The sequence below is a fragment of the Pseudomonas sp. NFACC02 genome, assembly GCF_900110765.1.
In the GTDB taxonomy this organism is placed as follows: domain Bacteria; phylum Pseudomonadota; class Gammaproteobacteria; order Pseudomonadales; family Pseudomonadaceae; genus Aquipseudomonas.
The window spans coordinates 1-180,785 of sequence record NZ_FOEO01000008.1; the positions used below are offsets into that span (position 1 = coordinate 1).

General features: G+C 56.6%; 164 protein-coding genes and 8 pseudogenes. 91 read left to right on the forward strand and 81 right to left on the reverse strand.

What is annotated here, in order from left to right; all coding sequences use genetic code 11:
- Nucleotides 1-501: 501 nt before the first annotated feature.
- Together BMY73_RS09325 and BMY73_RS09330 are read left to right on the forward strand one after the other, a co-directional pair.
- On the forward strand, nucleotides 502-750 hold the full coding sequence (locus BMY73_RS09325; RefSeq protein ID WP_062379696.1) for a TIGR02647 family protein: 249 nt from the start codon (nucleotides 502-504) through the stop codon (nucleotides 748-750).
- Nucleotides 751-953: 203 nt separating this feature from the next.
- A complete protein-coding gene (locus BMY73_RS09330) occupies nucleotides 954-3,803 on the forward strand; it encodes a class I adenylate cyclase (protein WP_092406611.1) in 2,850 nt (949 codons plus the stop codon).
- A 418-nt stretch (nucleotides 3,804-4,221) separates the two neighbouring features.
- On the opposite strand, the gene BMY73_RS09335 is transcribed toward BMY73_RS09330, so the two are convergent.
- Together BMY73_RS09335 and cyaY are read right to left on the reverse strand one after the other, a co-directional pair.
- Nucleotides 4,222-4,443 carry a DUF1289 domain-containing protein gene (locus tag BMY73_RS09335; RefSeq protein ID WP_092406613.1) on the reverse strand — a complete coding sequence of 74 codons (222 nt, stop codon included), beginning with the start codon at nucleotides 4,441-4,443 and terminating at the stop codon, nucleotides 4,222-4,224.
- A complete protein-coding gene (gene cyaY, locus BMY73_RS09340) occupies nucleotides 4,443-4,799 on the reverse strand; it encodes an iron donor protein CyaY (RefSeq protein WP_062379700.1) in 357 nt (118 codons plus the stop codon). The genes BMY73_RS09335 and cyaY overlap by 1 nt, the downstream gene beginning before the upstream one ends.
- A gap of 239 nt (nucleotides 4,800-5,038) precedes the next feature.
- Between cyaY and BMY73_RS09345 the strand changes: the two genes are divergently transcribed.
- From BMY73_RS09345 to BMY73_RS09370, 6 genes are read left to right on the forward strand one after another with little or no spacing between them, the layout of a single operon-like run.
- Nucleotides 5,039-5,197, forward strand: a complete 159-nt coding sequence (locus BMY73_RS09345; RefSeq protein WP_081564772.1) for an LPS translocon maturation chaperone LptM — start codon at nucleotides 5,039-5,041, stop codon at nucleotides 5,195-5,197.
- A 9-nt stretch (nucleotides 5,198-5,206) separates the two neighbouring features.
- Entirely contained in the window at nucleotides 5,207-6,454 is a 1,248-nt protein-coding gene (gene lysA / locus BMY73_RS09350) for a diaminopimelate decarboxylase (protein WP_092406615.1), read from the forward strand.
- Nucleotides 6,455-6,458: 4 nt separating this feature from the next.
- Nucleotides 6,459-7,289 carry a diaminopimelate epimerase gene (dapF, locus tag BMY73_RS09355; protein WP_092406617.1) on the forward strand — a complete coding sequence of 277 codons (831 nt, stop codon included), beginning with the start codon at nucleotides 6,459-6,461 and terminating at the stop codon, nucleotides 7,287-7,289.
- Between the two features lie 13 nt (nucleotides 7,290-7,302).
- On the forward strand, nucleotides 7,303-8,040 hold the full coding sequence (locus BMY73_RS09360; protein ID WP_062379706.1) for a DUF484 family protein: 738 nt from the start codon (nucleotides 7,303-7,305) through the stop codon (nucleotides 8,038-8,040).
- A gap of 2 nt (nucleotides 8,041-8,042) precedes the next feature.
- Nucleotides 8,043-8,942, forward strand: a complete 900-nt coding sequence (gene xerC / locus BMY73_RS09365; protein ID WP_092406619.1) for a tyrosine recombinase XerC — start codon at nucleotides 8,043-8,045, stop codon at nucleotides 8,940-8,942.
- Nucleotides 8,939-9,634 (forward strand): HAD family hydrolase, encoded by a 696-nt coding sequence (locus BMY73_RS09370; protein ID WP_092406621.1) that lies wholly within the window; start codon nucleotides 8,939-8,941, stop codon nucleotides 9,632-9,634. The genes xerC and BMY73_RS09370 overlap by 4 nt, the downstream gene beginning before the upstream one ends.
- Nucleotides 9,635-9,756: 122 nt before the next feature.
- Here the strand turns inward: BMY73_RS09370 and sutA are convergent, their stop codons facing one another.
- The 4 genes from sutA to glnK all read right to left on the reverse strand — a co-directional run bounded on the left by sutA (nucleotide 9,757) and on the right by glnK (nucleotide 12,562).
- Nucleotides 9,757-10,089, reverse strand: coding sequence for a transcriptional regulator SutA (gene sutA / locus BMY73_RS09375; protein ID WP_092406623.1), 333 nt, complete (start codon nucleotides 10,087-10,089; stop codon nucleotides 9,757-9,759).
- Nucleotides 10,090-10,182: 93 nt separating this feature from the next.
- Nucleotides 10,183-10,614, reverse strand: a complete 432-nt coding sequence (locus tag BMY73_RS09380; RefSeq protein ID WP_092406625.1) for a secondary thiamine-phosphate synthase enzyme YjbQ — start codon at nucleotides 10,612-10,614, stop codon at nucleotides 10,183-10,185.
- A 238-nt stretch (nucleotides 10,615-10,852) separates the two neighbouring features.
- The gene (locus BMY73_RS09385) at nucleotides 10,853-12,190 is read right to left on the reverse strand and encodes an ammonium transporter (protein ID WP_062379716.1); all 1,338 of its coding nucleotides are present in this window, start codon (nucleotides 12,188-12,190) and stop codon (nucleotides 10,853-10,855) included.
- 33 nt (nucleotides 12,191-12,223) lie between these two features.
- Nucleotides 12,224-12,562, reverse strand: coding sequence for a P-II family nitrogen regulator (gene glnK / locus BMY73_RS09390; protein WP_002555808.1), 339 nt, complete (start codon nucleotides 12,560-12,562; stop codon nucleotides 12,224-12,226).
- A gap of 416 nt (nucleotides 12,563-12,978) precedes the next feature.
- On the opposite strand from glnK, the gene BMY73_RS09395 reads away from it, so the two are divergent.
- Entirely contained in the window at nucleotides 12,979-13,242 is a 264-nt protein-coding gene (locus BMY73_RS09395) for an accessory factor UbiK family protein (protein ID WP_062379719.1), read from the forward strand.
- Nucleotides 13,243-13,283: 41 nt separating this feature from the next.
- Here the strand turns inward: BMY73_RS09395 and BMY73_RS28545 are convergent.
- Nucleotides 13,284-13,385 (reverse strand): annotated as a pseudogene (locus BMY73_RS28545) (addiction module antidote protein, HigA family); the annotation flags it as partial.
- Between the two features lie 116 nt (nucleotides 13,386-13,501).
- Here BMY73_RS28545 and BMY73_RS09405 point away from each other — a divergent pair.
- A pseudogene (locus BMY73_RS09405) lies at nucleotides 13,502-14,353 on the forward strand (magnesium chelatase domain-containing protein); the annotation flags it as partial.
- 88 nt (nucleotides 14,354-14,441) lie between these two features.
- Here the strand turns inward: BMY73_RS09405 and BMY73_RS28800 are convergent.
- On the reverse strand, nucleotides 14,442-14,708 hold the full coding sequence (locus BMY73_RS28800; protein WP_092406629.1) for an MbcA/ParS/Xre antitoxin family protein: 267 nt from the start codon (nucleotides 14,706-14,708) through the stop codon (nucleotides 14,442-14,444).
- 1,643 nt (nucleotides 14,709-16,351) lie between these two features.
- Here BMY73_RS28800 and BMY73_RS09425 point away from each other — a divergent pair.
- Nucleotides 16,352-17,239: a hypothetical protein gene (locus tag BMY73_RS09425; RefSeq protein ID WP_092406633.1), complete on the forward strand. Its 888-nt coding sequence runs from the start codon at nucleotides 16,352-16,354 to the stop codon at nucleotides 17,237-17,239.
- A 581-nt stretch (nucleotides 17,240-17,820) separates the two neighbouring features.
- On the opposite strand, the gene BMY73_RS09435 is transcribed toward BMY73_RS09425, so the two are convergent.
- Nucleotides 17,821-18,429, reverse strand: coding sequence for a hypothetical protein (locus BMY73_RS09435; protein ID WP_092406637.1), 609 nt, complete (start codon nucleotides 18,427-18,429; stop codon nucleotides 17,821-17,823).
- Between the two features lie 1,373 nt (nucleotides 18,430-19,802).
- On the opposite strand from BMY73_RS09435, the gene BMY73_RS09445 reads away from it, so the two are divergent.
- From BMY73_RS09445 to BMY73_RS09520, 17 genes are all read left to right on the forward strand, one after another.
- Complete coding sequence (locus BMY73_RS09445) at nucleotides 19,803-20,486, forward strand: SDR family NAD(P)-dependent oxidoreductase (RefSeq protein WP_092406639.1); 684 nt, start codon at nucleotides 19,803-19,805, stop codon at nucleotides 20,484-20,486.
- On the forward strand, nucleotides 20,479-21,558 hold the full coding sequence (locus tag BMY73_RS09450; RefSeq protein ID WP_175500158.1) for an acyl carrier protein: 1,080 nt from the start codon (nucleotides 20,479-20,481) through the stop codon (nucleotides 21,556-21,558). The genes BMY73_RS09445 and BMY73_RS09450 overlap by 8 nt, the downstream gene beginning before the upstream one ends.
- 70 nt (nucleotides 21,559-21,628) lie before the next feature.
- Entirely contained in the window at nucleotides 21,629-22,441 is an 813-nt protein-coding gene (locus BMY73_RS27920) for a hypothetical protein (RefSeq protein ID WP_139214166.1), read from the forward strand.
- Nucleotides 22,438-23,178: an ApeI family dehydratase gene (locus BMY73_RS09455; protein ID WP_092406643.1), complete on the forward strand. Its 741-nt coding sequence runs from the start codon at nucleotides 22,438-22,440 to the stop codon at nucleotides 23,176-23,178. The genes BMY73_RS27920 and BMY73_RS09455 overlap by 4 nt, the downstream gene beginning before the upstream one ends.
- A complete protein-coding gene (locus BMY73_RS09460) occupies nucleotides 23,175-24,353 on the forward strand; it encodes a beta-ketoacyl-[acyl-carrier-protein] synthase family protein (protein ID WP_092406645.1) in 1,179 nt (392 codons plus the stop codon). Before BMY73_RS09455 ends, BMY73_RS09460 begins: the two co-directional genes overlap by 4 nt.
- Nucleotide 24,354: 1 nt before the next feature.
- Nucleotides 24,355-26,112 (forward strand): carbamoyltransferase family protein, encoded by a 1,758-nt coding sequence (locus BMY73_RS09465; protein WP_092406647.1) that lies wholly within the window; start codon nucleotides 24,355-24,357, stop codon nucleotides 26,110-26,112.
- On the forward strand, nucleotides 26,100-26,351 hold the full coding sequence (locus BMY73_RS09470) for a phosphopantetheine-binding protein (protein WP_139214168.1): 252 nt from the start codon (nucleotides 26,100-26,102) through the stop codon (nucleotides 26,349-26,351). Before BMY73_RS09465 ends, BMY73_RS09470 begins: the two co-directional genes overlap by 13 nt.
- Nucleotides 26,348-27,226: a class-II aminoacyl-tRNA synthetase family protein gene (locus BMY73_RS27925; RefSeq protein WP_139214170.1), complete on the forward strand. Its 879-nt coding sequence runs from the start codon at nucleotides 26,348-26,350 to the stop codon at nucleotides 27,224-27,226. The genes BMY73_RS09470 and BMY73_RS27925 overlap by 4 nt, the downstream gene beginning before the upstream one ends.
- Complete coding sequence (locus tag BMY73_RS09480; protein WP_092406652.1) at nucleotides 27,223-28,617, forward strand: MATE family efflux transporter; 1,395 nt, start codon at nucleotides 27,223-27,225, stop codon at nucleotides 28,615-28,617. Before BMY73_RS27925 ends, BMY73_RS09480 begins: the two co-directional genes overlap by 4 nt.
- Nucleotides 28,607-29,683, forward strand: a complete 1,077-nt coding sequence (locus BMY73_RS09485; RefSeq protein ID WP_092406654.1) for a hypothetical protein — start codon at nucleotides 28,607-28,609, stop codon at nucleotides 29,681-29,683. The genes BMY73_RS09480 and BMY73_RS09485 overlap by 11 nt, the downstream gene beginning before the upstream one ends.
- Complete coding sequence (locus BMY73_RS09490) at nucleotides 29,680-30,825, forward strand: ATP-grasp domain-containing protein (RefSeq protein WP_092406656.1); 1,146 nt, start codon at nucleotides 29,680-29,682, stop codon at nucleotides 30,823-30,825. The genes BMY73_RS09485 and BMY73_RS09490 overlap by 4 nt, the downstream gene beginning before the upstream one ends.
- Before the next feature lie 2 nt (nucleotides 30,826-30,827).
- Entirely contained in the window at nucleotides 30,828-32,093 is a 1,266-nt protein-coding gene (locus tag BMY73_RS09495; RefSeq protein ID WP_092406658.1) for an aspartate aminotransferase family protein, read from the forward strand.
- The gene (locus BMY73_RS09500; RefSeq protein ID WP_092406660.1) at nucleotides 32,090-32,608 is read left to right on the forward strand and encodes a hypothetical protein; all 519 of its coding nucleotides are present in this window, start codon (nucleotides 32,090-32,092) and stop codon (nucleotides 32,606-32,608) included. The genes BMY73_RS09495 and BMY73_RS09500 overlap by 4 nt, the downstream gene beginning before the upstream one ends.
- A gap of 337 nt (nucleotides 32,609-32,945) precedes the next feature.
- The gene (locus BMY73_RS09505) at nucleotides 32,946-36,152 is read left to right on the forward strand and encodes a non-ribosomal peptide synthetase (protein ID WP_092406662.1); all 3,207 of its coding nucleotides are present in this window, start codon (nucleotides 32,946-32,948) and stop codon (nucleotides 36,150-36,152) included.
- Nucleotides 36,153-36,178: 26 nt separating this feature from the next.
- Nucleotides 36,179-36,370: an MbtH family protein gene (locus BMY73_RS09510; protein WP_256571156.1), complete on the forward strand. Its 192-nt coding sequence runs from the start codon at nucleotides 36,179-36,181 to the stop codon at nucleotides 36,368-36,370.
- A 59-nt stretch (nucleotides 36,371-36,429) separates the two neighbouring features.
- Nucleotides 36,430-41,079, forward strand: coding sequence for a non-ribosomal peptide synthetase (locus BMY73_RS09515; RefSeq protein WP_092406666.1), 4,650 nt, complete (start codon nucleotides 36,430-36,432; stop codon nucleotides 41,077-41,079).
- The gene (locus BMY73_RS09520) at nucleotides 41,076-42,641 is read left to right on the forward strand and encodes a non-ribosomal peptide synthetase (RefSeq protein WP_092406668.1); all 1,566 of its coding nucleotides are present in this window, start codon (nucleotides 41,076-41,078) and stop codon (nucleotides 42,639-42,641) included. Before BMY73_RS09515 ends, BMY73_RS09520 begins: the two co-directional genes overlap by 4 nt.
- Nucleotides 42,642-43,669: 1,028 nt before the next feature.
- Here BMY73_RS09520 and BMY73_RS09525 read toward each other — a convergent pair.
- Both BMY73_RS09525 and BMY73_RS28805 read right to left on the reverse strand, forming a co-directional pair.
- Entirely contained in the window at nucleotides 43,670-44,299 is a 630-nt protein-coding gene (locus BMY73_RS09525; protein WP_139214172.1) for a hypothetical protein, read from the reverse strand.
- A gap of 61 nt (nucleotides 44,300-44,360) precedes the next feature.
- Nucleotides 44,361-44,627 carry an antitoxin Xre/MbcA/ParS toxin-binding domain-containing protein gene (locus BMY73_RS28805; RefSeq protein WP_092406672.1) on the reverse strand — a complete coding sequence of 89 codons (267 nt, stop codon included), beginning with the start codon at nucleotides 44,625-44,627 and terminating at the stop codon, nucleotides 44,361-44,363.
- A gap of 287 nt (nucleotides 44,628-44,914) precedes the next feature.
- Here BMY73_RS28805 and BMY73_RS09535 point away from each other — a divergent pair, with 287 nt between their 5' ends.
- A complete protein-coding gene (locus tag BMY73_RS09535; RefSeq protein WP_139214174.1) occupies nucleotides 44,915-45,853 on the forward strand; it encodes a hypothetical protein in 939 nt (312 codons plus the stop codon).
- A 413-nt stretch (nucleotides 45,854-46,266) separates the two neighbouring features.
- Here BMY73_RS09535 and BMY73_RS09540 read toward each other — a convergent pair whose 3' ends face one another.
- Together BMY73_RS09540 and BMY73_RS09545 are read right to left on the reverse strand one after the other, a co-directional pair.
- Nucleotides 46,267-46,752 (reverse strand): hypothetical protein, encoded by a 486-nt coding sequence (locus BMY73_RS09540; protein WP_092406676.1) that lies wholly within the window; start codon nucleotides 46,750-46,752, stop codon nucleotides 46,267-46,269.
- Between the two features lie 21 nt (nucleotides 46,753-46,773).
- On the reverse strand, nucleotides 46,774-47,760 hold the full coding sequence (locus tag BMY73_RS09545; RefSeq protein ID WP_092406678.1) for a hypothetical protein: 987 nt from the start codon (nucleotides 47,758-47,760) through the stop codon (nucleotides 46,774-46,776).
- Between the two features lie 699 nt (nucleotides 47,761-48,459).
- Between BMY73_RS09545 and BMY73_RS09555 the strand changes: the two genes are divergently transcribed.
- Both BMY73_RS09555 and BMY73_RS09560 read left to right on the forward strand, forming a co-directional pair.
- Complete coding sequence (locus BMY73_RS09555) at nucleotides 48,460-49,680, forward strand: N-6 DNA methylase (RefSeq protein ID WP_092406682.1); 1,221 nt, start codon at nucleotides 48,460-48,462, stop codon at nucleotides 49,678-49,680.
- A 63-nt stretch (nucleotides 49,681-49,743) separates the two neighbouring features.
- Nucleotides 49,744-50,679, forward strand: a complete 936-nt coding sequence (locus tag BMY73_RS09560) for an SIR2 family protein (protein WP_092406832.1) — start codon at nucleotides 49,744-49,746, stop codon at nucleotides 50,677-50,679.
- Nucleotides 50,680-50,778: 99 nt separating this feature from the next.
- Here the strand turns inward: BMY73_RS09560 and BMY73_RS09565 are convergent, their stop codons facing one another.
- The 3 genes from BMY73_RS09565 to BMY73_RS09575 are packed head-to-tail and all read right to left on the reverse strand — an operon-like array spanning nucleotide 50,779 to nucleotide 54,630.
- Nucleotides 50,779-51,747, reverse strand: a complete 969-nt coding sequence (locus BMY73_RS09565; RefSeq protein WP_139214176.1) for a hypothetical protein — start codon at nucleotides 51,745-51,747, stop codon at nucleotides 50,779-50,781.
- Entirely contained in the window at nucleotides 51,707-53,716 is a 2,010-nt protein-coding gene (locus tag BMY73_RS09570; protein ID WP_092406686.1) for an ORC-CDC6 family AAA ATPase, read from the reverse strand. Before BMY73_RS09570 ends, BMY73_RS09565 begins: the two co-directional genes overlap by 41 nt.
- A 5-nt stretch (nucleotides 53,717-53,721) precedes the next feature.
- The gene (locus BMY73_RS09575) at nucleotides 53,722-54,630 is read right to left on the reverse strand and encodes a phosphoribosyltransferase-like protein (protein ID WP_092406688.1); all 909 of its coding nucleotides are present in this window, start codon (nucleotides 54,628-54,630) and stop codon (nucleotides 53,722-53,724) included.
- A gap of 248 nt (nucleotides 54,631-54,878) precedes the next feature.
- Between BMY73_RS09575 and BMY73_RS28290 the strand changes: the two genes are divergently transcribed.
- The 6 genes and pseudogenes from BMY73_RS28290 to BMY73_RS28820 all read left to right on the forward strand — a co-directional run.
- Nucleotides 54,879-55,037 carry a hypothetical protein gene (locus BMY73_RS28290; protein ID WP_175500159.1) on the forward strand — a complete coding sequence of 53 codons (159 nt, stop codon included), beginning with the start codon at nucleotides 54,879-54,881 and terminating at the stop codon, nucleotides 55,035-55,037.
- Between the two features lie 340 nt (nucleotides 55,038-55,377).
- Complete coding sequence (locus BMY73_RS09585) at nucleotides 55,378-55,554, forward strand: DUF3606 domain-containing protein (RefSeq protein WP_092406692.1); 177 nt, start codon at nucleotides 55,378-55,380, stop codon at nucleotides 55,552-55,554.
- A gap of 330 nt (nucleotides 55,555-55,884) precedes the next feature.
- A complete protein-coding gene (locus tag BMY73_RS09590) occupies nucleotides 55,885-56,190 on the forward strand; it encodes a hypothetical protein (RefSeq protein ID WP_139214178.1) in 306 nt (101 codons plus the stop codon).
- Nucleotides 56,191-56,568: 378 nt separating this feature from the next.
- Nucleotides 56,569-56,970 carry an MCP four helix bundle domain-containing protein gene (locus tag BMY73_RS28810; RefSeq protein WP_139214180.1) on the forward strand — a complete coding sequence of 134 codons (402 nt, stop codon included), beginning with the start codon at nucleotides 56,569-56,571 and terminating at the stop codon, nucleotides 56,968-56,970.
- Nucleotides 56,901-57,302, forward strand: a pseudogene (locus tag BMY73_RS28815) (MCP four helix bundle domain-containing protein); the annotation flags it as partial. The gene BMY73_RS28810 and the pseudogene BMY73_RS28815, both read left to right, overlap by 70 nt.
- Nucleotides 57,303-57,515: 213 nt before the next feature.
- Nucleotides 57,516-58,208: pseudogene (locus BMY73_RS28820) on the forward strand (methyl-accepting chemotaxis protein); the annotation flags it as partial.
- A gap of 202 nt (nucleotides 58,209-58,410) precedes the next feature.
- On the opposite strand, the gene BMY73_RS27935 reads toward BMY73_RS28820, so the two are convergent.
- The 7 genes from BMY73_RS27935 to BMY73_RS09620 form a co-directional block, all read right to left on the reverse strand.
- Nucleotides 58,411-58,572 carry an IS66 family transposase gene (locus BMY73_RS27935; protein WP_139214182.1) on the reverse strand — a complete coding sequence of 54 codons (162 nt, stop codon included), beginning with the start codon at nucleotides 58,570-58,572 and terminating at the stop codon, nucleotides 58,411-58,413.
- A gap of 98 nt (nucleotides 58,573-58,670) precedes the next feature.
- Nucleotides 58,671-59,876, reverse strand: coding sequence for a HEPN domain-containing protein (locus BMY73_RS09600; protein ID WP_139214184.1), 1,206 nt, complete (start codon nucleotides 59,874-59,876; stop codon nucleotides 58,671-58,673).
- A gap of 292 nt (nucleotides 59,877-60,168) precedes the next feature.
- Nucleotides 60,169-60,825, reverse strand: a complete 657-nt coding sequence (locus BMY73_RS09605; protein ID WP_256571157.1) for a hypothetical protein — start codon at nucleotides 60,823-60,825, stop codon at nucleotides 60,169-60,171.
- The gene (locus BMY73_RS28555; protein ID WP_256571158.1) at nucleotides 60,822-61,040 is read right to left on the reverse strand and encodes a hypothetical protein; all 219 of its coding nucleotides are present in this window, start codon (nucleotides 61,038-61,040) and stop codon (nucleotides 60,822-60,824) included. The genes BMY73_RS09605 and BMY73_RS28555 overlap by 4 nt, the downstream gene beginning before the upstream one ends.
- 213 nt (nucleotides 61,041-61,253) lie before the next feature.
- Entirely contained in the window at nucleotides 61,254-62,093 is an 840-nt protein-coding gene (locus tag BMY73_RS28295; protein WP_175500160.1) for a hypothetical protein, read from the reverse strand.
- 169 nt (nucleotides 62,094-62,262) lie between these two features.
- Entirely contained in the window at nucleotides 62,263-63,078 is an 816-nt protein-coding gene (locus BMY73_RS09615) for a hypothetical protein (protein ID WP_092406698.1), read from the reverse strand.
- Between the two features lie 529 nt (nucleotides 63,079-63,607).
- Complete coding sequence (locus tag BMY73_RS09620) at nucleotides 63,608-64,018, reverse strand: SDR family oxidoreductase (protein ID WP_092406700.1); 411 nt, start codon at nucleotides 64,016-64,018, stop codon at nucleotides 63,608-63,610.
- Nucleotides 64,019-64,036: 18 nt separating this feature from the next.
- Between BMY73_RS09620 and BMY73_RS09625 the strand changes: the two are divergent.
- The 5 genes and pseudogenes from BMY73_RS09625 to BMY73_RS09645 all read left to right on the forward strand — a co-directional run.
- Nucleotides 64,037-65,210: pseudogene (locus tag BMY73_RS09625) on the forward strand (efflux RND transporter permease subunit); the annotation flags it as partial.
- Nucleotides 65,211-65,577: 367 nt separating this feature from the next.
- Nucleotides 65,578-66,810 (forward strand): annotated as a pseudogene (locus BMY73_RS09630) (efflux transporter outer membrane subunit); the annotation flags it as partial.
- A gap of 130 nt (nucleotides 66,811-66,940) precedes the next feature.
- Nucleotides 66,941-67,237 carry an antibiotic biosynthesis monooxygenase family protein gene (locus BMY73_RS09635; protein WP_175500161.1) on the forward strand — a complete coding sequence of 99 codons (297 nt, stop codon included), beginning with the start codon at nucleotides 66,941-66,943 and terminating at the stop codon, nucleotides 67,235-67,237.
- 434 nt (nucleotides 67,238-67,671) lie between these two features.
- Nucleotides 67,672-71,490, forward strand: coding sequence for a hypothetical protein (locus BMY73_RS09640; protein ID WP_092406704.1), 3,819 nt, complete (start codon nucleotides 67,672-67,674; stop codon nucleotides 71,488-71,490).
- A gap of 251 nt (nucleotides 71,491-71,741) precedes the next feature.
- A complete protein-coding gene (locus tag BMY73_RS09645) occupies nucleotides 71,742-72,551 on the forward strand; it encodes a hypothetical protein (protein WP_092406706.1) in 810 nt (269 codons plus the stop codon).
- Nucleotides 72,552-72,810: 259 nt separating this feature from the next.
- Here the strand turns inward: BMY73_RS09645 and BMY73_RS09650 are convergent, their stop codons facing one another.
- The 4 genes from BMY73_RS09650 to BMY73_RS09665 form a co-directional block, all read right to left on the reverse strand.
- On the reverse strand, nucleotides 72,811-73,518 hold the full coding sequence (locus BMY73_RS09650; protein WP_092406708.1) for a peroxiredoxin-like family protein: 708 nt from the start codon (nucleotides 73,516-73,518) through the stop codon (nucleotides 72,811-72,813).
- Nucleotides 73,505-74,152 (reverse strand): HNH endonuclease, encoded by a 648-nt coding sequence (locus BMY73_RS09655; RefSeq protein WP_092406710.1) that lies wholly within the window; start codon nucleotides 74,150-74,152, stop codon nucleotides 73,505-73,507. Before BMY73_RS09655 ends, BMY73_RS09650 begins: the two co-directional genes overlap by 14 nt.
- 3 nt (nucleotides 74,153-74,155) lie before the next feature.
- Nucleotides 74,156-75,511 carry an AAA family ATPase gene (locus BMY73_RS28560; protein ID WP_256571159.1) on the reverse strand — a complete coding sequence of 452 codons (1,356 nt, stop codon included), beginning with the start codon at nucleotides 75,509-75,511 and terminating at the stop codon, nucleotides 74,156-74,158.
- 67 nt (nucleotides 75,512-75,578) lie between these two features.
- Nucleotides 75,579-75,980: a hypothetical protein gene (locus BMY73_RS09665; RefSeq protein ID WP_092406712.1), complete on the reverse strand. Its 402-nt coding sequence runs from the start codon at nucleotides 75,978-75,980 to the stop codon at nucleotides 75,579-75,581.
- Nucleotides 75,981-76,302: 322 nt separating this feature from the next.
- Here BMY73_RS09665 and BMY73_RS28565 point away from each other — a divergent pair, with 322 nt between their 5' ends.
- Both BMY73_RS28565 and BMY73_RS28300 read left to right on the forward strand, forming a co-directional pair.
- Nucleotides 76,303-76,434 (forward strand): hypothetical protein, encoded by a 132-nt coding sequence (locus BMY73_RS28565; protein WP_256571160.1) that lies wholly within the window; start codon nucleotides 76,303-76,305, stop codon nucleotides 76,432-76,434.
- A complete protein-coding gene (locus BMY73_RS28300; protein ID WP_175500162.1) occupies nucleotides 76,431-76,580 on the forward strand; it encodes a hypothetical protein in 150 nt (49 codons plus the stop codon). The genes BMY73_RS28565 and BMY73_RS28300 overlap by 4 nt, the downstream gene beginning before the upstream one ends.
- A 14-nt stretch (nucleotides 76,581-76,594) precedes the next feature.
- On the opposite strand, the gene BMY73_RS09670 is transcribed toward BMY73_RS28300, so the two are convergent.
- Complete coding sequence (locus tag BMY73_RS09670) at nucleotides 76,595-77,734, reverse strand: hypothetical protein (protein ID WP_139214187.1); 1,140 nt, start codon at nucleotides 77,732-77,734, stop codon at nucleotides 76,595-76,597.
- A 153-nt stretch (nucleotides 77,735-77,887) separates the two neighbouring features.
- Nucleotides 77,888-78,271 carry a hypothetical protein gene (locus BMY73_RS09675; protein ID WP_092406716.1) on the reverse strand — a complete coding sequence of 128 codons (384 nt, stop codon included), beginning with the start codon at nucleotides 78,269-78,271 and terminating at the stop codon, nucleotides 77,888-77,890.
- A 610-nt stretch (nucleotides 78,272-78,881) separates the two neighbouring features.
- Between BMY73_RS09675 and BMY73_RS09680 the strand changes: the two genes are divergently transcribed.
- Nucleotides 78,882-79,664, forward strand: coding sequence for an SIR2 family NAD-dependent protein deacylase (locus BMY73_RS09680; RefSeq protein ID WP_092406718.1), 783 nt, complete (start codon nucleotides 78,882-78,884; stop codon nucleotides 79,662-79,664).
- A 61-nt stretch (nucleotides 79,665-79,725) separates the two neighbouring features.
- Here BMY73_RS09680 and BMY73_RS09685 read toward each other — a convergent pair whose 3' ends face one another.
- Nucleotides 79,726-80,067, reverse strand: coding sequence for a hypothetical protein (locus BMY73_RS09685; RefSeq protein ID WP_092406720.1), 342 nt, complete (start codon nucleotides 80,065-80,067; stop codon nucleotides 79,726-79,728).
- 311 nt (nucleotides 80,068-80,378) lie between these two features.
- Between BMY73_RS09685 and BMY73_RS09690 the strand changes: the two genes are divergently transcribed.
- Nucleotides 80,379-82,103 (forward strand): hypothetical protein, encoded by a 1,725-nt coding sequence (locus BMY73_RS09690; protein ID WP_092406722.1) that lies wholly within the window; start codon nucleotides 80,379-80,381, stop codon nucleotides 82,101-82,103.
- 15 nt (nucleotides 82,104-82,118) lie between these two features.
- On the opposite strand, the gene BMY73_RS09695 is transcribed toward BMY73_RS09690, so the two are convergent.
- The 5 genes from BMY73_RS09695 to BMY73_RS09715 all read right to left on the reverse strand — a co-directional run bounded on the left by BMY73_RS09695 (nucleotide 82,119) and on the right by BMY73_RS09715 (nucleotide 87,990).
- Entirely contained in the window at nucleotides 82,119-82,967 is an 849-nt protein-coding gene (locus tag BMY73_RS09695; RefSeq protein ID WP_139214189.1) for a hypothetical protein, read from the reverse strand.
- A 583-nt stretch (nucleotides 82,968-83,550) separates the two neighbouring features.
- On the reverse strand, nucleotides 83,551-84,663 hold the full coding sequence (locus BMY73_RS28825) for a TniQ family protein (RefSeq protein ID WP_092406726.1): 1,113 nt from the start codon (nucleotides 84,661-84,663) through the stop codon (nucleotides 83,551-83,553).
- The gene (locus BMY73_RS09705; protein ID WP_092406728.1) at nucleotides 84,624-85,511 is read right to left on the reverse strand and encodes a TniB family NTP-binding protein; all 888 of its coding nucleotides are present in this window, start codon (nucleotides 85,509-85,511) and stop codon (nucleotides 84,624-84,626) included. Before BMY73_RS09705 ends, BMY73_RS28825 begins: the two co-directional genes overlap by 40 nt.
- Complete coding sequence (locus BMY73_RS09710) at nucleotides 85,508-87,424, reverse strand: Mu transposase C-terminal domain-containing protein (RefSeq protein WP_092406730.1); 1,917 nt, start codon at nucleotides 87,422-87,424, stop codon at nucleotides 85,508-85,510. Before BMY73_RS09710 ends, BMY73_RS09705 begins: the two co-directional genes overlap by 4 nt.
- A gap of 2 nt (nucleotides 87,425-87,426) precedes the next feature.
- Nucleotides 87,427-87,990, reverse strand: a complete 564-nt coding sequence (locus tag BMY73_RS09715; RefSeq protein WP_092406838.1) for a TnsA endonuclease N-terminal domain-containing protein — start codon at nucleotides 87,988-87,990, stop codon at nucleotides 87,427-87,429.
- 233 nt (nucleotides 87,991-88,223) lie between these two features.
- Between BMY73_RS09715 and BMY73_RS09720 the strand changes: the two are divergent.
- The 3 genes and pseudogenes from BMY73_RS09720 to BMY73_RS09730 all read left to right on the forward strand — a co-directional run.
- Nucleotides 88,224-88,874 (forward strand): annotated as a pseudogene (locus BMY73_RS09720) (ATP-binding protein); the annotation flags it as partial.
- Between the two features lie 59 nt (nucleotides 88,875-88,933).
- Nucleotides 88,934-89,233, forward strand: a complete 300-nt coding sequence (locus tag BMY73_RS09725; RefSeq protein ID WP_062379724.1) for a type II toxin-antitoxin system RelB family antitoxin — start codon at nucleotides 88,934-88,936, stop codon at nucleotides 89,231-89,233.
- Nucleotides 89,172-89,549, forward strand: coding sequence for a type II toxin-antitoxin system RelE/ParE family toxin (locus BMY73_RS09730; RefSeq protein WP_256571161.1), 378 nt, complete (start codon nucleotides 89,172-89,174; stop codon nucleotides 89,547-89,549). The genes BMY73_RS09725 and BMY73_RS09730 overlap by 62 nt, the downstream gene beginning before the upstream one ends.
- 18 nt (nucleotides 89,550-89,567) lie before the next feature.
- On the opposite strand, the gene BMY73_RS28830 is transcribed toward BMY73_RS09730, so the two are convergent.
- The 3 genes and pseudogenes from BMY73_RS28830 to BMY73_RS09740 form a co-directional block, all read right to left on the reverse strand.
- Nucleotides 89,568-90,428, reverse strand: a complete 861-nt coding sequence (locus BMY73_RS28830) for a methyl-accepting chemotaxis protein (RefSeq protein ID WP_370588169.1) — start codon at nucleotides 90,426-90,428, stop codon at nucleotides 89,568-89,570.
- Nucleotides 90,423-91,541: pseudogene (locus tag BMY73_RS28835) on the reverse strand (Cache 3/Cache 2 fusion domain-containing protein); the annotation flags it as partial. The pseudogene BMY73_RS28835 and the gene BMY73_RS28830, both read right to left, overlap by 6 nt.
- Nucleotides 91,542-91,795: 254 nt before the next feature.
- Nucleotides 91,796-92,716, reverse strand: a complete 921-nt coding sequence (locus BMY73_RS09740) for a LysR substrate-binding domain-containing protein (protein WP_092406734.1) — start codon at nucleotides 92,714-92,716, stop codon at nucleotides 91,796-91,798.
- 164 nt (nucleotides 92,717-92,880) lie between these two features.
- Here BMY73_RS09740 and BMY73_RS09745 point away from each other — a divergent pair, with 164 nt between their 5' ends.
- Complete coding sequence (locus BMY73_RS09745; RefSeq protein ID WP_092406840.1) at nucleotides 92,881-94,263, forward strand: NorM family multidrug efflux MATE transporter; 1,383 nt, start codon at nucleotides 92,881-92,883, stop codon at nucleotides 94,261-94,263.
- Nucleotides 94,264-94,283: 20 nt separating this feature from the next.
- Here the strand turns inward: BMY73_RS09745 and BMY73_RS09750 are convergent, their stop codons facing one another.
- Nucleotides 94,284-95,954 carry a putative bifunctional diguanylate cyclase/phosphodiesterase gene (locus tag BMY73_RS09750; protein ID WP_092406736.1) on the reverse strand — a complete coding sequence of 557 codons (1,671 nt, stop codon included), beginning with the start codon at nucleotides 95,952-95,954 and terminating at the stop codon, nucleotides 94,284-94,286.
- A gap of 203 nt (nucleotides 95,955-96,157) precedes the next feature.
- On the opposite strand from BMY73_RS09750, the gene rep reads away from it, so the two are divergent.
- Complete coding sequence (gene rep / locus BMY73_RS09755) at nucleotides 96,158-98,167, forward strand: DNA helicase Rep (protein WP_092406738.1); 2,010 nt, start codon at nucleotides 96,158-96,160, stop codon at nucleotides 98,165-98,167.
- Between the two features lie 40 nt (nucleotides 98,168-98,207).
- Nucleotides 98,208-98,780, forward strand: coding sequence for a xanthine phosphoribosyltransferase (locus BMY73_RS09760; protein ID WP_062379734.1), 573 nt, complete (start codon nucleotides 98,208-98,210; stop codon nucleotides 98,778-98,780).
- A 419-nt stretch (nucleotides 98,781-99,199) separates the two neighbouring features.
- On the opposite strand, the gene BMY73_RS09765 is transcribed toward BMY73_RS09760, so the two are convergent.
- A complete protein-coding gene (locus tag BMY73_RS09765; RefSeq protein ID WP_092406740.1) occupies nucleotides 99,200-100,519 on the reverse strand; it encodes a sigma-54 interaction domain-containing protein in 1,320 nt (439 codons plus the stop codon).
- 239 nt (nucleotides 100,520-100,758) lie between these two features.
- Here BMY73_RS09765 and BMY73_RS09770 point away from each other — a divergent pair, with 239 nt between their 5' ends.
- From BMY73_RS09770 to BMY73_RS09780, 3 genes are all read left to right on the forward strand, one after another.
- Nucleotides 100,759-101,643 (forward strand): MBL fold metallo-hydrolase, encoded by an 885-nt coding sequence (locus BMY73_RS09770; RefSeq protein ID WP_092406742.1) that lies wholly within the window; start codon nucleotides 100,759-100,761, stop codon nucleotides 101,641-101,643.
- A gap of 64 nt (nucleotides 101,644-101,707) precedes the next feature.
- A complete protein-coding gene (locus tag BMY73_RS09775) occupies nucleotides 101,708-102,967 on the forward strand; it encodes an NAD(P)/FAD-dependent oxidoreductase (protein ID WP_092406744.1) in 1,260 nt (419 codons plus the stop codon).
- Entirely contained in the window at nucleotides 102,960-103,775 is an 816-nt protein-coding gene (locus tag BMY73_RS09780) for a sulfite exporter TauE/SafE family protein (RefSeq protein ID WP_092406746.1), read from the forward strand. Before BMY73_RS09775 ends, BMY73_RS09780 begins: the two co-directional genes overlap by 8 nt.
- Nucleotides 103,776-104,022: 247 nt before the next feature.
- On the opposite strand, the gene BMY73_RS09785 is transcribed toward BMY73_RS09780, so the two are convergent.
- From BMY73_RS09785 to dadA, 6 genes are all read right to left on the reverse strand, one after another.
- Nucleotides 104,023-105,966, reverse strand: a complete 1,944-nt coding sequence (locus tag BMY73_RS09785; RefSeq protein ID WP_092406748.1) for an acetyl-CoA hydrolase/transferase C-terminal domain-containing protein — start codon at nucleotides 105,964-105,966, stop codon at nucleotides 104,023-104,025.
- 162 nt (nucleotides 105,967-106,128) lie between these two features.
- Nucleotides 106,129-106,554: a c-type cytochrome gene (locus tag BMY73_RS09790; protein WP_092406750.1), complete on the reverse strand. Its 426-nt coding sequence runs from the start codon at nucleotides 106,552-106,554 to the stop codon at nucleotides 106,129-106,131.
- A 182-nt stretch (nucleotides 106,555-106,736) separates the two neighbouring features.
- Nucleotides 106,737-107,285, reverse strand: a complete 549-nt coding sequence (locus BMY73_RS09795) for a cupin domain-containing protein (protein WP_062379745.1) — start codon at nucleotides 107,283-107,285, stop codon at nucleotides 106,737-106,739.
- 150 nt (nucleotides 107,286-107,435) lie between these two features.
- Entirely contained in the window at nucleotides 107,436-108,509 is a 1,074-nt protein-coding gene (gene alr, locus BMY73_RS09800; RefSeq protein ID WP_092406752.1) for an alanine racemase, read from the reverse strand.
- Nucleotides 108,510-108,690: 181 nt separating this feature from the next.
- A complete protein-coding gene (locus BMY73_RS09805) occupies nucleotides 108,691-109,044 on the reverse strand; it encodes a RidA family protein (protein WP_062379749.1) in 354 nt (117 codons plus the stop codon).
- On the reverse strand, nucleotides 109,016-110,317 hold the full coding sequence (dadA, locus tag BMY73_RS09810) for a D-amino acid dehydrogenase (RefSeq protein WP_092406754.1): 1,302 nt from the start codon (nucleotides 110,315-110,317) through the stop codon (nucleotides 109,016-109,018). The genes BMY73_RS09805 and dadA overlap by 29 nt, the downstream gene beginning before the upstream one ends.
- A gap of 157 nt (nucleotides 110,318-110,474) precedes the next feature.
- On the opposite strand from dadA, the gene BMY73_RS09815 reads away from it, so the two are divergent.
- Entirely contained in the window at nucleotides 110,475-110,963 is a 489-nt protein-coding gene (locus BMY73_RS09815; protein WP_092406756.1) for an Lrp/AsnC ligand binding domain-containing protein, read from the forward strand.
- Between the two features lie 171 nt (nucleotides 110,964-111,134).
- On the opposite strand, the gene BMY73_RS09820 is transcribed toward BMY73_RS09815, so the two are convergent.
- Complete coding sequence (locus BMY73_RS09820) at nucleotides 111,135-111,488, reverse strand: YkgJ family cysteine cluster protein (RefSeq protein WP_092406758.1); 354 nt, start codon at nucleotides 111,486-111,488, stop codon at nucleotides 111,135-111,137.
- A 198-nt stretch (nucleotides 111,489-111,686) separates the two neighbouring features.
- Between BMY73_RS09820 and BMY73_RS09825 the strand changes: the two genes are divergently transcribed.
- The gene (locus BMY73_RS09825; protein ID WP_092406760.1) at nucleotides 111,687-112,997 is read left to right on the forward strand and encodes an NAD(P)/FAD-dependent oxidoreductase; all 1,311 of its coding nucleotides are present in this window, start codon (nucleotides 111,687-111,689) and stop codon (nucleotides 112,995-112,997) included.
- Between the two features lie 186 nt (nucleotides 112,998-113,183).
- Here the strand turns inward: BMY73_RS09825 and BMY73_RS09830 are convergent, their stop codons facing one another.
- Entirely contained in the window at nucleotides 113,184-113,417 is a 234-nt protein-coding gene (locus BMY73_RS09830) for a DUF1127 domain-containing protein (protein ID WP_092406842.1), read from the reverse strand.
- Between the two features lie 177 nt (nucleotides 113,418-113,594).
- On the opposite strand from BMY73_RS09830, the gene BMY73_RS09835 reads away from it, so the two are divergent.
- Together BMY73_RS09835 and BMY73_RS09840 are read left to right on the forward strand one after the other, a co-directional pair.
- A complete protein-coding gene (locus BMY73_RS09835; protein ID WP_092406762.1) occupies nucleotides 113,595-115,025 on the forward strand; it encodes an aminotransferase-like domain-containing protein in 1,431 nt (476 codons plus the stop codon).
- A 54-nt stretch (nucleotides 115,026-115,079) separates the two neighbouring features.
- The gene (locus tag BMY73_RS09840; protein ID WP_092406844.1) at nucleotides 115,080-116,660 is read left to right on the forward strand and encodes a phospholipase D family protein; all 1,581 of its coding nucleotides are present in this window, start codon (nucleotides 115,080-115,082) and stop codon (nucleotides 116,658-116,660) included.
- On the opposite strand, the gene BMY73_RS09845 is transcribed toward BMY73_RS09840, so the two are convergent.
- Both BMY73_RS09845 and BMY73_RS09850 read right to left on the reverse strand, forming a co-directional pair.
- Nucleotides 116,657-117,805 (reverse strand): MFS transporter, encoded by a 1,149-nt coding sequence (locus BMY73_RS09845; RefSeq protein ID WP_092406764.1) that lies wholly within the window; start codon nucleotides 117,803-117,805, stop codon nucleotides 116,657-116,659. The genes BMY73_RS09840 and BMY73_RS09845 overlap by 4 nt on opposite strands.
- 132 nt (nucleotides 117,806-117,937) lie before the next feature.
- Nucleotides 117,938-119,431, reverse strand: a complete 1,494-nt coding sequence (locus BMY73_RS09850) for an aldehyde dehydrogenase (protein ID WP_062379762.1) — start codon at nucleotides 119,429-119,431, stop codon at nucleotides 117,938-117,940.
- Between the two features lie 265 nt (nucleotides 119,432-119,696).
- On the opposite strand from BMY73_RS09850, the gene BMY73_RS09855 reads away from it, so the two are divergent.
- Nucleotides 119,697-120,059, forward strand: a complete 363-nt coding sequence (locus tag BMY73_RS09855; protein ID WP_092406766.1) for a cupin domain-containing protein — start codon at nucleotides 119,697-119,699, stop codon at nucleotides 120,057-120,059.
- 178 nt (nucleotides 120,060-120,237) lie between these two features.
- Here the strand turns inward: BMY73_RS09855 and rpmG are convergent, their stop codons facing one another.
- The gene (gene rpmG, locus BMY73_RS09860; RefSeq protein WP_062379766.1) at nucleotides 120,238-120,393 is read right to left on the reverse strand and encodes a 50S ribosomal protein L33; all 156 of its coding nucleotides are present in this window, start codon (nucleotides 120,391-120,393) and stop codon (nucleotides 120,238-120,240) included.
- Nucleotides 120,394-120,404: 11 nt separating this feature from the next.
- The gene (gene rpmB / locus BMY73_RS09865) at nucleotides 120,405-120,641 is read right to left on the reverse strand and encodes a 50S ribosomal protein L28 (protein ID WP_037016669.1); all 237 of its coding nucleotides are present in this window, start codon (nucleotides 120,639-120,641) and stop codon (nucleotides 120,405-120,407) included.
- A gap of 363 nt (nucleotides 120,642-121,004) precedes the next feature.
- Here rpmB and BMY73_RS09870 point away from each other — a divergent pair, with 363 nt between their 5' ends.
- Nucleotides 121,005-122,594 (forward strand): ABC transporter substrate-binding protein, encoded by a 1,590-nt coding sequence (locus BMY73_RS09870; protein WP_062379767.1) that lies wholly within the window; start codon nucleotides 121,005-121,007, stop codon nucleotides 122,592-122,594.
- Nucleotides 122,595-122,712: 118 nt separating this feature from the next.
- Here BMY73_RS09870 and radC read toward each other — a convergent pair whose 3' ends face one another.
- Nucleotides 122,713-123,387, reverse strand: coding sequence for a RadC family protein (radC, locus tag BMY73_RS09875; RefSeq protein WP_062379775.1), 675 nt, complete (start codon nucleotides 123,385-123,387; stop codon nucleotides 122,713-122,715).
- Between the two features lie 134 nt (nucleotides 123,388-123,521).
- Between radC and coaBC the strand changes: the two genes are divergently transcribed.
- From coaBC to argB, 4 genes are all read left to right on the forward strand, one after another.
- Nucleotides 123,522-124,730, forward strand: coding sequence for a bifunctional phosphopantothenoylcysteine decarboxylase/phosphopantothenate--cysteine ligase CoaBC (coaBC, locus tag BMY73_RS09880; RefSeq protein WP_092406768.1), 1,209 nt, complete (start codon nucleotides 123,522-123,524; stop codon nucleotides 124,728-124,730).
- A gap of 6 nt (nucleotides 124,731-124,736) precedes the next feature.
- Nucleotides 124,737-125,192 carry a dUTP diphosphatase gene (dut, locus tag BMY73_RS09885; protein ID WP_062379779.1) on the forward strand — a complete coding sequence of 152 codons (456 nt, stop codon included), beginning with the start codon at nucleotides 124,737-124,739 and terminating at the stop codon, nucleotides 125,190-125,192.
- Nucleotides 125,193-126,503: 1,311 nt separating this feature from the next.
- The gene (locus BMY73_RS28570) at nucleotides 126,504-127,901 is read left to right on the forward strand and encodes a phosphomannomutase/phosphoglucomutase (RefSeq protein ID WP_256571163.1); all 1,398 of its coding nucleotides are present in this window, start codon (nucleotides 126,504-126,506) and stop codon (nucleotides 127,899-127,901) included.
- A 24-nt stretch (nucleotides 127,902-127,925) separates the two neighbouring features.
- A complete protein-coding gene (gene argB / locus BMY73_RS09895; RefSeq protein ID WP_062379782.1) occupies nucleotides 127,926-128,831 on the forward strand; it encodes an acetylglutamate kinase in 906 nt (301 codons plus the stop codon).
- Nucleotides 128,832-128,910: 79 nt separating this feature from the next.
- Here argB and BMY73_RS09900 read toward each other — a convergent pair whose 3' ends face one another.
- Together BMY73_RS09900 and pyrE are read right to left on the reverse strand one after the other, a co-directional pair.
- Nucleotides 128,911-129,525, reverse strand: a complete 615-nt coding sequence (locus BMY73_RS09900; protein WP_175500163.1) for a DUF4124 domain-containing protein — start codon at nucleotides 129,523-129,525, stop codon at nucleotides 128,911-128,913.
- Between the two features lie 21 nt (nucleotides 129,526-129,546).
- A complete protein-coding gene (gene pyrE / locus BMY73_RS09905; protein WP_062379786.1) occupies nucleotides 129,547-130,188 on the reverse strand; it encodes an orotate phosphoribosyltransferase in 642 nt (213 codons plus the stop codon).
- Nucleotides 130,189-130,269: 81 nt separating this feature from the next.
- On the opposite strand from pyrE, the gene BMY73_RS09910 reads away from it, so the two are divergent.
- Nucleotides 130,270-131,049, forward strand: coding sequence for an exodeoxyribonuclease III (locus BMY73_RS09910; RefSeq protein ID WP_062379788.1), 780 nt, complete (start codon nucleotides 130,270-130,272; stop codon nucleotides 131,047-131,049).
- A gap of 231 nt (nucleotides 131,050-131,280) precedes the next feature.
- On the opposite strand, the gene BMY73_RS09915 is transcribed toward BMY73_RS09910, so the two are convergent.
- Both BMY73_RS09915 and rph read right to left on the reverse strand, forming a co-directional pair.
- Nucleotides 131,281-131,649 carry a DUF4870 domain-containing protein gene (locus BMY73_RS09915; protein ID WP_092406770.1) on the reverse strand — a complete coding sequence of 123 codons (369 nt, stop codon included), beginning with the start codon at nucleotides 131,647-131,649 and terminating at the stop codon, nucleotides 131,281-131,283.
- A gap of 49 nt (nucleotides 131,650-131,698) precedes the next feature.
- Nucleotides 131,699-132,421, reverse strand: coding sequence for a ribonuclease PH (gene rph, locus BMY73_RS09920; RefSeq protein ID WP_062379866.1), 723 nt, complete (start codon nucleotides 132,419-132,421; stop codon nucleotides 131,699-131,701).
- A gap of 293 nt (nucleotides 132,422-132,714) precedes the next feature.
- Between rph and BMY73_RS09925 the strand changes: the two genes are divergently transcribed.
- The 6 genes from BMY73_RS09925 (at nucleotide 132,715) to BMY73_RS09950 (ending at nucleotide 138,091) form a co-directional block, all read left to right on the forward strand.
- Nucleotides 132,715-133,578 carry a YicC/YloC family endoribonuclease gene (locus BMY73_RS09925; protein WP_092406772.1) on the forward strand — a complete coding sequence of 288 codons (864 nt, stop codon included), beginning with the start codon at nucleotides 132,715-132,717 and terminating at the stop codon, nucleotides 133,576-133,578.
- A gap of 13 nt (nucleotides 133,579-133,591) precedes the next feature.
- Nucleotides 133,592-134,212, forward strand: a complete 621-nt coding sequence (gene gmk / locus BMY73_RS09930; protein ID WP_062379793.1) for a guanylate kinase — start codon at nucleotides 133,592-133,594, stop codon at nucleotides 134,210-134,212.
- Nucleotides 134,213-134,453: 241 nt separating this feature from the next.
- A complete protein-coding gene (rpoZ, locus tag BMY73_RS09935) occupies nucleotides 134,454-134,717 on the forward strand; it encodes a DNA-directed RNA polymerase subunit omega (RefSeq protein WP_004887180.1) in 264 nt (87 codons plus the stop codon).
- A gap of 60 nt (nucleotides 134,718-134,777) precedes the next feature.
- Nucleotides 134,778-136,886 carry a bifunctional GTP diphosphokinase/guanosine-3',5'-bis pyrophosphate 3'-pyrophosphohydrolase gene (gene spoT, locus BMY73_RS09940; protein WP_062379795.1) on the forward strand — a complete coding sequence of 703 codons (2,109 nt, stop codon included), beginning with the start codon at nucleotides 134,778-134,780 and terminating at the stop codon, nucleotides 136,884-136,886.
- Nucleotides 136,887-136,910: 24 nt separating this feature from the next.
- The gene (locus BMY73_RS09945) at nucleotides 136,911-137,291 is read left to right on the forward strand and encodes a RidA family protein (protein WP_062379797.1); all 381 of its coding nucleotides are present in this window, start codon (nucleotides 136,911-136,913) and stop codon (nucleotides 137,289-137,291) included.
- Between the two features lie 62 nt (nucleotides 137,292-137,353).
- Entirely contained in the window at nucleotides 137,354-138,091 is a 738-nt protein-coding gene (locus BMY73_RS09950) for a hypothetical protein (RefSeq protein ID WP_092406850.1), read from the forward strand.
- Between the two features lie 129 nt (nucleotides 138,092-138,220).
- Here BMY73_RS09950 and BMY73_RS09955 read toward each other — a convergent pair whose 3' ends face one another.
- Nucleotides 138,221-139,075, reverse strand: coding sequence for an SDR family oxidoreductase (locus BMY73_RS09955; protein WP_092406774.1), 855 nt, complete (start codon nucleotides 139,073-139,075; stop codon nucleotides 138,221-138,223).
- A gap of 212 nt (nucleotides 139,076-139,287) precedes the next feature.
- On the opposite strand from BMY73_RS09955, the gene exbB reads away from it, so the two are divergent.
- The 6 genes from exbB to BMY73_RS09985 all read left to right on the forward strand — a co-directional run bounded on the left by exbB (nucleotide 139,288) and on the right by BMY73_RS09985 (nucleotide 146,013).
- Nucleotides 139,288-140,259, forward strand: coding sequence for a tonB-system energizer ExbB (gene exbB, locus BMY73_RS09960; protein WP_092406776.1), 972 nt, complete (start codon nucleotides 139,288-139,290; stop codon nucleotides 140,257-140,259).
- A gap of 3 nt (nucleotides 140,260-140,262) precedes the next feature.
- Nucleotides 140,263-140,688, forward strand: a complete 426-nt coding sequence (gene exbD / locus BMY73_RS09965; protein ID WP_092406778.1) for a TonB system transport protein ExbD — start codon at nucleotides 140,263-140,265, stop codon at nucleotides 140,686-140,688.
- Nucleotides 140,685-141,428: an energy transducer TonB gene (locus BMY73_RS09970; RefSeq protein ID WP_092406780.1), complete on the forward strand. Its 744-nt coding sequence runs from the start codon at nucleotides 140,685-140,687 to the stop codon at nucleotides 141,426-141,428. Before exbD ends, BMY73_RS09970 begins: the two co-directional genes overlap by 4 nt.
- Nucleotides 141,429-141,519: 91 nt before the next feature.
- A complete protein-coding gene (locus tag BMY73_RS09975; protein WP_062379805.1) occupies nucleotides 141,520-142,449 on the forward strand; it encodes a hydrogen peroxide-inducible genes activator in 930 nt (309 codons plus the stop codon).
- An 8-nt stretch (nucleotides 142,450-142,457) separates the two neighbouring features.
- A complete protein-coding gene (gene recG, locus BMY73_RS09980; RefSeq protein WP_062379807.1) occupies nucleotides 142,458-144,533 on the forward strand; it encodes an ATP-dependent DNA helicase RecG in 2,076 nt (691 codons plus the stop codon).
- A gap of 85 nt (nucleotides 144,534-144,618) precedes the next feature.
- Complete coding sequence (locus tag BMY73_RS09985; protein ID WP_062379809.1) at nucleotides 144,619-146,013, forward strand: aminoacyl-tRNA deacylase and HDOD domain-containing protein; 1,395 nt, start codon at nucleotides 144,619-144,621, stop codon at nucleotides 146,011-146,013.
- Between the two features lie 131 nt (nucleotides 146,014-146,144).
- Here the strand turns inward: BMY73_RS09985 and BMY73_RS09990 are convergent, their stop codons facing one another.
- The 4 genes from BMY73_RS09990 to BMY73_RS10005 all read right to left on the reverse strand — a co-directional run bounded on the left by BMY73_RS09990 (nucleotide 146,145) and on the right by BMY73_RS10005 (nucleotide 148,564).
- Nucleotides 146,145-146,519: a helicase gene (locus tag BMY73_RS09990; protein ID WP_092406782.1), complete on the reverse strand. Its 375-nt coding sequence runs from the start codon at nucleotides 146,517-146,519 to the stop codon at nucleotides 146,145-146,147.
- Between the two features lie 206 nt (nucleotides 146,520-146,725).
- Nucleotides 146,726-147,025, reverse strand: coding sequence for an HU family DNA-binding protein (locus tag BMY73_RS09995; RefSeq protein ID WP_092406784.1), 300 nt, complete (start codon nucleotides 147,023-147,025; stop codon nucleotides 146,726-146,728).
- A 189-nt stretch (nucleotides 147,026-147,214) separates the two neighbouring features.
- The gene (locus BMY73_RS10000; protein ID WP_092406786.1) at nucleotides 147,215-148,363 is read right to left on the reverse strand and encodes an NAD(P)/FAD-dependent oxidoreductase; all 1,149 of its coding nucleotides are present in this window, start codon (nucleotides 148,361-148,363) and stop codon (nucleotides 147,215-147,217) included.
- Between the two features lie 33 nt (nucleotides 148,364-148,396).
- The gene (locus tag BMY73_RS10005; protein ID WP_062379816.1) at nucleotides 148,397-148,564 is read right to left on the reverse strand and encodes a rubredoxin; all 168 of its coding nucleotides are present in this window, start codon (nucleotides 148,562-148,564) and stop codon (nucleotides 148,397-148,399) included.
- A 203-nt stretch (nucleotides 148,565-148,767) separates the two neighbouring features.
- On the opposite strand from BMY73_RS10005, the gene BMY73_RS10010 reads away from it, so the two are divergent.
- Entirely contained in the window at nucleotides 148,768-149,343 is a 576-nt protein-coding gene (locus BMY73_RS10010; RefSeq protein WP_175500164.1) for a chorismate--pyruvate lyase family protein, read from the forward strand.
- On the forward strand, nucleotides 149,343-150,233 hold the full coding sequence (ubiA, locus tag BMY73_RS10015) for a 4-hydroxybenzoate octaprenyltransferase (protein WP_092406788.1): 891 nt from the start codon (nucleotides 149,343-149,345) through the stop codon (nucleotides 150,231-150,233). Before BMY73_RS10010 ends, ubiA begins: the two co-directional genes overlap by 1 nt.
- A gap of 34 nt (nucleotides 150,234-150,267) precedes the next feature.
- Here ubiA and BMY73_RS10020 read toward each other — a convergent pair whose 3' ends face one another.
- Nucleotides 150,268-150,648 carry a COG4315 family predicted lipoprotein gene (locus BMY73_RS10020; RefSeq protein WP_092406790.1) on the reverse strand — a complete coding sequence of 127 codons (381 nt, stop codon included), beginning with the start codon at nucleotides 150,646-150,648 and terminating at the stop codon, nucleotides 150,268-150,270.
- Nucleotides 150,649-150,819: 171 nt separating this feature from the next.
- Between BMY73_RS10020 and phoB the strand changes: the two genes are divergently transcribed.
- The 3 genes from phoB (at nucleotide 150,820) to BMY73_RS10035 (ending at nucleotide 154,297) form a co-directional block, all read left to right on the forward strand.
- A complete protein-coding gene (phoB, locus tag BMY73_RS10025; RefSeq protein ID WP_062379821.1) occupies nucleotides 150,820-151,509 on the forward strand; it encodes a phosphate regulon transcriptional regulator PhoB in 690 nt (229 codons plus the stop codon).
- 47 nt (nucleotides 151,510-151,556) lie between these two features.
- Nucleotides 151,557-152,858, forward strand: a complete 1,302-nt coding sequence (gene phoR / locus BMY73_RS10030) for a phosphate regulon sensor histidine kinase PhoR (protein ID WP_062379823.1) — start codon at nucleotides 151,557-151,559, stop codon at nucleotides 152,856-152,858.
- A gap of 98 nt (nucleotides 152,859-152,956) precedes the next feature.
- A complete protein-coding gene (locus tag BMY73_RS10035; protein ID WP_092406792.1) occupies nucleotides 152,957-154,297 on the forward strand; it encodes a hemolysin family protein in 1,341 nt (446 codons plus the stop codon).
- Between the two features lie 155 nt (nucleotides 154,298-154,452).
- Here the strand turns inward: BMY73_RS10035 and BMY73_RS10040 are convergent, their stop codons facing one another.
- From BMY73_RS10040 to BMY73_RS10075, 8 genes are all read right to left on the reverse strand, one after another.
- Nucleotides 154,453-155,361, reverse strand: a complete 909-nt coding sequence (locus tag BMY73_RS10040) for a peptidoglycan DD-metalloendopeptidase family protein (protein WP_092406794.1) — start codon at nucleotides 155,359-155,361, stop codon at nucleotides 154,453-154,455.
- A gap of 301 nt (nucleotides 155,362-155,662) precedes the next feature.
- A complete protein-coding gene (locus BMY73_RS10045; RefSeq protein ID WP_092406796.1) occupies nucleotides 155,663-156,556 on the reverse strand; it encodes a response regulator in 894 nt (297 codons plus the stop codon).
- A 170-nt stretch (nucleotides 156,557-156,726) separates the two neighbouring features.
- Entirely contained in the window at nucleotides 156,727-157,485 is a 759-nt protein-coding gene (gene phoU, locus BMY73_RS10050; protein WP_062379831.1) for a phosphate signaling complex protein PhoU, read from the reverse strand.
- Between the two features lie 54 nt (nucleotides 157,486-157,539).
- Nucleotides 157,540-158,373 (reverse strand): phosphate ABC transporter ATP-binding protein PstB, encoded by an 834-nt coding sequence (pstB, locus tag BMY73_RS10055; RefSeq protein ID WP_092406798.1) that lies wholly within the window; start codon nucleotides 158,371-158,373, stop codon nucleotides 157,540-157,542.
- A 112-nt stretch (nucleotides 158,374-158,485) separates the two neighbouring features.
- Nucleotides 158,486-160,156: a phosphate ABC transporter permease PstA gene (gene pstA, locus BMY73_RS10060; RefSeq protein WP_092406800.1), complete on the reverse strand. Its 1,671-nt coding sequence runs from the start codon at nucleotides 160,154-160,156 to the stop codon at nucleotides 158,486-158,488.
- A gap of 15 nt (nucleotides 160,157-160,171) precedes the next feature.
- A complete protein-coding gene (locus BMY73_RS10065; RefSeq protein WP_092406802.1) occupies nucleotides 160,172-162,457 on the reverse strand; it encodes an ABC transporter permease subunit in 2,286 nt (761 codons plus the stop codon).
- Nucleotides 162,458-162,652: 195 nt separating this feature from the next.
- Nucleotides 162,653-163,624, reverse strand: a complete 972-nt coding sequence (locus tag BMY73_RS10070) for a phosphate ABC transporter substrate-binding protein PstS family protein (RefSeq protein WP_092406804.1) — start codon at nucleotides 163,622-163,624, stop codon at nucleotides 162,653-162,655.
- A 156-nt stretch (nucleotides 163,625-163,780) separates the two neighbouring features.
- Nucleotides 163,781-165,073, reverse strand: a complete 1,293-nt coding sequence (locus tag BMY73_RS10075; RefSeq protein WP_062379842.1) for an MFS transporter — start codon at nucleotides 165,071-165,073, stop codon at nucleotides 163,781-163,783.
- 378 nt (nucleotides 165,074-165,451) lie between these two features.
- On the opposite strand from BMY73_RS10075, the gene BMY73_RS10080 reads away from it, so the two are divergent.
- Nucleotides 165,452-165,853 carry an acyl-CoA thioesterase gene (locus BMY73_RS10080; protein ID WP_062379844.1) on the forward strand — a complete coding sequence of 134 codons (402 nt, stop codon included), beginning with the start codon at nucleotides 165,452-165,454 and terminating at the stop codon, nucleotides 165,851-165,853.
- Between the two features lie 100 nt (nucleotides 165,854-165,953).
- On the forward strand, nucleotides 165,954-166,865 hold the full coding sequence (locus BMY73_RS10085; protein WP_092406806.1) for a D-hexose-6-phosphate mutarotase: 912 nt from the start codon (nucleotides 165,954-165,956) through the stop codon (nucleotides 166,863-166,865).
- Between the two features lie 161 nt (nucleotides 166,866-167,026).
- Here the strand turns inward: BMY73_RS10085 and BMY73_RS10090 are convergent, their stop codons facing one another.
- From BMY73_RS10090 to BMY73_RS10110, 5 genes are all read right to left on the reverse strand, one after another.
- On the reverse strand, nucleotides 167,027-167,563 hold the full coding sequence (locus BMY73_RS10090; RefSeq protein ID WP_175500165.1) for a DUF3299 domain-containing protein: 537 nt from the start codon (nucleotides 167,561-167,563) through the stop codon (nucleotides 167,027-167,029).
- 81 nt (nucleotides 167,564-167,644) lie between these two features.
- Entirely contained in the window at nucleotides 167,645-167,890 is a 246-nt protein-coding gene (locus BMY73_RS10095; protein ID WP_092406810.1) for a GlsB/YeaQ/YmgE family stress response membrane protein, read from the reverse strand.
- A 130-nt stretch (nucleotides 167,891-168,020) separates the two neighbouring features.
- On the reverse strand, nucleotides 168,021-169,103 hold the full coding sequence (locus BMY73_RS10100; RefSeq protein ID WP_062379851.1) for a 5-(carboxyamino)imidazole ribonucleotide synthase: 1,083 nt from the start codon (nucleotides 169,101-169,103) through the stop codon (nucleotides 168,021-168,023).
- A gap of 7 nt (nucleotides 169,104-169,110) precedes the next feature.
- Complete coding sequence (gene purE / locus BMY73_RS10105; RefSeq protein ID WP_062379853.1) at nucleotides 169,111-169,602, reverse strand: 5-(carboxyamino)imidazole ribonucleotide mutase; 492 nt, start codon at nucleotides 169,600-169,602, stop codon at nucleotides 169,111-169,113.
- A gap of 212 nt (nucleotides 169,603-169,814) precedes the next feature.
- On the reverse strand, nucleotides 169,815-170,726 hold the full coding sequence (locus BMY73_RS10110; RefSeq protein ID WP_062379872.1) for a LysR substrate-binding domain-containing protein: 912 nt from the start codon (nucleotides 170,724-170,726) through the stop codon (nucleotides 169,815-169,817).
- A gap of 328 nt (nucleotides 170,727-171,054) precedes the next feature.
- Between BMY73_RS10110 and BMY73_RS10115 the strand changes: the two genes are divergently transcribed.
- The 3 genes from BMY73_RS10115 to BMY73_RS10125 all read left to right on the forward strand — a co-directional run bounded on the left by BMY73_RS10115 (nucleotide 171,055) and on the right by BMY73_RS10125 (nucleotide 175,304).
- Nucleotides 171,055-172,479 (forward strand): aspartate ammonia-lyase, encoded by a 1,425-nt coding sequence (locus BMY73_RS10115; RefSeq protein WP_092406812.1) that lies wholly within the window; start codon nucleotides 171,055-171,057, stop codon nucleotides 172,477-172,479.
- Nucleotides 172,480-172,814: 335 nt separating this feature from the next.
- A complete protein-coding gene (locus BMY73_RS10120) occupies nucleotides 172,815-174,269 on the forward strand; it encodes an alanine/glycine:cation symporter family protein (protein ID WP_092406814.1) in 1,455 nt (484 codons plus the stop codon).
- 30 nt (nucleotides 174,270-174,299) lie between these two features.
- The gene (locus tag BMY73_RS10125; protein ID WP_092406816.1) at nucleotides 174,300-175,304 is read left to right on the forward strand and encodes an asparaginase; all 1,005 of its coding nucleotides are present in this window, start codon (nucleotides 174,300-174,302) and stop codon (nucleotides 175,302-175,304) included.
- A gap of 13 nt (nucleotides 175,305-175,317) precedes the next feature.
- On the opposite strand, the gene BMY73_RS10130 is transcribed toward BMY73_RS10125, so the two are convergent.
- Both BMY73_RS10130 and BMY73_RS10135 read right to left on the reverse strand, forming a co-directional pair.
- Entirely contained in the window at nucleotides 175,318-175,623 is a 306-nt protein-coding gene (locus tag BMY73_RS10130) for a helix-turn-helix domain-containing protein (RefSeq protein ID WP_092406818.1), read from the reverse strand.
- Complete coding sequence (locus BMY73_RS10135; RefSeq protein ID WP_092406820.1) at nucleotides 175,604-175,987, reverse strand: type II toxin-antitoxin system RelE/ParE family toxin; 384 nt, start codon at nucleotides 175,985-175,987, stop codon at nucleotides 175,604-175,606. Before BMY73_RS10135 ends, BMY73_RS10130 begins: the two co-directional genes overlap by 20 nt.
- 196 nt (nucleotides 175,988-176,183) lie before the next feature.
- Between BMY73_RS10135 and BMY73_RS10140 the strand changes: the two genes are divergently transcribed.
- Nucleotides 176,184-177,176 carry an AraC family transcriptional regulator gene (locus BMY73_RS10140; protein WP_092406822.1) on the forward strand — a complete coding sequence of 331 codons (993 nt, stop codon included), beginning with the start codon at nucleotides 176,184-176,186 and terminating at the stop codon, nucleotides 177,174-177,176.
- 65 nt (nucleotides 177,177-177,241) lie between these two features.
- On the opposite strand, the gene BMY73_RS10145 is transcribed toward BMY73_RS10140, so the two are convergent.
- Both BMY73_RS10145 and BMY73_RS10150 read right to left on the reverse strand, forming a co-directional pair.
- Nucleotides 177,242-177,526, reverse strand: a complete 285-nt coding sequence (locus BMY73_RS10145) for a type II toxin-antitoxin system RelE/ParE family toxin (protein WP_092406824.1) — start codon at nucleotides 177,524-177,526, stop codon at nucleotides 177,242-177,244.
- On the reverse strand, nucleotides 177,516-177,755 hold the full coding sequence (locus BMY73_RS10150) for a type II toxin-antitoxin system RelB family antitoxin (protein ID WP_092406826.1): 240 nt from the start codon (nucleotides 177,753-177,755) through the stop codon (nucleotides 177,516-177,518). Before BMY73_RS10150 ends, BMY73_RS10145 begins: the two co-directional genes overlap by 11 nt.
- Before the next feature lie 424 nt (nucleotides 177,756-178,179).
- On the opposite strand from BMY73_RS10150, the gene BMY73_RS10155 reads away from it, so the two are divergent.
- Nucleotides 178,180-179,208 carry a histone deacetylase family protein gene (locus BMY73_RS10155; protein WP_092406828.1) on the forward strand — a complete coding sequence of 343 codons (1,029 nt, stop codon included), beginning with the start codon at nucleotides 178,180-178,182 and terminating at the stop codon, nucleotides 179,206-179,208.
- Between the two features lie 28 nt (nucleotides 179,209-179,236).
- The gene (locus BMY73_RS10160; RefSeq protein ID WP_092406830.1) at nucleotides 179,237-180,346 is read left to right on the forward strand and encodes a polyamine ABC transporter substrate-binding protein; all 1,110 of its coding nucleotides are present in this window, start codon (nucleotides 179,237-179,239) and stop codon (nucleotides 180,344-180,346) included.
- Between the two features lie 148 nt (nucleotides 180,347-180,494).
- Here the strand turns inward: BMY73_RS10160 and BMY73_RS10165 are convergent.
- Nucleotides 180,495-180,785 (reverse strand): transposase (locus BMY73_RS10165; RefSeq protein ID WP_139214191.1); only part of this gene is annotated, 291 nt, incomplete at its 5' end.

Here is a 180,785-nt window from a genome sequence, read left to right on the forward strand (position 1 = left end):
GGGCACTTTTGGTTACTTTTGGTGCCTTTTCAAAAGTGACCCGCCGGAGGGGCGGAAAGGTGAATCGGCGCCACCCGAGAAAATGGATCTGCCCACCCTCCCAATGCCAAACCCAACAAACCACACGAATCCAACAAACCCAACAAACCCAACAAACCCACCCACCGCGCACCTCAAAAACTAAAAAGCCCTGACATCGTCTACGTTTGGCATGCCCCCAAGTCGCGTTCAATGGAGCCTGAATTCTCTCGGTAAGAAGATCAGAAGCGAGATCGGAAGCAGACCGCTGCGCTGTGCGCCAGATCGAGGGCAAGCGCGCTCCCTACGCCCCCCGGGCAGAAGCATTACCGCAACGCACCACCTGACGACCGGCCAGATACTTTCTGCAAAACCCCCAGACGCTAACTACACTCCAGATGCCTCGCTGCCGCTTGACCGACGGGGCTGTCACGTCTGCGATTCGTTCGCCGCGTTTTCAATTAGAAAAAGTCTGGAGCACCTATGTCGTTTACCCCTGAATTGGTTGCCGAACTGGAAATCCTGTCACTGTTCAACCTAAGCAATACCCAGGAGGGTCTTAAAGTCCACCACGTGGCTGCTCCCACCGCTGTTGCCGCTGCCAAACGACTCTTTGAAAAAGGCCTGACGACACAGGTCGACGGAGGCTATCTGACCAGTCTGGGACTGGATGCCGCCGAGCACGCTCAATCGCTGCTGATCATTCTGACCACCGCCCAGGAAGCGGCCTGAAATCGTCGCACCGCGAAACCTTTTTCATGCCTCATGAAATAAAGGTTTCGCGCCCCCTTCATTTGTAAGATGCTGCGCCGATAAAATTCTGGCGCCAGAAAAAAGACAACCATCGCGTTATCAGCAGCCATCGGATGCTGATCCTTCTTTCCTGTCGTCTTGTTCGCCACCCCAGCAGTGCCGCTCGCCGGCTTTGAGTCGCGATGACGCGTAGTTTTGAAATTCGCCCCGATCTGGATGAGGGCATCGACCGTAAGGTCCTCAGCCAGTTGCGCAACCGCTTCCTGACCCTCAACGAAGGGCGGCTCGCGCGTGCCAACGAAGGTTTATCTACGCGCCAACAGTCCGTACTGGCGCTGTTGCCGCTGTTTTTTCACGTTAACCATCCTTTGCTGCCCGGCTATGTGTCGGGTACGACGCCCGCTGGCGTGTCCCACTACGAACCTGATGCGCAGGCGTTGGCCGAAGCGCAGCGCCTGACGCGCTCCTTCTCCTACAAGCCCCGTCGCGGCAACCCTCCAATGCCCATCCATGGCATTTTCCTGATGGGCAGCCTGGGCACGCTGGCTCAGGCCGAGCAAAGCGACATGGACGTCTGGATCTGTCACGACACGAACCTGTCGCCCGACGCGGTCCTTGAGCTGCGCAAAAAATGCCAGGCGCTGGAAACCTGGGCAGCGACCATGGGCGCCGAAGCGCATTTTTTTCTTATTGATCCCGAGCGGTTTGTTCTGGGCGAACGCGATGCACAGCTGAGCGGCGAAGATTGCGGAACGACGCAGCACTATCTGCTGCTCGACGAGTTCTATCGCACGGCGATCTGGTTGGCGGGTCGCACACCCCTCTGGTGGCTGGTGCCCGCTTACGAAGAGACACGTTACGCCGAGTACACCCACACGCTCCTGTCCAAGCGATTCATTCGAGAAGACGAAGTGCTCGATCTGGGCAACATGTCGCACATTCCGCCCGGCGAGTTCATCGGTGCCGGGCTCTGGCAGCTGTTCAAGGGCATTGAGTCGCCCTACAAATCCGTGCTCAAGCTTTTGCTGACCGAGGTCTATGCCAGCGAACACCCGCAGGTGCAGTGCCTGAGCATGCGCCTCAAACAGCAGGTGTTTGCCCGAAACGTCGACCTGGACGAACTCGATCCTTACATGATGGTGTACCGCCGGATCGAGGAATACCTGCGGGCCCGAGGCGAGCCCGAACGCCTGGAACTGGTCAGGCGCAGCCTCTACCTCAAGGTGAACAAAAAGCTCACCGGCTTGCCGCGCCAGCGCACCACGAGTTGGCAACGTCAGCTGCTGGAGCGGCTGGTCAAAGAATGGAAATGGGACGAGCGTCAGTTGGCCCTGCTCGACAGCCGCAGCCAGTGGAAGGTGCGACAAGTATCCAGCGAGCGCCGCGCTTTGGTCAGCGAGCTCAACTACAGCTATCGCTTCCTGACCCAGTTCGCGCGTACGCAAAACGCGATCAGCTCCATCAACAAGCGCGACCTGAACGTGCTCGGCCGTCGACTGTATGCCGCGTTCGAGCGAAAAGCGGGCAAGGTCGAATTCGTCAATCCGGGCATCTCTCCAGACCTGGCCGAAGACACCTTGACGCTCGTGCAATCACCGAACAAGCGTGAACCCGGCAAATATCAGTGGGGTTTGTACAACGGCAATCTCGGTGCCCATGAGTGGGAAGCCTTTGCGCCGATCAAGCGCAGCCGCGAGCTACTGGAGCTTCTGACCTGGTGCCATCGCAATAACGTGATCGACAGCGGCACCCGACTCGCGTTGCATCCCGGGACCAGTGACCTGACCGAATTCGAGCTGTTCAATCTTCAGGGTGCCTTGCAGCAAAGCATCCCGACACCGCTGGGCATGGTTCACGAGGAGGTGTTGCTCAAACCAAGCGTGCCCTGCGAAATCCTGCTGCTGGTCAATGTGGGGGTGGATCCGCTCAAGCATCACAAAGACCTGAACATCCTGATGACCACCGAGCGCACGGATTCGCTGAGCTATGCCGGGGTGCGGGAAAACCTGGTGCTGACCTTCGACCAGATCACCCTCAACAGCTGGAACGAGGTGCTGGTCAGCCGCTTCGACGGTCCCCATGCGCTGCTCGACTGCCTCACCGAACTGCTCAACAACTTGCCCGACACCTCACCCGACCCCGTCATCCGCGTGCGCTGCTTCTGCCATAACCGGGCACCTGCGATTGCGCAAAGGGTCGAGGAACTGGTCAACACGGCGCAGTTGCTGCTGGCCCGAAACCTGAATCATCGTTATCTGATCCAGGTTCAGCACCACTATCACGTGCTGGAAATGACGCCGGGGCAAGTCGCCCACGTTGCAATCGACAACCTGACGGCGCTTTACGACTACCTCGGCGAAGAACTGCCAACCTACAGCCCGATCCACCTGGACCCGCATGCGCTCGATGACAATGACCTGTCGCTGATCATTCCTCACGGTCAGCCTGAGTGCATTCAGGTGTTTTACCGGATCAACGAGCCGCAGGCCGATCTGTACGTACTCGATGAACACAATGCCCTTTGGCATCAGCGTCTGCCGTATCACGACGAATCCAGTCTGATGATGCCGTTGCAGCGCTTTCTGCAGTCATTGATGTATCGACGTGGCGCGCGCTTGCCGCTGGACAATCCACTGGAACCCTCGTCGCTGGAGACGTTGTATTACCGGATCACCCCGGACGGCGCCGGCCGGGCACGGCGCATCGAGCAACGACTGGCGCCGGTCATGCCCACCGACAAACCGTTTTACGACGTTCAGGCCATCGTCGAGGAAGCCTCTCCCAGCCAGGTCAGCGTGACGCTCTACTGCGACGGCATGGAATTTTCAGAGCTTGAATTCGGCGAGCAACTGTACAGCGTCGTCGCGCGCAAAATCCTCGATCAGCGCAGCGAGCCGCAACGCTACCGCTGCTACATCACCGACCTGGATCTCTCGGGGATACTGGGGGACACGCGAGGACAGACCATTCTGTTCCTGCGCTACAAGGCGGAGCTTGAGAAGTCGCTGAATGAAGCGATGGATGAGGCTTGAGGGCCTATTGGACCGGCATCATCGCGGCATGAAACTCCGTAGTAATTGTCTTCCTCACACCACATGTGCAGCCTCTCTGGAGGCTTTGATTCTGCCCGCAGGGCGTAGGAGCGTGGCTTGTCCCGCGATCTGGCGCGAAGCGGCAGTAACGTCAGGCAACTCGGTGTGTCAGCTAGACCGCATCAGCCGGGTTTGCTGCCGGTTCCCGGCAGATCGCGGGACAAGCCACGCTCCTACGCCCTCCGGGCATCCGCCGTTCTGCGGACATGTGCTTTTGATTCTGGCCGTAGGCCGTAGCCGGCTTACTGTGGGCCGGAGTCGGACGAATTCAGCGTGTCAGTCAGCTCACTCATACTGACCCACCGCGTTCGCCAGCAAGCCGGCTCCTACAATCAATCGCGGCGCTTGGGACCTGGGGTTAAGCCCCTGCCCGACGCTGGTCGGCCTGTCGCACAATCTCTCTTCTGCGCTCATCCGTCGCCGCGCGCCATTCGCGGATGTCTTCGACGTGCCGGAAGCACCCCGTACACACTTTGTCCTCGTCCAGCCGGCATACGCTGATGCAAGGCGATGGAACAGCCGGGCTGACGTTGCTGAACAGCGGTTTCGGCGGTCTGACAGGGGCGGAACTTGCCGTCATTAGCGATTGCCGTCGCTATGACCGTCAATGGCGTCGAACTCGATTTCGACACCGGCCTGCTTCAGCGCCAGACGCTGAAGCATTTCGCCTAAAAGCTCCTCGCTTTTGTCGCACACCCAGCGTTTCTCTTCTTCGTCATAGTCGAAGTGGAAACCACCGTCGACCGCTGCCAGCCACAACTGACGCAGCGGCTCCTGACGACTGAAGATGAACTGAGTGCCGTTTTCAAATTTCACGGTCAGCACACCGGCCGAGCTCTCAAGGTCCAGATCAAGACCGCTGTCGTCGAAAATATCCTCGAGCTTTTCTTGGGTGGCATCCACCAGGTCGTGAAAGCGGGCTTCGGTCAAACTCATTGCAGGAACCTCGAAAGTGTCTACGGATGGCGCAGCGACGCACGATACGGTCGCTCCCCGGCAATTGCAAAGCATACCCGCCCAATTGCCATCCGCTGCGCCAAAAAACCGCACAGTGTTTACATGGTTATCCGGTCAATGCGTCAAAGCCCCGCCGGACGGGAACTCCAGCGCATAGGCAATCTGTAGGCTGGTCGGTATACTCGGGCGCAATTAATGCTTATACAAAGGATTTCGCCATGAAGCGCCTGATTTCCTCCCTGGCCGCGCTCCTCGCTGTAGCGTGCCTGGTCTCTGCCTGCGGTCAAAAAGGTCCTCTGTACCTGCCCGATGATGAACAGTCCAACGCCCCGGGCGCTCAGAACCAATCGCACTCGCACAAGCACTCGACCTACTAGGGATTGACCATGGACGCCTTCAACTACCGCGACGGTGAGCTGTTCGCGGAGGGAGTTGCATTGTCTGCCATCGCCGAGCGCTTCGGCACGCCGACGTATGTCTACTCCCGCGCGCACATCGAAGCACAATACCGCGCCTATGCCGACGCTCTGAGCGGCATGCCGCATCTGGTCTGCTTCGCGGTTAAAGCGAACTCCAATCTGGGCGTCCTCAATGTCCTGGCCCGTCTCGGCGCCGGTTTCGACATCGTTTCCCGTGGCGAACTGGAGCGCGTGCTGGCCGCCGGCGGTCAGGCCGACAAGATCGTTTTCTCGGGTGTCGGCAAGACCCGTGACGACATGCGTCGGGCGCTTGAAGTCGGCGTTCATTGCTTTAACGTCGAATCCACCGACGAACTGGAGCGCCTGCAGGTCGTGGCCGCCGAAATGGGCGTACGTGCCCCGGTGTCCCTGCGCGTGAACCCGGACGTCGACGCGGGCACTCACCCGTACATTTCCACCGGCCTTAAAGAAAACAAGTTCGGCATCGCCATCGCCGACGCCGAAGACGTCTACATCCGCGCTGCGCAGTTGCCGAACCTGGAAGTCATCGGCGTCGATTGCCACATCGGTTCGCAACTGACCACGCTGTCGCCGTTCGTCGATGCGCTGGATCGCCTGCTGGATCTGGTCGATCGCCTCGGCGACTGCGGCATTCAGCTTCGTCACCTGGATCTGGGTGGCGGTCTGGGCGTGCGCTATCGCGATGAAGAGCCGCCCCTGGCAGGCGACTACATCAAAGCCGTGCGCGAACGCCTTGAGGGCCGCGATCTGGCACTGATGTTCGAACCGGGCCGCTTCATCGTGGCAAACGCCGGCGTGCTGCTGACCCGTATCGAGTACCTCAAGCACACCGAGCACAAAGACTTCGCCATCGTTGATGCGGCCATGAACGACCTTATCCGCCCGGCGCTGTACCAGGCCTGGATGGATGTCACGGCCGTTCAACCGCGCGATGGCGCCAAGCGCATGTACGATATCGTCGGTCCCATCTGCGAAACCGGCGATTTCCTGGCCAAGGAACGCGAACTCGCGCTCGCCGAGGGCGACCTGCTCGCTGTTCACTCCGCCGGGGCTTATGGCTTCGTGATGAGCTCCAACTACAACACCCGCGGCCGTACTGCCGAGGTATTGGTCGATGGGGATCAGGCGTTCGAAGTGCGTCGTCGTGAAACCGTGACTGAGCTGTTTGCCGGCGAAAGCCTGCTGCCGGAGTAATCCCATGCTGCTGCGTTTTACCAAGATGCATGGCCTGGGTAACGATTTCATGGTGCTGGACCTCGTGAGCCAGCACGCGCACATTTTGCCCAAGCACGCCAAGCAATGGGGTGATCGACACACCGGCATCGGTTTCGATCAACTGCTGCTGGTTGAAGCGCCGAGCAATCCGGATGTGGATTTTCGCTATCGGATTTTCAATTCCGACGGGTCCGAAGTCGAACAATGCGGCAACGGCGCGCGCTGCTTCGCCCGCTTCGTGCTGGATAAGCGCCTGACGGCCAAAAAGCAGATCCGGGTCGAAACCAAGAGCGGCATCATCGAACTGGACATCCGTAACGACGGCCAGATCAGCGTCAACATGGGTGCGCCGCGCCTGGCGCCGGCAGACATTCCCTTCGATGCGCCGCAACAGGCCACCCGGTATACGCTGGATGTCGAAGGTGAAAGTGTCGAAATCGCTGCGGTGTCGATGGGTAATCCCCATGCGGTGCTGCGGGTTTTCGACATCAACAATGCCCCCGTTCACAGCCTCGGCCCGAAGATCGAAAACCACCCACGCTTTCCGGCCCGTGTGAACGTCGGTTTCCTCCACGTCGTAGACCGCCACCGCGCACAGTTGCGCGTCTGGGAGCGTGGGGCGGGAGAAACCCAGGCCTGCGGCACCGGCGCCTGCGCAGCGGCGGTAGCCGCTATCAGCCAGGGCTGGATGGAGTCGCCGCTGTTGATCGATCTGCCCGGCGGGCGCCTGTCCATCGAATGGGCCGGCCCGGGGCATCCTGTGTTGATGACCGGCCCGGCCGTCAGGGTCTACGAAGGCCAAGTACGTCTATGAGTGAGAGTATCCAATGACCGACCAGCCTCAGACTTCAACCGACACGCCCAGCGAATCGCCTGCCGATAACGCAGTGCCCGCCCTTGAAGCCGAGGCAGTCGCCGCCTGGCTACAGCAACACCCGGACTTTTTTGCCGAGCACGACGACCTGCTCACCGCGATGCGCATTCCTCATCAGCGTGGCGACACCGTCTCGCTGGTTGAGCGGCAGCTGAAACTGCTGCGCGAGCGCAACATTGAAATGCGTCATCGGCTTTCACAACTGATGGACGTGGCGCGCGACAATGACCGTCTCTTCGAAAAAACCCGTCGCCTGATCCTCACGCTGATGGACGCCAACAGCCTGGAAGACATCGTCATTGCGGTGGAAGACAGCCTTCGTCAGGAGTTTCAGGTGCCTTTCGTCAGCCTGATCCTGTTCAGCGACAACCCGATGACGGTTGGCCGCTGGGTCAGCAGTGCGGATGCGCAGAAGGCCATCGGTGGGTTGATATCCGGCGGCAAAACGGTCTGCGGTGCCTTGCGGGAGCACGAGTTGGAGTTCCTGTTCGGGGCGGACCAGAGCAAGGAAGTGGGCTCCACCGCCATCGTCGCGCTCAACCACCAGGGCCTGCATGGCGTACTCGCCATTGGCAGCCGCGATCCGCAACATTACAAAAGCTCGGTGGGCACGCTGTTTCTCAGCTATATCGCCGATGTGTTGAGCCGCCTGCTGCCACGCTTCACCAACGCCCTGCGTTCGGTACGCTAGCCATGGAAAGGCAACTGGACGCTTACTGCACACACCTGCGCAGTGAGCGTCAGGTGTCGCCCCACACCCTTGATGCCTATCGCCGAGACTTGAGCAGAGTGTTGAGCTTCTGCGAGAAACAGAACATCGGCTGCTGGAAGGAACTGGACATCCAGTCCATGCGCGGCCTCGTTGCCCGCCTGCACCAGCAAGGTCAGTCATCCCGCAGCATCGCCCGATTGCTCTCCGCCGTGCGTGGCTTTTATCACTATCTGAACCGCGAAGGCGTCTGCGACCACGACCCGGCCAATGGGCTGGCCCCTCCCAAAGGCGAGCGCCGCCTACCCAAGACGCTGGATGCCGACCGCACGCTGCAACTGCTGGAAGGCGGCGTAGAAGACGAATTCCTCGCGCGGCGAGATCACGCCATTCTCGAATTGTTTTACTCGTCCGGCCTGCGCTTGTCCGAGCTGACAGGCCTGAACTGCGAACAGCTGGATCTGGCGGACGGGCTGGTCCAGGTTATCGGCAAAGGCAGCAAGACCCGCGTACTCCCCGTCGGCCGAAAAGCGCGCCAGGCGCTGGAGGAATGGTTGAAGCAACGCGCGCTGGCCAACCCTCAGGACGACGCGGTGTTCATCAGCCAGCAAGGTCGACGACTGGGACCGAGATCGATCCAGCTTCGGGTCAAGGCAGCGGGTGAGCGCGAGCTGGGACAAAATCTGCACCCGCACATGCTCCGGCACTCTTTCGCCAGCCACTTGCTTGAATCCTCCCAGGACCTGCGCGCCGTGCAGGAGCTGCTGGGACACGCCGACATCACAACGACTCAGATCTACACCCACCTGGATTTCCAACACTTGGCAACGGTGTATGACAGCGCCCATCCACGGGCCAAACGCAAGGATTCTTCAGAACCATGAGCATCAAGCTGATCACCTTCGATCTGGACGACACGCTGTGGCACACCGCACCGGCCATTGTCAGCGCAGAAGCCATGCTGCGCGACTGGCTGGCAGAGCATGCGCCGAAACTGGGCCCTGTGCCGGTGGAACACTTGTGGGAGATTCGCTCGCGATTGGTGGAAGCCGACCCAAGCTTCAAGCACCGAATCAGCGCATTGCGCCGTCGGGTGCTGTTTCTGGCGCTTGAGGATGCGGGTTATGGACACGGCGAGGCACAGGACCTGGCAGACCGCGGCTTTGAAGTCTTCCTGCAAGGACGGCATCAGCTGGATATCTTTCCCGAGGTCGTCCCCACACTGGAACAGCTCACCAAGCAGTACACGCTGGGCGTGGTCACCAACGGCAATGCCGACGTCCGTCGTTTGGGGCTGGCCGACTATTTTGCGTTTGCACTGTGTGCGGAAGATCTGGGTATCGGCAAGCCCGATCCCGCGCCCTTTATGGAAGCGCTAAAACGCGGCAACGCCGACGCGCGCCATGCCGTGCATGTCGGCGATCACCCCGGCGACGACATCGCGGGGGCCCAGCAGGCCGGCCTACGCGCGATCTGGTACAACCCGGCGGGCAAACCGTGGGAATCGGACAGATTGCCGGATGCGCAGATCAGGAGTTTGACGGAGCTGCCTGGGGTGTTGGCGGGGCTGGCTTGAGATTGTTAGTTTGATGCCCTTCGGGCATCAGAGTAAGAAGTCCAAGCAAAACACCTACAAAGCAAAAGCCCAAAAAAAGCCCGCAGCGACAGCGGGCTTTTTTCCAGCAGGTATCAGCACCCTTAGATAGGGCGGCTACCGTACTTGTTGTCAGGCTTCTTGGGCGGATCGGCGACCACGTTGGCCTCCACTTCCTGCACTTTGCCGCCACGGGCGAGGAATTCCTCCATCGCGCGAGCCAGAGCATCACGCTCTTTGTTCTTGGCCTCTACGCTGGGCAGCTCATCAATCGAGACCGCAGCCTTGGCCTTGCCTTTGGCGGGAGTGACCGAGGCTTCGGGGCTGTCTTCGACATCCGAAACATCTTCATCGGGAGCAGCCGCAAGCTCCTCACCGTCGTCCTCACCTTCCAGATCGTCTTCCAGACCTTCGTTATCGATGTCGTCGTCGCTCATGTTCTACCTCATGACTTGCGAAAGCAGATTAGTTATAGCCCAGCTGCGCCTAATTTCTAAGACAGCCGGAAAAAATTCAACCGCCGCTGACAATCAGCGGTGGTGCCCCTCACCTTGCAGGGTGGCGAGGACTTTGCGGGCACCGCCAGCATCACGGTGCTCGCCTAAATAAACACCTTGCCAGGTTCCCATGGCCAACCTTCCGTCAGTGACCGGAAGAACAAGCTGGCAGCCTAGCAAACTGGCTTTGAAGTGCGCAGGCAGGTCATCGGGACCCTCATCGTCATGTTCATAACCGTCACGCCCTTGCGGCACCAACCGGTTGAAAAAACGCTCGAAGTCACGACGCACAGCCGGGTCGGCATTCTCGTTGATGGTCAACGAGGCCGAGGTATGCTGCAGCCATAAATGCAACAGCCCGACGCGACAATCACGCAGTTCGGGAAGTCCTGCGACGATTTCATCGGTCACCAGATGAAACCCGCGAGGCCTTGCACGCAGCGTGATTCTGGTCTGTTGCCACATACAGTTCTCCGCCCTTCGGCGCGCATTCTAACGCGCTAAAAAAAAAAACAAAGCGCGCAATGAGTGACGTTTTCTGTAAGCCGAAAACCCTACCGGGTATCCCGTTGCAAGAACGTCCGGGGATGCCCTGTGGCGGGGCCTGCATGCCGTTGGCGCGTCACTCGCTGGCTGTCCTGCCTATCGACAAACGCCAGACAAAAAAATGCCCGGTAAACCGGGCATTTTTTTCAAACGATGGTTACAAGTTGTAGCCACGCTCGTTGTGTTGCGCAAGGTCCAGGCCCACCGCTTCTTCTTCCTCGGTGACACGCAGGCCCATGACCGCGTCCAGCACCTTGAGGATGATGAAGGTCACGATCGCGGTGTAGATGATCGTGAAGCCTACGCCTTTGCACTGAATCCACACTTGAGCAGCGATGTCGGTCACAGTGCCGAAGCCGCCCAGCGACGGTGCTGCGAAGACGCCGGTCAGGATCGCGCCCAGGATACCGCCGATGCCGTGAACGCCGAAGGCATCCAGGGAGTCGTCGTAGCCCAGTTTGCGTTTCAGGCTGGTGGCGCAGAAGAAGCAGACCACGCCAGCCGCCAGACCGATGATCAGGCCGCCCATCGGGCCAACAGTACCGGCCGCAGGGGTAATGGCAACCAGACCGGCAACCACGCCCGAAGCGATACCCAGCGCGCTTGGCTTACCGTGGGTCAGCCACTCGGCGAACATCCAGCCCAGCGCAGCGGCGGCGGTTGCGATCTGAGTGACCAGCATCGCCATACCGGCAGTGCCGTTCGCCGCAGCAGCGGAACCGGCGTTGAAGCCGAACCAGCCTACCCACAGCATCGCTGCGCCGACCAGGGTGTAACCCAGGTTGTGCGGAGCCATCGGAGTGGTCGGGAAGCCTTTGCGCTTGCCCAGCACCAGGCACGCTACCAGGCCGGCCACACCAGCGTTGATGTGAACGACGGTGCCGCCTGCGAAGTCGAGAACGCCCCAGTCCCACAGCAGACCACCAACACCACTCCAGACCATGTGCGCGATTGGCGCATAAACCAGGGTGAACCAGATGGCCATGAAGATCAGCATCGCGGAGAACTTCATGCGTTCTGCGAAGGCACCGACGATCAGGGCTGGAGTAATGATGGCAAACGTCATCTGGAAGGTGACGAACACAGCTTCCGGGAACAGCGCTGTGGCACCTGTGATGCTGGAAGGCGTGATGCCCGCCAGGAACGCCTTCGACAAGCCGCCGACGAAGGAGTTGAAGTTAACGACGTTGGCTTCCATACCGGTGGTGTCAAACGCCATGCTGTAGCCGTAGATGCACCACAGAATGCTGATCAGACCGGTGATGGCGAAGCACTGCATCATCACCGAAAGCACGTTTTTCGAGCGGACCATACCGCCGTAGAACAGCGCGAGGCCGGGCACGGTCATGAACAGCACCAGGGCTGTCGAAGTCAGCATCCAGGCGGTGTCGCCTGAGTTCAGTACTGGGGCTGCCACTTCGTCTGCCGCCATGGCCAAGCCAGGGGTTACGAGGGACAACAGGGCTCCTAGCCCTGCGAATTGACGCAGAGTCATATTGTTTTCTCCTGGGGCGTTGGGTTTGGCGGCTTAGATTGCGTCGGTATCGGTTTCGCCGGTACGGATGCGAATAGCCTGTTCCAGATTGACCACGAAGATCTTTCCGTCACCGATCTTGCCGGTGTTGGCCGCTTTGGTTATCGCTTCGATAACGCGGTCCAGATCCTTGTCGTCGATCGCAACATCGATCTTCACCTTGGGAAGGAAGTCGACTACATATTCCGCACCGCGATACAGCTCGGTGTGGCCTTTCTGACGTCCGAAGCCTTTGACTTCAGTTACCGTGATGCCCTGCACGCCGATTTCGGACAACGACTCGCGTACGTCGTCCAGCTTGAACGGCTTGATGATGGCAGTGACTAGCTTCATGAAACTTTCTCCCGAATTGGTGGACTTGCCCCAGGAAAACAAACCCGACTCAAGTCTAAGCGCAGTGTCTGGCTTTGTAACGCGTCGATGGCCCGAAACAGACCAGACCAACGCCAGAAAACCGCTTCTGACGAAACACTTCCCCGCTCCGCCTGCCGCACTGCATTCGTCACAGCGACTGCATCAGTGCATGGGTCATATGCCACTAAGCAGAAAGCTTGCCATCTCGCCAAATCCTGCGAATTACGGCACGTAGGTGCCCATCATGCGGGTCCAGATCGCCATCACTCATTCGGACCGCACAACAACGGTGCGCGCGTGCACGCCCCGATGCGCGAAAACCGTGCAACCCGCGTCGCGAAAGCGTGAAGAAACGGCGTGCTACACTGCCGACCATCTGATTCTGGAAGTTGATCATGCTCGCGCCCAAAGCTTTTCTAGACGCCCTCAGTGGCCATGCCTCGCGGTTGTTCAACGGCGAAACCCCGTTGCCACGCAATGAATTCGAAACCCAATTCAAAGCGCTGTTGCAAAGCGGCTTCAGCAAACTGGATCTGGTCAGTCGGGAAGAATTCGACAGCCAGATGATCGTCCTGGCCCGCACCCGTGCCCGTCTTGAGGCACTGGAAGCGAAAATGGCCGAGATGGAAGCGCAACTGGCGGCGCAACCAAAAGAGTGAGCGGACCGCATGCCGGCCTATGCCCGGCATGTCGATCGTGCTCAAGCACAGTGCGAGAGGCGCTGAACCTGCGCTTTTATGGCCGACCCACGTTCAATCTCCGTTTTGCGCAGGTCGTAGGTCAGTTGCAGGTTCAGCCAGAAACTTTGTCTGGGATTTCACCCCGACACACCTGGTAGAACTTGCGAAGACAATCCCAGATGATCTCTGACTATCCTTGAGCACGCCGCAGGACGCGGTGCCTCATCAAGGAAAGATCATGTCCCTCGCCATTGTCCTCAGCCGCGCACAAGTCGGTGTCGAAGCACCCGCCGTCACCGTCGAAACCCACCTGGCCAACGGCTTGCCCTCATTGACGCTGGTGGGGCTGCCCGAAGGCGCGGTGAAAGAAAGCAAGGACCGGGTGCGCAGTGCGATTCTCAACTGTCGGCTGGAGTTTCCCGCGCGACGCATCACTCTGAATCTCGCCCCTGCCGACTTGCCCAAGGACGGTGGCCGTTTCGACCTGGCCATCGCATTGGGCTTGCTGGCTGCCAGTGCGCAGGTGCCGACGCTGGCGCTCGATGGCGTGGAATGTCTGGGAGAGCTTGCGCTGTCGGGTGCGATACGGCCTGTGCAGGGCGTGTTGCCCGCAGCGCTGGCGGCCCGCGCGGCTGGGCACACCTTGATCGTGCCGGCAGTCAACGCTGAAGAAGCCTGTCTGGCGTCCGGGCTGAAGGTGATCGCGGTGAGCCATCTGCTCGAACTCGTCTCCCATCTGAACGGCCACACCGTCATCGAGCCGTACAAATCCAACGGGCTGATTCTGCAGACGCAACCTTATCCTGATCTGAGCGAAGTGCAGGGGCAGACTGCAGCCAAACGCGCCCTGCTTGTCGCTGCGGCAGGGGCTCACAATCTATTGTTCAGTGGTCCACCGGGCACCGGTAAAACCCTGCTCGCCAGCCGCCTGCCCGGCTTGCTGCCGCCGCTGGATGAATTCGAGGCACTGGAAGTCGCGGCCATCCAGTCGGTCGCCAGCCATGCGCCACTGACCAGTTGGCCGCAACGCCCGTTCCGTCAGCCGCATCACTCCGCTTCGGGGCCTGCGCTGGTGGGCGGTGGCTGTAGGATTCTTAAATAAATGCGACGATTCTGAAATTGTTGCGACAAATTCTCAGCAACCATCCATAGCCTGGAAAGGCTCTTAGGACCAACCCTCAAATGTAGACACCGTATTCAATCTGCATCAAGACGTCATGGACGCGCTGGTACCCCGATTGAGTAGATAGCAGACTACAGGGCGTCTGATAATCAAGGCTTCGAAATCGGTGAGTGAACCAGCGTTCAGCGTCAGGGCGGGTTCCTAGCACACGCTGGGCGATGGCCAAGATAGCTTCCCTTCTTATCACAAAGCAGAGATGCTCAAGGCTCCAGCAGTTGGTGGCGACCCAGCCCCTTAGGTCAAAAACTTGAAATCCGCTCATTGAGATCACCCTGTCGATGAGTTCAGGACGTGCATCTAACTCCTATGCTACTCCTGACCAGGCCGAATGAAAGTCTCGATCGGATTAGCAGAAGGGACTCCTGCTCCGTTATTGGCTCGACCTCCGAAAACCCGACTGGGGCAGCAGATCGGCAATCCTTAACCCACTAAACCTGCCGTCGCACGGAAACCTGCGCCTGAGATTTTTCTTTTTTGGTTCCTCGGTATCACGCCCCGTCTGACGCAATCTGTCGATGTCGCCACGGGGCGACGGCCACTTAGACGGAAAGTAAAAATGAGTGAGACATTGCGCAATAGATGCAACGATTGCGAAATAGATGCAACTGTTGAGGCTCGATACGAAACGACTGATCTCCTCCGGAAACTAGTGGTACAGAGGTCGCTCAGGCTTTGCGGAATGCAAATAAGGTTCCCGCGCGGAATTCCAGGCCAAAAATTAGTCTTGAGCCCGACCATGTCGACGGAAAATCCCCATGCCATCTCCTTCGGAATTTGTTCCTAGAAACAGAGTTCGAAGGCAGAGTTGTTGCATCAAGTCGTGCGGGTCAACGCCTAGTACCGAGGTAAAGGATCAGAACCATGGCGCCTATTGAGCAATAGCTTCGGCCCTGCTGCAGCCCGCGAATGTTGTCTTCTTTGCTGGCGCAGGCATTTCTGCTCTGCCGAAAGCAGCATTCCTACGTACGGGCGAAAGCTCACAGAAATTTAGGTAGGTCACGACCCGCGAGATTGAGAGCCAGCCAAAGCGATCCGCGAGCAACCGGCGCCGGTATTGAGATGGTATAGGTGGCGAAGACAAGGGTCGCCAACGCACAGCCCAATGCCGCACATCTCGCGATACAGTCAAGCTAGCCTTCGGCGGCTCCCAGCGAGTACTCCGATCGGCTCTTCAGACGTCGCGTTGAATGCAACGTCTAAAAAGGAGCGATCCGGTTCCGGCCTTGAAGCCAAGACAGCTCGAGCTTCCTTGATGAACTGCTCTTGAAGCGACCATTTATCGGTTCTGACCTTACGACGCCCTTTCATAAAGCACCTTCCTTCTCAATGTGGTGAGTCCTCAGCCAACCCCAGACGGCTGAAAATATCTCAAAGCCATTCAATGGCTCGCATCTTTAAAAAAGTCATCTTTGACAACCAAGCCGAGGTTATTCGGATATTCCGGGGCATCCGCACTGAACATGGATTGCACCCGCCTCTCCTCTTTGAGGGTGGCCAGAGTGCGGAAGAAGCAATGCACAGAGGTGAATCTCGTACCGCTCTCCATCGTGCCTAGTGCCATACCCCCAGTGGGCCTGTAGCGTGCCGTGCTGGTACGCGCCTCCTTCCATGCGCGTTGAGTCGCCACACACATCGCACGTCACATCTGTAACGGTATCGACCTCGACTCGTCCAATGACTTTCATGGTCTTCACCTGTATGGACGCTTATTACGTGTGCTGGAAGGGGCCAAATGCAATTTTCGACGTAGCCCTTACTTGCCGTTTCTGGACCAGCCCTTAAACGTCAGTCATCAAGACTGGAATTAAACAGCTCAGGATATCCGTTAATGGCCAATTCCGGCCTGGGGTCCCCTGGCTTACTCGAACGTCCGGTTTCGTCACAACCGCGGAGGTGCTGACCGATATGCTCAGCTTCGCGGTCTCCGGTGACAGGATCCTGCTCATACCGTGTATCGAGTTTTTAGTCCGCTGCTACGGCAGCACACCTGATATCGCCAGAACACTGGCCACTTACCCATGGTCACAGGTCCAGGCAGAGCTTTACGCCGCCATCGAATTGAACCATGAATCATGGCTGGTGCAACCTGCACCTTATGTACATGACGATGACGCGCTGTTGTTGGCGTCGATGTTGTATGCCCCCTACGCTCAGCGAGCTGCTAAAGAAATATATGCGCAAAGGGATCAGGCGTTAGACAGTGGACTGGACGCCGTAAGTCTTCAAGTGCGCCCATGGTTTCAAGGCCAAGCAAAGATTCGTGTGCGTGGCCGTTGGCTCGAGGACCGTAAGACGTTCGTATGCTGCGAGGTCACCGGTCTGAGCGAGCCACAGGGTCACCCCTATGAAATCAGACGACCCAAGTACTCCCTAAAAGGTCCACATGGAGAACCTGTCACGACGATCCGTAGGCCACACGTCGAAGTTCCTAAGCCAGAGGATCCGTTCCAGATTACCGACCGGCAAGAACCTGATCGCGACGCGGCGGAGTGGCGCAAATCAGACCCTGGATTTCAGCTCATTGCACCCAGGTGCCGGTTTACGCGCTCCTCTGAAGAGCGCACCTACTCAGAGAGAAAAGTTGTCACGGTGACGCCGAGCGTCAAGCCCACTCACTCCACAGGCGACAACGTCGGCACCAACAAAGACGTCGGCAAGCTCAAACATGTCGCGAGACGCTTCATGGGCGATAGGGGTGTTCTAAATGCAATGTGGATGGAGCTGATGCGGCTGAAAAACATTCAACCAGGCTTTGCCAATCTGGAATGGTTTTCCCACGATAGGTTTTATTAAGAATCTATTTTCAGGCTGCATCCGCTGTCCGCGTTTGACGATGAAGATTCACCCACGGATGAAGCGCGTCGATGGCTGGCCTTCAAGGAAAATGCGACACGCTTACGTGGCATGCTGGTCGTGCGAGCCGTCATTAATGGTCGCAGCTTCTACATCTTTGAGACACAGCGAAAAAAGGTTCGCCAGGGCAAGGAGTATGGGGAAGAATCCTCATACGGCCTATTGATGGAGATCAGCAACCATTCTTTGGCTTTGAAAGAAATTTCCAATGTCTGCGACAAAATACGTTTCTGCAGTGGGAAATTCCGAGCGTTGGAGGATCTGGGTCTTACGCATTGTTGGATATTTCGGCACATCACCCGAAAGGGGGTGTTTTACGCCAATGCCACATTGCGCAGGGCATTCGCCAGGATGAACGTCGAGCTTAAACGCGGGGAACCGGATCCATCAGCTAAAGCATTCTCGGGCTAAGGATCTGCTGAGCTGAGGGCCGCTAAACACTCAGAAATTCAGCCTCCAAAAATGCTTGGATAGTCGCGAGACCAATCGCCCCGCACTATCGAGATCGTTGCGGCCGCGCGTTACCCCCCCGGCCCCCGGGGTCTATAAGTTGGCGTTGGCACCTGACTGAGAGTGGGCGCAGGCGCCAAGGACGGAGCGTAATCATGGAGCGACATCACCCCTACGACCCTGCCATTGGAAACCCCAATGACCGTCGACATAGCTGCCGGAGAGACATGCCCTTTCCCCTTAGCACGGCCGTCCTCTTCTTTGAATTGCGACAGTGCTTCCAAATACTGGTCAAAAATCTGTTTGCTCACGCCCCTACCCAGCAACTCCAGAGCTGGTTGCTCCGTTTCCCGAACAAAATAGCGCTCTGCTATCAATTCCAGATCCGGGACCTCACCAGAACACAACGTGCCATAGACTACGAAGTGGTGGGTGTAATGCTGTAGGGCTTCCTGCGCTTCCCCGTATGCTTCGAAGAGCGTTTCTTCGGAGGCTACATCCGCAAAAGTCGCTTTGAACTCAACGAGCACCAGCTTGGCATCGACTCCAAAAACGGCATCCCCTGCAGTTCTCTCGTGCCTGCCCGACAACGGAGCAACAAAATCCATCAGACCGTTTACCGCTGCATCAGCAACGAATTTGTACTCAACAGTTTTTTCCCACCACTTTCCATTACTCATGATTCATTGCTTCCATTTAACGACACCAGATGAAGTGATACGAGCTGCGAATAACGCGAGCAACCTAACGGATTCTCTATTCAAATTATGAAGCGCGCCATAGCCAAGATCTCACCTTCTGCCTGAACTGCTCTGGCACGCCGCAGCAGACCGGTGCCCTCCCGTCGGGTCCGAGTGTGAAATTGCACGCCACTTGACCATACGTTTGTATCCGCATCGATCGGTCACAGAAGCACGCCTGACCAGTGCGACGATGACCTAACCGGCAAAACACCAACCCTCGACCGACACCGCTCGTACCGTCGGGGAGCTCCTGATGCTGCTTTGGAAAAGCGACGGAGCCACACCCGAACACGTCCCCGACATAACACGCGTCTTTCACGTTGCCACATTCGTCCTTTGGCGACGTTCAACGGGGGATCAATGTCGCTTGGGAGGACGGGCGACGAATCTCGGAGGTTTGAAGGCCCCGGACTTTTACCCTGCAGAGTTTGCCCCTCAGTCGTACCGACGGCGGCCTGTTATTTCTTCTTGCGGTCCGGACCGTAAAAAAATCAGCGTGAGCCGGATCGTAACCTCAGTGTGACACTTCATCTTATGACGCTCTGCGCACCTATGAAGTGCAGAAACCCATAATACCTACAAGTTTTACTCTGAAAATCAAGCAGATAACTTGGCACATCAATAGTGCATAGATACGATCCGTCGTGCACCAAAAAAAACTTAGCCTGATAAAATAGAGAAAACAAAAAAAACTCGAAAAAATTTATTGACATAACAATCACACAAGGCAAATCTATATGCGGCGAACGACTCGGAGTGTTGTTCACAAACTAAGGAGAAAAAACTGTGAGCACAGTGAAATGGACTATATCCTCGCTTAAGTCAGAACTTATTCTCGCATCGATCACGACTTGAGCTATAAGCCAGTTTGAAAGGAATAATCTGGGTGGACGATTCATCTCCGGAATCTCAAGGATGACGATTATGCTAACCCTCCCAGCTGGTAGCTTCGCGGCAAGAGTCATTGATTCGTTAGCAAAGTCGGTAGACTAACGGTGCATGATTAGAATCTATTTTTACGAGACCAGTTTAATTGAAGATTTAGTGAGTTAAATTTCATCGTAAGAGGCATCTGTGTGTTTTTAAATCTTTTAGAGATCAGACACTCAGGAAAGAGAGTCCATGCACGAGATAGGTAGTGTACAACTGCACAAAATCCAGTGTGAAATTTGGGGGTAATAGTTTAGAACAACGTAAACTCAACAGGGACGGCCATGAAGCTTTAAAAGTATTTAGAGGCTTAAAAATTATCCGTTACGTAGCCCCGCTATATCCCTCTGCAACCTGTTTACAAGAATTCAGGCTTGATTATGACCAATAAAGTCTTACTAGTGATTGGCGGAAGTTCAGGCATTGGGTCAGCGATAATGAAGGAAGCACAAAAAAACGATTATCAGGTTATTGCTACCTCTCGACAGGGTGGGATGGACTCGATAGCAATGGACGTAACGGATAATGCAAGTGTCCAGAATGGGATTAGGACTGCCCTGCAACGAGTTGACAAGATTGACGCTGTTCTCTTTGCGCCTGCGATTACTGATAAAGCTCTTATTCATGCTGCCGATATTGAAGAATGGCAGGCAGTATATGATGTAAATATTCTTGGGGCATTGCGAGTAACCAAAGCTTTACTGCCTCACTTTATGAAAAAACGTTATGGCGCATTCGTGTATCTTTCGTCCACTGCTGCCATCCGCGGCTCCGTGGGAGCCGCTGCGTATGCGTCGTCTAAAGCAGCACTCAACAGCCTCGCTAAAGGCGTCTCTAAAGAGTATGGCAGGTTTAACATAAGGGCATTTACGATAATGCCTGGTTATGTTAATGGCGGCATGCTCAAAGATATGGATGAGCAACGAATTCAAGAAATCTCAAAAAGTATTGCCCTTAAGCGATTCGCTCATGTCAACGAGGTCGCTCAGTTCACCGTTGCGTCGCTCAACATCCCCTATATAAACGGAACATCCCTTTCCATTGATGGAGGCACAGATGCTTGATACTCAAGATAGTCTTACCAAAATGCTCTACGCCAATTACCTGACCAATACCGCTGGCAAGTCGGGAACTGATAGCGCGGAATGGTTTTATCAGACACGCATCAGTGGCCGCAAGGATGCCTCCACTCTAGACTGGCTCAACCATCTACTTAAAACTGGTATGATAGGTCTCGGACACATCAGCAATGAAATGTATCGCGACTTACTAGATGGGCATCTTTCGCATCAGGGATTTGGCCATTTTTTAAGTGAGTATTACTGGGGATCAGGATATGGATTCCAGCGCATAGTTCTACCCGCTACGGTCAAAAACGCAACGAACGAAATATGGCGAGCTTACATCAAGAGCATCATACACGAGGAAAACACGCCAGAGTCGCACTGCGGCTTATTTAAGGTTTTCATTGAATCACTTGGCTTTGAAGTCGGCGAAATGCCACAGTCAGCTGAGGACTTCAATAAGAAAATGTTAGCTGGCTATGGTGCGTCGCTCGGACACTCATTAGGATATGCGTTAGCGATTGAAACAGAAGCAGACTTCCAAATAGCCTTAGTTTTCGCAGCCCTGAAGACGTACTATAAAGACAAGGTGGAAAATACCGATTATTTCCGCATTCACATCAGTGAGTATGGCGAAGAGTTGCACGCTCAGGAAACTTGCATGGCAATCGAGCAGTTACTAGCGCAAAATTTGTGCACGAAGACTGAAATAGAGCAAGGCTTTAAGCGCGCAATTGTCGATACTCGCGACTACATGAGCGCAATTCATAAAAACATTTCTTCTGTTCATTCAACAACAATAGACATTGACAATAACGAAACTTCTAAAAACCCAGGACATTCAACAATGGATCCGCGCTTTATAAATACCCTCATTAAAATTGGTGAATTAAAATCAGACTTCCAACTGACTGCCGACCTGCGTCTCCAGGAAGACATTGGGATTGACTCTCTAAAACTCATCGATATTGTGCTGCAGCTTGAGGACGAGTTTGGGATTAATTTGAGCGAAGATGCTTTGGCGCAAGCCAGTACGGTGGGCGAGCTCTGGGGAGAAGTCGCAGCAGCATAGATTCCATATTTAAAGCATGCAGACTCTGCCACGCGCCTTTTAAGCTATACACTATATATTGGTGAATACGGTGACCTTTGCAAATTTTGACTTCTCACTTAGGGCATGCCATATATGCAGCTCGGAGAGCGGCAAATCAGATGGTACGAGCCCCCAAGTAGCAGAGCTACCTTCTGATTTTTACGAGATAGTTGATAATAGAGGTGACCGTTTCCGGGACGCCTTTACCCGCACATGTCTTTACCTTGCAAATAGCCATATGGATGATACGTCAGTTGGAACAACCGTGGTTGTGGTGGGCACCGAATACGGCAATCTAGAAGCGATGCTACGGTTCCAAAGACAAGCACTAGCGGGCGACAAAACAATTTCCGCGCAACAGTTCCCACATGCCACTACTAGCTCGGCCTCAACCTTTATCAATATGAGCAAGAACGTAACCGGTGGAAACGTAACCTTAAATGCTGGCACTTTCACATCGATCACCGCGCTTTTACATACCTTTTTGCATCTACAATCGAACCCAACTGGCGGAGGCCATTTATTTGTTGGTGATACATATTGTGAAGAGGCTATGGATGACGTGATCAAGCGCACCTGCCTAAGCCGACGGATAACCCCAGGCGTGTGCTATGCGTGGTTAACTGGTGGTGGGCATTTCAATGCTGAGATCGCGTTCGGTGATCGTTCGTTTGAGTTGTGCGGGACGGAACACTCGCGTATTTATCGTGAGTCTGAGCCCTCTGAGCAAAACGGTGCATTCGCGCTTCACTGGCTCATGTCGTCGGCCATCACACTTGTGCAAGGCGAATCCGTCTCGTTGGGTATTGAAGTAGCCGATCGGCGTGCAGCCATCAGCATTACACGGCAGCTAGCGGCATGAATATCCAAGCGACCTTTAGTCCAAACTTAGGAGTTTTCAAGCATCACTTTGAAAACGACCCGATAGTGCCCGGTATAATGATACTCGACTTCTATGTTTCACATGACGCGACGATCAACCTCTGCGAAAGCGCGTACATCAGTAAGGCGCGCTTCCACAATTTCGTTCGTCCCGGCGAGCAAGTCAGTTTCGTGAAACACCCGTCAGGTGAAATAAGGATTGGTTTCGGTGACACCCTCTGTGGGACCTTCTTTCTTGACCGAAGCGGAAAGCGGACGCTTCCACTCCCCGAAATCTTTAGCAGTTCGACACTGCCAGTATTAGCTGAGGTACTGCGGGAACCTGAATACTGGTTTCTGCCAGAAGAGATTGAGGTAGATGCGGCACAGAGGCTAGCTATTTGCCAGATTAATCTAGAAGCGATACAACATCGTCATCCTTATCTCCGCGAAATCGCCCATTGGCGCCCTCTTGTTCTCATTGAGTGCGCGGGAAATCTCGCACTAGTACTACAGCACCTGGCAACATCTGAAGCTACCCCTTCAAAGTATGTCTTCGCACAATTTGACGAAATCGGTTATCGGGAAGATTGCACCAGTTGGGCAACCCAGCAGACGGTCGTCACACAAGTAAAACGCTTCGGCTCAACGCTAGTATGGGAGGCTTGGGTCGGTGATGCCGTATCTACTCAAATAATGATTCGGGGCGCAGTATCTCGTAAGGGAAAAGTACAATGATGCGAGCATTAGTGACGGGCTTAGGAGTCGTCAGCCCAATCGGGATTTCAGTTGAAACGTTCTGGAGGGCGCTGTGCGCCGGCCGGAGCCACTTCACAGCAATTACTCCCGTTTATCCCGGTATGAAAGATGGCTGCATCACTTCCCGACTTTCAAATGTTGACCGCGCTCAGGTCACGCGCGACCTCGGGAATATGTCTCCCACACTGCCTGACTCCTCTGCTTACGCCGTGCACGCTGCGCTCCAAGCGATTCAAGATGCAGGTCTAGCCCCAGGTGATTCAGCGTTGCGGAATGCGCTCGTTTGCGTGGGTAACAACGAAGCCGAGGCAGACATCCTAGACGAATTGGTTGAAGGCAATCGTGAGCGCTGGAAGCGGCATCCCTATGCCGGCCACTCCATAGCAGATGCAGTTTCATTGGCCATAGGCTCAAGAGGGCCAGCCTATACTGTTCATAACACGTGCGCTTCCGGTAACGTCGCACTTGAAGTCGCATTACGCATGCTAAAGACCGGCATCATTAAAACGGCAGTCATTGGCGGTGGTGACGTGTTTTCCAAGAAGGTTTGGTCTGGATTCCATACCCTTAATGCACTAGGCCCAGCTCAGTGCCGACCGTTTTCCGTATCACGTCGGTACATCACCATTGCCGAAGGTGGCGCGTTTCTCGTTTTACAGGCATCAGAAGATGTTCCTGATGCCTCACGTGCTTATGCGGAGCTCTTAGCTGCCGCAAGTAACAATGATGCACAACATCCAACTAATCCTGATCTAAATGGTGTTACCAGCTGTCACCTGTTAGCGCTCAGCCGAGCCGGACTCAGCAGCGATCAGGTAGACGCCGTATTCGCACATGGCACTGGCACCAAAGCAAACGACGCCATCGAGGCTAGGATATTCTCGGAGCATTATCAAGGTGCTGCTGTCACAGCAATTAAGGGCACAACCGGTCACTTGATGGCTACTGCCGGAGCACTCGGAGCTGTTGCATCCTGCCTGGCGTTGCGTGATCAGATACTTCCTCCAACCCAAATTAATAGTGCGGAATTCGAGTTCGGATTTGATTTAGTTCTGGGTGACACCGCTAGGTCTCGAGAGATGACCTACGTTCAGAACAATTCATTTGGTTTCGGCGGAAACAACGCAATCACTATTTTCAAGGCAGTACGTTGATATGATCATACTAGGTCTAAGCGGGCTCCCGTACGCGCAATCATATCTGCGTAAATCGACGCAGTCGCTCTCTGAGATCGACGAGCGCATCTGTCAAGGACTTGATAGCGCGGCATGTCTGGTGATTGACGGGCAGATAGTTGCTGCGGCCGCAGAAGAGCGGTTTACAGGCGAAAAAGGTACAGGCGCACTCCCGCTGCAAGCAATCAACTACTGCTTACAGACGGCAGGCGTATTGACATCTGACGTTCACGTAATTGCTCACGGATTCGATTATGACAAGTATCGTCGAGTCTTTTCGCAGGACAAGGCTTACTATGAGCAAGTGGTCTGCTCACGCGCGTTAATTGCCAGCATGACCGAGGCCGGTTGGGACAACGTGGAGTCACGCTTCCACCCGGTGGAGCATCACGTGGCGCATGCCGCATCTGCTTTCTACCCTAGTGGATTCAGCGAGGCGCTATGCATCGTCTCCGACGGAATGGGTGAGGTCGACTCCTTAACGATTTTCGATGCCAGCTGTGGTGAACTAAAGCGCATCCACCGGCAGCGCATATCTGATTCGCTTGGACTGCTCTACTCTATTTGTACACGCTTCCTCGGGTTTGCATTTAATTCGGACGAGTACAAGGTTATGGGCTTGGCAGCGTATGGGGATCCGCGGCCCTATCGGTCAAAGCTTCAGCAAATATGCCACTTCAACCCTACGACGGGCCACATTTCCATCAACTGGCCGCGAGAATCTCTAACGCATGCCACGCTGGGATACCCTGCTGCGATGGGCTTCTTGCAGGAAACCGTCGGTTTTCCTCCTAGAAGGCCAAATACTCCATTGGAAGAAACTCACTATAATTTCGCTGCAGGCCTTCAGGAGCGTCTTGAACAGGTGCTGCAAGAATTTGCCAAATATTGGCTGAAGAAGACAGGGCGTCAATATCTTTGCTTAGCAGGAGGTACCTTCCTGAATTGCAAGGCCAATGAAAAGCTATGCAATCTACCGGGCTTGCAAGGCCTGTTTGTTCAGCCCGCATCGGGCGACGATGGAACAAGTATCGGAGCCGCACTTGCTGTGGCCGCGAAGTTTGGTGAAGCTAATGATAAACCTGGACCTTTTGATCCATATATTGGACCGCAATACACCCGACATAGCGTTGAGGATGCACTTTCTCAGTTCGGCACCGACAAAGGCATAGCATGGAAATGGCTGGGAGTGAATGCAGACTACTTTACCTCGGCGGCGGCAGACATCTCCAATGACCTGATCATTGCTTGGTTCCATGGCCGAATGGAGTTTGGACCACGCGCCCTCGGTAATCGCTCGATCCTTGGCCTGCCTAGCGGTAACTCTATAAAGGAGCGCATTAACAGCGTAGTGAAGTTCCGCGAGGCGTTTAGACCATTCGCCCCAGCAGTTCTCGCCGATGATTGCGATAAGCTCTTCATTACAAAGAAATTTGCGCCTATGCGGTATATGCTCGCTACCGCTCGTGCGACCGAACTCGGACGAACAGCCGCTGCAGGCGTCGTTCATGCCGATGGTTCCGCACGTGTACAAATCGTTGATGCCGATATTAATCCTATTTTCTATAGGCTTTTGACCGCTATCAAAGCTGCGACTGGCTTCGGCTGCACTGTAAATACGTCCTTCAACGTCAAAGGGCAGCCTTTAATAATGCAGCCCTTCACCGCGATCGAAACCTTCCTCAAAACTGGTCTAGATAAGCTCTACATAGAGGGATACGTCGTATGGAAAAACTAATGAATGTGGTCGATGAGGTGCTAACCAGGCTAGCAAAGGCCAAGCACGCGGACCCGGAAGGAGCGCCAAGAGACTTAGTAATCGATTCTCTTGACCAGATGCGCCTACTAGTCATGCTAGAGGAAACACTTGATGTGGTTTTTGACGACGCAGAACTCAAGCCCTTTGACTTAACGTCACGTACAACGCTAGTCGAAAGTGTAGCGGCAATGTTGATTGCAACCGAGACATCCGTATGATCGATATCTTGTGTGAAAGAGGGGAATTGGCTGTCGTCGCCTCAAGCAACAATCTGATCGGCTATTGCTTTATAGGTAAACTCCACGAAGCTTTCGCTTTACTGGATGATCTCCTAGTGAAAGTTTTGTCTCGCTCGAACCCGATGCTTCCGCACTCATGCACTCCGCTAACCCAGCGCTCAGTTCTAGAACGCATAGGTTTCTTTGAAAAGCTGCCGTCAATCCCCTTTCATGTTGCACCGCATCAATTACCCGAACAAGAGCATGTATGCGACCAATGGCTGTTAAGTCCATCAACTTGTTACCACACATTTGCACTACTGAGTGGTCGCAAAGAACAATGGCCACTTCAGTGTTTCACTGCCATATCTACGTGCCATCGTTTCGAACCAGAAAGTGGCAACCCAATGCGTATGGCGAGCTTCTCAATGCGCGAGTTCATCTATATAGGCAACCGGGAAAGCGTTGAGCGTGAAAGTGAGGCTGCTTTTCAATATGCAGTGAAATTCCTTCGCCATGCCGGATTTGACATCGACCTAGAGGCGGCCAGCGACATCTTTTACGGGGAGGACTCTGCTGCTACTCGTAAAGTCCAAAAGGCCCGAGGCATCAAAATAGAAGCGTTAACCAAAAGTCCTGCAGGCGGCCGAGTAAGTGTCGCGTCACGCAATTTTCATCGGGACCTGTTCACATCTGCGTTCGAAATCGGTGACCCTGCACAGCAAGTAAAGATGCATTCAGCATGCGTTGCCTTTGGTGTTGAAAGGCTATTGTTAAGCCTATTAGCCGCGACTGAAGGATATGACCCACTTCGCCTAATGGAAATGCTTAGAAGTAGCGCTAAACACTTCGAAAGTGCGGGAGAGCCAGCATGACGCGGCAAGCAAAAAAAACTGAGTTACGCTTAGCACTTGAAGTCGTTGGCTTATCGCTTCCTTTGATGGGAACGATGGCAGGTAACCTGCTCATGATGCTGGTTGATCGCATCTGCCTAGCGCAGTACTCGAGCGACACGTTAGCGGCTTCAGGTCCGGCCGTCTTTACCGCGATGACAATCATCACGCTCTTCACAGGAACGGTAAACCTGTCACGCTCCTATGTTGCGCAGGCATTTGGTCAGTCGGGCGAGTTGGCCGCACGCATGGAAGCCGTACTAGGCATGATATTGGCTCTAGGGCTCGCGCTTGTGCTGCTGAGCATATCCCCATTGCTCAGCATGATTCCATCGCTGAGTAATCGACCGGCAGAGATACGCGTCCTTGAGTCTGAGTTTTTGGAGCTCTCCGCCCTGTTTGGAGCGGTCATGGTGGTTAATGTCTCACTATCATCGTACTTCAACGGAGTGGGGCGAACTAAGGTAACGCTTTACGTCAGCCTTGTGGGGCAAGCAACCGCCGCATTCTTCATTTACGGATTGGTCTTCGGTAAGTTCGGCTTACCTGAGCTGGGTATGCGTGGGTCGGCACTTGGCACGCTTGCAGGCTCTTCCGCAATGCTTATTGGATATATATGGCTATTACCTACGGGCTCTCTAAGAGATGGGCTGAAGCATTGGGCAAAAAAAGGGTTACGTACGCTAAGTGATAGGGTCGTATTCCGATTCCGTCGTGGAATTGCCTCCGGCTTAGCGGCTGGGGTAGACGAACTTGGTAATACCAGTTTTGTCTGGATGGCGGCGGTATTAGGCCCTATCGCGCTCTCCGCTAACAATGTGAATTTGACCTTAAACTACCTTGCGATAATCCCCATCATTGGGCTTGGCGTTGGCTGCAGCGTCCTGTGCGGCAATGCCATCGGTCGAAATGAGTTTGACCAAATTGGAACTATTTTGAAGGTGACCATACTCGTTGAGGGTATTTATGTTCTAAGCATTAGCCTTGCACAACTGTTCCTGCCCACGATATTGCTCATGCCATTTGGTCTCAAAACAAATGATCCTGAGATTATGAGGGTTGCTACCGAGACCGCCAGGGTATTGTGGACCTATTCAGCATCATTTGTTTTCTCAATGACCGGCGCCGCAGTGCTTGAAAGTTTCGGAATGACGCGATTCATTTTAATCACCCGGCTCAGTCTGATGTGGTGCGCAAGCCTTCCATTGATTTACGTGGTCACCCAGAACGCAATAGGTGACCCAGCATGGTTACCATGTATTTGGATTATCGGATCTGTGTTTGAATTTGCTATCGGCAGCGTCTACTTTTGGCGAATCCGACAAGCAACCCAAAAACGCCTCAATTTCCTACAGGCCCAACATGCTGCCTGACGTCGAAAACCGATTATATAATGATGAGCATGTTCATCGTTTTCCTGCCGAAGCGATTAACTGCTTTACTGGTAGCTTAGCTAAACTAATGTCGCTGCGGGGTACCCCTATTCAGGAAGCTAACCTGCTGGAGTATGGTGACGGATATCTTTTCCGCTGTGGATTAGATGAATGTGGATACCCCGAATACACGTTTTCCGTCCAGGAGGTAGGTCTTCTCGGCTGCTTAAGGCTAGGAGCATCAGTAGAGACCGCCTCCATCAGCGACCGCGATTGGATCAAGCACCTATCTCGCCTGGCACGCACGAATCATGGTGCTGTTGTGTGGGTCAATACCAGCCATCTTACATATGATGATTTCTATTTAGATAAACCCGCTTATCTACATGCGCTACTGGTCACTTACGTGTCCGAAGACGAAAAGCGAATCCAAATTTACGATCCATTGGTCGTGAACAGACGGCGGTATGGCTGCCAAACCTGGGTAGCGGCTGAAAAGTTTCACGAAGCATTGTCAGATAAAGTTACTACCGAAACGTACAATCATATGGGTTTAGCTCATTCAATAGATAAGTCTATCCAAATGCAGCCCAGCGAGGGAGCGCTAACGACTCTAGAGGCCCTCGCTCGGCAATCGGAGCTCTACCATTCCGAGGCGAAGCACCACGAGGCACTTGGCACATATGCCGCTGCGTGCATAGCAATGCTTAACGGACATAATAGACGAAGCTGCACCGCCGCCCGTCGCTTGTTTGACCACATAAGTGTTCTGTACGTGTTACCCAGCCTAGCGCTGCTCGGACAAAGCTTGAGCCAGACTGACGTTAACCAGGATGCGTTAAAGCAACTCGGATGGCTTGTCGACCATTGGCGTGCATTGGCATTAATGTCGTTAAAATTCGAAGCGACGGGGTCAGAAAGCGTCCTACTGCGAATATCGGAACGTTTTAAGGTCATTATTCAAACGGACAGGGCAATGTGGAGTTCAATACACCGTGCCACTCATAATGTAAACTTTGGCATCCGGCACGAGCTCACGAACCGGGCGACAGGACCGATAAAATGAATCTTATAGTTATCGGCCGTGGCGAAGACTGTGTCGATCACGCCATGTGGTGCAAAAAAATGGGTCATGAGGTTCGTTACATTGTCCCTGAGAAGATAGGGATGAGCGTCTTTGATGATGCCGATGACATTGTGTCCTTCTCCGACAGCATGCAGGGCATTGTTGAGCAGTTGCGCATCAGCCATCGGTTGCCGCCGCGTGGCCAGGATGCAGTGAATGTGCTTACCGACAAAGTCCTATTTAAGTCTCACCCGGCGGTCAAGCCTTTCGTGGTGCAGCACATTGAAATAGTTCCGGGAACATCCAAGGAAACCGCGGCAGCACTAGTTAATAACCATATCTCTTTTCCCGTAGTTGTTAAACCTTCTAATGGCTTCTATAGCGCCGGCGTTGTCCGGGCTAAAACTATTGAAGAATTTAAACGGGCATATATGAAAGCTAGCCGAATTGGCCAATTCCTCGCGCCTCGTTCTTCCCCGGCGCGTGTGATAGTGGAGAAATACCTGGACGGTAACGAGTTCGCTGTGGACGGTTTCGTCGTTGGTGAACGGATCCACCCAATATTGATCCATCGGAAGCGTCCGTTCCTTGAAGGCCCTACGTTCCATGAGTCGGCTTATCTCACCGAGTACTTCGACACTTCGCTTGGCGATATGCCGCTGCGCATGCTTGAACACATCATCGGAGGACTGGGCTTGCGGAATTCGGCCTTCCATGCCGAATTCCGCTTCGATGCCAATGGACGTCTGCATGTCCTGGAAGTCGCGCCAAGAATGGCTGGCAGCGGAGCTACGACGCAGCAGCTTATGGCCATTTGCGTCGGGTTAGATGCATATGAGTGCCTGCATGCACTGGGCCAAAAGACGATCGATCTGAGCCCCAAACATAGGGGGTTCGGTTTGGAATACGATTTTGGGCCGAATTCCTCCGGTACCCTAGGCAATGTTGCAAAAATAGCACTTGCATGTGAGAACTTAGGGGCTGCGCGCATCATCCGCTATCACTCAGACGGAGATGTCGTGTTGGGCCCACCTAATAATGTGGAGTGCATCCTCACAGCTTTTTTCGAGTGCAAATCCCTGGAGGCCGGGGAGGCGCTGTTTGATCATATTTCCAACCATTACAGCATTCAAACGGAGTAAATATGAAGGACGAAATTTCACGGGCACGCCGCGTCATCCCTGGAGGCGTAAGTTCGCCATTGCGGGCGTGTCGCAACGTTCAGACGGAACCCCTTGTCGCTATTAGCGCTAAAGGAGAACGCATAAGAACCTTTGATGGCAAAGAATATACCGACTTCATGTACGGGTTTGGTCCTTTGGTGCTTGGCCACGCGCCAGCGCCAGTGGTGGAAGCTATTCGAGAGCAGGCTGATCGGGGCATGCTGTACGGCACAATGAGTTTGCCCGAAATTGAACTGGCAGAAGCGATCGTCAATACCGCAGACTTCTTGGAGCAAATCCGCTTCGTTTGCAGTGGCACGGAGGCGGTGATGTCTGCGGTACGGTTAGCCAGAGCCTACACCGGACGCACAAAAATTTTGCGTTTCAAAGGCGGCTATCATGGACACTTTGATCTGGTCCAAAACAAAGACGAAAGTCACTTACGCGACGCAGGGTTAGATCCTGTAGCAATGCGCTCGAATATTCTTGTGCCATACAATGACAAAGCCGCAGTGGAAGAAGCGTTTTCAAATGCTCGCGGCGAAATCGCAGCAGTAATTCTGGAGCCGATTGCGTGCAACATGTCCCTTGTCGTGCCGCAAGACGGATTCCTGCAAGAGTTGCGCAGCATCTGTGACCGCGAAGGTGCTCTGCTAATTTTTGATGAGGTCATATCGGGTTTCCGGTTTACCTACGGTCCAGTGAGCAATCTGCTCGGAGTAACGCCAGATATTACTACCTTCGGAAAAATCATCGGGGGCGGGACACCGATTGGCGCGTTCGGTGGACGCCGGGAAATCATGAACCTCCTTGATACCGAACAAATGCTGCAAGGAGGTACGTTTGCAGGTAACCCTTTGACCATGGCTGCGGGACTGGCCACTTTGGCAGAGCTAGCCAAGCCTGAAACATATGCACTTCTGGAGTACAAAGGCGCGCTGCTCGAATCTGCTATCCACAAGTATCGGACCTTGCACTCTCTCGACTTCACCTTCGCACGCATGGGCAGCGTATTCGCGTTCATTTTTTTGCCGCAGGGGACTGTCGTTCGCTCACATGCTGACGTCAGCCTTCAACCGCATGACAGCTACACTATTTTCTATCAGGAAATGCGTTCCCGTGGTTATCATCTAGCCCCAGACGTTGAAGAAACAATGTACGTTTCTACCGCGAACGAAGACGCGACCCTTGAAAATTTCGCACGCGACGCATGTGAGGTTATTGCCTCTGCTGGAGGTATGCTTTGATCACACCGAAACTGCTAGCAAACATCCTTGAAAGCTTCCAGGAAAAACTTTCATTGTGTGGTCAGTTGGTGAGCGCAAGGCAATGTGATTGGGACTGCTGCAAGTACACCGACTCTTACATCCTGTTTCTTCCAGGCGAGCTGGAAAGCGCACGTGCGCTCGGATTCGACACGAGCCAGTACAACATTCTGGACGACCAATATTTTGGTGGAGCTAAAGCGGTCCCGTATACCATGGGGTGCTGCGTAGATCAGACATTGAGCACCAACGCCTACAAGTCATTAGACTGTCGTCTGTTCCCATATTGGTTCCAGATAGAGAACAACCGTCTGTTAATGATTGAAGGCTTGTCCTGCCCTATCGTTCGTAATGGAATACCGATTGAAGGACTTAGGCGGGAAGCGCTTCGCATTGCGGAAATACTTTCCGACGATCCAGATATCTATGCATTCCTAAATGCTGGCAGAATGATAAATTACCGTACAGTAACTCGCCTTGTGCCCGTGCTGGATTAGAAACTGCGATCTTCGCTGTATCGTAAGCCCCAATCAATTATGCCCTTACAAGCGCTCGGTCAAAGCTATATGTTCCGGGCTAAAGTGGGACAATGGCATGCGAGCTCCAAAAAATAGTGTATTTGGAAGCAGAGTTAACGAACGGCTTACGAGTCAAAATTGAGAGCAAAATATAGCACAACACATTTACTAACTTTTAGAGAGCAGGATGAGTTTGGTGTAACCCTTGTCTATTAAATGACAATCCATGTGGTGTTGTTTGCAAAAACACGAGCACAATTTACTCTAGTATGACCTCTTCAACATCTACACTACCGAAAGAAAAAGGACTTTTATCATGCTGCCGATCATCACTAACCAATTGAAACAGGTGAAATCAGTACCTCTTCTGAGGTCGCAGGAAGGCATGTGGTTTACGGAGCAGCTCGATATATCAGGACTTTCGCAAATTGTTTCAGTATGCGTCAACATCCGCGGGCATCTCTGTCATCAAGCCCTAACTACGGCGATCCAAGGGCTTGTAACGCGACATGACAATCTCCGAACCCGCTTCGTAGTGGAGGAGAGCGAGCCGCGGCAACGAATACAAGGAAAAATTGATACCCAGCTGAAGTACATAGATATGCGATCATCCACGACAAATCTTGATGAATCGCTACGTACAGAACTGGCGATACCGATGGACGTAGAAAATGGACCGCTATTTCGTGCCACGCTATATGAGGTAGATGACAGCAATCGTTCACTCCTGTTCACAATCCACCACCTGCTTATGGATAACCAATCTACAGAATACCTAATCCGAGATTTTTATGGGCTCTACGATGCGGCCGTTTTCAATGCAGCGCCCCAGCTTCCCGTCCTGCCCTTCCTCTACAGCGAATATTCCCAAAATGTAAGAGCCCAGACATTCGAATCAGAAAGGATCTACTGGCAAAAGGAGATGGAAAATTTACCGACACCGCTGCTGTTTGCTCGAGGCCAGCATATTGAACCGACGGGGTTAAGGTCAGCAAATACCATCAAACGAAAATTAGATACCTCCAGCACACTTGCATTACGCAGCCTCGGCGTCAAATCAGGATTTACCCCATTCATGGTGCACTTAGCAATATCGGCGGCATTACTCCAGCGACACACGGGTTCACAGGATATAGTGTTGGGCGTACCGCTTTCGACAAGGCCGGGATCTGGCACGTCCGGTTTGACCGGGCTCTTCGTTAATACGATGCCATTGCGCCTACGCTTTCCGCCAGACATTAGTTTTGAGAAACTTCTGCAGCTTGTCAGAGTACGCCTGCTGCGTGCCATGATGCATGTAAAACTGCCGCTTCATGAACTAATTCGTACTTTGCGACTACAGCGTGATGCAGGCTCGAACCCTCTCTTTAAGGTTTGTGTCAATCACGCTGTTGCTGAGAAACAGAAGACCAATGCAGGTCGATGCGAGTTTGAACTGCGGGCCCTGCCGTCTCTGAAGTCTGCGTTCGAAGTCAACCTGATGCTCATTGAAAGCTCGACTAGCTGTGAAATTTGCCTCGAGTTCGACGAGGACGCTCTTTCGAGCAATGATGCTAAGGAAGTTGTTAGCCAATATCTAGATATTTTGGCGGCGGCCTCAGCAATGCCCTCCCTGCATATTCAAGACATCCCGCTTTTTCGGCCTCAACTACAGCGAACGACTAGTGAGCCCGGCCCCAACCTTGAACCTGTTCATATTCGGTTCGAACGTCAAGCTAGTAACGTCCCCACATCAGTTGCTGTTATTTACGGAGAGCAGCAAGCAAGTTATGCAGAGCTGAATGCAAAAGCAAATCGCCTAGCGATGATGCTGATCGAAATGGGTGTAAATCGAGAAACGCTAGTAGCCATTTGTACCGACCGCAGCTTGGATATGGTTGTCAGCGTTTTGGCAACCATGAAGGCCGGGGGAGTCTATATCCCCATCGATCAAGATAACCCCGAAGAGCGCGTCCGGTACATACTTAAAGATACCAAAACGCGCATCTTGCTCACATCGACATCCCAGAAGCAAAGATTTAGAGACATGCCCACGACCGTCCTCTGTGTCGACGATGACAACTTATGCGCTAGTTACGCTGAACAGAACCCAGAAAATAGAGTGGACCCGGATAATCTTGTTTACTGTGTATATACATCTGGGTCCACTGGACGTCCAAAAGGCGCTCTAAATACACATGCTGGATTTGCAAATTTAGTGGATTGGTATGTTACACAAGGCTTAAATATGTCTGCCAGCGCACGTGTAATGCTCGCAAGTTCATTTGGCTTTGATACGACACAAAAAAATTTACTGGGGCCACTTTGCGTCGGGGCTACACTAATAATCCCGCCTTGTTTACCTACCGACCATATCGCGTTTACTAACGCTTTAAAAGCGTACCGGCCCTCGTGGTTGAACTGCGCCCCATCGGCATTTCGAACCTTTATGAACGCTCCCGGCGTGGAAACGATCAGTACATTGATACTGTCGGGAGAGCCCCTTGACGAGGCGATAGTAAAAGCATTACAAGGAAAGCCGGTCAATTTGGTGAACGCGTATGGGCCATCAGAATGCGCTGACATATGTATCTCGTTTGCTCGATCCATGTCGCAAGCAATCTGCCAAGACTCTTCAATGCCACTGGGCACGCCAATACCAAATGTCGAAATTTATGTCTTGGACGACCAGTTCCAACATGCGCCAGCAGGTGTGTCTGGCCACCTCTATATATCAGGAGTCGGTTTAGGCCGCGGTTATCTCGGTCGACCCGATCTCACAGCCCAACAATTTCTACCGAATCCCTTTGGTAGGCCTGGCTCCCGAATGTACAGAACGGGAGACATCGGGCGGTTACGCCGTGACGGCGTTATTGAATATCTGGGTCGTGCAGATAATCAAATCAAGCTGCGAGGAAATCGAGTCGAACCCGGAGAAATAGAGACCCTGCTTCGGGATTGTCAGGGAGTCGCAGAAGCTGTAGTTCTGTTGAGAGACTTGGGCCAAGGAGAACCCCACCTAGTTGCCTACGTAGTTCCACAGAAGGGGGAGACACTCACTACAGATCGACTCCGACTCAGTTTGCGCGCGCAATTGCCAGAGTATATGGTACCGACCGCGTGGATGGTGCTAGCCGCCATTCCGTTAAATCTAAACGGAAAAACCGACTATAAAGCGCTTCCTCTACCTGTGCGCACCGCCGCGGGCGAACGGATAATTTATAAGCCAACTACTCCGACGCAAGTGTTACTCGTTGACATATGGCGTGAAGTACTTGATGTGCCGGAGGTCTCCATATTCGATAATTTTTTTGATTTGTGGGGGCAGTCTCTACTTGCGGTCAGAATGGCGGCTATGATCGCAGACAAACTAAGTGTTGCTTTACCAATGCGGGTCATATTTGACGCATCGAACATCGTAAACATGGCTGCGCAGATTGATCAGATCCTTGCGACATCGGGGGCAGTGTCACCTCAACTAATTAAGCGACAGAGCCGCGAGCCAATAGGCACCAGTGGGTATGACTCAGCAAATAAGCAGTGATAGTTCCACGTATGGAGAAAAGAGACATGAACAGTTTAAATTACCGAGTCGTAGCCAATGAAGAGCAGCAGTACTCCTTGTGGCCGGCCGATATGCCGATCCCGGCAGGGTGGCACGGCCTTGAACAGGCCGGTTCCGAGGAAGCGTGCCTTGCTTATATTACAACTCACTGGACCGATTTGAGGCCGCTTAGTCTGCGCAAACAAGATCAGAAATAACGCACCCACCGCTTCGTAGCCCGCATGTTAAATGTGGAGATCAACCGGACAGGAACGTCATGAAGAATACTCAGCCACCTATCTACGAATTCCGCCCATCAAGCTCACAGCGTAGTCTGTGGCACGCACATCAAATGGACGATGGCGCAGGGTCTTACAATATTTCCCACGCCTGGCGTATGCGTGGCCCCCTAGATATAACCGCACTCAGCCAGGCTCTCAACAACGTTGTGCATCGTCATGAAATATTACGCACTCGTTTCCGCCATACCGAGGCCGGGCTAGTGCAGCAAATACTGACTGATATCTTGATCCCGGTGCAATTATCAAATATACCAAGTTGTAATGACGAGGATCTAGAAACCACCATCAAAATTATTCAAACTGCGGCCCAGCAGCCTTTTGATCTCAGCGAAGATCCACTCATTCGGGCGTACCTATTCAAGGGATCCCCGGATGACCATATTTTTATGCTATCTGTACATCATATTATTGTTGATGGCTGGTCCATGGACATCCTATGGGGCGAGCTTGAACAAGCCTACGAGGCCAATCGAGCAGGTTTAGCGTGGAATATCTGTGAACTACCGCTGCAATATGCCGACTATGCCGAATGGCAGAACGAGTGGTTAACCGGACAACCTGCGCAGCAGGGGTTGAAATATTGGGTTGATTATCTGAGAGGCTCTAAGCCAAATGTAAGCCTACCATCTCTAGGATCAGTACCCAAACTAACTATACGACACCACCACGCAGATAGTGTTCGGTTCAAACTACCGAATGCGCAGCTTAGCAGGCTAAATATTGTTGCTCGAGAACATCGTTCGACGTTGTTCGTTACCTTGTTCGCAGCATTCCACGCACTGTTATTTCGGCTGAGCCAACAGGATGATATATGTGTCGGGTACCCAGTAGCAAATCGTCGACAAAGCGACACTCAATCTTTAATTGGTTGTTTTGTCAATACGCTTGTGTTGCGCACCCGACCAAATTCTAGTCAAACATTCAGCTCAATGATTGAGCAAGTGCGAGATTTCCTTCTACAAGGAGAGGAATACCAAGAAGCTCCATTTGAAAAAATAGTTCAGGCGTTGCACCCAGAACGGTCTGCCCAAGGTACGCCACTTTTTCAAATCATGTTCAGCTTTCAAGACAAATATGACAAACGTAAAGCCCTAAGTCTTAGCGAAGTTGAAATTCGCGCAATACCGTTGAAAGCTACCGGAGTAAAATTTGATCTCTGCGTCGATCTTACCCTTGATACATCAGGCCTAAACATTGAGTTCCAATACGACGAAGGTGTCTTTGCGCGTGATACTATAGCGCGGAGTGCAGGCCACTTCGAAGCGCTGCTCACCGGAGTCGCTGCTGCGCCAACCTGTGAACTCCGTCATCTGCCATTAACTAGGCAAGGGCAAGAACTGCCCATGTCAATTATTAATCAACCTGCGGAACCCATTGGTATTACGAACGTTGTTACTGCTTTTGAGTTACAAGCCAACCTGTCGCCTGCCGCGCTCGCTCTAGTCGACGAAGATGGCGATTGGACATATGCCCGCCTAAATCAACGCGCTAACAAGATTGCCATGTACCTCAGCCAACAATCATTACCTTCCGGCGCCATTGTCGCAGTGCTGCTAGAGCGCAGCGGGGACCTAATTGCTGCACTACTAGGCATTATGAAAGCCGGTTGTGCCTACTTACCGTTGGACCCACTCGCTCCCAGCGAGCGCGTTCTTATCATGCTTAATCAAAGCAACGCAGCTGCAGTTATTACAGTTCAGGCTCTGAGTGAGAAAATAACTAATAGCGAGAGGTTAGCCATATACCTTGAGAACCTCGGAACACAGAGTGATAACTCCCAAGCGGCGAATCTGAATCGGATTATACGCCCTGGGGACCTAGCTTACTGCCTCTTTACATCCGGTTCCACCGGGCTACCAAAGGGCGTTCTGATAGAACATGAAGCGCTGGCGAACCTTCTCTCGTCGATGGCCCCTGACGCTACCACTGATAAGGTCTGGCTGTCAGTGACATCGCCGACTTTTGACGTCTTCGCCTTTGAAGTTTATCTACCCTTGGTTTGTGGCGCGGCAGTTGTGCTTACTAGTCGGGCAAACGCTCGTGATCCTATTGCGCTCACTCATTTAGCACGTACTCATGGTGTAACGGCTATGTTCGCTACACCAGCGACCTGGCGAATGTTCATTGATAGCTCCAGCCGGTTGCGCTTGCGCACAGCATTTTGTGGGGGAGAGTCGATGGATTTAGCGCTTGCTTCCTATCTCCAGACGATCGCTGACGACGTGTGGAATCTATACGGCCCCACCGAAACGACGGTGTTGTCCACTCGCTCACAGGTTATTAGCAACCGCGTGCCAGTTCTAGGACGTCCGATCAATAACACCCAAGTTTTAGTACTCGACAATCAATACTGTTTGGTACCCGTAGGTGTGGCAGGTGATATATATATCACGGGAAATGGCTTAGCTCGTGGTTACGTCAACCAACCTGGGTTAACCGCTGAAAAATTCCTTCCCAATCCATTCGGCGAACCAGGCAGCCGTATGTATCGAACTGGAGATCTAGGATACATTAATATTGACGGGATGCTAGTATATTTAAACAGGACAGACTTTCAAGTCAAGATTAGGGGAGTGCGTATAGAACTTGCTGAAATCGAGGCTGGGCTACGCGGCTGTCCGCAGGTGCGAGACGCTGTTGTAATTGCTGTGGGGGAGGACATTGCTAATCGACGTTTGGTTGCCTACGTTGTAGCAACGGAAGAAAAAACGGTGATGGTTAGCGAGTCAATAATGAAGAGCTTAAGAAGCTTGTTACCCGCTTATATGTTGCCAACGCAGTTACATTTTATTTCGGAAATTCCGCTCAATGTAAATGGAAAAATAGATCGCAACGCGCTGCCTCGCTCCAACCATCTTATCCAAGCGCCAGAGGGACGCTTACCCTCGACGCCGACCGAGATAGCTGTTGCGGAAATCTGGCAAAGTTCGTTGGGTGTTAAGAATATCTTAGCCGACGATAACTTTTTTTCCTTGGGTGGGAATTCTATGCTGGCAATTCACTGTCTCGCACGTATTAACGAAAGATTTTCGCTTAATGCAAAGGCGAGTTTGATTTTTAATCATCAAACAATTACGTACATTGCGGAAGTTATCGATGCCCGCGGAGAACGGAACGAAAACTCAAAAATTCAGATTACATCTTGGTTCACATTGCCAAATAGGCAGCGCGTATATGGATTTCCCGCAGCGGGAATGTATGGAGCGGCGTACTACAATCTTGCCTGCGCTCTAGCGCCAGAAGTTGATCTATGCATGCTGGAGCCTATTGATTGGGACGATCATAATCCCCCCATTCAAAGGATTGATGAACTTGCTGAAGCGTACACTCATAAATTGACTAAGGCGAGTCTAGAGCGCCCACTATACATTCTTGGCCACTCTTTCGGCGGTAGTGTAGCGTTCGAAGTCGCGAAGAAACTTGAGCAGAATGGCCTAGAGGTGTTTCTCATCCTACTGGACGCCACAGTGGTCAGCCCCTTGAACCTCTCCAGTGCCTGGGACGAGATGCTTGATGACAATCACTCGTCTATTCTTGGGGGACCATTTAGCATGCGGAAGGAGCAGCTGCTAGCAGACGCCAATGCCATGCGCTCCCGATATTGGGAAGTTTTAACGCGCTACAATCCTTCTGGACAATTTGGAGGAGACGTGCTCGCGTTATTCGCAGAGGACGATTTGCTGAAACTTCAGTTTGAAGCGCCTATCGTGACCAACTACCGAAAGCTCATGACCGGCCAAATTAGAACCTCAGGGACTCCTGGCAAGCATCTGTCGATCCTCGAGCATAAGTACGCGATACCCCTCGCTCAGCTAATTAAATCACTTTTCGGTACTACACAACCAACCTGTGAGAACTTGCCCCAAGCAGTGCAGCCGCAAGTTTCAGCTTTTCAAGGGATGTTGCCTACAGGTGTAGTAATCGTTGAAGCACGTGACCCTACCTGGTGGGAAAGTGGACTGATGCAAGAAGAAGAAGCATCTCTAGCGTTTGCTAGCGCCAAGCGGCGGCGCGAATTCTCGGCAGGACGAAACTGTGTTCGTGCTGCTATGGAAATTCTTGGCCTACCTGCAGCAGCTATTCCAGTAGGCGAGCATCGCCAGCCTCTTTTCCCTAAGGAAATTGTCGGCAGCATCACCCATTCCGATGACTACTGTGCAGCTGCAGTGGTTTTTCCCGGCTGTGTACGCTCAATTGGGATCGACGCTGAGGCGGATAAAAAAATAGAGGATGCAGTTGCACGGAGAGTACTAAGTGGGGAGGAAATAGTGGCTTTGGCGGAAAACAGTACCATAAGTAACGTACATGTGCTCGCCTTCAGCCTAAAGGAAGCGTTCTTTAAGGCAATATTTCCTTTATGCCAGCGTTATGTTGGCTTCAAGGAGGTAGCTATACGGCTACGCGGCAGGCAATGTCATATAGAAATCATCTCACCGAAATTAATTTCCGAGCTGGCTGGTCTCTGTATCCAGGCGCGCTTCCGAGTCGCAGATAACCGTGTTTACACCGCGGTAGCCCTTGTTCAAAGCAAGACCCCGGACTTGATTAATTCATCCGGCATTACGACGCCCGTCACTCCAAATGTTTGTCTGGATCCGTCCCAGTTCAATAAGGTGGACATATGAAAACGCTTCCTGAGCTTGCCGGATCCGAGATTTCGGACTTAATACTGCCTAGCAACGATCAGCCAGTGCATGAATGGTTTGAGATGCAAGTGCTTCGGACTCCTCTTGCACCCGCATTAATATGTCAAGATATAACGCTCACGTACCAGATTTTGAACGAAAAAGCTAATCGGCTCGCGGCGCAGCTTAGGGTTCAGGGTGTTGGACCTGACACATTAGTTGCACTGTGCATGGACAACCGCCCGGAACTGGTCATTTCCATACTAGCGGTCCTTAAAGCCGGCGGCGCGTATGTACCAATAGATTTAAGTAATCCTAATGCTCGCATCAAATACATTGTTGCCGACACATCCGTGAGCATAATGCTTACAGTCTCCCCCTACGCTGAACGCCTGATACAAATGGTACCCCAGCTGATTTGCGTCGACTGCATTTCGATTGATAATCACTACAGTACATGTAATGTTCCGCAGCAAATTCAAATGCAGAATCTTATTTACTGTATATATACATCGGGATCCACGGGCCAACCTAAAGGGGCACTTAATGAGCATCGCGGATTTTCGAATCTGGTTAGGTGGTACATTGATGATGTCGGCATGACGGCTGATGACCGAGTGATCGTCGCTAGTTCAATCGGATTCGACCTTACTCAAAAAAATATTCTAGCCCCACTATGCGCAGGTGCTTGTGTTCTACTACCTTCCTATTCGCCTGCAAACGCTCAGGCATTTCTTCAAGCTTTCTCAGTAATGCGTCCCACATGGATTAACTGTGCACCATCTGTGTTCCGAACTTTTTCCGGCTCTCCACGCACCCGAACGCTAAAAACAGTTGTGCTGGGCGGGGAACCCATCGACGACGCCCTGATTCTAAGCTTGGCGGGCCGCGAGGTCAGACTTGTAAACAGTTATGGCCCGGCCGAATGTTCAGATGTTGCGATATGGAATGTCTGGGATATTGCGGATCTAGATGCTGCGCGAGATCGAGGCCAAATGCCAATCGGCCTTCCTATTCGAAATGTAGAGATCTTGCTGCTTGACTCTAACCAGAAATCCGTCGCGGCAGGACAGCTTGGAGAAATATGCATAAGTGGTCTGTCCGTTGGACGAGGCTACTTGAACCGCCAGGAACTCAATTTCGATAGGTTCATATCTTATCCACATGCACCTACAACGGGCAAGATATATAAAACTGGTGACATCGGGAAGCTGACAGCTAATAAGCTGATTACCTTTGTCGGCCGACAAGATTCTCAGATCAAAATCCGTGGGCAACGCGTCGAGCTAGGTGAGATTGAAAGTCTGCTCCTCACGTGTGAAATGGTTAAGTCTGCAGTCGTCTGTGCATATACGCTAACACCTGACGACACCAGAATAGTTGCATATGTTGTGGTAACACCAAATATATTATTTTCTATCGATACTATCACCAAAATGCTGTTGAATCATCTCCCCACCTATATGATACCTAGGCATTGGGTACAGTTAGATGTATTCCCTCTCAATCTCAGTGGAAAAATTGACCGCCAAGCACTGCCGAAACCAGACTGGGGGCGGTAAGCTTTCACCGCATCTTATCGCTGATGCAGATTTACTTCGCTGTCGACTATGCGCTGCCTTACTAAGCATTCAACCCAAAGCCAGGCCTACTAACGCTTTGCGAAGTACAACCTTGGGTTAGCTAAAACTCGGCTGCTCGGTCAATTCGGCATCAGCGGGAACACGGTCGTAGTTTGATTCTGCGTCCAGGCACAGCAATGGACAAACTTCATGTCACGTCTCCACTCATGCGCCTACCTCGCAAGAATTTTTATTTACCTGTCGAGAATCACGGTATAGGAATTTAAATATTTTTTAATTTAGATAGACTGCGGTTCTACTTCTGTCGTGCGTTTATAGTGTCAGATGCACCACTAGCGTGCCCTGCGCACTAACTCAGAGCAGTGATCGACCGGTGCACGCAGTCCAAGGGAATGAGATATTTGGCTTCTGGACTTCTTGATATGCCCCTCTCATGACAGGCTGTCTCCCATAACAATGTGGTCGTGCCCACATTTCTCAGATCTCGCCGTGAGGCAAGCCTGGAAGACCCCAATATCGCCGGCGTGGCTAACTCTAATTAATCAAACAGCGAGGGCCTCCCTTACCCACAGTGGAAAAATACATGCCCATACATTTGAACTACTCATTATGGAAACACTACAGTTCGTTAATGGCCATAGACTTATATTTTTAAATGACTAACGAATTGCCGAGCGCTTTACCCGATAGCAATAGAGAACGGCATCAGTGTGTCTTGCAGGAGAAAGCAGCTGAACTGCCGTTGTAAACTTCGGCGATCAGGCTGCAATGCGGCGGTGATTTATGAGGGGCACCTTAGGAGCCGGCTTTTTTTGACGAGCGTTTCATGCAGACAGGATTATTTTTACTTATACAGCGAGAGGAATAAACAACGCGTCGCGCTACCCAGAGTCGCTCGAAAAGCGACAATTGGCTGGCCCGCGCGCTGGGGCAGCCTCTGGATGACGTGAATAGAGGGAGGAGCGTAAAGCTTGAGAGGAATGCATGAAGGGCGGCTTAACAGCCCCTCAAGGTCCCGTGTGCGTTCGGTGATGCCAGTGCTGAAGCCTTACGAGTTCTGGAAAAGCGGAATCCAGTCTATCGTTTTGCCGTTCCACGCGACCTGACCTTGCCCCCAGAGAAGAGGAAGCGTCGCCTTGGGAACGGTAATGTCCGAAGGCATGGGTCAGCCCCAAGCCGTGCATTCCCAACGCACACTTTTCGAGCCGTTCATCTGCCCACATGTCCCACCCCTTGGTTTGCACCTGGGTATTCAGGTAATTGCGCAACAGTTGCTTCCCGATCGATCGGCAAAACGCGATGGCTTCATTTCGCTGCATTGGGGTGAGCGACGCCAGGCACGTCTCGAGATATGGCGTGATATCTCCAGCCGCCGGGCCGGACTCCCGAAGCGCCCCGATGTCGAAACCAGAATCGTCTATCTGCCCCAGCAACCCTTGGGTCGCCACCGGCGGCACTTTTCCGCAATAGATCTGGATGTTCCCGAGCCCTTCATCAGCCAGGTAACGGCGAACCATCGCTTGGCCGTAATCCGTTCCAATGCCATAGACCAGCGTTAACTCAGCTGTAGGATTCTGAATTAAATGCGCCATTCCTAAATAAATGCGCAGCAATGCGCCGCTTGGCGTCGAAATCATGAGAGCCGGATCTCTCGCCATCGAGGTTAGAGAGCAAGCCCAAACGTCTTGGGACCGAGCATTATACGTAGACGCCGTATTCAATCTGCATCAAGAAACCCAGGACACGGCGATATCCTGACTGAGTTGATAGCAGGCCACATGGGGATTGATAATCAAACCCTCGAGCTGGATGCATAACCCACTCCTCAGCATCAGCACGCGCGCCTAGCACACGCTGAGCCGTCGCCAAGACGACCTCTCTTCTCGTTATGAAGCAACGATGTTCATTACTCCAGCACTTGTCCGAAGGCCAAACCCGCTTCTCGAAAATTTGAGCTCCGCTCATTGAAACCACCTCCAGCCGGTGAATTCAGGACGTACATTAGCCTCTATGCTACTCCAGCCTCGGCCGAACGGAAGCTCGCACTTAGATCACCAGAAACGGCTGAAATCTTCACGGCAGCGAAATCGCTATAAGGCAAGGCTTGCAGAGATAAAAATCTCGTCTTGGCTGTTGAGATCAACTGATTATATTATTTCGGTGTTCTCGCGAACTCTCGAACCGAAGAAAGGCCACTGCACCTGAATCAAGAATACTTCTGACCGTTCATCCATCAATGCACTGGAATAATAATGCAAGGTATAGCTGACAAAATTCGTCATTATCGCAAAACTTTTCGACCACCAGTTCTGTACGCGCTGACTTCATCAGCGCTATGGTTATCGGTGCTTCTAGCCAGCATAATTGTTGGCTTGATATTTTTTGATTTATACGTACGAATAGCAGGCCATGGTGAATTTCTAAACTCTGGCGATCAGGCCCTACTCTTGCTATCAGAAACTGTAATGATCGGAGGGATTTTGCAGACCCATCTACTTGGCACTGAAAAGCGGTTTCGCCGTCTCAACCCCACCGTCAGCCGTATCAACATTCGTACGCCTCAAACTTTCGTAAAGCGAGAGAAAATTGCATGCATTAGAAAAGTATTCAACCATCAGGAAGACCTGCAGGCTCTTGCAAAACGCTTGGTAGAAGAATGGGAGTGGCGGCAGGAGATAAAACTACGCTCAAAAGACCCGCTGTGGGTTCGCGCTATCGGTTTCTTTACGCTACCTAACCCATCAAATTTTGCGGCGTACATGACAGGCCTTATCGCAGTCCTCGCTGCCATCATAATCACTACCCTAACCCCGGAAGCGCTATTTGGCTCAGTGGCAACGCTGCTTAGCGACATCTGGGCAAATATTCGCTTGCTTACCATAGTCGTCGTCCTGCCTGTTTCGCTATGCATCCTTCCCGCTGCAGTAATCCTGACCTCATTAAAAGAAATTTGGGTAGCGTTACTTGAGCGGCTAAACGATCAGTATCTAAGCCAGGCAGGGTTTTATCGGTTCATATCACAGCTCTTGGAGCTCCATGACCAAGGAGAACCCCTTTTGCTTCGTAAAACCCAAGCCTGGGCATATTGGTCCATCCGGCTAGGTACAGCTCCCATTCAAGATCTACGCAGAGTGGGGAAGCGTATCCGCCGCGGCATCTACCTCGCCAAGCGCCTATCAAATCGTGGTTGAAGGCGCACCCCTCAAAGAGTCGAAGTCGGCTATTCACTATCAATTATGTATATGAATATATCAGGCTCAGAACAGGCCAAGCAGATACTCATTGCGCTATACTGGCACGCTTTCGCCAATTCGATAGGTATCACTAGCCCTAGCGAAACAGCCAAGCCCCCCCCCTGCTACTAATAGATGCCCCATAGCACCCTACTGTTTCGGGCTCGGGCTGAGCGAGCGTAACCCTCTTCAAGTATGCGATTTTATGAGTGATGAAGGATACTCCACCGCAGCTCATGAGCACTCAACGCTACTCTAAACAGCCAGAATTAGCCGAACACCGGTGGCATCCTTTGCAAACATTTTGTAACTCCCACTCGCACCAACTCACGTATAAAAGCTAAGCACTCCAACAACAAGTTTAGATTATATCAATCGACTAGCTTGGCCGACCTAACCTGAAGCCGCGCCTTCAGCGTCTTGGTGGCCGATTTAATTTCAGCGACAATATCTTTGGTATCATCGTCGTCTTCATTAAGTAGTTTAAGCAGTACCCAAATCGAGCTCAAAATAGCCCCAGAAGACCCGCTAAGTACCGCCACACCTACCCCGAGCACCGTCCCCGTGACCTTTAAACATTTTTTGATATCGTCGATCTTATCAGCAAAATCGCTAATACTCGCCGCAGCCCCCTTCAACGCGGCTATCGCCTGGACTGCATTATCACCTAATATTTCAATTGCACTGGCATAAAGCTCTTCAGACTTCTGTAAATATCTGCGCTCAGTGTTGAGCGCCTCTTTCCGTTCGCCCCCATGCGGTAGGTCCTTCCTGAGCTTCCTAACTCTTTCAGCCATAGCCCGGTAGGAATCAGCCAGAGATATTACAACTTCTGAAGTTTCATCTTTGCTTGGCATGTCCATATCCTCATCAAAATATTAAGATTCTAAATTTTTTATATTCTCCCGAACATCTTTAGACTTTTCATAGAAATCTTTAACCTGCTTGAGCATCTCTTCTCGGCTAAGCTTTCCGAAGTTATCTTTGAGGGACTCGTGTGCGGCGCTCATGGCATCACACGCTTCAGAAAACTTTGCCAACGTAGAAAGCTCTACATCTATAGCTTTCTGTTCGTTGACCAGCTGAATTTGAGCCAGTCGGTATGGCAGGCGAGCACCAGCGGACAAAGCACCTTCTTTAGTCGAACCATGGGCAAGATCCGGATTTTCTTTGATTAGGCTATTTTCTAGAAGGGGGGCATAACTATCATGGGCGTAAGCTGGAACATAAGACAGGTTATATAGCTGCTTAACCAAAACATCGTTCTGCTCTTTCACATCTTCTAGCTGCTTGCGATATATACGATCGGAAAACGTCTTCATCTCGCTCAGAACATCTTTCAGAGACTCATTATTCGCCCGCAACTGTTGCTTAATTTCCCTTTCAACGAAATAATCCACCGCTACCTCTGCGGCACTTTTCAACAGGTTTGTAGTCGCAACGATGCTCTTATCGCTAACCTTTTCGCTCCCTCCCTTATTCAAGAGACTAACCTGTTTTGAGACTGTATCGAGATCAGAGTCAAACGTGTCGCTCTTTATACCTGCCAGTTTCCCGAGAGATGCAGCGTATAAACCTACAGCATCAGATAGAGTATTTAGCGTTTTAACCGACTTTTCAAAAGACGTACAATCCGCTTCCTTAGCAGAATTATCTTTTTGGGCATCGTACCAGCCGTCGCTATCCATATTCATGTATATGTATTTTCTCTGGCAGGTACTTCTCAGATTGGAGGCATAAGAGTCGAAGGAGGAGGTAAGAACCTTTGCGGACTCGGCAAAGGACTTCACGGGATCTTTGTTGGCGCACCCCACAAGAGACACTAGTATTACAGAACCTATAACAGCCTTGTTTTTATTAAGCATGTTGCGCTCCCTGGCATTCCGTTATTGGTGAATATCTATGGCAGAGCATGACCTTCACCAGCGAGCGCGAAATACGTAACTCGATTTATCGAGCCAAAACACCAGGGCCCTGCCAATGCAGGATCATCGAACGGTAAGACAAGACCAGTTTTGTCGCATTGGCAAGTGAGTTCCAACCCCATCGACTGGTGGCAGACTGCGTTCGCCTATCGCAGCAATCTGTCTCAACTCACCCACGATTGAACGCAGGGGTCGTTAGCCAAGAGACTATTGAGCCACGCCAAGCTGGGCAGACCGAATGACGGGGACCATCGCATCAATCATCAACGCCAACGCCTGTGCCCCTTGCTCCGTACCATCCCATGCATGTCCAAGCGCGCGTCGGATGGCGGGGTACTCCGTGAGCTCTGTGATGTCGCGAATTATGCCAATATTGGCATAGCTCAAAGCGTTTTCTACCGCCGGAGTGATGGTCTTTATGTGCCCACTCAGGAATTTTGACAAGGTGTACTGTGGAACCCCAGAACGCCGAGAATACTCGTTGACTGAGATTCCAAGTCCAGAAATGTGGCGTCGTAACTCATTGCGGGCAGCAAGCAGTTCGACTGATGGTTTCGTTGCGATTCTTGGCATAGGTAGGTACGATAACAACTACGCAAGATCCCAACAAGCTCTCACTCACTGGGAGGTGGAAGAGAGATGAAGATTCATGATGCGGGTAAGCGCTACCGAGCAGTGGCGAACACGCGCGCGCGCCTTGGCCAGGTCATGACGCCTCAACCGCTGGCGGATGCCGTAGTGTCGTTGATGGGAGCGCGGGGCGGGCGTTGGCTGGAGCTCGGTTCAGGCTCCGGCCGCCTGGCTGAAGCTGTCAACACAGGAGCTTCACCCGCAAGCTATCTCGGTATCGAGATCGAGCCTGACATGGTCGCACTTAGCCCTGCCTTCCCAGGATTCAGCTTCGTGCAGCAAGACGTACTGGCGGTTGATGGTCTTGCACAAGTCCTGCAGGTGCCGCAGTTCGATCACGTCATCGGCAACCCACCTTATGGCATCCACGGTTTTTCTGCCGAAGCGACCTCACGACTTCAAAAGCTTTGTCCTGAGCTAGAGGTGCAAGGCAACTGGGCCCCGATCGACCTGTACTTTGTTCTTGAGTCTCTCTCCAGACTCAAACCAAGCGGATCGGCCGCTTTCATCGTGGGAGCGGATATACCCTGCGGCATCCAAAGTCAGCGCTTTCGGGAAATGCTCTTGGAGAAAGCATCTGACGTTGAGTGCTATGAGCTTCCTACAACAGCATTCGGCGGCTATACCGAGGTTCAGGCGTACGCGTTGATCGCGCGCTACGGGAAAAGCCGGGCTAGGCATGTTTCGCTAGGGCGCCTGAATGAGCAATTCGAAGTGACAGCACGGCGGCGCGTGAGCCGTGCTCAGGCAATTGTGAGTATGGATCTGGGCAGCCATGAGTTTGCCGAGATCGACGCCGCGCTACGCCAGTCTAGCCATGGCATGACCATGAAAGACATGGAAGTGTCGATCGTACGAGGCAGCCGGACACGTTCACAATTCTCCCAATTGGGCGTCGCCCATTTCCACACATCGGATTTCCCCCGATCTGGAATGGAGGTCTCGTTTGAAACCGCCTCATCTCCAGACTTCCAGCAGGCAACCGTAGGAGACATCCTGCTGCCAAGGGTTGGCACTCGCTGTTTAGAGCACAAAGCTGTGGTGGTGAGTGGACAGGCGCCATATTCTGATGCTGTTTTCCGCGTGCGCATGCCGGCTAAGCATCAGGAACGGGTTGTACGCTGGATCACCAGTTCGGAATGTTCGGCATGGCGTCGCGGGGCAGCCCGGGGTGCGTGCGCCAAGCATCTGACCGTATCTACATTACTGAGTATGCCGGTGCCTCACTGACAGGCCGCAGGAAGTCAGTACCCCGGGTGGAACGCCTCCCCCACTGTGACTATGAAGGGAATCATGCACTGTCTATTGCTTGGGAACGGCATTAACCGCGCGGCGCTGCAGAAGGACTGGACGCAGATACTTCGAGAATTGGCTCGCCAGTTTAACGCCGAAGATCTAACACTCCACCTCGACAAGAAGCCGCTCTCTATGTTCATCGAGGAGTTGTGTGCTCGCTCGGACGGGCTCTTCAGGGACACCGAACACACAGTCAAGGCAGCGTTCGCTGCCCTCCTTGAGCAGATCTCGCCGGTCGAGGCTCACGAGCGCATCTGCAGCCTCTTCAAAGTGATCATGACCACCAACTATGACTTCACGATCGAAGAAGCGCTTGCAAGCCCATTACACCACTCAGCTTTCCTCGCACCCGAATCCAGATACAGTCTTTTCCGTCGACATCGCGCGGCGGGAGTGGACGTTTGGCATGTCCACGGCGACGTGGGAAGACCTACATCAATGGTGCTGGGATTCGATCACTACGCTGGATCACTGCAGAAAATTCGCAATTACTTGACCGATGGAATCGAGGTCAAAAAAGCTCGCCACAAGGTCTCCTCCCCGGTAAAGAACGGGATTTTCGACTTCACGGCCTCTCGAGAGATTTATTCGTGGGTGGATTACTTCCTCAGAGACCATATCCATATCGTGGGCCTGGGTATGGATTTTACCGAGATCGATCTGTGGTGGCTGTTACTGCATAAGCGGCGACGTCTCCACCAAACGGGCAAGGTATTTTTCTACCACCTCGAAGCCGGCAATCAGCCCGGCGAGACACCGATAACATCCTTGCTACGCTCATTTAACGTCGAGATTATTCCCGTGAGCGCCCCGACTTGGACTGAATGTTATTTGGCGGTCGCAGATGAGATCGAGAGGCGGATTGCACAACATCCGCTCCATCTCCCCATCCCGCTCCGCTTCGATTGGGCATCAAAAAACTCGATCAGCTAAACCAGGTGGCGGGCACGAAATGGGCCCAGGCAAAGCACGTTGAAATTCCCAGAGCAGCCCTAGCAGCCTTGCGCGAAAGCAGAGGCTAGACGACATCCTTTAGTTGATATCGACCTCATACCAATGAACGCAGTGAACGCCAGTGGTGCGTCCCTTCTTTCGGCGAGGATGATCGAACACGACACGGGGTCGCTTCTGCGTCGCACAAAAAAGAGCGGCACCAATAGCCATCGGCTTGGTACCAAAAGGCGACACAGTCAGGCGATTACATTCACTGCTACCCGTCAACGCGGCGTGTGCCTTCACGAGCACTTCGTAAGCGGCCTTGGGATTGTTCGCGCCACAGAATTTAACACCGGCTTCGGACGTTTCAAGCAATCGACTATTGGCCATAAGCGCCTCCAGGTCCCAGGAAGCCTGAAACGGAGGGATTCCGAAGACGATTGTGACCTTGCGGATAAACTGCCCATCATCCTCGCTCAAAGCACGTGTAAGCCGCCCTCCCTCAAATCCAAGGAATGCCACCAGGTGAACGCGGTCGTTATTACCTAGCATGCCTACGAACGGCGGGATTGGGTGTTGAACAAATCCACTGCTCAGATCGAACGCAGTGCCATTTACCGCCGGCTCTTCATATGCACGGCGAACATATTCCTTGGGCTCTACATATAAGAAACCAACCCGAGGGCTCTTCGCGCAAAACGAGTACGCGTGGAGCAGTAGCGCGATTTCCGAGAAGTCCAGAGTGGTCGCATCGATCACAATCGACGTGGCACTGAAATCCCGTGACAAGTCCTCGAGCTCGGCATCGTTCGCCCGGTATCTCTTATCACCAACCTCAAGACAAAACGTATCCGGGTTGTAGCGCACGCGAAAACTTTGCTCGCCCAGACGAGTAGAGCGCTCCACCGAATAAGCGCTCCTATCATCCAGGTCATCAGCTCCCGTGAACGCGATATCCACGAGCGGCAGTTGCCCCAGTTCTTGCTCGCTGATCAAATCCTGTCTAATAAATCGCACCATAACCTCAGAACAGGGAACCGGTTTTTTTAGCGGTTTCTTCGTCATCTTGCGAATCAACCAACTGCCGTACAAGCGATTCGAACTGGCTGTCGGAATGGGTGAGCATCGCGTCCAGCTGGGGCGCAGTGAGCGTGATTTTGCGCCGCTTGCGGTAACTGATCTTAAAATGAGGGGCATAGATGGGATTCAGCACCAGCTCATACTGGGTAACATCGTATTCAGCTTTGTCCTTTGTCCCCTTCGACTCTGCAAGCACCGACCAGATTTTTGCCTCACGGAGAATTTTCTGAGCGGCGTCAGACAACTGGGTGGTATCCGCACGGTTGATCGAGAAATGATTGATCTCCGGCTCGCTTTGGCTCCGTCGCTTGTTGTAAGCCTCAAACAGGCTGCCTAAACGACGTGCAAAGTCCAAGAGCCGGTCCCCGTGAGGACCTAACTGAAGCACGTCCTCGAACATGGCGTCGGAGACATGCACCGCCGCATTGGCCTGGGTATTCAGGTCGATGCAGAGCGGACCACTGATCTCTTCTGCTGAGCGACGCTGGTACGCCTGCAGCAGGGCATTGTGGCAGAGCTCTTGGAAGAACCTGAGGTTGGGGGCTGCGATCTTGCAAAACCGTGAGAAGCCAGCGTAAAGGATATTTGGCCGCTTCGGCAGCCCGGCGTACAAGTGAAAGAGACAGCCATACAAATTGTTATCGACCCACCCGCCGGTCTTATAGAAAGAGTCGGTCTTGGATTTGCCCTTCTCAACAACGTCCAGGAAGAGCCTTACCGTTTCCTTCCCGGATTGACTCTTACGATTGAGGATTGCACCTAGCACAACGCTCGCTTCGGGCACGAGCTCACTGACCAGATCCTCAGCGCTCACTGTACCTTCCAAGCCTTGAAACTCGAGGCCTTTTTTGATCATCTCAACCACGCGTCGTCGCAGCGCCGAATCCTCCAGTGCTAGACGCGCGATTTCCGGTGCCCGCTTCTCCGGGAAGATCTGCTTGGTGTAACCCAGCACATCCTGTCGGTAAGACTGCGTGCTTCGGTACTGCAAATGAGCGATGTCATGTAACAGTTCAGGCTTGAACGCCGGGCAGGAAACTGTCACATCCGCTTGGCGCAGCCGAAACAAGAATAGCTCTGCTGCCAACACCTCAAAATCGTTGTCATTCACCATCAATGCTTCAATGTCGATGGTGCGGATGTCGTGCATTTCAACAACCCGCTCTTCCCCGCTGGTTTTGAAATCTGCTACGGCCTCGCGCTTGTGGGCAATATGCACCGCCATCCTGGGGCCTGGATGCTTGATGGCGTCACAAACAATTTCACGATGCCGAGGTAGCAAGTTTTCGAACTCGTCGATGAACACCCGGAATGCCAATGCCTTTAGACGAGGCGAGTGCTTTGCAAGATCATCCGCGAGCGCAGTGATGATCGTAGTAAAGTGCACAAACACTGGCGTTTGGCAGCGTCCTGGGTTCCGCACCCAAAGGTCGAGCTCCGCCAAGCGCTCATCAACAACCTCGGCCAAGGCGTCAACTGTAGGCTCCGCGAGTTGCAAGAACTTCACGAGCTTCGAGCCTAGCTTGATGTCGATAAGCGGTAGAGGGCCTTGACTCAGATTACCGGCGCCGCTGATGTTCTTTAATGCCTGACAGACCTCTGCCAGCAGGCAAAGCGTCAGGTAGTGCGAGAAGGCCACGCCGTCCTGCTTATTCCCAAGCCACTCGGGCGTGATGAGGGAGCAAAAGCCAGTATCAGGTCGGAAGTAGAGACCGACATGCGAAAACTCGTCATCACCGATTTCAGCCCTGTGCGAGCTGAAGGACGAACCATGGCAGAAGTACCGCAAAAACATGGTTTTCCCGCATCCCCGACCACCCAGCACGCGTACAGACTTGCTGTCTTTGAATATGCTTATGTGCTGAAAAAAAGGTGGGACAATGAACTCCTGAGAAACGTCAGGAGGCAGATTGTCCGCTCGGTTCTTCAAAAACGCGTCTGCAATGGCCGGCATCGAGGTTATCTCGTCAGCAGATTTTGCCAGTTCTCTGAGCTAGCCCAGAGCACCGACAATGAGTTGTTGGGCGTTGAGTCTTCAAATCCCAGGAGCAGATCAAGACCATGTCTGGTGGTTTTTGGGATGCCGCGCTTGCCGGCGAGCCGGTCATAAAACCCACGAGCATCGGCTACGGTATTGATTTCATCCACCGCCCAGAGGCCGACCTTCTGGCTTGATTCACAAAAGAACTGGTGGCGCTCGGTCAGGATTTCGATAGGCAGAACGGTTAACCAGGGACAGCTTTCGCCAAGCTTCCCCAGTCCCTTCTCGAACGCAACCAGAGGACAATAGACGAGGTGGACCTCTGACTTCTCCGCAAGTACATGCGTCTTGGCAAAGGTGTCAAATTGCTTGCCCGTACCAAGCATGTCATCAAGGAATACGACACACTTCACGTGCGCCGGCAGATCGCCCAAGGCATCGGGCCTCGTAGTGATGCTTTTGGGGATTCTCGCTCGACGTTTGTAATGCCGGATGACCACAACACCACTTTTGCCGGTGTCGTGCTGCCTGCTGCCATCCACACCCACGAATCGGATGAAGTGCGCCGGATCATCCTTTTGGATGGACTCCAGGAAGCTCTCAATGTCGTCGTATGGAAACAGGCCTTTTTGGCGCAGATAGGTCGGCAGGACGCAGTTGAGCAATTGATCGATTGAGCTGTCGATCATGCTCTTCGATCTGAAGGTGAGCCTGCCCAGCACGCACGCAGCAAAATAGCGCTCTTCATCTGTCCTGAAGTTGGCCAGCCAGCAGTCCAGCGTCTCTTCGTCGATCCCTGTGACGATTCTCCGCTTCAGCAGCATTCGAAACCGCTGCTGCACCTCAGAGAACAACGACTCGTGTTTTTCGGGGACATGAAAACTCATGAAGCATCCTTTGCTATTACCCGGAAACGCTCCGACGCCTTATTTCAAATTGAAAGCGAGGCCGGCCATCTGACACCCGCGTATCCCTGAGATTTGCATAAATCCCCAGCTGGACGCAACCGTCCCATCGATCATCGCTGCCGTGGCGTCCCTACCAGTCCTCACCTGCAAAGTATTTGTGCCGACGACCGCTTGACGAGGTGCTCTTAACATAATTAAAAATGATGTTCACCCTTCATAAACCCCAAATGACCAAACTTAAAAACTTCCTATCCACTTACAAAACAAAAATCATTGGCGCAACCATTGAGGCGATCATCATTGTCAGCCTCAACCACCTCCTACCTCCGGCAATCAACGAGGCAACCGCTCAGATCGTCTCACTCGCAATCATGCTGACTCACTGAAGATGAGCCACCAAGCCCATATGGCTTGGTGGCCTTCTCAACCGCAAACAGCGGAGCAAAGCCACCGGCTTGACGGCACGGCTGCTACACACGAGAAATAAGCGTGGCTAAGGGTGGCTCGATGGATACGAGCCAGAGGGCTATTAATATTTTCGTCAGAAATAAACCACTAGATAATTGCCGCGAAGCACACTAAAAAATCTGAATCATAAGCCACGCTAATTTGCGCAAAATAAGCACAACTAATAGTAACAAAATAATTAAAAACGACTCTTGAATTACACGCCAGTCCGCCCATATCTTCGAATGGCACAATGCCACAACCAGGTGGAGATATTACATGCCGGACAATAAGCACATTACTCATCCTGAAGATGCGAAACGTATAGACATTCACGACCTGCACGAAATTCGCAACTGGTGCCAAGCATTCGGATGCACCGTCGAAGAACTCAAGAGCGCGGTGGATGCCGTCGGCACTTGGGCCAAAGATGTAACAGCACATTTGAACAAATAAGCGTGATCGAGAAAGGCCTCTCGCTTGGACTGGGGAGGCTTTTCGGATCTGCTAATCATCGATGTGGGTCAGGTAGGGGGCGCTCCCTGGCTTTATTGCGCTAAATTTCACGTGATGCATAGGCAAAGTCTTGAGAATTCCTCACCGTTTTTTTTCACTACCAAAATTCAAGTTCACCCTCTCAGCTCTGGGAGTGCTGGCGAGCATCGCTACGGTCATCTCCGTGATCCCGATCCTATTCCCTTCAGATCCCTCAAACCCGCAAATCGTCGGGCAATGGGTGAGCGACTACAGCTACCCATCACTGACGGCACAATGCATGTGCAAGGGGTGACCAATTACCTCCACAAGGGGAAGTACAACGTAGCCGGCACCATCACGGTGGAGGGACTCATCGATAGGAAGTCCTATAAATTCACCTACAGTGCCATCGGTGCGGGAACCTGGACGGCAGATCGTAAAAGCCTCTCTATCAGCCTGACCAATATGAAAACCATCCCGAAAACATTGAATATTGAAGGCCTCGACATCTCGCCTCAATTGGTAACCAAGCTAACCGGTCAGCCTGTACCAACTCTGAATGATGCGTATCCCGAAGGCATGTCCGACGAATTTGCTCTGCAGTCTTTCACCTAGAACACTATAGTCTTGGGCGCAAAAGATCCTTTCGGTAAACCCTTTACGATTGAGATGCACCGTCGGCCAGAACCACCGACAAGCCTACACAACTAGCTCAAAAAAGAATGCCCGCTGGGTGGAAGCAACTGCCAAGATGCAGTGCTTTCAATCGCCTTAGCAAGCGTAACGTGCATTAACTATCAGCAGGGCTCATGGGCCATGCGATATGTGAGCATTTTACGCTAGCGACTTCAACAGTGCCTGACGCTTAAACTATAAGCACAACTTATTAAGCGAATTTAGTCTGGAAATATTTAAAGTCAAATACTGAAACGCCGATAGGGTGGGAGCTCCGACTAGTGCCCGGACCTCATTCATACGCGCGAGGATTCATTGATGTCTTTCGTAACAAATCTTAATTTAAAACCAAAACTACTTGGGTCCTTCGGCCTATGCGCGCTAATCACGATCGCCGTTGGGGTCCTCGGCCAATTTGGGATCACCCGGCTGTTCGATTTGTTTCAAGGTACTATCAGTAATAACCTCGTTTCTATCATGCAGGTTGACTCTGTCAAAGCCAACGTCATAGCGACCAATCGTGACTTCTTCAAAGTGATAGCCCTTGTCGCAACCAAGAGCAGCAGCGACGACATTGCTTCCACGCTCAGTGCTTTAGCGAGAATCAGGCTCAAGCATCTGAAAGCTTTAGGCAGTATCGAACTACCCCTCTGGACCCCGATGAGAAAAAAGCCGGTGATGATTTTGAGCAGGACTGGCCGGCGTACAACTCCGCAGTAGAACGCAGCCTCACCGCTGCACGCAGTGGTGACCTTGACGTCGCCATGAGGGTGCTGAATGGCGTAGTAACACCCGCTTACCGCAAGGTGATGGGCGATCTGAAGATAATTGCTGAGTCCAACGATCGCCAGGCGGACGAGGCGACCGCTGAAGGATTGGCAACCAACTCACTTGTAACCTGGGTTCTGACCTTCGGCTCAATCTTGGCGGTCGTCTGTGCAATCACCTTGGGGCTGATCATCACCCGAATGATCACCCGGCCTATCTATCTTTCGGTTGAAAGTGCTTCGCGCGTAGCGAGCGGCGATCTGACTCAACCCATATCAGGTGGAGCGCAAGACGAAACCGGCCAACTCCTCGCAGCCCTTGCGGATATGCAGAAGGGACTCAAGAACACCGTTGAACAGATTTCCACCGCCTCAGGCCAGCTGGCATCGGCTGCGGAGGAACTGACAGCTGTCACCGATGACAGTACGCAGGGCCTGATGCGGCAAAATGACGAGATCCAGCAGGCCGCCACTGCGGTCAACCAGATGACGACCGCAGTAGAGGAAGTCGCTCGCAACACGTCAACCACGTCACTGGTGTCAACCCAGACCGCCGATGATGCTTCCAAGGGGCAGGCCCAGGTTCAGAACGCAGTGATTGCGATGAACTCAATGGCCAGAGAGATAAACGATTCAACGCGGCGCGTTGAGGCTTTGGCGAGCCAGATTCGAGACATTACCAAAGTCCTAGACGTGATTCGGGGCATCGCCGAGCAGACAAATCTCCTCGCTCTTAATGCTGCGATTGAAGCCGCCCGAGCCGGCGAACAAGGGCGTGGTTTCGCAGTCGTCGCCGATGAGGTCCGGGCACTCGCACACCGAACTCAAGCATCGACGGGCGAAATCGAATCGATGATTGGGGTTGTACACAAAAGGGCCGACGAAGCGGTTGAAGCGATGGGCAAGAGCCAGGCACTTGCGGTGACAACTCAGAGCCTGACCCAGGAAGCAGGGCTGGCATTAGAGCGAATTAGTGCCGGCGTCAGCCAGATAAACGAACGCAACCTCGTGATTGCCAGCGCAGCTGAGGAGCAGGCACAGGTGGCGCGTGAAATTGATCGAAACCTTGTGAACATTCAGGACCTTTCCGCGCAGACTGCAGCGGGAGCGAACCAGACCAATGCCTCAAGCCAAGAGTTCTCTCGCCTTGCCGTATCGTTCATGGCACTGGTCGGCAAATTCAGGCTGTAACGCTAATTCGATTGAAAGCGCCCCCCCACTCTGCCAAAAGCGCTCAGGTTAGGTATTCGAGCGCTTTCGAGCATGCCATTATCCGATGCTTGGCTTGGAACGCATCTTCAGCCTTTGAACGCTGGATCAAGGAAGCGAGCCGGTTAGAGCGGAAATCGCAAACTACCGCCGCCAGGGCGAAGAATTGGCTGGTCGCGTAGACCTAGACATAAGCGCGATGGTTTTTGCGGCGAGCGCAAGCATCTGCACCGGCGTTTCCTTCATCAGTATGAGTTACACCATGTTCGAGAACAGCATCATGCAGCGCATCGGCCAGTGGCTGTAAATACATACCACAGTTGCCGACCCATTTCGTCAAGGTCAAGCACGCCTCCGAAATTATTTCATCCGTTGAAGGTACTGGCTTTTGTATGGTTATTTAAAAAGTGAGCACATGGTCGTCGCGCTCACTTTAAGCTTGTCCTAGTAAGAATACTGCGCGTCTTGCATCATGTCGTAAATAGTTGACATGCGTTTGGTGTCCTTGAAACGTTCGGCAGTCAAAAGCTCTGTCAGAGCACCACGCAGAAAATAGTTAACAGTAACGTTTTCATTGGACATTTCCTTGTCCCCGCCATGAACAATCGCAGACCGCATTCCGTAGACCTTTTTTGTCAGCTTCGCAATGGACTTCCTGCTATTAACATCTTTAGCGACGATAAATGCAAAGAGGTCGGCAACGTTTTGGCCAATACTCTTCTGGAAAAGAGCGCCGTCATTATGCGAAAACAAAACTTCCAGTGCTATGCAAGTGTAGAGGATCGAATTTCGCATGTCCTTGGTAGAAGCCGACTCACCAAGCGCCAAGGCTGTATTCAAAATCCGCGCTTCCAAATCCTGCAGCTTTGCACCTGCATGCTTGCGTTCATATAGCCCCCAGACCTTTCCTAGTTGCTCACGTGATATGAAGAAAGGATCGTTGACTGGAATTTTCTCTATCGTCTTGGTCCGGATATCCGCAGTCGACATGAATCCATTGCCATCGCGAACCTGGTACGAGTTGGTGCTCACATACATCAGTTCATGGGACATATCCGGCTTCAACGGAAGTCCGGTCTCAATCAGTATGCTCTTGTCTTGCTTACCAGCCAGAAACACGATCAGCTTCCCAAAGTTGAGGAAAGCATTCTCTGCCTTTTCATAAGCAATCTCCTTGTCGTAAACATCGCTTATGACCGTGCTGATGTACATGCCGTTTTGGTTTGCCAGTGGTACCTCTAGATCTTGCAAATATCCGAACTTAAAGCACGCCAGCTCAAATTCTCGTACGTCGTGGTCTAGGCGAATCCCAGAAATCGGAACCGTGACAGTCATCGACGTCGACTTTTGCTCCAAAAGCTCAGCGAAGAATGCCTCCGCGGAAGCGGGAGCGTCTCCGGTTCGTTTAATTTTTGGCAGACGATCTTCAATAAATTTGTAAATGGTTTTACGGCTAAAGCGACTGGCTATCGTAGAATTATCGATTGCCAAAAGTTCAAGAATTATAAAATATTCATTACTGTTCGTTGTCACGACTGCGGTGCCGTCGAACGACGTCCAAGATTTGTAAGACTTCTCCTTGACCAATTCTGCGGTATCAACAATCTTCAGGAGCTCCATCATGGCGCTCATTTTTTCCGGAAAAGTCAACGCAGTACTCCTTTACATGTCATCTTTTAATAGCCGTTCACTTGCTTACTAGGCTCTCGCAGTAAATCTAGCACCAAGCATTACAAGTTGTCGCGGCGTAAATATCTCAAATGGTTCTAAACCGCCAAATTGGTGACGCGCCCGGTGCAAGGGCGATTCTCGTTGACAAAGGGCAGGAAAAGCCGAGCGTCGCGCATCGTTCAGAAGCGGCTTCAACGATATGGTTATCAGAAGAGCGCATCCAGAACGAAGAGCTCGAAACGGCTGCACTACCCTGGAGAAAGACGGTCGTCTAGGGGCTGGTCATCATCGAACGCAACAGTGCCTGAACGTTTTCGAAAACGTATCCACCGGACTTATTCGGCTTACTCTCCTCCTTTTTGTCAGAACCGTCAGTGACGATCCCTGCCAGAATCTCAGAGAGGTTGTGAAAATGCCCAGTCTTCTTCTTGGCCGGATCGACATCTACGCCACCTGTTTGCTGCAATGCCGCCTCTAGCGTCAAATGCTGTACCAGCCATTCCGTTGTCGATCTCTCCTCAGGACTCATCCCTTCCAAGAAAGCCAGCGCTGCTTGTGCTCGTCCAACGGGATCATTGGCATAGGGGTCTTTCCAGTTTTTCTGCTGATCCGCCGGGCCGCTGTAGTAACCCGAAGCAAGGCGCTCTTGCTGGCGCATCAACGCACTCGCTGCGGCCTGTTCCTCCTTACTGAACTGGCCCCCTTCATTAGTCGCGATTGCATTGAGAGAGCGGCGGTCCAGATCACCCATCACCGAGTTACGGTCAGTATCTGTCCCGTCGTAGGGTTTACCGCTGTCGTCCATGAGAGCGTATTTCTCATCAAGACGCTTGCGGGCATCATCGGCGACCTCAGCAAAGGACCTATCCTTGGAGCTGGAAACGCTCCCTGGTTTGGTGACACTCAGGGCCAGTGCGTCCGAACTCATTCCCGGTCGTGATGGAAAATAAGGTGCGTAATTGGAGATTGAATTGCTGTAGTCAGTAGACGTTTTGAAAAGCTAACCGTGTCGGCAGAGCGGGTATGTTCGGTTGCAAGATCGTCGTCTTGTGGTACTTGGGTCGTGTCAGCGACTGTTTTTTGCTTCACGTTAGACGTGCTGACAGATGACGAAGCAGCGGACGACGTCGTGGTAACGTTCATGTTTCTTCCTTGGCTAAACGGGTTCGGGATGACGGGCACTCCTTCGCACCACGCTAGCGGCTTAGCCTCACTGGATAAACCATCTCACGGGCGTTTCTGTGTCTCTCGCCAAGCGACAAACATGAACCCATTCCACCAAGCGATCTCCGATCAAGCACCCAGGTCACGCACACGCCTTACAACCGCCAGTAGGCATCCCTCGAACCTACGCTGTCATTTTCTTAGTTTCACGGAGAGCTGAGTAGAAAGCAGAGCCAGGTTGTTCATGTCGTAATGAATGAATCGGATGTGCCTCAGATCAAAAGGGATATCAGCCGGATCGCTGGTCACTATGATTACTTCCTTACCCCATGCATGCGCGAGCCCCAGTTCGTAGAAGACGTTGGGATTTTTGCCCGAGCAGTCGAATATCACGACAGCCGACCGATCGATGAGATTGGCTACATCGTCGATGACAGCGGGATTGATCCAGGTATTGTCCGCCCGTGTGCACGCGAGTTGATTTGCGATACAGGCGTTCTGAATCGCATGAAACACGGGAGTGTATGCAGGAGCAAAAGGCATCATCACGGACACCAGATTTCGTTGTATCTGGGGGTGAGCCGGCATTCTGAAAACATTGGGCGTGCGGGTTGGAGGCTGCACTTCGGTGTAAAGCACTCTGAAGAGATCCACGTCTTTAACCGCCCAGTGATTCCTATTCATTTCAGTCAACGATTTCCCACTGGTGGAGATGTGCAGATGGCGTGCGAGTCTGGTGATTTCCTCCATAGCGATAGGGGGTACGCCTCGTTCGAATACCACCTCGAACTCAACATCACGTCCCCGTCTTCTTGGATTCAAAACTCGACCGACTCTGGCAAATTGGGGTTCTACACCTTGGAGCTCAGGCGAAAAAAGCGTCGGCAGTCTGCTCAACGCTTCGAGATCTGTCCCGCCGTTGGTCGTGAATGTCTGTTGAATATCTGCATCTGTGTGCTCGAAGACGCGAGACTCAGAGATTGACTCCAGTCCTTCCTGGTAACCCACGTATTGCATGATCAGGTTGTACATCCGGACGTCCCTTTCTGCTGTAGCTCGTGAACCGCGCCAGCGGAGCGGCAGTTGCTGCTTATGCTCAGCAGCACGATATGTATAGAACGCAGCGGTGAAAGGTACCAACTGGCCATACGATAAAAATGGCAAACCGCTGGAGCTTGAGCCTTAGAGCTTGGCTAACTGTCTACGGACTCGCACGCCCTGAAGCTCCCGGCCCTGAAGATGCCTGCTTCTTTTTGCGGCTTAGCTTTGGCCAAGACACGCCCGACGTCAGCTCCTCCTGAGGACTCGCAAGTCCCGGTATCACTTTACTTGCGGTCAACCATGACAACCCGAATGCAAACAGCCCGGCCTGTTCGCCGTAGAACACACGGTGAGGAATGGAGCGAACAATGGGTATCCACTCACCCAGGACTAGAACAACCAGAGATGCGATCATCAGCCATCCGCACCCCGTATAGACCTTCATTCGGCGTCTCGCTTCTTTATGAGTTTTGTCCTTCTGATATTTTTCCTTGGCACGGCCGTGGAAAATGCGGCAAAACTCGGCCAAAACCAAAAATAGAACGGCGGCTGCGACGTAATGGACGTGTGACATCCGGCCCAGTGCATCAGCCTGAACACTAAGAAGTCTCCAAAGGACTACTGGATCGCTCGAAGTCGTCTGCGCACAGTGACACGGATGCAAAGCCACCCCCATTGCAGCGATAGCACCGATCTTGCTCAGGTACTTTTCCCACCGACTCGCCCCGTTGTAGGCAATCAAGAATGCGGAAACCGCGAACAGCGATCCGACAAAAAAGTCCCGTGCCCGCCCCCCTTCGAAATAAGCAGCGCTAATCGAATCGATGTCTTCTTTGGAAAGAGTAGCGCATAGGGAAGCGAGCCCGATGGCTATGAGACCCACCAGAAATTTAAGCGTGCGTTGATCAATGTCGCTAGGTTCTAGAGTTGTTTTCCCCTTCGCACCAGCCCTTAGCGGTTTGCCCTGATTGCTCATAATAGGTCCCTCTTGAACGCATCATTTCAAAAGTCGCAAGGGCACTTCAGGTGAGCGGTCACATCGGGTGACACGATCGGCCTATCTCTCCAGACTCGTTAGAGTTAGCCAAAACTCGAAGTTCTACCTAGTGCAGGATCCATTGTCGCCGCTGACATGCAGATCGTGGCAAGGCAGCCACAAGCATCCGATGACGGTTTGCACGGTCCAACAGAGCCACGTCGTGTGACGGCCCATGCATCGGTTGCGTTCGAGTTAGGTGCTGAACCAGACCTCTCGGCTACTACTGGAATACAGCCGCCGCGAAGTCAGCAATAGGTGTAGCACAGCCCCGCAGTTTCGTAGCGCATGCAATGCACATTCACTGGGGGCTGTAATCAACTTACTCAGGGCTTCGAGTGCGAAATTCTCGAAAGAGAATCGATGAGGCTCCCCTTTAGAACGCAACCATCACAGCGCGAAGCCTGACGATAGCGGAGTCCATTTCTGGGTGGCCTCAGTCGAGAATTTGCATGTCGACCTCGACGGATCAGGCGGCGAATCCGCCGTCGATGGTATGCACTGCTCCGGTCACGATTGCCGCGTCTGGAGAAGCGAGGTATGAGACCAGGCCAGCGACTTCATCAGCGGTGGCATGCCGCCCGATGGCCATGACCCCGTGCATGAGTCCACTCATGGGGCCATCGGCAGGATTCATGTCTGTGTTGGTGGGACCCGGCTGCACCAGGTTCACAGTAATACCCCGTGATCCGAAGTCTCGCGCGAGCCCGCGCACCATTCCCAGAAGCGCGGATTTGGTCATGGCATAAGCGGAGCCGCCGGGGAACGGCACGCGATCACCATTAACCGAACCGATGACGATGATTCGTCCATTTGCAGGCATGTTCCGGGCAGCCTCAACAGACGCGTAATAAGGCGCACGGATATTGACGTCGATCATCTGATAGGCGTCTTCCCCCCACCACCGGTTCTGGGCCTTGGCACCTTGGGTGGTTTCAAGATGCAGATCGAGGATCGTGGCTCGCTTGGCTATGACGCGTTAAACGCTGCTACACAAGCATTCCTCGCCAAAGCGGCGAAAGCCCCAGCTGGGCCCATCGTTCTCGATGTATCAGGTCAATGTTCCACAGTTGAACGTCGAGCTCGATCGTGTGAAAGCCAAACAGCTGGGTGTGTCTGTCACCGATGTCTTCGACACCATGCAGATCTACCTTGGGTCCCTGTACGTCAACGACTTCAACAAATTTGGTCGTGTCTATCAGGTGCGTGCTCAAGCGGACGCTCCGTTCCGTGCAACGGCTGAAAACATCGGCTTGCTGAAGACCCGTAACGACAAAGGTGAAATGGTACCGCTGTCCTCGCTGATCAAAGTGACCACCACCTATGGTCCGGAGTCCGTGGTTCGCTACAACGGTTACCTCGCAGCTGACGTGAACGGTGGTCCGGCGCCGGGCTATTCGTCCAACCAGGCTCAGGCGGCTGTGGAACGTATTGCCGCAGAAACGCTGCCACGGGGTATGAAGTTCGAATGGACAGACCTGACCTACCAGCAGGTCCTGACCGGCAACTCCGCCCTCTGGGTATTTCCGATCAGCGTGCTGTTGGTGTTCCTGGTGCTGGCAGCGCTGTACGAAAGTCTGACCCTGCCATTGGCAATCATCTTGATCGTACCGATGAGCATTCTGTCTGCCCTGGTCGGCGTATGGCTGACTCACGGCGACAACAACATCTTCACTCAGATCGGCTTGATGGTACTGGTCGGTCTATCGGCGAAGAACGCGATTCTGATCGTTGAGTTCGCCCGCGAGTTGGAGATGCAAGGTCGCACCATCGTGCAGGCCGCTATCGAGGCTTGCAGGTTGCGCCTGCGTCCGATCTTGATGACATCCATAGCCTTCATCATGGGCGTAGTGCCACTGGTGTTCTCGACCGGTGCTGGTGCGGAAATGCGCCAAGCCATGGGGATCGCGGTGTTCTTCGGCATGCTCGGCGTGCCCCTCTTCGGGCTGATGCTGACTCCCGTGTTCTACGTGCTGCTGCGCAAGCTGTCCGGCGTCGCGCATCTTGAGGACAAACACGGAAGGCATCCGCACTTCGGAGCTGACCTGAACAGTCACGAGACCTCCGACTAGGCAGCCTACACCACCGAGGGTCACGTCTCTCAGCCTTCAACTTCTACGGCAAACGCCGCTTACGAGAAGTAAGGAAAACGACATGAAAATGTTCTCATTGAATCGTCTGTTGTTGAGCACTGTGTGGCTGACAACCGTGTTAGCCACCGCCGGCTGATCCCTGGCACCAGCCTATCTCAAACCGAATGTATCGATGCCTCCGGCATACAAGGAAGAGAAGGTTCAAGAGCCGCGCACTGCGTTGTCAGCTGCAGAAGCAGGCTCCTGGAAAACCGCGGAGCCATCCGAGGATGTTGCTCGCGGAGACTGGTGGATGGTGTTCAAGGATCCCGCGCTGAACGATCTGGAAGCCTAGGCAGCCAGTGCCAACCAGAACCTGGCCGCTGCAGCCGCACGCCTGAAAGAAGCACGGGCGCTGAACGTAGCTGCGCGAGCCGGATTGTTCCCGCCCCTGGATGCGGGCTTCGGCCCGACACGTCAAAAGGTTTCTGGTGCATCGCAAGGCCTGTCCAACAATGCCAACGTTCCTGCGCAAACCCTGTGGCGCGCGCAGGCCGGGATCTCCTACGAGGTCGACATGTTTGGGCGTGTTGCCAACACCGTAGAAGCAGCGAAGGACGACATGCAGCAGAGCGAGGCCCTCTTCCGCTCGGTGCATCTGGCGTTACAAGCTGATGTGGCTCAGAACTACTTCGCTTTGCGCGAGTTCGACGCTGAAGCCCAGGTGTTTGCAGAAGCGGTAGCGTTGCATGAGCAGGCCGTCAAACTCGTACAGCAACGCTACGAGCTAGGTGAGATCAGTGAACTGGATCTGGCCCGTGCGAAATCGGAACTGGCTTCGGCTCGCTCCGACGCCATGACGGTACAGCGCATGCGGGCGGCATCTGAACACAGCCTTGCGGTACTGCTGGGCAAAACGCCGGCCGAGTTCTCGATCGCTGCCAACCCGCTGGTGGCAGTCAATCTGCGAATTCCAGCAGGCCTGCCGTCTACACTGCTTGAACGACGCCCCGATATCGCGGCGGCGGAAAGAGCAATGGCTGCATCCAACGCTCGTATCGGTGTAGCGAAGGCGGCGTTCCTCCCATCGCTGACTCTGACAGGTGCCGGAGGCTTTGAGTCGGACTCACTGGGTAGCCTGTTCAAATGGAGCAGTCGTACCTTCCTACTTGGCCCGCTTACAGGCACTGCACTGAACCTGCCGATCTTTGACGGCGGTAAACGCAAAGGGGACCTGGCCAACGCACGAGCGGTGTACGAAGAGAACGTCGCGACCTATCGCCAGCAGGTACTGGTTGCTTTCCAAGAAGTGGAAGACGGGCTCTCCGATCTGCGCATTTTCGAAGATCAGACCCAGACCCCGGCCGAAGCAGTAGATGCATCAGCCCGTGCCGCGCAATTGTCGCGCTCTCAGTATAACGAGGGTGCAGTCACCTACCTGGACGTCATCGATGCAGAAAGGACCGTCCTGCAAACACGACGGACAGCTGTTCAACTGCAAGGCCTGCAGGCTGCATCCACCATCAACCTGATCCGCGCACTCGGCGGCGGCTGGGGTGAAATGAAGCATTCTGACGACGTAAAAGTCTCCCAGCGATAACAAAAAACAGGACTCGCCATTGGTGGCCCTTTTTTTGTTTTGACTGGCGGATAGCGTGGAACACATGCGAGGCGACTCTCATCCATACGCCTCGCAACCTAGCACCGTGGAATTTGGAGAGACCATCGTGATGACCGAAGCCATCAGCATCATTGAAGTGTATGCAGTTCAGGGGAGCTCAGAGTCCTTGGAGGGGCCGCTTTCCTCGCTGGTAGACACCCTTAGAAAAAACCCGGGATGTGTTTCCTATAGCGCTGTTCGCAGCCACTCTCAGCCCAATCTGTGGATCGTGACCGGGCTGTGGGAATCAGGCCCGACAATGGAGGAACACTTCAGCCACCCAGCCCTATGTGACGTGATGAAGCTACTTTCTTGGGATGCAGTCAGCAAGATTGCCGCCAGTGGTTTTCTCAAATCAGAAGGCTGAGCAGTGCTCTATTTTTTGCCGACTCCCCCCTTAAATGAAGCCCCTTGTTTGGGCGTATACACAGGCATTCAAACAGGTATCTTGATCATTCGGGCCGTGCCTATCCAGGAGGAAATCAAATGAAAAGTGCCCAGAAGTTGGCAGCATGGAGTGCAGTCTTTCTACTGACAGATGGGAAAGTTGTGTGCCGTGGCTGCGAGCAATCCCAAATGCTCGCCGACGACCCAATACCCTTTCCACATTTGCCAGATTGCAAACACCGCCAAGAGCGATTCGAGCATCCCTGGGCCTCGCTTCACAACATCCTTGATACTGCCAGAGGATGAGCCTCGCTGCTGTTGCTGAGCTGCTTTGCACTTTTCGTGCACAAGGCGGACCTGCTTACACAACCATAAAATGAAACCGATAAAGAGCCATACAAAAGGAAGTGTTAGATGGGAAAGAAATCTCGGGAAAAACGCGAGCGTAAAGCCGCAAAAGCAACTCTGGGTCCGCTACTATGGCCCGAGGGTTTTGAGTCGTTGTTCGGGCAGGGCGCACCCGCTCCAGAGATCGATGTAAAATTTCAGCAACGTGTTGAACAGACTCGCCAGGTTTTCTTGCGTTACAGACGCATGGATACAGCGCTGGCCCTTTGTGCATCGGATCTGTGGCCTGCAAATGTAGCGAGCCCCGTCAAACATATGTTCGCGTGGGCGGTTCTGCTAAGAACCGAGGACTCGGTTCCTGAAGCATTGCCCATCGGAACCTACGAAGAGTTCGAGAACTTCGCCAAGGTGCTTTATGCAGTTTGGCCGGAGTTTCCAATGCTTGAGGATTTCTCTCCAGAAGCGGACTGGGGTCAGACCAGAGTAAAACTGGATTCTGATTTCGTACCCATATTCTACGGAAGCTCCATTGAGCGAATTCCGGACTTTGTAGAAGCGTTCCGCATCTCTTATGCGGGCGTCGACAACGCTCAGGTCGACATGGACCTTGCCATCGCAGCACAGGCTCATATCATTCAGTCGATACCACATTTAGCATCCGCGCCACTGCCAAAGCCTCGAAGTGGATACGTGGAAATCCCATCGGAAGAATTCTGGCTCAGCGTTCGGCCAGCGATCCTTCAGCTTGACCGAGGCTTGGTCGAGCGGCGCATCCACGCCAGCAAAGAGCTTAGTACGGACTTTGGACCGTTAGGGGATCCCCTCACGAGCGATGGGTTTGGCAATGCAGTGATGGAGGGAACCATTCTCCCATTCATCGGCGTGACCGACGGCGAGCATTGGGTCCCCATTTCTGTACGAAGTATGCCAGGCGTCGTGATCGATCATTGGGCTTCACGGGATGCCGCCCCCTTGGGGGAGTCAGTTCACAAAATGCTTGGCCGCTTTGTTGCAGCACGGTTTAGCCATACCCGTACTGGCCCATTTACGTTGGTAATTGACGAGAACCACATAAGCGAGCTTCCGATTAGCTGCCTCATCTCAACCGAATCAGGCGTTTATCTGGTGTGCGCTTGCGACCATCGCTCGTATCCACAAGCCTCTGAGGCCTCACGGCGGGTATATGCGGCGCTGAACCGGAGCAGGCGCGTTTACTTTGTGACGACTGACGGACGCGAATTCACCATAGGGCCCGATGAGGATCACAATCTCACGGCTGACGATGTTCGAATTCTGATCGTGCTTACCCAGTCAGATACGGCATTGGGGATGATAGAACCCGCCAAGCTACCCGCGAGGCTTATTCCACTAGCAGACTTCATTACGATCGTTGATGAATTGGATGGGCCAGATGATCTCGAGCCATTTTGGCAATTTATAGACGGCCAAAAGGGAATGTTCGGCCCGTTGTCCAGTGGGATGGCCGATCTTTTCGCCTCGTACAAGGACAGTCATGGAGTTTTGGTAGACGGCGCTATGGCGCCCACCATGATAATGCTGGACACCAGTTGGGGGTCTTCAAGACGCTTCAAAGAACTCTGTTCATTTTGGGAGGTTGCGCCAAGCAAATTTCCGACGGACTCTGCAGCCTGGCGATTGTCGCCCGCAACCGCTGGCGTCACGAGAATGAATTCGCGAAGCTTGCCGTTGTTCGGATTTTCATCCCAAGCTGGGTCTTGCACAGTCCAGACCGTGGTTCATATCTCCCCGCATCTGCAGATTTTGGATGGGCGGATGCTTGAGATGTTTGCGCACCTCCTAACAGATCAATTCTTTAGGCACAGCGACCTGCTTTCAGAGCTTCCATTGCTCGAACAGCCGCATCTGGTGTTTAGTTTTGGAGTCCATTCTCATGACACAGTCCCGCCTGACCAATCGCCAGAGCCCCTCGCAGCGTTCCCCGCTGTTGTCCTGTCAGCGTCGCGAATTGAAGCCCGCCCCCACAATGTGCTGTTGAAAGTAAGCACCCGTGCGATATTGGCGGGCCTGAACGGCGCCACGGACGCGACTTTTGAGGTCAGATGCCTCATTGAATTGCTCCAACTCTGTCACCGTGAGTTTGGTTTGTCGCTTCCGGAAGGGTTAGTCGAAGCGCTCCGAACCAGAGCATCTGCCGCAGCACGGTTCCGTTTACAGCATGCGAAGCGTCTTGTGGATGTGCCTGACTATGCAGATCCCGTCATTCCATCCCCGATGGACTACAAGCTAGCCCGCAAACACTTGGCAGTCGCGATGCAAAAGTTGGGCTTCAACCCTGGCCGATATGAGCTCAAAGAAGCCAAGTCCAAGATTGATGCTGGACGAGATTTTCTCCGTGGCCATATCGAGGGGCTACTTGCTTCGCTAGACCAGCGCCAGCTCGTACAGCACTGCATCGAGCAGCATGATGCCCTCATCGCCGCTGAGAGATTTACAATTCAGAGAGCCCAGCAAAGTCTTACGCACGATGTCGAGTACGACCGCTTTGAGGCCGTGGAAAAAGCGCGTAAAGACCTTGGGTCTGCCGCCCGCCATTACCGATACCTGCTGGAAAAAGCTCTCAGCTCGAATCGCCAAGGCTCGGGGCAGGTTTCAAATGAGACCCTACGTGAGCTGGTAGGACTGGTCGATTGGTACAAGGTCCTGGCTGACGCCGGCGACGTGTTGCACACCGGTGTCGACGTTGGTGGCATTGAGATCGACGACTTCTATATTCCAGAAGTTTTCTATTCAACTGACTCAGGTGAGAGAGGAGAGAAATTCGCGCGGGAGTATGCCAAGTCTCGACTGGGTATCGACCTGAAAGGTCAAGACGAGGTGGTCGGCCCTTTTGAAGAGCTACTTGCTGACGAAAAACTCCGTGAGGCGTTCAAACAGGACTTGGGGTTCGAACTGCAGCACCTGCTCAGTGCGCTGGCGATCCTCTCGCAGCCGGTACAACTTGGTTTGGCGGACGCCCTCGCGCTTTCGTACTCAGCAACTGTCGAAACGATAGCGCAGCTTCTGATCGAACGTATCGAAGGCCTAGGAAGCTCAGAAAGCGTCGCGATCCTAGAGTTTTTGACGTTATCTGGCCCTAATATTCTTCGCCTCGCGGGGCGGGATGTGGACGAGGCAGAGGTGCCCTATTGGGAACACAATAAAAGGGTTCACCGATACACGATTCGCCCATTGATAGTTGAAGGGAACTCTCTTCGATGGGGCGCAGAGACCGCCAGTCGTGCCCTGAATATCTGGAGCTCCTCCGTCAGAGATGGATACCTTCCCGCCGATTTTGCATGGCCGAATGTCGACCCCTTAATCAGAAACATCAAGGAAGGAATCGAGAAACGACTCGAGGCACGGGCAGGAGAGGTGATTCTCAGGCATACGCCTTACGTGGTTTGTAATCTGGATTTTTATCGCAGATTCCGCAGCGAGCGATTTGAGGACGTAGGCGACTTTGACGTTTTTGCGTACTGGCCAGACACGGATACGCTCCTGGTTGCGGAATGCAAATACAACCAGCCGCCACATTCGATGAAGGACACCCGACGACTCAGAGATAAAATCTTTGGCAAGAGCGAGGATGACCGGAACGGCCAATTCAGTCGGATACTGCGCCGAAGGCAATTCCTTCTACAAAACAGATCCCGATTGCTGGAGCTTCTTGGATGGAAGGCGCACGAGGGCACGCAACCGCGCAACCTGGAGATCTATGTCAGTCGAGCGGTCTACTACTGGATGGTTCATCCGCCCTACACAGTCCCGACCGCGTTTGTGCGAGTTGATGCTTTAGACGCATGGGTCGCACAACAGGTAGTTGGGCAGCCTGTGATTACCGATGCCGCACCAACCTCTGACTGAATCCGCGCTTGAAAGCTTGCCGGCGCAATCGCTGCTGGCAAGCTCTATCTCCACGTAGCAGGAAGCGCTTCCTCCCTGAAACCTCTCCCGGCTGTACACCGCTTCTCTACTGGCGGACGCGGGTACTTCTAGGCGCCAAGTTGAGAGATCGCAGCACGTACCTGAACAACTCTGAAAAAATTTTGCCGGGGTACCGACACATTGGTGCAAGTCACATAACTTGAGCGCAGCTACTTACTAGAGTTCCAAACATGAACAAACCGTTGTACCAAACACCTCAACAGATCTGTGAAGCCTTCTTGAACAAAGAAAAGCAGACGAACACGGATCGCAAAATATTGCCTAGCGAAACAGCTATCATCGATCGGATGTTGACTCGACATCTGGAGCTGAACGAAACCTATGCAGAGCTCCACGACGTGCTGCACTCGCTTCCGTATGCGCTCGAAACCTTTTTGGGCGTGGTCCTTACCACAGCAGCTTTTTGGAACCCTGAAAAAAACAACCAGGCACGTGACGGGCGTAGAAAACTCTCTGAAATCAACCGCCAGATCTCAATCCGGGCATTGGAGCTGGCGGGGCTGTTGAGCCAACGATCGGAGCTACACGACTTCTCCGGATTCACGAGCGACACTCACTACCATGTTTTAGACGTCATCGAAGAGGCCTCGGAACATAATGGTCATTTCCAATCTTACGTTCGCGACGATCTCGTACGGCTTCGCTATGAATACGATCTGAAATATTGGCCATCGTTGGGTGATTGCCTGGAAGAGATTTCTGAAAATGCCGCCCAGGCGGTGTCAACGGCGTCGAGCCCTCTGACTGCTGCGGCAACAGAAGCCATACGGCCGTCCCTTGCCGATTTCTTCAAAGCCTTATTTGCTGCAATAGCAGAAAACAGCACACGACGAGGTGGTCGCCTGCCGAGCAATCTGAAAATCTCGGACAATGGCTTAGCGGCGCTGGCCAATTGCTCGTTGGATTTAAGCGACGATGACATGGTGGATGGGCCTTACGTAAAACGTCTACGGCAGCGACAACGCGAGAAAGCAAAGTGAGAGCTCAACGGAGGGGGGGGCTGCGCCGGGCAGTCAATTCCCTTTCTACTGTAAAAGGCTCGTCATGTTGCGCCCTTCCAAAACCATTAAGATCACTCCTTGGGCACACGAACAATCACATTTGCGCCCGCAGATTCGGCATCCTAATTCCAGCCATGTCGTGTGGGACAAAAACAAAAAAGGGCGAAGCAGAAATCCTGCTTCGCCCACTGGCTAGGACAGATCAGACGACTGTCCTAGCGCCGCGTTGCACGGCAAATTACTTGGTCAGACGATCCAGCGTTGGCAGCAGCTCGGTTGGCTCTGGACGGATGGTGTAGTCCGGATTGACCTCGGCAAAAGCGATCACGCCATCTTGACCGATGACATAACGAGCTGGCATTGGCAGGTTCCAGGACGGATCGTCGTTGACGACAGCCAGGTCGTTTTTGAAAGCGTTTTTGTAGATGTCGATCAGGTAGTCCTGAAGGGTGAACAGCAGGCCGAATTGGTCAGCCAGTTGGCCACGTGGGTCGACCAGAATTGGGAAGCCCAATTTGTTTTGTTTGATAGCCTTACGGCTGTTAACAGCGGTCTGCATCGAGATGGCAACCATGTTAGCGCCACGTGCTTCGATTTCCGGGCGGACTTCTTCAAGCGCTTGCAGATCCATGTTGCAGTACGGGCACCACACACCCCGGTAGAAGGTGACAACCAGAGGGCCTTTGGCGAGCAGCTCTTCAGAACTGACAGTGTTGCCGTCGACGTCCAACAGGGAGAAGCTAGGTACTTTGTCTCCAGCTTTCAGAGCATTTCCAGCAGCGCCGCTTGCGATCAGCTCATCGGTGGATTTGTGAATCGCGTCCACGATGTGCTTTGGAACGTTGTACGGTGGTTTGCCGGATTCGAGGTCGGCTTTGAATGCGTCGAGTTTTGCTAAGACAGCTGAATAGTGGCCGTTCACAATCGCCGAGCTAAAAATCACCATTAACAGTGAATCTTAATGTTTGCATGAAAGATGTAATTTGTTGGCGTGTAGCATCTGGCGGGCAGCTCTCCACAAACTCGCTAAATCTTTTGACTACCTCGTAATTGAAATCTTCCCACTCTCCGAAAGCGTAGGAAAACCGCACCAAGTTACACATCAAAAACGTTTCCTTAGCCTTTAAAGGATTTCTGGGGCGATGAGAAATTCTTCCGCCCACGACGATCATTTCAAAATGATCGGAATACCTATCAAAATGAGGATGCACGATTTTGTAATCTTCAGACCTACTGGGAAAGACCGCACCTGGCCCTACCCTTCTATGGAGTACGTCTTGATCGAGTTTCGCAATATTGCACTCTTTGCAAACCATTGCGAGATTCAGGGGCTCATACAGAAATCTCGGATACACAGACTTAGGGATTATATGTTCGACATCCCAAGTAAGGCCGTGATTTTCCTTTTTCTCCATACGGCAGTAAGCACAGCGATACCCTTGCTGCCTTAGATAATGAACCCTAACTGTTCTTCGCAGCTCGGCCACAGGGCCATCTGTACGGTTCCACTCCTGATGGCTAATGCCGTCGTATCGTACAACATAGGCTAGGTCTGCGCCCGCAAATACTACAGGTTGCATACGTCACCTCAACATCTGTACTTGGTCAATAAGGTGACGTACAGGATCATTACTGGCCAAGGACTCTTTCAGTTGATCGAGCATTTCGAGCTGCTCCCAATCTTCCCGATTCAACACCTCTCTGCGCGAAATCTTTGTGAGCAGCATAAGCGTAATTCTTATTAAGTATTCGTTATTGACTCCGGGCGCGTTAAACACCTGAGCCAACTGGTAGTCAGCCGATCGATTTGAGTAGTCTTTTGAGCTGTATAACTGTCGATCTTCCAAGCTCAACACGAACCCTTTATCCGCTGTTAGACCAGCGACAATCTGCGGGGAGTGAGTAGCTATGATGAAATGACATCCTCGGTAACCATGAAACGCGTATTGCAACTGACTGATAATGTCAGTTTGCCACTTGGGATGAAGGCTGATTTCTGGCTCATCGATACAGATCAATGAGTTGTCTTCAATCGAACCTGCGATCCCCAGAATCATAACCAGCATGCATTGCTGGCCAGAGCTAGCTTGGGAAAGCTTTAACCTGGAATGATTTTCTCTGACATTCAAAGTCAAATCTGAAACACGTATCAAGCCTGATCTAAGAGCATCCGCAACATTCTCTAAACTGAAATAATTTCGAGAAGGCTCGCTAAGCCCGAGGTCAATTTCATAACTTACATGCTTTTGCCGATAGATATGATCCAGTAACTGGTAATGATAGTCTACCAAAGACTTATCATATTGATATTTCTTAGGCGCCTCCTCCCAGCCCGGTAACGTAAGCATGGTATGCCCACCAGCTTTTGCGTGATCCCTAGTCCACTGAACTCTGAGCGCGGGGTCGAGTGAAAGCTTAAAATCCAAAATTGGCTCGAAACCTAAATATCGGAATATGCTAGCGAGACTCATAAATTTCCACGGGTGTGTTTCCAACCCGCTTGTGATTGCAATCAAGCTGCGAGTAAGCGCCGAGACGTTACCTTTTTCAGATGGAGCAATATAATGATAGCGGCCGGTTGGATCGATTAGCTCTTTGGAATTCGGAGTGGGGAATCTATCGTGCCTACCAGTAGAAACAGCGATAATTTTTGATGGAGATGGCGCCGACCACCTCCCGACGACTAGCTCTTCGTTACCTGACAAATGACTGTAATGACTCATCGGCGCCATCGGATTCTGGCGCAGATATCGGTCACGCTCTGAAAACTGGTTGTCGAATATAAAATGACTGACAATCTTTCTAAGCAACCGACTTTTGCCAGTCGCGTTCTGCCCCACTACCAGACTGAAAACATTTTGGCCATCGTCATGAATATCTTCATGCGTTAGCGGAATCCATCCATGGTCATGAGCCACTGCCTCAATAACAAATGCCATTGCCTGCCTCAGAGTTATGTTGCTTCCAACGATTTGATTGAGTTGGTTTCAAAGTCTCAGCCGCCTATCAGAACCGATAGCTGACGTTGGCGCTAGCGCCCATCGACCGCCGCCCCCGATCATTTAGATTCAGCAGCAACGCAGTGTCCACATCCCAGTCTCGAGTGCTCAGAATTCTAAGCCCTGCGGTGATGGTGGTGAATACGCTGTCGTAGTCCAGACCAGAAACGCCAATCCTGGCGCCCAAGCTCGGCGCGAGCATCAGATCTTTGATGACCATCACACGATGCTGGATTTTCCCACCACCGCTCACTCGCAGCTGCTTCTGCGAGAACCCCTTCACATCCGCATGCTCCCCCTGAGCGTTAACGTAGTACACCACGTCCCAGCCACTGGTAGCGCTGCCGACGGGGCCACTCCCCGGAAAATTACAAGTTTTGTAGTTTCCAAAGATGGGGGTATCTGCCATTTGCTTTGTCCATGTCTATGCGCAACCTGCGCCACTGCAGAAAAGAAGAGAGCGTCCAAGTAATCATTATTTCGGCATCAACACAGTTAGCTAAACAGGTCTCCTTTTAAAAATTGGGGATACGCGCTCCAACACGGTTTTCTACTGCTCATTCGGAAGCCTTCGCCGAGACAGCACTCCGGCAAGCCTTCAGCCCGAATTACGGGCGCCCAGCCGACTCCACGAGAGATTTTTCTTTTTTGGTTCCTCGATACCACGCGCCGTTCGACGCAATCTGTCGGTGTCGCCACAGGGGCGATGACCATTCAACAGGAAGGCAGAAATGAGCAAGCACGACGACGATAACCACTCGAACCAGCTCAACCCCAACAACGACGCCTACTGGCAATCACGTGGGGAAGATGAGCGTCCAGATGATTGGGAAGAGGCTGCAGACCAAGGGGAATGCTCATGAGTCAAAAGCGCAAACGCCCTGTCGGTAACCATGAAGCAGATATGGGCAACGACAACAAAGGTACGCCGGGCACCAACATCACCTGGGATAAAAATCAGGGTGAGCGCGGACGGCAAATTGCAGAACAGAGACAACACAAGCAGTAGGACAAGGGCAGGCGTCAAAACGCCTGCCCTGCCGATAAGGGCTTGGAGAGGTGACTACGTGCGAAGCTGTACTCCCGCTCATAACAACTGAACACCTCGTCGATAAGCACATCCGGCAGCCCCAGCCTTTGCATGTCTCGCAATATAGCGATCATCGCCCAAGCGAACTGAAAGCGTTGGCGATGCACACGTCCTTCAGCCCACAGCCCCCCATATTTTTGAAGCTGGGGTTCAAGGCTGGTGAGCAAGCTGGCAATACTGCTCTCTCTAGGCCTTCCAGGCTCTGCTGCCTCCCATTTCCGCAAGGTGCGCTCCTTTTCCTCTGCCAACTCCGTCATGCTTGACCAGAGGCCGCCAAGAAAAACACTGGGAGCCCCTTGAGAATCATAGCCCGCGTGTATCGCCAGCTCTCGGACCTGAGTTCCAAGTGGTCGAGTCCACTTGCAAGTTTCAGCGTCCAATCGAGGCACTAGAGCCAGCAGCAATATTACGTCTTGCTGGCCAGCGTCGACCACTTTTTGCCAATGTTGAAGGCTCGTATCGACGACCACCCAGGCCATGAACCGCACACAGCAGCAGTACGCGTCAGCAATGCGATTGTGTTTGAGCAATGGACAGTCCAGGAGAGCCGACTCATCTCCCACCCACTGTTTTGATGTCATTCGCTCCCGGCTACCAGGCGCGCCGATCTCATGGATTAATGGAGTTTTGATGATCGCCTGTATCCGATCGCTCACACCTGGAAGATTGACGAAGCTGACTGCCAGTTCAAGGTCGCGATCTAACCGTCCTGCCCACATCGCGATGGAGCGGTGATCTCTCAGCAGGCCTTGTTTAAGTAACGAGGTCCATTCGCAGTGGGGTTGCCAGACAACGTCCGGCACGATGAACCCGGCTGCCCGCATATCCCTTTCCATTTCATCCAGTGAACGCAGGCTGGACGGCCTGGTGGGAGCGCTAAAAACCTGCCCCAGAAACCATTTTTTCAGACTCTTGTAGCTGGGCCAGCGTGCGGTTACCTGAGGATTGTCCTCATATACGCGCTCCAACGCTGTAGCCCCGAAAATGACCTCTACCAGCAGGGAGACCGGTGGGATATACAAGAATGTTGGGGGAAGAACCTGCGGCGGCTTAAAGCCTTGACGATCACTCACTCGAGCACCCTTTCTGGGAGCAGGGATGGGGCGCAACCAAACCCGAACTCATTCACCAAACTGATCTCGATCCTAGAAGGTTCACGGCAGGCGTCATGATGTTAGCCTCGCAGCATAAAGTGACCGATCCAGACAGGAGTTAGCCTTACAGCCTCATTGGCCTCCATTCAGCACCGGTACGTAAGCTATTTCAACGTTGGTCTCAGCGACTTCAAAATCAACGTCACGCCCCGGCTCTCTGATAATTTCTGGCAGATCTGCATATGAATAAAACACCATTTCGCCACCGGATGGGGACTTGACGAGAAGTTGGCGTTCAAAAATTTTCGCATCCAACAATATCTGCACAACACGCGCCAATCTGGAAACACTGCCAGCATTGGCAATGCTGTACATCTTGCCGGGATTCAATCTTACACTTTTAAGCCGATCAAACTCTTTCGTTTCGATACCCTCAACGAAGCTTGCAATCCTACGCAAAGCTTCCGCCTCCTGAGGAAACCTGTTGATTAAGGGAGTGAATTTTCCTGCAAGCATGTATATTCCCCTGCAGAATAAGTGAACTGATCGGCTGGCTGTTCACCTGCCTGCGATCAAAGTTAAGCTGTCCTAGAAGATCCGCGCTGAAAACTCAAAATAAACTCTACTCCACGTCGTATGTCCGTCTTCAGCCAAAACCTTAAATAGGTCTAATGTCTATCCGTCGATAGGTTCTCATCCTGCGCTCCCCAAAACCTGGATAAAATACCGGATGAGATTATTTTTACACAGCTTTTTTCCTACCTACCCAGCCCCAACGCATCTAACTATCAGTTAAACTTATAGTCCGGTGATGCTATACCTATTACGTACCATAATCACATTAAGCCTTAGCTGCGTCCTAGCTTCAACTGGTCAGAACTATTATTTAATTTGCTTCTCAGACACCGTCCACGCCCTTGCGGCTGCGGTCACCGCAAGCTCTCAGATGCCCTTTCAAAAAACCCCTTCCAATTTTCGAAGATGATGACGGGTAGGCCGAATATCAGAAGTGAGGCCTAAAATAAAATCAGGTGAAAACTCCTGTGGCATATAGTGGTCAGCCTGACCCCAGATCTGGGTTCGCGGGTACATCTGAATGCGCTTTGCCTGAGGCTAGGATGTTGGAATGAACGAGACCAATACAGAGCTACGCGAAGGCTTGGCTGCTGCAGCCGTGCTGCTGGGCAAGGCCCGTCACGTCGTAGTTTTCACGGGAGCTGGGATTTCTGCGGAGAGCGGAATCCCCACATTCAGAGACCCTTTGACCGGCCTTTGGGCGCGATATGACCCGGAAACCTTGGAAACGCCTAGGGCTTTCCGTGAAGATGCGGCGCTCGTCTGGGGCTGGTATCTGTGGCGGCGCATGAAAGTCGCGCAAGCCCTTCCAAACGCTGCACACAAAACAATCGCCACCCTAGGAACCACCCAGCGAGAAGTGACGGTAATCACCCAGAACATTGACGATCTTCACGAAAGAGCAGGCTCATCCGACGTCATCCACCTCCACGGGAGTTTGGACATCCCCAAATGCTTTGCCTGCCACCGAATTCCAACAGACGAATCTTGGAATACCGACATTGCCGCTGAAGGCGTCAGGGTTGAGCCCCCACGCTGCGAGCGTTGTAAAGGGAAGTTAAGGCCGGGCATTGTCTGGTTTGGCGAGGACTTGCCATCGCGGGCATGGAAACGTGCATTAGCAACGGCGAAGAGCTGCGACCTGCTTCTTTCCATTGGCACCTCTGGCTTGGTTTACCCAGCTGCCGAAATCCCTAGGGAAGCGTTGAGGAACGGTGCCTCAGTCATCCACATCAACCCAGCACCGGTAACGCAGCTAGGCGTAAATGAATACGCGATAGCCGGAACTGCGGGGCAATGCATGCCTTTGCTAGCCAGCCTGGCAGGGGTGTGAAGTGAAGCTCAGTCAGCCGTTTCCCTCTGACTGTCATCTCTTCAAGAGGTGATTGGCCTGATCAGACAGAGACCGGTTTTACGGATACAACATCGAAATACTTGTACTTCAGTTTCTTCGCTGCAGTCTTGGCCTGTTGCTCGGCATCAAAGGAGCTCAGGGTGTTCGCGTCATAAGTGAATACTTCCACTTCACCTTCGAATACTTTGGTGACGCGCAACGTCACACGCAATCTTGGAGAAAGCGATTTTCCAGCGGCCTTTACCTTCTGATGAAAAGGCGCCTCGACCGGGCCTGGGCTTGTCACAGGTGGTGTCGTGGGCATAACCGAGGCAATAGGTTGGGATGCAGCCGAACCGAATAACGCCCGGCGCATTTCTTCCTCGGTGAGGTCGGTACTCATGAAAAACTCAATATTGGTAAGTGATACTTCCTAAGGATTTTAGCAGGCCGAGTCTGCTGTTTAACACTGCAATTACTGGGTCGCGCGTACGTGCCCCCCAAGCGTGCTGATTCCCTGACAGAGCCCCTAGCAGCCTTCTCATCTCCGAACGCACGGCTCGAGATCACTAAGCAATCGCGCTCAAGCCTTCCAAAATCAGCCGATAAAATGGCGTAGCCTCGCATCAGAGCATCTGGTTCTGCCATCCCTACAATAGCGGCAACTGGATGCAGCCCTGCGCAGTACAAGATCACCCCTCTCAGAGTCCAGCAATGTCCGATCCGCTCAAGTTGCTCAAACCAAGAGTTGATGCCAGCAGGCTTCGTTTCAAAGGCACGCTGAGCGTTGCGCGGGGCGATCTGGCGGTGTGCTGGCAAGGCGGGCTGACTAAGAACCCAACTCCAAACACAGTTCCTCTTACCGACGTGCTATTCAGGACGCTCCACGAAGACGGGAAGCTCGGCGCATACCACATCATCCCCGCTGCGATATCCCACCTGGGGTCCCTTAGACACGGGACCGTCTGGAGGGAAGGCAGACTAGTTGGCCATCTGAAGATGCAAACCCTGCCCGAAACAAAGGTCGATTTTGATCGCGGCGGATGGCGCTGCATCGACGCTAGAGCGGCTGGTTTGCAGGACCAGTATCGACTGGGCATAACCGCAAAGCTGCTCGACAGTAAACTCATCGAGCTGTTCGTCGCCGACGGCAAATCCATCCTAACGCCATGCCTAGAGTTTTTTACGCGCTGCTACGGTCGTAGCTCAGAAACATCCCGGCTTATCGCAACCCTCGGTCTCGAAGAGTTAAGACGGCAATACTTCTATGAATTCGATCCGGCGCCGAACGAGCTCATCCTGAAGCTGGAGCGCGGCGTCGCCAATAGAGAAGCTCCGTTTCTGGCTCATGCCATGTATGACGATTACACCAAGGCCCGTTGCAACTCCCTACACCAACGCCTCAAGGCAGGCTTCGTTCCCGGCGAGCCAACATTCCTGTTGGTTAAGCCGTGGTTCCTGGGTCCAGCATCCATTGAGGGTCAGGGCTATTGGATCAATGAACACACCTTTCTCTTGCTGAATATAGACGGGCTTAGTGATCCTCTGGGGCCCCCAATCATCGTTGAACGAGAGCACTTCAGCGGTGATGAAGCGCCTCCTGATGGCCAGTACAACAAAAGGCACCAGCCACCTCAGCCATCCAACGATGAAATCGACCTGACTGACAATGAGGCACCTGACAGCAACACCGCACGTGTCCTCTACACCCCTCCATTCAAACGCTTGGGGATAAAGCGCGAGCTCATCAGAAAAATCCGGGTGACCCCCGGTCGACCAAGCATTCCGGTGGATGGCCACGACCGAAACTCATACGCGCCCGGTGATGGCTATGGTGGTGGCAGAGGGGGCGGTAAAGGTGAGTACGTCTCGTCTGACTGGATGGCGGAGGGAACCCTCGCGCAGCTGTGGCAGACCTGCTTACGACTGGAAGAAAACCATCCTGATCGGATATCGGAAGTGGGTTGGTATACGTTAAAGAAAGGATTTCAAACTGAGGGGATACCGGAGTATCAGTTTTTGTCAGCGGCAGCGACTCAGGACCCGACGCAGCCCAATGCAACGCAGGCATCAAAAAGCAAGCGGGCCCCCAAAGCAGTAATGATTTTTCGAATGACGGTGGAGCATGCGCACATTTACATCATTGAGATGTATCGCCGGCCCCGAAATAAACCGAGCACAGCCGATGGCAAGACCACGGTTACTGAGGACAGCTACAGGGGTCTCATTGTACAGCTGCCCGCCAGGCGTGACGCAGCCAACACCCAACTCAGACTGATCTTCAAAAACATCCTGAGAAACAATTCGCGAATCAGAAAAACCTTCATGTCGGATTGCCCCAACGTGACCTTTGTCCATCATCCTCGAGAACCAGGGCCAGCCCCATTTGCGACTCTATTGCTGACTAAGCTCGAGAAGCTGATTGGATCGGCTTTTTAAGAGACAAGTAGCCGCCTACAACAAACGAGCTTTGGTCGGCAGCGGTATCCAGTAATCCTTCCCTTTCAAACTGACTTGCATACCTTCCTGATCAAGATCCTGAGTCAGGACCAGCTGACTTTTGGCCACCCTCGGAACGCCATGGAAGTACCCCAAGGCCACAGCCGGCCAACGGTCGGAAACGTCGCCGCCTTGTGCGGCCTCACGCATTAGCAATTTGAGCTCGATCTCGAACCGGTGACGCCTGAGCCTGATGGCTTCCCGATTATCCTTGGGGAATTTGATCTCTACAGCGTAAGTACTGTTCAGGAAGCTCACAAAACCAGACAGCGAAGCCGCCTCGCCGGGCGTCTGCGCAAGCAGGGCATTCAATGATTTCGAAGAGGGCAGAACAGTTATGTCTTCGGGACTTGCGCTGACCAGCATAAGGTTGGCCGCGCTGCGCAGTGCCATTCGTACAGACCTCAACGAATTGGGACGCTTATTAGGTTGGGCTTCGAGGTGTTTCCGATAATTCGCAAGAATTTCCCGGCCTGCGTCTGAGGGCATTGAAGCGATTATGGCGTCGATACGCCGCAGCTCAGTGAGATCTGCTTTGAGCTCCTCATCGACCTGCATGCCACATTCCTCCTGCATCCATCGCATTGGCAGCTCAGCACGTCGCATCCAACGCGCTCCAAAGCTTTCGAGCAACTGACCGTAGGACGGGAGCGACCGCCACAGAGCGTTCATTTCCTGAAACGCCTTGAAGTGACGATTGATAAGCAGCGATGCCCTCTGACTTCCAGTCTTACTGATTAGCCATCGCCCATATGCATTGAATGCCTCGCGGAACACCTCATTGCTCAAGCCATGAGTGTTCATTTCCATACGCCTATAGAAAGTGCGTTGGTGATAGCAGTTCTCGCATTCACGACCGTAACCTGCCGGCATCGCCTGGCTGCAGGTCTCGCATGCAATTTCCCCCGTCTCAGCGCACCGCTTGCACTCCATAACCCCGTCGCGTCCATCAACCAAGACCCGGTGTCGCCTACAAGAAGGGCAGGTGGCCGATGGGTTGGCGCACCTGGGGCAACATTTTAGATTCTGACCATTGATGATTTTTGCGGACAGTCGCGTCGAGAGCACATCGCAAACCTGACAATGTCGTGGGACCGTAAAGTAATGCGCGCAGGAATTGCAGGCTGGACCGTAAGCAGTCAGCTTTCCTACAGGTCTGCCCGCACGCCGACACCTGACACACGGGGCCGAAGTTATGCATGAATCACAGACCGCCGAGGCATGAAAAGTCGCGAGACGAGCTGACTCTCCGCAGCCCGGACACAGCCGCGCTTTGAACAGTCGCGCATAGCACGTGTTGCAATAGCGCTTGGTCAGATAGACCTTATGCGCAACCTGCATGACCCTATCGCACGAAGCACAATTGCCCTCTCCATGCCCATGACTCTCAACCATCTCGCCAGACCTTCCTTTTCAACCTTGCCCATAGCTTTTCCACTGTGCGCTTCGACGCGGGGGACCGCTCGCCCGGGGATGAGCGTTTTCGGGTGGCCCCCACTGGCAGTCGATCAAGTAGCGACTTCACGCGTACTGTGATTTCTCCCGCCGGCACCATCAAAGACTTACGAGGGATCGAGCTCGCCAGGATGGCCTCTTCTATCTGCCCCTCTCCCGTCTCCATTATCTTCCATGCTGCCGCCAACAGATCCATCCTATCCCGCACTGGAAGCATCTCTAGCGGAAGGCCGGAAATCGGGCGAGCTACTGCACCGATATTGAATATTCGCCTGAAGGCCAAGAATGTCTTTGATCCGCTGGTGGCGGACACTCTCAAGATACCCAGGACGAAGCGAGCCCGATAAAACCAATCATACGGATCGCAGGAAAAAGCCCCCTCTCTCCCCTTTCCGCGTAGCGCATCGTCAGCGGCCCTCTGAAAGGCCAGCGCTCCTGCAGCGAACCCTAGCCCGCCGATTTCGGCGTCCAAGCGTTTCTTGCAGCGATGGCAATGACCGCAGTCCGGCCCCTCTTGCTCCAGCATGTGAGGTTGCAACGAGGCTCCACATGCGGGGCATGAGTCAATTAACGCAGACAGATGCTTCTCACAGCAGGTGTGCCACGCCAGCCTGGAGGATATCCGGTAATACGGGACTCCCTCAGAGAAGCAAAACGGACAGCATTGCAATCCACCAATTGGTCGCCGGTTGCTAAATCCCCTCGTGAGAATCCAAGGCCACACCCCCTTTGTAGTGCCAATACCAGGATTCAAAACGTGCGAGATGGGCTGCAGGGTGCAGAGGCTAATGTGCTCATCCGAAACGCCCGAAAGCCTAGCCAGAGGGCTCATCTGCTGAGTAGACAAGCCCCTATCCAGATCCACCGTCCAGCACCGCCAGCTAGGCCACAGGCTTCCAGTCAGTGACATAGGCGAGCATCCATGCGCGAAAGCGTTGCGGATCAACCAAGAAGAGAGGAGCTCATCTGGTAAAACATTTCGGGCTCTAGGCCAGAGGGCGCCGGCTATATCAAATTCCGGATGCCACGAGTAGGTTTCACCCATGATTTGCTCTGAATGATGTCGGCATCAATTCTCTCCTTCCCAGAACTGATCGCTTCCTTGGCACATTCAACCAGAAGCGTATGCAGGTTCCCCGTGTTTCCTTCGGAGATGCCGTGCAACAAGCCAGTCAGGTGAGGTTGAAAAATGCCTGAAGGCTCGCGTAATGGAAGCACGGACTCGAACCCCTTCAGGAACCGTTGAAAATCGATACCCTTCTCCCAGTTGCGCAGCGGGAAGACCTCGAATCGGCTGGCATGCTGTGCGTCTGTGTGCAGCACACGAACTGCATCCTCAGTGCCGACTCCGATCACAGAGATACCGAGCTCATTACAAAGAAGCTTGATGACATTCATCATTTCCTGCTGCTGTCGGGCCGTACCCGTCAGCATCGAGTGAAGTTCATCAATGATGAGCAACCTGACGTGGCAATCACGCATCTGATGAATGACCTGGTATCGCAGCCTCGCAACGACATCTGTGGCCCGATATGGCGTCCAGAATTTCTCCAAAATGGCGCAATAAAGCGATCGCTCATCTGCCTTCGGAGGCGATTCGATAACGATGACGGGCTTAACAGCCTCCCCATCTGGGTTTACAAAGCCCTTGCCATGCAACGATTCAAAGCGCTTGATGATCGTGGTCTTGCCATTATTTGAGTCCCCGACCACCAGCAAGTTACGCATCCGAGTTTGGGTTGGAAGGGTCATGAGAAGTCGCAGCAAATCGATCAGCTTTTGGGCTACCGGATAGCCTACCCAGCGGTTCTGATACAGAAAATCAATGCGCTCTTGGGCCGACAAGTGCGCGACCGGTTGAAATTCAGGGTGGATATGGTTGTAGTCCGTCATGCGATATCCCCAAAGTCATCCAGGTCGCCATCAATCAGATTGGCAAGGTCGTTGACCGGTGCAGGCGCGATCTTAGGAAGTTGCGGATTGGGCTGAGCCGGAGTCTTACCCTTTGCATGCACACGGTGACGCTGAGCTTGGCGCCTGGTTTTCGCTGTCTGAGCCTCAGACTTAGCCACTAGCTCACGGTTTTCGAGAATATAGCGTTTGATCAAGAGTTCATTGATGTTGGCATGGCCTTCATCAATCGCGCGCTTTTTGGCGGCTCTGAACTCCCAAACACTGGCGGCCGGGAACGACTGGTTAGAAACCGGGACCTTGAAATACTGCTTCAAGACTGGATCAAAAAACCAGATAAAGCTGATGTCGCGCGGGTCGCGCCGGAATACGAACGTGCGCGCCTTGCCAGAAACGTTGTCTATGGCATTGATCCATGGCCTCAAGGCTTCGGAGTAATAGAATACGTCGATCTGTACCCCGTAATGCTGGACTGTTCTCTCGAATGCAGGCAGAAAGTCTCTTTGCAAAGTGAAGGGGTCGGTAGGCCTTTGTGGAACGCCCACCAATGGATCCTGATCCGCATTACCAAAAATCCCGATGTGCCATTTTCTGCTGGGACTCATGTAAATCTTGGAGTGGTAGGACTCGTTGTAGATCAGGATTTCTCTGATCAACCAAGTCTCAAACTCATCAAAGGTTAGAGCCGCATGCTTCTCAGAGTCATAGCCGTCTCGGTCTTCCTTTTTACTGTACGTTCTGCCCGGCATGTCTTTGAGAGTCTGCGCAAACGTCCCCATCAAGCGCTCAATGTGCGCGCCATAGCGAGGTCGTTTAACTGGTCGAAACCGGTTTTCGATGCCGTAGTTGGAGCAAGACTTGACGACATCCTCTGATTGGAAATCGGCACCGTTATCCGCATGCAGAATTTTTGGTTTGCCCCAAACCGGCCACTCTCCATTGACACCATGGGCAGTCAACCATTCCTCCTTCGGCAGTATGGAGTGGGCCACACACATTGCTACCGAGATGCCAGCGGGAGCATCCAGCGCAAGGTAGTAACCGGTGATCATCCGGGAGTAGACATCGATTGCGAACGTGATCCACACCCTGCCAATTGACCTCCGATGAACATCGTCAACCAGCAAAATGTCCATGGGTGTGTGGTCGATCTGAACGAGTGCGAGCGGATAGTCCGCACCTGGGAATGAGCCGGGGGTGGGGTTGTATTTATTCCGGGCCTTTTCAGCAAACCCACGTCCGCGCAGGTAATCTTTATCAGGGATGCCCTTAAGCCTTGCCCTGATAGCGGTATTGCCGGGAGGCGTGATGTTCTGAGCCTCGCAGGCTTCCTTAATTCTCTCGATGGTTTTCGGCACAGTCGGTCGGTGTCGTTGCAGATAATAATTCAGGATCACTTCCTCAACGATCTGACCAGCAGCGTCTGAAATTCTTGAATTCCCTTCCTTCCAACCTCGCTTACGTGGAATCAGCGCCAGCAGCTCTCCCCACTGCTTGTATCGGTCCAGCCAACGGTAAACAGTGGCAGTATCGACTCCAAACTCAACACCCCTGGCCTTAACCTCAGCCCGCCCAACCACCACGCTGCCAAGCAGCGGCTCAATGATCTGGTAACGCCTTTTGGCTTCAGCCCAATCTTCGCTTCCAATCACCGCCATGTCGTAATTCGCGTAGAGACCTTCGACTCTCTCTCGCTTAACTGCCTTCAAAGCGCCAATAGGCAACGCGGCAGCCCGACCCGACTCAAGATCAATCCCCACCACAGTCCGGAAATCCAAGACCTGCGAGATACGGTAGGCAGAGTCGCCGTGAGCAACCACCGCGCCCACCTCGATCGGCACATCGAGCCGATTCGGTTCGTAGGGCGTCGTGACGTCCTTAGTATCGTCACCCATCACTAGGCCACCCACACTTCAAGAAAGTCATTGAGGGGCAGACGGATGTCGCAAACCAGCCGCCGAGTAGCAATGAGATGCCAGAGATGACTGATCCCCTGGCCTCGGTAATGAGCACACGAGTGTTTGGCCAGCAGATAGTGAACCGGAGCGACGCCCATCTCTCGAACAGTGTTGATGATCCAGTCGCTTTCCTCGACCGCAAACGTCATGCGCTCATATCGCTCCAGAAAACTAATGTTCTGCCACGCGGTGTCGCGGATTCTGGACTCGTCGTGGATGTGAAAGGACCAACCCTGATCCTTCGCATAGCGCCAAGCAGCCTTCCACTTGGGTAACCAGTTTTGCCAATGCTGCCGCCATTCGGCTTCAGGTTTAACCTCAACGAGCATGGGCTTGGGATAGTCATCGGGATGTCGGTCTCCGAGGCGGTAATAAACCAAGAAGTCAGGCGTATAGCTGTATTGCCTGCCCTTGGTCACAAACGGAAGGCTCACTGGCTGAGGGATGATCGCCAGCACGTCTTTCGAAAACTCCGTACGCAAAAGGAAATCTCGTTCAAGCAGAGATTCATACCGAATGCCGCCTTCATCACGGAATGGGAAAACGCCCGACACACTGCGTCTGGTGGGTTTGATGGAGCGCACGGGGCTCGGTCTAGTTTTGTCGCAGCTATTTCCAACCATTTGTAGGTCCGTCGCAGCTATTTAGGTATGGCGTCGCAGCAATTTCTGAACGCCCTCAAGGCGGGTCTGGGCCCCAGATGCTACACGTCGCAGCAATTTAAGTATCCTACAGTGGCAGTCGCCCGCAACCCGGCGAAATCACCCTCGCCCATCACGGCGTGCTGTTTCTGGACGAATTGCCCGAATTCGACCGACGCGTATTGGAGGTTTTACGAGAGCCGCTGGAGTCCGGGCACATTGTCATTTCAAGAGCCCGGGATCGCGTTCGTTTCCCGGCGCGATTCCAGCTTGTTGCCGCGATGAACCCGTGTCCGTGCGGCTATCATGGCGAGCCGACTGGCCGCTGCAGGTGCTCAACTGACCAGATTCAGCGCTACCGCAACAAACTTTCTGGTCCATTGCTGGATCGAATCGACCTGCACCTGACGGTCGCCCGCGAAACCACCTCCCTGGCCGCCACCGCGCAAGGCGGCGAAACCAGTGGCAGTGCCGCGCAGCGTGTGTCCGAAGCCCGTGAGCGTCAGAACAAGCGCCAAGGTTGCGCCAATGCGTTTCTCGACTTACCCGCTTTGCGTGAACACTGCGCGCTGCTCGCTGAAGACGAAGCCTGGCTCGAAACCGCCTGTGAGCGCTTGAACCTGTCGTTGCGGGCCGCACACCGGCTGCTGAAAGTTGCGCGGACGCTGGCCGACCTGGAAGACGTCGATGCCATTTCGAGAAGCCATATCGCCGAAGCATTGCAGTATCGGCCGTCGACAAGCTGAAAGACTCATTGCCTGTATCTCAAATGAGATACATAGTGAGTCTTTCGGAGGAGATAACGATGCCCACTCAAACCTCGATGTTGCACGTCCGAATCGATGACGAACTCAAAACCCAAGCCGCAGAAACGCTGGCGAAATTCGGCCTGACGGTTTCTGACGCCGTGCGAATACTGCTCACCAGAGTAGCGAAAGAAGGCGCCCTGCCAGCCGGGTTTACCAGCGACGCGGAGGCCTACGACAAATGGTTCAGGGCAAAAGTACGCGAAGCCATGGAAGACACAGGCCCGAAGACCTCACATGAGGACGTCATGGCCGAAGCAACGACATTACTCAGAAGGAAGCGTGGTGCTGACAGTTGAATGGAGCAAGTACGCCAAAGCCGATTTACTGGCAATTCTCGACTACATCTCCGATGACGATCCTGCTGCGGCTTGGCGGCTTAAAGAGGAAATAGATTCGCGAATCGCGCACCTGCCCACTCACCCTCGCCTTTACAAGGCGGGGAGAGAGACAGGGGACGAGAGAAATGGTGGTAGCGCCAAACTATCTGGTGATCTATGCAGAAACGTCACAAGCCATCACCATACTTCGTGTCTTGCACGCGGCTCAATGGTGGCCGCAAGCACCCGATACCTAAACGCCCGACCAGCCTGCATCCACCGGCCAGCCGTCTAAGCAAAGGGCGGTCAATACTCACCGAAACCGATCCACTTCCTTACGCAAATCCGCTGCCAGCGCGTTCAGTTCTTGCGCCGTGACCGCCAGATTCGACACCACTTCACGCTGTTCGCTGTTGGCGAGTGCGATGCTTTGCAGGTTGGCGCTGAGCAGGGTGGCGGTGTTGCTTTGCTCCTGAGTCGCGGTGGTGATGGACGCGAACTGCTCGCCGGCCGAGCGGCTTTGCTCGTCGATCTGCTCCAGTGCGGCGGCCACCTTGGCGTTGCGCGCCAGACCTTCCTGCATCAGCGTATTGCCTTGTTCCATCGTGTTGATTGCGTTGCTGGTTTCCTGCTGGATGCTGGAGATCATGCCGGAAATTTCGTCGGTGGCCTGGCGGGTGCGCGAGGCGAGATTGCGAACCTCATCGGCGACCACCGCAAAACCACGACCCTGCTCACCCGCACGCGCGGCCTCGATGGCGGCGTTGAGGGCCAACAGGTTGGTCTGCTCGGCGATGGAGGTGATCACGCTGACGATGCCGCCGATCTCCTGTGAGCGCTGGCCAAGGGTGTCGATCACGGCAGCCGTGCTGCCCAGGGAAGCTGCAATCTGCTCCAGCGAAGCGGACGCTTCTTCCATGGATGCGCGACCGATGCGTGTTTGCTGGGCGTTGCCCTGCGCCATACGTTCGGTGCTGCCCATGTTGTCGGCGATGGTCAGGGCTGTCGCGCTGAATTCTTCGACGGCACCCGCCATGCTGGTGATTTCGCCCGACTGTTGCTCCATGCCCTCATACGCGCCACCGGACAAGCCGGACAACACATGCGCGCGCCCGCTGACTTCCTGCGCTGCGGTGCGAATGTGCGACACCATGTTCTCCAGCGCTTGCCCCATCTTGTTGAAGCTGGCCGCCAACTGGCCGATCTCGTCGTGACGCGTGACATTCAGGCGAGCGCTGAGATCGCCCGCACCCAAGGCCTCGACCTGAGTCACCAGGTCCGACAACGGTTGAAGCTTGCTACGCAGCAGCCAGATGGCCGCGCCCACAGCGATCAACATCGCCAGGAGGCTGCCGATCGCCAACTGCGTTCCGACGCTCCAGGTCACGGCGCTGATTTCGTCCTTGGGCATGATCGCCAGAATGGCCCACGGACCGCCCGAGAAGGGCTCCGCGACGGTGTAGAAATCGTTGCCCGCGTCCTGCCAGAAACGCCCTTTACCGGGCGTCTTGACGAACCCGGACAAGGTTTTGCTCGCTTGATCCAGATCTTTCACGCCCGCCGGCGGGACCAGCCAATTGTTCTGCTCGTCGAGAAGTGCCAGCGAGCCGGTCTGACCGATCCGGAAATTCTTGAGGTTGTCGAACTGAGCCTTTTGCGCGTCGGTGTAATCAAAACCTACGAACAACACCGCAATGACCTTGCCGCTGCTGTCACGCACCGGGCTGTACTGAGTCATGTACAGACGGTCGAACAACAAGGCCCGGCCGACATACTCCTGTCCGGCCAGCAGACGCTCGTAAGCGGGATGTTTGTGGTCCAGCGTCGTGCCGATCGCACGCGACCCGTCCTGTTTGCTCAGCGAGGTGCTGATCCGGATGAAATCGTCCCCGTTGCGCACGAACACGGTCGCCACGCCTGCGGTCATCTTTTTGAAATCGTCCACTTCGGCGAAGTCGTTGTTCAGGGCATTGCCATTGAGCAGCAACGCCGGCGTCTGCACCCCTGCGACAGCGATCTGCTGATCTGCATTAAGGGTGAGGCCGCTGAAGCGCTTCTCGAACAGTCCGCTCAATCGTTGAGTGCTGTCGCGCAAGGTACTGTGGAAGGTGTTCAACTGGTCGGCCAGCAAACGCGCTTCGCTGCCCATGTGCTCCTCACGGATGGCGAGGTTCGCTGTGTCCAGCGATCGCAGGGCGAACAGGGTACTGCCACTGATGACAACGGCCAGGATGACGGCCAGGGCAATGCCCAGTTGCGAGGCAATACGGGCACGGGGCTGAGACATGAAGACTCCTTGCCGAACGACCGGATCGTCCTGATCTCAGGAATACCATTCGGACTAATCTAATAGAGGGTGTCGATGAACCGATTGAAACAAACCGGTTTTGCAATTACCCATTCGGCTGATATGAACAATACTTGAGTCCTACACACGGTCTTAGGACGAAAAGCCTGGTGGCGCGTTGTTGCTATTCTCCGGGTTCACCGCCGTTCGTAAGGCAGTGGCCGCATCGACACACAGCGTCTGCAGCGAAAAAATCACTCCAGAATGGTCACATCCGGCAACTCCATCGCCTGCACCTCGCTCTGCAGAAAGTCGCTGAGTCGGCGCAAACGCTCGCCGCCCGGCCGGGTCTTGGGCCAGACAAGGTAATAGTTCTCGCCGCTGACCACCGCCGTTCGCCACGGCAGGCTCAGGCGTCCCTGAATCACGTCCTCGGCCACCATCAGCAGATCGCCTATGGAAACCCCGTAGCCGCGCGCCGCCGCGATCATCCCCAGCTCCAGCGTGTCGAACACTTGCCCGCCCTTGAGCGACACCTGATCCGATAACCCCATCCGCTCCAGCCAACTGCGCCAGTCGCGCCGGTCCGGCGTGGGGTGCAGAAGCTCCGCACTGGCCAGTCGCTCGACATCCCACGACGAATCATCGAGCAGGCTGGGCGATCCCACGGGAATCAGCAGCTCCGGGAACAGATAGGTCGCTTCCCAGTCCGGCGGAAAATGCCCTCTACTCAAAAGGACAGCGCAGTCGAACGGCTCCTGCGTAAAGTCGACGTGGTCGATGTCCATCCAGGCGCTGGTCAGTTGCACCTCATTACCCACCTGCAAATGACGAAAGCGACTGAGCCGCGCCAGCAGCCAGCGCATGGTCAATGTCGACGGCGCCTTCATGCGCAAAATCCCCTCCTCGGCCATCAACGCACTGCAGGCCCGCTCCAGTGCCGAGAACCCTTCGCGCACGCCGGGTAACAGCTCGCGCGCGGCCTCGGTCAGCTGAAGGTTGCGACCGTTTCGGCGAAACAAACGACAGGCGAAGTGCTCCTCCAGCGTTCGGATATGACGACTGACCGCGCTTTGAGTGATCGAAAGTTCCTCGGCTGCGCGGGTGAAGGAGGCGTGCCGAGCAGCGGATTCAAATGCGCGCAATGCATACAAGGGCGGGAGACTACGAGGCATTGAACAGTGTCCTCAGTACATGAAGGCGACCCGTGCGACTTTACCGGAAATGGCCCAGGATGAGTTTTACTCATGCAACCGATCGTATTTATCCCTTTGTGCATTGTCGCCCGAATCACCACAATAAGCCGCTCATCAATGCTTCCACCTCCGAGCGCACACCCATGCAACAGCACGCCTTCAAAGAACTGTGGATCATCCTGCGCCTGGCCGGGCCGCTGATCGCATCCCAGATGGCGCACATGCTGATGGTCTTCACCGACACGGTGATGATGGGCAAGCTCGGTCCCGAATCTCTGGCCGGTGGCGGCCTGGGTGCTGCCAGTTACAACTTCGTGTCGTTTTTCTGCGTCGGCGTCATGGCGGCGGTCGGCACGCTGGTCGCCATTCGCAAAGGCGCGAACGATGACGCCGGCGCAACCCGTCTGACCCAGGCCGGGCTTTGGCTGGCATGGGGCATGGCGCTGGTCGCCGCCCTTATTCTGTGGAACCTTGAGCCCATCCTGCTGAACTTCGGGCAGGACGAAGCCAACGTGCACATGGCCAGCCAGTTTCTGATCACCCTGCCGTTTGCCCTTCCCGGTTTGCTGAGCTTCATGGCGCTGCGTGGCTTCACCAGCGCACTGGGCCGTGCAACGCCGGTCATGGTCATCAGCCTGATCGGCGTCGCGATGAACTTCGGGCTCAACTATGCCTTCATTCACGGCCTGTTCGGCCTGCCGCACTGGGGCCTGATGGGGATCGGACTGGTGACCGCCGTCGTGACCAACAGCATGGCGCTGGCGCTGTGGCTGCACATTCGCTATCACAAGGCGTATGCGGCGTATCCGATTCACAAAGACCTGATGAACCTGTCGCGCACGTGCCTCAAGGAACTCTGGCGTCTGGGCCTGCCCATTGGCGGGACATATGCGGTGGAAGTCGGCCTGTTTACCTTCGCGGCCTTTTGCATGGGCGCCATGGGCAGCACGCAGATGGCGGCGCACCAGATCGCCCTGCAATCGGTCTCGATGGCCTTCATGATTCCCGTCGGCATTTCCTACGCGGTGACGATGCGTATCGGTTTGCATTACGGCGCGGGTAACCTGTTGCTGGCGCGTACGGCCGGCCGCATGGGCATTGGCTTCGGCGGCCTGCTGATGTTGTCGTTCGGCATTCTGTTCTGGGTCGCGCCACACGCGGTCATCGGCCTGTTCGTGGACGTCAACGATCCGAAATACCAGGGTGTGGTGGAGTTGGCCGTGAAACTGCTGGCAATTGCTGCCTGGTTCGAAATTCTCGACGGCACGCAGACCATTGCGATGGGTGCGATTCGAGGGTTCAAGGATGCAAAAACCACGTTCCTGATCGGCCTGGCGAGCTACTGGGTCGTGGGCGCACCGCTGGCCTGGGGCTTTGGTTTTCTCGCGCATCAAGGCGCGGAGGGCGTCTGGTGGGGCCTGGCGCTGGGCCTGCTATGTTCGGCGGTTGCGCTGACCTACGCCTTCGAGCGCAAGACCACGAAGCTGTTGCGCAAAGAGGCGACGGGCGTGGCGGTAATGGGCTGATACAGGGAAATGCGTGGAAATCACACACCCTGCGTCAAACGCCCTTTGCCCTCATCGAACACCAGATAATCGAGCAATTCAGGCAACGCCAGCGGGTGGCTGATCAGGTAGCCCTGCGCCTGATCGCAGTTGAAGCTGCGCAGCAAGGCGAGTTGTTCCGGGGTTTCAACGCCTTCAGCGACGACTTCCAGGCTCAGGTTATGCGCCAGATTGATCATGGCGTGAACCAGCTTGCGGTTCTCCTCGCGCTGCCCCATCTCGCCGACGAAGCTCTTGTCGATCTTGAGCAAGGTAATCGGCAGGCTGTTCAGGTGCACGAATGACGAGAACCCCGTACCGAAGTCATCCAGCGAAAACCGCACGCCCAGTCGGCCCAGGGCATCCATGGTCTGTTTGACCAGATCACTGCGGCGCATCACGGCGGTTTCAGTGAGTTCGAACTCCAGCCACTGTGCGTCCACGCCTCGATCCTCGATCAAACGGCTCAGGGTCGTCAGCAACTGATTGTCCTGAAACTGCCGGAACGACAGGTTGATTGCCATGTGCAGCGGCGGCAGGCCGTTCTCGCGCAGTGTCTGCATGTCACGCAGTGCCCGGGAAATCACCCAGTAACCCAGCGGCACAATCAACCCGCTCTGCTCGGCCAATGGCACGAACTCACTCGGGGGCAGCAATCCGCGTTCGGCATGGCGCCAGCGCACCAGCGCTTCAAGCCCGAGAATACGCCCGGTGTTCAGGCACAGGCGTGGCTGGTAATGAAGCTCCAGCTCGTCGCGACGCAACGCCCGGCGCAGCTCGCTTTCCAGATCGGCGAGGCTGCGGGCATTGCGATTGATGCGTTCGTTGAAAACATGAAAAGTGCAGCCCTGCGTGCTCTTGGCCTGCTGCATGGCGATGTGGGCATGCCACATCAAGGGATCGGCGCCCGCGTCGGCACGGGCGTGGGCGATGCCCAGGCTGCAACCGATCAACAGACTTTCGCCGTCGACCCAATAGGGCTCGGACAAGGCCTCGGTGATGCGCTCGGCCATCCACTCCGCGCGTTCAGGAGCGCGGCGAGTGTCGATCAGCAGGGCGAATTCGTCGCTGCCCAGCCGCGCGAGTTGATCGCAGGCTTCGAGCTGGCCTTTCAAACGCGCCACCACCTGAAGGATCAGCCGATCACCGGCTTGATGGCCGAGTGCGTCGTTGGCGCGGCGAAAGTTGTCCAGGTCCAGATGCCCCAGCGCCAGCCCGCGTCCGTCGAACTCGACCAGGCGTGCCGCGAGCAAGGTCTGGAAACCCTGGCGGTTGGCGATGCCGGTCAGCGGATCCTGTTCGGCCAGGCGTTGCAGGGTGTTTTCCAGTAAACCGCGCTCGCGGACATGACGCAGGCAACGGCGCACGCTTTGAGGGGTCAGGAACTCGCGCACCAGCCAGTCCGCAACACCCACCGGGTCCACGTCAGGTTCGGCGTCGAACAGCAGAACGGTTGGCCAACTGCACTGCCCCGCCGCGGGTTGCAGCGCGGGGGTGGTGAACAGAATGAACGCGTGCGAGGGATCGGCGGGGTCGCCAATAGCGTCCCAGCTCGACGCACAGTCAAGAAACACGGCATCCCCGAGGGGCGCCAGGCACTCGCGTAATAACGCTGACCATTCCGGCGTGTCCGCCAGAAGCAGCAAACGCAAGGGTTCGACAGGCGTAGACAAGCTAGTTCCCCACACAATCCAAAGACGTTGATGCCCCCTCAAACGAGGGTCATCAAACGCGGCACTCATCCGCGTGATGCGCAAATGTAACAAAACGGGGAAATATAGATAGCGCGGCGCATCACAGTGTCGGACGGTCGCTCCACAATCCGTCGACCCTGTTAAAATGCCCGCCCATTTTTCAACGATCCCTCTATTTCCTCATGTCCCGACTCAATCCTCGGCAACAAGAAGCCGTGAACTACGTCGGCGGCCCTCTTTTGGTGCTCGCCGGTGCTGGCTCCGGCAAGACCAGCGTGATCACGCGCAAGATTGCCCACCTTATTCAGAACTGTGGCATTCGCGCGCAGTACATCGTCGCCATGACGTTTACCAACAAGGCGGCGCGGGAGATGAAGGAACGGGTCGGCACCCTTCTGCGCAGCGGCGAAGGTCGCGGTCTGACGGTTTCGACGTTCCACAACCTCGGGTTGAACATCATCCGCAAGGAGCATGCACGGCTGGGCTACAAACCCGGTTTCTCGATCTTCGACGAGACCGACGTCAAGGCTCTGATGACCGACATCATGCAGAAGGAATATTCGGGCGACGACGGCGTCGACGAGATCAAGAACATGATCGGCGCCTGGAAGAACGACCTGATCCTGCCGGCCCAGGCCCTGGAAAACGCCCGAAACCCCAAAGAGCAGACCGCTGCCATCGTCTACACCCACTATCAGCGCACGCTCAAGGCGTACAACGCGGTGGACTTCGATGACCTGATCCTGCTGCCGGTGAAGCTGTTCGAAGAGCACGCCGACATTCTGGAAAAGTGGCAGCACAAGGTCCGCTACCTGCTCGTGGACGAATACCAAGACACCAACGCCAGCCAGTACCTGCTGGTGAAAATGCTCATTGGGACCCGTTGCCAGTTCACCGTGGTGGGCGACGACGACCAGTCGATCTACGCCTGGCGTGGTGCTCGGCCGGAGAACCTGATGCTGCTCAAGGACGACTACCCCTCGCTCAAAGTGGTGATGCTGGAGCAGAACTACCGGTCCACCAGCCGCATTCTGCGCTGCGCTAACGTGCTGATCGCCAACAACCCCCATGCCTTCGAGAAGCAACTGTGGAGCGAGATGGGCCACGGCGATGAAATCCGTGTGATCCGCTGCAAGAACGAAGACGCCGAAGCGGAGCGCGTGGCCGTGGAAATCCTCAGCCTGCACCTGCGCACCGACCGGCCGTACAGCGATTTTGCAATCCTTTATCGCGGTAACTATCAGGCGAAGCTGATTGAACTGAAGCTTCAGCATCATCAGATTCCCTATCGGTTGTCGGGCGGGAACAGCTTCTTCGGCCGCCAGGAAGTGAAAGACCTGATGGCCTACTTCCGCCTGCTGGTGAACCCGGATGACGACAACGCCTTTCTGCGCGTGATCAACGTGCCACGCCGGGAGATCGGCTCGACTACGCTGGAAAAACTCGGCAACTACGCCACCGAACGCAAGGTGTCGATGTACGCGGCCACCGACGAAATCGGCCTGGGCGAGCACCTGGACAGTCGATTCACCGACCGCCTCAAGCGCTTCAAGCACTGGATGGACGGCGTGCGTCAGCAGTGCGCGACGCAGGACCCGATCGCGGCGCTGCGCAGCATGGTCATGGACATCGATTACGAGAACTGGATTCGTCAGAACAGTTCCAGCGACAAAGCCGCCGATTACCGCATGGGCAACGTGTGGTTCCTGATCGAAGCGCTGAAAAACACGCTGGAGAAGGATGAAGAAGGTGGCATGACCATCGAGGAGGCCATCGGCAAGCTGGTCCTGCGCGACATGCTCGAACGCCAGCAGGAAGAGGAAGACGGCGCCGAGGGTGTGCAGATGATGACCTTGCACGCTTCCAAGGGCCTGGAGTTTCCTTACGTGTTCATCATGGGCATGGAAGAGGAAATTCTCCCGCACCGTTCCAGCATCGAGGCCGACACCATCGAGGAAGAACGCCGTCTGGCTTACGTGGGCATCACCCGCGCCCGTCAGACGCTGGCGTTCACATTTGCAGCCAAACGCAAGCAATACGGCGAGATCATCGACTGCCTGCCCAGCCGTTTCCTCGATGAGCTGCCACCGGACGATCTGGCCTGGGAAGGCAACGACGACACACCCACCGAGGTGAAGGCCGTTCGCGGCAATACGGCATTGGCGGACATTCGCGCCATGCTGAAAAGATAAACATCAATTTCGCGCGTTTTGCGCCCTGAGGAACACCGACGTGGAAGCACTGCACAAGAAAATTCGCGAGGAAGGCATCGTACTTTCCGACCAGGTATTGAAGGTCGACGCGTTTCTGAACCATCAGATCGACCCGGTCCTGATGCAGCAGATCGGTGACGAGTTCGCCACGTTGTTTGCCCACTCGGGAATCACCAAGATCGTCACCATCGAAGCGTCGGGCATCGCGCCTGCGGTGATGACCGGCCTGAAGCTGGGCATTCCGGTGATCTTTGCGCGTAAACATCAATCGCTGACGCTGACTGAAAACCTGTTCTCCGCGACGGTGTACTCCTTCACCAAGCAGACCGAGAGCACCATTGCCATCAGCACCCGGCACCTGACCAGCAGCGACCGCGTGCTGATCATCGATGACTTCCTGGCCAACGGCAAAGCATCCCAGGCGCTGATTTCGATCATCAAACAGGCCGGCGCGACCGTGGCCGGGCTGGGTATCGTGATCGAGAAGTCGTTCCAGGGCGGCCGTGCCGAACTGGACGCTCAGGGCTATCGCGTTGAGTCGCTGGCACGCGTCAAATCGCTGAATGGCGGCGTGGTGACGTTCGTCGATTGATACCGACAAGGTGTCAGGATTTGCTGCCGGGAGCTGGCCACACAGGTCTGCGGTCTGGACATAGGTTCGTGCGTCAGCCAGATCCTGTAGGACACGTCCGAGGTTACGAGGGTATGGGCCGCAATTCGGACAAAGGCAGTGGGTCAGTCACAGTCGATGTTGCTGACCCACCGCATTCGCCAGCAAGCCGGCTCCCACCGTATCAGCGGCGTGCTCAGGTAATCGGAACGACCCGGACCCTGTGGGAGACGTCCGAGGTTACGGAGGGCAGCGAAGGCAGTGGGTCAGTCGCCGTTGATGGTGCTGACCCATTGCATTCGCCAGCAAGCCGGCTCCTACAGTATCCGCGTCGCGCTCATGTCTTTGGAACGACGCGATTCCCTGTAGGAGACGTCCGAGGTTACGAGGGCAGCGAAAGCTCAGGCGTTAATTCCCAACGCTTTCAGTCGCCGATACAGGGTCCGCTCGCTTAGCCCCAAATGTTTCGCCAACTCACTGCGCGAGCCGTCGAAGGTTTGCAGCGCATGCGCTAGCAACTCCAGATCATTGCGCCCCGCAGAACGGATGGCCGGAAGCGAAGACTGCTGGGCACGCACTTCCGGGGGCAAGTCCTGCGCCCGGATCACACCGTCGTCCGTGAACAGCCGTGCGCGTTCCATGATGTTGCGCAGTTCGCGAATGTTGCCGGGAAACGGATACAGCTTCAGCACCTTCATCGCGTCGTCATCGACCCTCGGTGCAGCGCCCGGGGCCAGCCGACGCAACAGGCTTTCGATCAACAGCGGCAAGTCGTCACTGCGCTCTCGCAAGGAAGGCAGACGGATCGGGAACGCGCTGATGCGATAGAACAGGTCCTGGCGGAAAGTCCCCGTTGCGACCATCTCCTTGAGCGGCTTATGCGTGGCCGCGACCAATCGGAAATCCGAATGAACCGTGCGCAGGCTGCCGACGGGACGAAAGCTCCCTGACTCAATCAGACGCAGCAGTTTCACCTGCATTGCCAACGGCACTTCACCGATCTCATCAAGAAACAGTGTCCCGCCATGCGCGCTTTCCGCCAGACCGATCTTGCGCTGCAAAGCGCCGGTAAACGCGCCCTTTTCGTAGCCGAACAGTTCGCTCTCCAGCAATGATTCGGTCAGACCGGTGCAATCGACCACCACCAACGGCCCACTGGCTCTGGGACTTGCCGCGTGCAGCGCGCGGGCAAACAACTCCTTGCCAGTCCCCGACTCGCCTTGCAGCAACACGGGAATCGGCGAGGGCGCGGCACGCTGGAGCGCTGTCAGCGCTTCCTTGAAGGCAGCCGAGCGCCCGACCAACCCACTTTGTTGCGGCTGCACGGATGCCACGGCCACGCTGTTCAGCCGCTCGACATACGCAAACACCTCGCCTTGGGCATCCAGAATCGGCCGCAGCTCCACGTCGACATGCTCAGGACCACGGGGCGTGTGATGAATGTGCAGCACGCGTTCCGGCACTCGGGTTTCCGAGGCTTTGCGCATCGGACAGTGCTCGCCGGCCTGATCGCAGGGTACGGCGAACTGATGGGACACTTGATAGCACTTGGCGCCGACATGCGGCCGGCCCTCTACCCCGAACTGACGCTGATACGCGGTGTTGGCTGCGACGATGTTGTAGTCCACGTCCAACACAATGGTGGGATGAGTGTCGTGCTCGAGATAAGACACCAGCGCCTGCATCTGCGGGCTGGAAAGAGCGTTTGAAGCGTTGGCCATTTGGGTCTCCTGCGCGTCGAGCGAGGGTACTCCTTTGACCGCTTCACTGCCAACGACTGCCGCTGACTGCCATACGACTGCCATTTATGGCAGGAAAAATCTTCGCTTCTCGCGACGCTGGCTGCACAACCCCTTATAGAACTGCCTATCGGCTCGAAAACCACGCTGGCATGGATATTGATCCCTTACCGCGGCGACTGCCAACCTGTCTGGCATCAGGCATCTTCAGGAGAGACCCCATGAACATCGGCGAAACATTGTGCGTGGAGGCGTTTTTCGACCCGCAGACCTGGACCATCAGTTACCTGGTCGTTGACCGCTCGACCCTCAAGGCCGCTTTGATCGACAGCGTGCTGGACTACGACCCCAAATCCGGAAGGACGCACACCGAGTCGGCGGACAAGCTGATCGCCAGGGTTCGCGAACTGGGCGTCTCGGTCGAATGGATTCTGGAAACCCATGTCCATGCCGACCATGTCTCGGCGGCGGCGTATCTGAAAGCGCAACTTGGCGGCGCGATCGCCATCGGCAGCCACATCACCCAGGTGCAGAAGGTGTTCGGCACGCTGTTCAACGCCAAGGGAGAATTCGCGCGCGATGGCAGCCAGTTCGACTGGTTGCTGGAAGATGACACGCATTTTCAGATCGGGTCCCTGCAGGCCCGTGCCATGCACACGCCCGGCCATACGCCCGCCTGCATGACCTATCTCATCGAAGCCGATGGCCAGACCGTGGGGTTTGTCGGCGACACGCTGTTCATGCCCGATTACGGCACGGCGCGCTGCGACTTTCCAGGGGCCAACGCGCGCACGCTGTACCGCTCGATTGGCAGGATTCTCAGCCTGCCGCCACAAACACGCCTGTTCATGTGCCACGACTACCTGCCCGACGGCCGGGAGCTGAGGTACATGACCACCGTTGCCGAACAGCGGGCCCACAACATCCATGTCCACGAAGGCATCGATGAGGATGCTTTTGTACAGATGCGCGAGAAACGCGATGCGACGCTGGACATGCCTGTGCTGATCCTTCCGTCGGTGCAGATCAACATGCGCGGCGGACGCCTTCCAGAACCGGAAGACAACGGTGTGCGGTATCTGAAGATCCCGATTAACGCCCTGTGATCCTCCGGCGCCCGCGCCGATTGTTATCGATGCCCGTCTTCAGCTTTATTTGGGAAACGACACCATGCCTGGCAACAAGAACCATCATCAAATCCTGATCATCGGCGCAGGCGCGGCGGGCGTTGCCACCGCATCCAGCCTGCTGGCCCGCGATGCGTCACTGGACATCGCATTGGTCGACCCCGCCGACACGCACTACTACCAGCCTGGCTGGACCATGGTCGGCGCCGGTCTCTTTCAGCCCGAATCCACCGCCCGCAGCATGGCCACGGTGATTCCCGCCAAGGCCCGGTGGATAAAAGCAGCCGTTGAGCGCTTCGATCCGACCGAGAACTGCGTCACGCTAGACGATGGTCGGGTCATAGGCTACGAGCAACTGGTGGTCTGCCCGGGCCTGAAACTGGACTGGAATGCCATCGACGGCCTTCGCGAAACCCTGGGCCGTCATGGCGTGACGTCCAATTACCGTTACGATCTGGCGCCCTACACCTGGCGACTGGTTCAGCAACTCAAACAGGGCCGCGCACTGTTCACGCAGCCGCCGATGCCCATCAAATGCGCCGGTGCGCCGCAGAAGGCTATGTACCTGTCCTGTGATCACTGGGCCCGGTCGGCGCGCCTTGCGCACATCAACACAGAGTTTCATAACGCGGGCGGCGTGCTGTTCGGCGTCGCCGAGTATGTACCTGCACTGATGGAGTACGTGCGCAAATACGCCATCGACCTGAAGTTCGGGTCGAGACTGGTGGCGGTCGATGGTCCACGCCAAGTCGCAACGTTCGTCCGGACGCTGGCCGATGGCTCCAGCGAAACCACCGAACACGCCTTCGACATGCTTCACGTGGTGCCGCCGCAGACCGCGCCGGACTTCATTCGACAGAGTCCGCTGGCCGATGCCGCTGGCTGGGTTGATGTCGATCCCGCAACCTTGCGCCATCGTCAATTCGCCAATGTCCACGGGCTCGGCGATGCGACCAACACCAGCAACGCCAAGACGGCGGCGGCTGCGAGAAAACAGGCGCCCGTGGTCGCCAACAACGTGTTGGTGGCACTGAGCCGGCGGGCACATCTGACCCGGTACGACGGCTATGGCTCCTGCCCGCTGACCGTTGAGCGGGGCAAGATCGTCCTCGCCGAGTTCACCTACGGCGGCAAAGTCGCCCCGAGCTTCCCGACCTGGCTGCTCGACGGACGGCGTCCTACGCGACTGGCCTGGTGGTTGAAAGCCGGGATACTGCCGCCTATCTACTGGCACGCCATGCTCAAGGGACGCGAGTGGCTGGCCCGACCGACCACCACGGTGGATATCACCGACAATGCCTGAACATGAACTGATCGGAGCCGGGCTAGGCACCATCATTGGCGCCGTATTGGCACTGACCGGCGCGGGGGGCGGTATTCTCGCGGTGCCTCTTCTGGTGTTCGGACTGGGTCTGTCGATGGTCGAAGCCGCGCCCGTCGGCCTATTGGCGGTCGGGCTGGCCGCCGCCGTCGGTGCGCTGTTGGGATTGCGTCAGGGCATCGTGCGCTATCGCGCAGCCTTGTTCATTGCGATGATCGGCGTCTGCTTCGCGCCGCTGGGCTTATGGCTCGCTCATCAACTACCCAATACACCGCTGGCGCTGGGGTTCGCCGTGGTGCTGGTCTATGCCTGCGCGCGGATGTATCGCAAGGCCGCTCACGAACTGCACCATGGTCAGCCTGCGTCACGCGCGGCATTTTTGCCGTGCGTGCTTAATCCACTGGAAGGTCGCCTGCGCTGGACCTTGCCGTGCGCGCGTTCACTGGCGATCACCGGTGTGATGTCGGGTGTGCTGTCGGGGCTGCTTGGCGTCGGCGGGGGGTTCGTGATCATTCCGGCACTGACCCGTTACACCGACCTGGACATGAAAAGCATCGTCGCTACCTCGCTGGCGGTGATTGCACTGGTGTCGATTGCCAGTGTCATCACTGCCAGCGTCAGCGGCGTGATGCACTGGGCCGTGGGTTTGCCGTTTGCCTTGGGCGCCATTGTCGGGTTGATGATCGGACGCCACATCGCGCGGTTTCTGGCCGGACCACGGTTGCAGCAGTTGTTTGCGCTGACCGGGATGATTGCGGCGGTATTGCTGGTGATCAAAACCTGTTCCTGAATCCAGAAACCCTCTGAGGTCTGGACCCAAGTCTATGCATCAACCCGAATCCTGTGGGAGACGTCCGAGGTTACGAGGGTATGGGCCGCAATTCGGACGAACGCGGTGCGTCAGTCACTATTGATGTTGCTGACCTGACGCATTCGCCAGCAAGCCGGCTCCCACAGGTCTGGGGCCGAACACGAGTGCGAGCGTCAACCCGGTCCCTGTGGGGGACGTCCGAGGACCAGAGCAAGCTCCCACAGGTTCATCCACAGCGCCGAAAATCCTGATTCGTTGCCTGCAACCCTGCCAGCAGCAGTCGTTGGTACAGCTCCTCCCGTAGCCCTTGCGGCTGATCCAGCCCCATCCGTTGCAGATGTTCGGGGAATGCATCGGGTTCCGGGGCTTCCAGCGTTGCCTTGCCAAGGTCGATGAGTTCGGTGAGCTTGAACTTGCTCTTCAGCCAGTTCAGTGCGCGCAATAGATCTCGCTCAGGGGGTGTGAAATCGGTGCCCAACGGGTATTCGATAAACAACGAAGGAAAGCGGTCGCGGATGTCCTTTAACCGTTCCGGGGTGTTCTGGCTGAACAACGGGTCGAGACGAAATCCTTTGGGAAGCTTGCCCGCCTTCTGCGCCTGTTCGATCAACGCCGGCTGAAAGCGTGAATCGGCAATGTTGAGCAAGGCTTCGATCACGGCGGCATCGGTCTTGCCGCGCAGATCGGCAATGCCGTACTCGGTGATGACGATGTCCCGCAAATGCCGGGGAATCGTCGTGTGTCCGTATTCCCAGACGATATTGGAGCTCACTTCCCCGCCCGACTCCCGCCAGCTGCGCAGAATCAAAATCGAGCGCGCGCCTTCCAGCGCGTGGGCCTGGGCAACGAAGTTGTATTGCCCGCCGACGCCGCTGACCACACGCCCATCGGCCAATTGGTCGGAAACGGCTGCGCCGAGCAGCGTGACGGTGAACGCGCTGTTGATGAATCGCGCATCGCGTCGCTGCAGCCGCTTGAGCGTTTCGTCGCCATACAGCTCGTTGATGTAGCTGATGGCGGTCATGTTGATCTGGGCCATCTGAGCGGGCGTCAATTCCCGCAGGCGGTCATAGAAGCTACGCGGCCCCAGAAAGAAGCCGCCATGGATCATCACGCCGTTCCCGTGCAGGGACTCATCCAGCAGCCCGGCATTGGCCAGCTTCTGCAATGCCGCGTCGGGGTATACCTTACGCCGGATAATGCCAGCGTCCAGTAGCGCCAACAGCCCGTTGACCAGCATTTCGCTGCAGCCATACAAACCTGCGGCAAACGGCATCACGCCGCCTTCTGCTTCGATCAGCGGCTTCCAGGTAGAGATACCGTCCAGTTCCGCGAGGCAGGCGCGATACGCTTCGTTGTCAGCTTGTCGGGCCAACAGGGCTGCGGTCAGCGCATCGCCCATGGAGCCGATACCGATCTGCAAGGTGCCGCCGTCACGGACCAGGGTGCTGGCGTACAGGCCAATGAAGTGATCCTGAAACCCGACCGGCATGTTTGGCGTGGAAAACAGCGTGCTGCGCTCTTCGTGTTCGATCAACAGATCGAAAGTGTCGATGCTCACCTCGGCATCACCCGGCATGTACGGGAGGTCAGCGTGAACATGCCCCAGCACCAGAATGGTTTCACCCTGAAACCGACGTTTCTCCACCATGGGCAAGAGGTCGAGGGTGATGTCGGGGTTGCAGCTCAGGCTTAACCGGTCACTGTGCTGCGGATCATGCGCCACCAGCTGCGCGATCAGGTTCAGGCCACTGGCGTTGATGTCCCGTGCCGCATGACTGTAGTTGCTGCTGACATAGTCCTGCTGCGCCTGGTGACTGTTCAACAAGCTGCCGGGCTGCATGAAGAACTGCTCGACCTGTACGTTCGGCGGCAGGTTGTCCTTGTGCAGATCAGCCAGAAAATCCAGCTCGGGATAGTCCCCAAATACGCGCTCAAGAAAGGGCTCGAGAAAGCGGCCCTGCAAGCCGTCCCCCGCCGCAGGCCTTCCCAGGCATAACGCCGTGTAGATCGTCAGTTGTCGGTCAGGTAGGGATTTGATGCGGGCGTACAACGCGTTTGCGAACCGGTTGGGCTTGCCCAGTCCCAATGGCATGCCCATGCGAATGTGGGCAGGCAGCTCAGCCAGTACATGATCGACAGCTTGCTCGATCGAGCAGGAATGCGGCATCCGGCCTCTCCTGGATTGTTATTAGATGGAGGTTGGACCGGGGATCGGCGGGAATTACTGCATCATGCCCAGTCGCCCATCCTACAAAAGCCTGTGTCGCGCATACAAAAAACCGCGCGGGATCTATTCATCCCGAGCGGTTCTTCGGCAGCCAGAGAGGGGTTACTGCAACCCGGACATCTTCTTGATCGCACCTTTGAGCTCTTCATCCGAGCAATCGGCGCAGGTGCCTTTTGGTGGCATGGAGTTGATGCCGCTGATCGCCTTGGCCAACAGGCCGTCAAGGCCGCCCTGGTCTTTGGCGCGCTTGCCCCAATCGGCGCTGTCGCCGATTTTTGGCGCGCCCAGCAATCCGGAGCCATGGCAGGCATTGCAGTGTTTGCCGATCACGTCGTCAGGGGACTTGGCGCCACCTGCCCCACCCGCCGTCGCGGCCACGTCCATGCCCGGACATTCCTTGCCCTGGATGCAGACTTGTCCGACCGGTTCGAGTCGTTTAGCGAGGTCATCGCTGGTGGAGGCCTGGGCGTTAAAAGCCCAAAACGCGAGGAGTGCAATGGCAGCCAGGATCTTATTAGTAAGGTTCACGCTTTCACCCTCATGGTGGCTATAACGCCCCTGCGGTCACGGTAAGCCGCAGACGGCGAAAGTATAGCGGGTAGCCCGTGGGTCGTTACATCCCTGAACACAGCAGGGTTATTCGTGCGTCGACCTGTTGCTTCGGGCTCGTCCTGCCCCGCCTGATGGCTCAGGTCGGGAGGGGTCGCGGATCAGAAATTCGCGGGCGTGGCAGCGCTGATGAGTCGCGCCGGAACGTCAAACGGATTACGGAAGCGATGCGGTCGGGTGCTTTCAAAATAGTAGCTGTCGCCCGCCTCAAGCACATAAGTATCGAGGCCAACGACCAGCTCCAGTCGCCCCTCAATCAGAATGCCGGTCTCTTCGCCCTCGTGAACGAGCATTTCCTCGCCCGTGTCGGCGCCTGGCGGATAGACCTCGGTCAGGAACGCGATGGCTCTGTCTGGATGAGACTTGCCCACCAGTTTCATGGTGACGGCGCCGTCCGAAATATCGATCAGTTCACTGGCCTTGTAGACCACCTGAGTCGGGTTTTCTGGCTCAAGCTCTTCCGAAAAAAACTCCACCATGGACATCGGTATGCCGCCCAGCACCTTGCGCAGGGAACTGATCGAGGGGCTGACGCTGTTTTTCTCGATCATGGAAATGGTGCTGTTGGTCACGCCCGCTCGCTTGGCGAGTTCACGCTGGGACAGACCTTTGAGTTTACGAATGGATTGCAGTCGTTCACCGACGTCCAATGCGGGAGTCCTCCTGATAATCGAATACGGTCAAGTGGCCGCCATGATGGCGACCGCGTTCAGTATTTACAACACTTGACCAGATTAGCAAAGAGACCGGCGGCCGCCATGGGCCGCAGACGGTTCGGACGAATGAAGCGACGAGCGCGATCAATCCCCGGAATAGAGCCTTGGCACGCGCTTGAGGTTGCAGAAAATCTGATAAGGAATGGTCCCGGCGTGGGTGGCGACGTCGCTGGCCAGCACGTTTTTTCCCCACAGCTCCACGCGGCTGCCCAAGCCTGCGCCCGGTACGTGGGTCAGGTCGACACACAGCATGTCCATCGACACGCGCCCCAATAGCTGACTGCGATGTCCATCGATCATCACTGGCGTACCGGTCGGCGCCTGACGCGGATAACCGTCGGCATACCCCATCGCAACCACGCCGATGCGCATCGTGCGGTCGGAGACAAATGCCCCGCCGTATCCCACCGGCTCACCGGCCGGCAGTTCGCGCACACAGATCACTCTGGACTCCAGTGTCATCACGGGCTGCAGGCGATCAGCGACTGACTGCGGCTGATCGAAGGGCGTCGCGCCATACAGCATAATGCCGGGACGTACCCAGTCGCTCGGCACGTTTGGCCAGCCCATCACGCCGGGCGAGTTGCGTAGGCTGACCTCGGCCGCCAACCCTTCGCGAGCCGACTGAAAGATCGCCACTTGTTCGTCCGTGCGAACACTGCCCAGTTCGTCTGCCCGGGCAAAGTGACTCATCAGCACGACCTTGAGGACTTTTCCGCTGGCCAGCAGACGTTGGTAAGCCGCTGGATAGTCAGCCGGATGAATACCCACGCGGTGCATGCCCGAATCCATCTTCAACCAGATGTTCAGCGGTTTGCTGACGGGAGTCTGCTCGATGGCGTCGAGTTGCCACAGCGAATGCACCACGCACCAGAAATCGTGCTCGACGATCAGTGCCAGCTCGTCGGCCTCGAAGAAGCCTTCCAGCAACAGAATCGGCGCACGAATACCCGCCAGACGCAGCTCCAGCGCTTCTTCGATGCATGCGACAGCGAACCCGTCTGCCTCAGCCTCCAATGCCTGGGCGACGCGCACGGCACCGTGGCCATACGCATCGGCCTTGATCACGGCAAGCGCCTTCGCGCCTGTGGTTTCACGGGCCAGTTGATAGTTGTGGCGCAGAGCGGAAAGATCGATGAGGGCGCGGGCTGGACGCATGGCAAGGCTTCTTGATCGGAGTTTCGGATTCTGTAGGAGCGCGGCTTGTCCCGCGATCTGGCGCAAAGCGGCAGCAATCTACTGAATGCGGCGTATCAGGGATATTCCGGACTCAGCTTTTACGACCGGTTCCCGGCCGATCGCGGGACAAGCCACGCTCCTACAAAGACGTGTGAACGAGTTACGGCAATGCGGCCGTCACCGAGAACTCAACCAGAATTTCCGGCTCGCACAGCTTGGCTTCGACGGTGGCGCGGGCGGGCGCGACGCCTTTAGGCAGCCACGTGTCCCACACGCTGTTCATCCCGGCGAAGTGCGCGTCGATGTCCTTCAGGTAAATCGTCACCGACAGAATGCGGGTCTTGTCGGTACCGGCCAGGTCCAGCAGGCGCTCGATGGAATTGAGCGCCTCGCGGGTCTGCTGTTCGACGCCCGCCGCCATGTCGTCACCCACTTGTCCGGCAAGGTAAACGGTGCCGTTGTGGACGACGATCTGGCTCATGCGCTCATTGGTGAGCTGGCGCTGGATTGACATGTTTTGCGATCTCCTTGGAGCTTCCGTAGCGGGAAATATCGAGGCCTTCGGCACTGATCTGTGGTTTCTTGCGGGCGATGAGATCCGCCAGCAAACGACCGGAACCGCAGGCCATGGTCCAGCCAAGCGTGCCGTGACCGGTATTGAGGAACAGGTTGCGATACGGCGTGGCGCCGACAATGGGCGTGCCGTCCGGCGTGGTTGGACGCAGGCCGGTCCAGAAACTGGCCTCGCTCAGATCGCCGCCCTGAGGATAGAGATCGTTGACGATCATCTCCAGCGTTTCACGCCGACGAGGATTGAGCGACAGGTCAAAACCGGCGATCTCCGCCATCCCGCCCACCCGAATACGGTTGTCGAAGCGGGTAATCGCGACTTTGTAGGTCTCGTCGAGAATCGTCGATGTCGGTGCCATGTCAGGGTTGGTGATTGGCACGGTCAGCGAGTAACCCTTGAGCGGGTAAACCGGCGCCTTGATGCCCAGCGGCTTGAGCAATTGCGGCGAGTAGCTGCCCAACGCCAGCACGTAACGATCAGCCGTTTCCAGTTTGCCGTTGACGCGCACGCCGTTGATCCGGTCTCCGGCGAAGTCGATAGACTCGATCGACTGGCCGAATCGAAATTCAACGCCCAATTTCACACACATTTCGGCCAGACGCGTGGTGAACAACTGGCAATCGCCCGTCTGGTCGTTTGGCAGCCGCAGCGCGCCGCTGAGGATGTTGCTGACGCTGGCCAGTGCAGGCTCGACACGGGCAATGCCTTCGCGATCCAGGACTTCGTAAGGGACACCGGCCTGCTCAAGAACGGCGATGTCCTTGGCGGCGTTGTCCAGTTGCTCTTGCGTACGGAACAGTTGCGTGGTGCCCAGGCTGCGGCCTTCGTAGGCGATGCCGGTTTCTGCGCGCAGTTCGTCAAGGCAATCGCGGCTGTACTCGGACAGACGCACCATGCGCTCCTTGTTCACCGCATAACGGCTTTGCGTGCAGTTGCGCAGCATCTGCGCCATCCACAGGTATTGATCGATGTCGGCCGTTGCCTTGATCGCCAACGGCGCGTGGCGCTGCAACAACCATTTGATGGCCTTGAGCGGTACGCCCGGCGCGGCCCATGGCGATGCGTAACCCGGCGACACCTGCCCGGCGTTGGCGAAACTGGTTTCCATGGCAGCGGCAGGCTGACGGTCTACAACCGTCACCTCGAAGCCCGCACGGGCCAGATAGTAAGCACTGGTGACACCGATTACGCCACTTCCAAGGACCAGAACGCGCATGTTGATTTCCTCATCGCGGATATCCGCTGACGTTTTGAAGTTTTAAGCAAGGATGTGGGCAGTATATGAAGCTTCAGGCAGTGCTTTTAACTATATAAGCGCCTATATTCAGCGTTACTTCCCGCCAACCAGGGCTTTAGCAGAGAGAGGGTTTGCAATGCGCACCCAACACCAGTCAAAACGTGAACTGGACAAGATCGATCGCAGCATCCTGCGCATCCTTCAGGGCGACGGCAGGATTTCCTTCACGGAACTGGGCGAACGCGTGGGCCTCTCTACCACGCCTTGTACAGAGCGGGTCCGTCGCCTTGAGCGCGAAGGCATCATCATGGGTTACAACGCCCGGCTCAACCCGCAGAACCTGAAGGCTAGTCTGCTGGTGTTCGTCGAGATCAGTCTGGATTACAAATCGGGCGACACGTTTGAAGAATTCCGCCGGGCGGTCCTCAAACTGCCTCATGTGCTGGAGTGCCACCTTGTCTCGGGCGACTTCGACTATTTGGTGAAAGCGCGCATCTCGGAGATGGCCTCTTATCGGAAGCTGTTAGGCGACATCCTGCTCAAACTGCCGCATGTGCGCGAGTCCAAGAGCTATATCGTGATGGAAGAGGTGAAGGAGAGTCTGAACCTGCCGATTCCGGAATAATGAGCGCCGCACGTTATCCGTAGGAGCGTGGCTTGTCCCGCGATCGGGCGGGAACCGGCCGCAAATCCGGAGAATGCGGTGCATCAGATACGGCTCGGTTGCCTGATTTTGCTGCCGCTTCGCGACAGATCGCGGGACAAGCCACGCTCCTACAGGGATGGGTGGCGCCAATCAAACCAACACCTGCCGCGTCGACGCAATGTACTCATGCACCTGTTTCTCTACCCGCGGGTGAATCAGCACTTCAGGACGGCGACCGTTGGGGCATGGCAGGGTCGGCGTGGTGCCGAACAACCGACAGATCAACGGGCGCTCGTCATACACCGTGCAACCGTGGGGCCCCAAATGCACACAGTTCAATTCATTGAGCGCGGCTTCCTGCTCGGCGGCCGTCTTGCGTGGCAAGCGCGCCATTTCCTCGGACGACGTCGTCACCGGTCCACAGCAATCGTGGCAACCGGGCACGCAGTCGAAGGACGGGATCTGCCGCCGCAAATCGCGGATTTTCTGGCTGTTGCAGCTCATCGCGAGAGTTTTCCCTGTGAAAGACAGTCATTGTGCATCAGCCAGTTCCAGCCTGACAGATAACGTGCAGCCTGCCGCCCACCTGTGGAAGTGAGCTGCGCCGCTCACTTGCCGATATCGGGCATCGCTTGCCCCTGCGCAGTCACGTCGCTAACCTCCGTAAAATTTTCCAGACAGCACCCCGAGAAAAAAACCGCCATGGACGCCTGCGCTCGACCCACTCACGCTGCCAGCCACGCCGCCTCCTATTACGCAGCCAGCAGCCACCTCCAACCCGATTACCCAGCCCTCGCTGGCGAGGTGAAGGTCGACGTCTGCGTGGTGGGTGGCGGGTTCACGGGGCTGAACACGGCGATCGAACTGGCCGAACGGGGATTGAGTGTCGCATTGCTCGAAGCGCACAAGATTGGCTGGGGCGCCAGCGGCCGCAACGGAGGGCAACTGATTCGCGGCGTTGGTCATCACGTCGAGCGCTTTCGCGACGTGATCGGCGACAACGGCGTGCGGGAGCTCAAGCTGATGGGGCTGGAAGCCGTCGAGATCGTCCGTCAACGCGTGGAGCAGTACCGGATCGACTGTGACCTTACGTGGGGCTATTGCGATCTGGCCAACAAACCCAAGGAGCTCGAGGGTTTCGCCGAGGATGCAGAGGCGCTGCGTGCACTGGGCTATCGCCATGAATTACAGCTAATCGCACCCGAGAACCTGCGTAGCTTCATCGGCTCAGGCCGTTACGCTGGTGGCATGCTGGACATGGGATCGGGCCACCTGCATCCGCTGAACCTGGCATTGGGAGAGGCTGCCGTCGCGCAATCGCTGGGGGTGCAGTTGTTCGAACACTCGCCCGTGGTCCGTCTCGAATACGGGGCGCAGCTCAAGGTGCATACCGCGCAAGGTCTGATCCGCGCCGATACCCTGGTGCTCGGCTGCAATGCTTATCTGAACGATCTGGACCCGACACTGAGTGGCAAGGTTCTGCCAGCAGGCAGTTACATCATCGCCACCGAGCCCTTGGGCGACGATCTGGCGCACCAACTGCTCCCGCGCAACACCGCCATGTGTGACCAGCGCGTGGCGGTGGACTACTTCAGGCTCTCGGCCGACAAGCGGCTGCTGTTCGGCGGCGCCTGCCACTATTCCGGGCGCGATCCGCACGACAACGGCGCGTACATGCAGCCGAAAATGCTCAAGGTCTTCCCGCAGCTCAAGGACGTAAAGATTGATTTCGAGTGGGGCGGAATGATCGGCATCGGCGCCAACCGGCTGCCGCAGATAGGGCGCTTGAAGGAGCATCCGAACGTCTTCTATGCACAGGCCTATTCTGGGCACGGCCTGAACGCCACACATTTGGCGGGCAAGTTACTGGGTGAAGCCATCAGTGGTCAGCAGAGCGGTGGTTTCGAGCTGTTCGCCAAGGTTCCACACATGACGTTCCCGGGCGGCAAACATCTGCGCTCGCCTTTACTGGCGCTGGGGATGCTTTGGCATCGACTCAAAGAGTTGGCCTGAAGCTAAAAGCGCTCACCTGTAGGAGCCGGCTTGCTGGCGAATCGGTCCTGTCAGGCCATGCACATTCGCCTGACAGACCGCATTCGCTGCCGTCGTAACCTCCGACGTCTCCTACAGGGCGTTTACCGCTCTTTAGATCGTCGTCTTGCCATGAGTATGCAAAAAGCAGGCTTGCGTTGACCCACATCACTCCCTCCAGAACGGCTTGAGCCCTTCGCGGCGTGCCTGTTCGTAACTCAGGCCTATGTCGCGCAGTTGATCGTCTGTCAGGTCCAACAGCGCCCGCCGCGTGACTCGCCGATGTTGAAACAAGCCCCAGACACCAAGCCCCTTCGGCGCGCTCACCCGCACCCGCACGTCCTGCTCTCTCACCAACTCCTGTGCATACAGCGTCAGCCGGACATCGCTCATTGCGCTCATTTCCAGACACCTCATCATGGGTTTCAAGTGATTCCATGATGCGTCTGTATGGAAAACCATTACAGATCCAAAGAATTCTATTTTTTTACATACAGATCCGCTACATCTGCGCCTGAATGCTGTATTTTCGCTCAATCTGTATCGGTCAACCGACGCGACACTGTGCGGGAGTACGCCATGACCCTCTACGTCAATCTTGCCGAATTGCTCGGCGCGCGCATCGAAAACGGCTTCTATCGCCCCGGCGATCGCCTGCCCTCGGTTCGCGCGCTGAGCCTTGAACATGGCGTCAGCCTCAGCACCGTGCAACAGGCCTATCGCCTGCTCGAAGATAACGGTCTGGCGTCGCCTCGGCCCAAATCGGGTTACTTCGTCCCCGCAGGCCGTAAGACACCGGCATTGCCTGCCGTAGGACGCCCCGCACAGCGTCCGGTCGAGATCTCGCAATGGGATCAAGTGCTGGAACTGGCCAAGGCCATTCCCAGCCCGGATGTCGTGCAACTGGCGCGCGGCATGCCGGACATCAGCAGCCCGACGCTGCGGCCGCTGACTCAAGCGCTGGGCAAGATCAGCCGCCGGCAGGACATGCCGGGGCTGTATTACGACAACATTCATGGCACCCAATGCCTGCGTGACCAGATCGCCCGCCTGTTGCTCGATTCGGGCACCGCCATCGCCCCGGATGATCTGGTGATCACGACCGGTGCTCAGGAAGCGCTGGCGGTGAGCATTCGCTCGATCTGCGAGCCGGGCGACATCGTGGCAGTGGATTCCCCCAGCTTTCACGGCGCCATGCAGGCGCTAAAAGGCCTGGGCATGAAGGCGCTGGAAATACCGACCGACCCCATCACCGGCATTAGCCTGGACGCGCTCGAACTGGCCCTCGAACAATGGCCGATCAAGGCCATACAGTTGACGCCGAACTGCAATAACCCGCTGGGTTACATCATGCCGGAGGACCGCAAGCGCTCTCTGGTGACCCTCGCCCAGCGCTTCGACGTGGCCATCATCGAGGACGATGTGTATGGCGACCTTGCCTACACCTACCCTCGCCCGCGCACGATCAAATCCTTCGACATGGACGGCCGTGTTCTGCTGTGCAGCTCATTCTCGAAAACCCTGGCGCCCGGCCTGCGTGTCGGCTGGGTCGCGCCGGGCCGCTACCTCGACCGTGTGCTGCACATGAAATACATCAGCACCGGCTCCACCGCGACTCAACCGCAACTGGCAATCGCCGAATTTCTTCAGGCCGGGCATTACGAGCCGCACATGCGCCGGATGCGCGGCCAATATCAGCGCAGCCGTGACTTGATGACCGACTGGGTGACGCGTTATTTCCCGGAAGGCACCCGGGTCAGCCGCCCGCAAGGCGGCTTCATGCTGTGGATCGAGCTCCCCGAGGACTTTGACTCGCTTCGCCTGAATCGCGCGCTGGAGGGGCAAGGCGTACAGATCGCGGTCGGCAATATTTTTTCGGCCTCGGGCAAGTACAGGAATTGCCTGCGCATGAACTTCGCGGCCAGGCCGACGCCGAAAATCGAGGACGCCGTGCGCAAGGTCGGCGCAATGGCAGCGCGGCTCATGGCCCAGACCGACGCGGCGACTTAACCTTTTGCCGAATACGCGGTCATATCGCCAGGATGTGACTTCGGGATGAAAGCGTTGACGAACACATGGGCATTGCCCCTTCTTTTGGCCTTTGCCCTTGGTGTCAGCGGATGCGCGCACACGCCTGTGCCGGATGACGGTCCGAGTCAGGCATTACCGGCGTCGGCGTCCGCCTTCGGACGTTCGATCATGGCCCAGGCCGCGCCGCACGAAGGTCGTTCCGGCTTTCGCCTGCTGCCCAACAGCACTGAAGCGTTCATGGCGCGGGCCGAACTGATCCGCAATGCCAAAACCAGCCTGGACCTGCAGTACTACATCGTTCACGACGGGCTCAGCACCCGAGCGTTGATCGATGAACTGCTCAAAGCCGCCGACCGTGGCGTGCGGGTGCGCATCCTGCTGGACGACACCACCAGCGATGGCCTTGATGAAGTGATCGCTACCCTCGCCGCGCACCCGAACATCCAGATTCGCCTGTTCAATCCGCTCAATCTGGGCCGCAGCACCGGCGCCACGCGCAACTTGGGTCGGCTGTTCAATCTGTCGCAGCAGCATCGACGCATGCACAACAAGCTGTGGCTGGCCGACAGCGCCGTCGCCATCGTTGGCGGGCGCAACCTGGGCGACGAATACTTCGACGCTGAACCCAATCTCAATTTCACCGATATCGACATGCTCAGCGTCGGCCCGGTTGCCGAGCAATTGGGGCACAGCTTCGACCAATACTGGAACAGCACGCTGAGCAAGCCGATCGACGACTTTCTCTATTGGCCACCCGACGCCAAGGATCTGGCCGACGCCCGCGTCCGCCTCGCGGCCTCGCTGGAGCAGTCCCACGTTGAGAAAAAGGCCCTGTATGAACGGTTAATGGCGTACAAGACCCACCCCCGCATGAAAACCTGGTTGAACGAGCTGATCTGGGCGCACAACCAGGCCCTGTGGGACGCACCGACCAAGGTGCTGTCACGAGGTGAGCCTGACCCGCATCTGTTGCTGACCACACAGCTGCGTCCGGATCTGCTGAACGTACACCAGGAATTGATGATGATCTCGGCCTACTTCGTGCCGGGAAAAGACGGGGTGACCTACCTCACGGGGCTATCGGACAATGGCGTGTCGGTCAGCCTGCTGACCAATTCGCTGGAAGCCACCGACGTGCCTGCCGTGCATGGCGGCTACGCGCCCTATCGCAAGGCGCTGCTGGCCCATGGCGTCAAGTTGTTCGAATTACGCCGCCAGCCGGGAGATCCGAGCAACCGCGGCAGTGGCCCCCATTTCTTCCGCACGAAAACCCTGAAAGGCGGTTCCGAATCCAGCCTGCACAGCAAAGCGATGATTTTTGACCGACAGAAAATCTTCGTCGGCTCATTTAACTTCGATCCCCGCTCGGTGCTGTGGAACACCGAAGTCGGCGTGCTCGTCGACAGCCCGGAACTGACGGAGTACCTGCGCGAACTCGCGTTGCAAGGCATGGCGCCGGCCATCAGTTATCAAGCCAGGCTCGAGAATGATCGCGTGGTCTGGGTAACCGAGGACAACGGCAAGATCCACACGCTGTACAAAGAACCCGGCGACTGGTGGCGGCGACTGAACGCCTGGTTCAGCAGCGCCGTCGGCCTTGAGAGGATGCTCTAGGCCGACACCGGCTGGACAGCCCCGAACGCTTGCCGGCGCTGGGACAAGATCACCAGGCCCAGCGCCCCTGCCGCCATCAACAGCGGCAGGGCCTGTCCACTGATCCACTGGCTGCCCGCACCCGCCGCCAGAGGTCCCAACAGACAGCCAATACCCCACAACTGCGCGACATGGGCATTGGCCCGCACCAGCGCATCGTCGCGATAGCGCTCGCCGATCAGAATCAGCGACAGCGTGAACAGCCCGCCCGCGCTAGCGCCAAACAACACCCATAACGGCCAGATGGCGATGGTGTCGACCAGCAGCGGAATCGCCAGGCTCGACACCATCAGGGCCACGGCGCAACCGGAAAACAATCGACGCCGGGAAATCTTGTCCGCCAACGCGCCGATGGGCAATTGCAGCAGCGCGTCGCCGACGACCACCGTGCTGACCATCGCCAGCGCGATCTCTGGCGTGAAGCCCTGTTGCAGGCAATACACCGGCAGCAGCGTCAGAATCATCGCCTCGAAACCCGCAAACAGCGCAATAGCCCACGCGATTGCAGGCAACTGCCGACAGAATCCGGCTAGATCGCCAAGGCTGACATGGCTCGCTTCGGCGCTAGGCGCACCGGTTCTCCCCAGCAGCAAGAGCGGCGACGTTGCGAGCAACGCCGTGCCAATCCAAAAGCCGTAGTCGTGCTCGGTGCCGATCACGCCGAGCAACAGCGGTCCGCCCAGCTGACTGAGCGCATAACAGCTGCCATACAGCGCAACCAGCTTGCCGCGCAGGTTTTCGGTCACCAGTTGGTTGATCCAGCTCTCGCCAAGGATGAACACCATCGTCAGGATCACGCCGAGCATCAGGCGCAGCGCCAGCCAGACCCAGTAATGGGGCAACAACGCCAGCAAGCCCACGGAAATCGAACCACCCCAGAGGCACAGACGCATCAGGTTCGCGGTGCCCAGAATCGAAGCCAGGCGACTGGCGAGGCTGGCGCCCAGCAACACGCCAATCGCCGGCATCGCGGCCATGACGCCGATGGCAAAGGCGCCGTAGCCCCACGCCTCAAGACGCAACGACACCAACGGCATGCTCACGCCCAGCGCCAGACCGACGCTCAAGACGGACGACAGCACCGCAAAATAAGTACCCCAACGCATCACCACGCTCCTGTGGCTCAAAGGGTGAGACAAAACAGCCGGGCTTTTTGAGGACCCGGCTGCTCTATAGATCTGGTTTGCCTGCTCGCGAATGAAAGCCACCGCAGAGTCGCGCTGATGCCGTGCCTGTCTTTACAACTTGATCCAGGTCGCTTTCAGCTCGGTGTACTTGTCGAACGCGTGCAGCGACTTGTCGCGACCGTTACCCGATTGCTTGAAGCCACCGAACGGTGCGGTCATGTCGCCGCCGTCGTACTGGTTGACCCAAACGCTGCCGGCGCGCAACGCACGTGCGGTGAGATGCGCCTTGGACAGGTCGGCGGTCCATACGGCGGCCGCCAGACCATAAGGCGTGTCGTTGGCAATCTGGATCGCCTCTTCGGCGGTATCGAACGTCAGCACCGACAGCACCGGGCCGAAGATTTCTTCCTGAGCGATCTTCATGGCATTGGTCACACCGTCGAAAATCGTCGGTTCGACGTAGGTGCCCCCTGTCTCTTGCAGAATGCGCTTGCCGCCCGCCACCAGCTTGGCGCCGTCGGTATGGCCCGCTTCGATGTACGACAGAACCGTGTTCATCTGCTGGGTATCCACCAGCGCCCCAACGTTGGTCGCAGGATCCAGTGGATTGCCCGGTTTCCAGGCCTTGAGCGCCTCGATCACCATCGGCAGGAATTTGTCCTTGATCGAACGCTCGACCAGCAGCCGCGAGCCCGCGGTGCAGACTTCGCCCTGGTTGAAAGCAATGGCACTGGCAGCCGACTCAGCGGCGGCTTGCAGGTCCGGCGCATCGGCGAAGACGATGTTCGGGCTCTTGCCGCCCGCCTCCAGCCAGACGCGCTTCATGTTCGATTCGCCCGAGTAGACCAGTAATTGCTTGGCAATTTTGGTCGAACCGGTGAAGACCGCCGTGTCGACATCCATGTGCAGCGCCAGCGCCTTGCCGACGGTGTGGCCGTAACCGGGCAGAACGTTGAGCACGCCGGCCGGGATACCCGCCTGAACAGCCAACTGCGCGACACGAATGGCGGTCAGCGGCGACTTTTCCGACGGTTTGAGAATGACCGAGTTACCACTCGACAGCGCAGGACCCAGCTTCCAGCACGCCATCAGCAACGGGAAGTTCCACGGCACGATCGCCGCCACCACACCGATAGGTTCGCGGGTCACCAGACCCAATTGGTCGTGTGGCGTAGCGGCCACTTCGTCGTACAGCTTGTCGATGGCCTCACCGCTCCAGCTCAACGCTTGCGCGGAGCCTGGAATGTCGATGCCATAGGAGTCGCTGATCGGCTTGCCCATGTCCAGGGTTTCAAGCAGCGCCAGCTCTTCGATGTTTTCTTTGATCAGCGCAGCGAAGCGAATCATCGCGGCTTTGCGCTTCACTGGCGCCAGACGCGACCAGGCACCCGAGTTGAACGTGGCGCGAGCATTCTCGACGGCCCGCTGCGCGTCAGCGGCATCGCAGCTGGCGACGTGGGCGAGGAATCGACCATCGACCGGGCTGATGCAGTCAAACGTAGCGCCGGAAGCGGCGGCGGTGTACTCGCCATTGATGAAGGCGCGGCCTTCGATCTTCAGATTCTGGGCGCGTTTTTCCCAGTCAGCATGAGTCAGGGTGGTCATGAAACATCCTCCTCTTATGAATTGTGCCCGCCCTCGCGCTCATGAACCGTGCTGTAGGAAATCGCCTGACATGCTGTCGGATCGGCCAAAGGCAAACGCCACCCTAAACCAGCGCTTAAGGAATTTCCAATATATTGGACAAAGAGAGGCAAAACGAGCCGGAATCGTGCATTTTATTCAACAGCACGTTCCCGGGCGCTCGGCACTATCGCCAACAGTCCTCATCAAACGACAATCCTACTTACGCCATTCAGGAGCCAGAGACATGAGTATCCACAGCGTCGTCGACTTCAGCGAAGCCACCACCGCTGCCGAGCGCTTCAAGCCTGCCGCAGAGAAGATCCTCAAAGGCGACCCGGAGCAAACCGTGTACAACCATTACAACAGCCCTTGCGGACAGATGAACGCGGGCGTGTGGGAAGGCGAAGTCGGCCAGTGGACGGTCAATTACACCGAACACGAATACTGCGAGATCGTGCAGGGCGTCTCGGTACTGCGTGACGAGGAAGGCAACGCCAAGACACTGCGCGCCGGCGATCGATTCGTGATACCGGCAGGTTTCAAAGGCACCTGGGAAGTGCTGGAGCCGTGCCGCAAGATTTACGTGGTGTTCGAGCAGAAGGCTTGATGCGATCTTCAACTGTAGGAGCGCGCTTGCCCGCGAATGAGTCAGGTCAGCACCAGATATGTGGCTGAAAAGACGCATTCGCGGGCAAGCGTGCTCCTACACGATCAATTGCGATAAAACCTTCGCGCACAAAAAAGCCCGCATCACTGCGGGCTTTTTTGTAAGAGGCAAAAATCAATTACTTGATTTTGGCTTCTTTGTAGATCACGTGCTTGCGAGCAACCGGATCGAATTTTTTAATTTCGATTTTATCCGGGGTAGTGCGCTTGTTCTTGTCGGTGGTGTAGAAGTGGCCGGTGTTAGCGGTCGACACCAAACGGATCAATTCACGCATGATTCTCTCCCTTAAACCTTAGCGCCAGCGCGGCGGATTTCGGCCAGAACAACCGTGATGCCACGCTTGTCGATGATGCGCATGCCTTTGGCAGATACACGCAGACGTACAAAGCGTTTCTCTTCTTCAACCCAGAAGCGGTGATGCTGCAGGTTTGGCAGGAAACGACGACGGGTTTTGTTGTTCGCGTGGGAAATGTTATTCCCGGTTACCGGACCCTTACCGGTAACTTGACAGACTCTCGACATGCCTCAGCCCTCTAAAACCACATGCCCAACCCGGCATGGGTTGGCCGCTTAATCTCTCAGTCATTTGGCGCCAGGCGCCGCGTTTCTTCAGGGGTCTTACCGGCCACACCGGTGGTGAAGGCAGCGGGCCCCTAGAAAAGAGCGCTGCTTTATACCAGAAACCCTCGGGAGCAACAACAGAAACGACGAATTACCTGAAAGAGACTCAGGGCTTTGCGCCCGGTAGCGCCAGCAACAAAGGGCGCGACGGGAAATATACCACTCGTCGCGCCATAGCGATTGTTCTGCGCCAATCCATAGTCTAGGGTAAGTCCCTCACCAGACTGCGCCGGCAGATGGGCTATCTCTGAAAGGAAAATCGCCATGCGCCTAGCTGTTTTACCCCTGTTGTTCGCGTCATTGTCGGCGCCATTGCTGGCTCAGGCCGCCACCAGCCTGAGCGTTTGCACCGAAGCCAGCCCCGAAGGCTTTGACGTGGTGCAGTACAACTCGCTGACCACGACCAACGCCTCGGCCGATGTCCTGATGAACCGCCTGGTGGATTATGACGCCAAGACCGGCAAGCTGGTCGCCAGTCTGGCAGAAAGCTGGAGTGTATGGCCGGACGGCCTGACGTATGACTTCAAATTGCGCTCCGGCGTGAAGTTTCATCACACCGACTACTTCACCCCGACCCGCGACATGAACGCCGAGGACGTGGTGTTCAGCTTCCAGCGCATGCTCGATCCGTCCAATCCCTGGAACAAGGTGGCTGTACAGGGCTTCCCTCACGCCCAGTCGATGCAGTGGCCTTCGCTGATCAAGAAAGTGGAAGCGCCGGATGCGAATACGGTACGCATTACCCTCAACCATCCTGACGCGACCTTCCTCGCCACGCTGAGCATGGGTTTTGCGTCTATTTATTCGGCGCAATACACCGCGCAGTTGATGAAAGCCGGTACGCCGGAGAAGCTCAACAGCCAGCCAATCGGTACCGGACCATTCGTTTTCAAACGTTTTCAGAAAGACTCCGTGGTGCGTTACGAAGCCAACCCGGACTACTTCGCGGGCAAACCTGCGATTGACACGCTGGTGTATGCCATCACCCCGGACGCCAATGTTCGCCTGCAACGGATCAAGCAGAACGAGTGTCAGGTTGCCCTGTCCCCCAAACCGCTGGATGTCACCGAAGCTGGGAAAGATCCGAACCTGAAAGTCGAAAAGACGGACGCGTTCATGACCGCTTTTCTGGCAATCAACAGCCAGCATCCTCCGCTCGACAAGCCTGAAGTGCGTCAGGCAATCAACCTGGCGTTCGACAAGGACACTTACCTGAAAGCAGTCTTCGAGGGGTCGGCACGCGCAGCCAATGGTCCGTATCCACCCAACACCTGGGGTTACGCCAGCGACCTGCCCGGTTACAAATATAACGTGGCGAAAGCGAAGGAACTGCTGGCAAAGGCCGGACTGAAGGACGGCTTCAAAACCACGATCTGGACCCGACCTTCCGGCAGTCTGCTCAACCCGAACCCCAGTGCAGGCGCACAACTGCTGCAGAACGATCTGGCCGCTGTCGGGATCAAGGCTGAAATAAAGGTGATCGAATGGGGCGAACTGATTCGTCGCGCCAAAACCGGTGAGCACGACCTGCTGTTCATGGGTTGGGCGGGCGACAACGGCGATCCGGATAACTTCCTTACGCCCCAGTTCTCCTGCGCGGCGGTCAAGTCCGGCACCAACTTCGCGCGCTACTGCGACGAAGGTCTGGACAAGTTGATCAGCAGTGGCAAGGCCGTGACCGATCAGACTCAGCGCAGCAAGCTGTATCATCAGGCGCAGGAGCAGATCCAGAAACAGGCATTGTGGCTGCCACTGGCACACCCCACCGCCTTCGCCCTGACCCGCAAGAACGTACTGGGGTATGACGTCAGCCCGTTCGGACGCCAGGACTTCTCAAAGGTGATGCTCAAGTAGTTGCCCATCCGGCGTCTGCCGCACGGGCACCGGAGTTCGGCTCGCCAGCACGAGCAAGCTCACTCCCACAAGACTGGAGCCGAACAGGAGTCAGCGGGCTCCTGCAGGTGGCGAACAACTACATCAGCCCGCTTTCGACCATCGACAGCGGGTCTCCATCTCCGATGATCACGTGATCGAGCACCACCACATCAATCATTGCAAGGGCGGCCTTGAGCTGCCGGGTGAGTTCGATGTCTTGAGGGCTGGCATCACAGATGCCGGACGGGTGATTGTGACAAAGGATCACCCCGGCCGCGTTATGCGCCAGGGCGCGCTTGACCACCTGCCGAGGGTGTACGTGAGCGACGTTGATCGAGCCATGAAACAGCGCCTCGAATGCCTGAACCCGATTTTTGCTGTCCAGAAACAGGCAACCAAACACCTCATGCGGCTCATGTCGGAGTATCGCTTTCAGGTAGCTGCGAACCTGGGCCGGGCTTTTCAAAGCTGAACCACGCTTGAGATTCTCCCCCATGTGCCGCCGCGCCATTTCCATGACCGCCTGCAATTGCGCGAACTTTGCCGGTCCAAGGCCCAACTCGTTACTGAATGAAGTGAGGTTGGCTTCGAGCAACGCGCGCAGACTGCCAAACTGCCCCAAAAGATGTCGGGCGAGGTCCACGGCGCTTTTGCCGGAGACGCCCGTGCGTAAAAAAATGGCGAGCAATTCAGCATCGGAAAGACTCGATGCGCCTCGCTCAAGCAGCTTCTCCCGCGGCCGTTCCGCCGCAGGCCAATCTCGAATACTCATAGCACCTCCATGGACATGGCCGCCGCTGTTCCCGTGCGGTCGCTGTGCTATCTTAGCCCATCTTTTTTGCGCGACAGTCCGGCCTGGGGAGGCGTTTGATTGCCGCGTGTTAACTCGACCAAAAAGGCAGGCCTATGCAGCGGCTGTATCGGAAACGCATCGTTCTCGGCGTGGGCGGTGGCATCGCGGCTTACAAGAGCGCTGAACTGGTTCGCCGGCTGCGCGACCATGGGGCCGAAGTGCGCGTCGTCATGACCAAGGGCGGGGCCGAGTTCATTACACCTCTGACCATGCAGGCCCTGTCCGGGCATACCGTTCACATGGACCTGCTTGACCCCGCTGCCGAAGCCGCCATGGGGCACATCGAGCTGGCCAAGTGGGCTGACATGGTGCTGATCGCACCCGGCACCGCCGACCTCATCGCACGTCTGGCTCAGGGCATCGCCAACGACCTGTTGACCACGGTTGTGCTGGCGACTGATGCCATCGTCGCTGTCGCCCCGGCCATGAACCAGGCCATGTGGCGCGACCCGTCGGTGCAAGCCAATCTCCAGACGCTCGAAGCGAGAGATTTCCGCCTGTTCGGCCCGGCCAGCGGTAGTCAAGCCTGTGGCGACGTGGGTTTCGGGCGCATGCTCGAACCCAACGATCTGGCACAATCGGCCGCCGACTGCTTCCAGCGCCTTACGCTGACCGGCAAACATGTGCTGATCACGGCCGGACCGACGCAAGAAAACATCGACCCGGTGCGCTATATCACCAACCACAGCTCCGGAAAGATGGGCTTTGCGCTGGCGGAAGCGGCAGCCGAAGCGGGTGCACGCGTCACGCTGATCACCGGGCCGGTCAACCTGACGACCCCGGACCGGGTGTCGCGCATCGACGTGGTCAGCGCGCGCGACATGCTCGCCGCGTGTGAAGCCGCCATGCCCTGCGATCTGTTTATCGCCTCCGCTGCGGTCGCAGACTACCGCCCGGAAGTCGTTGCTCCACAAAAATTGAAGAAAGACCCTACAAACGGAGACGGCCTGCTGCTGCAGATGGTTCGAAATCCAGACATTCTCGCCACCATCGCCCAGCGCCAAAATCGCCCTTTCAGCGTCGGCTTCGCCGCTGAAACCGAGCACCTGCTCGACTATGCTGCCCGCAAGCTCAAGGACAAGAACCTTGACCTCATCGTCGCCAACGACGTCGCCAATCCCAGCATTGGCTTCAACAGCGAAGAAAATGCCTGCAGCGTGATCGACCGAGCGTTGCAAGAGACGCTTTTTGCCCAGACCAGCAAGGCCAAGATTGCCCGCCAGCTGATGACTTTTATTGCCGACCGTATGAACCAGGTTTAATCACGCATGCATGCTCTACAAGCCAAGATCCTCGACCCTCGCATTGGCGACGAATTCCCGCTTCCGGCCTACGCCACCACCGGCTCCGCCGGGCTGGACCTGCGCGCGATGCTCAAAGAGGAAACGGTACTCGAACCCGGCCAGACCCTTTTGATTCCCACCGGTCTGTCGATATATATCGCAGACCCAAGCCTTGCCGCACTGATTCTGCCGCGCTCAGGCCTGGGTCATAAACACGGCATCGTGCTGGGCAACCTGGTGGGCCTTATCGACTCCGACTACCAGGGCGAACTGATGGTGTCCTGCTGGAACCGTGGCCAGACCGCGTTCAAGATCGCCGTCGGTGAACGTATCGCCCAATTGGTGCTGGTTCCCGTGGTTCAAGCGCATTTCGAAGTGGTTCAGGAGTTCGATGAGAGCCAGCGCGGCGCAGGTGGTTTCGGTCATTCCGGCACCCACTGATTTTGCGCAAGTCGCCTTGGCAACCCTGTCGCCAACGGCCTGAATCGGCCTGGCACGATGCAGTAACGTAAAAATCGCCCCAGGAAGTACGAGCAGGGAGAGTCAAGTTTGAAAGGCATCAAACGCACAGCCAAGGCGACGTCCCGCCCGGAAACGACTGACGCAACGGACAAGGATTCAAACCTGAGCCTGGCGAGTCCCGGCCTTCTCCCTTCGCTCATCGGCCTGATAGCGGCGGGGATCCTGATCTGGCTGGGGCTGCTCAGCCAACCGCAGGAAAAAGACCTCATGGCCCAGGCATGGGGCACTGCGCAAGCAGGCGCCATCGGCAAGGCATTGAGTCAGATCAATGCCGGTACGCAGGCGGCCGCCATGGACGCCAGCCTTGCTCAGGCCTTGCAAAGCAATAACCCACAACAAATCGAATCGGCTCAGCACCAACTGACTTATCGGGACGGTGTAATCGGCGCCCGCCTCTCGCCGCTCGGCTTCAACAATGTGGACAATCAGGGCTCACTGCCGATCAGCTTCGCGACGCTGGACATGCTCGCCAAAGCCGAAAGAGGCGAAGCCCCCGCTCCCGAAGCCCGTAAAGTCGGCGATAGCTGGGTGATTTACAGTGTTGCTCCGTTACGCACAGCCCCCAACGCTCCGGTTACCGGGACGCTGTTACTGGCGTTCAAAATGCAGCGCCTGACCAACGCCCTGCCTGACGCGCCGCCTGATGTCGGACAGATTGTCCTCAGCCAGCAGTTTGGTGACGCACCGGCACAAAGCTTTTTGACTCGCGGACAAGCCGATGACGGACGCGCGGTGGATTTCCCGACCGGCTATCCCAACTGGAAGCTGACGTTCACCCCCGGCCCTGCGCTGGATGCATCACCGCCATCGCTGATGCTGCTGCTCGCGGCACTGGTTGCCATCGGCAGCGTGCTCTTGGGGCTTTATCTGAACGAAAGCGCCCTGAAGCGTCGCGTCCTCGCCGATGCCCGACAACTGGAGCAACTGCTGCAAGAACTCTCAGGAGGCAAAGCCGTCAAAGCGTTCGGCTTGAGCATGCCGGCCCTCAACGGACTGGCGCAGAGCATGGCCAGGTTTTCGCTGCGTGATCAACCGGTATCGCCGGTCCCGGCCAGTAGCCATGTCTCGCCCGCGGCCGGCCAGGGTTCAACGAGCAGCAACGCCGTATATTCGTCACCCGATGTCGGTGACACGGAGCTGACCGATCCGCTGTTTCAAGACACCGACATCCTCGACATCGACCTGCTCGATGAATCACAGGACTTCCCGAAGTCGGAGCCAACACACGCAATGAGCCGTCCCGCAGCCATCGCCCCCGAATTCCCGGACTCCATTTTCCGCGCCTACGATATCCGCGGCATCGTCGGCGAGACGCTGACCGACGAAACCGCGTACTGGCTGGGCCGCGCCATCGGTGCGCAAAGCCTGGCACAGGGCGAGCCAAACGTTTCCGTTGGCCGCGATGGTCGTTTGTCCGGCCCGCAACTGGTCGCGTCGCTGATCAAGGGCCTGTACGACAGTGGCTGTCATGTCAGCGATATCGGCCTGGTTCCGACACCCGCGCTGTATTACGCCGCGAACGTTCTGGAGGGTCGCACCGGGGTGATGCTGACTGGCAGCCACAATCCGAAAGACTACAACGGCTTCAAGATCATGATCGCTGGCGACACGCTGGCGAACGAGCAGATCCAGGCGCTGCACGAGCGCATCAAGCGCAATCAGTTGCCCGCTGGCAAAGGCAGCGTGAGCAAGGTCGACATCCTTGACCTTTATGCAGGGCAGATCACCAATGACGTGGTGCTGGCACGCCGCCTCAAGGTCGTGGTCGACTGCGGCAATGGCGCCGCGGGCGTCATCGCCCCTCAAGTGCTGGAGGCGCTGAATTGCGAAGTCATCCAGCTATTCTGCGACGTCGACGGTAACTTCCCGAATCATCATCCCGATCCGGGCAAGCTGGAAAACCTTCAAGACCTGATTGCCAAGGTCAGGGAAACCGGGGCCGACCTGGGCCTGGCCTTTGACGGCGACGGTGATCGCGTAGGTGTCGTGACCAACGCTGGCAGCGTCATATACCCCGATCGCTTGCTGATGCTGTTCGCCCGCGATGTGGTCAAGCGTAATCCGGGTGCGGACATCATTTTCGACGTCAAATGCACCCGTCGCCTGATACCGTTGATCCAGGAATATGGCGGCCGTCCGGTCATGTGGAAGACGGGTCACTCGCTGATCAAGAAGAAGATGAAAGAAAGCGGCGCCCTGCTGGCCGGCGAAATGAGCGGCCACATCTTCTTCAAGGAACGCTGGTTCGGTTTCGACGACGGCATCTACAGTGCCGCGCGGTTGCTGGAGATCCTCAGCCAGGAGACGCTGAGCGCCGAAGAGCTGTTCCAGACCTTCCCGAACGACCTGTCGACACCGGAGATCAATATCAAGGTCACCGAGAGCAGCAAGTTCAGCATCATCGAAGCGCTGGAACGGGATGCACAGTGGGGCAACGCCAACCTGACGAGCATTGATGGCGTGCGCGTCGACTATCCGAAAGGCTGGGGTCTGGTCCGCGCTTCCAATACCACGCCTGTGCTGGTATTACGCTTCGAAGCCGAGACAGAGGCCGAGCTGCAACGGATCAAGGACGTGTTCCATGCTCAACTGAAAAACGTAGCACCGGATTTAGAACTTCCCTTTTGATCTAACTTTTTGAGTGGAGCCCAAATGACCCTCGAACGTGATGCCGCCGCCAATGCCGCCAAGGTCCTTTCCGAAGCCTTGCCTTACATCCGACGCTTCGTTGGCAAGACGCTGGTGATCAAGTACGGCGGCAACGCCATGGAGAGCGAAGAGCTGAAGACCGGCTTTGCGCGCGACATCGTGTTGATGAAGGCAGTGGGCATCAACCCGGTCGTGGTTCACGGCGGTGGTCCGCAAATCGGCGATCTGCTCAAGCGCCTGTCCATCGAAAGCCACTTCATCGACGGCATGCGCGTCACCGATGCCCAGACCATGGACGTCGTGGAAATGGTGCTGGGCGGCCAGGTCAACAAAGACATCGTCAACCTGATCAACCGTCACGGCGGGAGCGCCATCGGCCTGACCGGTAAAGACGCGCAACTGATCCGCGCGAAGAAAATGAACGTGACCCGTCAGACCCCCGAGATGACCAAGCCTGAAATCATCGACATCGGCCATGTCGGGGAAGTCGTGGGCATCAACACCGACCTGCTGAACATGCTGGTCAAAGGCGATTTCATCCCGGTCATCGCACCGATTGGCGTGGGCGCCGACGGCGAGTCTTACAACATCAACGCGGACCTCGTCGCCGGCAAAGTCGCCGAAGCGCTGAAAGCTGAAAAGCTGATGCTGCTGACCAACATCGCCGGCCTGATGGACAAGGAAGGCAAGGTGCTCACCGGCCTGACCACCGAGCAGGTCAATGGCCTGATCGCCGACGGCACCATCTACGGCGGTATGCTGCCGAAAATCCGCTGCGCGCTGGAAGCGGTGCAGGGCGGCGTCACTACTTCGCACATCATTGACGGTCGCGTACCGAACGCCGTGTTGCTGGAAATCTTCACCGATACCGGCGTAGGCACACTGATCAGCAACCGCAAACGCCACTGATTGACCAGCAACACGCAAAAAAAGACCCCGTCGGCGCAAACCGGCGGGGTCTTTTTTGTCGAGCTTCTGCCTCAGCGCTTCACTGCGCAAGTAACTGCTTCAATCGCGCCCGATCCTGAGCAAAATCGGTATCAGCCTGTTGCCGAGCCGCTTGGTATCGCAGGATGTCGACTTTGAGGTTTTGCTGTTGATCGCGCACATCGTTCATCTGGTCGATGAGATTTTGTGGGACCTGCCGCCCTGCCCGCTCCTGATCGGCAGCCTGACTTTGCAGGGCTGCTTGCTGAGTCGCCAATCCCTGAATGTTGCCCTGTGCCGCTGAGATCAGACCATCCAGTTCCGCCAGTTTTCGCGTTCGCGCACGGTCCACGTCGGTCAGGCTGCTGTACAGGTGCAGTAACTGTGCATCGGCATCGGCCTGGACCTTCGCTGCCTGCGCAGCGGCTTGAGCCTCTCGCGCCTGATCGGCCGTCGGCGCGGGCGGCACCACCTGAATCACGCGACCACGCTGATTCAGAACTTCGTACCCCTTACCGGAATACTCCGCAGGCACGCCCTGACGATCCAGCACCGTCACCCCACGGCTGTCGACGTACCGATAAAGCCGGATGCCCGGATTATCATCGGCTCGAACGCTCGCAACGCAACCCGCACCCAGAAACAAACACAGACCCACTGCGCCCAGCTTGAGCATAAAACCAGATCCTCTGACGACTCAGATGCCGTACTGAGCCCGATACGCCTCGACGGCGGGCAGATGCTGCTTGAGTTGAGGATCGTCGGCCAGGAACTCCAGGACCTGGTTCAACGAAACGATGCTCACCACCGGGATGCCGAAGTCGCGCTCGACTTCCTGAATGGCAGAAAGCTCACCATTTCCGCGCTCCTGACGATTCAAGGCGATCAGCACACCCGCCGCGTTCGCGCCCTGGGCCTGGATGATCTGCATGACCTCGCGAATCGCGGTGCCTGCCGTGATCACGTCGTCGATGATCAGGACGTCTCCGGTCAGTGGAGCGCCCACCAGACTGCCGCCCTCACCGTGAGCCTTGGCCTCTTTGCGGTTGAAACACCACGGCAGGTCAAGGTTGTGATGATCGGCCAACGCCACGGCTGTCGCGGCAGCCAGAGGAATACCCTTGTACGCTGGCCCGAACAGGACATCGAAGGAAATGCCGCTTTCCACGACGGCGGCCGCATAGAACTTGCCCAGTTGAGCAAGCGCCGAACCGCTGTTGAAAAGACCGGCATTGAAGAAGTAAGGACTGGTGCGTCCCGACTTCAAAGTGAACTCACCGAAGCGCAAAACCCCGCGATCGATGGCAAAACGAATGAAATCGCGCTGATACGCCTGCATGAAAAAGCCCCGAATACCACGGATTTAGCTAATTAGGTAGAGCTCGGGTATCATACACGCACGTGATTTTTGGGGCCATTTATGCGGATCATCAGTGTGAACGTTAATGGTATTCAGGCTGCAGTCGAGCGTGGTTTGCTCAGTTGGCTGCAAGCCCAGAATGCCGACGTCATCTGTCTTCAGGATACCCGCGCCTCCGCCTTTGAACTGGACGATCCAGCTTACCAACTGGACGGCTACTTCCTGTATGCCTGCGATGCCGAAGTGCCTGCCCAAGGTGGTGTGGCGCTTTACTCGCGGCTACAACCCAAGGCGGTAATCAACGGTCTGGGCTTTGAAACGGCCGACCGTTACGGGCGCTACCTGCAGGCGGATTTCGACAAAGTCAGTATTGCTACGTTGCTGCTTCCATCCGGGATGAACGGCGATGAAGACTTGAACCAGAAGTTCAAGCTCATGGACGACTTCGGCAAGTACCTGGACAAGCAGCGGCGCAAACGTCGCGAGTACATCTATTGTGGCTCGCTCTACGTTGCGCAGCAGAAACTGGACATCAAGAACTGGCGTGACAGCCAGCAATCGCCTGGCTTCCTGGCGCCAGAGCGTGCCTGGATGGACGAGATTGTCGGCAACATGGGTTATGTCGATGCCCTGCGCGAAGTCAGCCGTGAAGGCGACCAGTACAGCTGGTGGCCGGATAACGAACAGGCCGAGATGCTGAATCTGGGCTGGCGGTTCGACTATCAGCTGCTCACTCCGGGCCTGCGCCGTTTCGTACGCAGCGCACGCCTGCCACGTCAGCCGCGCTTCTCTCAGCATGCGCCGTTGATCGTGGACTACGACTGGACGTTGACGATCTGACGTTCAGTTGCCCAAAAGAAAGCCGACGTGAAGTCGGCTTTTGTTTATCCGGTGTTCAGGCAGCGGCCTGACCCTGTAGGAGCGTGGGTTGTCCCGCGATCTGGCGCGAAGCGGCAGCGAATCCATCGAAGCCGTCGCATCAGGGATATTCCGAATTCAATTTTACGTCCGGTTCCCGGCCGATCGCGGGACAAGCCACGCTCCTACAGGTGCCGCGAACCATCGCCCCGATTACTTGATCAACCGCCAGGTAAACGGGTAGCGGTAGGCGATTCCGTCGTTCACCTTGACCCCGGCAATGATCGTCAGCACAAGTGCACCAACGCCGACCAGCATCAGCAGCGGAAAGCCAATGACGATGATCATCAGCAGGAAGCAGATCATCGCGGCGATGGCCACGGTGATCTGAAAATTGAGGGCTTCCTTGCCCTGAGCATCGATGAACGGATCAGTCTCTTTCTTCAACTGCCAGACAATCAATGGCCCCAGCAGATTACCAAACGGAAAGATCAGGCCGAAGAACGCCGCAAAATGGCACATCATGGCCCACTGGCGGACTTCCTTGCTCGGCATTGGTAACGGCGGCTGGCTGTCGATCATCGTGCTTTCCTTGTACTGACGGTGGTAACGCGAAACACAACAACGGCAATCAGTCGGCCAGCGCCGCCTGTTGCAATTCAAATATCTCGTTCATGCCCTTCTGCGCCAACGCCAGCATCGCGTTCAGCTCGGCAGGCTGGAAGGGAGCGCCCTCGGCGGTGCCCTGAACTTCAATGAATCCGCCTGCGCTGGTCATGACCACGTTGAGGTCGGTTTCGGCAGCCGAGTCTTCCAGGTAATCCAGATCCAGTACCGGCTCACCCTGATACATGCCAACCGAAACGGCGGCGATCATCTGCTTCAACGGATCACCGCCCTTGAGGCCGCCACGCTTCTTGATGGTTTTCAGCGCGTCGATCAGCGCCACCATCGAGCCAGTGATCGACGCGGTGCGAGTACCGCCGTCAGCCTGGATCACGTCGCAGTCGACATACAGCGTCACGTCGCCCAGCTTGGACATGTCCAGAGCAGCGCGCAGGGAACGGCCGATCAAACGCTGAATCTCAAGGGTACGGCCGCCTTGTTTGCCACGGCTGGCCTCACGCTGGTTACGTTCACCGGTCGCGCGCGGCAACATGCCGTATTCGGCCGTGAGCCAGCCCTGGCCCTGACCTTTGAGAAAACGCGGCACGCCGTTTTCGACGCTGACGGTGCAGATCACCTTGGTGTCACCGAACTCGACCAGTACAGACCCTTCGGCGTGCTTGGTGTAGTTGCGGGTGATGCGGATCGAGCGAAGCTGATCGGCAGCGCGACCACTTGGACGTTTCATCTGGGATACCTGTACTGAGACGGAAAACTGACCAGCATTATAGAGGCGCAGACCCGCGCTGGGGACATCTAATGAGGCATCAATGACCACTGGCGCCCGCACGGGCTTCTGAAAAAGCGCCGCCAGGCAGCGAAACGGCGACATCGTACACGTCCTGCGACATCGCTACATTTGGGCGCACACCTCGCACTGAGCTACAATCCTGCGCCTTTATAGCCTGTCGCTCGTTAACGGTCATCTGGACAGAACATCGTCCCTTCCAGGCTAAATCCTGACTTATAGAGGTAATTCCCATGGTGCACAGCATGACGGCTTTCGCCCGAGTTGAAAGAGCCGGCACTCAAGGCACGCTGAGCTGGGAATTGCGCTCGGTCAACCATCGCTATCTTGAGCCTCATCTGCGCCTGCCCGAATCCTTCCGGGACCTGGAAGGTGCTGTACGTGAAGCGCTGCGTCAGGGCCTGTCGCGCGGGAAGGTCGAATGCACATTACGGTTCACCGAGGAAACGGCCGGCAAACCGCTACAGGTCGACCGTGAGCGCGCCAGCCAGTTGGTCGCGGCCGCCGAAGTCGTTGCGAGCCTGATCAAGCAACCTGCCGCCCTTAACCCGCTGGAAGTGCTGGCATGGCCCGGCGTGCTGGTCGCCGATGCGAGCGATCCGCAAGCGTTGAACAACGATGCACTGACCTTGTTCAACGAAGCGCTGGATGAATTGAAAGCCGGCCGCGCCCGCGAAGGCGCAGACCTGGCCAGACTTCTCGACGAACGGCTTGTGTCGATCAAGGCCGAAGTGGCTACGCTGCGCACCCTGGTGCCGCAGATGCTCGCGACGCAGCGCCAGAAGGTGCTCGATCGCTTTGCTGACATGAAGGCAGAGCTCGATCCACAGCGCCTGGAACAGGAAATGGTTCTGCTGGCGCAGAAGAGCGATGTCGCAGAAGAACTCGACCGCCTGAGCACCCACGTCACCGAAGTTCGTCGCGTGCTCAAGACCGGTGGACAAGCCGGACGCCGGCTGGACTTCCTGATGCAGGAGCTCAACCGCGAAGCCAATACACTGGGCTCCAAAGCCTTCGACCCTCGCAGCACTCAAGCCGCGGTCAACCTCAAGGTGTTGATCGAGCAGATGCGCGAACAAGTGCAGAACATTGAGTAAGGCCAATCTAGACATGACCCACAGCACCGGCACCCTGTACATCATTTCCGCCCCCTCGGGCGCGGGCAAGACCAGCCTGGTCAAAGCCCTGATCGATGCTCAGCCGCAGATTCGCGTTTCCGTTTCCCACACTACCCGCGCCATGCGCCCCGGTGAAGTGGACGGCGTGAACTATCACTTCGTCGATCGCACGGAGTTCGTTCGCATGATCGAACACGGCGACTTCCTCGAGCAGGCCGAAGTGTTCGGCAATCTGTACGGCACCTCGCAAAGTCGTCTGCAGCAGACGCTGGACGAAGGCCATGACCTGATTCTGGAAATCGACTGGCAAGGGGCTGCACAGGTGCGCAAGCTGATGCCCCACGCGCGCTCGATCTTTATTCTGCCGCCGACCCAGCAGGCATTGCGTCAGCGCCTGACCAACCGTGGGCAGGACAGCGACGAGATCATCGAAGGCCGGATGCGCGAAGCGGTCAGTGAAATGAGCCATTACGTCGAATACGACTACATCGTCATCAACGACGATTTTGCGACGGCCCTGGAAGACCTCAAAGCCATCTTCCGCGCCAACCTGCTGAGCCAGGAACACCAGCAACAACGCCACACCGAGTTGCTGGCACAGCTCCTTGCATAATCAACGGTAGGAGCGCGCTTGCCCGCGATGGCGTCGGTGAATTCAACACATTCATTGCCAGACGCACCGCCATCGCGGGCAAGCGCGCTCCTGCAGGGGCCGTGCAAAGCGCATCGAAACAGCGCCAAAAACCGACCGCCTGGGGCTTGCCGCTTGAAGCTTTGAGCTGTCCGCTTGTAAACTACCGAGTCCGCTCGCCCATCCGGGCACCGCGCATCCGCATTTGCTACGAGGAATACCCATGGCCCGCGTGACCGTTGAAGACTGCCTGGAACATGTAGATAACCGCTTTGAGCTGGTCATGCTCGCCACCAAACGTTCGCGTCAGTTGGCGACTGGCGGTAAAGAGCCAAAGCTGGCCTGGGAAAACGACAAGCCTACCGTTGTTGCCCTGCGCGAAATCGCCGCTGGCCTGATGGATTACGCTGTCATTGCAGAAGCTGAAATCGTTGAAGATGAACCCCTGTTCGCAGCATTCGAGGACGAGTCCAACGAGGCCGTCTAAGCCTATGCCCTGTCGACGTAGCAAGGCGCAGGGTCACCCTCTTCGGCAAGGAGTTGCATCTTGCCGAGCATAGACGCCCTCGCCGATCGCCTCTCGACCTACCTCGGCGCAGACCAGGTCAATCTGGTGCGCCGAGCGTATTTCTACGCCGAACAAGCCCACGACGGCCAACGCCGTCGCAGCGGTGAAGCCTACGTCACGCATCCGCTGGCGGTGGCCAATATCCTTGCCGACATGCACATGGACCATCAGAGCCTGATGGCCGCGATGCTGCATGACGTAATCGAAGACACCGGCATCGCCAAGGAAGCGCTCTGTGCGCAGTTTGGCGAAACCGTGGCCGAACTGGTCGACGGGGTCAGCAAACTGACCCAGATGAACTTCGAGACCAAGGCCGAAGCCCAGGCCGAAAACTTCCAGAAAATGGCCATGGCCATGGCACGCGACATCCGCGTGATCCTGGTCAAGCTCGCTGACCGCCTGCACAACATGCGCACGCTGGAAGTGCTGTCAGGCGAAAAACGCCGACGCATCGCCAAGGAAACCCTCGAAATCTATGCCCCCATCGCCAATCGCCTTGGCATGCACAGCGTGCGTATCGAATTCGAAGACCTGGGCTTCAAGGCCATGTACCCGATGCGCTCCTCACGCATCGGCCAGGCCGTCAAGCGCGCCCGCGGCAACCGCAAGGAACTGGTCAACAAGATCGAAGAGTCGCTGAGCCACTGCCTGGCGGTCGACGGCATCGAAGGCGAAGTCAGCGGACGTCAGAAACACCTTTACGGCATCTACAAGAAGATGCGCGGCAAGCGTCGCGCCTTCAACGAGATCATGGACGTTTATGCGTTCAGGATCATCGTCGACAAGGTGGACACCTGCTATCGGGTGCTGGGCGCTGTACATAATCTGTACAAACCGTTGCCTGGGCGCTTCAAGGACTACATTGCGATTCCGAAGGCCAACGGCTATCAGTCGCTGCACACCACGTTGTTCGGCATGCATGGCGTGCCCATCGAAATCCAGATCCGCACGCGCGAGATGGAAGAGATGGCCAACAACGGCATCGCTGCGCACTGGCTGTACAAGTCTTCCGGCGACGAGCAGCCGAAAGGCACACACGCTCGCGCCCGCCAGTGGGTCAAGGGCGTGCTGGAAATGCAGCAGCGCGCCGGCAACTCGCTGGAATTCATCGAAAGCGTGAAAATCGACCTGTTCCCGGACGAGGTCTATGTGTTCACGCCCAAAGGCCGAATCATGGAGCTGCCCAAAGGCTCCACGGCCGTCGACTTCGCGTACGCCGTTCACACGGACGTCGGCAATAGCTGCATCGCGTGCCGGATCAACCGGCGACTGGCGCCGCTGTCCGAACCTCTGCAAAGCGGTTCGACCGTTGAAATCGTCAGTGCACCGGGCGCGCGCCCGAATCCGGCATGGTTGAACTTCGTTGTCACCGGCAAGGCGCGCACGCACATTCGCCATGCACTGAAGCTGCAAAGGCGTTCGGAGTCGATCAACCTGGGCGAGCGCCTGCTCAACAAGGTGCTGAACGGTTTCGACAGCAGCCTGGAGAAGATTCCAAACGAACGCGTGCAACTGATCCTGGCCGAGTACCGGGTCGAGGTCATTGAAGACCTCCTCGAAGACATTGGCCTGGGCAACCGCATGGCGTATGTCGTCGCCCGGCGCCTGCTCGCCAGCGAAGGTGAAGAACTGCCTAGCGCTGAAGGTCCGCTGGCGATTCGGGGTACCGAAGGCCTCGTGCTCAGCTACGCCAAATGCTGTACGCCGATTCCGGGCGACCCGATCGTCGGCCACCTGTCTGCGGGCAAAGGCATGGTCGTGCATCTGGATAACTGCCGCAATATCAGCGAAATCCGACACAACCCGGAGAAGTGCATCCAGTTGTCCTGGGCCAAGGACGTCACCGGCGAATTCAATGTCGAGCTGCGGGTCGAACTGGAGCACCAGCGCGGGCTTATCGCCTTGCTGGCCAGCAGCGTCAACGCCGCCGACGGCAACATCGAGAAAATCAGCATGGACGAACGCGATGGTCGCATCAGCGTGGTCCAACTGGTGGTCAGCGTACACGACCGTGTACACCTGGCCCGTGTGATCAAGAAACTGCGCGCCTTGACCGGTGTGATCCGCATCACCCGCATGCGTGCGTAGTCAAACCGCCAACAGGAGTTCTTCATGAGCAAGACCGTTATCTCCAGCGACAAGGCCCCTGCCGCCATCGGCACTTACTCTCAGGCGATCAAAGCTGGCAATACCGTCTACATGTCGGGTCAGATTCCGCTGGACCCCAAAACCATGGAACTGGTCGAAGGCTTCGAAGCCCAGACCGTTCAGGTCTTCGAGAACCTGAAAGCCGTGGCTGAAGCGGCTGGCGGCTCGTTCAAGGACATCGTCAAGCTGAACATTTTCCTGACTGACCTGAGCCACTTCGCCAAGGTCAACGAGATCATGGGCAAGTATTTCGAACAGCCGTATCCTGCGCGCGCCGCCATCGGCGTGGCTGCCCTGCCAAAAGGCGCGATGGTTGAAATGGACGCCGTGCTGGTCGTCGAGTAAATCCCCCGCGGAGCGTACTCACGCTCCGCCACCTCAGAGCAAAGGAAGGACTCCGCATGCATATGCGCGTCGCGTTCGCCCTCTCGCTGCTGGCCGCGCTACTGAGCGGCTGCGCTGGCCATTCCAATAAAACCCCGGACGGTACCTGGATCAACCAGGCCGCCATCGACGCTGCGGCAGAAGGCGGCAACCTGCGCCAGTCGCTGCTGGCGTATGGACCGACGCTGGAATGGAACATCAATACGGCGGCAGGTCAGGCTACGTCCTATAACGGATTCGAACTCACCGAAGGCAAGATCGCCAAAGACCCCGATGGATCGTGGAAGGTGAATGTGTATGGCAGCGCCTCTGACGACCTCAAGCTTAAAGGCGACGAGCTGGTTCAAAGCGCCAGCGACTCGGGCCCCGAACAGCATTTCCGCATGCCCAAACAAGCCGCTCCCGCTGGCGCACCGCCTGGCAGCAGCTTTGAGCGTGCGCTTTATACCGCCTACCTGGGCGGCAAATGGACGATCGTCAATGGCGACGGACAAGGCAGTGTCGTGGAGTTTCAACCCGACGGCAGCGTGACCGGTTTGCCGGGCAACGACCGTTACGCGCTCTGTCTGGCAGGCGATTGCGCCGCTATGAGCGGCGAGTACGACAGCATGTGGCTGGAGAAAAATGAGCGCGGCAACCCATGGGTGTTCGTGCGCCAGGGCAAACAGCTGGAAATCTTCCAGGCCGTGAACAATGCCCAGGCCACAGAAATGCCGGATTTGCGCCCGGGCGAGCGGCATTGGGTGTTGGAGAAAAATTGAGTTCTACGCCTGTTTGAGTGTGTAGGAGCGCGCTTGCCCGCGATTGCAATCAGCTAATCACCTCTGTGGTGACGGCAGAAATGCCATCGGGGGCAAGCGCGCTCCTACAGGGTCTGTCACAAGACTTAATCAATTATCAGCCAACATCGCCTCATACCCCTCTTTGTAACTTGCATAACGCGGCACCCAACCCAGCGCCTTGGCCCGCGCGTTACTGCAACGCTTGCTGCCTGCGCGTCTCACGCTGTTCTCATCGGACCACTGCGTTACATTGAGACGAGCACGCATCCAGTCCACCACCTCAGCCAGGGGCACCGGCGCGTCGTCGACACCCAGATAACACTCTTCCAGCGGCTGCCCCTTCGCATCGGCCTGCAGCAGGAAGGCCAGCAAACCCGCAGCGTCGTCGGCGTGAATCCGGTTGCCGTACAGGGGCGGATCAACGGCAACGCTGTACCCCTGACGAACCCGGTTCATCAAATCGCTACGGCCCGGTCCATAGATACCGGTCAATCTGACGATACTCGCCGGGAGGCCACTGTTCAGGGCCACCTGCTCGGCTTCTCGCATCACCCGGCCTGAAAACCCGTCTGCCTCGGCGGACGACGTCTCATCGACCCACTCGCCTCCTTGCTGCCCATAAACACTGCTGCTTGAGACGAACAGAACACGTCTGGGCTTCTGCCCGCTGCGTTCCGTCCAGCCCAGAACATGGCGTAACCCTTGTACGTACGCTGCGCGATAACCAGCCTCGTCCCGCGAAGTCGGAGTTGCGCAATACACCAGATAATCGATTCGGCTTTCTGGCCATTGATCAGGAATCCGGGCATCAAAAAGGTCTCCACTCACCCCCCGCACGCCCTGCGGCAGCTTCGCAACATTCCGGCGCAGGCCGTACACCGTCCATCCATGAGGCAACAACTGCTGCGCCAGGCGCCCGCCAATGTCTCCACATCCAGCAATCAAAACGGACGGTGCCGCCATGACCATTCTCCACATCAAAAGTAGGTTTCAACCCATAAAACAGGCCTGAAAATCGACCATCGGGACGCGTTCGCGTTAAAAAAAGAGACTCTATTACTTTTGTTAACAAGAATTACTTGCAATAATGACGGCCCTTTGTTCTTCTCCGCTGCCCTCGGGCCAGCGTGACGCACCCAGAACGAACACCTATTTTCACATCAGGTCGGGCCAGCATGACACCTATTCAATCCGCCGCTTCGTCAACCACGTCTTCAGGTCTGCCTCGTGCAGGACGCGCCATTGCCGCCGTTCTGTTCAGCCTGATGCTGACGCCTGTTGCACTTGCCGATTCCAGCGCCCCTGCCCAGCAACCTCCTGCGGCTCAGTCGGCAGCGCCGGCCGCCGCTCCAGTTGACACCGCAGCGGCGCCTGCCGTTCAGGAGCCAATGGCCCCGACGGATTCGATCGAACCTGTCGCCGAGGACAACAGCCTGGGCATGTCCCATGACCTGTCGCCTTGGGGCATGTACAAGAATGCAGACATTATCGTTAAAGCGGTGATGATCGGCCTCGCCATCGCTTCGATCATCACCTGGACCATCTGGATCGCCAAAGGCCTGGAGTTGATCGGCGCCAAGCGTCGTCTGCGTGGCGAGATCGCCGCCCTCAAGCGCGCGCGCACACTCGATGAAGCCAGCGCCGGTGCAAAGAAAGAAGGCACGCTGGCTCATCTGCTGGTCCACGATGCCATGGAAGAGATGCGTCTCTCGGTCAACAGTCGCGAGCGTGAAGGCATCAAGGAGCGTGTTGCCTTCCGCCTCGAGCGTCTGGTTGCCGCTTGCGGTCGCAACATGAGCATGGGCACCGGCGTTCTCGCCACCATCGGCTCTACCGCGCCCTTCGTGGGCCTGTTCGGCACCGTCTGGGGCATCATGAACAGCTTCATCGGCATCGCCAAGACCCAGACCACGAACCTGGCGGTCGTGGCGCCCGGTATCGCCGAAGCGCTGCTGGCTACCGCACTCGGTCTGGTCGCGGCCATTCCTGCCGTTGTTATCTACAACGTTTTTGCACGCTCCATTGCCGGTTACAAGGCTCAGGTGTCCGACGCTTCGGCTCAGGTTCTGCTGCTCGTGAGTCGCGATCTGGACCACCAGCCCGCCGCTGACCGTGTGCAACCGCCGCACATGGTAAAAATGGGGTAAACCATGGGCCTGCATCTTAACGAAGGCGGCGACGACCTCGCCGAAAACCACGAAATCAACGTGACGCCGTTTATCGACGTCATGCTGGTGCTGCTGATCATCTTCATGGTGGCGGCACCGCTGGCGACCGTGGATATCAAAGTTGACCTGCCCGCCTCTACAGCGAAGCCGGCACCTCGACCGGAAAAACCGATCTTCCTGAGCGTCAAGGCAGACCAAAGCCTGTACCTGGGCGATGAGAAAGTGATGCGTGATCAGATCGGCCCGGTTCTGGACGCCAGGACCAAAGGCAAGAAAGACACCACGATTTTCTTCCAAGCCGACAAGGGCGTGGATTACGGCGATCTCATGGATGTCATGAATGCCCTGCGCGGCGCCGGTTACCTGAAAGTCGGCCTGGTGGGTCTTGAGACGGTTGGTAAGAAATGATCAATACGCGCCAAAAACTGACGCGCTATAGCGGTAGTCTGTTGTTGGTGCTGGCGGTTCACGCGGTTGCGATCATCGTCGCCCTGCGCTGGCCCGCCTCGCAGGCCATCGAGCTGCCGCCGGCCGCCATGATGGTCGAGCTGGCGCCCGTCCCTGAGCCTGCTCCGCCGCCACCGCCCAAGGTGGTGCAACCTCCGCAGCCGCCTGCGCCGGAAGAAGAGTTGCCGATTCCGCCTGTTGCCGAAGCACCAAAGCCGGAAATCGCGACGCCCAAACCGGTCAAGCCCAAGCCCAAACCGCAGCCGCCCAAGCCGGTGAAGAAGGTTGAGCCGCCGAAAGAGGAGAAACCTGCCGACGAGAAACCGGTCGACACGCCACCTTCCAACGCAAAACCGGAAAAATCGGCGGCGCCACAACCCGCGCCACCGGCACCGCCCAGCAACGCGCTGCCAACCTGGCAGGGCGACCTGCTGCGCCATCTGAGCAAGTACAAGCGTTATCCGGATGACGCTCGTCGGCGTGGCATGCAAGGCATCAACCGCTTGCGCTTCGTCGTGGATGGCGAAGGCCGGGTGCTGTCATACGAAATCGCCGGGGGTTCAGGCAGTGCGTCGCTTGATCGCGCAACCCTGGAGATGATTCGTCGTGCCCAGCCGCTGCCTAAACCGCCGGCGGAATTGCTTAACAACGGCACGCTTGAAGTGGTCGCACCCTTCGTTTATTCACTGGATAAACGTTGAAACGTTGATTTTGTGATAACAGTGCGCCTGATAACGTGCGTCTATCGATTGCACCCGCTATGCTGGGGCCGCAACTTCATGGACGCACGCTATGACCCTCACAGAATTGCGCTATATCGTTACCCTCGCTCAGGAGCAGCATTTCGGCCACGCGGCTGAACGCTGCCACGTCAGCCAACCGACGCTGTCGGTGGGCGTAAAGAAGCTGGAAGATGAACTCGGTGTGCTGATTTTCGAGCGCAGCAAGAGTGCGGTACGTCTTACGCCGGTTGGCGAGGGCATCGTGGCTCAGGCGCAAAAAGTGCTCGAGCAGGCTCAAGGGATTCGTGAACTCGCCCAGACGGGCAAGAACCAACTGACAGCGCCGCTGAAAGTCGGTGCGATCTACACCGTCGGTCCTTATCTGTTCCCTCATTTGATTCCACAACTGCACCGGGTTGCCCCGCAAATGCCGTTGTACATCGAAGAGAACTTCACCCATGTGCTGCGCGACAAGCTGCGCAACGGTGAGCTGGATGCGATCATCATCGCCCTGCCGTTCAACGAAGCCGACGTACTGACCATGTCGCTGTACGACGAGCCGTTCTACGTGCTCATGCCGGCTGATCATCCGTGGACTCAGAAAGACACCATCGACGCCTCCGCCCTGAACGACAAGAGCCTGCTGCTGCTGGGCGAAGGCCACTGTTTCCGCGACCAGGTGCTCGAAGCGTGCCCGACGCTGGTGAAAGGGGGCGACAGCGCCAAGCACACGACCGTCGAATCCAGCTCCCTGGAAACCATCCGGCACATGGTGGCTTCGGGCCTGGGCGTTTCGATCCTGCCCATGTCCGCAGTCGACAGTCATCACTACGCACCCGGCGTGATTGAAGTGCGTCCGCTGTCGCCGCCCGTGCCATTCCGCACGGTCGCGATCGCCTGGCGTGCGAGCTTCCCACGGCCAAAAGCCATCGAGATCCTGGCCGACTCTATCCGCCTGTGCTCCGTCGCTCGCCCCAAAGCCCAGGCACAAGCGAGCTAAGTGGCGGTATGACTGAGCTGTCCCACGTCTCGGTAACGGCGCTGAAGGGCGTCGGCGAGGCCATGGCCGAGAAGCTGGCGAAGGTCGGTCTGGAGAACATCCAGGACGTCCTGTTTCACCTGCCGCTGCGTTATCAGGATCGCACGCGCGTCGTGCCCATTGGCGCGTTACGCCCCGGCCAGGATGCGGTGATCGAAGGCGTCGTCAGCGGCGCCGACGTGGTGATGGGCAAACGTCGCAGCCTGCTGGTTCGACTGAGTGACGGCACAGGCGTACTGAGCCTGCGTTTCTACCACTTCAGCAACGCACAAAAAGATGGCCTGAAGCGCGGCACGCATGTGCGCTGCTATGGCGAAGCGCGTCCCGGCGCCTCGGGGCTGGAGATTTACCATCCCGAATACCGTGCGATCACCGACGAAGAACACGTCGCGGTCGAGCAGACACTCACGCCCATTTACCCCACCACCGAAGGTCTGACCCAACAGCGCTTGCGGCAGTTGTGTCAGCAAAGCCTCGGGATGCTGGGGCCGAGAAGTTTGCCGGACTGGCTACCGGAAGAGCTGGCGCGCGACTATCAGTTGGCGCCACTGGCTGACGCTATTCATTATCTGCATAACCCGCCCGCCGATGCCGACGTCGAGGAACTCGCGCTGGGTCATCACTGGGCGCAGCACAGGCTGGCCTTTGAAGAACTGCTGACTCATCAGTTGTCTCAGCAACGCCTGCGTGAAAGCCTGCGTTCCCAGCGCGCCCCGGCGCTGCCGGTCGCCAGACGGCTCCCCAAGCAGTTCCTTGCCAATCTGGGCTTTCCGCCGACAGGGGCACAGCAGCGCGTCGGCAAGGAAATCGCTTACGACCTCAGCCAGCAAGAACCCATGTTGCGGTTGATTCAGGGTGACGTGGGCGCGGGCAAGACTGTAGTCGCGGCACTGGCAGCGTTGCAGGCGCTGGAAGCCGGTTACCAGGTTGCGCTGATGGCGCCGACCGAGATCCTGGCCGAGCAGCACTTCCTCAACTTCACCCGCTGGCTGGAACCGCTGGGCATTGAAACCGCCTGGCTGGCCGGCAAGCTCAAGGGCAAGGCCCGCGCCGCATCGCTTGAGCAGATTGCCAGCGGCGCCCCAATGGTGGTCGGCACCCACGCGTTGTTTCAGGATGAGGTGCAGTTCAAGAATCTCGCGCTTGTGATCATCGATGAACAGCATCGCTTTGGCGTCCAGCAACGTCTGGCCCTGCGCAAGAAAGGCGTTGGCGGCCTGATGTGCCCGCACCAATTGATCATGACCGCCACGCCCATTCCGCGAACGCTGGCGATGAGTGCCTATGCCGACCTCGATACTTCGATCCTCGACGAACTGCCGCCAGGCCGTACACCGGTCAATACCGTGTTGGTCGCCGACAGCCGCCGCATCGAGGTGGTGGAGCGGGTCCGCAATGCGTGTGCCGAGGGCCGTCAGGCCTATTGGGTCTGCACATTGATCGAAGAATCCGAAGAGCTGACGTGTCAGGCGGCCGAAACCACCTTCGAAGAGCTGACAAGCGCCTTGGGCGAACTCAAGGTCGGGCTGATTCATGGCCGCATGAAGCCGGCGGAAAAAGCGGCAGTCATGGCCGAGTTCAAGCAGGGCAACTTGCAGTTGTTGGTCGCAACGACCGTCATCGAGGTGGGCGTGGACGTTCCCAACGCCAGCCTGATGATTATCGAAAACCCAGAACGACTGGGCCTGGCTCAGCTTCATCAGTTACGCGGCCGGGTAGGACGCGGCAGCGCAGCGAGTCATTGCGTGCTGCTGTACCATCCGCCGTTGTCGCAGATCGGCAGGCAGCGGCTGGGGATCATGCGGGAAACCAACGACGGTTTCGTGATCGCCGAAAAGGACCTGGAGCTTCGCGGGCCGGGCGAGATGCTTGGGACACGACAAACGGGCCTGTTGCAATTCAAGGTCGCCGACCTGATGCGCGACGCAGACCTCTTGCCGGCCGTTCGGGACGCCGCGCAGGCATTGCTGGAGCGCTGGCCGCAACACGTCAGCCCATTACTGGAGCGCTGGCTGCGCCACGGCCAGCAATATGGGCAAGTGTGAAGCAGTCAACAAGAAGAACGTGTCTCCCCTCTATAACAACTAAGCTGGTTATACTTCAGCACTTGTAGGAATCTGGATACAGGCCATGACAGAAGTTGCCCACATCGACGCAACCCAACACGCCCCGTCTGTCATCCGGCAGTTGCTTGGCAAAGCTGCCATCAACTACCGCGAAGTCATGGACGACGAAACGCTCACCACCACGCAGAAGGTCCAGGCCGTTCTGGTGCACGACTCCGTTGGCGCGTTGCTGATCCTTTTCCCGCAGAGCCAGCTGCTGGATCTCAATCGGATCACCGAGTTGACCGGGCGCAAGTTGACCGCTGTGTCCCAAGAGCATCTGGATCAAATGCTCGGCAAGCATAACCTGCACAAACTGCCCGCCCTCCCGGCGCTGACCAGTTCGCCCTGCCTGTACGAAGAGCGCATCCTTCAGGAGCCCACCGTACTGATTGACTCGGGTGAGCCGGGTCTGCTGCTGGAGATCAGCAGCGAAGACTTCAAATCCTTGTTGAGCAAAGCCAGCGCCGCCACATTTGGCGAGCCGGTCAATCGGGTGCAACCGAACCTGACGCGTCCCGACGACGACCGTGAGGAAATCACCAAGGCGGTCCAGAACTTCACCGCGCGGCGTATCCAGCAACGCCTGGAAGCGACGGTGGAAATTCCGCCGCTGGCCGACACTGCTCAGAAAATCATCAAACTGCGTGTCGATCCGGACGCGACCATCGACGACATTACCGGCGTCGTGGAAACCGATCCGGCGCTGGCCGCACAGGTGGTCAGTTGGGCGGCATCGCCGTATTACGGTTCCGCTGGCAAGATTCGGTCGGTTGAAGACGCCATCGTGCGTGTGTTGGGCTTCGATCTGGTGATCAACCTGGCACTGGGTCTGGCGCTGGGCAAGACACTGGCGCTTCCCAAGGATCATCCACAGCATGCGACGCCGTACTGGCAGCAGTCGATCTACACCGCCGCTGTCATCGAAGGCCTGACCCGCGCCATGCCCCGCGCCAAGCGCCCGGAAAGCGGCCTGACGTACCTGGCCGGTCTGCTGCACAACTTCGGCTATCTGTTGCTGGCGCACGTCTTCCCCCCGCATTTTTCGCTGATCTGTCGACAAATCGAGGTCAACCCGCACCTGCACCACAGTTTCGTGGAGCAGCATCTGCTGGGTATCTCCCGCGAGCAGATCGGTGCCTGGCTGATGCGTAACTGGGACATGCCTGAAGAACTGTCCACCGCGCTGCGTTTCCAGCACGACCCGCATTACACCGGCGAGCATTGCGAGTACGCCAACCTCGTGTGCCTTGCGGTGCGTCTGCTGCGCAGGGAAGGCATCGGCTCCGGCCCGATGGAAAGCATTCCGGACGAGCTGTTCCAGCGCCTGGAACTGCCACGTGAGAAGGCGCAGGACGTGGTGCATAAAGTGCTGGAAGCCGAAGCGATGCTGCGCGAACTGGCTTCGCAGTTCCATTGATTGACCGCTTGTTCCAACCGCCCGTGATTCCTGGCGGTTGGAACACCCTATGGGAGCGAGTTTGCTCGCGAAATCTGCGGAATGAGCAACGTATTACCATCAGGATGTACGTGCCCGGTCAGCCCTCAGTCCTATTTCTTCTTCCTCGGCTTCAAATACCTCGTCAGGCCCTGAAACCACATCACCAGGCCGGTATTGCCAACGACCTGAATGTTCTTGTCCTGAATCCCCTGCATGAACGCCAGTTGCTTGTTCTTCGCCTGCATCGTGGCGAAGCCGTACGCCGCGTCCCTGAACGAGATCGCGAATGCCGGTGCGGCGACAGCGCCGCCGCGGCTGCTGATACGTTGATCCTTCACCACAAAGTGCCGGGCCACTTTTCCATCGGAGGTTTGCAGCTGGAAGGTCAGGTCCTTTCCGGCGAGCTGTTGCTGGAATGCAGGGTTGTTGCGGCTGGCGCGGGTCATGAGCAGACCCAACATCCAGAGGAGAAAACGGAACTTCATGTGCGACGCCTCATGCGATCAGGTGCGGATAGCAACCAACGGCAGTGTAGCGAGCCTGAACACCGAATGACGGAACAGAACCCGACGGTCGCAAAGTGGCGACCCAGACACTTGCCGGGTCAGACAACAGGCCATAAAAAATGGGCATCCAACTGCTTGGCATGCCCATTTCCACACTGTTCGCCTTCCGCAAGACGTCCAGCTATTTATTTCTTCTTCGCAGGCGTCGCGACAGGGTTAACGCTGTCCTTGAGAAACTTGCCCGGTTTGAATGCAACGGTGTTGCTGGCCTTGATTTTGACCGGCTCACCGGTCTGTGGATTCTTGCCTGTGCGCGCGCCGCGATGGCGTTGCAGGAACGTGCCGAAACCCACCAGGGTCACGCTGTCCTTTTTGTGCAAGGCGTTGGTGATTTCATCCAAGACGGCATTGAGAACGCGATTGGCTTGTTCTTTGGTGAGATCTGCTTTTTCGGCAATGGCGGCTGCGAGTTCTGGTTTACGCATATGAAGCCTCTTTTACGGTTTTTTGTTTTTATGTCCCGTGCCACCCCTTCAGGGCAGCGAGCAGGTGCCGCAGCGGCTCTACGCTGCGGCAGACCGGAATGAGGATGGCATGCTGCCGATTCCCGCGCCAGTACGTGAACCACGTTTGTACGAACAAAAACGTGCCTTATCCGACAGAACGACAGCTATTTACGCCAGCAAGGGCGGCAAGACCTTGTTTAAAGCCAGTTTGTCCATGACGGCGGCGCCTGTCAGTGCATAGCCCAGCAGGTTACCGTCTGCATCGTGACAGAGCGCCTTGATATCCGCGCCCTGCCCTTCGATCGTCCAGTTACCTTCCCGGCCCTTGGGCGACGGTGAAACCACCAGTGGGCAGACAGGCGTTTTTACCGTGACGGGCATCGGCCCGTATTTCACCGACGTCGGGGTACCGGCCAATGTCTGCGCCAGCGCCCGCGCGCAGCTCATCAACGGCATCACATAGAGCAGATTCAACCCGTCCACTTCGGCGCAATCCCCCAGCGCGTAGATGTTGGCATGAGAGGTCTTGAGGTAACGATCAACGACCACCCCTCGGCCAATCTCAAGGCCAGCGGCCGCTGCCAGATCGACCCGAGGGCGCAAGCCAATGGCCGACACCACCAGATCACACCGTAGAATGGCGCCATCGGACAGGTGCGCTTCCAGGCCATCGTCCGTTCGCGACAAACGCGTCAGGACAGGACCCAGGTGGAAACGCGCGCCCAGGCTCTCCAGCCCCGCCTGAACAGCGGCTGCCGCCGCGGGGTGCAGCAAGGTCGGCATGACCTGTTCGCAAGGCGCCACCAGATCGACTTCGTAACCGCCCACGATAAGGTCATTGGCGAACTCGCAACCGATCAGGCCAGCGCCAAGAATCAGCACGCGCCGCTTGCCTGCCGCAGCCGCACGAAAACGCGCGTAGTCCTCAAGATCGTTGATCGGAAAAATCGCATCCCCAGCATCGCCTTCCACCGGGACACGCACGGTTTCTGCGCCCCAGGCGAGGATCAGGTCACGGTAGTACACCGACTCTTCGCCTATCCACACGCGCTTGTGACCGGGGTCGATGCCACTGATTCGGGTATGGGTGCGTACCTCCGCTTTGAGCTGTTCGGCCATGGCGCCGGGCTCGGCCATACTCAGGCCGTCGGCCTCCTTGTTCTTGCCAAAGCCGGTGGAGAGCATGGGTTTGGAGTAGGAACGACCGTCATCGGCCGTGATCAGCAGCAGCGGCGTTTCGCCATCGAGCTTGCGAAATTCCCGTGCAAGGTTGTAACCCGCAAGGCCGGTACCGATGATCACCACAGGTGCGTTCATTCAAATCTCCTGAATCAGATAAGGGATGGCGGATCAGCCGATCTCGATCATCTCGAAGTCCATCTTGCCGACACCGCAATCCGGGCAGAGCCAGTCTTCCGGCACATCTTCCCAGCGGGTGCCCGGTGCAATGCCGTCATCCGGCCAACCATCGGCTTCGTTATAAATCAGGCCACAGACAATGCACTGCCACTTTTTCATGGGTTGGTTCTCTCGGTTCTCAGGCTATACGTGCCCAGACGCTCGGCGATCATCGCGCGCTCTTTCGAATGGGTCTGGGCGTTTTACTGATCACCGGGCGTTCACGCAAGTTTCATCGATGCGCAATCCATGCCCCGGCCGTCGGCCAGCCTGCTCAATCATGCTAAGCTCGCCGCCTCGATTGCTGCCAATAATTGCTCACCGTGATCCAGCAAAATCCTGCATGCCCAACGCCTGAGTGGCTGTTGCGCGATCAACTGGTCGATCTGCCCGCACCCGTCGTCCTTGAGTGGCTGTTCCACGAAGACTCTCTGACCCGACGCCTGACCCGACTTTCCCACAATGGCTTCAGCGTCACGCCGATGTTCGAAGGCTGGCAACCGCTGCGCGCGGATGAGTGCGCCGCGCTGCAATTGCCGGATGGCAGCGAAGGCTGGGTGCGTGAGGTCTATCTGCTCGGCCAGGGCGAGAAGTGGGTATTCGCCCGCAGCGTGGCGGCGCGTGCCGCGCTGGAAAACGATGGCCTGCACATGGACGAACTGGGGACCCGTTCGCTGGGCGAATTGCTGTTCAGCGACCGGGCGTTCGCCCGAGGACCGTTGCAGATTTGCCAATACCCCGCGCCATGGTTGCCTGATGCGGATAACCGCGCAGGACTCTGGGGCCGTCGCTCCTGCTTTACGCGAGGGGCATTGGGCATCCTCGTCGCCGAGGTATTTTTGCCGACCGTGTGGCGCGCCATCGACGCCGCCTCTCAATCCGCCAAGGAGCGCCACTGATGTACTTGTCGCTGCTCAAATCCCTTAACCGTCTGCACCCACGGGCCTGGGATTTCATTCAACTGACCCGCATCGACAAGCCAATCGGCATCTATCTGCTGTTGTGGCCAACGCTTTGGGCGCTATGGATTGCAGGTAAAGGGTCGCCGTCGCCGGGCAACGTCCTGATCTTCGTGGTTGGCGTGTTCCTGATGCGCGCCGCCGGCTGCGTGATCAATGACTTCGCCGACCGCAAGGTCGACGGTCACGTCAAACGTACCGAGCAGCGCCCTCTGGTGAGCGGCAAGGTCAGCTCCAGAGAGGCGCTGATCCTGTTCGCGGTGCTGGTGGGACTGAGCTTTCTGCTGGTGCTGCTGACCAATTCCACAACCGTCTGGCTGTCGTTCGGCGGTCTGGCGCTCGCCGCCACGTACCCATTCATGAAGCGATACACCTATTACCCGCAAGTGGTACTCGGCGCAGCGTTTTCATGGGGCATGCCGATGGCGTTCACGGCCGAGACCGGCGACCTGCCTGCCGCCGCCTGGTTGCTGTACATCGCCAATCTGCTATGGACAGTGGGTTACGACACGTATTACGCGATGACCGACCGGGAGGACGACCTGAAGATCGGGGTGAAATCCACCGCTGTCCTGTTTGGCGACGCCGATCGAGTGATCATCCTGACGCTGCAGTGCCTGGCGCTGTTCTGCCTGATGCTTGCGGGTTCACGGTTTGAACTCGGGGTGTATTTCTTCCTTGGCCTGCTGGTCGCCGCAGGCTGCTTTGCCTGGGAATTCTGGTCGACGCGGGATAGGGCGCCGCAAGCCTGTTTCAAGGCTTTCCTGCATAACCATTGGGCGGGATTGGCGATCTTTGTCGGAATCGTCGTGGACTATGCGCTGCGTTGACCCTGTACGGATCAACGCAGCGTGAGGTGTCAATTCAGGGTTTAGCGACGTGCCAGACGTCGCCCTTGCCGTCACCGGTCTTGTCGCCAGCGGCTTTGTCGTTCTTGAAGGTGTACAGCGGCTTGCCTTTATAGACCCACTGCGAGGCACCGTCTTCACGCTTGATGATCGTCCAGTCGCCCTCGGCCTTATCGCCGTCACCGGCGACCATGGGCGGCCAGTTGACCGCGCACTGATCGTTGCAGACTGACTTGCCAGCGGACGTGTCCTTGTCGAACGTATAAAGGGTCATGCCCTTTTTATCGACCAGAACGCCATCTTTGGTATCTGCCTGATGCTGAGCGAAGGCCATCCCGGACGATGCCAGTGCAGCAGCAGCAAAAAAACCCATAAAAGCAGAAGAAGTTTTAGCCATCGGTATGTTCCCTTTTTGTTAGTCGTAGGTTGGACAAACGTTGTAGGACAAGACCATAAGCTTAGCGCCAGACCGTGCAATGCGCCTTGTCCGAACTAACCTGTCACACGACTGCAATAATTCCGTTATCTAATGCGCCCCAAGACAGTTAAATGACATGAGGTTCGAGGCATGGTTGGCAGGAGCATTCTGATCGTCGACGACGAAGCGCCGATTCGCGAGATGATCGCCGTCGCACTGGAAATGGCCGGCTATGACTGCATGGAGGCAGAGAACTCTCAGCAGGCCCACGCGGTCATCGTCGACCGCAAGCCCGATTTGATCCTGCTCGACTGGATGCTGCCCGGCACGTCCGGCATCGAGTTGGCGCGGCGCTTGAAGCGTGATGAGCTGACCGGGGATATTCCGATCATCATGCTCACCGCCAAGGGTGAAGAGGACAACAAGATCCAGGGGCTCGAGGTCGGCGCCGATGATTACATCACCAAACCCTTCTCCCCTCGTGAACTGGTCGCGCGCCTCAAAGCCGTGCTGCGCCGCGCAGGCCCCAACGACGGCGAATCGCCCATCGAAGTGGGCGGTCTGTTGTTGGACCCAATCAGTCATCGCGTCACCATCGACGGCAAGCCTGCTGAAATGGGGCCGACCGAATACCGCCTGCTGCAGTTCTTCATGACCCATCAGGAGCGCGCCTACACCCGCGGTCAGTTGCTCGATCAAGTCTGGGGCGGCAACGTTTACGTCGAAGAGCGCACAGTGGACGTTCACATTCGTCGCCTGCGCAAAGCCCTCGGCGATGCTTATGAAAATCTGGTACAAACCGTCCGCGGTACTGGCTACCGTTTTTCCACCAAAAGCTGAGCAGCTCTTGGTAGCGACTCCGATCGCTGCAGACAAGGACGCGTTAATTGAATCAAAACTGGCATGGCACCCTGATCCGCCATCTGCTGCTATTGGTCACGGCCTCGCTGCTGGCCGGGCTGATCAGCGGCCATTATGGCGGGTGCCTGGCAATCGGCCTGGGCCTGTACCTGGCCTGGACCCTCAAACAGCTGCTCAGGCTGCATGACTGGCTGCGCCATCACAAACCGGATGAGCCGCCGCCCGATGGCTATGGCCTCTGGGGCGAAGTCTTCGACAGCATCTATCACCTGCAACGCCGCGATCAGCGTGTGCGAGGTCGTCTGCAAGCCGTCATCGACCGGGTTCAAGAGTCTACGGCGGCGCTGAAAGACGCTGTGATCATGCTCGACAGCGAAGGCAATCTGGAATGGTGGAACCGTGCCGCTGAAACGCTGCTGGGCCTCAAAACACCTCAGGACAGCGGCCAGCCCGTGACCAACCTGGTGCGCCATCCTCGCTTCAAGGAATATTTCGAGCAGGCCAATTACGCCGAACCTCTGGAAATTCCTTCTCCGGTCAACGACCGTCTGCGCATTCAGATGCTGATCACGCGATACGGCAATAACGAGCACCTGATGCTGGTGCGTGACGTCACGCGCCTTCATCTGCTGGAGCAAATGCGCAAAGACTTCGTGGCCAACGTCTCTCATGAACTGCGCACGCCGCTGACGGTGATCTGCGGTTACCTGGAAACGCTGCTGGATAACGTGGACGAGGTGAATCCTCGGTGGGTCCGCGCGCTGCAACAGATGCAGCAACAGGGCGGCCGCATGCAGACGCTGCTCAACGACCTGCTGCTGCTAGCAAAGCTGGAAGCCACGGATTACCCCTCGGACAATCAGCCTGTCGCCGTGCCAGCGTTACTGCAGAGCATCAAGACGGATGCGCAGGCCCTGTCAGGTGCCAAGAATCAGGAAATCGTCCTGGACGTGGAAAGCGACTGGAGCCTGAAAGGCAGCGAAGCGGAATTGCGCAGTGCGTTTTCCAATCTGATTTTCAATGCGGTGAAATACACCCCCGCCGAGGGCAAAATCCGCATCCGCTGGTGGGCCGATGGTCGGGGCGCGCACCTGAGCGTGCAGGACTCCGGGATTGGTATCGACCCCAAACACATCCCGCGCCTGACCGAGCGTTTCTATCGAGTGGACTCCAGCCGGGCTTCCAATACCGGCGGCACAGGCCTTGGGCTGGCGATCGTCAAGCATGTGTTGCTTCGCCATCGTGGCTCACTGGAGATCAACAGCGTGCTGGGCAAGGGCAGCGTATTCATCTGCAACTTTGCTCCGATTCAGATGACCAAGCCCTAGTATTGCTGGCCGATAGCCGCTAAATTGCATCGCTTATGCCCTCAATTTGTGAGGGCTTATTTCATCCTTTCTCGAAACGGAACCTGCAAAACCCCATCATGGACCCTTCCCCTGGCATTAGCTTCGCGTCAATTTTCGCCGACTTCGGCATGATTCTCTTTGCAATGATTCTGGTCCTGCTCAACGGCTTTTTCGTTGCAGCAGAGTTTGCCATGGTCAAGCTGCGCTCCACTCGCGTGGAATCCATCGCCGAGAAAAACGGCTGGCGCGGTAGCATCCTTCGCACGGTACACAGCCAGCTGGACGCTTATCTGTCGGCCTGTCAGCTGGGTATCACGCTCGCCTCGCTGGGCCTGGGCTGGGTCGGTGAGCCCGCTTTCGCGCACCTGTTGGCGCCTCTGCTGGAAGCCATGGGCGTGGGTTCGCCGGAAGTGATCAAAGGCGTGTCGTTTTTCTCCGCCTTCTTCGTGATCTCTTATCTGCACATCGTGGTCGGCGAACTGGCGCCCAAATCCTGGGCCATTCGCAAGCCTGAGCTGCTGTCGCTGTGGACCGCCGTTCCGCTGTACCTGTTTTACTGGGTCATGTACCCGGCTATCTACCTGCTCAACGCCAGCGCCAACGGCATTCTGCGTATCGCCGGTCAGGGCGAACCGGGCCCGCACCACGAACATTCGTACAGCCGCGAGGAGCTCAAGCTGATTCTGCACTCCAGCCGGGGGCAGGACCCAAGCGACCAGGGCATGCGCGTACTGGCATCGGCGGTGGAAATGGGCGAGCTGGAAGTGGTCGACTGGGCCAATTCCCGCGAAGACCTGGTGACGCTGGACTGCAACGCGCCGCTCAAGGAGATCCTCGCCCTGTTTCGCCGTCACAAGTTCAGCCGCTATCCGGTATATGACGCCAAGCGCAATGAATTCGTCGGCCTGCTGCACATCAAGGACCTGCTGCTGGAACTGGCGGCGCTGGACCACATTCCCGAATCGTTCAATCTCGATGAACTGACGCGCCCCCTGGAGCGCGTGTCCAAGCACATGCCGTTGTCGCGCCTGCTGGAGCAGTTCCGTCAGGGCGGCGCCCACTTCGCATTGGTTGAAGAGGCCGATGGCAAGATCATCGGTTACCTGACCATGGAAGACGTGCTGGAAGTCCTGGTCGGTGACATTCAGGACGAACACCGCAAGGCAGAACGCGGCATCCTTGCCTACCAGCCGGGCAAGTTGCTGGTGCGCGGCGATACGCCGTTGTTCAAGATCGAACGCCTGCTGGGCATCGATCTGGATCACGTCGAAGCAGAAACCCTCGCCGGGCTGATCTACGACAGCCTCAAGCGCGTGCCCGAGGAAGAGGAAGTGATGGAGGTCGAAGGCCTGCGCATCATCATCAAAAAGATGAAAGGCCCGAAGATCGTATTGGCGAAGGTGTTGAAGCTGGATTGATGCGCATCTGAATGCACACGGCTTCCTGTAGGAGCGCGCTTGCCCGCGAAAGGTAGGTCAGGCGACGGATATGCCTGGAATTGAACTCTATCGTCCGATATGCGGCGCAGACCAAGCGCGCGCCTACAACAACCCGCATCAGCATACGGAAACGGTCAATTCCCGCCGATGGCGAAGTTCGGCAGGCTCTGCACCGGCCGGGCGAACTCATAGGGAATCGACTCCAGCGCCAGCCCCACGTTACGTTGCACCACGAAGTGCAGATGCGGGCCGGTGCTGTTGCCCGTATTGCCTGAGCGCCCGAGCGGCGTGCCTACCGCCACGCGTTCACCTTCCTTCACGCTGACCGATCCCTGCATCAGGTGCAGATAAACGCCCATGGTGCCGTCATCGTGGAGGATGCGCACGAAGTTCCCCGAAGGATTAGCACCTCGCCCGGATTGACCGTTTTCGGTCTTGATCACCGTGCCGCTGCGGGCCGCGATGATCGGCGTGCCTTCTGGCATGGCAATGTCGATGGCGTAGCGGCTCTTGGCGCCTACATGGCTGTACGACCCGTTAGGGCCCTGGCTGATGCGAAAAGGACCTCCGACCCAAGGCAACGGATAACGATAAGCCAGCCCGCCAGCTGAAACGCTGCGCTGGGGATCGCCGACAATCGAGCGCAGGCTCGGCTTGTAAGACATGGGCTTGCCGGGTATTTGTGGGCTCAAGGCCAGCAACCGTTCGTTGCTGCGGGCAGGGATGGTGCGACGGATGACCTGATCGGCGACGCCCACCACGTTTTTCACGCCAGCCAACTTCAATTCGATCTCGACCGGTGCGTACAAGTCGTTGCGCACGTACAGGCTGTCGGTTCCTTTGGCTTTTTTGACGTTCAGCCGCACCTGGCTGTCGATGCGCTCAACCATGCGCTCTCGGGGTTTCATCACCTGCGCGCCGGGGACGGGTTGATCGGTAAACGAAACCACGCCGTTGGCATCGGTGAATCTGTAGATGGTGACGGCTGCGGCCGATTGCGCAGCCAGGAGCAGTACACACACCGTCAGCAAGCGCTCTAACATCTGGATAGGCCTGGCTCGGGGAACGTTGGGGGCCAGACTAACAGCGAAACCGATAGAAAAGGACTCATCCGTATCAATCGGTAATAGACGAAGCGTCAAGGAAATCGCGTCAGGGTCAGGCGCGAAGGAATTTGCAATTTCTATGCAGGGTGAGTGTGCGGTTCGTCAGACGAACACAGATCCAATTGTAGGAGCGCTTGCCCGCGATTGCGGTATGTCAGTTGACGAATATGTCTGAGATACACCGCAATCGTCCGAATGCGGCCCAGACCAAGCGCGCTCCTACAGGATAGTGAGGCCGTTACGCGCCCGGCACGAAGTGCTTCTGCGCCGTACCACGGGCAATCAGGCGCGACAGGTAGTCGAGCTTTTGCGTGTCCTGATCGACGAAACGGAAGGTCAGTTGCAGCCAGTCACTGTCCGGTTTCTGCTCGAAGGCGGCAATGGCATGCAAATAACCGTTCAGCCGCGCGACCTCGGCGTTCTCGCCTTGTTCCAGATCGAGCACGGCGCTGTCGAGGATCTGCGGCAGCGTGTCACTTCGACGTACCACCAGCGCCGCTTCCTTGAGGGTCAGCGCCTTGATCACGCACGGTTGAGTGCCACTGGAGAGACGCAGCTGTCCCTGGCCACGGCCCGTGGGCTCTGCAGCCGGAGCGGGCTTGGCCATGGGTTTGATCAGGGGTTGCGCAGGCGCAGCGGCAGGTGGCGCGCTGACCACTTCAGGGCGATTACCCGTCAGGGCGCTCAGCGAGTCATTGGCGAAGGCTGCGTTGGCGCGCGCCGGGGCGCCGCTCATCAGGGCCTCCAGCTTGCCGACCTTGTGCAGCGCTTTTTTGACCTTGGTCAGCAGTTGTTCGTTGGTGAACGGCTTGCCGATGAAATCGGAGACGCCGGCATGGATGGCCTGGATCACGTTTTCCTTGTCGCCGCGACTGGTGACCATGATGAACGGCATTTTTTTCAGGCTTTCCTGCTGACGGCACCAGGTCAGCAACTCCAGCCCGGACATCTCAGGCATTTCCCAATCGCACAGCACCAGGTCGAAGACCTCTTTGGTCAGCAACACCTGGGCTTTGCGGCCATTGACGGCATCCTCCAGGGTGACGCCAGGGAACGCATTACGCAGCCCTTTCTTAACCAGATCGCGGATGAACGGCGCGTCATCCACCACCAATACACTGACTTTACTCATCGACGCTCCTGATGGCGTGTTCACCGCAAATGGCGAGCATATCGCTGGCTGGTGGCCAACTGCCAAATTGTTTGACGACACCGGGACATTTATTCGCGGGTGACCGAAAAAGAGGTGCCTGTATAAACAAAAACGCCCGGCGTTCGCCAGGCGTTTTTTCTCAGGCAATCCTACTTATCGTCAGATGCGCCCGGAACATTAGGTATTTCGGCGGACAGGCCTTTAACTTCTTCCTGCATGCGCTTGAGGCCCAGGTGACGCACGTCGGTGCCGCGTACCAGATAGATCACCAGCTCCGAGATGTTGCGCGCGTGGTCGCCAATGCGCTCCAGCGAACGCAGCACCCAGATCACGCTCAGCACACGGGAGATCGAGCGCGGGTCCTCCATCATGTACGTCACCAGCTCACGCAGGGCCGTCTTGTACTCACGGTCGATGGTCTTGTCGTACTGCGCGACCGACAGGGCCAGATCGGCGTCGAAGCGAGCGAACGAGTCGAGCGCATCGCGCACCATGCTGCGAACCTGATCGCCGATATGGCGGACTTCCACGTAACCCCGCGGCGCCTCGCCCTCCTCGCACAACTGGATGGCGCGCCGCGCGATCTTGGTGGATTCGTCACCGATGCGCTCCAGGTCGATGACGGACTTGGAAATGCTGATGATCAGGCGCAGGTCCGAAGCGGCAGGCTGACGACGGGCCAGAATGCGCAGGCACTCCTCGTCGATGTTGCGCTCCATCTGGTTGATGCGGTCGTCGACTTCACGAACGCGCTGGGCAAGGCCCGAGTCGGCGTCGATCAGCGCGGTGACTGCGTCGTTGACCTGTTTCTCGACCAGACCACCCATTTCCAGCAGGTGGCTGCGAACTTCTTCCAGTTCAGCGTTGAACTGCTGGGAGATGTGATGTGTATGGCTGTCTTTGATCATGCTGAGTGTCCGTCCGATTGATTGCGCGGTGGTTCAGGGCTGACGAAACACGTGCTAGCCGTAACGACCGGTTATGTAGTCTTCAGTCTGTTTTTTGGTCGGGTTGGTGAACAACGTATCGGTGTCCCCGAACTCGACCACCTTGCCCATGTACAGAAACGCGGTGTAATCCGACACGCGCGCAGCCTGCTGCATGTTGTGGGTAACGATCACAATGGTGTATTTGGATTTCAGTTCGTAGATCAGCTCTTCGACTTTTAACGTCGAAATCGGGTCAAGCGCGGAGCACGGCTCATCCAGCAGCAGTACCTCGGGTTCGACGGCGATAGTGCGGGCGATCACCAGCCGTTGCTGCTGACCACCGGAAAGTCCGAGCGCAGACTCGTGCAGACGGTCTTTGACCTCATCCCACAATGCCGCGCCACGCAAGGCCCACTCGACCGCCTCGTCGAGCGTGCGCTTTTTATTGATGCCCTGAATTCGCAGGCCATAAACGACGTTCTCGTAAATGGTCTTGGGGAACGGGTTGGGCTTCTGAAACACCATGCCCACGCGACGGCGCAGCTCGGCAACGTCCTCGCCCTTGGTGTAGATGTCATGCCCGTAAAGCTTGATTTCGCCCTCCACACGGCAGCCGTCGACCAGATCGTTCATCCGGTTGAAGGTGCGCAGCAAGGTCGATTTCCCGCAACCGGACGGCCCGATGAACGACGTGACACGCTGTTTCGGGATGTTCATCCGGATGTCGTACAGCGCCTGCTTTTCGCCGTAAAACAGGCTCAGGCCCGGCACTTCCAGCGCCACGGCTTCGCTGGCCAGGTCCAGTCCCTGGCGCTTGCGACCCAGTGCCGACAGGTTAATGCCGTGGGTGTGGGGTTCTTGCTGCATGTTCTCACTCCATTCGTAGCTGCGAGCATTGAGCTGCAAGCTGCCAGTTTCGAGCAGAAGCGGCGTGCGGCATTTGACTGGCCGCGTGGAGCTTGCCGCTTGTGGCTTTCACTCATTCTTCCAGCGCTTTGTACTTCTCACGCAGCCGGTTACGGATCGTCACCGCCGAGAGGTTCAACAACGCGATCACCAGCACCAGCAACAGCGCCGTGGCGTACACCAACGGCCGCGCCGCCTCGACGTTGGGGCTCTGAAAGCCGACATCGTAGATGTGAAAGCCCAGGTGCATGATCTTCTGGTCCAGGTGCAGATACGGATAATTGCCATCCAGCGGCAACGACGGCGCCAGCTTGACCACGCCAACCAGCATCAGTGGGGCAACCTCTCCCGCTGCGCGCGCCACGGCCAGGATCAGGCCGGTCATCATGGCCGGACTGGCCATGGGCAGAACGATCTTCCACAGCGTTTCGGCCTTGGTCGCGCCCAGCGCGAGCGAGCCTTCGCGCAAGGTCAAAGGAATGCGCGCCAGACCTTCTTCGGTTGCAACGATGACCACCGGCACAGCCAGCAACGCTAACGTCAACGAAGCCCACAACAGGCCCGGCGTACCGAAGGTCGGGGCGGGAAGCGCCTCGGGGAAGAACAGCTGGTCAATCGAGCCGCCCAGCACGTAGACGAAAAAGCCCAGACCGAACACACCGTAGACGATAGCCGGAACACCAGCGAGGTTGTTCACCGCAATGCGGATCAGTCGGGTCACCGGCCCCTGGCGTGCATACTCACGCAGGTAAACCGCCGCCAGTACGCCGAAGGGCGTCACGATCACCGCCATGATCATCGTCATCATGACCGTGCCGAAAATCGCCGGGAAAATCCCGCCTTCGGTATTCGCCTCACGCGGGTCGTCGCTGAGGAATTCCCACAACTTCTGGAAATAGAAGCCCAGTTTGGTGCCGACACCCATGGCGTTTGGTTGATAGGCGTGAACCACCTTGCCCAGGCTGATCTCGACTTCTTTGCCGTTGGCGTCGCGTGCGGTCAGGCTGTCGCGGTTGAACTCAGCGTGCAACGCCCCGAGACGGGACTCGATGTCCTTGTAGCGTGCATCGTACTCGGCGCGCTCCGAGGCCATATCTGCCTGGGCTTCTGCATCGAGCTTGCCGCTCAGTTCAAGTTTGCGGGCTTGCAGACGCAGACGCTCGATACCGTGGTTGATGGCCCCGATGTCTGACTTTTCCAGACCGTCCAGTTCGTCCGAGATCGCCTGCACCCGCTTGATACGTTCCTGCAGTTGCGGCCAGGCCGCTTCTCCCTGGGCGACGACTTTACCGTTCTCTTTGACGTTGACCAGATAGCCGTAAAAATTGCCCCACTCGCGGCGCTCGATCGTCATCAGGTCGGCAGGCTTGGTCTGATCGGTGAGCCATTCGCCGATCACCCAGTTGAAATCGCTGGGGTTGAGGTCGCGATTACCGACTTTGAACAGATCGCGCGTCATGAACTCAGGACCGTGATCGGGCACCGGAAGGCCGGCGGCCTTGAGGCGGGCACGCGGCACTTGCTCGGACTGCACCAATTCGCCGACCAGTACATGCTTCTCCTGGCCCGGCACGTCGTAGTGCGCGGAGATCACGTCGGCAGGCCAGAAATGCCCAAGGCCGCGCACGGCAATCACCGCCAACAGGCCGATGGTCATGATCACAGCGATGGAAACAGCGCCCGCACTCAACCAGACGCCGGGGGCGCCACTTTTGAACCAGCTCTTCAGGGAGGTCTTTTTCATCTGTTTCTACCAGCCCTAGAGAGACGAATACTTCTTGCGCAGGCGCTGACGAATCAGCTCCGCCAAGGTATTCATGACAAAGGTGAACATCAGCAGCACCAACGCCGCCAGGAACAACACGCGGTAGTGACTGCCGCCGACTTCGGACTCCGGCATTTCTACCGCAACGTTGGCCGCCAGGGTGCGCATGCCTTCGAACAGGTTCATGTCCATGATCGGCGTATTGCCGGTGGCCATCAGCACGATCATGGTTTCACCCACCGCGCGGCCCATGCCGATCATCAGTGCCGAGAAAATGCCAGGACTGGCGGTGAGGATGACCACGCGGGTCAAGGTCTGCCAAGGCGTCGCGCCCAGGGCGAGTGAGCCAAGGGTCAGGCCGCGCGGCACGCTGAAGATGGCGTCTTCAGCAATCGAATAGATATTGGGTATGACCGCAAACCCCATCGCCAGCCCGACCACCAGCGCGTTGCGCTGGTCGTAGGTAATACCGAGGTCGTTGGTGATCCACGAGCGCATGTCGCCGCCGAAGAACACGTTCTCCATGTGCGAACTCATGCCCAACGAAACCCAGCCCACCAGCAGAATCACAGGGATCAGAATGGCGCTTTCCCAACCGTCCGGCACTCGCAGGCGGATCGACTCAGGCAGACGGGTCCACAGGAACCCCGCAAGCAAGACGCCGATTGGCGTGAAGATCAGCAGACTGAAGATTCCCGGTAGATGCCCTTCCAGATAAGGCGCCAGAAACAGACCGGCGAAGAAGCCGAGAATCACCGTCGGCATGGCTTCCATCAGCTCGATGACCGGCTTGACCTTGCGGCGCATGCGAGGCGCCATGAAGTACGCCGTGTAGATGGCCGCGGCAACCGCCAGAGGCGCTGCCAGCAGCATCGCGTAAAACGCGGCCTTGAGCGTACCGTAGGTCAGCGGCGCCAGGCTCAGTTTGGGCTCGAAATCACTATTGGACGCGGTGGACTGCCAAATGTACTTGGGCTCGTCGTAGTTCTCGTACCAGACCTTGTCCCACAGCGCGCTCCACGAGACTTCCGGGTGCGGGTTCTTCAGTTCCAGCGGTAACAGCTTGCCGCTGTCCTCGACAATGATGCGATCGGCACGCGGCGACATGCCCATGAGGGCCGGGCCGCTGGCGACCGGGTCGATCAGCAGCGTGCGGTGTGCGGTGCTGTGAAACACACCCAGCTTGCCGGCGGTGTCCATGGCGATGAAGCCTTTGCGGCGTTGCTCGGCAGTGATCTGGGAGATCGGTGCGCCGCCCAGTTTGAAGTCCCGAATGTGCTGGAGGCGCATTTCGCCATCGACATCACGGGCCATGAACCACTGCGCGATGTTGCCTCTGGAGCTGCCAATCATCAGCGAGATACCGCCAACGAGCTGAGTGCTGGCCGTGGTTTCGGCACTGGCGTCTTCCAGCAGTTTGTAACGGCCGTTCAGCGTGCGGTCGTGCAGGTTGAAGACGTCCGCTTGGGCGCGGCCATTGATCACATACAGCCATTGCTGACGCGGGTCGACATAGATCGCCTTCACTGTCGCAGACAATTGCGGCAGGTCGATGCGGCGTAGCTCGTTCGTCGTCTCACCGGTCATCAGGTTTTCGGCCTGCGTCAAAGACAACACATGCAGCTGGGTACCGGTCGCACCCGCGAGAATCAAGGTGGAGTCACTGGCATTGAGGTTGACGTGCTCCAGCGCCCGGCCTTCTTCGTCGAGCACCAAAGGCGTCTCGCCATAGGGATACGTGATGGCCGGCGTGATGGTTTTCTTGTTGCCTGGGTAGGTGATCGGGTACGAATGTTTGAACACCAGCACCTGACCATTGGACAGACCCACTGCAATCAATGGTTTGCCGGGTTGATCCTGCGCAACCGAGGTGACGTGCGCGCCAGCGGGCAAGGGCAACGCCACGCGAGACAGTTCACTGCCATCAGTAAGATCGAAGAACAGCGCCTCGCCCTTATCGGATACGCGCATGGCGACCTGATTCTGCTCTTCAATGACCAACACCATCGGCTTGCCAGCACCTTGCATCCACGCAGGCGTCAGAGCGGCGTTGGCGGTCAACTTCGCCCCCTGAAAAAGCGGCGCGACGACATAGGCGAGGTAAAAGAAAATCAGGGTGATTGCGGCCAGCACGGCAAGACCGCCGACCAGCACATACCAGCGCGTCAGACGGTCCTTGAGCGCACGAATACGACGCTTGCGTTGCAGCTCGGGCGTATTGAAATCAATGCGCTCGGGAGGGGATCTTTCGGTCATCGATGAATTGGCCAAATCATTCATGCGCACACCCTAGCCACTCTGTATGACAAATACATGACAGCGTGGTGACGCAAAAAAGCCCGTCGCCCCTGAATCGTGGCAACGGACTGCTCATTGTTTCGCGAGCCTCGTTCCATAAGGCCTTTTTCGTTTTTGGCGGGACGAACCTGTCACCCCGCATCAGGGTTATCCGCAGGCGCCTGGCGCCAGCCGTTCTTATAGCCCCAGATCAGCCAACGCCTTGCTTACAACCTTGGCTGGTAGAGGAATGTACCCGTCTTTCATGACAACTTCCTGACCCTGTCTGGACAGCACCAGTTTTACGAACTCGGCTTCCAGTGGATTCAGCGGCTTGTTCGGCGCCTTGTTGACGTAGACATAAAGGAAGCGCGCCAGTGGATACGTGCCGTTGAGCGCGTTGGCTTCGTTGTCTTCGACGAACTCGCCGCCCTCCTTCCTCGCCAGCGGTACGGTGCGCACGCTGGACGTTTTATAACCGATGCCTGAATAACCAATGCCATTGAGTGAGCTGCTGATCGAGCTCACCACCGACGCCGAACCCGGTTGCTCGTTGACGTTCGGTTTGAAGTCACCTTTGCACAAGGCTTCTTCCTTGAAGTAACCGTAGGTGCCAGACACCGAGTTACGCCCGAACAGCTGTATCGATTTTCCTGCCAGGTTACCGGTCAGTCCGACATCACCCCAGGTTTTCGCGTCAGTCTTGGCGCCACACAGTCGAGTCGCCGAAAAAATCGCGTCCACTTGCTGCAAGGTCAGGCCCTTGATCGGGTTGTCCTTGTGGACAAATATCGCCAGTGCATCGACCGCGACCGGAATCGCCGTCGGCTTGTAACCATACTTTTGCTCGAAGGCGGACAGCTCGCCGTCCTTCATTTTTCGACTCATGGGGCCCAGCGTGGCCGTGCCCTCGGTCAGCGCAGGTGGTGCCGTCGACGACCCGGCCGCCTGAATCTGGATATTGACGCTTGGATATTCCTTTTTATAAGCCTCGGCCCACATCGTCATCAGGTTGGCCAAGGTATCGGAACCCACACTTGAAAGGTTGCCGGACACACCCGTGGTTCTGGCGTAAGGCTGAATCGCCGGGTCAACCGCCGCCACCGCGTGAACCGTAGCGACGCTTGCTGCGGCGAACGTGAATGCGGTCATCAAAAGCTTGAGTGTCATGCCTGGCTCCTGGCGAGATAGAGGATTGGCCGGGTTTGTGATGGCCATGTGACTACTCTATGACCGAGATATGACAATAAAATGAAAGGCCGCCATCCTTTTAAGGTGGCGGCCTTAAATTAAGCCGTTCGTTTGCAACAAGGCATTTCTCTTGTATCAGTCGAGCTTTCGCTTCAGCAGATACACCCCGATCACCATCCCCAGCACGCACAACCCCGCCACGTACCAGCTTGGCCCCATCGGATTGGCCTTGAGCATCAGCGTTACGACCATTGGCGTCAGGCCGCCGAAGATGGCGTACGCCAGGTTGTAGGAGAACGACAAGCCCGAGAAGCGCACAACAGGCGGGAAGGCTTTCACCATCACGAACGGCACGGCGCCGATGGTGCCGACGAACAGGCCGGTGATGGCGTAAAGCGGGTACAGCCCGTCAGGATAAGCGCCAATGGTGTGGTAGAAGGTCCAGGAGCTGACCAGCAAACCCAGCGAACCCAGCAAGAACACCAGACCCGCGCCAAAGCGATCCGCCAGCGCGCCAGCGCCGATGCAGCCCAGACTCAGCATGACAATCGCCACGCTGTTGGCTTTCAACGTGACGGCCGGGGCGAAGCCGTAGGTGGTTTGCAGCAGGGTCGGGGTCATCAGAATGACCACAACCACGCCCGCCGACAGTAGCCAGGTCAGCGCCATCGACAGCACAACGGCGCCGCGATGGTCACGCAGCACAGCCTTCAGCGGGACTTCTTCGGCCAGTGCCTTGCGCAGTTGAAGCTCAGCGAAGACCGGGGTCTCGTGCAGCCAGCGACGCAGGTAGACCGACATCAGCCCGAACACACCACCCAGCAGAAAGGGAATACGCCAGGCGTAGTCCGACACCTCGGCCGGGGTATAGAGGCTGTTGATCCAGGTCGCCACCAGCGAACCGAGCAAAATGCCGGCGGTGAGGCCTGACGTGAGGGTACCGCAGGCGTAACCGACGTTACGTGCGGGAACGTGTTCGGAAACGAATACCCACGCACCCGGCACTTCGCCACCGATGGCGGCGCCCTGAATGACGCGCATCAGCAGCAACAAAAGCGGCGCCCAGATTCCGATCTGCGCGTAGGTGGGCAGCAAGCCCATGATCAAGGTCGGCACGGCCATCAGGAAAATGCTCAAGGTGAACATTTTCTTGCGGCCCAGCAGATCGCCAAAATGCGCCATGACGATGCCGCCCAACGGACGAGCCAGATAACCGGCGGCAAAAATGCCAAACGTTTGCATCAAACGCAGCCATTCCGGCATGTCTACCGGGAAGAACAGCTTGCCGACCACCGCCGCAAAGAACACGAAAATGATGAAGTCGTAGAATTCCAGCGCACCGCCAAGGGCGGAAAGCGACAGGGTTTTGTAATCGTTGCGGGTCAGTGGACGCGACGGCTGCGTGGCACTTGTAGACACAGAGGACATGACAGTGGCTTCTCTTTGAGGCTCTCTTGGGACGAAAAATCAGCAGCAATGCAGCCGCGGATAGCGGCCGTGCACGCGATTTATCGACTCGAAGATGTAATCGGGCATCAAAATTGCGTGCCAATAACGGCGTAGTGCGCCAAATCGGTCCGGCACGATAGCAAATTGTTTCCAAATACACATAGACCGAAACAACGGTCCGTCAAAATGAGAACCGGACGGTCGAAGCTTCAACCATGCCCCGATATACTTTCTGGCCGCGACTCAACCGGTCTTTTCAGGGAAGTTGTGCGAAACCCATTACCCAGTCGTTTTCGCAGAGTTTCCCTAATTAATGCAGTGAAGACGTAGCGTCATGGGTCAGAGGGACCCCAGGCAATGAACGAGTTAGAACAGGAAGATCCAATCCCGCAGGGCGATCTCGCTTTGCAAATCACCGCTCTGCCTCGCGAAACCAATGGTTTTGGCGACATTTTCGGTGGCTGGCTGGTCGCCCAAATGGACCTGGCAGGCACTGCCATGGCCAGCAAGGTCGCAGGCGGCCGCGTGGCAACCGTCGCAATCGACCGCATGGCATTTCTGGTTCCAGTGGCCGTCGGCGCGCAGTTGTCGTTCTATACGCAAACCCTGGAAATTGGCCGCAGCTCAATCCAGATGATGGTCGAGGTATGGAGCGACGATCCGCTGTCCAGCGAATGGCGCAAGGTGACTGAAGCTGTATTCGTGTTCGTCGCGATCGACGGCAGCGGCCGTACGCGTTCGGTGCCCGCGAGGCGCTAAACCCGCCTGACGTTACGTGCATCGCACTTGGCATGGCGCACTAAACTCATCAAGCTTGGCGCAGTCTGATTCAGTCACTGTCCTTTGAGTGAGTACCCCTATGCCTACGCCAGAAGTCGAATCCATCCAGATCGGTGAGCTCAATTGCTGGCGTATTCGCCACGGCCAGGCCGAACTGGTGGTCGCCCAACAGGGTGCCCACATCATCAGCTATCAGGTCGACGGCGATCAGCCTGTGATCTGGTCCAACCCGGGCGCGGTCTTCAAGCACGGCAAGGCGATTCGTGGCGGCATGCCCATCTGCTGGCCGTGGTTCGGCAACCTCCAGCGCAACCCGCAAAGCGTACAGGCGATGCGTCGAAGCAGCGAACCGGCCAATGCACACGGCGAGGTCCGTGCCATTGACTGGGAGCTGATGGGCATGGGCGAAGATGGCGACGCGCTGATCGTCGAATTCATCCAGCCCAAGGCCGAAGGGCATCTGCCGGGTTGGCCACACACCGTTGGCCTGAAGCTGCAGATTCGTCTGGATGCGGCGTTGAACGTCAGTCTGGTGAGCTTCAATGCGGGGCAGGAAGAGGTCACGCTCAGCCAGGCGCTGCACAGCTATTTCGCAATCAGCGACATCCGGCACGTTCGCATCGAAGGTCTGGACGGGGTGAGTTACCTGAACACGCTGGAAAGCTGGGAAAAGCAAAATGCTCAGGTCGGCGACATTACGTTCAGCGGCGAGACAGACCGTATCTACCAGGACACGCCTGATCTGATTTCGGTGGTCGACCCTGAATGGAAGCGCCGGATACAGATCCAGACCCTCGGCTCGAAATCAGCGGTGGTGTGGAACCCGTGGATCGAGAAGACCAAGACCTTCACCGACATGCAAGCCGATGGCTGGCAGAACATGGTGTGTGTCGAATCCGCGAACGTTATGACGGACGTTGTCACGCTCAAGCCGAACGACATGCATGTGCTAAGCGTGAGTATCTGGGCTGAGCCTCTGACGGACGCCTGATCAGCCACTGAACCCGCACACTTCTGTGGGAGTGAGCTTGCTTGCGAAGACGTTAGTGCTTACACCTCAAAGGGTATGACCCTACCGGCGTGTAATCCGAATGCGGCCCAGAACAAGCTCGCTCCCACAGGGCTCGAGGTTTTATTGCGCGCGCCTGAACCTTATAAATCCGCTTCAACCACCACCCGCACCTTCGACGCATCCATCGCATAAGCCGCGTCAGCCAGATCGTTGCTGACCTTCTCGATCTTCAACGTGCCGATAACCCACAGCGGCGTGTAGATGTCATCGATTTTCAGGCCTTTCGGGTAACGCACCAGCACCAGTTGATTCGGTGGCGGTGGCGGCACGTGGATACAGGCGCCCGGGTAAGGCACCAGGAAGAACAGGGTACTGTGTCCCTTGGCGTCAGTTTCCAGCGGCACCGGGTAACCGCCGAGGCGAATGTTCTTGCCGTCCATGGCCGCAACGGTCTTGGTCGAGTACATCACGGCCGGCAGGCCTTTGCTCTGCTTCAAACCGCCCTTGCTGTCGAACGTCCCCTGCGCTTCCGGGGAGTTGTGATCGATTTCGGGCATGGCTTCAAGGGCTTTCTGGTCCGACTTGGGCATCAGTTCGAGCCAGTCGGTTTCCGGAAGATCAGCGGCGCGTGCCAATCCACCGATCAGCAGCAAGGTAACGAAGAGGAGACGACGCATTAAGAGGCTCGGCATGAAGGGGTCAATGGCCGGGCATTCTAGCCCTCCGCGCGGCAATAGCGCAGAGGGCCAGACTCACTTTCATTTCTTACTGATCATGCCGTAGATCACCAGCAGGATGATTGCGCCAACCAGCGCACCCAGGAAGCCTGCACCCTCACCAGCCTGATAGATGCCCAGCGCCTGACCACCGTAGGTCGCGGCAAGCGAGCCGGCGATACCCAGAATAATGGTCATGATCCAGCCCATGCTGTCGTCGCCAGGCTTCAGAAAGCGAGCGAGTAGACCGACGATCAGGCCGATAAAGATGGTTCCGATGATTCCCATGCCATTTCCCTCTGTTTGAATGAATATGCCAACGCCTTATCGGCAATGGACATCACGCTATGAGAGGGGTGCGGGCGATGAATGGTTCAACCGGAAAACACACGCTCCTACACAGAACTTCGTCGTTCAATCAGTTCTTGATCAACGCCTCAACCAGCTTCACCTGACGATCCAGCGTTGCGCGGTCTTTGCTGCGCACGGTGGCGTGACCGACCTTGCGGCCAGCCTTGAAGGCTTTGCCATAGTGATGCAGGTGGCAATCATCGATGGCGATGACCTTGTCCACGGCCGGCACTTCGCCGATGAAGTTGAGCATTGCGCTCTCGCCAACCTTGGCCGTCGAACCCAGCGGCAGGCCCGCAACGGCGCGCAGGTGGTTTTCGAACTGGCTGCACTCTGCGCCTTCGGTGGTCCAGTGACCGGAGTTGTGTACGCGCGGAGCGATTTCGTTGGCTTTCAGGCCACCATCGACTTCAAAGAATTCGAATGCCAGCACGCCAACGTAATCCAGCTGCTTGAGCACTCGACCCGCGTAGTCTTCGGCCAAGGCCTGCAGCGGGTGATCGGTGCTGGCGATGGACAGGCGCAGAATGCCGCTGTCGTGCGTGTTGTGTACCAGCGGATAGAAGCGGGTTTCACCGTCACGGGCACGCACAGCGATCAGCGAGACTTCGCCTGTGAACGGCACGAAGCCTTCCAGCAGACAAGGCACGCTGCCCAGCTCGGCAAAGGTGCCGACCACGTCTTGCGGCGTGCGCAGGACTTTCTGGCCTTTTCCGTCGTAACCCAGCGTGCGGGTTTTCAGGACAGCGGGCAGGCCGATGCTGGCGACCGCGGCATCCAGGTCCGCTTGAGACTGAATATCGGCGAACGCAGGCGTCGGAATGCCCAGGTCTTTGAACATGCTCTTTTCGAACCAGCGATCACGGGCGATACGCAAGGCTTCGGCGCTCGGATAGACCGGTACGAACTGCGACAGGAAGGCAACGGTTTCAGCAGGGACGCTTTCAAACTCGAAGGTCACCAGGTCGACTTCATCCGCGAGCTGACGCAGATGATCCTGATCGCCGTAATCGGCACGCAAGTGCTCGCCCAATGCAGCGGCGCAGGCGTCCGGCGCAGGGTCCAGAAACGCGAAGTTCATTCCCAGCGGAGTGCCCGCCAGTGCCAACATGCGGCCCAACTGGCCGCCACCGATTACGCCGATTTTCATGAAAACCTCAGGCCTCGCGTGGGTCTGGATTGTCCAGAACGCTGTCTGTCTGCTCAGTGCGGAATGTCTTCAACACTGCGTGGAATTGGGGGTGCTTGGCGCCCAGAATACTGGCCGACAGGAGCGCGGCGTTGATCGCGCCAGCCTTGCCGATGGCCAGGGTCGCGACCGGAATGCCTGCCGGCATCTGTACGATGGACAGTAGCGAATCGACACCCGACAGCATCGAAGACTGCACCGGAACGCCCAATACAGGCAGGTGGGTCTTCGCGGCGCACATGCCAGGCAGGTGAGCAGCACCGCCAGCACCGGCGATGATCACCTCGATGCCACGGCCTTCAGCCTCTTCGGCGTACTGGAACAGCAGGTCCGGCGTGCGGTGGGCCGAAACCACTTTGACTTCGTACGGAATGCCGAGCTTTTCCAGCATGTCGGCGGTGTGGCTAAGGGTGGACCAATCGGACTTGGAGCCCATGATCACGCCAACCAGTGCGCTCATCGTCGTGCCTCTTCATCGGGCGCCCGCAGGCGCGTCTAAAAACAACAAGCCACGCAGGAAAACCGGCGTGGCTTGTCGTACGAATTATGACCAGTCGAACCGGCCAAAGGCCGCGCAGTATACCGCAAAGAGTTCCGTTTAACAGAACGCCGACGACCTCCTGTCAGCCGATCCGTTTTTGCTGCCAGGCCCCGGATTGACTGACCTCAAGGTCAAGCGCCAGGCTGCGCGACGCCCCCTTCGAGCTTACGCCAGAGCAACCGCACGTTGGCCTTGCGCACCAGCGCACAGCGATACAGTCGGATCTCCAATGGCACGTGCCATTGAGGCCCGCCACACACGACCAGTTCACCCCGGTCCAGTTCGGCCACGACACTGAGTCGAGGGACCCAGGCGATGCCCAGCCCTTGCAGCGCCATGCCTTTGAGGCTATCCGCCATCGCAGTTTCGTAAACGGTGGTGAAACGCAGGTTGCGCTGGCGCAGCAACAGGTTCACCGAGCGTCCCAGAAAGGCGCCGGCGCTGTAAGCCAGCAAGGGGACGCTGTTTCCGCCTTCCAGATCGAATAACGGATTGCCTTGTGCGTCCGCAGCGCACACCGGCAACATTTCAGTCATGCCCAGATGCAGCGACGGGAAAATTTCCGCATCCATCTGCAGTGCCGCATCCGGGTCATAAAACGCGAGCATCAGGTCACACCCGCCTTCACGCAGCGCATGCACGGCGTCCCCTACGTTGGTAGCGACCAGGCGAGTGGCGATGTTCAGGCCTTCGTTGCGCAGTTGCGCGATCCAGCGGGGAAAGAAACTCAAGGCCAGTGAATGCGCCGCCGCAATCTGCATGACCTCGCCCTGCCCGCTTTCAAGATGATGCAGGTGGCGCAGCACTTCGCCTAACTGATCGACCACCGTGCGCGCCGTCACCAGAAACAACTGCCCCGCCGCCGTCAGTTCGATGGGCGTGCGCGAGCGGTTGACCAGCGTCAGGCCGAGCGCGGCTTCCAGGCTGCGAATCCTTCGACTGAACGCCGGCTGCGTAACGAATCGACGCTCCGCCGCCTGGGAGAAGCTGCGGGTTGCGGCGAGCGCGCTAAAGTCTTCCAGCCATTTGCTTTCCAGGTTCATGGTGTTCTCCGCCATTGGGAGCCAGGTTGAGTTTGTCTCTTGGCCGCATCCGGACGATCTGGCACGCAGCGGTAGCGAAATCAGGCGAGCTGACAGACCGCATTCTCAGGTCTCACTGCCGCTGCGCGCCAGATCGCGGGACAAGCCACGCTCCTACAACACGAGACAAAATGCCGCATCACACGCTCGTCACAATCCGAACGTCACATCAACGTTATGCCGTTTGCGCATAGGCTAGCGCTTAACAGCATTGGTTCGCAATCGGCCACAAGCCTAGTATCAACGGTGTTCCGGCTTAGTCCGTGCCTTTCTTGAGACTTTCTCTATCATGTCCTGCGCTGCATCATTTCGCATCGAAAAAGACCTGCTTGGCGTCCTCGAAGTACCCGCTGAAGCGTATTACGGCATCCAGACGCTGCGCGCCGTGCAGAATTTCCGGCTCTCCGGCGTTCCGATCGCTCACTACCCGAAACTGGTTGTCGGCCTGGCCATGGTCAAGCAAGCGGCCGCCGATGCGAACCATCAACTCGGTCATCTGAGCAGCGAAAAGCACGCGGCCATCAGCGAAGCCTGCGCACGACTGATTCGCGGCGACTTCCACGATCAATTCGTCGTCGACATGATCCAGGGTGGCGCCGGTACGTCCACCAACATGAACGCCAACGAAGTCATCGCCAACATCGCGCTGGAAGCGATGGGCCATGCGAAAGGCGAATACAAATACCTGCATCCTAATAACGACGTGAACATGGCGCAGTCGACCAACGACGCCTACCCGACGGCCATCCGCCTGGGTCTGCTGCTGGGTCACGACGCCCTGCTGGCCAGCCTCGCCAGCCTGATTCAGGCCTTCGCGGCCAAGGGCCAGGAATTCAGCCACGTGCTGAAAATGGGTCGCACCCAGCTGCAGGACGCCGTGCCGATGACCCTCGGCCAGGAATTCCGTGCCTTCGCCACCACGCTGACCGAAGACCTCAACCGCTTGCGCAGCCTGGCGCCCGAGCTGTTGACGGAAGTGAACCTGGGCGGCACGGCCATCGGCACCGGCATCAATGCCGACCCTGGTTATCAGCATCTGGCGGTTGAGCGCCTGGCGATCATCAGCGGCCAGCCACTGGTTCCGGCGGCCGACCTGATCGAAGCCACTTCCGATATGGGCGCCTTCGTGCTGTTTTCCGGCATGCTCAAGCGCACCGCCGTCAAGCTGTCGAAGATCTGCAACGACCTGCGCCTGCTGTCCAGCGGCCCACGCACCGGCATCAACGAGATCAACCTGCCCGCGCGTCAGCCAGGCAGTTCGATCATGCCGGGCAAGGTGAACCCGGTGATTCCGGAGGCCGTGAACATGTGCGCCTTTGAAATCATGGGCAACGACCTGGCCCTGACCGTCGCGGCCGAAGGCGGTCAATTGCAGTTGAACGTGATGGAACCGCTGATCGCCTACAAGATCTTCGACTCGATACGTCTGCTGCAACGCGCCATGGACATGCTGCGTGAGCACTGCGTCGTCGGCATCACCGCCAACGAACAACGTTGCCGTGAACTGGTCGAGCATTCGATCGGTCTGGTGACCGCGCTGAACCCGTACATCGGTTACGAAAACGCCACCCGTATCGCTCGCGTGGCTCTGGAAACCGGCCGCGGCGTACTGGAGCTGGTGCGCGAAGAAGGCCTGCTCGACGACGTGATGCTCGCCGACATCCTGCGCCCCGAAAACATGATCGCTCCACGACTGGTGCCGCTGAAGGCCTGATCACGGAAGCTCCCGCTTTATCTGCAAGACGATCACCAGGCTGAGGGCCTAGACACCCCTCACCCTTTTGAGGGCCGGAAGTCGATGCTTCCAGGCCCTTTTTTTTACCCGGAATTGTTGAACGACGCGCGAGTCACAATCGCTTACGGCACTGCATGAACAACTCGCCCGCGGATGCAATGCATCAGCCAAAAACTCAGGGACTGACACAGTTCATTCGCGGGCAAGCGCGCTCCTACAGGGGCAATGGGCAACTCTAAAGCAGGAAATGATCTACAGACTCCAATAAGGCGTACCGGTATAGTGCGCCCCCTCTAAAAAAGCGAGGAATACACATGCTTGAAGTCATCAACGACTTCCTCTCGGGAAAACTGCTGATCGTGCTCATTGTCGGGCTCGGTGGATATTTCACGATTCGCTCGCGTTTCGTTCAGTTACGTCACTTTTTTCACATGTTTGCGGTATTTCGCGACAGCTTGCGCAGCAGCTCAGGACAGCTCAGCTCGTTTCAGGCGCTGATGCTCAGCCTCGCCGGACGCGTGGGGGCAGGTAATATCGCCGGCGTCGGCATTGCCGTGACCCTCGGCGGCCCGGGTGCCGTGTTCTGGATGTGGGTGACGGCTCTGGTCGGCATGGCCAGCAGCTTCTTTGAATGCTCCCTCGGCCAACTGTACAAACGCTGCGATGCCGAAGGGCAGTACCGTGGCGGCCCGTCCTATTACATTCAACATGGCTTGGGCAAACGCTGGCTGGGCATGGTCATGGCGGTCTTGCTGCTGGTGACCTTTGGTTTCGCCTTCAATGGCCTGCAATCCCACGCCGTCACCCACTCGCTCAACAGCGCGTTCGGTGTGTCGCCCGGGTATGCCGGTGTGGGTCTGGCGGTATTGCTGGGCCTGGTGTTCATCGGCGGTATCAAGCGCATTGCAGCGGTGGCCGACCTGCTGGTGCCCATCAAGACGCTGGTTTACATTGCCGTCACGGTCTACGTCATCGCGGTGCAGTTCGAGCAGGTTCCGCACATGCTGATGACCATCGTCAAAAGCGCCTTCGGGATGGATGAGGTCTTTGGCGGCCTGATCGGCAGCGCCATCGTGATGGGTGTGAAACGCGGAGTGTTCGCCAACGAAGCCGGCCTGGGCAGCGCGCCCAACGTCGCGGCAGTTGCCGAGGTTCAGCACCCGATCGCTCAAGGCGTCGTTCAGGCATTCAGCGTGTTTCTGGATACGTTCGTGATCTGCACCTGCACTGCCCTGCTGATTCTGTTGTCTGGCTTTTACACCCCGGGTTTTGAAGGAGACGGCATCGCGCTGACTCAGAACTCACTGGCCGCTGTCGTAGGCGACTGGGGCAAGCTGTTCATCAGCGTGGCATTGGCGCTGTTCGTTTTCACCTCGATCCTCTACAACTACTACCTGGGCGAAAACAGCCTGCGCTTCCTGATTGGCGAAAACCGCAAGGCGTTGATCAGCTACCGCGCGCTGGTGCTGGCGCTGATCCTGTGGGGCGCTGTGGAAGATCTGGGCACCGTGTTCGCCTTTGCCGACATCACCATGACCCTGCTGGCATTCGTCAACCTGATCGCCTTGGCCATGCTGTTCAACATTGGTTTGCGCCTGCTGAATGACTACGATGCACAGCGCAAGGCGGGTGTCGACACGCCGGTGTTCGACTCCAGTCAGTTCCCTGATCTGGATCTGGACCTCAAGGCCTGGCCGAAGCCGGGGCATCAACAGTCCGCCGCCACGCCCGCATCGGCCAGTGGCAAAGCGGCGGTCGACACCCCTTAATCCTCAAAAGGTCCGTCCAGGGAGACAGGCATGAATCGCGAAAACCACTCACCGGCCCGGCAAGTGATGGTGCTCTACACCGGCGGAACCATCGGTATGCAGGCCAGCGAAAACGGGCTCGCGCCAGCTTCCGGTTTCGAGGCGCGCATGGCCGGGCAGTTGGCGAGCCAGCCTGCACTGGTCGTGCCGAAGTGGCAATTTCGCGAGATGTCGCCGCTGATCGACAGCGCCAACATGACGCCCCTGTACTGGCAGCAGTTGCGCGAAGCGGTGGTCGACGCCATCGAGGTGAAGGGCTGCGACGCCGTACTGGTTCTGCATGGCACCGACACCCTCGCCTACAGCGCAGCCGCCATGAGCTTTCAGCTGTTGGGCCTGAATGCCCCGGTGGTCTTCACAGGCTCAATGTTGCCAGCAGGCGTGCCGGACAGCGATGCCTGGGAAAACGTCAACGGCGCGTTACAGGCGCTGGGCAAAGGTCTGCCAGCGGGCGTGCATCTGTATTTCCACGGCGAGCTTTTGCAACCGACCCGCTGCGCGAAAATCCGCAGCTTCGGCCGCAATCCCTTCGCGGCACTGAATCGGGCACGAGGGGGTGAAGCGGCTTCCACGCTGCCGACAGCACTGGATTATCGCCAGACGAAGCACGTGGCGAACGTCGCGGTCCTGCCGCTGTTCCCCGGCATCGGCGCCGCCCAACTGGATGGTCTGATCGACAGCGGCATCCAGGGTCTGATCCTCGAATGCTTCGGCAGCGGCACCGGCCCCAGCGACAACCCTGCCTTTCTGGAAAGCCTGCAGCGCGCCCGTGACAGCGGCATCTGCGTCGTCGCCATAACTCAATGCCACGAAGGTGGCGTCGAACTGGATGTCTACGAAGCGGGCAGCCGCTTGCGCGAGGTCGGCGTGCTGTCCGGCGGCGGCATGACCCGCGAAGCCGCCTTCGGCAAACTGCACGCACTGCTCGGCGCGGGCCTTGCGCAAGACGAAGTGCGGCAGCTGGTTGAGCGGGATGTGTGTGGGGAGCTGCTCTAGGCCCAACCCACGCTCAGATGATTGATTGCAGACCTTTATCTGCGATCACGTTCAGAAGCTTCAGCGCCGGACCCGCAGGTCGGCTCTCGCCCTGTTCCCATTTCCGGATAGTCGACGCGGTAGTGTTCAAATGAAGTGCGAAAACCGGCTGGCTGAAATTCAATGCCAGCCTGAGATTCCGGATATCCTCCGCACTGAGTTCCCGGACCGGTGTCGGACAGAATGCTTCGAACTCACGCATCGTAACCTTGCTTAGCGCCCCAGCCTGATAAAGCTCTGCCAGGTCTGCACGCAAGGACTCAATGATTTTGCTGGACACAGCGGACCTCCTCTAACGTTCCAACCCGTAAAGCTATCGCTAGCGCATCATCCGACAGACTCAGGAAAACTTTGCCTGCATAGCGCAACGCCTTCTTTTCGCCCTGGCTGACATTAGCCCGGGCACTCTTTGCAAAGCCGAACAGAAACACGTAGCGATCCCCGATTCTTGCCGAGAGCAAAGTGCGATATCCGCTGCTTTTCCCTCCACCCTCACGTGCGATCCGTTTTTTATAAAGGCAGCCGCCCAAATCCGCGTCTATCAGTCCGACCTCCATTTCCTTGACGGCATCACACAGGACGCTGTCGGCGATCATTTCGGCGGCCTGCCATCTAGCGAACTCCCTTCGCTTCAACACTGTCATCCGTCCACCTCAATATATACCCGTAACGGGTATGATTTGTTGAATTCGTTTCGCTGGCGCTCCCGGAAGCCAACGTAGACAATCGTCTGCGGCTGGAGAAGTTCACGATCGTCACCAAGTACTTCCATGGGCGAATACGACGTCCGGCACACCTCTTGCTCCGTCCTCCCGATCAACAAGCCATCGCAAGGCCTTCATGCTTCATTCGCACCTCACCACGCTCAACGCCGTCTCTCTGGTGCTCGATACCTTCGCTGCCGAAGGTTGGGGCAGCGAGGAGTTGCTGGCCGGGAGCGGGATCAGTGAGGCGGATCTGGAGCGGCCGGATATTCGCATCACCACGTTTCAGGAAATGCAGGTCTGCGCCAATGCAGTCGCCTTGCGGCGCGAAATCGGCCTGCCGCTCGGACGGCGAATGCATGTGTCGTCCTACGGGATTCTCGGTTACGCCCTACTGACCAGTGCCACTTTCGGTGACGCTCTGCGCCTGGCGCTGGAATACCCGGCACTGCTCGGCACGCTGTACGATCTGCGTCTGATCGAAAACGGCGAGCACATCTGGTTCAGTGCCAGCGACTACCGCGACGACGAGGGCCTGCGGGTGTTCAACGCGGAGCTGTGCATGGCGTCGCTGAAGGTGATTTGCGATGACCTGCTGGGCAAACCACTGCCATTGCTCAACGCACGTTTCCAGCACGCGGCGCCGGATTATCTGGCCTCCTATACGGACAGCTTTCCTTGCCCGCTGCACTTCAACGCCGCGGACAATGCCTTCGCCTTCGAGAAACACTGGCTGGATCAACCGTTGCCTCTGGCCGACCGAGTGACCCATCGCGACATGCGTGAGCGCTGCCGCCGTCAGAACATCGAGTTCACCGGGCGTCAGGCGTGGCTGGGGCGGATTCGACATTTACTGGCCGGGCAGCTCGATCAAACGCCGAGCCTGGGCGCACTTGCGCAAAAAATGAACTGCTCCGAACGCACCCTGCGTCGCCATCTTCAGGCCACGGGCAGCAGCTATCAGCAATTGCTGGACGAGCTACGTTTCGAACGCGCCAAGCAGCTATTGCAAGAAGAGCAACTGCCGATTCATCGCATCGCCGAAGCGCTCGGGTTTAGCGAAACCGCAAGCTTCAGGCACGCATTCATCCGCTGGAGCGGGGTGGCGCCGAGTCAGTTTCGGGGGTGACGGCTGATCTTCCGCTGTCCACAGACCGCCCCGTATCAGTCCGGCTTGCCGGGTGACCTGGTTTCTCACCAGCGGGATGGAGGCAATCGACGAGTGTGAAAAATCCTGAGGATCTGCAGCCGGCCGGCTCTGAAGCGATAGGGAATCAGATATGGACGGTCCGGCATTGGCCACTCGCGCGTACCCGCGATACGTCCCACGCGTCCGGCAGCAGGAAAGCGGGAAAGGTGCTCAACACTTTCTCTCACCGCACTCACAAAATCGGTTGCGGCCTGTGGGTTGTCCTGCGCGAGATATGAAGCTTCATCATCCAGATTCTTTAAAGCTGTCCTTAGCCACTCAACGCGCATCGTTTGACCATTTCCTCATGACGGCATCGACTTCCTGTGCACTCGCAAAATCTCCGGCGTCAGCTTCTGCCACCGCCTGCTGAATTTCAGCGATCTGCCAAGCCTCGCGGTCCAGGTACTCGCGCAGCGCATCGATGGCCAAAAAAGATTTGCTCCGCCCTGTAGCTTTGGCGAGGCTGGCAAGGGTTTCAGCAAGCTCATCCGGGAGACGCAAGGACATCATAGACATCGGGACACCTCTGTATTGATGTGTAATACAAAGCATTACTATGTCATGCCGGAGGTAAGAGTGCGACTGCAAGCTTCAGGCACGCATTCATCCAAGCGGGGTGGCGCCGAGTCAGTTTCGGGGGTGAGCTGGGCTCTCACTGTCGCCGATATCCTGTGGGAGTGAGCTTGCTCACGAAAGCGATCGTACGCCTGACCATCTCCAGAGACTGAACGTCAGTCTTCGCGAGCAAGCTCGCCCCCACAGAGGACAGGCGCGGCCGAGGTCGGACCGCCTCGAAAAAGGGCGGCTCGCCTCATTTAGGGGCGATTTACGGACAGAGTTTATGGCCGTAATAATCCCCTTTTGGCCGTTTCCGTCGTTCTCCGAAAGACCTCCCGCCACAAGAATGTCGGACAACTTTAGCCCTTGGGAGAACAAGAAAATGCTGACGATCTACTCAGACGATCACCATCTGCATCACGGCCGCTGCGAGTTGATCGACGGCAAGCTGATGCCCTGCTTCGAGATGCCGTCTCGCGCTGATCACGTGCTGCAGCGGGTCAAGGATCGCGGAATCGGCGCCGTGGAAGGCCCGCAGGATTTCGGCATGACGCCGATCGAACGCATTCACACCAAGGCGTTTCTGGAGTTCTTCCAAGGCGCGTGGGCACGCTGGGCCGAAACCGACCCGGAAGGCGATCTGCTGCCTTACACATGGCCCGCCCGGACGTTGCGCTCGGTCATCCCGACCAGCCTGCACGGTCAGTTGGGCTATTACACTTTCGACGCAGGCGCTCCGATCACGGCAGGCACCTGGCAAGCCGCCTACAGCGCGGCCCAGGTCGCTCTTACCGCTCAAGCTGCCATTCAAAACGGCGCCCGCAGCGCTTTCGCCTTGTGCCGCCCGCCGGGACACCACGCGGCCAGCGATGTCATGGGCGGTTATTGCTACCTGAACAACGCGGCCATCGCGGCTCAGGCCTTCCTTGACCAAGGCCACAAGAAGGTGGCGATTCTGGACGTGGACTATCACCACGGCAACGGCACCCAGTCGATTTTCTACACACGCGACGACGTGCTGTTCACCTCCATCCACGGTCATCCGGAAGCGGAATTCCCGTTCTTTCTCGGCTATGAGGACGAGCTGGGGGAAGGCGCCGGCGAAGGTTTCAACTTCAACTATCCCTTGGCGGCGGGCAGCGACTGGGCGCAGTGGAGCGCAGCGCTGGAGCAGGCGTGCGGCGAGATCGAACGCTACGGCGCAGACGTCATCGTGGTGTCGCTGGGCGTGGACACCTACAAGGACGACCCCATCTCGCAGTTCAAGCTCGACAGCCCGGACTACCTGCGCATGGGCGAACGCATCGCGCAGTTGGGCAAGCCCACACTGTTTGTGATGGAAGGCGGCTATGCCGTTGAGGAAATTGGTATCAACGCCGTGAACGTGCTGGAAGGTTTCGAACGCGTCTGACCCTCTACCTTCGAAGAGAAAAACCACGATGAACAGACTCAAGCGCTTTATCGCATCGATGCTCCTCGCCACATCGGGGGCGGCCATGCTCGGCACGGCGCATGCCGACGAGCCGAAGACCCTGCGTGTCTACAACTGGTTCGACTACATCACGCCGCAGGCTCTGGAAAACTTCAAGAAAGACACCAGGATCCCGCTTATCTACGACATTTTCGATACCAACGAAGCGCTGGAAGCCAAACTGCTGACCGGCAATTCGGGCTACGACGTCGTGGTGCCGTCCAACGTGTTCCTGGCCAAGCAAATCGAGGCGGGCGTCTTTCAACCCCTGGACAAGTCCAGACTGCCCAACTATTCGCACCTCGATCCCAAGCTGATGAAGCTGCTCGAAGCCAACGATCCGGGCAACAAGTTCGCCGTGCCTTACATGTACGGCACCATCCTGATCGGCTTCAACCCGGACAAGGTCAAGGCTGTGCTGGGCGACAACGCGCCGGTGGACAGCTGGGACCTGATCTTCAAGGAAGAGAACATCAGCAAACTGAAGCAGTGCGGCGTAGCACTGCTCGACTCCCCTTCAGAAATTCTGCCCCTGGCCTTGCAGCATCTGGGGCTGGATCCCAACAGCAAAAATCCAAAGGACTACGACAAGGCGGAAGCCTTGCTGATGAAGATCCGTCCGTACATCACCTACTTCCACTCGTCGAAGTACATGGCTGACATCGCCAACGGCGACATCTGCGTGGCCGTCGGTTATTCGGGCAGCTTCTCGCAAGCCGCCAACCGCGCGAAGGAAGCCAAGAACGGGGTTGTGGTGGACATGCGTCTTCCGAAGGAGGGCGCGCCGATCTGGTTCGACATGCTGGCGATTCCGAAAGGCGCCAAGGACGTGGAAGACGCCCACACGTTCATCAACTACCTGTTGCAGCCACAGGTGATCGCGCCGATCAGCGATTTTGTCGGGTATCCCAACCCGAACAAAGACGCAACCGAAATGGTTGATCCCGCCATCCGCAACAACCCGAACCTGTACCCGACCGCCGAGGCCATGAAGACCCTGTATACGCTGACTCCGTTACCGCGTGATGCGGAACGCGCACGGACCCGGGTGTGGACCAAGATCAAATCCGGCACCTGACCGTGTAGGAACGCGCTTGCCCGCGTATTGATCGTGCCCACGCTCTGCGTGGGCACGCATGCCCGGACGCTCCGCGTCCATTGGGTGACGCCGAGCGTCACAGACGGCATTACCACGCGGAGCGTCACTAGTGTCCGGTAAATATGTTTCATAGTTGAAGGCTGCCCTGAGCAGCCTTCAACTGATCCTGTTCCTGTCGTCGTCGGTCTTTGAATTCCTGGGTAGCAGGCCGTTCATGCAAGGCATAAGCGATACGAACCGTCAGCTCAAACAACGAGCCCTGAAACCCTGAGCGGCGGTGGAACAGGTGCAACAACAGATAGCTGATCAAGGCGCTGTAGATCTGCAGGCGCACGGCGTTTTCGGAGAAGGCATAGAAGCGTTTGAGTTTCAGATGTTGCTTGATCCACTTGAAAAACAGCTCGATCCTCCAGCGATC

Excerpts from the sequence above, each read along its gene's own strand:
- BMY73_RS09985 (WP_062379809.1), top strand. The coding sequence starts at position 144,619 with ATGACAGAAGTTGCCCACATCGACGCAACCCAACACGCCCCGTCTGTC.
- BMY73_RS10135 (WP_092406820.1), bottom strand. The coding sequence starts at position 175,987 with ATGACAGTGTTGAAGCGAAGGGAGTTCGCTAGATGGCAGGCCGCCGAA.
- alr (WP_092406752.1), bottom strand. The coding sequence starts at position 108,509 with ATGCGTCCAGCCCGCGCCCTCATCGATCTTTCCGCTCTGCGCCACAAC.
- BMY73_RS09555 (WP_092406682.1), top strand. The coding sequence starts at position 48,460 with ATGAAGATTCATGATGCGGGTAAGCGCTACCGAGCAGTGGCGAACACG.
- BMY73_RS09635 (WP_175500161.1), top strand. The coding sequence starts at position 66,941 with ATGACCGAAGCCATCAGCATCATTGAAGTGTATGCAGTTCAGGGGAGC.
- BMY73_RS09955 (WP_092406774.1), bottom strand. The coding sequence starts at position 139,075 with ATGGCGGCACCGTCCGTTTTGATTGCTGGATGTGGAGACATTGGCGGG.
- BMY73_RS28295 (WP_175500160.1), bottom strand. The coding sequence starts at position 62,093 with ATGTACAACCTGATCATGCAATACGTGGGTTACCAGGAAGGACTGGAG.
- BMY73_RS10120 (WP_092406814.1), top strand. The coding sequence starts at position 172,815 with ATGCTTGAAGTCATCAACGACTTCCTCTCGGGAAAACTGCTGATCGTG.
- BMY73_RS10070 (WP_092406804.1), bottom strand. The coding sequence starts at position 163,624 with ATGACACTCAAGCTTTTGATGACCGCATTCACGTTCGCCGCAGCAAGC.
- BMY73_RS09620 (WP_092406700.1), bottom strand. The coding sequence starts at position 64,018 with ATGATCGACGTCAATATCCGTGCGCCTTATTACGCGTCTGTTGAGGCT.
- BMY73_RS09780 (WP_092406746.1), top strand. The coding sequence starts at position 102,960 with ATGCCTGAACATGAACTGATCGGAGCCGGGCTAGGCACCATCATTGGC.
- BMY73_RS09665 (WP_092406712.1), bottom strand. The coding sequence starts at position 75,980 with ATGGCAGATACCCCCATCTTTGGAAACTACAAAACTTGTAATTTTCCG.
- BMY73_RS09510 (WP_256571156.1), top strand. The coding sequence starts at position 36,179 with ATGAACAGTTTAAATTACCGAGTCGTAGCCAATGAAGAGCAGCAGTAC.
- rpoZ (WP_004887180.1), top strand. The coding sequence starts at position 134,454 with ATGGCCCGCGTGACCGTTGAAGACTGCCTGGAACATGTAGATAACCGC.
- BMY73_RS10040 (WP_092406794.1), bottom strand. The coding sequence starts at position 155,361 with ATGTTAGAGCGCTTGCTGACGGTGTGTGTACTGCTCCTGGCTGCGCAA.
- BMY73_RS09900 (WP_175500163.1), bottom strand. The coding sequence starts at position 129,525 with ATGCTCAAGCTGGGCGCAGTGGGTCTGTGTTTGTTTCTGGGTGCGGGT.
- rpmG (WP_062379766.1), bottom strand. The coding sequence starts at position 120,393 with ATGCGTGAATTGATCCGTTTGGTGTCGACCGCTAACACCGGCCACTTC.
- BMY73_RS09855 (WP_092406766.1), top strand. The coding sequence starts at position 119,697 with ATGAGTATCCACAGCGTCGTCGACTTCAGCGAAGCCACCACCGCTGCC.
- BMY73_RS10155 (WP_092406828.1), top strand. The coding sequence starts at position 178,180 with ATGCTGACGATCTACTCAGACGATCACCATCTGCATCACGGCCGCTGC.
- BMY73_RS09585 (WP_092406692.1), top strand. The coding sequence starts at position 55,378 with ATGCCGGACAATAAGCACATTACTCATCCTGAAGATGCGAAACGTATA.
- BMY73_RS09815 (WP_092406756.1), top strand. The coding sequence starts at position 110,475 with ATGCGCACCCAACACCAGTCAAAACGTGAACTGGACAAGATCGATCGC.
- BMY73_RS09520 (WP_092406668.1), top strand. The coding sequence starts at position 41,076 with ATGAAAACGCTTCCTGAGCTTGCCGGATCCGAGATTTCGGACTTAATA.
- dadA (WP_092406754.1), bottom strand. The coding sequence starts at position 110,317 with ATGCGCGTTCTGGTCCTTGGAAGTGGCGTAATCGGTGTCACCAGTGCT.
- pyrE (WP_062379786.1), bottom strand. The coding sequence starts at position 130,188 with ATGCAGGCGTATCAGCGCGATTTCATTCGTTTTGCCATCGATCGCGGG.
- BMY73_RS09925 (WP_092406772.1), top strand. The coding sequence starts at position 132,715 with ATGGTGCACAGCATGACGGCTTTCGCCCGAGTTGAAAGAGCCGGCACT.
- BMY73_RS09605 (WP_256571157.1), bottom strand. The coding sequence starts at position 60,825 with ATGAGTTCGGACGCACTGGCCCTGAGTGTCACCAAACCAGGGAGCGTT.
- BMY73_RS09730 (WP_256571161.1), top strand. The coding sequence starts at position 89,172 with ATGAGGACGTCATGGCCGAAGCAACGACATTACTCAGAAGGAAGCGTG.
- BMY73_RS09765 (WP_092406740.1), bottom strand. The coding sequence starts at position 100,519 with ATGGCCAACGCTTCAAACGCTCTTTCCAGCCCGCAGATGCAGGCGCTG.
- BMY73_RS09690 (WP_092406722.1), top strand. The coding sequence starts at position 80,379 with ATGTCCGATCCGCTCAAGTTGCTCAAACCAAGAGTTGATGCCAGCAGG.
- BMY73_RS09565 (WP_139214176.1), bottom strand. The coding sequence starts at position 51,747 with ATGACGAAGAAACCGCTAAAAAAACCGGTTCCCTGTTCTGAGGTTATG.
- BMY73_RS10150 (WP_092406826.1), bottom strand. The coding sequence starts at position 177,755 with ATGTCTATGATGTCCTTGCGTCTCCCGGATGAGCTTGCTGAAACCCTT.
- BMY73_RS10125 (WP_092406816.1), top strand. The coding sequence starts at position 174,300 with ATGAATCGCGAAAACCACTCACCGGCCCGGCAAGTGATGGTGCTCTAC.
- phoU (WP_062379831.1), bottom strand. The coding sequence starts at position 157,485 with ATGATCAAAGACAGCCATACACATCACATCTCCCAGCAGTTCAACGCT.
- exbD (WP_092406778.1), top strand. The coding sequence starts at position 140,263 with ATGGGCCTGCATCTTAACGAAGGCGGCGACGACCTCGCCGAAAACCAC.
- rpmB (WP_037016669.1), bottom strand. The coding sequence starts at position 120,641 with ATGTCGAGAGTCTGTCAAGTTACCGGTAAGGGTCCGGTAACCGGGAAT.
- BMY73_RS09655 (WP_092406710.1), bottom strand. The coding sequence starts at position 74,152 with ATGCAACCTGTAGTATTTGCGGGCGCAGACCTAGCCTATGTTGTACGA.
- dut (WP_062379779.1), top strand. The coding sequence starts at position 124,737 with ATGCATGCTCTACAAGCCAAGATCCTCGACCCTCGCATTGGCGACGAA.
- BMY73_RS09490 (WP_092406656.1), top strand. The coding sequence starts at position 29,680 with ATGAATCTTATAGTTATCGGCCGTGGCGAAGACTGTGTCGATCACGCC.
- BMY73_RS09335 (WP_092406613.1), bottom strand. The coding sequence starts at position 4,443 with ATGACGGCAAGTTCCGCCCCTGTCAGACCGCCGAAACCGCTGTTCAGC.
- BMY73_RS09725 (WP_062379724.1), top strand. The coding sequence starts at position 88,934 with ATGCCCACTCAAACCTCGATGTTGCACGTCCGAATCGATGACGAACTC.
- argB (WP_062379782.1), top strand. The coding sequence starts at position 127,926 with ATGACCCTCGAACGTGATGCCGCCGCCAATGCCGCCAAGGTCCTTTCC.
- BMY73_RS10100 (WP_062379851.1), bottom strand. The coding sequence starts at position 169,103 with ATGAAAATCGGCGTAATCGGTGGCGGCCAGTTGGGCCGCATGTTGGCA.
- BMY73_RS09485 (WP_092406654.1), top strand. The coding sequence starts at position 28,607 with ATGCTGCCTGACGTCGAAAACCGATTATATAATGATGAGCATGTTCAT.
- BMY73_RS10160 (WP_092406830.1), top strand. The coding sequence starts at position 179,237 with ATGAACAGACTCAAGCGCTTTATCGCATCGATGCTCCTCGCCACATCG.
- sutA (WP_092406623.1), bottom strand. The coding sequence starts at position 10,089 with ATGAGCGACGACGACATCGATAACGAAGGTCTGGAAGACGATCTGGAA.
- radC (WP_062379775.1), bottom strand. The coding sequence starts at position 123,387 with ATGAGTATTCGAGATTGGCCTGCGGCGGAACGGCCGCGGGAGAAGCTG.
- BMY73_RS09830 (WP_092406842.1), bottom strand. The coding sequence starts at position 113,417 with ATGAGCGCAATGAGCGATGTCCGGCTGACGCTGTATGCACAGGAGTTG.
- BMY73_RS09360 (WP_062379706.1), top strand. The coding sequence starts at position 7,303 with ATGACCGACCAGCCTCAGACTTCAACCGACACGCCCAGCGAATCGCCT.
- BMY73_RS09570 (WP_092406686.1), bottom strand. The coding sequence starts at position 53,716 with ATGCCGGCCATTGCAGACGCGTTTTTGAAGAACCGAGCGGACAATCTG.
- BMY73_RS09480 (WP_092406652.1), top strand. The coding sequence starts at position 27,223 with ATGACGCGGCAAGCAAAAAAAACTGAGTTACGCTTAGCACTTGAAGTC.
- BMY73_RS09330 (WP_092406611.1), top strand. The coding sequence starts at position 954 with ATGACGCGTAGTTTTGAAATTCGCCCCGATCTGGATGAGGGCATCGAC.
- BMY73_RS28805 (WP_092406672.1), bottom strand. The coding sequence starts at position 44,627 with ATGAGCGGAGCTCAAATTTTCGAGAAGCGGGTTTGGCCTTCGGACAAG.
- BMY73_RS09910 (WP_062379788.1), top strand. The coding sequence starts at position 130,270 with ATGCGGATCATCAGTGTGAACGTTAATGGTATTCAGGCTGCAGTCGAG.
- BMY73_RS09455 (WP_092406643.1), top strand. The coding sequence starts at position 22,438 with ATGAATATCCAAGCGACCTTTAGTCCAAACTTAGGAGTTTTCAAGCAT.
- BMY73_RS28300 (WP_175500162.1), top strand. The coding sequence starts at position 76,431 with ATGAGTCAAAAGCGCAAACGCCCTGTCGGTAACCATGAAGCAGATATG.
- BMY73_RS09525 (WP_139214172.1), bottom strand. The coding sequence starts at position 44,299 with ATGATTTCGACGCCAAGCGGCGCATTGCTGCGCATTTATTTAGGAATG.
- BMY73_RS09990 (WP_092406782.1), bottom strand. The coding sequence starts at position 146,519 with ATGAAGTTCCGTTTTCTCCTCTGGATGTTGGGTCTGCTCATGACCCGC.
- BMY73_RS09505 (WP_092406662.1), top strand. The coding sequence starts at position 32,946 with ATGCTGCCGATCATCACTAACCAATTGAAACAGGTGAAATCAGTACCT.
- BMY73_RS09325 (WP_062379696.1), top strand. The coding sequence starts at position 502 with ATGTCGTTTACCCCTGAATTGGTTGCCGAACTGGAAATCCTGTCACTG.
- BMY73_RS28570 (WP_256571163.1), top strand. The coding sequence starts at position 126,504 with ATGAGCCGTCCCGCAGCCATCGCCCCCGAATTCCCGGACTCCATTTTC.
- BMY73_RS09825 (WP_092406760.1), top strand. The coding sequence starts at position 111,687 with ATGGACGCCTGCGCTCGACCCACTCACGCTGCCAGCCACGCCGCCTCC.
- BMY73_RS10000 (WP_092406786.1), bottom strand. The coding sequence starts at position 148,363 with ATGAACGCACCTGTGGTGATCATCGGTACCGGCCTTGCGGGTTACAAC.
- BMY73_RS28555 (WP_256571158.1), bottom strand. The coding sequence starts at position 61,040 with ATGAACGTTACCACGACGTCGTCCGCTGCTTCGTCATCTGTCAGCACG.
- BMY73_RS09515 (WP_092406666.1), top strand. The coding sequence starts at position 36,430 with ATGAAGAATACTCAGCCACCTATCTACGAATTCCGCCCATCAAGCTCA.
- glnK (WP_002555808.1), bottom strand. The coding sequence starts at position 12,562 with ATGAAGCTAGTCACTGCCATCATCAAGCCGTTCAAGCTGGACGACGTA.
- rep (WP_092406738.1), top strand. The coding sequence starts at position 96,158 with ATGTCCCGACTCAATCCTCGGCAACAAGAAGCCGTGAACTACGTCGGC.
- BMY73_RS10145 (WP_092406824.1), bottom strand. The coding sequence starts at position 177,526 with ATGCGCGTTGAGTGGCTAAGGACAGCTTTAAAGAATCTGGATGATGAA.
- BMY73_RS09575 (WP_092406688.1), bottom strand. The coding sequence starts at position 54,630 with ATGAGTTTTCATGTCCCCGAAAAACACGAGTCGTTGTTCTCTGAGGTG.
- BMY73_RS10065 (WP_092406802.1), bottom strand. The coding sequence starts at position 162,457 with ATGAATGATTTGGCCAATTCATCGATGACCGAAAGATCCCCTCCCGAG.
- BMY73_RS09820 (WP_092406758.1), bottom strand. The coding sequence starts at position 111,488 with ATGAGCTGCAACAGCCAGAAAATCCGCGATTTGCGGCGGCAGATCCCG.
- BMY73_RS10045 (WP_092406796.1), bottom strand. The coding sequence starts at position 156,556 with ATGAGTAAAGTCAGTGTATTGGTGGTGGATGACGCGCCGTTCATCCGC.
- BMY73_RS09680 (WP_092406718.1), top strand. The coding sequence starts at position 78,882 with ATGAACGAGACCAATACAGAGCTACGCGAAGGCTTGGCTGCTGCAGCC.
- BMY73_RS09380 (WP_092406625.1), bottom strand. The coding sequence starts at position 10,614 with ATGTGGCAACAGACCAGAATCACGCTGCGTGCAAGGCCTCGCGGGTTT.
- BMY73_RS09560 (WP_092406832.1), top strand. The coding sequence starts at position 49,744 with ATGCACTGTCTATTGCTTGGGAACGGCATTAACCGCGCGGCGCTGCAG.
- BMY73_RS09470 (WP_139214168.1), top strand. The coding sequence starts at position 26,100 with ATGGAAAAACTAATGAATGTGGTCGATGAGGTGCTAACCAGGCTAGCA.
- BMY73_RS09705 (WP_092406728.1), bottom strand. The coding sequence starts at position 85,511 with ATGACGGACTACAACCATATCCACCCTGAATTTCAACCGGTCGCGCAC.
- BMY73_RS28290 (WP_175500159.1), top strand. The coding sequence starts at position 54,879 with ATGACCAAACTTAAAAACTTCCTATCCACTTACAAAACAAAAATCATT.
- BMY73_RS28560 (WP_256571159.1), bottom strand. The coding sequence starts at position 75,511 with ATGGCATTTGTTATTGAGGCAGTGGCTCATGACCATGGATGGATTCCG.
- BMY73_RS09465 (WP_092406647.1), top strand. The coding sequence starts at position 24,355 with ATGATCATACTAGGTCTAAGCGGGCTCCCGTACGCGCAATCATATCTG.
- BMY73_RS10020 (WP_092406790.1), bottom strand. The coding sequence starts at position 150,648 with ATGGCTAAAACTTCTTCTGCTTTTATGGGTTTTTTTGCTGCTGCTGCA.
- BMY73_RS09850 (WP_062379762.1), bottom strand. The coding sequence starts at position 119,431 with ATGACCACCCTGACTCATGCTGACTGGGAAAAACGCGCCCAGAATCTG.
- BMY73_RS09345 (WP_081564772.1), top strand. The coding sequence starts at position 5,039 with ATGAAGCGCCTGATTTCCTCCCTGGCCGCGCTCCTCGCTGTAGCGTGC.
- BMY73_RS09775 (WP_092406744.1), top strand. The coding sequence starts at position 101,708 with ATGCCTGGCAACAAGAACCATCATCAAATCCTGATCATCGGCGCAGGC.
- BMY73_RS09745 (WP_092406840.1), top strand. The coding sequence starts at position 92,881 with ATGCAACAGCACGCCTTCAAAGAACTGTGGATCATCCTGCGCCTGGCC.
- BMY73_RS09845 (WP_092406764.1), bottom strand. The coding sequence starts at position 117,805 with ATGCGTTGGGGTACTTATTTTGCGGTGCTGTCGTCCGTCTTGAGCGTC.
- BMY73_RS09995 (WP_092406784.1), bottom strand. The coding sequence starts at position 147,025 with ATGCGTAAACCAGAACTCGCAGCCGCCATTGCCGAAAAAGCAGATCTC.
- BMY73_RS09540 (WP_092406676.1), bottom strand. The coding sequence starts at position 46,752 with ATGCCAAGCAAAGATGAAACTTCAGAAGTTGTAATATCTCTGGCTGAT.
- BMY73_RS10090 (WP_175500165.1), bottom strand. The coding sequence starts at position 167,563 with ATGCGTCGTCTCCTCTTCGTTACCTTGCTGCTGATCGGTGGATTGGCA.
- BMY73_RS10110 (WP_062379872.1), bottom strand. The coding sequence starts at position 170,726 with ATGAACCTGGAAAGCAAATGGCTGGAAGACTTTAGCGCGCTCGCCGCA.
- BMY73_RS09675 (WP_092406716.1), bottom strand. The coding sequence starts at position 78,271 with ATGCTTGCAGGAAAATTCACTCCCTTAATCAACAGGTTTCCTCAGGAG.
- exbB (WP_092406776.1), top strand. The coding sequence starts at position 139,288 with ATGACACCTATTCAATCCGCCGCTTCGTCAACCACGTCTTCAGGTCTG.
- BMY73_RS09835 (WP_092406762.1), top strand. The coding sequence starts at position 113,595 with ATGACCCTCTACGTCAATCTTGCCGAATTGCTCGGCGCGCGCATCGAA.
- BMY73_RS28565 (WP_256571160.1), top strand. The coding sequence starts at position 76,303 with ATGAGCAAGCACGACGACGATAACCACTCGAACCAGCTCAACCCCAAC.
- BMY73_RS10140 (WP_092406822.1), top strand. The coding sequence starts at position 176,184 with ATGCTTCATTCGCACCTCACCACGCTCAACGCCGTCTCTCTGGTGCTC.
- BMY73_RS09740 (WP_092406734.1), bottom strand. The coding sequence starts at position 92,716 with ATGCCTCGTAGTCTCCCGCCCTTGTATGCATTGCGCGCATTTGAATCC.
- BMY73_RS09370 (WP_092406621.1), top strand. The coding sequence starts at position 8,939 with ATGAGCATCAAGCTGATCACCTTCGATCTGGACGACACGCTGTGGCAC.
- BMY73_RS10085 (WP_092406806.1), top strand. The coding sequence starts at position 165,954 with ATGCCTACGCCAGAAGTCGAATCCATCCAGATCGGTGAGCTCAATTGC.
- cyaY (WP_062379700.1), bottom strand. The coding sequence starts at position 4,799 with ATGAGTTTGACCGAAGCCCGCTTTCACGACCTGGTGGATGCCACCCAA.
- coaBC (WP_092406768.1), top strand. The coding sequence starts at position 123,522 with ATGCAGCGGCTGTATCGGAAACGCATCGTTCTCGGCGTGGGCGGTGGC.
- pstB (WP_092406798.1), bottom strand. The coding sequence starts at position 158,373 with ATGCAGCAAGAACCCCACACCCACGGCATTAACCTGTCGGCACTGGGT.
- BMY73_RS09945 (WP_062379797.1), top strand. The coding sequence starts at position 136,911 with ATGAGCAAGACCGTTATCTCCAGCGACAAGGCCCCTGCCGCCATCGGC.
- BMY73_RS27925 (WP_139214170.1), top strand. The coding sequence starts at position 26,348 with ATGATCGATATCTTGTGTGAAAGAGGGGAATTGGCTGTCGTCGCCTCA.
- purE (WP_062379853.1), bottom strand. The coding sequence starts at position 169,602 with ATGAGCGCACTGGTTGGCGTGATCATGGGCTCCAAGTCCGATTGGTCC.
- BMY73_RS09645 (WP_092406706.1), top strand. The coding sequence starts at position 71,742 with ATGAACAAACCGTTGTACCAAACACCTCAACAGATCTGTGAAGCCTTC.
- rph (WP_062379866.1), bottom strand. The coding sequence starts at position 132,421 with ATGAAACGTCCAAGTGGTCGCGCTGCCGATCAGCTTCGCTCGATCCGC.
- BMY73_RS09870 (WP_062379767.1), top strand. The coding sequence starts at position 121,005 with ATGCGCCTAGCTGTTTTACCCCTGTTGTTCGCGTCATTGTCGGCGCCA.
- BMY73_RS09640 (WP_092406704.1), top strand. The coding sequence starts at position 67,672 with ATGGGAAAGAAATCTCGGGAAAAACGCGAGCGTAAAGCCGCAAAAGCA.
- BMY73_RS10075 (WP_062379842.1), bottom strand. The coding sequence starts at position 165,073 with ATGTCCTCTGTGTCTACAAGTGCCACGCAGCCGTCGCGTCCACTGACC.
- BMY73_RS09615 (WP_092406698.1), bottom strand. The coding sequence starts at position 63,078 with ATGAGCAATCAGGGCAAACCGCTAAGGGCTGGTGCGAAGGGGAAAACA.
- BMY73_RS09785 (WP_092406748.1), bottom strand. The coding sequence starts at position 105,966 with ATGCCGCATTCCTGCTCGATCGAGCAAGCTGTCGATCATGTACTGGCT.
- BMY73_RS09695 (WP_139214189.1), bottom strand. The coding sequence starts at position 82,967 with ATGAACACTCATGGCTTGAGCAATGAGGTGTTCCGCGAGGCATTCAAT.
- BMY73_RS09535 (WP_139214174.1), top strand. The coding sequence starts at position 44,915 with ATGCAAGGTATAGCTGACAAAATTCGTCATTATCGCAAAACTTTTCGA.
- BMY73_RS09445 (WP_092406639.1), top strand. The coding sequence starts at position 19,803 with ATGACCAATAAAGTCTTACTAGTGATTGGCGGAAGTTCAGGCATTGGG.
- BMY73_RS09970 (WP_092406780.1), top strand. The coding sequence starts at position 140,685 with ATGATCAATACGCGCCAAAAACTGACGCGCTATAGCGGTAGTCTGTTG.
- BMY73_RS09450 (WP_175500158.1), top strand. The coding sequence starts at position 20,479 with ATGCTTGATACTCAAGATAGTCTTACCAAAATGCTCTACGCCAATTAC.
- BMY73_RS09385 (WP_062379716.1), bottom strand. The coding sequence starts at position 12,190 with ATGACTCTGCGTCAATTCGCAGGGCTAGGAGCCCTGTTGTCCCTCGTA.
- pstA (WP_092406800.1), bottom strand. The coding sequence starts at position 160,156 with ATGAAAAAGACCTCCCTGAAGAGCTGGTTCAAAAGTGGCGCCCCCGGC.
- recG (WP_062379807.1), top strand. The coding sequence starts at position 142,458 with ATGACTGAGCTGTCCCACGTCTCGGTAACGGCGCTGAAGGGCGTCGGC.
- BMY73_RS09650 (WP_092406708.1), bottom strand. The coding sequence starts at position 73,518 with ATGGTGATTTTTAGCTCGGCGATTGTGAACGGCCACTATTCAGCTGTC.
- BMY73_RS09710 (WP_092406730.1), bottom strand. The coding sequence starts at position 87,424 with ATGGGTGACGATACTAAGGACGTCACGACGCCCTACGAACCGAATCGG.
- BMY73_RS10115 (WP_092406812.1), top strand. The coding sequence starts at position 171,055 with ATGTCCTGCGCTGCATCATTTCGCATCGAAAAAGACCTGCTTGGCGTC.
- BMY73_RS09950 (WP_092406850.1), top strand. The coding sequence starts at position 137,354 with ATGCGCGTCGCGTTCGCCCTCTCGCTGCTGGCCGCGCTACTGAGCGGC.
- BMY73_RS09460 (WP_092406645.1), top strand. The coding sequence starts at position 23,175 with ATGATGCGAGCATTAGTGACGGGCTTAGGAGTCGTCAGCCCAATCGGG.
- BMY73_RS09685 (WP_092406720.1), bottom strand. The coding sequence starts at position 80,067 with ATGAGTACCGACCTCACCGAGGAAGAAATGCGCCGGGCGTTATTCGGT.
- BMY73_RS28830 (WP_370588169.1), bottom strand. The coding sequence starts at position 90,428 with ATGGGGCAAGCGCTGGAGAACATGGTGTCGCACATTCGCACCGCAGCG.
- gmk (WP_062379793.1), top strand. The coding sequence starts at position 133,592 with ATGACCCACAGCACCGGCACCCTGTACATCATTTCCGCCCCCTCGGGC.
- BMY73_RS09395 (WP_062379719.1), top strand. The coding sequence starts at position 12,979 with ATGCTCGCGCCCAAAGCTTTTCTAGACGCCCTCAGTGGCCATGCCTCG.
- BMY73_RS09495 (WP_092406658.1), top strand. The coding sequence starts at position 30,828 with ATGAAGGACGAAATTTCACGGGCACGCCGCGTCATCCCTGGAGGCGTA.
- BMY73_RS10005 (WP_062379816.1), bottom strand. The coding sequence starts at position 148,564 with ATGAAAAAGTGGCAGTGCATTGTCTGTGGCCTGATTTATAACGAAGCC.
- BMY73_RS09975 (WP_062379805.1), top strand. The coding sequence starts at position 141,520 with ATGACCCTCACAGAATTGCGCTATATCGTTACCCTCGCTCAGGAGCAG.
- BMY73_RS28825 (WP_092406726.1), bottom strand. The coding sequence starts at position 84,663 with ATGGGTGAAACCTACTCGTGGCATCCGGAATTTGATATAGCCGGCGCC.
- lysA (WP_092406615.1), top strand. The coding sequence starts at position 5,207 with ATGGACGCCTTCAACTACCGCGACGGTGAGCTGTTCGCGGAGGGAGTT.
- phoB (WP_062379821.1), top strand. The coding sequence starts at position 150,820 with ATGGTTGGCAGGAGCATTCTGATCGTCGACGACGAAGCGCCGATTCGC.
- BMY73_RS10080 (WP_062379844.1), top strand. The coding sequence starts at position 165,452 with ATGAACGAGTTAGAACAGGAAGATCCAATCCCGCAGGGCGATCTCGCT.
- dapF (WP_092406617.1), top strand. The coding sequence starts at position 6,459 with ATGCTGCTGCGTTTTACCAAGATGCATGGCCTGGGTAACGATTTCATG.
- BMY73_RS09770 (WP_092406742.1), top strand. The coding sequence starts at position 100,759 with ATGAACATCGGCGAAACATTGTGCGTGGAGGCGTTTTTCGACCCGCAG.
- BMY73_RS09805 (WP_062379749.1), bottom strand. The coding sequence starts at position 109,044 with ATGTCAATCCAGCGCCAGCTCACCAATGAGCGCATGAGCCAGATCGTC.
- BMY73_RS09545 (WP_092406678.1), bottom strand. The coding sequence starts at position 47,760 with ATGCTTAATAAAAACAAGGCTGTTATAGGTTCTGTAATACTAGTGTCT.
- ubiA (WP_092406788.1), top strand. The coding sequence starts at position 149,343 with ATGTACTTGTCGCTGCTCAAATCCCTTAACCGTCTGCACCCACGGGCC.
- xerC (WP_092406619.1), top strand. The coding sequence starts at position 8,043 with ATGGAAAGGCAACTGGACGCTTACTGCACACACCTGCGCAGTGAGCGT.
- BMY73_RS28810 (WP_139214180.1), top strand. The coding sequence starts at position 56,569 with ATGTCTTTCGTAACAAATCTTAATTTAAAACCAAAACTACTTGGGTCC.
- BMY73_RS10095 (WP_092406810.1), bottom strand. The coding sequence starts at position 167,890 with ATGGGAATCATCGGAACCATCTTTATCGGCCTGATCGTCGGTCTACTC.
- BMY73_RS09915 (WP_092406770.1), bottom strand. The coding sequence starts at position 131,649 with ATGATCGACAGCCAGCCGCCGTTACCAATGCCGAGCAAGGAAGTCCGC.
- BMY73_RS09425 (WP_092406633.1), top strand. The coding sequence starts at position 16,352 with ATGCTCAGCTTCGCGGTCTCCGGTGACAGGATCCTGCTCATACCGTGT.
- BMY73_RS10035 (WP_092406792.1), top strand. The coding sequence starts at position 152,957 with ATGGACCCTTCCCCTGGCATTAGCTTCGCGTCAATTTTCGCCGACTTC.
- BMY73_RS28800 (WP_092406629.1), bottom strand. The coding sequence starts at position 14,708 with ATGAGCGGATTTCAAGTTTTTGACCTAAGGGGCTGGGTCGCCACCAAC.
- BMY73_RS09435 (WP_092406637.1), bottom strand. The coding sequence starts at position 18,429 with ATGAGTAATGGAAAGTGGTGGGAAAAAACTGTTGAGTACAAATTCGTT.